Origin of the sequence: Paraburkholderia sp. SIMBA_054, assembly GCF_046534875.1 — a bacterium.
Classification (GTDB): domain Bacteria; phylum Pseudomonadota; class Gammaproteobacteria; order Burkholderiales; family Burkholderiaceae; genus Paraburkholderia; species Paraburkholderia hospita.
The window spans coordinates 1-230,674 of sequence record NZ_JAWRXV010000012.1; the positions used below are offsets into that span (position 1 = coordinate 1).

The window sequence follows — 230,674 nt, forward strand, 5'->3', positions numbered from 1 at the left end:
CGATTCAACCTTATCGGGAGGTGCCACACCGCATTAGACTCAACTGCAAATCTATCCGTCGAACCGGGTCAACTTCAGACTACCACCCCTTTGATCCGACGTGGGAGCAGTATGGCGAGCAGTTGCGTCAGGAACGCATGTGGGAATCCGTGCGGTACCGGAAGCAATGGGCGACGCTATTTATGTCACAGAGCGGGTTATGTGCGCACTGTGGTTGTGCTCTGACGGATGACACCGGCTGGCACGATCATCATCTGGAATATCGGATGCATGGCGGGTCGGACGCGTTGTCCAACCGGGTACTGCTTCACCCACACTGCCACCAGCAAGTGCACGCTGGTAGACTTGTAGTAACGAAGCCGGCCCCGTTGTAAACGGGGCATTGTTTGTAGGCTCGAGCTGTATGCGGTGAAAGTCGCACGTACAGTTCCAAGGGGGCCCCTTTTCCGAGAGGAAAGGGGGCTACCCTACAGCCGCCCGGCGGCTCCCTTCAGGTTCGCGCGCTGCCACAAGCCGCGCCCGCAAGGCTGGCGACCGCGCCCGCCGCTGCCAGTGGGGTGCATCGCGGGGTGCTCCGCGGATGCCCGCGGGCTGCCCGGAAAGCGTCGGCGAAAGGCGCTACCGGAACGCCTGTCCGGCCTCCGACGGCCGCGCGCCGCCCACGTCCCGTATGATGCTTGGTGCCGGTCCGGCCCGCGCCGCGCGGCCCGGGACCGCCCGCCGCGCAATCCCGTCTCATCGCTTGCCCGCTGCGTGGGGCGAGTGCTCCGTGGTCCCGGTCACCCGGTGGTCCCGCTCATTTACCCAGGACGAAGTGCCCGTCGTGAAACCGATACTCAAATCCAACAAGCTGTTGAACGTCTGCTACGACATTCGCGGGCCCGTTCTCGAGCATGCGAAGCGCCTCGAAGAAGAAGGCCATCGCATCATCAAGCTGAACATCGGCAATCTGGCGCCGTTCGGTTTCGAAGCGCCGGATGAAATCATCCAGGACATGATCCGCAATTTGCCTACGTCGTCGGGCTATTCGGACTCGAAGGGCGTATTCGCGGCGCGCAAGGCGATCATGCATTACGCGCAGCAGAAGGGCGTCGTGGGCGTCGAACTGGACGACATCTACATCGGCAACGGCGCCTCCGAGCTGATCGTGATGGCCTTGCAGGCGCTCCTGAACGACGGCGACGAAGTGCTGCTGCCCGCGCCCGACTATCCGCTGTGGACGGCGGGCGTGAGCCTGTCGGGCGGCACGCCAGTGCACTACATCTGCGACGAGTCGAACGCATGGATGCCCGACCTCGACGACATCCGCGCGAAGATCACGCCGAACACGAAGGCGCTCGTCGTCATCAACCCGAACAACCCGACGGGCGCGCTGTACTCGGACGAGCTGCTGCTCGGCCTGATTGCGATTGCGCGCGAGCACGGCCTCGTGATTTTCGCGGACGAGGTCTACGACAAGATCATCTATGACGGCAAGACGCACACGTCGATGGCGTCGTTGTCCGAAGACGTGCTCACGGTCACATTCAACAGCCTGTCGAAGAGCTACCGCTCGTGCGGCTATCGCGCGGGCTGGATGTGGGTGTCGGGACTGACGGGCGAAAACCGCCGCCGCGCGAAGGATTACTTTGAAGGGCTCGGCATTCTGGCGTCGATGCGCCTGTGCCCGAACGTCCCCGGCCAGTATGCGATCCAGACGGCGCTGGGCGGCTATCAGAGCATCAACGAACTGATCGCGCCGGGCGGGCGACTGTACAAGCAGCGCGAACTCGCGTACGACATGCTGACGGCGATTCCCGGCGTCACCTGCGTGAAGCCCGAGGCGGCCCTGTACATGTTCCCGCGTCTGGACCCGAAGCTGTACCCGATCGAAAACGACCAGCAGTTCATTCTGGATCTGCTGCTGGAGGAGCGCGTGCTGCTGGTGCAGGGCAGCGGCTTCAACTGGAAAACGCCGGATCACTTCCGCGTCGTGTTCCTGCCGAACGTCGACGATCTTGCCGATTCGATCCACCGGATCGCGCGCTTCCTCGACGGCTATCGCAAACGCCACGCGGCCTGAGCGCGGACACTCCGCGCCCGAACCGATTTACCAATCTCTCACTCGACACACACGCTGCATGGAACCGATCAAAGTTGGACTGCTGGGCTTCGGCACGGTAGGCAGCGGCACCTTCACGGTACTGCGCCGCAACCAGGAAGAAATCAACCGACGCGCGGGCCGCGGCATTGAGATTGCGCGCATTGCCGTGCGCAATCCCGCCAAGGCAACAGCCGCGCTCGGCAGCGAAGCGGGTACGGTCGCGATTACCGACGACTTCGGTTCGGTCGTCGACGATCCCACTATCGACATCGTCGCTGAAATGATCGGCGGCACGGGCATCGCGCGCGAACTCGTGCTGCGCGCGATCAAGAACGGCAAGCATGTCGTGACGGCCAACAAGGCGCTGCTCGCCGTGCACGGCACGGAAATTTTCGAAGCGGCGCGTGCCAACGGCGTGATGGTCGCGTTCGAAGCGGCCGTCGCAGGCGGCATCCCGATCATCAAGGCGCTGCGCGAAGGGCTGACAGCCAACCGCATCCAGTACATTGCGGGCATCATCAACGGCACGACGAACTACATTCTGTCGGAGATGCGCGACCGCGGCCTCGACTTCGCGACGGCGCTGAAGGCCGCGCAGGAACTCGGCTACGCGGAAGCCGACCCGACCTTCGACATCGAAGGCGTCGACGCCGCGCACAAGGCGACGATCATGAGCGCGATCGCGTTCGGCGTGCCTGTGCAGTTCGACAAGGCCTACGTCGAAGGCATCAGCAAGCTCGCTGCGATCGACATCAAGTATGCGGAAGAACTCGGCTACCGCATCAAGCTGCTCGGCATCGCGCGCCGCGCCGACAACGGCATCGAGCTGCGCGTGCATCCGACGCTGATCCCCGAAAAGCGTCTGCTCGCGAACGTGGAAGGCGCGATGAACGCCGTGGTGGTGCATGGCGATGCTGTCGGCACGACGCTGTACTACGGCAAGGGCGCGGGCGCGGAGCCGACGGCTTCCGCCGTGGTCGCCGATCTCGTCGACGTGACGCGCCTGCATACGGCTGATCCGGAGCATCGCGTGCCGCATCTGGCGTTCCAGCCGGACCGTCTGTCGAGCACGCCGATTCTCCCCATCGACGAAGTGACGAGCGGTTACTACCTGCGTCTGCGCGTCGCCGACGTGACGGGCGTGCTGGCCGACATCACGCGCATTCTGGCCGACACGGGCATCTCGATCGACGCGCTGCTACAGAAGGAATCGGAGCAGGTGGACGTATCGAAGAAGGGCGAGACGGACATCATCCTGATTACGCACGAGACGGTCGAAAAGAACGTCAACGCGGCGATCGCGAACATCGAGGCGCTGAAGACGGTCGTGTCGAAGGTGACGAAGCTGCGCATGGAAGCGCTGAACTGACGTACCGCACACACGTAAAGAGGCTAGCTCATGAATTACATTTCCACGCGCGGCGCCGGTATCGGCGAGCGCCACACGTTCTCCGACATCCTGCTCGGCGGTCTCGCGAAGGATGGCGGTCTGTATTTGCCGAACGAATATCCGAAGGTCTCGGCGGATGAACTCGCGCGCTGGCGCGCGTTGCCGTACGCGGACCTCGCGTTCGAAATCCTGCGCAAGTTCAGCGACGACATTCCCGACGAAGACCTGCGCGAACTCACGCGCCGCACTTACACGGCGCAGATGTACTGCAACGTGCGCGACGAGGAGAACGCTGCGCAGATCACGCCGCTGAAGACGCTTGGCGTCGAAGGCGGCACGCCGCTGTCGCTGCTCGAACTGTCAAACGGTCCGACGCTCGCATTCAAGGACATGGCGATGCAACTGCTCGGCAACCTGTTCGAGTACACGCTCGCGAAGCACGGGCAGACGCTGAACATTCTCGGCGCGACTTCGGGCGATACGGGCAGCGCCGCCGAATATGCGATGCGCGGCAAGAAGGGCATTCGCGTCTTTATGCTGTCGCCGCATAAGAAGATGAGCGCGTTCCAGACGGCGCAGATGTATTCGCTGCAAGACCCGAATATCTTCAACATCGCGATCGAGGGTGTATTCGACGATTGCCAGGATATCGTGAAGGCCGTATCGAACGATCACGCGTTCAAGGCGCAGCAGAAGATCGGCACCGTCAATTCGATCAACTGGGCGCGCGTCGTTGCGCAGGTTGTGTACTACTTCAAGGGCTACTTCGCGGCGACGAAGAGCAACGATGAGCGCGTGTCGTTCACGGTGCCGTCGGGTAACTTCGGCAATGTGTGCGCGGGGCATATCGCGCGCATGATGGGTCTGCCTGTCGAAAAGCTCGTGGTCGCGACCAATGAGAACGACGTGCTCGACGAGTTCTTCCGTACGGGGATTTATCGCGTGCGCAAGTCGTCGGAGACGTATCACACCAGCAGCCCGAGCATGGATATTTCGAAGGCTTCGAACTTCGAGCGGTTTGTGTTCGATCTGCTTGGGCGTGATCCGAAGCGTGTGTTGCAGTTGTTCCGCGATGTCGAAGAGAAGGGTGGCTTTGATTTGCAGGCCAGCGGCGACTTTGCGCGTGTGGAGGAATTTGGTTTTGTGTCGGGGCGCAGTAGCCATGACGATCGTGTCGATACGATTCGTGATGTGTTCGAGCAATACGACACGATGATCGATACGCATACTGCGGATGGCGTGAAGGTTGCGCGTGAACATCTGCAAGCGGGCATTCCGATGATCGTGCTGGAGACGGCGCAGCCGATCAAGTTCGGCGAGACGATTCGCGAAGCGCTCGAGCGGGAGCCGGAGCGGCCGGCGGCGTTCAGTGGGATCGAGGATTTGCCGCAGCGGTTCGAGGTGTTGGCGAATGACGCGGATCGGGTGAAGGAGTTTGTAGCGCAGCGGACTCGATAAGGGTTTGTTTTTTGTCTGCGACGCTGACGGGGTTTGTGCTTTTGCGGCGCGGGTGGATTGGTTTGCTTTTGGTTTCGCTGGCATCCGCGATTTGCCTTCGTGGTTCGTGCGTCGCCGTTCGGTGTTTTGGCGTTTGCGCTGGCATCCGCGTATTGCCTTCGTGCTTCAGGCGTCGCCCCTGTGCGGGGCGGCACCTACTTTTCTTTGCCGCCGCAAAGAAAAGTAGGCAAAAGAAAGCGGCTCACACCGCCAATCCTTCTTCTTGCCTGAGGGCCCTCAACGGGTCTTACGCTTCACACGGCAATCACGTGACCCATGTTCGTTGCCAACGCTCTTGCGGTGCGCCTCACCCGCTTCACGCACCCGCGTCGCCGCATGCCGTGCCAGATATTCCACGGCCGCCCAGGTGGCAAACTCTGTGTAGGCCGTAGTGCCTCGCACGCCTCACTTCGGACCGATAGCACGCGCATACCTCCATGTAAGAGCGCCAGGCTATACGACGCGATAGCCTACACACAGTTTGCCACTTGGGCGGCGCAAACCATTCGCTGCCGCTAGCCCAAGTTCGGGGGTTTGAAGTGGGTGAGGCGCTCATTCGAAGCGTTGGCAACGAACGCGAACAGGAATGCTGCCGTGTGAAGCGTAAGACCCTTTGGGGGCCCTCAGGCAGGAAGAAATGTTGGCGGTGTTGGCCGCTTTCTTTTGCCTACTTTTCTTTGCGGCGGCAAAGAAAAGTAGGTGCCGCCCCGCACAGGGGCGACGCGTGAAGCACGAAGGCAAAGTGCGGATGCCAGCGCAGACGCCAAAAACACCAATTGGCAACGCCCGCACTACAACCACCACCACCGAAAGGCAAAAAAGCAAACCACCCCGCATCGCAGATAAAAAAACCTGCCAACTACATGCATTGTCCCCTCCCGCTACAATGATTCTTTCCGAATCGTCCTCATCCGATCCGATGATGTCCACATCAACCTCTCCGGGATCACCTGCGCCACGCGCACCGATGCTCTCGACAGCCGACGCGCTAGCGACCTTACTTGGCGCCGCCGCACAAATCGCCGGCAACGAAACGTTGCCCACGCTGGAAGCGATCAACCGGGTGCTCGCGTCCGACGTCATCTCGCCACTCGACGTCCCGCCGATGAACACCAGCTCGATGGACGGCTACGCAGTGCGCGTCGCGGAGCTATCGCAGGGCGAGCGCCGTCTGCCCATCTCGCAGCGCATCCCGGCGGGTCACGCGCCGCAACCACTCGCCGAAGGCACGGCGGCGCGCATTTTCACGGGCGCGACCGTGCCGCCCGGCGCCGATGCCATCGTGATGCAGGAACAGACGGAAGCAGCCGGCGACGAAGTGACGATCCTGCACACGCCGAAAACAGGCGAATGGATCACGCAGCAAGGCGCCGACATCCACAAGGGTGCGACGATCCTGCCCGCGGGCACGCGGCTCACGCCGCAGGCGCTGGGCCTCGCGGCGTCCGTCGGTTGCGCGAATCTGGACGTGGTGCGGCGCGTGAAAGTCGCCGTCTTCTTCACGGGCGACGAACTGACCATGCCCGGCGAGCCGCTCAAGCCCGGCGCAATCTACAACTCGAACCGCTTCACGCTGACGGCCCTCCTGCACAAGCTCGGCTGCGAAGTGACCGACTACGGCATCGTGCCCGACAAGCTCGACGCGACGCGCAAAACGCTGCGTGACGCCGCGCAAGATCACGATCTGATCCTCACCTGCGGCGGCGTGTCGGTGGGCGAGGAAGATCACGTGAAGCCCGCCGTCGAGGCGGAAGGGCGTCTGTCGATGTGGCAGATCGCGATGAAGCCGGGCAAGCCGCTCGCGTTCGGCGCGATTCGCCGCACGGCTGCGCCCGATGCGCAAAACACCGGCTCGAACGAAACCTTCTTCATCGGCCTGCCGGGTAATCCCGTCTCGACCTTCGCCACGTTTTTGCTGTTCGTGCGCCCGTTCCTGCTGCGCCTCGCCGGCGTGCGCACAGTGACGCCGCGTGCGTTGTCGCTGCGCGCCGATTTCACGCAACAAAAGGCCGATCGCCGCAACGAATTCCTGCGCGCACGCGTCAACGCCGCAGGCGGCCTCGATCTGTTCCCGAACCAGAGTTCCGCCGTGCTGACGTCGACGGTCTGGGGCGACGGCCTGATCGACAATCCGCCGAATCATGCGATCAGCGCCGGCGAAACCGTGCGCTTCATCCCGTTTTCCGAGTTGCTGAACTGAGCACGGCCCTTGAGGCCGCAATTGGGCTGTTACCGACGATGAACATCCAGCTGAAATATTTCGCGAGCGTGCGTGAAGCGCTCGGCCAGTCCGACGAATCCGTGGACGTGCCCGAGGGCATCGCGACGGTCGGCGACGTGCGCACGTGGCTGCGCGTGCGTGGCGGCGTGTGGGCGGAGACGCTCGCCGAAGGCCGCGCGCTGCGCATGGCTTGCAATCACGTGATGACGGACGCGGGCACGCGTCTCACCGACGGCTGCGAAGTCGCGTTCTTTCCGCCCGTGACGGGCGGCTGACACAGCCAGCGAGGAACGATATGACCGTCCGAGTCCAGACAGAAGACTTCGACCTGTCGACGGAAGTGGCCGCGCTGCGTGCGCAGAATCCGAAGGTGGGCGCCGTCGCGTGCTTCGTCGGCACGGTGCGCGACATCAACGAAGGCGAGACCGTCCAGACGATGGAACTCGAGCACTATCCGGGCATGACGGAGAAGTCGCTGGAGGCGATCGTCGACGCGGCGCGCGAGCGCTGGCCGGGCACCGAGGTGCTGATCGTGCACCGCGTCGGCAAGCTGCTGCCGCTCGACCAGATCGTGCTGGTCGCGACGACGTCGAAGCATCGCGGGAACGCATTCGCGTCGTGCGAGTTCGTCATGGACTACCTGAAAACCCAGGCGCCGTTCTGGAAGAAAGAGAAGACGGAAAGCGGCGAGCGCTGGGTCGATGCGCGCGTGGCCGACGACGAGGCACTCGCGCGCTGGGGACTGAAATCGCTGAATTCGCGCTGAATTCGAAACCGGATTAAGCGTTATTCATTGAACGTTTCAAAAAATAACGCGCAAGCGATAATCCCGGTTGAAATGTTAAATCACGATTCTTGAGTCCCAATTTTCGAATCACATCGATTAATCCTGACCGTTCGATCAGCTTAATCGTCGTCGCGCGATTTACCGATGATTTTCGCCGGAAATGGTTCGCCACGCGGCTGCGCATGTTCGGCAGCGTGCTCTTCGCGCGAGCGGCGGCGCGGCGCGACGCGGTCCAGTAAATCCTGCTGCTCGGCGGGAATCTGGTAGTCCCAGCCGAACTTGCTCAGCTGCAGGCTCTGCGCGATACGCAGCGCGGGTTCCATGAAGCGCACGGCCGCCGCGGGTTCGTAACGTGACTCGACCGTGTCCAGGAACAGAAACAGCCAGCGGCTGAAGTGGCGCGGCTCGAGGCCCGCGAGCGGCATGTGCGCCTGTTGCACGTTGCCGCGATACTGTTTCGCGCCCAGCACCAGCGACCCCCAGAACACGCACATCTTCGGCAGATGCTCGTCCCAGCGCCCGGCGAGCTTCTGCTCGAAGGCGGGACCGAGCAGCGCGTCGGCGCGCACGCGGTCGTAGAACGCGTAGACCAACTCGCGGATGTTGTCCTCGTTGGGTTCGGCGTAACGCGTCGCGAGTCGTTCGATAGCGGGAATATCTGAAGAAATATCGGACTTCATATCTGGAACAAAAGTGAGTCGTGGCAAACGCGTCATCGCAAACGTTTTAGGCAGACGCGCTCTAAAATCAGAAAAAGTGCGCTTAAAAGGAAAGTTACCGTTTATAGTTACGCGAAATAACGAGATAAACGTCGCAATAAGATGTGTTATGTACGCATGTTATTGCGCAGCAGTACCGGCGTTAGTGGAGCCGGCGTGAACATTCCGCACGCTGACTCCGTCGCGATTTGCCTTTCAATGAGACTCACAGACTATACCGATTACTCGCTGCGCGTGCTGCTTTACCTCGCGGTTCGTTCCGAAGGACTGGCAACAATACAAGACATTTCCGATGCTTATGGCATATCAAAGAACCATCTGATGAAGGTGGTTCAGCGGCTCGCCGAACTTGGCTGGGTCGAGACCGTACGGGGGCGCAACGGCGGTCTGCGGCTGTACGAACATTCGTCGTCGCTGACCGTCGGCGAAGTGGTACGGGCGGCCGAGAACGACTTCGCGCTCGTCTCCTGTCTCAATGGCGCCGACGCGAGCGGCGTGCATCGCGAATGTGTCATTCAGTCGCAATGCAGGCTGAAGGGCATCCTCGAATCCGCGCGCGCGGCCTTCTTCCGCGAACTCGACAGCTATACGATCCGCGATATCGCCGAGCCGGCGTCGCCGCTGATGTCGCTGCTCGGATTGAAGCCATCGGCGACCGTTGTGCCCATCGTGCCCGCTGTGTCGACGGGCACCTGAAAGCGCACCGGGTCGGAGAAAGCAAGCCGGGCGCGCCGCCGCCCGGCGGCGTCACCGAACGCTCGTCCGATCCGGCGTATTTCGCGCTGAGCACGCCCGCAGGCCTGGGCCGGCCTGCGCTTGCCAACTGCCCAACTGCCCGCCGGCTATCCGCGCCGGGTCGCGCGTCCTGCCCCGCACCTTGCTTTCGCCCGATCCTGCGCGGGGCTACACTCGGCTGTGTCGACGGACTTCTGGCGCCGTTCACGCGTCCCGCACGATCGGGCCGCTGGCGTGTAAATTCTCTCTCCCTGATGCAAAAAAGCGCTTGAAACTGGCAGAAAACGCCTCATTTTGGTGGTAATCGAAATTGGAGGTCTCCTAGATGAGAGTCGACAAACTCACCACTAAATTCCAGGAAGCGTTAGCCGATGCGCAAAGCCTTGCCGTCGGTCATGACAATCAGTACATCGAGCCGGTCCACCTGCTAGCGGCCCTCGTCGCGCAGCAGGACGGCTCCGCGCGCTCGCTGCTCTCGCGCGCCGGTGTTCACGTGCAGGCGCTGCAAACGTCGCTCGCCGACGCCATCACGCGTCTGCCGCAAGTACGCGGCACGGACGGCAACGTGCAGATCGGGCGCGATCTCACGGGTCTGTTGAACCAGGCCGACAAGGAAGCGCAGAAGATCAACGACACCTACATCGCAAGCGAGATGTTCCTGCTCGCGATCGCCGATGACAAAGGCGAAGCGGGCCGTCTCGCGCGCGAGCACGGCCTGTCGCGCAAGTCGCTCGAAGCGGCCATCGTGGCCGTGCGCGGCGGCGCGCAGGTGCATAGCCAGGACGCCGAAAGCCAGCGCCAAGCGCTGAAAAAATACACGATCGACCTGACCGAGCGTGCCCGCGCGGGCAAGCTCGACCCGGTGATCGGCCGCGACGACGAAATCCGCCGCTCGATCCAGATTCTCCAGCGCCGCACCAAGAACAACCCGGTGCTGATCGGCGAGCCGGGCGTGGGCAAGACGGCGATCGTCGAAGGCCTCGCGCAGCGCATCGTCAACGGCGAAGTGCCCGAGACGCTCAAGGGCAAGCGCGTGCTGTCGCTCGACATGGCGGCGCTGCTGGCGGGTGCGAAGTATCGCGGCGAGTTCGAAGAGCGGCTGAAGGCCGTGCTGAACGACATCGCGAAAGACGAAGGCCAGACCATCGTCTTCATCGACGAAATTCATACGATGGTTGGCGCGGGCAAGGCGGAAGGCGCGATGGACGCGGGCAACATGCTCAAGCCGGCGCTCTCGCGCGGCGAGCTGCATTGCGTCGGTGCGACCACGCTCGACGAATATCGCAAGTACATCGAAAAGGATGCCGCGCTGGAGCGCCGCTTCCAGAAGGTGCTCGTCGACGAGCCGAGCGTCGAAGCTACCATCGCGATTTTGCGCGGCTTGCAGGAGCGCTATGAGCTGCACCACGGCGTCGATATCACCGACCCGGCGATCGTCGCGGCGGCCGAACTGTCGCATCGCTACATCACCGACCGTTTCTTGCCGGACAAGGCGATCGACCTGATCGACGAAGCGGCGTCGAAGATCAAGATGGAAATCGACTCGAAGCCCGAGGAGATGGACCGGCTCGATCGTCGCCGCATCCAGTTGAAGATCGAACGCGAGGCCGTCAAGAAGGAGAAGGACGAAGCGTCGCAGAAGCGCCTGCAACTGATCGAGGAAGAAATCGAGCGGCTCGACCGCGAATATTCGGATCTCGAAGAAATCTGGACGGCGGAAAAAGCGGCCGTGCAGGGCAGCGCGCAGCTGAAGGAAGAGATCGAGAAGACGCGTGCGGAAATCACGCGTCTGCAACGCGAAGGCAAGCTGGAGAAGGTCGCCGAGCTTCAGTACGGCAAGCTGCCGCAACTCGAATCGCAACTGAAGGCGGTCACGAAGGCCGAGGCGGAAGAGCAGAACAATCCGACCCGTCCGCGCCTGTTGCGCACGCAGGTCGGCGCCGAGGAAATCGCGGAAGTCGTGTCGCGCGCCACGGGTATTCCCGTCTCGCGGATGATGCAGGGCGAGCGCGAAAAGCTGTTGCAGATCGAAGAGAAACTGCACCAGCGCGTGGTCGGCCAGGATGAAGCGATCACCGCCGTCGCCGATGCGATCCGCCGTTCGCGCGCCGGTCTGTCGGACCCGAACCGTCCGTATGGCTCGTTCCTGTTCCTGGGGCCGACGGGTGTCGGCAAAACCGAGTTGTGCAAGGCGCTCGCGGCCTTCCTGTTCGACGCGGAAGATCACCTCATCCGCATCGACATGAGCGAGTTCATGGAGAAGCACAGCGTCGCGCGTCTGATCGGCGCGCCGCCGGGATATGTGGGCTATGAAGAGGGCGGTTATCTGACGGAAGCGGTGCGCCGCAAGCCGTACAGCGTGATCCTGCTCGACGAGATCGAGAAGGCGCACCCGGACGTCTTCAACGTGCTGCTGCAGGTGCTCGACGACGGCCGCATGACGGATGGCCAGGGCCGCACCGTGGACTTCAAGAACACGGTGATCGTGATGACCTCGAACCTCGGCTCGCAGGTGATCCAGTCGATGGTCGGCCAGCCTGAAGAAGCCGTGAAGGATGCCGTCTGGGAAGAAGTGAAGCTGCATTTCCGGCCGGAATTTCTGAACCGGATCGACGACGTCGTCGTGTTCCATGCGCTCGATCGCTCGAACATCCAGTCGATCGCGAAGATCCAGTTGGAACGCGTGCACGAGCGGCTTGCAAAGCTCGACATGCAACTGGTCGTGTCGGATGCGGCGCTGGAGTTGATCGGCAAGGTTGGTTACGACCCGCTGTTCGGAGCGCGGCCGTTGAAGCGCGCGATCCAGCAGGAGATTGAGAACCCGGTAGCGAAGCTGATTCTGTCTGGCAAGTTCGGTCCGAAGGACGTGATCCCCGTCGAGGTGGACAACGGCAAGCTCGTGTTCGACAGGGTGGTTCACTAAGGCGGCAAGGGAACGGAGCGTCGAAGCTCGACGCATCCGTTCCGGATGAAAAACAAAAAGGGCAACGAAGCGATTCGTTGCCCTTTTTTCATGCGCGGCGCTTCGACGAGGCCACGCGTAGCGAACGGCTGTGTTCAGGCGTTCTTGTTGCCGAACAGCCCCGCAATCTGGCCGAGCGCGCCCAACGCGCCCGACACGCCGCCTGCATCGACCTTGCCGTCGGCGGGCACTTCGCCGTTCGGCGTCGCCGCGTTGATCACGTGCGGCAGCACTTGCGACAGCAGGCCCGTCACCATAGAAGGTTCGACGCCGGCCTTCGCCGCGATATTGGTCACGGTTTCGGAGCCGAGCACGTTATGCAGCGTGTCGGCGGCGATCGGCTGGTTTTCGCCCGTGCCGACCCACGAGCTGATGATGTCGCCCGCGCCATTTTGCTGGAAGCGCTGGATCAGGCCGTTCAGGCCACCCGGCTGGTTGTTGACGAATTCGAGCGCGGCGGAAATCAGCGCCGCCTGGCCGCCGCCTTGCGGCGAGTTGCCGCCGCCGAGCATGGAACCGAGGGAGTCGAGTAGGCTCATGACAATCTCTCTTGAAAAGCCGGTGCGACGTGTGTGAAGCGTGCGCCGGCGGGGAACGAAACGCCACGCGGAGCGCGGCACCAATAGTGGCAGCAATGGCCGTTGATATAGGCGTGAGGCAGTGCGGCCACTGGACGCGGATGGATTGCGCGTCCTTATACGCCCGATGCAGCGGACGCGGCCTTGCTCTTCTTCGATTTCTTCGACTTCGAAGCGGTCGTGTCCGACGCTGTAGCAGGCGCAGAAGCCGCCGTAGCAGCGGGCGCCGATGCCGCAGCGGCGTCAGCCTTGCTCTTCTTCGACTTTGACGCCTTGCCGCCCGAAGCGGCGTCGGCGGGCGCGGCAGGCGCTGGCGTTTGCGCCGTGGTCGCGGCGGGTGCGGGCGTGGACTTCGACATCGTGCCCGCCGGCGCTTTGGCGGGTGCGCCTGTCGGCGGCGCGGACGAGCCGTTGATCGTCAGGCCCGCCGCTTCGAGATTCTTCACCGACTTCTGCCCGATGCCCTTGACCCGGTTGGCGAGGTCGTCGGCATCCTTGAACGGGCCGTTCTTGGTGCGTTCGTCGATGATCGCCTTGGCGTGGGCGGGGCCGATGCCTTTGACCGATTCAAGCGCGGCCTGGTCGGCGGAATTGACTTCGACAGCGGCCGCGTATCCCGCCGACAGCGACAGGACGAGCGCGACGAACAACATCAACAGCTTTTTCAACATGGCAATCACTCCATTGAGGGCAAACAGGTAGCCGGGAACGGACGACGCTTCCATTTGAGCAAGCACTGCGTTCAAGCATAGGACAATTTACTGTCCTCTTTCACCGAACGGCGCGAGACGAGGCGCGAATCGGCCGATTTATACCGCTCGAACCGTGACAAGACAATGCGAACTCACCAAATTTAAAGCTTTTGCCCGTTCGTTGTGCTGTCTTGCTGTGTGGATGTCAGAGGAGTTGGAGACGGTTGTGACGCCGCGCGGCCGCGTACCGTACCCGGTTTGCCGGCCGGCGGCGGCACGGCCTGGTGCGCGGTCGCGCCGCGCACTTCGAAGTGCACCGAATCGGCGCTCGATCCATCCGCATTGACGAGTTCGAGCACGTGTCGGCCCGGCCACGGCAGCCACAGCACGCGTTCTTCGCGGCCAAGCGGCTTGCCATCGAGGCGCCAGCTGGCGCGCCCGGACGAGCCGTTCGCGCGTTCGAACACGATGCGCTGGCGTGTGGCGGGAATGTCGGGGTCGAGCGCGAACAGCGTGCCGTCCGTCGGCGAGCCGATACGCGGCGCGGCATTCGAAGACGACGCGGCCGTTTTGCCCGATGCGTACGCCGCGCGCGCTATACCGCTCGCGTTGTCCGTTGAAATGGCATTCGCGGCCAGTCCGACTGTCTGCGTTTGCGTGCCGTCGACGAACCACTCGTTGCGCGCGGGCTCGATGTTGCCGTCGAAGCTCACGCGAGCCTGCACGACGCCTGCCGGCACGCGCGGCTCGACGCTCGGCACGCGCCGGTGCAGATAGCCGACGATAGCGGCCCAGATCGGCGCGGCGCCCGTCACGCCGGACACGTCCCACATCGGCTGGCCGTCCGCGTTGCCGACCCACACGCCGACCGTGTAGCGCGACGTGTAGCCGACCGTCCAGTTGTCGCGCATGTCCTTGCTGGTGCCCGTCTTCACCGCCGAGAAAAAGCGCGTCGCAAGCGGGCTGTCGAAGCCGAAGGTGCGCGTGCGCGCGTTGTTATCGGACAGCACCGTCGTGATGATGTAGCTTGCGTCGGCGCTGAAGACGCGTTGCTGTGGAGGTGCAGCGGAAGGCGCACGGCGCGGCAGATCGAAGGCCGGCGTGGCGACGCCGCTGTTGGCGAGCGCCCGATACGCATTGGTCAGCGACAGCAGCGTCACATCGGCGCTGCCGAGCGCGAGCGAATAGCCGTAGTAGTCGCCGCTTTGTTCGAGCGGCAAGCCGAGCGCGGTGAGCGTCTTCGCGAAGCGATGCGGCGTGACCATCACGAGCGTGCGCACGGCAGGCACGTTCAGCGACGAGCCGAGCGCCGTGCGCACGCTGACCCAGCCCTTGAAGTCCTTGTCGTAGTTTTGAGGTATATACAGGCCGCCGCCCGCCGCGAGATCGAGCGGCGCGTCGTCGAGCAGCGAGGCCGTGGTGAGCCGCCGTTCGTCGATGGCCTGCGCATAGAGGAACGGCTTGAGCGTCGAGCCCGCCTGGCGGCGCGCGAGCACGGCATCGACGTCGCGTGCGCCCGACAGTCCGCCCGACGAGCCGACCCACGCGAGCACCTCGCCCGTCGCGTTATCGAACACGACGACGGCGCCGTCGTGCACGTTGCGCGGATGCGCGGGCGCGTTGAGTTCGACCAGCGTGCGCGTGAGCGCATCGCTTGCGAAGCGCTGGAGCTTGGCGTCGAGTGTGCTCGTCACGCGCGCGCCCGCAACGGGATGCGTTTCGCTCCCGATGCGGCGCGCGAAATGCGGCGCGAGCGTCGGCGCATCGGGCGAGACGGACAGCAAGGCGGGAGCAGGGCGCGCGAACGCGAGCTGCACGAAGGCCGCGAGATTCACGCAGCGCTCGGGCGCGTTCATGTCGCGCAAGATGCGGCACGCGCGTTCGCCGACCTTCGCATATGAGGCGTTCGGCGCACGGATGAGCGCGGCGGCGACGGCGGCTTCGCGCTCGTCGAGACCGGAAGGCGTTTTGCCGAACAGCGTGATCGACAGCGCGGACAGGCCAATCGTCTCGCCGCGAAACGGCACGAGGTTCAGATACGCTTCGAGAATCTGATCCTTGCGCCACGTGTGTTCGAGCCACAGCGCGCTGACGGCCTGATTCGCCTTCTGCGCGATTGAACGTTGCCCCGAACGTTCACGATCGTCGTTGAGCAGACCTGTCAACTGCATCGTGACCGTCGATGCGCCGCGCGTGCGCGTGTTCCACAGGTTCGCCCACGCGGCGGCCGTCGCGCCGCGCCAGTCGACGCCGCTGTGTTCGTAGAAGCGCTTGTCTTCCGATACGACGATCGCTTCGCGCAGCGCTGGCGAGACGTCCGCGAGCGCGACCCAGTCGCCGCGCCGCTCGGTTTTGTCGATGCGCGTGCGTTGCAGCGGCACGCCGTCGCGCGATAGCAGCAGCCAGTCGGAGCTGCGCCATTGCGTGCGTACGTCGTCGAACTTAGGCAGCGCGTGCGCGGCGAGCGGTTCGGCGAGCAGCAGAACGCATAGCGCAATGCGCGCGAACGTGAACGCGATGCGCCACGGCCGGTTCGGCGGTGTGTTGCGGCTCATCGCATTGGTCCAGGCGCGCATCACGCGTTCTCCTTACTTCGCAGCCGTCGCCGGCTTCACGACGACGGCGGCATTCGGCAGCACGCCGAATGTCGACGGCGCGTAGAGCGCTTCGACGCGCGTCGGCGGCAGGCCGAACGTGCCGACGTTGTTCAGCCGAACCGTGTACTCGACCGAGAACTTGCCCTTCGGCACGTAGTCGTAGTACGCGCGATAGCCGTCGAAACCACGCTCGACAAATGCCGGCCACGCCTCGCCCTTCGATTTCTCGCCTTGTGTCGCGGCTTCCGAGTCGCGGCCGAGGCCCGAGCCGAGTATCGTCGCGCCGGCCGGAACGGGATCGTTGACGACGACCCAGGTCATGTCCGTCTGCGCGTCGATATCCAGATGCACGCGCACGATATCGCCGCGCGTGTTCACGCCCTTCACGGCGGGATCGATCGGCGTGACCGTCTTCGTGATCCGGTAGCCGGCGGCGAACGGCGCTTTCAGCGCGACAGCGGCGAGGCTTTCGATCGTCGCCCACGGCTTGCCCGTGCCGTCGTGCGTCAGCGTCAGCGACACGGGTGCGCTGCGCGTTTCGGGCGGCCACGGCAGCAACTGGCTGCGCGTGTCGGCCGTCTTCGTGATGGCCGTTGCGGACGCATAGTTCGCGCTTGCGGCAGCGGGCTGGCTCCATGAAATCGTCTTGTCAGTCGAACCGAGTTGCAGCTTCGTTTGCCCCGTCACAGGCACGCTCTCGAACACCTGCGAGAAGCGCTGCACGGCAATCGATCCCCACAGGTTGGCCGTCGTCGTCTGCCATGCGCCGTTCTTCTGCAACGCGAGTAGTCCCGCGACGAGGCGCGGCATCTCGTCCTTCCAGCCGGGCATATCGACGAACGTGAGCGCCGTGCGCGCCGCGTTGGTTTCCGTGCCCGACATCAGCCACCACAGGTCGTCGTTGTCGGCCGTCGAGAAGGTGAGGCGCGTGCCCTGATACGTGAGCCGTGCGCGGATGATCTGCTCGGCCTGCGCGAGCTTTTCGTCGCGCTGTGGAATGTCCTTCACGCGCGACAGCACCGCGTAGTAGTCGAGCACGGCCGAGGTCGGCCACTGGTTCGGCGCGATTTCGATCGAACCGAGCATGCTCGCGCGTGCGGCGCCATGACGCGACAGCGCTTCGAGCGCGGCGAGCTTGCGCAGATCGAGGTCCTTGCGCGGCGCCCAGAAGTTGCGTTCGAGCCTGCCTTCGACGAAATTCGTCAGACCGCCTTCGAGCTTCGCGCGCAGATCGTCGGGCAACGCGAAGCGCGGGTCGAGCTTCGCGGCTTCGTCGGTGACGGACAGCAGATACGCGGTGAGCGTGGTGCTGCCCGTGTTGCCGTTGTCGTCACCGGGCGGGAAGTAGTTCGCGAGACCGTCCTTGTCGAGATAGACAGGCATGCGCGCCAGCACGCCTTGCCAGCGTGTCGGGTCGCGCAAGCCCAGCGCAACCGACGTCTGCTGTTCGAGGCAGCTATACGGATAGCGCTCGAACCAGCGGCGCACGCCCGGCATGCCGTCCGACAGTTTCGATTGCAGCGACACGGCGATGCCGCCGCGCAGCGCGCCCGCTTGCGTCGTCGTCGCATTCGGCGGCGCGGCGACGGGTAGCGAGAACGAGCCGTCGACTTGCGTGAGCGTCGCCTGCTGCACGGTGATGGGAATGGCGGCCGTCACGCGCTGCGTGACCTTGAGTGCGTCCGTCGCGTGCGATGCGCCTTGTTCCGCTGCGCTGACGTTCCAGGTCAAGGCCGCCGGGTTCGCCTCGGAAAGACCGTCGGGCGGCGAGACCGTCCATGCGACTTCGCGTGCCGAATCGGCGGCGATATCGACGGTTTGTGTTTGCAACGACAGCCCAGGCACGTTCGGCGTAACAACAACCTTCATCGCGCGCGTGGTGGTGTTGCGCAGCGTGAACTGCGCGCGGAACTGGTCGCCTTCGCGCACCAGCGGCGGCAAGCCGGAAATCAGCTGCAGATCCTGCGTGCTGCGGATCGACGTGCTGCCCGTGCCGAACGTGCCGTCGCCGACGGCCGCGATCGCCACGATACGGAAGCTCGTCAACGCGTCGTTGAGCGGCACGTCGACGGATGCTTCGCCGTTCGCGTCGAGGGTCACGCGCGGGTTCCACAGCAGCAGCGTGTCGAACAGTTCGCGCGTCGAGCTGTGTCCGCCGCCGCCGCCCGCGGGCACGGCCTTGCGACCGAAGTGCCGGCGTCCGACGATCTCCATCTGCGCAGTCGACGTTTCGACGCCGTACGCGCGCCGTTGCAGCATCGCGTCGAGCACGTCCCAGCTGTTGTTCGGCATCAGTTCGAGCAGCGCTTCGTCGACGGCGGCGACGGCGATCTGCGTGCCGGCGGGCGCGGGCTTGCCGCCCGGCATCTGCACGCGCAGCTTCACATGCGCCTTGCCGCGCACCGTGTATGACTTCGCGTCCGGGGTGACCGTCACGGCCAGTTTATGCGCGGCTGTGCCGACCTTGATCTCGGCGAGACCGTAGCGGAACGCGGGCTTCGACAGATCGACGAGCGGCGTCGGCGCTTCGTAGTAGCGGCCTTGGTACCAGAACGCGCGCGCCCATTCGAGCGGTGCCTTCCAGCCCCACGTGAAGAACGAGTACCACGGCACTTCGCGGATGCGTCCGCGCAGCGCGAGCACCGACACGTACACGTTCGGCCCCCACGCTTCGCTCACTTTCAGCTCGACGGTCGGGTCCTTGCCGTCCAGTTTCACGACATGCGTTTCGACAATCCCTTCACGCTCGACGGCAACAAGCGCCGTCGCGAATCGGAAAGGCATGCGCACCTGGAAGCGCGCGGTTTCGCCGGGTTCGTAGGCGCTCTTTTCGGGCAGCACGTCGATGCGGTCGGTGTTTTGGCCGCCGAACCACAGGTCTTCCTCACGCGTGACCCACACGGACGTCGCGGCCATCGATGCATGGCCTTCGCCGTCCTTCGCGGTGACGACGAGATCGACGTTGCCCGCTTCCTTGAGCTTCGCGTCGCAGGTCATCAGGCCGTGGTCGTCGCTCTTGCCGCTGCACAGCGTGCCGAGGTCTTTGGTTTCCGTGTGGTTGTCGTACGCATAGAAGCCGCCGACCATGCGCTTTCTCGACGTGATCGTGATGCGCGCGATGCCGCGCACTTCGAGCGACACGCCTGCGCGCGGCTTGCCTTGCAGATCGACGGCGAGCGCCTTCACGGGCACCGCGTTGCCGACCGACACCCATTGCCCCGACTTCACGCCCGCGACGACGGCGGCGGGCCACAGCGTCGCGTTGCCGCTGATCGTCTGCACTTCGCCGTTCGGATCGGCGAACGTGGCTTCAAGCGCGAGACGCTTCGGCGCGTCCACTTGCGGCAGGTTTTTCAGGCTCAGGCTACCCGCGCCGTTGCGGTCGAGCGTGACCGGTTCCTTGTCGGCGATCAGCTTCGACGTGTCGTCGTCGGCGGCCTGTTCGCTTTCTTCGTCATCGGACGACGACGTGTTGGCGTCGTTGCGCTTCTTGTACGGCGCGAAGCTGAACTCCGGATACGTGCCGGCGAAAGCGGGCGTCGTACTCTTCATGAGCGCCGACACCTGCACGGGCAGACCCGACGCGCCGCCGCCCGACATATAGTCGATTTGCAGCGTGACGGGCGCTTCGCTCGCAGCAACAAGCGGGTGATTCTTTTCGTCGCGTATGGCAATCGTGCCTTTGAACACGGGCAGCCGAAACTCTTCAACGCGGAAGCTGCCGGACGAATAGCTATGGCGGGCCGAGTCGGCGCTGCTGTCGTCGTCGCTGTCGTTGTTCGATGCTGCGCTCGCATCGCCGTCATCGAGCGACACGCTGTATTCGCCGAGCTTCGCCGCAGCGGGAATCGCGAAGGTCGAATCCGCCGTGTGATCGGCGGTCCACTTGAGCGGCAGATGCCAGGTCTGACCACTGCCGAGATGGCGGAGCGTCAGGCGCGTCGGGTACGTCTTCGGGAAAGTGAGGCCGTGCATCGTCTCGACGCGGATCATGTGCTTCATCGACACCGTTTCGCCCGCGCGCAACAGCGTGCGGTCAAACACGGTGTGTGCGCGTACCGTTTGCTGGATGCTCGTGTCGGTCGGCACGTTGAAGCGCCACGCTTCGATGCCGCGATTCCAGTCGGAGCGCACAAAGGCCATGTCGTGGCCCGTCTTCGGATCCTCGATGCGCGCCGACACGAAGAAGCCTTCGAAGCTGTCTTCCTTGCATTCGTTGCGGGACGTCAGCGACTGGTTGATCGTCAGCACGCCGTGCGCGTCGGTTTTGCCCGACGCGAGTTCGTCGCCGTTGCAATCGCTCACGTGCACGTCCGCATTCGGCACGGGCTGGCCCTTGTCGAGCGTCGTGACCCACACGACGCTATTTTCGCGGCCTTGCTTGAAATGCACGCCGAGGTTCGTGACGAGCACAGCCGTGCGCACGTACATCGGCGCTTGCTTGCCGAGCAGCGACGCGCCGAGCGCGGGCGACGCGAGTTCGATCACATAGAAGCCGGGCTTCGTCACAGGAACGCCGACCACTTCGAAAGGCCGCAGCGCTTTCGGATCGGCCTTCGGCAGCGCGAGCGTTTCGACGTTCGATTGGCCCGCGAGCAGCGACAGCGAGCGGATGTCGATCAGCGGATTCTTGCGGTCCTCCTTTGGGTCCGAGTCGTCGGCCTTGCGCGGCACGATCACGGGGTGCGGATTGTGCGCGAGCAGTTGCAGCATCTGCTGGTTGATCGACTGACGGTCCATCATGAAGCCGTCGAAACGATCGACGTTGTGCATCCAGCGGCGAATGTCGCTGTCGGCATCGACGCGCAGCTTCGTGAACTGCGCGTTACCCGCATTGAGCCCCGCGATATGCAGATCGGCCTCGACGTTGCGCAGCGTAACGGGCACGAGCGCGGGCATGTCCGGTTCCGCGAAACGCTCGATGATGCCGAACGTGCCCGACGAAAACTTCGCGAGCGGCGGCATTGGCGCCGTCGCGGTCTTCAGCGGAAAGAGGTCTGCGTTGGTCAGCGCGCGGCCGCTAACGTCCTTGAGATTCGACGGCAGCTCGATGGTCAGGTCGGCGCGTTCGGGCAGCGGCGCGGCGAATTCGACGGTGCTTGTTTGCGGGTCTTTGTCGTCAGCGGGGAAGGTCGGTTTGATCTCGCCGTTCGGCCCCTTGATGCGAATCTTCTCCGCATCGGTGCGCAGGATGGGCGCGTTGAACTGCACGCGCAACGGCCGCAACGGCGTGCAGGGCGCCTTCGCATTCTCGCGCTCGCAACTGAAGCTCGCGGCGAAGGGTTCGCGCACATTGAAGTCGAAGCGGCGCTCGACTTCGTTCGCAATGCCGCTTGGACTCGCGACGCCCTTGCCGTAGACCAGTTGCGCCTTCGCGCCGGACGGCAGCGTCTGCTGGCATTGCAGCGTCAGCACGCGCGCCGCTTCCTTCTGCAGACGGAAGCGCTTGAGCAGTTCGGTGCGCGTGGCGGCATCGACATTCTTCACGGGAATCCGGTTGCCCAGGCCGATCGATTCGCACCAGACGTGCTGTTGCACCGATGCGTCCGTCGCGGGACCGTTGAGCCGCAGGACAAACGCCTGATCTTCCTCGATTTCGCCGCCGTAGGGCTGCACGTTCTGCACGAACGGGCCGCCCGTTTCGAACGCGTAGTGACGCGGCCCCGTCAACGCCTGACCCGCCGATGATTTCAGCCCGTCGTTCAGATCGACCGAACAGGCGACGCCTGGCGGCAGATCAGCGGTGAAATCCCATGCCCAGGTTTTGTCGTCGATCCAGCGCGGCTGGCCGGCGCTAGCCGACGCGTCGTTGCACTTGATGCGCGCGGGCGCGGGCAGATCGGGCGCGCCGAACGCAACCATCGATTCGTCGAACTTGACGACCACCTGGCGGACCTGCGCAACCTTGCCTTGTGGCGTGACCTGAGTGATGCGCGCTGAATCGGCGCGCCATGTGACGCTAATGAGAAGGCCGAGCATCACAGCCGCTGCGGCTGCCCATATCGCTTGACGTTTGATGGTGCCGCTTAGCATCGACTGCGCTCCCGGTTTCATTTTTCTTTCGGATCGCAGCCGATTCTAACTGACGCTTACGACGTTCCCAACCTGCTTCACAGGTAGGATCCCGCTGAAATCCACGCTTTGTCAGATAGCACTTGACTTAGAGTTCACTCGAAGTCCTAACCTGAGTTCCGTCATGTCGAAAGCTCTCACCATCGGTCAGGTCGCCGCGACGACCGGCGTCTCCACGCATACGCTTCGCTACTACGAGCAGGCGGGATTGTTGCGGTCCATCGGCCGCACGGACGCGGGGCATCGCCTGTATGCGCCCACCGATCTCGACTGGCTGCAATTCGTAATGCGCCTCAAAGCAACGGGGATGCCGATCGCCGGCATGCAGGCTTTCGCCGCGTTGCGTGCCGAAGGCGATGCGACGTACGGCGCGCGGCGCGCGATGCTGATCGAGCATCGCGACGCCGTGCTCGCGCGCATCGCCGAGTTGCAGACCAACCTCGACGCGATCAGCGACAAGATCGTGTTTTATGAGGCGGCCGAACGCGGAGCATCGACAGGACGCATCGACAACTCATATGTAAAGGACTCGCCATGAATCACGCACACGACGATCGCTACGCACGCGGCTGGGACAAGCTTAAGGAAATCGACGGCACGGCAGGGGAGAAGGTGATCGCATCGCTCGCGCCGATTGCGCCGGATTTCGCGCGGCTGTTGATCGAGTTTCCGTTCGGCGATGTATATAGCCGGCCGCAACTCGACCTGCGCGCGCGGGAAATCGCGACGATCGCGGCGCTGGCCGCGCTCGGCAACGCGCAGCCGCAACTCAAGGTGCATATCGAGGCGGCGTTGAACGTTGGTTGCTCGCGCGAGGAGATCGTCGAGGTGTTCATGCAGATGGCCGTGTATGCGGGATTTCCGGCTGCGTTGAATGCGCTGTTCGCGGCGCGTGAGGTGTTCGAGCGGCGCGATGAGGAGGAAGCGACGGAGGCTGCGGTCTGAGTCGATGGGGTGATCGGTGGCGGGTTTGCAGAAGGGCTCAAATGCAACTAACGGTCTGTTTTTGCGACATTCTCCGAAGAGGCGGTTGCGGGCCCTTCCAAACGCTCGGTCTGTAAAGGGAGGTGGTCGGCTTACGGACAAGCAGATCGGTGCTGGGTTTCGGCGGGCACGGAGGCCCAGCACTACTACGTCAGCGCAGGCTGCAATGGAATCAGGCCGCGCCATCCGCCTGCTTCACAGCGCCCATCCGCACGGACCGTGCGCTAATCGTACGCAGATAGATGGCGAGGCCAATACCCGCAATCAGCAGGCTGGCCGTATTCGCGAGCCAGAATCCGCGCGCGCCCGTGAACGATTCCGGCACCCAGCCGCCGACGTCGAACCCAAGCGCATAACCGCCGCCCAGCCCGACGCCCCACAACGCAACGGCATAGATCACGGTCGGCACGACAGCCACGCGATACGCGCGCAGCACGAACGCCGACGTGATCTGCAGCGCGTCGCACAGATGGTAGAAAACGACGATCAGCACCAGCGGCATCGCGGCTTGCGCGACATGCGCGTTCGGCGTGTAGCCCGCGATGATGACGGGCCGCAGCGCAAGCACGATCACGCCGTAGCAGCACGCGATCGCAACGGCCATCGCGATGCCATGCCGCGCTAGCGTGCGCGCCGCTTCGTAGCGATGCGCGCCGAGCGCCTGCGCGACGAGCGTCGAGGTGGCGATGCCAATCGACAGCGGCGTCATGTACAGCACCGCGCCGATGTTGCCGGCGATCTGATGACCCGCCAGCGTCGTCGTGCCGAAGCGCGCGATAAAGAGTGCCATGAACGTGTACGACGTGACCTCGATCAGATACGACAGCCCCATCGGCACGCCGAGCTTCAACTGCGCCGCCTGGCGCCGCCACACCGGCCAGCAGAAATGCCGGAAGATCGCGAACGGCCGGAACACGTCGAGCTTCGTCATCACCGTCATGCCGACGATGGCAAGCGTCCAGTTGATCAGAATGCTGGCGAGCGCGGCGCCCGGACCGCCGAGCGCCGGCAAGCCGAGCTTGCCGAAAATCAGCAACACGTTGAGCGGCAGCTTCAGCAGCAACGCGCCGATCTGCAGGATCATCACGAGCCGCGGCTGGCCGACGGCATTCGTCAGCGAGCTATAGACGCGGAACGCGAGGCTCGCGGGCAAGCCGAACGCGAGTATCTGCAGATAGGACACGGTGCGCTCGCGCAGCGCTTCCGGTGCACGCGCAAGCTGCAGCAGCGGGTGAGGGAAGTAGAGAATCAGAAAGCCGATGACGGCAAGCGCCAGCGCGAGCCACAGCGCCTGGCGCACTTCCTCGCCGATTTCCTCGTAGCGCGCCGCGCCGTAGAGCTGACCGGCGATCGGTTGCAGCGCCGTCAGAATGCCCGTCAGACCGATATACACGGAAATGTAGATCGACGAGCCGAGGCCGAGCGCGGCGAGATCGGTTGCCGAAAAACGGCCGACCATCGCCGTGTCGATCACGCCGAACGCGATGATCGCCAGTTGGCCGATCAGCACGGGCCACGCCAGCCCGGCGATTTTCCGCACATCGGCAAACATGGTCAGCCGGCTTTCTTGGGACGCCACGGGCGGCGCTTGACGGGCGGCTGCGGCCGGTCGATACGCACGTACAGGCGGAAGCGTTCGTCGCGGTCGGCGACGCGGCGGCCTTCCCAGACGAGCTTCCAGACGAAGTTCGACATCGCGCTCGGCTCGCCGAAGTCCTGCCTGTCCTGGCGCAGGAGCACGTCGCAGTCATCGTCGAACGAAAAATGCATGTCGCCGAAGTAGGCGAACGTGGCGATCTGCGCGTCGCCCAGGCGCGCGGGCGAAATGCAGTTGTAGTCGGACGGCAGGTGCGCGGCGATCTGCTGGGCGACGTCCTTGTAGGTCCGGCTGTAGTTGACGACGGGCAGCCATAGCGTCATCAGCAGCACCCACATCAGCGTCGTACCTGCGCTCGACAGCACGACGCTGCGCCACAGTACCTTCGGATGACGCGCCACGCGCCATTGCACCAGCACGAACCAGCAGACGGTCACGGCGACCGCGCACACGAACGACAGGATCTTGAACTGCGGCGTGAAGCCCGGCGCGAGGCGCGCAAGGTTGCGCGCCAGCTGATGCGGAAAGCCCGTCATGCCCGCGAGCCACACCAGCCAGACGAACGAGCCGAGCACGGTGAAGCTGAGCACCGCGAACCAGTCGATGGCATTGATCGCGCCGCGCTTGAGCGTCGGCAGCGCGAACGCGGCGATCACCGCGAGCGCGGGCGTCAGCAGCATGAACAGACGGTTCGAGCCATGGCTTTGCAGCACGACGAGAACCAGCATCGGCGCGATCACCGAAAGCGGAATCGCGATGTGCGGCGCGCGCCGCAGCCCGGCCCAGCTGAACCACGCCCAGATCGCGAGCGGCCACGCGGGCCATGCGAACAGCGACAGGTTTTTGACCGCGTAGAGCAGCGTCGAGCCATAGGGGCCCGCGAACGCATGCAGACTGCTGCGCATCCATTGCTGGAGGAACCAGACGGCGTCATCGGGGTAGAGCGCGATGGCCGCGAGCGGCCACGCAACCGACAGCGCCAGCGCGACGGGCAGACCGGCCAGCATCAGCGTGCGCCAGTGCGTCTCGTGGACGATCACCATCATCGCAAAGGTGCCGATCAGCAGCGCGCCGACCAGCACAGGACTGCTCGTCAGCGTGACGAGGCCGATCGCGCCACCCCAGATCAGCGCGCCCTGAACGGGTTTGTCGACCATCCGCACGAGGCCGTAGATGAGCATCGCGATGCAGACGAACTGCGCGATCTGCGGCGTGGTTTCGTGGCCGCGTTCGGCGAGGCCGAAGGTGGCGAGCAGGATCAGCAGCGCGCCGTCGCCGAGCGTGCGGCCATAGTCGCGCGGCTCGGGCTCGCCGCCGAATGCGTATTTGAACGGCTGCACTTCGGGCCGGCGACCAAGCAGATAGGCCGCGTACCAGACGAACGCGCACGCGGCGCAGAACAGCAGGCCCGTGAACACCCGCGACGCATTGCTCGCGTCGACCAGCGGGTCCAGCACGCGGATCGCGCTCGCGCCGAGCCAGTAGCCGAGCGGCGCGTCCGACGTCATGTACTTGCCGACCAGATTCGGCAGCAGCCAGTCGTGCAGCGAGCCGTTGGCCATCGTCCACATGACGCCGAAGCCGGCTGCATCCTCGTTCTTCCACGGGTCGCGCCCGAACAGGCCGAACGACGCATACACGACGCAGATGGTAAGCAGCAGCCAGCGCGGCAGCGCGCTGGTGGCGGAGGCAGTGAGGCGAACGACAGATCTCATGCGGTGTTCGTGTGGGGCCGCGCGCGTGGCAGCCGTGAGTTATTGGTGGAGCGCAGGAGGCGTCTCGGATTCAGACATGCGGCATTGTAGACGGGTGGCGCGGTGCGCGTCACACGCTGCCTTACAGACAGTTGCACGGCAGATAAACGGGCGGGGGGCGGGCGAATTGTCGACGCGGACCCGGGCGGTGTGTCGACAAAGCGTCCACCGACAAAAAAGGGCAGCTTGCGCTGCCCTTTTTGCATCGTAGCGGCCCGGACGGGAGTCGGGGCCACGCACGTACAACTTCGCGGGGTATTACTTCACGGCCTTGCCCGTAGCACGGGAGCCGAACTTCTTGTTGAACTTCTCGACGCGGCCGGCCGTGTCCATGATCTTTTGCTGGCCCGTGTAGAACGGGTGCGATTCCGCCGAGACTTCGATCTTCGCCAGCGGGTACGTCTTGCCTTCGAATTCGGCCGTTTCACGCGTCTGGATGGTCGAGCGCGTCACGAACTTGAAGTCGATCGACATATCGACGAACAGGACTTCGCGGTAATTCGGGTGAATGCCTTCTTTCATGGTCTTTCCTTTAGTCTGGCGGTAGCCAACCCGGGAGCCGGAGAATTCCGCAACCGCGAGCCACTTGCCTAAGGTCGAAAAACGGCGATTATGCCAGAAAATCAGACCTTTGACGAGGCTCGGGGACGTTTTTTCGCAGAGGCAGCACCGGATTACTTTCGGCCATTTTTCCTTGCCGATCAGATACTTGCGTCGCCGAGGGCGCCCGTGCGCGCCGGGTCCTGCCGGTAATAACGCGCGAGCAGCCGGTATAGCTCCGGATACTCCGCCTCGAACTCGCGCGGCTTCACGAACAGCGCCTCGCTGCACACGGCAAAAAATTCCGATGGATGATCGGTTGCATACGGATCGATCAGCGATTCACGCTCGAAGCGCGCCCAGCGGCGATCCGGCACCGCGTCGACCTTCGCACAGAACTGGTCGTATGCGTGGTCGAACACGTCCGCCCAATGCGCGGAATCGAGCGGCGCATGCAGCTTGCGAAAGAGGGGCGGGTGGCCATCCGCTTCGCCCGTCACCATGTCGATCTTGTGCGCGAACTCGTGAATCACGACGTTGTAGGCGTCCGAACTGTCCGTCATCTGCGCGTCTTCCCACGACAGGATCACGGGTCCGCCTTCCCAAGCTTCGCCGCTCGCATCGTGCTCGACTTCATGCACGACCCCGTCTTCGTCTTCGACAGTCTTGCGGATCACGAACTCGCCCGGATAGACGATCACGCCGACCCAGCCGCGATACAGTTCCAGCCCGAGATTGAGCACGGGCAGGCAGGCCTGTACGGCGATCGCGACGGTAATCTGTTCGGTCAGTTCGAGATCGTGTGCAGTCGAGAATTCCTTTTGCGCGATGAAGAGACTCGTCATCTCGCGCAGGCGCTGCAGGTCGGCGGGCGCGAAATGCGACAGGAATGGCAGGCCGTCGAGCGTCGCCTGCCAGAGCGCGTCGTCGATTGCGTAAGTGCGCAGCGCGCGGTCGCGGCGGCGCGTGTCGAGCCATCGAGTGAGTTTCGAAAACATCGCGTGCCTGGATTTGTTTGAGTGATCGATGTAGGGCGGCGGCCCGCGCGGCGTTCAGGCTTTCGTGCCTTTGGTGCGCTTCAAAGCGGCCGATGCGCGCCGCTTCTGGATCAGTTCGTCAGCGCTCTCGCCGGCGAGACGGCGCTGCACGTAATCCAGGTCGTCGCTCAGTTCGGCTTTGAGCTTCTGCGCTTCCTTCAGTTCGCGCTGCACGGACTCGATCCGCGCATCGAGCGACTCGACCTGCTGCGCGAGACCGTCGCGTATCTGCTGCAACGATTCCATCGAATAGCCACGGCGTCCGCTTTCGGTGTTTTCGAGCGGCCGCTTCAGCATTTCGGTGATGCCTGCCAGCGAAAAACCAAGCGCGCGCAAACGCAGGATGCGCGAAAAGCGTTCGAGATCATCCTCGTCGTACAGACGATAGCGGCCTTCGCTGCGGCTGGGCGTGACGAGCCCGCGTTCTTCGTAGTATTTGAGCGTGCGCGGCGTGACGGCGAGGCGTTCGGCGGCGTCGCGCACGGTCAGCAGAGTGGGGGAATCGGCGATCGGCATGGTGATGCTTCACTGGTCGGCGGGAGGTGAAGCATTATAGAGATAGGTGCGCGATCGCATTGTCGCTTGCGCAGGCGCAGCGCGTGAAAATAAAAAAACGCCTGCTCGAAAGCAGGCGTTTTTTGTGGGCGCGAACGCCGACGGGCGCGATGGCTATTTAGCCGCCGCCGCGACGCATCATGTCGAAGAACTCGGCGTTGTTCTTCGTCTGGCGGATCTTGTCGAGCAGGAATTCCATTGCTTCGACTTCGTCCATGTCGTGGATGAACTTGCGCAGCACCCAGATCTTTTGCAGGATCTCAGGCTTGATGAGCAGTTCTTCGCGACGCGTGCCGGACTTGTTCAGGTTGATCGACGGATAGACGCGCTTTTCCGCGAGACGGCGCTCGAGGTGCACTTCCATGTTGCCCGTGCCCTTGAACTCTTCGTAGATCACGTCGTCCATGCGGCTGCCGGTTTCGATCAGCGCCGTGCCGATGATGGTCAGCGAACCGCCTTCCTCGATGTTACGGGCCGCGCCGAAGAAGCGCTTCGGACGTTGCAGCGCGTTCGCGTCGACACCGCCCGTCAGCACCTTGCCCGATGCGGGGACAACCGTGTTGTAGGCGCGTGCGAGACGCGTGATCGAGTCGAGCAGGATCACGACGTCGTTCTTCATTTCGACGAGGCGCTTGGCTTTTTCGATCACCATTTCGGCGACCTGCACGTGACGCGCGGCCGGTTCGTCGAAGGTGGACGCAATGACTTCGCCCGCCACCGAGCGCTGCATTTCCGTCACTTCTTCAGGACGTTCGTCGATCAGCAGCACGAACAGGATCACGTCCGGATGGTTCTGCTTGATCGCATGCGCGATGTGCTGAAGCATCACGGTCTTGCCGGACTTCGGCGACGCGACGAGCAGACCGCGCTGACCCTTGCCGATGGGCGCGATCATGTCGATGATCCGGCCCGTGACGTTTTCTTCGCCACGCATCTCACGTTCGAGCAGCAGCACCTTGTTCGGGTGCAGCGGCGTCAGATTCTCGAACATGATCTTGTGCTTCGAGGCTTCCGGCGGCTGGCCGTTGACCTTGTCGACCTTCACCAGCGCGAAGTAGCGCTCGCCGTCCTTCGGCGTGCGGACTTCACCTTCGATCGTGTCGCCCGTATGCAGGTTGAAGCGGCGGATCTGCGACGGGCTGATGTAAATGTCGTCCGTGCTGGCGAGATACGAGGTTTCCGGTGAGCGCAGGAAGCCGAAGCCGTCCGGCAGCACTTCGAGGGTGCCGTCACCGAAGATCGTTTCGCCCGTTTTGGCGCGTTTTTTTAGAATGGCGAACATCAGTTCCTGCTTGCGCAGGCGGTTCGCACTTTCGATCTCGAGACCATTGGCCATCTCGATCAATTGGGAAACGTGCTGGGTCTTAAGCTCGGATAAATGCATACGGAGAACCCGCAGAGAAGGTGCGACCTGAAATGAATTCTGGGAGGAGAAGTGAGCGGAACCGCTCAAGGACTTACCCGTCTTTTCGACGTTTTGTGGATTCTAGCATAGCACACGCCAAAACCAGCCTGCGCGGCCGGTTCTTTGTCGGCGCATGATTCTTGTTGTCATTGTTGTCCAGCGACAACAAGAATCATGCGGCTCGCTTCATGCGTGGCGTTGCTTCACTGCCGACGCACTGTGCGAGCCGGGCAGCGCGCTTGCGGCGCGCGTGCCGTGTATGCAAATTAAAGGTTGCCGTCGAGGAACGCGGTGAGTTGCGACTTCGACAGTGCGCCAACCTTCTGTGCAGCGACCGCGCCGTTCTTGAAGAGGATCAGCGTGGGGATGCCGCGCACGCCGAACTTGACGGGCGTGGATTGATGTTCGTCGACATTGATCTTGGCGATCTGCAGGCGATCAGCGTAGTCCTTCGCAACTTCGTCGAGGATCGGCGCGATCATCTTGCACGGGCCACACCATTCCGCCCAGAAATCGAGCAGCACGGGTTTGTCGGATTTGACGACGTCCTGTTCAAACGACGCGTCGCTAATATGCTTGATGTGTTCGCTCATTTGTGTGAATACCTCTTTCGGTTCGAGGCCTGCTTTGAATGCCCGCCACGATACAACAAAATCAGAAAACTTTCCGTTCGCTTTGCCACAGGACAAACCATGAAACGCGCTGCGGGAAGTATCGTGGGGACACCTTCAGGAGAGCGGGCTGGCTTGGCTTTGCGGGCCACTTGAACGTCAGTTTAGCCTAAATTGCTATGCGTTGCCCGTCGTGATAGTACGCATTCCGACAGTAGGGTTTCGCGCCGCGGCTTTACATCACTCAGATGATCCCTGTGTCGATGCGAAGCGCGGTAGCTCCCTCGTGACATCAACTATCTGGAGTTCGCGCGCGCGAACACAAGAGGGTGGCGACGAAGTTTGAACGGGGTTTCTGTGCGTTTTGTCTGCGAGCCTCTCGCGCGGCGCAGCGAGCGATGTTAGAATGCGACGTGACGGGCCTCCTCGCATGGAGGTGCGGTCAACCTGGTCAGGTCGGGAACGAAGCAGCCACAGCCGTTTTCCGCCAGTGCCGAGGGTCAGGCTCGTCACCTTCCTTTTTTCCTTCGCATTATTTCCCCTGTTTGCTCTCTTTGCGGCGTCGTTCGAAACGCGGCATCTTCTATCGCTCCCTTAGCGAAATTCAATGAGGCGTCAGAGCGTTGTCACGCCTCGCTTGAACGCGCTATCGGGCGCGTTATCGATTCGTCTTTTCGCGTCAGTCTTGCTGATACAATTTCCGGATGACCTATCAAGTTCTCGCACGCAAATGGCGGCCGAAGGATTTCGCTTCGCTCGTCGGACAGGAGCACGTGGTGCGCGCGCTCACGCACGCGCTCGACGGCGGCCGTCTGCACCACGCCTATCTGTTTACCGGCACGCGGGGCGTCGGCAAGACGACGCTGTCGCGGATCTTCGCGAAGGCGCTCAACTGTGAAACGGGCGTCACGTCTACGCCATGCGGCGTGTGCCGTGCGTGCCGCGAGATCGATGAAGGGCGCTTCGTCGATTATGTCGAGATGGACGCGGCGAGCAATCGCGGCGTCGATGAAATGGCTGCGCTGCTGGAGCGCGCGGTCTATGCGCCCGTCGATGCGCGCTTCAAGGTCTACATGATCGACGAAGTACACATGCTGACGAACCACGCGTTCAACGCGATGTTGAAGACGCTGGAAGAGCCGCCGCCGCACGTCAAGTTCATCCTCGCCACGACCGACCCGCAAAAGATTCCCGTCACGGTGCTGTCGCGCTGTCTTCAGTTCAACCTGAAGCAGATGCCGGCAGGGCATATCGTGTCGCATCTCGAGCACATTCTCGGCGAAGAAAAAATTCCGCATGAAGCGCAGGCGCTGCGCCTGCTCGCGCGCGCCGCAGACGGCTCGATGCGCGATGCGTTGTCGCTGACCGATCAGGCCATCGCCTACTCGGCGAACCAGGTCACCGAGGAAGCCGTGCGCGGCATGCTCGGCGCGCTCGATCAAAGCTATCTGATCCGCCTGCTCGACGCGCTCGTCGCGGGCGAGGGTGCGGCCGTGCTGTCGGTTGCTGACGAAATGGCGTTGCGCAGCCTGTCGTTCTCGACCGCGCTGCAGGATCTGGCAAGTCTGTTGCACAAGATCGCGTGGGCGCAGTTTTCGCCGTCGTCGGTGCTGGACGAGTGGCCGGAAGCCGCCGACCTGCGCCGTTTCGCTGACACGCTGAGTCCGGAGCAGGTGCAACTGTTCTATCAGATCGCAACGATCGGCCGAAGCGAGCTGGGCCTTGCGCCTGATGAATACGCAGGCTTCACGATGACGCTGCTGCGCATGCTCGCGTTCGAACCGGCCCCGAACGGTGGCGGCGGAGGCGGTGTGACGCCGGCTGGCCGCTCGAGCGTCCCGGCTGCTGGAGCAAAGCGGACGGGCGCGCCTGTCGCGGCGGCGGCTGCTGCCGCGCCGCAGGCTCGCACGAGCGATGCGCCAGCGGCTACTACCGTTGCCATTGCACCCCGCGTCGCTCCGGTGGCGAAACCCGAACCGGCGCCGGTTCAGCCGCAAGCCGTTCCTGAGCCGGCCGTGTCGCCAGAGCCTGCGCCTGAAATTCAGGCCGCGCCTGTCGATGCCGCCGTCACGCCGCTGTCGGTGGCTGCGGCTTCGACCTCAGCCGAATCGACAGCGAACGTCGATTCGCCGGTTGCGTCGATCGGGCAACAAGATAACGCTGCGCCGGCAGATGATTCCTCCACGCAGACCGAATCCGCTCCGCGCCGCGCAGGTGGTGCGAGCGCCGCGCTCGACGTGCTGCGCAATGCGGGCCTGAAGGTATCGACGGGAAGCCGTCCGGCCTCGGCCGCTCCCGCGTCAGCGACGCCTGCGGCACCGGCCAAACCCGCCGCGCCGCGCGTCGCCGTGCGCGTGCCGACGCCCGATCCCGCCCGCCGCGCCGCGGCCGCCGCGCAACAGGAAAACGCCGCGCGCACGCAGACGCCGCGTGCCGCACAGCCGCAGGGCGCCTCTGGCGTCCCGCCGTGGGATGACATTCCGCCCGACGACTATATGCCCGCATCGTCGGACGATGCGTTCTTCGCGGCTTCCGACGACAACTTCATTCCTGTCTTCGACAGTGGCCCGGACGACATGCTGGTCGGGCGAGGCAATGCGCCCGCTACGCCCGTTGCGACAGCCGCGCCCGTCGTCGATATCCGCACGCTGCCGCCCGCCGTGCCACTCGATGCGATCGGCGTCGAAGGCGATTGGCCGGCGCTTGCCGTCACGCTGCCGCTCAAGGGCATCTCCTATCAGCTCGCGTTCAACAGCGAACTGATGGCCGTCGAGGGCAAGACGCTTAAGCTCAACGTCGCGGTCCAGCTCTACACCGAATCCGCGCAGGTCGCGAAGCTCAAGGCGGCGCTGGCCGAGCGGCTGGGCAGCGAAATCGACGTGCAGGTCGAGGTCGGCCCCGTGCGGCGCACGGCCGCCGTGCTCGACTCGATCGAACGCGCGAAACGCCAGCAGGAAGCCGAGCGCGAGATTGGCGCCGATCCGTTCGTGCAGTCGCTGATCCGCGAATTCGGCGCGAGCATCGTGCCGGGCTCCGTTCGCCCGCTCGCGCCGGGCGCCGAAGGCGGCCAGAGCGCGGCCGGCCACTGACTTCCGCGCGCGCCTCCCATTACGCCGACGCGCACGCGCCCAACCGAATCCATTATTACGAAGGAGCAAGTCCATGATGAAAGGTCAACTCGCCGGGCTGATGAAGCAGGCCCAGCAGATGCAAGAAAACATGAAGAAGATGCAGGAGCAACTCGCGCTGATCGAAGTCGAGGGGCAGTCGGGTGCGGGCCTCGTCAAGGTGACGATGACCTGCAAGAACGACGTGCGCCGCGTGTCGATCGATCCGAGCCTGCTCGCCGACGACAAGGACATGCTCGAAGACCTCGTCGCCGCTGCCTTCAACGATGCCGTGCGCAAGGCAGAAGCCACCGCGCAGGAAAAGATGGGCGGCATGACTTCGGGCCTGCCGTTGCCGCCGGGATTCAAGCTGCCGTTCTAACAACGCGCAGCGTGTCGCGCGCGGCGCATGGCCGCATCGCCTCATGGCCATATGCCCGCGCGTTCGCCGTTCGTTGTCGAATGGCGCGGCTTCGCTCGCTGGAACACATCCGCGATTCAACCCACTACACGTCGACGCCGCCGTACCAGCATGAAACAACCTTCCGCCTTGTCGGCGCTCGTCGAAGCGCTGCGTGCGCTGCCCGGCGTCGGTCCGAAGTCCGCGCAGCGCATGGCGTATCACCTGATGCAGCACGATCGGGAAGGCGCCGAAAAACTCGGCCGCTCGCTGCTGTTCGCCACCGAGCATCTGCAGCACTGCGAGAAGTGCAACACGTTCACGGAAGCGCAGATCTGCGAGGTCTGCAGCGACAGCGAACGCGATCCGACGCTGCTGTGCGTCGTCGAAACGCCCGCCGACCAGATCATGCTCGAACAGACCATGACCTATCGCGGCCTGTATTTCGTGCTGATGGGGCGCCTCAGTCCGCTCGATGGCATCGGCCCCAAAGAAATCCATTTCGACCGGCTCGTCAGGCGTGCGTCGGACGGCGTCGTCAAGGAAGTCGTGCTCGCGACCAACTTCACCAACGAAGGCGAGGCGACGGCCCATTATCTCGGCCAGACGTTCAAGGCGCGCGGCCTGTCCGTCACGCGGCTCGCGCGCGGCGTGCCTGTGGGCGGCGAACTCGAATATGTCGACGCGGGCACGATCGCGCGCGCGATGCTCGACAGGCGTTCGATGTAACGGCGCGTTGTCCGCACCACAACTCGTCCGAACCACAACGTGTGACAGCAGGACCGCCCGGCCAGCACAACGAAGATCAGGAGACACATGAGCGCATCCACTTCAACGCCAACGGAAAAAACCGAAGCGGAAAAGCCCAAGGGACCGCTCGCGGGCGTCAAGGTGCTCGAACTCGGCACGCTGATCGCGGGCCCGTTCGCCGCGCGTTTTCTCGGCGAGTTCGGCGCGGACGTGATCAAGATCGAAGATCCGAAGGGCGGCGATCCGCTGCGCAAATGGCGCAAGCTTTATCCCGAAGTGGGCGGCACGTCGCTGTGGTGGGCCGTGCAGGCGCGCAACAAGAAGTCGGTGACGATCAATCTAAAGGCCGACGAAGGCAAGGAAATCGTTCGCAAGCTCGCGAAGGAAGCGGATATCGTCGTCGAGAATTTCCGGCCTGGTCTGCTCGACAAGCTGGGGCTCGGCTATGACGTGCTGTCGGCGGAAAATCCGGGTCTCGTGATGGTGCGTCTGTCCGGTTACGGGCAGACGGGCCCGTATCGCGACCGTCCCGGCTTCGGTGCGATTGCCGAATCGATGGGCGGGCTGCGTCATATCACCGGCTATCCGGACCTGCCGCCGCCGCGCATCGGCATTTCGATCGGCGATTCGATCGCGGCGCTGCATGGCGTGATCGGTGCGCTGATGGCACTGCATCATCGGCAGGTGAACGGCGGCAAAGGGCAGGTCGTCGATGTCGCGCTGTACGAAGCCGTCTTCAACATGATGGAAAGCGTGGTGCCCGAATACGGCGTGTACGGCATGGTCCGTGAGCGCACGGGCGCATCGCTGCCGGGTATCGTGCCGTCCAACACCTATCCGTGCCGCGACGGAAGCATCGTGATCGGCGGCAACAGCGATCCCATCTTCAAGCGCCTGATGCTCGCGATCGACCGCGAAGACCTTGCGAACGACCTATCGCTCGCGCATAACGATGGCCGCGTGCCGCGCACGCAGGAGATCGACGGCGCGATCGCCGCGTGGCTAGCCAGCCGCACGATCGACGAAGCGCTCGACGTGCTGAACGCCGCCGACGTGCCCGTGGGCCGCATCTACAGCGTCGCCGACATGTTCACCGATCCGCAGTACGTCGCGCGCCAGATGATCCAGACGTTCAAGTGGCACGATGGCCGCGACATCACGCTGCCGAACGTCACGCCGAAGCTCTCGGAGACGCCCGGCGAGACGCGCTGGCTCGGGCCGGAACTGGGTGAACATACGGATGAAGTTCTGCAAACGCTGGGTTATGATGCGGACCACATTGCAAGGTTGCACGCGCAACAGATCGTGTAGCGGGCACACACGCTAGCGCACGAAGACGGGCGGATCAGCCCGCGACAGAACAAAAACTGGAGACAGGACCATGCAACGAAGAAGCTTCCTCGCAGGCGGCGCGGCACTCGCGGGCGCCTCGCTCGTCGGCTCGCCGCTCGCGTTCGCGCAAAGCAAGCTGGAGACGTCGAAAGTCGCGATCGCTGTCGGCGGCAAGAACCTCTTCTACTACCTGCCGCTCACCATCGCCGAGCGCCGCAATTTCTTCAAGGACGAAGGGCTCGAAATCGAAATCTCCGATTTCGCGGGCGGCTCGCAGGCGTTGAAGGCGGCCGTCGGCGGCAGCGCGGATGTGGTGTCCGGCGCGTTCGAGCACACGCTGCTGTTGCAGGCGAAGAGCCAGTACTTTCGAGAATTCGTGCTGCAAGGCCGCGCGCCGCAGATCGTGCTCGCCGTGTCGAAGAAGACGATGGCGAACTACAAGTCGATCGCCGATCTGAAGGGCAAGAAAATCGGCGTGACAGCGCCGGGCTCGTCGACGTCGATCATGGCGAGCTTCGTGCTCGCCAAAGCCGGGCTGACGGCGAAGGACGTGTCGTTTATCGGCGTCGGCGCGGGCGCCGGCGCGATCGCCGCGTTGCAGTCCGGCCAGATCGACGCGCTCGCCAATCTCGACCCGGTGATGACCAAGCTCGAACGCTCGGGCGAGATTCGCGTCGTGTCGGATACGCGCACGCTCAGCGACACGCGCACGGTGTTCGGCGGCAACATGCCGGCCGGCTGCCTGTACGCCTCGCAATCGTTCATCAGCAAGAATCCGAATACGACGCAGGCGCTCACCAACGCGATGGTGCGCGCGCTCAAGTGGCTGCAGACGGCAACGGGCACCGAGCTGATCAACACCGTGCCTGAGTCGTATCTGCTCGGCGACCGCGCGCTGTATCTGGATGCGTGGCAGCACGTGAAAGAGGCAATGTCGCCCGATGGCCTGATGCCCGCCGACGGCCCCGCGACGTCGCTGAAGACGCTGCAGGCGTTCGACGAGACGATAAAGGGCAAGCCGATCGATCTGTCGAAGACCTGGACGAACGACTTCGTGAAGAAGGCGCTCGCGACGGTCAAGGCATAACGCGCGATCTAAACTTCGATTCAACCTCGATCCGTACCGGGCTTCCGCCCGGCGACGCGCGTGCGGGCGGAAGCCCTGCCGTGTCACGACGTGGCGACATCGAACCACCGAAGCATCGAAACAAGCGAGCCGAACGATGACCGTTGCCGCCCTGGCGCTCGAAAACATTACCTGCACGTTTGCGTCGCGCGAGAAGCGCGGGCAAAGCTACACCGCCGTCAAGGACACGACGCTGCGCATCGCGCCGGGCGAGTTCGTCTCCGTGGTCGGCCCGACGGGCTGCGGCAAGTCGACCTTGCTGAACGTCGGCGCGGGGCTGCTGGAGCCGTCCTCGGGCGCGGTGACGGTGTTCGGCGAGCCGCTCTCGGGCATCAACCGGCGCGCGGGCTACATGTTCCAGGCCGACGCGCTGATGCCGTGGCGCTCGGCGCTCGATAACGTGCTGGCGGGCCTGTCGTTCCATGACGTGCCGCGCGCCGAAGCTCTCGCGCGCGCCGACGAATGGCTGAAGCGCGTCGGCCTAGGTGGGTTCGGGGATCGTTATCCGCATCAGCTGTCGGGCGGCATGAGAAAGCGGGTCGCGATGGCGCAGACGCTGATCCTCGATCCCGACATCATCCTGATGGACGAGCCGTTTTCCGCGCTCGATATCCAGACGCGCCAGCTGATGGAAAACGAGCTGCTCGATCTGTGGGCCGCGAAGCGCAAGGCCGTGCTCTTCATCACGCACGATCTGGATGAAGCGATTGCGATGTCGGACCGCGTCGTGGTGCTGTCGGCGGGGCCGGGTACGCGGCCGATCGGCGAGTTCACGATCGATCTGCCGCGCCCGCGCGATGTCGCCGAAGTGCGCTCGCATCCGCGCTTCGTCGAATTGCACGCGCAGATCTGGAGTGTGCTGCGCGATGAAGTGCTCAAAGGTTATCAGCAGCAATTGACGGTCGCGCCGGAGGGCAACTGAGATGTGGAAAGCATTGCGCCCGAACCGCGCGAACCTCGTGATCTGGCAGTGGCTGCTGCTCGTGCTGTGCTTCGTGCTCTGGTACGTGCTGACGAGCCCGACACTGTTGCCCGCGTTCTATTTCGACGACGCCAACAAGGCCGCGTTCTTCTTCGGCGAGCCGCAGAAAGTACTCGTGCGGATCTGGGAATGGTTCGCGTCTGGTGAAATCTATCTGCACCTGTGGATCACGCTGATCGAGACCGTGCTCGCGTTTGCGCTGGGCACGGTGCTCGGACTGGGGGTCGGCTTGTGGCTCGCGCTGTCGCCGCTCGCGAGCGCGTTGTTCGACCCGTACATCAAGGCCGCCAACTCGATGCCGCGGGTGATTCTCGCGCCGATTTTCGGCGTGTGGTTCGGGCTCGGCATCTGGTCGAAGGTCGCGCTCGGCGTGACGCTCGTGTTCTTCATCGTGTTCTTCAACGTCTATCAGGGCGTGAAAGAAGTGAGCCCCGTCGTGCTCGCGAACGCACGCATGCTCGGCGCGAACCGCAAGCAGCTGCTGCGCGCCGTCTATCTGCCGAGCGCGATGAGCTGGGTGTTTTCGAGCCTGCATACGTCGGTGGGGCTGGCGTTCGTCGGCTCGGTGGTGGGCGAGTATCTGGGTTCGGCGCGCGGCGTCGGCTATCTGATCCTGCAGGCCGAAGGCACGTTCGATATCAACACCGTGTTTGCCGGCATTCTCGTGCTGACGGCTTTCGCGTTGATACTCGATGCGATCGTCGGCGCGATGGAGAAGCGCCTGATGAAATGGCAGCCGAAGAGTGGCGAGACAGAAAAGCTCTGATCGCCCGACGTTCCAATTGAAAAACGGCGCGTGACCTGCGAAGGTCACGCGCCGTTTGTGTTTGAAAGGCGATTGAGGCTTACGGCGTGATCACGATCTTGCCGAGCACGCGCCGCTGCGCCATGTCGTTGAGCGCGCGCGCCGTGTCTTCGAGCGGATAACGCGCCGACACGAGCGGCGTGAGCTTGCCTTCGCGAATCCAGCCGAGCATTTCTTGAAACGCGGCGGCATTGCGTTGCGGCTCGCGCCGCGCGAAATCGCCCCAGAACACGCCGACGATGCTCGCGCCTTTCAGCAGTGCGAGATTGAACGGCAGCTTCGGAATTTCGCCGTTCGCAAAGCCCACGACGAGATAGCGCCCGCGCCAGCCGATGCTGCGAAATGCCGGCTCCGCATAACTGCCGCCGACAGGGTCATAAATCACATCGGGCCCGTTGCCGTCCGTGAGCACCTTGATGCGTTCGCGCAAGTCTTCCGTCGCGTAGTTGATGGTTGCGTCGGCACCGTGCGCGACGCAGGTCGCGAGCTTCTCGTCGCTCGATGCCGCCGCGATCACGCGTGCGCCGAGCGCCTTGCCGATTTCGACGGCGGCGAGTCCTACACCGCCTGCCGCGCCGAGCACGAGCATCGTCTCGCCCGCTTTCAGTGCCGCGCGATCGACCACGGCGTGATGCGACGTGCCATAGGCGAGGGTGAAGACGGCTGCCGTCTCGAGGTCGGCGTCCTCGGGCAACGGCACGCATGCGCTCGCGTCCGCGACGGCCTGCTCGGCAAAGCCGCCTTGCTGCGTGTAGGCGACCACCCGCATGCCGGGCCTGAACTGCGTGACGCCGTCGCCGACGGCGCGCACGATACCCGCGACTTCCGCGCCGGGCGTGAAGGGCAGGGGCGGCTTGAACTGGTATTTGTTCTGGATGATCAGCACGTCGGGAAAGTTGACGCTTGCCGCTTTGACGTCGATTGCGATCTGGCCGGCTTGCGGCACGAGATCGGGCAGTTCCTCGATGTTCAAGCTTTCAGGCGGCCCGTACTGGTTGCAGCGGATTGCGCGCATCGTGTCTCCCTTCGGTCAATGTGCGTTGCAGGCTTCACGGTTCATGCATGGTTCATAAGCGTGCTTCCGACTGCGTGCCGGTCGCGTGGTTGATGCAACGCGTGTGCCGCTGCGAAGTAACGCCACGAAGCAACAGTCGCCATCTGCCGAACCCTTGTAGCAGAGCAGTGTAAAGCAAGCTCGAACGACCGTGCGCTTTCACCATGCTGCTGCACACATGCCACGCTGCATGAAAGCATAGGCATGCGCGGGGCCCGTGTGTCGTTCGCGTGCCTTGTTTCCTCGGTTACAATCGCCGCATGCGAATCCTACTCAGCAATGACGACGGTTATCTGGCGCCAGGCCTTGCTGCGCTTTACGAAGCGCTGAAGCCGCTCGCCGATGTCACCGTGATGGCTCCCGAACAGAATTGCAGCGGCGCGTCGAATTCGCTGACGCTTTCGCGCCCGCTGTCGGTGCTGCGCTCGGCCAACGGTTTCTACTACGTGAACGGCACGCCGACCGATTCCGTCCACATCGCGCTGACGGGCATGCTCGATCACACGCCCGATCTCGTCGTGTCCGGCATCAACAACGGGCAGAACATGGGCGAGGACACGCTGTACTCGGGCACCGTCGCCGCGGCGACGGAAGGCATCATGTTCAATGTGCCCGCTATCGCGTTTTCACTCGTCGATAAAGACTGGGTGCATCTCGAAGACGCCACGCGTGTTGCCGCCGAAATCGTTGCGCACTATCTCGAGCGTCCGTTGCCCGGTTATCCGTTGCTGAATGTCAACATTCCGAACCTGCCTTACGAGCAGTTGCTCGAGTGGCGCATCACGCGCCTGGGCAAGCGGCATCCGTCGCAGCCGGTGATCCGGCAGACCAATCCGCGCGGCGAGCCGATCTACTGGATTGGACCGGCGGGCGGCGCGCGCGATGCCAGCGAAGGCACCGACTTCCACGCGGTGGCCAACGGCCTCGTGTCGATCACGCCGCTGCAACTCGATCTGACCCATACGGCTATGCTGCCCGCGGCGCGCGACTGGCTGAGCGCCGGGAGCGGCGCTTCATGACGGGCGAGCGCGCAAAGCGCTTTCCGCTTGGACTCGAAGACCTGGTGCGCGAGCCGCGCCGGGCGGACGCACGCGGCGCGAAAGCGGGTGCGGCCAAGCCGGCTGCATCGAAGCCTGCCGCAACCAAGACGGCCGTACCCAATCTGAACGCGCAGGCAGCAGGCCGCGCGCGCAGCGGCGTGAGCGGCAACGTGGCCGCAAAAACGCCGGCGGGCGCGAAGAGCGCGACAGGCATCCTCAATTCGAACGCGAAAGCGGCCAGTTCGTCCGCGCGCACGCCCGCGATTACAAAAAGTCCGTCCGGAATCGTCAATACGAAAGGCGCAACCACGATCCGCAATGACGGCGCGCGCAACCAGTTGCCGCGTCCCGTGACGACGTCGTTCGAGCGCACGGGCGCGCCCAACGTCGCGTTGACGAGCGCCGTCACGCTGACGTCAGAACGCGTGCGCGAGCGGATGGTCGAAAGGCTGCGGGCGAACGGCATCACGGACCCGCGCGTGCTCGACGCGATGGCGATGGTGCCGCGTCATATGTTCGTCGATCCCGGCCTTGCCACGCAGGCTTACGAGGACGCGGCTCTGCCGATCGGCCATCACCAGACGATCTCGAAGCCTTCTGTGGTCGCGCGGATGATCGAGCTGGCCGCGCAGGGCCGCACGCTCGCGAACGTGCTGGAAATCGGCACCGGCTGCGGCTATCAGGCCGCGGTGCTGAGCCACGTCGCGCGCGACGTCTATTCGATTGAACGCATCAAGCCGCTTTACGAGCGCGCGAAGACGAACCTGCGTCCGCTGCGCATCCCGAACATCCGTCTGCACTACGGCGACGGACGGATCGGTTTGCCGGCCGCGGCACCGTTCGATGCGATCGTGATCGCGGCAGCTGGGCTCGATGTGCCGCAGGCGCTGCTCGAGCAGCTTGCCATTGGCGCGCGGCTTGTGGCGCCTGTCGGATCGCAGGACGGACAGTCGCAGGTACTCACGCTCGTCGAGCGCACGGGGCCCGCGCAGTGGCGCGAATCGCGGCTTGATCGCGTTTTCTTTGTCCCCTTAAAATCCGGAGTGATTTAACCCCGATGAGTATGTTTCGCGCGATGCAAAGAACAAGCCTGAATGTCCCGTTGTCCGTCGCTCAGCGCAGCGTTTGCGTGGCCATGCTGTCCGTCCTGGCCGCATGTGCAACGCGGCTCGATCAGGCGCCCGTCGTCGATCGCTCCGGCACCCTTGGCACCGTCACGCAGGCGGGCGCCGCGCCCGGCGCGCAGCCGGCCGTGCCGCTCGGCCCGCCGCCTCCGGGCTATTACCGAGTGAAGCCCGGCGATACGTTGTATAGGATCGCGCTCGAAAACGGTCAAAACTATCGCGACATCGCCACGTGGAACAACCTGACGAACCCGAACCAGATCGAAGTCGACCAGTTGCTGCGCGTGGCGCCGCCGGGCGCGAACGGCGCACCCGTCGTGCCGGGTGTTGCGACCGCGCCGATTGGCGGTGGCGCGGTGCAGAACGCGCCAATTGCGGGCGTGCAGCCGGCGCCGTCGGCGGGCCTGGCCAACCAGCCGCCCATTTACGGTGCGGCGCCGGGCGCGTCAGGTGCACAGGCGATCACGCCGCCGCCCGCGGCCAGCGACGCGACGGCGTCGAACGGCAACGTGACGTTTGCATGGCCCGTGCGTGGTCCGTTGTTGAACGGCTTTGATGATTCGAAGAACAAAGGCGTGAACATCGGCGGATCGGCGGGCGAAGCGGTAAAGGCTTCTGCTGATGGTCGCGTGGTTTATGCAGGAAATGGGCTGCGCGGTTACGGCAATCTCATTATCATCAAACATGACGCGACGTATCTCACAGCGTATGCACATAATCGTGCTTTGATGGTAAAAGAGGGTGACGCGGTGACCAAAGGTCAGAAGATCGCCGAAATGGGCAACAGTGATTCGGACCGCGTGATGTTGCATTTCGAAGTTCGCCGCCAGGGTAAGCCTGTCGACCCAATGAAGTATTTGCCGCCGCAATAAGCCAAGCGATACGACCATGCCGAAATCGAAGCGCCGCCCGTCGCAAGCAGAGACTGAGTCCGTGAGCCGTGCCACGCCTGTTTCGGTGGACGACGCTGGCGCTTCGGAGGTCGATGACGACAACGTCGAGGACCTCGAGAACTCCAACGATTCCGAAGAGCGTGCGTCGGGTCGCGACGAGGAATCTGAGGGGCGCGAAAGCGCAAACGATTCCGCGCCCGACGCCGACGACTTTCGCGCGTTGCTGCAGGCCGAACTCACGGCCGACACGATCCAGCACTACCTGAACCGGATCAGCGTGAAGCCGCTGCTCACCGTCGAGGAAGAGCAGCGCTATTCGCGCCTCGCGAAGGCGGGCGAGTTCGAAGCGCGCCAGGTGATGATCGAGCGCAATCTGCGGCTCGTGGTCAGCATCGCGAAGGGCTATCTGAATCGCGGCGTGCCGCTGCTCGATCTGATCGAAGAGGGCAACCTCGGCCTGATGCACGCGATCGAAAAGTTCGATCCGACGCGCGGCTTCCGTTTCTCGACGTATGCGACGTGGTGGATCCGCCAGAGCATCGAGCGCGCGATCATGAATCAGGCGCGCACGGTGCGGCTGCCGGTGCACGTGATCCGCGAGCTGAACCAGGTGTTGCGCGCGAAGCGCCACCTCGAAAAGAATTCGATGAATTCGGGCGAAGCGGCCGAGCGCCGTGACGCGAGCATCGACGACATTGCGTATCTGACGGGCAAGACGACGGACGAAGTCACCGATATCCTCGCTTTGAACGAGCACACGGCGTCGCTCGATGCGCCGCTCGATCTCGACCCGGCGAGCAGCCTGCTCGATCTGTTGTCCGACGACCAGAGCCAGTCGCCCGATGCCGAGGTGCAGCACCGCGAGCTCGAGACGCTGACGCGCGCGTGGCTCGCGCGGCTGTCGGACAAACATCGTCATGTGATCGAGCGCCGCTTCGGGCTGAATCACATCGAACCGGCCACGCTCGAGGAACTCGCCGACGAAATGGGCCTCACGCGCGAGCGTGTTCGCCAGATCCAGCAAGAGGCGCTCGTGCGTCTGAAGCGCTTCTTTGCGTCCAATGGCGTTCGGAAGGACGCTGTTCTCTAGAAACTGATGACTCCCATTCTGGTATTCGACATCGAGACGATTCCCGATGTCGCCGGCATTCGCCGGCTTGAAAGTCTTCCCGCAACGATGTCCGACGAAGAAGTGGCCGAGCACGCGTTCGCGGCGCGGCGCGAGAAGACGGGCAGTGATTTTCTGCCGCATCATCTGCAGCGTGTCGCGGCGATTTCGTGCGTGTTCCGCGATAACAATGGTTTTCGGGTGCGTTCGCTTGGCACGACCTCGGATGGCGAGGCTTCGCTCGTGCAGTCGTTTTATCGCACGATCGAGAAGTACACACCGCAGCTCGTGTCGTGGAATGGCGGCGGTTTTGATTTGCCGGTGCTGAATTACCGTGCGCTGGTGAATGGTATTCGCGCGAACCGGTTTTGGGATCTTGGCGAGGATGACCGCGATTTCAAGTGGAACAACTACATCAGCCGATACCACGCGCGGCATACCGACTTGATGGATGTGCTGGCGATGTATCAGGCGCGGGCGAATGCGCCGCTCGATGCGCTTGCCAAGCTGTGTGGCTTTCCCGGCAAGCTCGGGATGGATGGCGGGCAGGTGTGGCACGCGTTTCAGGCAGGGCGGATCGATGAGATTCGTAACTACTGTGAGACGGATGTCGTGAATACGTATCTGCTTTATTGTCGGTTTCAGTTGATGCGGGGTGGGTTTTCGCCGGAGGAGTACGCGGATGAAATTGCGTTGGTGAAGAACTCCTTGGCGCAGGAGGCTTCGCCGCACTGGGCCGAGTATCTCGCTGCGTTTGATAATTAGTGGTTTTGATGTCTGCGACGCTGGGTGGTTTGCTTGTGTTCGCGCTGGCATCCGCGATGCGGTGTTTGCTATGCACGCGGTTTGGTTTATTTGCCTTGGCGCTGGCATCCGCGTTATGCCTTCGTGCTTCAAGCGTCGCCCCTGTGCGGGGCGGCACCTACTTTTCTTTGCCGCCCCGCACAGGGGCGACGCTTGAGCTGCAAACACCGTAACGCGGATGCCAGCGCCAACACCAGCGTCGCAGACAAACAAAAATCAACCCATCTCTACGACAATCGGCTGATGATCCGAAGCGCGGGTCGCGCCATCGACCTCACACCTGCGTAACCGCGTCCGCAAATCCTCGGTGACAAATACGAAATCACACGTCAGCGGCCCATCCGCCCACTGGACCTTGTCATAGACACCCGCCGTCATAGGCGGCGTCTCCGCGGGATGCAGCGCAGTCCACGCATCGATAAAAGAAGGACTGCCGTCGAGCGGCTCCAGCATCCGCCGGTAGGCTTCACTATCGTATGCGCTATTGAAATCGCCACACACGATCGCACTGACAGGCCGCCCGGTATCAGCAAAAGGCCCAATGGCGTTCTCGGCGGGTACGGGGTGCGCCGCATGCCCAGCGGCCTCTTGCTGCAACTGGCGCAGCCGATTAACCTGCGCGAGCCGCTGCTTTAGCGAATAAAACTCCAGATGCGTAACGATGACCCGCACCGAACCGCCCGGCGCGCGCAGCACAGCCTCAAGCGCGACGCGCTGCATCGACGGCGCCTCCGAATCGGCCGGCCACGGCAAAGAATGCCGGATCACACGTTCGACGGGCAGCCGCGTCGCGATCGCATTGCCGAACTGCCGTCGCGGCGCAGCCGGTGCATCGAGCTTCAGCGCGGGCAAATCCGCGCCGATCGCCTCCAGCACCGTGAAGCCGGGCAGGGCGTCGGCGATCTCGGCGAACTGGTCGTCGCCCGGATGCCCCGCCAGCACCGAAAAGCCACGCGTGACTTCCTGCAGGCACAGCACATCGAAATCAACGAGCCGCCGCGCCTCGTCGACCGTGCGCGACAGGTTCACGTCCCCGTGCGCACTGCGTCCCCACTGGACATTCCAGCTGATCAGTCGCATCGTCAAATCTCCGTCGGTGTGTGTCGTTCGTCTACAATCTCGTGTTTGGTCCCACTTTTACATAGTCTGTCAGGAAGTCGCAGGTGTCCGAAACTGTCCCCCACATTGGTAAAACGCGCTCGTCCAGGAAGCGCAAGCAGGCGCGCGAAGACGCAGCCGCTGGCCCCTTCAAGGCGCCCGAACTCGATATCGAGTCGCTCGACATGGAAGCGCGCGGCGTCGGCCGCACCGTCACGGAAGACGGCTCGCCCGGCAAGGTCATCTTCGTCGAGGGCGCGCTGCCCGGCGAACGTGTAACCTATTCGAGCTACCGGAAGAAGCCGAGTTTCGAACAGGCGCAGGTCGTCGATATTCTTAAAGAGAGCGTGATCCGTACCCGCCCGCAGTGCAAGTTTTTTGGCATCTGCGGCGGTTGTTCGATGCAGCATCTCGACGTGCGCGCGCAGATCGCCGTCAAGCAGCGCGTGCTCGAAGACAATCTGATGCATCTGTCGAAGCTGCGTCCGGAAACCGTGTTCCGGCCGATCCACGGTCCGTCGTGGGGCTACCGCTATCGTGCGCGCCTCACCGTGCGCAACGTCGTGAAGAAGGGCGGCGTGCTGGTCGGTTTTCATGAGAAGAAGAGCAGCTACGTCGCCGATATGACGAGCTGCGAAGTGCTGCCGCCGCATGTGTCCGACATGCTGGTGCCGCTGCGGCACATGGTCGAAGCGCTGTCGATTCGCGATCGCATGCCGCAGATCGAACTGGCTGTCGGCTCGTCGGTGACGGCGCTCGTGCTGCGCGTTCTGGAGCCGATCAACGAGGCCGACGAACAGGTGCTGCGCGATTTCGCCGATCAGCACAACGTCCAGTTCTGGCTGCAGCCGAAGGGTCCGGACACGGTCTATCCGTTCTATCCGCTCGATGCGCAGCTCGACTACACGCTGCCCGAATACGGCATCCGCATGCCGTTCCGTCCCACCGACTTCACGCAGGTCAACCATCAGATCAACCGTGTGCTGGTCGGCCGCGCGCTGCGGTTGCTGGCGCCCGCGAAGACGGACCGCGTGCTCGATCTGTTCTGCGGCATCGGCAACTTCACGCTGCCGCTTGCGCGGATTTCGCGCGAAGTGGTCGGTATCGAAGGCAGCGAGGTGCTGACCTCGCGCGCGCTCGACAACGCGAAGGAAAATGGCGTCGACAGCCATACGTCGTTCGCTAGCCGCAACCTGTTCGAAGTCACCGCCGACGACATCCGCGCGCTCGGTCACTTCGACAAGTACCTGATCGATCCGCCGCGCGAAGGCGCGCTCGCGGTGTCGAAGGCGCTGGCGGATATTGCGCAGAGCGGCGAAGGGCCGTTGCCGAAGCGCATCGTCTACGTGTCGTGCAACCCCGCGACGCTCGCGCGCGACGCGGGCCTGCTCGTGCACGAAGCGGGCTACCGGTTGAAGGGTGCGGGCGTCGTGAACATGTTCCCGCATACGTCGCACGTCGAGTCGATTGCGCTCTTCGAGCGCGACTGAATGTGACGGGCTGAAGCGTCCGCCCACTGCGAAAACGCGGAAATGCGGACGCCAGAAACGAAAACGCCACGGTATGAGCCGTGGCGTTTTTTTATCCGGTCAGGCGGCTCAGAACTGCCACCACGACTTTTCCTTGCCCGGACGGGCATGGCCCGTGATGTACGGGCTGTCCGGGAAGGTGCCGGCCAGGATGCGCTTCGTGTCGTCCGCGAGTTGCGGCTGATCCAGTTTCTGATACGACAGCATCATGATGTGCAGCGCGTCTTCGATCGCAGGCGCGTTCTTGTATTCCTTGATCGCGAGCTGCGCACGGTTGATGGCGGCCACATACGCGCCGCGGCGGTAGTAGTAGTCCGCCGCGTGCACTTCGTGCGACGCGAGCGCGTTCACGATATAGCGCATGCGCTGGGCGGCATCCGGTGCGTACTTGCTCTGCGGATACTTGTCGACGACGACCTTGAACGCGTCATACGACTCGCGCAGCGACTTCGGATCGCGCTCGCTCATGTCCTGGCCCGAGAAGCGGCCGAACAGGCCCAGATCGTCGTTGAAGTGGATCATGCCCTTCAGGTAATACGCGTAGGGGATGTCCGGGTGATCCGGGTGAAGCTGGATGAAGCGGTTGACGGCCTGGTCGGCGGCGTCCGTTTCGCTGTCCTTCCAGTTGCAGTACGCGACGTTGATCTGCGCCTGCTGCGCGAAGTGGCCGAACGGGTCGCGGCCTTCGAGTGCTTCGAAGTATTTCGCGCACTTGCCGAAGTCGCCGCCGCTCAAGGAGTCTTGCGCCTCCGTATATAATTTATTGTTGGTCCACGTGGCCGTTTCGTCGGTCTTTTCCGGCAGGCCGTGACAGGCCGCTATCAGCGTAACGGCCGCCATGGAAGCGCCATAGAGGGCTGCTTTCCTGGCCAGCTTTTGGGCCACCGTCTTTCGAACAGTTTGAGTAATGATGTTCAAGGCTCGCATTTTCCAGTCTAGCTTTACGTCCAGGTGACCCAGTCTCGATGACCCGTTCCAATACTCCGCGCCCCGGTCAGGGCGCGCGGAAGAGCAACAAAGATTATAGCCCAAGCGCCGACCTCGCCAACGCATCCGCGGGTGAACCGGGCGCCGATGCACTCGACGACGATCTCGTCGACGATGCGCTCGCCCCACAGCCTGTATCCGCCGCGGAGCAAGGCTCCGCGCGGCGCGCGGACGAAACGCCGCGCGTCGTCACGGTGCCGTCCGAGCTTGCCGGCGAGCGGCTCGACAAGGTGCTCGCCAAAGTCTTTCCGGAGTTTTCACGCAGCCGGCTGCAAAGCTGGATCGAGGCGCAGCGTGTGCGCGTCGACGGGCAGCCCGCGAAAATCCGCCATCCGGTGCCGCTTGGCGCATCGATCGAGCTCGTGCCCGATCTGCTGCCCGAGCAGCTCGCGTTCACGCCGGAACCCGTGCCGCTCGATATCGTCTATGAAGACGACACGCTCGTCGTGATCAACAAGCCGGCCGGCCTCGTCGTGCATCCCGCTGCGGGGAACTGGAGCGGCACGGTGCTCAACGGCCTGCTGCATCGCTATGGCGACGCGGCGGCGGGCTTGCCGCGCGCGGGCATCGTGCATCGGCTGGACAAGGAAACATCGGGGCTGATGGTCGTCGCGCGCACGCTCGAAGCGCAAACCGATCTCGTGCGCCAGCTGCAGGCGCGCACCGTGAAACGCCGCTATCTCGCGCTCGTGTGGGGCAACATGCGCGACGAAGGCACGATCGACGCGCCGATCGGCCGCGATCCTCGCGAGCGCACGCGCATGGCCGTGGTGACGGGCGCAGCGGGCAAGCCGGCGCGCACGCACTTCCGGCGCATCGATTCGGCGATATGGGAGCGGCAGCCCGTGTCAGCGATTCACTGCGATCTGGAGACGGGCCGCACGCATCAGATCCGCGTGCATTGCGCGCACATCGGCCATCCGCTGCTCGGCGACCCTGTTTATGGACGCGCGCGCGGCAAGCGTTCGGTGGCGCCGCTGCCGGGCGGCTTTGCGCGCCAGGCGCTGCATGCATGGCGGCTCGCGCTGGTTCATCCACGGACGGGCCGCACGATGCAATGGCGCGCCGACGTGCCGGACGATATCGCTGAACTGTCCGAAGCGTTGGGCCTCGGCCGCGAGCACGAAGCAGCATACCAGGAAGATTTCGACGAGTATGACGACGACTACGATGACGAAGCCGAAGCATCGATCGAAGACGACTACGACGATGAAGACGATGCCGACGACGAAGCCTCACCCGACAAGGACGACCGCGCATGACGCTGCCTGAGCTGACCACGAATGACGTGCTGCGCCCCGAGTGGTCCGTGTCGTCGCGCGTGCGGGCGCTCGTCACGACGCGCAATGGCGGCGAGAGCCTGCCGCCGTTCGGCACATGGCGCGATGGCGTCGATGGACCGGGCGGGCTGAATCTCGGTAGGAAGTCGGGCGACGATCCCGCGCATGTCGAAGCAAACCGCGCGCGTCTGATGACGCTGACAGCGCACGATGAGGCCGCATGGCTCTCGCAGGTTCATGGCGCGACCGTCGTGAATGCAGACGACGTGCTGGCCGCCACACAGCGCGGCGAACCGTTGATGCAAGCCGACGCCAGCGTGACCGACCGGACGGGCCCGGTATGCGTGGTGATGATCGCCGATTGCATGCCCGTTCTGCTATGCGATCCGCAAGGCCGCGCGGTGGGCGCCGCGCACGCGGGCTGGCGCGGTCTCGCGTCGGGTGTCGTGGAGAATACGGCGCAGCGTGTCGCATCGCTCGCGGGCACTGACATGTCAGTGCTGCATGCTTATCTCGGCCCATGCATCGGCCCGCAGGCCTTCGAGGTCGGACCAGATGTGCGTGACGCCTTCATGAAAGGTGTCGGCGGCGCACAACGCGATATCGTCGCCAGCGCCTTCGTCGAGCACCCGCTGAATGCCGGCAAGTTCCTCGCGGATCTGCCGGGGCTCGCGCGCTGGCGTCTCGCGCAGATCGGCGTGACGAACGTGACAGGCGGCGATCACTGCACGGTCACCGAACGCGAGCGGTTCTACTCCTATCGACGCGATCGCGAAACGGGCCGCATGGCCGCGCTGATCTGGCTCGCGGATCAATGACAGGCGCGTCTAACTGCCGCTGCGCAAAGGCAATTTTGCTGCGCGTGGCCCGACGTCGAGCGGGGTCTTATGCAGTCTTATGCTGCACTGCGCGAAAATAAGAAGACCTACGCGGTTGCGCAGTGCATAAGCGTTCCGCGCGTTCCCCCATCAGCCAGACGAGCCCGTAGTCACGGGCTCGTTTTGCATTGCACAGCACAATCGTTTCTTCCATCGGCAATTCGGTTTCATATACATCGGGAAAACGATGATGAAAAAATTATCGCAGTGCGGCAAAATCGGGAACAAGCATTGACATGCCTTGCGATGGGGCGCAAGAATGTTCTCCACCGGGCAAGGGCGTAACGCGGTCGCGATCCACTCGCGCCTGCCGCGCAAGTACCTGCCTCTCAACCCGTCCGCGAGGACATTTCGGTTAAAAGCAGGCATGGCTGCATCTCAAACTTCCTCGACTTCTTCTCGCACGGACACCTCGTCGGACCGCACGCAGCAGCAAGCGGATGCGGCAGGGGTCCATCAATGGTTCGATGCCTGGATGAACGCATGGCGTTCGCTAGGCGCGCAGGCTGCAGCGAACGGCAATCCTTTTAGTGTCCCCGCTATGCCCGACTTCGCGAAAGCGGCGACGGCGCAGGCCGGTTCGCTGCCGTTTGCGAATCCCTTCTTCGAGCAAATCGCCAAACAGTTTGCGCAAACGCAAGCTCAACCGGGCGGTCCGGCCGAAGGCCAGCCGTTCAACGCATTCTTCGGGCAGGCATTCAATCCTCAGTTCGCGCAACAGTTCACGCAGCAGCTTGCCGGGTTGAAGGTGCCGAGCGCATCGATCCCGTCCACGCGTCTTCAGCAGTTGCAGTCCGACTATTCGCGCGAGGCGATGCAGTTGCTGCAACAGTCGACGCAGACAAGCTCGTCGGGTATCGAGCTCAAGGACCGGCGCTTCAGTTCGGATGCGTGGAAGACGACGCCCGTCTACGCGTACACGGCAGCGTGGTATCTGCTGAACGCGCGTTATCTGCAGGAACTGGTCGATGCGCTCGAAACCGACCAGAAAACCCGTGAGCGCATCCGCTTCGCCGTGCAGCAATGGACGGCGGCCGCCTCGCCGAGCAACTTCTTCGCGCTGAATCCCGAAGCGCAAAAGACGCTGCTCGAAAGCAACGGCGAAAGCCTGCGCCAGGGCGTGACGAACCTGCTCAACGACATGCAGCGCGGCAAGATATCGCAGACGGACGAATCGCGTTTCGTAGTCGGCAAGAATCTCGCGATGTCGGAAGGTTCCGTCGTGTTCGAGAACGAGCTGATGCAGCTGATCCAGTACAAGCCGCGCACGGCCACCGTGTACGAGCGGCCGTTGCTGATCGTGCCGCCTTGCATCAACAAGTACTACATCCTCGATCTCCAACCTGAGAACTCGCTCGTCGCGCACGCGGTCGAGTCGGGCCATCAGGTGTATCTGATTTCGTGGCGCAACGCGGACCAGTCGATCGCCGAGAAGGGATGGGACGACTACATCGGCGATGGCGTGCTGGCCGCGATCGAAACTACGCGCCAGATCAGCGGCCGCGAGCAGATCAACACGCTCGGTTTCTGTATCGGCGGCACGTTGCTCGCGACGGCGCTGGCCGTGGCGTCGGCACGCGGCGAGCATCCCGCGGCATCGATGACGCTGCTGACGGCGATGCTCGACTTCGCCGACACGGGCATCCTCGACATCTTCGTCGACGAAGCGCATGTGCAGATGCGGGAGCAGACCATCGGCGGCAAGAACGGCACGCCCGCTGGCCTGATGCGCGGCCTCGAGTTCGCGAACACGTTCTCGTTCCTGCGCCCGAACGATCTCGTGTGGAACTACGTGGTCGACAACTACCTGAAGGGCCGCACGCCGATGCCGTTCGACCTGCTGTACTGGAACAGCGATTCGACGAGCCTGCCGGGTCCGATGTACTGCTGGTATCTGCGCAACACGTATCTGGAAAACAAGCTGCGCGAGCCGGGAGCGCTGACCACGTGCGGCGAGAAGGTGGACCTGACGCGCATCGACGTGCCGACGTTCATCTACGGCTCGCGTGAAGACCACATCGTGCCGTGGGAAACGGCGTATGCGTCGGTGCCGTTGCTGACGGGGCCGCGCAAGTTCGTGCTCGGCGCGTCGGGCCATATCGCCGGCGTGATCAATCCGCCGTCGAAGAAGAAGCGCAGCTTCTGGTCGGTAGCGGGCGACGATAAAACGCTGCCCGACAATCCCGCCGACTGGTTCGAAAGCGCAACGGAAACACCCGGCAGCTGGTGGCCCGAATGGACGAACTGGCTCGACCAGTTCGCCGGCAAGAAGGTGAAGCCCGCGGCGCAAGCCGGCTCGGCCGAGTTCCCGGTGATCGAACCCGCGCCTGGCCGCTACGTGCAGGAGCGCGAATAATCGTTCGGGTGCCGAATCATTCGCATACGGTCGCCGTCGAAGTGAAAAGAGCGACCGCCGCCTGACGGATAACGAGTGACGACGGATGGAGTGAGACAGACGCTGTATCGCAGTAATGCTGACTTGACCGGATTAACAACTTGACGGGGTACTGTGGAGCATGTCGCCGCAGCCCCGGAGGAAACGAAAATGACTGACGTAGTGATCGTATCGGCGGCCCGCACGGCTGTCGGCAAATTCGGTGGGTCGCTGGCGAAGATTGCGGCGCCGGAACTGGGTGCCACGGTGATCCGCGCCGTGCTGGAGCGCTCGGGCCTCAAGCCCGAGCAGATTAGCGAAGTCATCCTGGGTCAGGTGCTGACGGCGGGTTCTGGGCAGAACCCGGCGCGCCAGTCGCTGATCAAGGCCGGTCTGCCGATGGCAGTGCCCGGCATGACCATCAACAAGGTGTGCGGCTCGGGCCTGAAGGCCGTGATGCTGGCCGCCAACGCGATCATCGCGGGCGACGCGGACATCGTCATCGCGGGCGGCCAGGAAAACATGAGCGCGGCGCCGCACGTGCTGCCGGGCTCGCGCGACGGCTTCCGCATGGGCGACGCGAAGCTGATCGACAGCATGATCGTCGACGGCCTGTGGGACGTGTACAACCAGTACCACATGGGCGTGACGGCTGAGAACGTTGCGAAGGAATACGGCATTTCGCGCGAAGACCAGGACAAGTTCGCGGCGCTTTCGCAGAATAAGGCGGAAGCCGCACAGAAGGCCGGCCGCTTCGATGATGAAATCGTGCCGATCCAGATTCCGCAGCGAAAGGGCGATCCGCTGTCGTTCGCAACGGATGAATTCGTGCGCCACGGCGTCACGGCCGAAGCGCTGGCGGGCTTGAAGCCGGCCTTCTCGAAGGAAGGCACGGTGACGGCGGCGAACGCGTCGGGTCTGAACGACGGCGCGGCGGCGGTTGTCGTGATGTCGGCGAAGAAGGCGGAAGCGCTGGGTCTCACGCCGCTCGCGCGCATCAAGGCGTACGCGAACGCGGGCGTCGATCCGAAGGTGATGGGCATGGGCCCGGTGCCGGCATCGCGCCGTTGTCTGGAGCGTGCTGGCTGGGGCGTGAACGACCTCGACCTGATGGAAATCAACGAGGCATTCGCGGCGCAGGCGCTGGCCGTACACAAGCAGATGGGCTGGGACACGTCGAAGGTGAACGTGAACGGCGGCGCGATCGCGATCGGCCACCCGATCGGCGCATCCGGCGCCCGGATTCTCGTCACGCTGCTGCACGAAATGCAGAAGCGCGATGCGAAGAAGGGCCTCGCGTCGCTGTGTATCGGCGGCGGCATGGGCGTGGCGCTCGCGCTCGAGCGTCCGTAAGCGGTCGTTTCACAAGGAGGCCGCCGCGCGTGCCGGTGCCGCCCAACGGCGACTGGCAGCGCGGCGTGGTCCGATGCTTTCGCGCGGTTGGCTGCATCGAACGCGCCGAACGCATCGGATATCGGAAGGCGAAGCACGAGGCGGCTGGCGTCTCGTAAAACGATAATGGAGTGTGTGTTATGTCACAACGAATTGCGTACGTAACGGGCGGCATGGGTGGCATCGGCACGAGCATTTGCCAGCGTCTGCTGAAGGATGGCTACAAGGTGGTCGCAGGCTGCGGCCCGAATTCCCCGCGTCGCGTGAAATGGCTTGAAGATCAGAAGGCGTTGGGCTTCGACTTCGTTGCGTCGGAAGGCAACGTGGGCGACTGGGAGTCGACCAAGCTCGCGTTCGACAAGGTCAAGGCCGAGGTCGGTGAAATCGACATACTGGTGAATAATGCGGGCATCACGCGCGACGTCGTGTTCCGCAAGATGACGCATGAAGACTGGACGGCCGTGATCGACACGAACCTGACCAGCCTTTTCAACGTGACGAAACAGGTGATCGACGGCATGGTCGAGCGTGGCTTTGGACGCGTGATCAACATCTCGTCGGTGAACGGCCAGAAAGGCCAGTTCGGTCAAACGAACTATTCGACCGCGAAGGCGGGGATTCACGGTTTCACGATGGCGCTCGCGCAGGAAGTGGCCACCAAGGGCGTGACGGTCAACACCGTTTCGCCGGGCTACATCGGCACGGACATGGTGAAATCGATTCGCGCCGATGTGCTGGAAAAGATCGTCGCGACGATTCCGGTGCGCCGTCTGGGCACGCCGGATGAAATCGGGTCGATCGTTGCATGGCTGGCGTCGGACGAGTCGGGCTTCTCGACGGGGGCCGATTTCTCGCTGAACGGCGGCCTGCATATGGGCTGATCCGTGAGCGTCCTGTTTTGTCGCAGCAAGAACGAAGCGGGACGTTACATGGTTCAGATGTTTCTGGCGGCGTCTCGTACGCGCAGCGTTTCGCTGTGCGTGCGACAGGACGCCGTTTCTGCGCTTCATTCGCGCTCAAAGGCGTTACATGACCACTACTACAAAGAAAACAGCCGAACGACTCATTAAGAAATATCCGAACCGTCGACTGTACGATACAGAGACCAGCACTTACATCACGTTGACCGATGTGAAGCAGCTCGTGCTGGATCAGGAGGATTTCAAGGTCATCGATGCCAAGAGCAACGAAGACCTGACGCGCAGCATCCTGCTTCAGATCATTCTCGAAGAGGAAAGCGGCGGCCTGCCGATGTTCTCGTCGATCATGTTGTCGCAGATCATCCGTTTCTACGGACACGCGATGCAGGGCATGATGGGCACGTACCTGGAAAAGAACATCCAGGCGTTCATCGACATTCAGAGCAAACTCGCGGATCAGTCGAAGGGCCTGTACGAAGGCAAGACGATGAATCCGGAGGTCTGGTCGCAGTTCATGAACATGCAAGCCCCGATGATGCAGGGGATGATGACCAGCTATATCGAGCAGTCGAAGAACATGTTCGTGCAGATGCAGGAGCAGATGCAGAACCAGGCGAAGACGATGTTCAGCACGTTCCCGTTTACGCAGCCGACGCCGCAAGGGAATCCGGAGCCGGAGAAGAAGTAGGGCGAAGAGCGGGCTGAATACTCGAATCTGCCCGGCGGTGCGCGCCGGGCAGAGGGGTGTTTTCTTCTCGTAAATGTCCGGCTAAGTCTGGTCGTTTTCGGCACGCTGCGACATACAATCTCCAACTGTTTATCTGCATGAAATACCTGATTGAGATTAATTTTTGATATTTCGGATTTCCTGATTTTTTGGCTATAGAAAATCAGAATCGCTAGTGTTGACATGAGCGACCGATAAAAAAATAATATTGGCCCGGACATCAACCGTGGCTCGAGTCTCTCGTTGAATATCGCTGATTAGCTCGACAAGCCTGAGTCCGATCAAGAAGCGGCCGCATAAGCGGCTGTTTTCTATTTTACGGAGATTAAGCGTTTGTCGTGGAACTCCAATATCAGAAAAACGGAATGCCGGTTTTATCCGGCGAATGGATCGATTCAATTCCTCAGTGGCGTTTCATCGCTAACGGACAATTCACGTCTCGGTGTTTCTCTTGGAGCGTGTCCGCGTTCGATCGTTTTATGCGGACTTCGAGTCTCTGGAAAGGGAAAGCAGTTTACGCAACGTACCAAAGTTGGTACGATAGATCAGTCACAGTCGCGGTCGATGCCGCGCACCCGGTCGGTAGTCATTGTCCTTTCTGTTTGCTTTTTTCAGACTGACACGGGCAATGAACCTGTGCGTCAATGGCTTCGGGATCTGGAACCCGAGGACAGGAAAATGATTGGCGAGGATGTGAAGACCGTGCAGTTCGGCTGGCCGCTTGGGATGCCACTGGTGCGCAAGATGGGGCGTGATTTGTGGGAGATTCGCATTACGCCGCCGCAGCGGATCGCGCGTGTGCTGTTCACCGTGGTGGACGCGAAGATGATTTTGCTACACGGTTTCATCAAAAAATCACAGGCTACGCCGCAAGCGGATCTGGATCTTGCAAGAGACAGATTGCGTCAGTTGCAAAGCGGTTAAGCATGAAAGAGGTGTGTCATGGCAAGCAAGCACGTAGGTGGGAATTTCGACGATTTCCTTGCCGAGGAATCGCTGCTTGAGGAAGTCACGGCTACGGCCATGAAGCGCGTTATCGCCTGGCAGATCGAGCAGGAAATGAAGGCGCAGAATCTGACCAAGACCCGAATGGCTGCAAAGATGAATACGAGTCGCGCGGCGTTGAACCGGTTATTGGATCAGAACGATACGAGCCTCACGCTGACAACGTTGGCAAGCGCCGCGAATGCACTGGGAAAGAAGTTCAGATTCGAACTTGCTTCGTAAGACTCCGCGCAGGATGTCGACGTGACTTTCCCCGTGCGTGTTTCGGACGTGACGCCCACTAACCGCCACGCTGCACGCCGCTCAACCCCTCTCACGGTATAATCCGAGGTTGCTTGTGCGGGCCCAACCGACTTCCCACAAGATCCACATGGCCCCATTTCGCGACGGTCCTCGCCACGAGGGCACCGTCGCACGGTGCACCCACGTTTGCCGCGATTTCGGCGCCCGGGCTGCACGCCCAAGCCCTCATATATCGCGTCACTCATCGCTCTCGCCGGACCATTCTCTATGTCGCAGACTTCGACCCCCGCCGCGCCGACCGCTTCGATTCCGAAGGTCGGGTTCGTTTCCCTCGGATGCCCGAAAGCCCTCGTCGACTCCGAACAGATCATCACGCAACTGCGCGCGGAGGGGTACGAAATCTCCGGCACCTATGACGGCGCGGACCTCGTCGTCGTCAACACCTGCGGCTTTATCGACGAAGCCGTGCAGGAAAGCCTCGATGCCATCGGCGAAGCGCTCACGGAAAACGGCAAGGTGATCGTCACCGGCTGCCTCGGCGCGAAGCAGAGCGCGAGCGGCTCGAACCTGATCGAGGAAGTGCATCCGAAGGTGCTCGCCGTGACGGGCCCGCATGCCCTCGGCGAAGTGATGCAGGCCGTGCACAGCCATCTGCCGAAACCGCACGATCCGTTCGTCGATCTCGTGCCCGCCGCGGGCGTCAAGCTCACGCCGCGTCACTATGCGTATCTGAAGATTTCCGAAGGCTGTAACCACCGCTGCACGTTCTGTATCATCCCGTCGATGCGCGGCGACCTCGTGTCGCGTCCCGTCGCCGAAGTCATGCTCGAAGCGGAAAACCTCTTCAAGTCGGGCGTGAAGGAACTGCTCGTCATTTCGCAGGACACGAGCGCCTATGGCGTCGACGTCAAGTACCGCACTGGTTTCTGGAACGGCAAGCCGATCAAGACGCGCATGACGGACCTCGTCGGCGCGCTCGGCGAACTCGCCGCGCAGTACGGCGCATGGGTGCGTCTGCATTACGTGTATCCGTATCCGAGCGTCGACGAAGTGATTCCGATGATGGCGGAAGGCCCGCTCAAGGGCCATGTGCTGCCGTATCTCGACGTGCCGTTCCAGCACGCGCACCCCGAGGTGCTCAAGCGCATGAAGCGTCCCGCGAACGCGGAGAAAGTGCTCGAGCGCGTGCGCGCATGGCGCGAAATCTGTCCGGACCTGACCATCCGCAGCACGTTTATTGCGGGTTTCCCTGGCGAGACGGAAGAGCAGTTCGAAACGCTGCTCGACTTCATCCGCGAGGCGGAACTCGATCGCGTTGGCTGCTTCGCCTATTCGCCTGTCGAAGGCGCGGGTGCGAACGAACTCGACGGCGCGCTGCCCGATGAAGTCCGCGAGGCGCGCCGCGCGCGCTTCATGGAAGTCGCGGAAGAAGTATCCGCGAAGCGCATTGCGCGCAAGGTCGGCAAGACGCTGAAGGTGCTGGTCGACGAAATCAATGCCGATGGCGGCATCGGCCGCACGGCGGCGGATGCGCCGGAGATCGACGGCGTCGTCTATATCGCGCCCGCGACCAAGGCGTCGAAGCGCTACAAGGTCGGCGATTTCGTGTCGGTGAAGATCACGGGTGCCGACGGCCACGATCTGTGGGGCGAGGTCTAAGCGATGCTCTCGAACACGCCGTCCATCCTCGCGCTCGGCGAGGCAATGGTCGAATTCAACCAGTCCGGCAAAGACCAGCCCACATACCTGCAAGGCTTCGGCGGCGACACGTCGAACTTCTGCATCGCGGCCGCGCGGCAGGGCGCGTCGACAGGTTTCGTATCGGCTGTCGGCAGTGATCCGTTCGGGCGTTTGCTGCTTGATCTGTGGCAGCGCGAGCAGGTCGATACCTCGCTCGTGCGCATCGACGATCAGGCGCCGACGGGCGTGTATTTCGTGTCGCACGGTCCGTCCGGCCATCAGTTCGACTATCTGCGTGCGGGTTCGGCAGCAAGCCGCTACGCGCCGCGCGATTTGCCGCTCGACGCAATCGCCGCCGCGAAGGTCATCCATCTGTCCGGCATCAGTCTCGCGATTAGCGTGAGCGCCTGCGACGCCGCGCTCGCCGCGATCACGCACGCGCGCGCGCACAACGTGCTCGTGAGCTTCGACACGAATCTGCGGCTCAAGCTGTGGCCGCTCGCGCGGGCGCGTGCCGTGATGCTCGAAGCGATCCGCCAGACGGACATCTGCCTGCCCAGCTGGGACGACGTCACCGAACTGACGGGTTTGACGGAGCGCGACGACATCGTCGATTTTCTGCTCGCGCAAGGGCCGCGCGTCGTCGCGCTGAAACTCGGCAAGGAAGGCTCGTATATCGCGACGCCCGACGAGCGGCGTGTCGTGCCCGGTCACGTCGTCAATGCCGTCGATGCGACGGGCGCGGGCGACTGCTTCGGCGGCGCGTTCATCGCGCGCATCGCTGCGGGCGACGATCCGTTCCAGGCGGCGCGCTACGCGAACGTCGCGGCCGCGCTGTCGACGCAAGGCTTCGGCGCCGTCGCGCCGATTCCCGATCGCGCGACGGTCGAACAACTTCTCGGCGCCTGAGCGCACACTGAAGCGCGCGCAGTTCGCCAGCGCCGCAGCACAATGGCGTCAGATTCAGCGCGGAAATCCGGCAACTCGGGTATGTTCAGCAAGGCAAGGTCATGCGCGTCTTCAACGAGGCGCATGACATTCATCTGAGACAACAGAGAGGAGCAAGCGATGCAACGTGAAGTGGTGGTAGTGAGCGGCGTGCGCACGGCAATCGGCGACTTCGGCGGCAGCCTCAAAGACTTCGCACCGACGGATCTCGGCGCGCGCGTGGTGCGCGAGGCATTGTCGCGCGCGAGCGTCTCCGGCGACGAAGTCGGCCATGTCGTGTTCGGCAACGTCATCCATACCGAGCCGAAAGACATGTACCTCGCGCGCGTCGCGGCGCTCAACGGCGGCGTCGCGCAGCATACGCCCGCACTGACCGTGAACCGGTTGTGCGGCTCGGGCCTGCAGGCAATCGTATCGGCGGCGCAAGCCGTGTTGCTCGGCGACGCGGATATTGCGATCGGCGGCGGCGCGGAAAGCATGAGCCGCGCGCCGTACATCATGCCGTCGGCGCGCTTCGGCCAGCGCATGGGCAATGCGAGCATCGTCGACATGATGCTCGGCGCGCTGCACGATCCGTTTCAGTCGATCCACATGGGCGTAACGGCCGAGAACGTTGCGAAGAAATACGACATCTCCCGCGACACACAGGACGCGCTCGCGCTCGAATCGCACCGCCGCGCGGCGAAGGCGATCGAAAGCGGCTACTTCAAGGAACAGATTCTCCCCATCACGATCGCGTCGAAGAAAGGCGACACCGTCTTCGACACGGACGAGCACGTCCGCATGAACGCGACGTCCGACGACTTCGCGAAACTGAAAGCCGTGTTCGCGAAGGAAAACGGCACGGTCACGGCGGGCAATGCGTCGGGCATCAACGACGCGGCCGCGGCTGTCGTGCTGATGGAGCGCAGCGTCGCCGAGAAGCGTGGCGCGAAGCCGCTTGGCCGGCTCGTTGCGTATGCGCATGCGGGCGTCGATCCGAACTACATGGGCATCGGCCCCGTGCCCGCGACGCAGAAGGCGCTGGAGCGCGCCGGCCTGAAAGTCGGCGATCTCGACGTAATCGAAGCGAATGAGGCGTTTGCCGCACAGGCGTGCGCCGTCAGCAAGGAACTGGGCTTCGATCCCGCGAAGGTGAACCCGAACGGCTCGGGCATTTCGCTCGGTCATCCAATCGGCGCGACGGGCGCGCTCATCACCGTCAAGGCGCTGTACGAGTTGCAGCGTATCGGCGGCCGTTATGCGCTCGTGACGATGTGCATCGGCGGCGGGCAGGGCATTGCGGCGATCTTCGAGCGGATCTGATCCGTTCGCGAGACGGGACGGGGCGGCGACGACGTGGTGTTTCGCCGCTCCGTCTCTGAACGAACTTGCGGTATAACCGGTCGAAGCGGGTTATCGAGGTATCAGGCGTTAGCAAAACGTCATCAAGCCGGTTGAAAGGAAACAACGGATGCAGGAAACCAGGTCGAAACACAGGGCGTCGTGGCCCGCGATGATCGCGGCTGCGGCATTGGCTGTCGCGGCGGCGATGCCCGTCGCGACTCACGCGGAAAGCGACGCCGTCAAGGCACTCGCGGCGCCGCCGCCGATCCAGCTGCCGCTCAAGCCCAGCCCCGAGTTCGCGAAGTTTCCGCAGTACGCGGGCACGCTCGGCAAGCGTCAGATCGTGCTGCGGCTGGGCGCGAAAACCGACGATCCCTCCGGCGTACACGGCGAATATCAGTTCGCCGACACGGGCGAAGTGATCCTGATCGCGGGCGACCGTGATGGCGACACGCTCGAAGTCGAAGAGTCGAATGACGGCACGCATATCACGGGCAACTGGGTCGGCAAGTTCGCCGCCGATGGCTCGATTGAAGGCGAACGGATGAACGTCGACGATTCCAATCCGCTGGAGTTTTCGTTGCGGCCGCTCGCAGCGGGGCAGAAAGCGCCGTTGGCTGCGCCCGTTCAGGCGCAGAAACCGGCACAGCAGCCAACGCAGCAACCCGCGCAGCCGCGCACCGGCGGCCAGCCCGTCAACGGCGTGAACAATCTGACGATCGGCGAATAGGCGCCGCGCGCATCACTGACGAATCCAACTTTCTTTGACCATGACTCAAAAGACTCCGAAGCACGGCTTGCAGACCCGCATCGTCCAGCCGACCGATCAGCTGACGCCCGGTTGGGAATCGTTCTCGGTGCCCGTGGCGCGCGCCTCGACGGTCGTTTTCCCGGACCTCGCAGCGATGCGCGCGCTCGACTGGCGCAACGACGCGCAATGGCGCTACGGCCTGCACGCAACGCCGACTTCGATCGCGCTCGCGCAGCGCCTTGCTGCCCTCGAAGGCGGCAACCATGCGCTGTTGCAGCCGTCGGGGCTGTCGTCGATTTCGAACGTGTATTTCGGCCTGATGAAATCGGGCGACGACGTGCTGATCCCCGACAACGTCTATTCGCCGAACCGCGATCACGCCGAGTGGCTCGCGAAGGACTTCGGCATCACCGCGCGCTACTACGATCCGATGATCGGCGCGGGCATCGCCGACCTGATCCAGCCGAACACGAAGCTCATCTGGCTCGAAGCGCCCGGCTCGGTGACGATGGAAGTGTCCGACATTCCCGCGATCACGGCCGTCGCCCGCGCGCGTGGTGTCGTCACGGCGATCGACAACACGTGGTCGGCGGGTCTGTCGTTCCGTCCGTTCGATCACGGCGTCGATATTTCGATGCAGGCGCTCACGAAGTACCAGTCGGGCGGCAGCGACGTGCTGATGGGCGCGACGATCACGGTCGACCGTGATCTGCATCTGAAGCTGAAACTGGCACGCATGCGGATGGGTATCGGCGTGTCGGCGGACGATTGCTCGCTCATCCTGCGCAGCCTGCCGTCGATGAAAGTGCGTTTCGACCACCACGACAAAAGCGCGCTCGAACTCGCGAAGTGGCTGAAGACGCGTCCGGAAATCGCCGTGGTGCTGCATCCGGCGTTGCCCGATTGTCCCGGCCATGAATTCTACGAACGCGATTTCACGGGCGCGGGCGGGCTGTTCTCGGTCGTGTTCGACGCGCGTTATACGCCGGAACAGATCGACAGGTTCTGCGAATCGCTGGAACTGTTCTCGCTCGGCTGGAGCTGGGGCGGCGCGCAAAGTCTGGCGATGCCGTACAACGTCGCGTCGATGCGCACCGAATCGCAATGGCCGCATCGCGGCACGCTGGTGCGGTTCTACGTCGGTCTTGAAGAAGAATCGGATCTGCGCGCGGATATCGAGCGTTGCCTCGTCGCGTTGGGTTGAACCAGTCGCGCGTGAAGCGCTCCTAGCGCTTCGTCGAGCCAGAAGCAAAAAGGCCCGCTCGGTTTCGAGCGGGCCTCTTGTTTTGATCCAGCAACGCGAAGCGAACGCGCGGGTTCAGAAAAGCCGCAACAGTCCGTCCAGTCCGACGTGATTGAATGCGACGCTCGCCGCTTCGCGCACAACCGGCTTCGCGCGGAACGCAACGGACAGGCCAGCCGCCGCCATCATCTTCAGATCGTTCGAGCCATCGCCCATCGCAATCGCGCGGGTCGGCTCGATGCCGAGCTTGTCGCACGCTTCGCGCAGCGTGCGCGCCTTCACGTCGGCGTTGACGATCTCGCCGAGCACACGGCCCGTCAGCTTGCCGTCGACGATTTCCAGCGTGTTGGCGCGCGTGAAATCGAGACCGAGACGCGCTTGCAGCTTGTCGGTGAAGAACGTAAAGCCGCCCGATACCAGCAGCGTCTTCATGCCCGCGGCCTTCGCGCCCGCCAGCATCTTTTCCGCACCCGGCGACAGTTGCAGGCGTTCTTCGTAGACCTTTTCGAGCGCGCTTGCATCGAGGCCTTTCAGCAGCGCGACGCGGCGCGTCAGGCTCTCGTTGAAGTCCTTGATCTCGCCACGCATCGACGCTTCCGTGATCGCCGCCACTTCCGCCTTCAGCCCGCAAAAATCGGCGATTTCATCGATGCATTCGATCGTGATCAGCGTCGAATCCATGTCCATTGCGACGAGGCCGAAGTCGGTCAGCCGGCGGCCCGCTTCGACGAACGCGAAGTCGAGCGCATGCGTTCCGCAGTAGACGTCGAGGTCGGCGCGCTGCCCGAGGTCTGCGTTTTCGATGCGCACTGCGCACGGATCGATCACGGTGAGATTCGAGCCGCGCGATAGCGCGACGAGCGGCTTGTGATGTTCAGCGGCAAGCGGCGTGAGGCTTTGGATGACGAGATTCATGTCGACGCAGGAAATGGGCAGCAGCAAGAAGGCACGGGAAACGCCCATTGTAACGGTTCCGTGCGACGCGGCCGCGCAGGCGAGGGTGGTGCGTCCTACGGATGGCATCGACGCGTAGTGCGTTTCAATTTCGCGGAACGCGATCGTAGTGGTCGGATCTATCTCATAAATATCCCACTAATAATACCTGGTACTACGGAATGAATGAATGAGCCAAGCGGGGTTTACCACATGACTTTTTATTGATTCGGATCGCTAATATTCCCTGCGTTGTTTGACAACATCTCGGCAAATGGCATGGCTTGTCAGATGACGGGCGAACGTGATGCGTCTGTCGGAAGTCTGCTGACGCGATGCACGACTTAGAAAATTCCAGGGAAAACAGAGCGAACATGAACACTCGCATCGAACATCTTGCATCGACGCCGACACGACCCGCGCGGGCAGTCTCGGCGTGGCTTGCGTTGCTTTCGACGGCGCTGATTCTCACGGCCTGCGGCGGCGGGTCGGGGCCGGCCGCGTCGGACGTATCGGGCGGCAACGTGGACAACAACGGCGCCCTTGCGCCCACTGCTGCTTCCAGCGCAAGCGACGCCAGCGCTACGACACCCAATCAGCCGGCCTCCGACGCCACTGCTGCCTCCGACGCCACGCCAGCCAGCGACGCCGTCCCCGCCAGCGACGCAAGCGGCACGCCCGCGCCGGGCTTCCAGGTCGGCACGTCTACATTCGATGCCGCACTGCCACCCGAACCGACATTGCCGACGTCCGCGCAAATCTGTCAGACGCTGCCCGCCACACTGACAGCCCAAACGAAGGGCCTGCTCCCCGATAGCGCCGACGCTGCCAACACAGCCCCGGACACCACGCGCATCCAGGCCGCGCTGACGGCATGCACGAACGCCGCGAGCACAGGCCTTTCGACGAACAAGGTCGTGCGTCTGACGTCCGGCGCGAACGGGGCAAACGCGTTCCTGTCCGGCCCGCTGAATCTGCCGAGCGGCGTCACATTGTGGATCGACAGGCGCGTGACCTTGTTCGCATCGCGCGATCCGCGCCAGTTCGACAAGACCCAAGGCACGGCGAGCTGCGGCCTGATCACTGCCAGCGACAATGGCTGCAACGCGCTGGTTACGGCCGCCAAGACGAGCAACAGCGCGGTCGTCGGCGACGGCACGATCGACGGGCGCGGCGGCAGCCAGCTCGTCAGCAGCGTGCGCGACGATCCCAATCTGCTCAAGCGCGCCGATGGCTCCGCGATGAGCTGGTGGGACATCGGCTATGAGGCGAACGTCGTGCAGAACAAGTCGCAGAACAACCCGCGTCTCATCCAGATCAACAACGGCAGCAACTTCACGCTGTATCGCGTGACGCTGCAGAACGCGCCGAAGTTTCACGTCGTGCCGAGCGGCGTGCAGGGCTTCACTTCGTGGGGCGTCAAGATTTACACGCCGACGGCCGCCTACGAGGCAATGACCAACTACAAAGGCGTGCCGTACAGCACCGTCAATGCAAAGAACACCGACGGCATCGACCCCGCGAGTTCGGGCCCGATCACGAGCAATCCGGGCAACCCCGGCAAGTTCACGGGCGACGCGAGCAACATACTCATCGCGTACACGTCGATCCGCACAGGCGACGACAACATGGCGATCAAGGGCGGCACCGCGGCCGTCAACGGCCGCACGTACAACATCACTGTCGCGCACAGCCACTTTTACGAAGGGCATGGGATGTCGATCGGCAGCGAGTCGGCGGGGTCGGACAACGGCGTGGCCAATGCGGACGTGACGCCCGTGGGCGGCGTGTACCCGAGCGTGAGCAACGTGAACGTCTATGACCTGACTATCGACGGCGCGGACAACGGCTTGCGCATCAAGTCCGACTGGAGCCGCGGCGGCCTCGTGTCGAACATCCGCTATTCGAATGTTTGCATTCGCACGGGCAACCAGACGTCGAACCCGCAGGCGCTGATCTTCTCGCCGTACTACAGTCCCACGAAAAGCCTCGGGTTGTATCCGAACCTGCAAGCTATCGTGCTCGACGGCATACGCGTTGTGAACGCATCGAACTACACGTTCCAGGGCTTCAATTCGGCAAGTCCGGTTCTGCTCGGCTCGGGCTGGTCGGCGGGAACGGTTGGATTCCCGAGTCCGCCTGTGGTCAATCCGTTGCTGATCTCGCTGAACAACGTCGTCGCGGATGACACGCCGCTAAGCATGACCGTTGCGGACGCACAGTTCTCGATCGGCGAAGGCGGCACGACGTTGCCGTTGCAGGCGGGCAGCGGCGTGACATTGACGCGCGCGGCGGGCGCGCAGGTGTCGCCTGTCGATTGCAGCAAGGCGTTCGTGCCGTTCCCAGCGAAGTCGTGACGTAACGAGGCGGGCGTGACGCGCATCGGCGTCACGCCCTGCAAGCAATACGGCGTCGGCATGGTTCATACTGGCAACTCGAAACGTTCAGCCGCGCTCGCGGCGAAGATCAAAAAGGAGACGCCCATGCACCCGTCCAACGCGACGTCGAACGATGCTGACATCGCCCGTCAGTTCGATTTACGACACCTCGACGCGTCGTTTCATGCGGACCCGTATCCCGTCTATCACGCGCTGCGCACGCACGAGCCCGTCAAGCGCATGCCGGACGGCTCGCTCTTCCTCACGCGCTATCGCGACGTGCAGGCCGTCTATCGCGATCCGAAGGCGTTCAGCTCCGACAAGAAAGTCGAGTTCGCGCCGAAGTACGGCGCGACGCCGCTCTTCGAGCATCACACGACGAGCCTCGTCTTCAACGATCCGCCGCTGCATACACGCGTGCGCAAGCTGATCGCAGGCGCGTTGACAGCGCGCGCGATTGCCGCGATGGAGGACGGATTGGTGCGTCTCGTCGACGGCTTGCTCGACCGTGCGGCCGAGCGCGGCGAGATCGATCTGATCGGCGACTTCGCGGCAGCGATTCCCGTCGAAGTGATCGGCAATCTGCTCGACGTGCCGCACGACGAACGCGAGCCGCTGCGCGACTGGTCGCTTGCAATTCTCGGCGCGCTCGAACCATCGCTGACGACGGAGCAACATGAGCGGGGCAACCGCGCGGTGACGGAGTTCGTGGCGTATCTAAAGGGTCTCGTCGCGCGACGCCGTGCCGCGCCCGGCGACCCGCAGCACGACGTGCTCACGCGTCTGATCGAGGGCGAAGCAAACGGCGAGCAGTTGTCCGAAGTCGAACTGCTGCAAAACTGCATCTTCATCCTGAACGCCGGCCACGAAACGACGACCAATCTGATCGGCAACGGCCTCGTCACGCTGAGCGTCTGGACGGACGAACGCGATGCGTTGCTGCGCGAGCCGTCGCTGATCGAAAGCGCCGTCGAGGAATGCTTGCGCTTCGAGAGTTCGAACCAGCTCGGCAACCGGATGACGATGGTCGATACGGAAATCGGCGGCGTGCCGGTTGCGGCGGGCACGCCCGTCACGCTGTGCATCGGCGCGGCGAACCGCGATCCTGAGCAGTTTGCGCAGCCGGACCGCTTCGACATCCGCCGCGCGCCGAACCGGCATCTCGCGTTCGGCTTCGGCATTCACCAATGCGCGGGACTGTCGCTTGCGCGCCTCGAAGCGCGCATCGCCATTGGACGCTTCGTGCGGCGCTTTCCTTCATATCGAATCAGCGGCGAGCCGACGCGCGGCGGGCGCGTGCGCTTTCGTGGCTATGCGGCCGTGCCGTGCGCGGTCGAGTGAAATCTGCGGGCCGATACCGCCGACTCGAAGCGGTATTCCGGCATCCGTAGCTTTTTCCGCCTCTGAGGCAAGACTTACAGCGGGATCGCGTCGCGCTGCTGCGACCGTCCCTCGCGGGCATAGCACGGTGCGCATAGCGGCCCGCATCGGCGCTGGGCACGCTTGCTGCTTCGCATGGAGTTCAACTTCCGGGAGCGCGCGATGGCTCATATGATCTGGAAAGGCGCGATCAGCTTCGGTCTCGTCCATGTGCCGGTGCAACTGTATCCGGCGACCAAGTCCGAAAAAGTCGGCTTCAATCTGCTCGACAAGCGCACGATCGATCCCATCGGCTATCGGCAGATCAACAAGCGCACGGGCAGGGAAGTGACGCGCGACAACATCGTGCGCGGCTTCGAGTACGAGAAAGACCGATACGTCGTGCTGACCGACGAGGAAATTCGCGCGGCGAATCCCGAGTCGACGCAGACCGTCGATATCCTCGCGTTCGTTGACGCACCCGATATCCCGTTTCTCTATCTCGACACGCCGTACTACCTCACACCCGATCGCAAGGGCGAGAAGGTGTACGCGTTGTTGCGCGATGCGATGAAGGCGACGGGCAAGATCGGCGTCGCGAATGTCGTGATGCACAACAAGCAGCATCTGGCCGCGCTGATTCCTGTCGGGCCGATGCTCGCGCTCAACACGCTGCGCTGGGCCTCGGAAGTGCGTCCATTCGACGAGTTCAAGGTGCCCGACGAAAGCGCGAAGAAATCCGGCGTGACGTCTCGGGAGCTGGACATGGCGAAGAAGCTGATCGCCGACATGACCGACACATGGGACCCGTCCGAATACAAGGACACGTTCCGCGACGACATCCTCGCGTTGGTCGACAAGAAGGTGCAGGCCGGCAAGACGGAAGAAGTGATGGATATCGAGACGCCGCGCGAAGCGCGTCGGTCGGCGGATATTCTCGACTTGTCCGATCTGCTGAAGCGCAGCCTCGGACGCGGCGGCAAGGGCAAGGCCGCCACGCGCGCCGCGGCGGGCGATGACACGGACGACGAGGAAGAGGCACCCGCAAAGCGACGCGCGCCTTCGAAGAAAGCAGCACGCCGCGCGACGGGGGCAACCGCGAAGGCAAGTGCGGGCACAACCGCGCGCAAAACCACGAGCACGGCTGCGCGCAAGCGCCGCGCAGCCTGATCACGGATCGCGCCGCTGACGAAGCCCACGCAACGCAAAGCGCACACCGATCATGGCCGACAAGCTCGATACCTATCAGCGCAAGCGCCGCTTCGATGCAACGCCGGAGCCGTCGGGGACCGCTGCGCGGGCGAAGCGTGCAACGGGCGCAAAGGGTGCAAACACAGCCGCAAGAAAGACCGCGAAGCAGCACAGCTTGTCGTTCGTGATCCAGGAACACGACGCCCGACGCCTGCATTACGACTTCCGTCTCGAACTCGACGGCACGCTCAAATCCTGGGCCGTGCCGAAAGGACCGAGCCTCGATCCGTCCGTCAAGCGACTTGCCGTGCATGTCGAAGATCACCCGCTCGAATACGGTTCGTTCGAAGGCTCGATTCCTGAAGGCAACTACGGCGCGGGATCGGTGATCGTCTGGGATCGCGGCACGTGGGAACCGACAGGCGGCGAAGCGGGCGCGCGCGACGCGTACAAGGCGGGCAAGCTCAAGTTCCACCTGAACGGCGAGAAGCTGCACGGCGGCTGGACGCTGGTGCGCAGCCACATGCGCGGCAGCGGCGACAAGGAACAGTGGCTGCTCATCAAGGAACGCGACGACGACGCGCGCAGCGAAGCCGATTTCGACGTGCTCGAAGAGCGGCAGGGCAGCGTGCTGTCGGATGCGCCGGGCGCGCGCGGCGGCATGAACGGCACAAGCGGCTCCGGCAAAGCCGCCGCAGGCAAATCTAAGAGCAAAGAGGAACGCGCCAACGCATCGATCAAGGCGACGAAAGCCGCCGCATCACGCAGATCCAAAGGCACGCCCGCCGACCGCCCCGACATCGTCGCGACGCGTAATGCGGAATCGTTGCGCGAACTGGCCGGTCATCCGTCGATAGAAGGGGCAGTCAAGGCAAAGCTTCCCGCCGCGCTCAAGCCGCAACTGGCGACGCTCGTCGACAGCGCGCCCGCCGGCGACGATTGGGTCTACGAGATCAAATTCGACGGCTACCGCGTGCTGGCGCGCATCGATCACGCTTCGAAAGATTCCGTGCAGATTTTCACGCGCGCAGGCAACGACTGGACCGCGAAGTTCAGCAAGCAGGTCAAGGCGATCGCGCGCATCGGACTGGACGATGCGTGGCTCGACGGCGAGGCGGTCGTGCTCGACAGCAACGGCGTGCCGAGCTTCCAGGCGCTGCAAAACGCATTCGATGCGCACAGGCCGCAGGACATCACGTTGTACCTGTTCGACCTGCCGTATCTGAACGGCTACGACCTGCGCGGCGTGCCGCTCGAACAGCGTCGCGCGATCCTGCACGCGCTGCTCGAAACCGTTGACGACGACACGCTGCGCTTTTCCGAGGGCTTCGGCTTCGACGCCGGCCAGTTGCTGAAGAGCGCATGCGACATGCAGCTCGAAGGCATCATCGGCAAGAGGCGCGACAGCTATTACGTGTCGGGTCGCTCGCCCGCCTGGATCAAGCTCAAGTGTCGGCGCCGCCAGGAATTCGTGATCGGCGGCTATTCGGAACCGGCGGGCAGCCGCGAGGCATTCGGCGCGCTGCTGCTCGGTGTCTACGACACGAAGGGCAAGCTGCAATACGCGGGGCGCGTCGGCACGGGTTTCGACGCGGCCAAACTGCGTTCGATCAAGAAGGAACTCGACGCGCGCGAAACGCAGAAGATGCCGTTCGCCAGCGAGCCGCGCGAACGAAGCCGCACGCCCGTGCATTGGGTGAAGCCGGAACTCGTCGCCGAATGCAACTTCGCGGAATGGACGAGTGACGGCGTCGTGCGGCAGGCGTCGTTCGTCAGCTTGCGCAGCGACAAGCCCGCGAAGCAGATCGTCCACGAAGCGCCGAGCAAAGGAGCCGACGTGCAACAGATGACGGAAGAGATGAACGCCGGACAGGCGAAGACATCGACGGCGAAAAAGCGCGCGTCGAAGACCTCGGATGTCGAGCCAACGCCCGCGACAAAGCGTGCGAAGAAGAGCGGCGTGGAAACGCGAGGCAAGGCGGCGACGCAATCGACCAGCAAGGCCGCCACCGCGACGATTTCCGGCGTGCGAATTTCGCACCCGGACCGCGTGATCGACAAGAGCACCGGCGCGCGCAAGATCGAGCTCGCCGAATACTACGCGTCGGTCGCGTCATGGATGCTGCCGTTTCTGAAGGACCGGCCGGTCGCACTCGTGCGCGCGCCGGAGGATATCGGCGGCGAACTGTTCTTCCAGAAGCACAGCCAGAAGCTCGCGATTCCGAACATCACGCAGCATCCGGGGCTGGACCCGGACCATCCACCGCTGCTGACCATCGAAAGCGAAGCTGCGCTGGTCGGCGCCGCACAGATGGGCACGATCGAACTGCATACATGGAACGCGGTGGCCGCGAACATCGAGAAACCCGACCGCATGGTATTCGATCTCGACCCGGACCCGGCGCTCGGCTGGAAGCGGATGATCGAAGCGGCGCAGCTCACGCGCGAACTGCTTGAAGAACTCGGCCTCGCGTCGTTTTGCAAGACGAGCGGCGGCAAGGGATTGCACGTCGTCGTGCCGATCGCGAAGCAGCTCGGCTGGGACGAGGTGAAGGCGTTCACGCAAGCCGTCGCGCAGCACATGGCGACGGCGCTGCCGAAGCACTTCGCCGCGAAGATGGGCGCGCAGAATCGCAAGGGCAAGATCTTTGTCGACTATCTGCGCAACAACCGTGGGTCGAGCACCGTCTGCGCATTTTCGCTGCGCGCGCGACCGGGGCTGGGCGTATCGGTGCCGCTCGCATGGGACGAAGTGCCCGGCACGACGGCGGGCGATCAATGGAACATCGCGAATCTGCACGAGCGGCTCGACGCGCTGAAAAGCGACCCGTGGGCCGACTACGCAAAGACGAAGCAGCGCATCACGGCCGCCATGCGGCGCAGGCTGGATATGGCGGAACACGATTGACCGCTGCTTCCACGGAGCGGCAACGCACGAGACGCATCAGCGTCATCGTGAGTACATCAGGGAGAGGATCATGAAGACATCGCAACAACATGCGACGGGCGACGAGCACGAAGCGCAGAGCGCGCGCCCCGAAGGCAACGACCAGTCCAACGTGCCGAAGCGTCCGTTCAACGAGCAGGCTGCGCCGTTGCCGCATGAAGCGGATCAGAGCACGGATTCGCAGCAGGAGGACGAGCCGCGCGGCGTCGGCGAGCAGGCGCATCGCGATCTCGAACGCGGGCTCGAAGATACCGACCGCCGCGGCGGCGACGACTATCAGGAGCGCACACAAAACGACGCGCAGGCCAACGAGAATTCCGCCGAACCGGGCAAGCGCCGCTGACCTGCAAACCGATACGCGCGCAGCGAGCGCGGCAACAAAGGCGGCAACAAGCACGCCAACAAGATCACGCTAGCGCGCCTTAGCTCACCTCGCGGTCCCGCTCGATGTCCCAGTAGGGCGGATCGCCGAAATGCGCGGCGAGGAAGTCGATGAACGCGACCGTTTTCGGCGGCACGAACGCGCGCGACGGATAGACAGCCCAGATCGCGACCGTTTCGCCGAGTGGATACGCTTCGAGCACCGTCACCAGTTCGCCGCTGCGCAGATACGGCGCGACATCCCACGTCGATTTCAACGCGATGCCGAATCCCGCCAGCAAGGCATCTCGGATCACTTCGCCGTTATCCGTTGCCAGCCGCCCGCCGACGCGCACGGTCAACGGTCCCGCTGGCGTGACGAACGACCAGTCGCGCTGATCGGAGAGGATCACGCATTCGTGCTGCGCGAGATCGGACGGATGATGCGGCGTGCCGTGCCTGGCCAGATACGACGGCGCGCAGCAGATCACGCGCCGGTTCGCTGCGAGCCGCCGCGCGACGAGCGTCGAATCCTTCAGTGCGCCCAGCCGGATGCCGACGTCGACGCCGGCATCGATGAGATCGACGATTTTGTCGGTGAGCCGCAGATCGACGCTCACGCCCGGGTAGCGGCGTAGAAACTGCGTAATCACAGGCGACACATGCTGCCGTCCGAACGACGACGGCATCGACACGCGCAGCCGTCCCTGCGGCTCGGCCTGGCCGCGTCCAACTGACGCGCGCGCGGCGGCGGCCGCGTCGAGCAGCGTCTCGGCGCGCGTCATGAAGACTTCGCCTTCCTGTGTGAGGCTGACGCGGCGCGTGGTCCGGTGCAGCAGTCGCGCGCCTAGCAGCCGTTCGAGACTGGCGATGCGCGCGCTCGCGACGGCGGGCGACAGCCCGAACTCGCGTCCCGCCGCGGACACGTTGGCCAGCAACGCGGCGCGCACGAACAGCGCGACGTCGAGCAGATCGAGGCGGTCGCGTTCATCGGTTGACGCCTGGGGAATCGTGTCCATTGATTATTCGGAAATTCCAGAAAATGTTTCAGTCATTACGTTGGTTTTCGCAGCGTAAAGAATTTCCTACAGTTCAGTCAACGCGATTGGCGCGGTGCTTCGGAAGAGTTGCCCGCCGTTGTCTTCGAAATCTCTGGAAAAACGTCACACGAATCAAGGAGCTGTCATGAAAGCGATTGGCCTGACCCGTTATCTCCCCATCGACAATCCCGAGTCGCTTATCGACATCGAACTCGACAAGCCGCAGCCGGCCGGCCACGACATTCTCGTGAAGGTGGAGGCGATTTCCGTGAACCCGGTCGATACCAAGGTGCGCGCGCCGAAGGAGACGGTCGAGAAGACGCCGCGCGTGCTCGGCTGGGACGCGGCGGGTACGGTCGAAGCCGTCGGGCCGGACGTGACGCTGTTCAAGGTGGGCGATCCCGTGTTCTACGCGGGCAGCATCACGCGGCCGGGCGCGAACAGCGAGTTTCATCTCGTCGATGAGCGCATTGTCGGCCGCAAGCCGGCGACGCTCGATTTCACGCATGCGGCCGCGTTGCCGCTGACGGCGATCACCGCGTGGGAAGCGTTATTCGACCGGCTTGGCGTGTCGCCGCAGGGCGCGGATGCGGGCAAGTCGGTGCTGATTATCGGCGGCGCGGGCGGGGTTGGCTCGATTGGCATTCAGCTTGCGAAGCAACTGGCGAAGCTGACCGTGATCGCGACGGCGTCGCGGCCGGAGTCGGCGAAATGGGCGAAGGAACTGGGCGCGGATCATATCGTCGATCATTTTGGCGATATGCCTGCGCAGTTGAAGCAGATCGGCTTTGAGCAGGTCGATTATGTGTTGATGTTCAACGACACCGATCGGCATTTTCCGGCTGCTGCTGCGGTGATCAAGCCGCAGGGCGGGATTGCGACGATTGTCGAGAATGCGAGGCCTGTTCCTGTTGAGCTTCTGAAGGCGAAGAGCGCCGCGTTTCATTGGGAGTTCATGTTCACGCGGTCGATGTTCGGGACGCCCGATATGATCGAGCAGCATAAGCTGCTGACTGAGGTTGCGCGGTTGATTGATGCTGGGACGTTGCGGACGACGGTTGGGGAGGATCTTGGCAAGATCAATGCTGGGAATTTGCGGCGCGCGCATCAGATGCTGGAAGAGGGGCGGGCGATTGGGAAACTCGTGTTGAGTGGGTTTTGATTTTTTTGTTTTTCTGGTTTTTTGTCTGCGACGCGGGGCGATGGCGCCTGCGCGGCGCGGGCGGTTTGGCTTTTTATGCCTTCGCGAGGCGGTGTTTTGCTGCGCACGCTGTTTGGTTTATTTGCCTTTGCGCTGGCATCCGCGTGATGGTGTCTGCCGTTCAAGCGTCGCCCCTGTGCGGGGCGGCACCTACTTTTCTTTGCCGCCGCAAAGAAAAGTAGGCAAAAGAAAGCGGCTCACACCGCCAGCCCGTGTTCTTATCCACGGGCCCTCAACGTCCCCACGCTTCACACGGCAGTGCCCTGGTTGGTGCTGGTTGCCAACGCTTCGAATGAACGCCTCACCCGCTTCGAATACGCGTACTTGGGCAAGCGGCAGCGAATGGTATGTGCCGCCCAGGTGGCAAACTGTGTGTAGGCCGTAGTGCCTCACATGCCTCACTTCGGACCGATAGCGCAGGCGTTCCACCCTGTAAGAGCGCCACGCTATACGACGCGACAACCTACACACAGTTTGCCACCTGGGCGGCCGTGAAATATCTGGCACGGCATGGAGCAGCGCGGGTGCGTGAAGCGGGTGAGGCGCTCATTCAGAGCGTTGGCAACGAACATGGGTCATGTGATTGCCGTGTGAAGCGTAAGACCCTTTGGGGGCCCTCAGGCAAACACTAGAATTGGCGGTGTGAGCCGCTTTCTTTTGCCTACTTTTCTTTGCGGCGGCAAAGAAAAGTAGGTGCCGCCCCGCACAGGGGCGACGCTTAAACAGCAAACATCACATCGCGGATGCCAGCGCAATGGCAAAAGAACCAAAACGGCTTGCGCAGCAAAACACCACCCTGCGAATGCCGCCGCAAACGCAAAAAAACCGCCCGCGCCGCGAAGGCGCCAACGCGAAAAATGCCAGCGCAAAAGCTAAACCACACCGACAAGGCATGCGCAGCGATCCCCCCAACCGCGCGCACAGCAAAAAACCAACCCCAACCCCCGGGTTAATCCCAGCCCAAACCAAACTCCACGCCAACCACTTGGCGTTAGACTTCCCGTGCAACATGCAAAAAAACCGCCACGCGCGGCCAGCGCGATCGCACCTGCATGGCACCGCGCGGCAGCACAACAACGAGGTGACAGTATGAGCATCAGCGTCAAACTTCCCGCCGTTTCTGTTGTCGCTTCTATCGCATGCGCAACGCTTGCGCTCGCCGCATTGCCGGCACCGGCGCACGCGGCGACACCCATCACCGTAACGTCGCAGGCGGCCACGGACGGCCCCATCCGCTATACGGTCAAGGTCACGTCGAAGCAGTTCGGCAACTCGCAGGAAACCCGCACCATCCGTTCCGGCGAATCGGACGACTTCACCTGGAAAACCGTGCCGCCCGGCGGCCCCGTCGCAGCCGATGCCGACTGCCCAGGCCTGTCGTCGCTGCCGCTCGACACGAACGGCGCAATGATCCGTCAGACGCAGATTCGCTTCGCACCCGTCGTCGCCAAGGACGGCACCGCGACCGTGCAGATGAACTTCCAGGCGCAAACGCCGAAGGGCACGAAGGCCGTGTCGAACAACGGAAAGTCGCTCAAGTGCCCGAACTACGCGAGCGTCAATCAGGTGCTGCGCTTCACCATGCCGACCAACGGCAGCACGAAGACGCTAACACTCAGCGACGGCTCGCAGGTGGCCGTGTCGGCCAAACGGTGACGCTAGCGTTTGAGCATCGGAGTCGGTATCGCAAGCCATGCACATCGACTGAATTGCATGCGGTGTGCATGCATCGATCACGGCGCGCGCCTGAGATCGCACGTCAGCGTTTCGAGCGCCGCTCGACAAGCCGCGACGCCAGAAACCGATGCTCCGGCGAAAACAGCCGCCGATACGTCAGCAGCACGGCGCCCACGGTCCCCAGCGCCGACGATGCCGCGATCAGAAACATGATCACGATCTGATAGCGCACGGCCTGCAGCGGCGATTGCCCGGCGAGCACCTGGCCCGTCATCATCCCCGGCAGACTCACGACGCCGACCACGGCCATCTGGTTGAGCGTCGGAATCATGCCGGCGCGCACCGCCTGGCGCGCCGGTCCCTGCGCGGCTTCCCAGCGCGTCGCGCCGAGCGCGAGCGCCATGTCGACGCGGTCGCGGCGCGCCGTCAGTTCCTCCGTCATCCGTTCGATGCCCAGCGACACGCCCGTCAGCGTGTTGCCGAGAATCATCCCGAGAATCGGAATCGCATATTGCGGCTCGTACCATGGTCGAATGCGGATCACGGCAAACAGTCCAACGGCCGCGACGAGCCACGCGCTCGCCCAGATCGACAGGATGCTGTCGACGCGCTGCCCGGCATACGTGCGCGAGCCGCGTCCCGCGCCCGCGAAGCCCGCGATCAGCGTCATCGCGATCATCAGCGGCAGCACCACGTACCAGCGGGCGTACGCGAACACCCACGCAAGCACATAGCCGATGGCGAGCAACTGGACGACGGTGCGCACGGCCGCCCACGCGAGCTTGCGTTCGAGATCGAGCTTGAGCAGCACGGATACCGCGCCGTTCACCACGATCAGCAGCGCCGCGAGCGCGACGTCCCAGAGGCTCAGGTTCTGCAAGGTCATCGCGGCGTCTCCCCGGTGTGAGCGGACGTATCGGGAATATTGGGCCGTGCGTCGTCGAGCACGCCGGCGCGCATCGTCAGATGACGGTTGCTCACGCGCGCCGCTTGCGCCGGATCGTGCGATACCCACAACCACGCGCGCACCTGTGGCGCGGCATCGAACCATGCGCGCACCAGGCCTTCGATCTCCAGCGCCGATTCGGGATCGAGCGATGCCGTCGGTTCGTCGAGCAGCAGCACGTCCGGCGCGAGTTGCAGGACGCGGATTAACGCGGCGATCTGCGCTTCGCCGCCCGACAGCTCGCTCGCAAAACGCTCGAGAAAATCGCTCGCACGTCCCGCCTGCAACGCGAGCGCGGCAGCCTGCTCGCGGTCGAAGCGCACATCGCGATACGCGCGCAACGTGTACGGATAACGCAGATTGTCTTCAACGGTGCCGTCGAGCAACGCGGGCCGCTGGCGAATGTATGCGACGTGGCGCCGGTAGCGCGGAATCGTCGCCCGTGCAATGCGCTTGCCGCGCCACAGCACCTCGCCGCTATCGAGTGGATCGAGCAGCGCCAGCGCGCGCATGAACACGCTTTTGCCCGACCCGGACGGGCCGCTGATCGCAATCCGCTCACCCGCATGGATGGCGATGCTGGTGGCATGCAGCAGCGTCTGGCCGCGCGTCGCGTCGCGCCGCACGAGGTCCTGCGCGTGGACGAGGGGCGCGTCCGTCATGTTGATGTCGTGGGGCATGGCATATTGGAATGTGTCGCAGCGCATCATCATAACGAAGCGCGCACGCGGGCACAGCACGTGCTGCGCAAACGAATGACGCAGGTATTTTCTCGGAGCGCTCATGGCTGTGCTGCACTCGACTGGCATATCCGTCGGCAAGACAATCGGCAAGACCCTCGCGTGGCTGTTCGCGGTGCTGGCGATCCTGATCGTTGCGCTGGCGGTTTTCATTCTGACGTTCGACTGGAACCGCGCGCGGCCCTATGTGAACGACAAGGTCAGTGAAGCAATCGGCCGGCCGTTTGCGATCGAAGGCGATCTGAAGGTGGGTTGGCGCCATCCCATCGGCGAGACGGGCTGGCGTTCGTGGGTGCCGTGGCCGCGCTTCTCGGCGCAGAACATCACGATCGCCAATCCCGACTGGACCAAACAGAAGCACTTCGCGACGCTCGACGAAATCGACTTTCAGGTGAAAGTGCTGCCGCTGCTCGCGCACGACATCGTGATCCCGGCGATCAACGTCGTGAATCCATCCGTCGATCTCGAACGGCTCCTCGACGGACGCGACAACTGGACGTTCAAGCTGAAATCGTCGGCGGGACCGTCCGAGTGGAAGCTCGATCTGCACGACATCCAGCTGAACAAAGGCAATATCGCGCTTTCGGACCAGCAGAAGAAGATCGACATGCAGGCCGTCGTCGTTACGCTCGGTCAGCCGATTCCAATCGGCGAAGCGATGAAGCAACAGGAAGAGGCGTCGCGCAGGTCGTCGGCGGAAGTCGTCGGCAAGCAGGGCGCGAAACAGTTGACCGAGCAGGCGAAGGCGGCCGCCGCTTCCGAGGCGTCAGGCGCGTCTGCAGTGGCGCCTGGCGTGCCTGTTGCATCGGGCGCGTCCGTACCGGCGGCGACGGCTGGCGTGGGCGCTTCGACGGTAGTGGCCGCGTCCGGCGTGCCCGCGAGCGCGACAGGCACAGCCGTCGCGCAGAGCACGAACTCACCGCAATACGGAATTGGCTGGACCGTGAAGGGCACCTACAACCGCTCGCCCATATCGGGCAGCGGCAAGCTCGGCGGCGTGCTTGCGTTACAGGACACATCCCGGCCGTTTCCCGTGCAGGCCGACGTGAAGGCGGGCGATCTGCGCATCGCGCTGGTCGGCACCGTCACCGATCCCGCGCATCTCGCCGCTGTCGATCTGCGCCTGTGGCTGCAGGGCACGAGCCTCGATCATCTGTATGACCTGACGGGCATCACGCTGCCCGAGACGCCGCCCTACGCGACGGAAGGCCACCTGATCGGCAACTTCAAGCAGGGTGGCAGCGTGTTCCGGTATGAAAATTTTACAGGCCGCGTGGGTGGCAGCGATGTGAACGGCACGGTCGTCTATACGCAACGCGCGACACGTCCGCTGCTCGAAGGCACGCTTGTCTCGAATCTGTTGCAGTTCAAGGACCTCGCGCCGGTCATCGGCGCGGACAGCAACGCGAGCAAGGCGAAACGCGGTGACACCGCGCGCCAGCCGTCCGACAAGGCGCTGCCGACCGAAGAATTCAAGACCGACCGCTGGAAGGCGATCGATGCGAACGTGAAGTTCACGGGCCGCCGCATCATCAAGGACCCGGCACTGCCCATCACCGATCTCTACACACACGTCGTGATGACAGACGGCGTGCTGTCGTTCGAGCCGCTGAAGTTCGGCGTCGCAGGCGGGTCGCTTGCGTCGACCATTCATCTCGACGGCAGCGCGTCACCGCTCAAGGGCCGTTTCTCGACAGAAGCCCGTCATCTGAAGCTCAAGCAGTTGCTGCCGACCGCGAAGACGATGCAGAACGCGCTCGGCGAGGTCAACGGCGACGCCGCGCTGTCTGCGACGGGCAATTCGCCCGCGGCGCTCGCGGCTTCGTCGAACGGCGAAGTGAAGCTGCTCATCACCGATGGCGCGGTGAGCCGTTTGCTGATGGAAGCGGCAGGGCTGAACGTGGCGAACGTCGTCTATGAAAAACTGTTCGGCAATCGCGACGTGCAGATCAATTGCGCGGCAGGCGACTTCGTCGTGACGGACGGCGTGCTCGATTCACGCGTGTTCGCGCTCGACACGCAGGACGCCGTGATCAACGTGGACGGCACGGTGAACCTCAAGAACGAGTCGATGGACCTCGGCGTGCATCCGCACACGAAGGGCTTCCGCGTCTTCTCGCTGCGTTCGCCACTCTATGTGAAGGGCACGTTCAAGGACCCGCACGTCGGCGTGAACGCGGTGGCGCTCGCGGTGCGTGGTGGCGCGATGGTCGGGCTCGGTCTGATCAATCCGTTCGCCGCGCTGATCCCTTTGATTGCGCCGAGCAACAACAAGCCCTTGCCTTGTCAGCAACTGATGACGGCAATGGAGGCGCAGCATCCGACGGCGCCGCCGCCGGGACAACGCGAAAAGGCCAAGGCTCTGGCGCTGCCGCCGGGGACGCTGGGCGCGTCGGCCGTCTCGCCGTCAACAGCGCCGTCGAAGCAGCCTGCAAAGCCGAACAATGGCGTGACACTGCCGGGCCCGGCGAACGCGGCCGACTATAAGGGAAGTTGAGAGGAAAGTTGAGAGGAAAGTTGAGCGCGCGGACGCGGATGCATCACCCGCAATGATTGACTCGCAAAAACACCACGGCCGCGAATCTTCGCGGCCGTGCATTTTGTGAATTGCTACGCGTAATCTGCGGGATTCAACGCAGCGAGCGCGGTGTCGCGTCGCCCGCCGCATCCTGGCGACGCACGCCGCGCCGCGTGCTGGCGGCCGTGCGCGTCGCGCCGAACTCTGGCAGGATGCGCCCTCTCGCGCGGCTCGCGAACACGAGGAAACCGAAACCGTCGGCCTCATACCAGTAGCCGCCGTTCTCCAGTCCGTCGAGCGGCTGCTCGAGCGCATTCGCAATGGATTCGATGCAGCGCCTGCGTAGCTCGGCGACGGCGGGATACGGCGGATGCGCGCCGCGCACGCTGCATAGCAGGACATCGAGTCCCGGCAGCACATGCGCGTAGAGCACCGGCTCATCTTGCGCGCGAGCGCGCGCAATCTTGGTGTCGAGCTGACCGAAGGGCTTGAAGTGTCGCAGCACAGCGAGGAACGACTCGTCGCCGTCCACCTTCGCGCGCCTGCGCTTTTTCGGGAAGGACATAAAAACTCGCCTGAAAAAGAATTGCAAGAAACGCAGCGTCCTCATGCGACCACTCCCGGCTTCGCGCGCCGCACGTCGATCTTTTATAGCATACGAAAATGCCGGATACACGGTGATTCGTCTGTCTCACTCCATCGTTCCGTGCGAACCAGGCCGAATCGCGTCGCCGTGCGCTTTCGCATCCCCTGTGCATCTGGTCTCAATAATAGACTCACCCGCGCTGCGCGTGTTTCCGGCACCGTAAAAAAAGACATTTTTATGTGCGCCAAGCCCTCCTCGGCGCGCATTGAAATATCCGTTGCACCCGCCGATAATGGCCGCGTCCCAGTTGCGGCGCGGTTTTCACGCACATTGCACCGGTCCGGCGAGTCGACGGACGCGGCGCATGAGTGAAAATATCAATAGCGTTCGTCGCGCAGCGACGTTACAGGCGCGGCGCACTGCCATGATGCATGCGCGCCGCTCATGATTGCGCGCGTCAGTTCCACATGTCGGGAAGCGGTTGCCTCGCACGTTCATGCCGCATTGCGCCAGCCATCGATGAAACTGTTCACCAAAGGTCTATTGCTGATCGCGTTGCCGAGCGCCATCGAACTGGCGCTGCTCGGCGTCGTCTTCGACATGCAGGCGCAAACCATACGCGCCGTCGAGCGATCGTCGGACAGCAAGCAGATCCTGTATCAGGCGACCGCGCTCGAAAACCCCGTGCTTCGGCAAGTCGCGCGCGTGCGCACGGGCATCGTCGCGGGTGACGCTTCGTTCATGGACCGCCATGCGGCATGGGTCGATATCGGCGACCGGCTCACGCGGCTCGAAACGGCCGTCGCCGATACGCCCGCGCAGGCCGCGCGCGTGCATCGCATGCGCGACGAAGTGGACAGCTACCGGCAGCAGGCGCTGTCCGTCGCGCAGTCGCTGCGCACGGGTGCGACGATGAAGCCATTCGTCACGCTCGAAGGCGGCGAGTTGCCTGCGCAGGTGATGCGCTTTCGCGCGCAGTTGAAAGAATTCATCGACGAAGCATCGCGGCTCGAAGTCGAGCGCAACGCGACGCTCGCGAAAACGCGCCAGCGCCAGCAATGGACGCTGGTGGGTGCCGTGATCGGCTCGATGCTGCTCTGGGCGGGCACGGCATTTGGATTCGCGCGCAGCATCGGCCGGCGGCTCGACGTGCTCGCGGAAAACGCGCAGCGGCTCGCCAGCGGGCAGCCGCTGCACAGGCCGCTGTCGGGCAATGACGAAATCGCCGCGCTCGATTCCGCGTTGAACCGCACGAGCGCGCTGTTGCGTGAGGCAGACGAGAAACAGGCCGCGCTCAAGACGTCGCTTCAAGTGCGCGCGGCGGAACTGGCGAGCGTCAATGAGACCCTGCGTCAGGAGACGCAGGACAACGAGATGTTCATCTACAGCGTGTCCCACGATCTGCGTTCGCCGCTCGTGAACATGCAAGGTTTCTCGAAGGAACTGCAGGTTTCGTGCGACGAACTGCGCGCGACGATCGACGATGCGCATCTGCCCGAGCTCGAACACAAGCGCCTCGCGCACGTGCTCGATGGCGACGTGCAGGAATCGTTGCGCTATGTGCGCTCGTCGGTGACGCGCGCCGCGGCCATTATCGAAGCGCTGTTGCGCATTTCGCGCGCGGGGCGGCTCGAATATCAATGGCAGCGCGTGAGCGTCGGCCGCGCGGTCGCGCGTGCCGTCGACGCGCTGCAAAAGCGGATCGACGAGCGCCGGGTCGTGGTCGTCGTACGCGATCTGCCCACGGCATGGGGCGACCCGTCCGCAATCGAACAGGTGTTCAGCCAGTTGCTCTCGAACGCAATCAATTTCCTCGATCCGTCGCGGCCGGGGCGCATCGAAGTCGGCGCGCTGGATGGCGCGTTCGCAGAGAGCGCGCTCGCGTCGACGCCAAGGACGCGCACTTACTTTGTGCGCGACAATGGAATGGGCATTCCCGCCGCCTACATGTCGAAAGTATTTCGCGCTTTCCAGCGGCTGCACGGCGATGTCGCGCAAGGCGATGGCATCGGACTTGCGCTCGTGCGGCGCACAGTCGAGCGGCATGGCGGGCGCGTGTGGGTCGAATCGGCGGAGGGGGCGGGGTCGACATTCTTCGTCACGCTGCCCGATCAGCCGATGCGCTATTGATGCGCAATCGATGCGCATGAAAACCAGCGGCGCCCATTCGCAAAGGCGCAGGAAGCCGTAAGCCAACGGCCGCATAATAGCGGGCAGTGAGTCATACCATTCACGCAGTCGCAGCTCACGCGCAACGCATCGAACAGATGCGGCGTAAGGGCTTCGGAGGGAACATGTCACACGGGGAAGCGGTTGGTAAGTCGGTCGGCATCGTGCTGGTCGAGGACGATGACGGGCATGCCACGCTCGTCGAGCGCAATCTGCGGCGCGCGGGGATTTCAAACGGTTTTGTCCGTTTCGGTGATGGTCAGGAGGCGCTCGATTATTTCTTCGGCGAGCCGCGCGCCGGCGACAGCGCCAATGGCCGCCCGGCGCGCGACGAGCTCGCGAATTACGTGGTGCTGCTGGACCTGAAGATGCCGCGCGTCGATGGCTTCGAGGTGTTGCGGCGGCTGAAGGAATCGCCGTCGACGTCGTCGATGCCCGTAATCGTGCTCACGACCACCGACGATCCACGCGAAATCGAACGCTGCTACGAACTGGGCTGCAACGTCTACATCACGAAACCGGTCGAATACGATGCGTTCATCGAAGCCGTGCGGCGGCTGGGCTTTTTCCTGCAGGTCGTGAAGCTGCCGCCGGGACAGCGCTATGCGCCCGCAGCATAATCGCTGGTGGGTTGAAGCATTCACGAAGTATTCACGCAACATTCACGCAGCACCATCGCAGCCTCGTCCGTCCCATTGACCTGAATCATCTGGCATGACAGAAGACGTAACCACGCTACCCGCAGCCCTCGTGCTCGTCGTCGACGACGACGAAGGCATCTTGCGTCTTGCGCGCAAGTCGCTGGAGCGCGCCGGCTGCCGGGTCGAACTGAGCAGTAGCGTCGAGGTTGCGCATCGCGCGATCGTCGCGAATCCACCCGATCTGATCGTGCTCGACTATCAGCTAGACAGCGCGGAGACGGGGCTCGACTTTTTCCGGCGCCTGCGCAACGAAGGCGTACGCATTCCCGCCATTCTCGTCACCGGCTTCACGGATGAATCGCGCGTAATCGAAGCGCTGCGTTCGGGCGTCTCCGACGTCGTACCGAAAGCGGGCGACTATCTCGACTATCTGCCCGAAGCCGTCGAACGCGTGCTATCGCAGATGCGGATGCAGCGCGCATCGGCGGAAGCGCTGCTGCTGCGCGAGCGCGAGGCGCATTACCGGATGCTGTCGGAGGCGCTGCCGCACCTCGTGTTCACGTGCAATGCCTATGGCGACTGCGATTTCGTGTCGAAGCAATGGGTCGAATACACGGGCCTCGACGGCGCGCATGCGCTGGGTCTTGCGTGGATCGACGCCGTGCATCCCGACGACCGCGAAGAGACGCGCCGCAGCTGGCTCAGAACGGTGCGCGGCGACGGCGCCGACTATCGCAGCGAATTCCGCATCCGCCGCCACGACGGCGCATATCGCTGGTTCGACGCGCGCATTGCCGCGATGCGCGACGCGGGCGGCGGCGTCAGCAAATGGTTCGGCAGTTGCACCGACATCCATTCGCAACGCGAAGCCATTGAGGAGCGCGAGCGTCTACTCGCGTCCGAGCAGGGCGCGCGCCAGGCGGCGGAAGAAGCGAACCGCGCGAAGGACCGTTTTCTGGCGATGCTGTCGCACGAATTGCGCACGCCGCTCACGCCCGTGCTGGCGGGCGCGCGCATGCTCGAAATGATGCAGGACCTGCCGGACGCGGTCCGCGCGGGCGTCGTGATGATTCGCCGCAACGTCGAGCTGGAAGCGCGCCTGATCGATGATCTGCTCGATCTGACGCGGGTCGCGAACGGCAAACTGCGGCTGTCGCTGGAAACGGTCGACGTGCATGACGTGATCGACAGCGTGCTCGAACTGTTCCGTAGCGAGATCCAGACCAAGCAGCAGGACGTGCACATCAGCACGGATGCACACCATCATTTCGTGCTCGCCGACCGCGCGCGTCTGCAGCAGATGCTGTGGAACCTGATCCGCAATGCCGCGAAGTTCACGCCGGACGGCGGCCATATCTACGTACGCACACGCGACGAACGGATGCACGTGCAGATATCGGTGGAAGACACGGGCGTCGGCATCGAGCCCGAGCAGATCGGCAAGCTCTTCAACGCGTTCGAGCAGGGCAGCCAGAACATGTCGCGGCAGTTCGGCGGGCTGGGGCTGGGACTCGCGATCACCAAGGCGCTGACGGACGCGCATGGCGGCACGGTGACGGCACAAAGCCCGGGCGCGCACTGCGGCGCGACTTTCACGATCACGCTGCCCACGGCCGCGGAGCCGCACGCCGAGCCCGTCGTGCCCGAGGCGGCGAGCGTGCAGCCGGCGGGCGGGCTGGGGATCTTGCTGATCGAAGACCACGAGGACACGGCCGAAGTGATGGCGCAACTGATGCGCACGCTCGGCCATGAAGTGACCGTCGTCGGGCGTGTGGCCGATGCACTGGCCGCGACGCAAAGCGCCACCTTCGATCTGATCGTCAGCGACGTGGGCCTGCCCGACGGCACGGGCCTCGACTTCGTCAAGGCGTTCCGCGAGCGCGACGATGCGCCTGCCGTTGCATTGACGGGTTTCGGCAGTGACGAGGATATCCGGCGCTGCCTCGAAGCGGGCTTCACGTCGCATCTGACCAAGCCCGTCAATTTCTCGCAACTCGAGCAGGTGATCGAGAGTGCAGCGGCCGTGAAGACGCAGAAAAACGCGGGCGAGGCCAGAGCGGGTTAAGCCCGCGTGCCGCTGGTGAGTCCGGTGAAAAGAGAAGGGCGTGTTGCGCGCGAAGCGCAACACGCCCTTGAGTTTATGCAGGCACCGCTTTCGTGGCGATTTAATGAACCGCTGTCGTCAGATTCAGATACGCGGTGAATTCTTCAACGAATCGCGGATTTCACGCAGCAGCAGCACGTCTTCGGGCGTGGGCGCCGGTGCTTCGGGCGCGGCCCGGGCGGGCGCACGCAGCTTGTTGATGAACTTCACCATCATGAAAATGATGAACGCGAGAATCACGAAGTTGATGGCGACCGTGATGAACGAGCCATAACCGAACGCGGCGACGCCTGCCGTCTGCAAGTCCTTGTAAGACTCAGGATTGCCCTTGAAATTCTCGGGTATGTGCCCGAGCAGGACGAACTTGTTGGAGAAATCGAGGCCGCCCGTCGCGACACCGACGACAGGCATGATCAGATCCTTCACGACGGAGTTGACGATAGTCGAGAACGCTCCGCCGATGATCACACCGACCGCGAGGTCCATTACGTTGCCTTTGAGGGCAAATTCCTTGAATTCAGTAATCATGCTCATCGGGCGGTTCTCCTTGAGGTCGATGGCGACATGATAGCCAACGATCGGCACTGCGTGAAATGATTTAGCGCCGGATCGCAACGAACCTTCGACACGCCAGGCTCGTTCGGCCGATATGTCGCAGAAGTGACGAGGAACCGTCGATGCTTGCAAACGATGCGCCCGCAATCTCCAGGATCGAATCGGGCGACGGCAAAGAACGTGAAAAGAACGTGAAGCGAACCGCTTAAATTTCTGCTGCCCGCGCCTGTTCGATATGCGCGGCGAACGTGACAGGATCGGTATTCGTCCCGCATAGCAACACGCCGACGCGCTTGCCTTGCAGTTGCTCGCGCAACGGGCCGAGCAGGGCGGCCGTGGCGGCTGCGCACGCAGGTTCGACGGCCAGCTTCAGTTGCGTGAACAGCGTCAGCATCGCAGCGCGCAATGCGTCGTCGGTGACGGTGACGAGACGGTCGACATGTCGGCGGCACAGCTCGTAGCTGTATTGCTCGGTGTGCGGCGCCATCAGCGAATCGGCGATCGAATGCATGTGGGTCATCTTGACCGTGTGATTCGCGGCGAAGCTGCGGTTCATCACGTCCGCGCCTTCCGGCTCCACGCCGTACACATGTACACGCGGATTGGCGAGGCGCAGCGCCGTCGAAATACCCGCCGCGAGCCCGCCGCCGCCGATGGGCACGATCACGGCGTCGAGATCGGGTGTCTGCGTCGCCCATTCGTAGCCGAGCGTCGCGGTGCCGAGCACCGTCCGGTAACCGTTGAACGGATGCACGAAATAGCGGCCTTCCTCGGCTTCGATGCGCCGCACGATCTCGAACGCTTCGTTCACGTTGTCGGCCATCACGACTTCCGCGCGATATTGCCGGCACAGCGCAATGCGCGCCGGATTCGCCGCGTGCATCACGACGACCTTCGCGCTGATACCCGTGCGCATCGCCGCATAAGCGACTGCTACTGCATGATTGCCGCCCGACACGCAGGTCACGCCTGCGCTGCGCTGGGCTCCGTCGAGTGCGAGCAGGTTCGAGAACGCGCCGCGCGCCTTGAAGCTGCCGCCCGCCTGCAGCAGCTCGAACTTGAAATTGACGAGCGTGCCTTCGAGCGTCGGAAAATCCATCCGGTCGAACACGGGCGTTCGCACGACCCACGGCGTTAGTGCGAAGTGCTGCGAAGCGATGTCGTCGAGCGTCGGTATCGGTTCGCCGTCGATCGTACGGTCGGTGTGCTGCGGCGTGGCGGTGGACATGGCGTGCGTCGTCTTGTGGGTGAGGTCCGCGTTTTGTGCCTTGTTGTTGTGCTTGTTGTTATCTGCTGCTTGCGTCAGTGCGCGTGCGCATCGACCGACATGCTATGAATGAACTTGCCGAGGAACCGCTCGCACTGCGCCAGCTGATCGAGCGTGACGAATTCGTTTGCCTTGTGCGCCTGCACGATGTCGCCGGGGCCGCAGACGATGCTCGGAATGCCCGCCAGCGAGAACAACCCGGCTTCCGTGCCGTACGCGACCTTGCGCTTGTCCTGATCGCCCGTGAGCGCGCGCACGAGTTGCGTGATGGCCGCCTGTTCCGTCGAGTCGAGCCCGGGCGCTGCGGCGATTTTCGTGATCTCGATCGCGGCCGCTTCGTGCTCGCGCTTCATCTTCGGCAGCAGCGTTTCACGCGCGTATTGATCGATGCGCGCGAAGATCGGCTCGGGATCGAGCGTCGGCAGATTGCGGAATTCGAACTCGAAACTGCATTCGGCGGGCACGGTGTTGATCGCGTTGCCGCCTTTGATCGTGCTGGTCTGCGCCGTCGTGAACGGCACGTCGTAAAGCTGATCGAACGGGCCTTGCTCGCGGAACTGGTCAGCCATGTCGCGGATGTAGCAGATCAGGCGCGCCGCGTATTCGATCGCGTTCAGGCCGTTGGGCGTGAGCGACGAATGCGCCGCGAAGCCGCGCACGCAGCACTGGTAAGCGTTGATGCCCTTGTGCGCGATGATGGGCCGCATGCTGGTCGGCTCGCCGACGATACAGCCGTCCGGCTTGACGCCGCGCTTCATCAGATCGGCGATCATCAGCGGCGCGCCCACGCAGCCCACTTCTTCGTCGAAGGAGAACGCCAGATGGATCGGCTTGGCAAGTTTGGTCTGCTGCATTTGCGGCACGAGCGTCAACGCTGCGCCGATAAAGCCTTTCATGTCGCAGGTGCCGCGCCCATAAAGCTTGTCGCCGCGTATTTCAGGCTTGAACGGATCGCTGTCCCACTTCTGGCCGTCGACGGGCACCACGTCCGTGTGCCCCGATAGCACGATCCCGCCATTGGTTTCGCCGTCATGCGCCGGAATCGTCGCGAACAGGTTGGCCCATTTGCCGCTTTCGTCGTGCGTGAGGGTGGCTTCGACACCGCGTTCGCGCAGCGCGTCGCGCACCGTTTCGATCAGGCCGAGATTCGGATTGCGGCTGACCGTGTCCATCGACACGAGGCGTGTGACCCAGGGAAGCGAAGCGGGGGAAGAGGACTCGGCGGATGCAGCGGAAGAGGACGACGGTTGGGCGGACAGCGCTTTGTCAGCGACCTGTGACATGACTTGGGCTCCAGCTTGAGTGTGTTTTGATGATACCCAAAAAACGCTTAATTAGCCAAAGCTCATAAAGCCCGGTCGCTTGCGGGACGGGGCTTTGCGCGATGCAGCAATTATTGGCGCGCGCTGAAATCGTTATCGGCGACGGGTCAGGCTCGTGGCTTGTCAGGCGCGAGCAGCGTGAGCAACGCGCTTTCGTACACGCGATAGACGGGCGCGATGCTGACGAGTTCGATGCGCTCGTTCGCCGCATGAATGCCTTCGCATTGCACGCCAAAGCCACATAACGCAGGCACGCCGAGCGACGCGAGGTAATTGCCGATGTTTGACGGTCCCGCGACGGCCAGCGTTACACCAGCGCCAAGCTCGTTGCGTGCCGCGTGATACAGCGATTGCGTCATCGGATGCGAATCCGGTACGCGGTACGCGGGCCAGCCCGCGATCCATTCGATCGACGTCGCGAGCGACGCGTCATATCCCGCATCCTGAGTGCGAACGATGCCTTCGATCACGCGCTGCGCTTCTGCGGCATCGAAGCCCGGCGTGAGGCGGCAATCGACGGTGAGTTCGCAACGATCCGGCACGCTGGTGAATGTGCCGTCGCCCGCGCGGATGCCGGTGACGGTCAACTGCGCGGGGCGATCGAATGCGTGGTCCACGGGCAGCGTGGCTTCGTTCAATGCAGCGGCAAGGTGCGCGCCGCGTATCGCCGCATTGAGTCCGCGCGTGCTGCTCGCGCCGGAGTGCGCAGCGACGCCGCGCACGACGAGCTTCGCGCGGATGAACCCGCGCGCGCCGACGATGATGCGGTCGATGCCCGGATAGCCGATCAGCACGCCGTTCGGTCTGGGCGCGTCAGGCGCATCGAAGAACGCGCGGGCGCCGCCGAAACGGCCCGTATGCTCGTCGAGATCGAACAGCACGTCGAGCGTGCCGGAGAGCGCATCTCGCCGCTGCGCGAGCTCAGCGGCGAGATGCGCGAAGATCGCGACAGCCGCCTTGCTGTCGGCGCTGCCGCGTCCGTAGAGCCAGCCGTTTTCGACGTGCGCGGCGAGCGGCGGATAAGTCCACGTCGATTCGTCGCCGAAGCTTGCGGTATCCAGCGTCGCGTTCAGCAGGTAATGCGGGCCAGGGGCCGCGCCGCGTATTTCCACGTGAAGGGCGAGCGGTTGTCCATCGGCGGAAACGAGCCGGCGCGTGCGTACGTCACGCGCGTCAAACCACGCTTTGATGCATTCGAGCACGGGTGCGCGCGCATCGATGCCGCCGCGGCTCGGCACGCGCACGAGCGCCGTCAGCAAATCGACGATCGATGCCGTGTCGACAGCGCCCGTCATCTACTGGCCTTACGAAGCGACACGCCGGTCCGCCGCGCCCTTCACCGGTGCGCCGAGCGCGCGCAACGTTTCCTTCACGGTCGCGACGCGCACGGTGAAATCGGGACTCCGGCTTTCGATACGCAGCTTGTCCTGACCCGCGAGCTTGATGTGCTTGTGTTTCTGCACCATCTCGATGATCCGCATCGCGTCGATGGGCGGATTCGGAATGAACTGCAAGCCGATCACCGCTTCGCCCGCGTCGATCTTCGAGATGCCGAGCGGCTTCGCGGCCAGACGCAAGCGGTGCGTTTCGACGAGCGCATGCGCCTGCGGCGGCATCTTGCCGAAGCGGTCGATCAGCTCTTCCTGAATGCCGTCGATGGCGTCGCTGTGCTCGCAGTTCGCCAGCCGCTTGTACAGCGACAGGCGCTCCTGCACGTCGCCGCAATAGTCGGCGGGCAGAATGGCGGGCGCGTGCAGATTGATCTCCGTCGTCGCCGCCAGAGGTGCCGTAAGGTCCGGCTCCTTGCCGTTCTTCAGCGCCTTGACGGCATCGTTCAGCATGTCGGTGTAGAGCTGGAAGCCGATCTCGTGAATCTCGCCCGACTGCTTGTCGCCGAGCACTTCGCCCGTGCCGCGAATTTCGAGGTCGTGCATCGCGAGATAGAAGCCCGCGCCGAGTTCTTCCATCTGCTGAATGGCTTCCAGCCGCCGTTGCGCCTGCTTCGTCAGCCCTTGCGGATCGTGCACGAGCAGATACGAATACGCCTGGTGATGCGAGCGGCCGACGCGCCCGCGCAACTGATGCAACTGCGCGAGACCGAATTTATCGGAGCGGTGAATCAGGATCGTGTTCGCGCTCGGCACGTCGATGCCCGTTTCGATGATCGTCGTGCACAGCAGCACGTTCGCGCGCTGCGCGACGAAATCGCGCATCACGCGTTCGAGTTCGCGCTCGTGCATCTGTCCGTGCGCCACTGCGATGCGCGCTTCGGGCACGAGCGCTTCGAGCATCTGCCGGCGATTTTCGATCGTCTCGACTTCGTTGTGCAGGAAGTACACCTGACCGCCGCGCTTCAGTTCGCGCAGCATGGCTTCGCGGATCACGCCGTCTTCCTCGCGGCGCACGAAGGTCTTGATCGCGAGGCGCTTTTGCGGCGCCGTCGCGATCACCGAGAAATCGCGCAGGCCTTCCAGCGCCATGCCGAGCGTGCGCGGAATCGGCGTCGCGGTGAGCGTGAGCACGTCGACTTCGGCGCGCAGCGCTTTCAGCGCTTCCTTCTGGCGCACGCCAAAACGGTGTTCCTCGTCGATGACGACGAGCCCCAGCCGCTTGAACTGCACATCCGACGACAGCAGCTTGTGCGTGCCGATCACGATATCGACAGTGCCTTCGTTGATCTGCTGGATCGATGCGCTGACTTCCTTCGTGCTCTTGAAGCGCGACAACTCGGCGATGCGCACGGGCCAGTCGGAGAAGCGGTCGGTGAAGGTCTGCGTGTGCTGTTCGGCGAGCAGCGTGGTGGGCGAGAGCAGCGCGACCTGCTTGCCGCCCATCACCGCGATGAACGCCGCGCGCAACGCGACTTCCGTCTTGCCGAAGCCGACGTCGCCGCAGACGAGGCGGTCCATCGGCTTGCCGCTCGTCATGTCGCCGATCACGGCGGCAATGGCAGCCGCCTGGTCGGGTGTTTCCTCGAAGCCGAAGCTCTCGGCGAACTTCACGTAATCGCGGGGTTCGAGCGCGAACGCATGGCCTTCGCGCGCGGCGCGGCGTGCATAGAGGTTCAGCAGTTCGGCTGCCGTGTCGCGGATCTGCTGCGCGGCCTTGCGCTTGGCCTTTTCCCACTGACCCGAGCCGAGCGCGTGCAGCGGTGCGCTTTCGGGATCGGCGCCGCTGTAGCGCGAGATCACGTGCAGTTGCGCGACGGGCACGTAGAGCTTGCTGTCGCCCTGGTATTCGAGGTGCAGAAACTCGGTTTCACCTTCGCCGAGATCCATCGTCACGAGGCCCATATAGCGGCCGATGCCGTGCTGCGAATGCACGACCGGGTCGCCGACCTTCAATTCCGACAGGTCGCGCACCATCGAATCGACGTTGCTCGCCTGTTCCTGGCGACGGCGTCCCGCGCGTCGTGCGAGCGGACCGTACAGTTCCGTCTCGGTGAGAATCGCGACGCCTTCGCCCGGAATCGCGAAGCCGTTCGCGAGCGGCGCGACGCCGAGCGCGAAGCGCGCGTCGGAGGTCAGCCAGTCGCCGTAGCTGTCGGCGGAAGTGGGGCGCAGCGCGTTGTCCGCGAGCAGTTGCGCGATCGTCTCGCGGCGGCCCGCCGATTCCGCGGCGAACAGCACGCGGTTCGGCGTCGTGGCGAGCCACGCGCGCAAGGCGGCGACGGGATCGTCGGCGTGGCGGTCGATCGCGAGATTGGGCAGTGGCACGGCCCAGCCGCCGCCCGCGTTGCCGGGCAACGACAGGCGCGCGAACGGCTTGGCGAACGTGAAGAAATCTTCGTCCGACAGGAACAGGCGCTGCGGTTCGAGAATCGGCCGGTCGCGGTCGTGCGACAGGAAGTTGTAGCGCTGCTTCGTATCCGCGGTGAAGCGCCGGATGGCGGCGTCCAGATCGCCGACGAACGCGAGCTGCGCGCCTTCAGGCAGGTAGTGGAAGAGCGTCGCCGTCTCTTCGAAGAACAGCGGCAGATAGTATTCGATACCCGCCGACGGCACGCCGTTGCCGATGTCCTTGTAGATCGACGCCCGGCTCGGATCGCCCTCGAACACCTCGCGCCAGCGGCTGCGAAATGCGGTGCGCGCGGGTTCGTCGAACGGAAACTCGCGGCCGGGCAGCAGGCGCACGTCCTTCACAGGGTAGAGGCTGCGCTGCGAATCGGGATCGAACGCGCGGATCGAATCGACCTGGTCGTCGAACAGGTCGATCCGGTACGGCAGCGGCGAGCCCATCGGAAAGAGGTCGATCAGCGAGCCGCGCACGCAGTATTCGCCGGGTCGCACGACCTGGCTCACGTGCTCGTAGCCGGCCAGCGTCAGCTGCGCTTTCAGCTTCGCTTCGTCGAGACGTTCGCCCTGCGAGAACGAGAACGTGTAGGCCGCCATGAAGGAGGCGGGCGGCATCCGGTACAGGGCAGTCGTTGCGGGTACGAGCAGGATGTCGCAGCGTGCTTCGCCCAGGTCGTGCAGCGTCGCGAGACGCTCGGAGACGAGGTCCTGGTGCGGCGAGAACGAGTCGTACGGCAGCGTTTCCCAGTCGGGCAGCAGGCGCACCCGCGCCTCCGGCGCGAAGAACGCGAGTTCCTGCGACAGCCGCTGTGCATCGACGGCGCTCGCGCAGACGACTGCCAGCAGCGGCACCTGCGCCTTGTGCGCGAGGTGGTAGCGCGCTATCAGCAGCGCGTCGGACGAGCCGTGCGTGCCGTCGAACACGAAACGCTGGCCGGCCTTGACCAGCGCGACGGGCGTTGAGGAGGATTGCGTGGATGCGGCGATGTCGGGCATAAAAGGGAAACGGCCTTTGGGTGACGCCAATGAACAACGGTTCAACGATCGACTGCAAACGGATGAGGGCAAACGGAACCGCAAACTGAGCTGCAAACAGCTAAAAGCGGGCTAAAAGCGGCTAAAAACACCACCAGCCCGCAAGACGCGAACCAATGAGCCCCCCCAGCGGACGCCTCGTGGGCGCGTCGCTGGCGGCGCGTGAGCGGCAAGTTTACGCGTGCCGGGGCATGCGTGCCGAAGACCTATTATAAAATCCGTCCTTCACTTTCACCTGCAACGCGTCCGCTCCGTGACTTCCCGCCTCTTTGCACTGATTCCTTGCGCCGGCACCGGCAGCCGTTCGGGCGCGTCGATGCCCAAGCAATATCGAACCGTCGCGGGACGCGACATGCTGTATTACTCGCTTGCCGCGTTCGACGCATGCAGCGAGTTCGCGCAGACGCTCGTCGTGATCGCGCCCGACGACCAGCACTTCGACGCGCGCCGGTTCGCGGGCCTGCGCTTCGCCGTGCGGCGTTGCGGCGGGGCATCGCGGCAGGCTTCCGTGCTCAACGGGCTGCATGCGCTGGCCGAGTTCGGCGCGCGCGACGACGACTGGGTGCTGGTGCACGACGCCGCGCGCCCCGGCATCACGCCCGCGCTGATCCGCGCGCTGGTCGGCACGCTGAAGGACGACGCCGTGGGCGGCATCATGGCGCTGCCCGTGGCGGATACGCTCAAGCGGGTGACGCCCCATACCGACAACCGCATCGATCACACCGAACCGCGTGACGGCCTGTGGCAGGCGCAGACGCCGCAGATGTTCCGCATCGGCATGTTGCGCGAAGCGATTCTGCGCGCGCAAGGCGACGGCCACGATCTCACCGACGAAGCGAGCGCGATCGAATGGTCGGGTCACGCGCCTAAACTGGTTCAAGGCAGCTTGCGCAATTTCAAGGTCACGTATCCGGAAGATTTCGATCTGGCCGAAGCAATACTCGGGCGCGGCACGGCTGGCTGACGGGCGCCTGGCCTGCGTCCTCCCGGCCGGGCGCGCGGCCGTCATGGCTTAAGAATCAATCACAACGCTTTCACGAAACAACGGAACCCCACGCATATGGATTTGAGAATCGGACAAGGCTACGACGTTCACGCATTGGTGCCGGGACGCCCGCTCATCATCGGCGGCGTGACGATTCCGTACGAGCGCGGGCTGCTCGGCCACTCGGATGCCGACGTGCTGCTGCACGCGATCACCGACGCGCTGTTCGGCGCGGCCGCGCTCGGCGATATCGGCCGTCATTTCCCGGATACCGCGACCGAGTTCAAAGGCGCGAACAGCCGCGTGCTGCTGCGCGAATGTGCGGCGCGCATCGCGAAGGCGGGCTTTACGATTCAGAACGTGGACAGCACCGTGATCGCGCAGGCGCCGAAGCTCGCGCCGCATATCGACGGGATGCGCGCGAATATCGCCGAAGACCTGAATCTGCCCATCGATCGCGTCAACGTGAAGGCGAAGACCAACGAAAAGCTCGGCTATCTGGGTCGTGGCGAGGGTATCGAAGCGCAAGCGGCTGCGCTGTTGCTGCGCGCCTGAACGTTGCTGCGTAGTTGCGTAGAGCGGGTCAGATTTGCCTGATCCGCGTGTGCGCGTTTGCGTGAACGTGCATCATTTGCCGGTTTCACACGCTAACGTGCATTAAAAAAATCGATAGTCGCCGTCGCGCATTTTTGTCGATATTTGTCCGCTTAGAGTGGTCCGCATGAAGTCAAGCGGACGGACAACGACGGCGGTCGACACGCACGTCAAACATTCAGGACACGCGACAGGGCACGTACGAGGTCTCAACGGGCTGAGAGCGCTGGCCGTCGTGCTGGTGTTCCTGTCGCATAAGGCGCACGTCGAGACCGTCGACGTCGGCAAGCTCGGTGTCTGGATCTTCTTTCTCATCAGCGGTTTTCTGATCATCGGAGAACTGCATCGCAATCGCGTGCGTATCGAAGCGGGTAGCGCGCGCCGCGAAGCCGTGATGTGCGTGTTCTTCATGAAACGCGCGTTGCGCATCTTCCCGATCTACTACTTGCTGCTGCTCGCGCTGACGATCGCGCATACGCTGTTCTATCAGCGCGATGTCGATCTTGGTTTGGGCTGGCATTACTTCTTTCTGTCCGACTACTGGATCGGCGTGGTGAAGGACGGCTGGCCGGGGACGGTGTCGCACTTCTGGAGTCTCGCCGTCGAGCAGCAGTTCTATCTCGTCGCGCCGTTTCTGCTCGTGCTGACGCCGGCGTCGCGGCATCGGATGGTGTGCGCGCTTGTGGTGCTGGCGGGCGTCGCGGGTCATCTGGCGATGCACGCTGCGGGCGCCAGTGAGCCGCTGATCTACGCGTGCTCGCCGCTGAATTTCGCGGTACTCGCGCTCGGTGGTCTGTGCGGGATGATGGGGCGGGAGAGCGGTCTTGTGCGCGCGGCGGGGCGACTTTCTACGGGCATGGCCGGAGCGCTCGGCGTGCTGGTGTTCGCGACGCAGCCGATATGGAGCAATTGGGCCTTACCGTTTTCAGCCGCCGGTTCCGCGTGGATCGACATCGGCCTTGCGCTCTCACTGTGCGTGCTGTTCGCGTGGATCGTGAACCGCCCGAGCAGCATCGTCGTGTCGGCGCTCGAACTCAAACCGCTCGACTATCTCGGCACGATCAGCTATGGCTTCTATCTGTTTCACAACCTCATTCCGTCGAAGCTCGGCTTCGCTCCAGCCTGGTTCGCGTGGCTGCGCGCGCCCGCATGGATCCACACCTTGAGTGCGCTTACGCTGCAATTCGCGCTTGCCGTGCTGCTCGCGCATCTGTCGTGGCATCTGATCGAGAAGCGGCTGCTCGAACTGAAGAAGCCTTTCGAGGCCGCGATAGGGCGTCGATTGCCAGCGCGTCGTCTGCGCACCCAAACGCAACCGCGATGACTTGTGAATCGCGAAAGCAAAAACGCCACGCATTTGGCGTGGCGTTTTGCTTCAGGCGCGAAGTGCGCGCGGCTTACTTGCCTTCAGCCACGATCACCTGTGCAGCCGCGTTGACGACAGCTGCAATGCGACCCACGTCGCGCAGTTGCGTCGAACTCATGCCTTCGTTGATCAGTGTATCGAAGTGCGACTTCACGCAGAAATGGCACTTGCCGATGATCGACGCGGCCAGCGCGTACATTTCGAAGCGGCGCTTGTCGACGCCGCCATGCGAAGCGTACGCGTTCATCCGCAGGCCGGCCGGCTGCGATTTCAGATCGGCGTTTTCCGTCATCTCGACGTACGGATACCAGACGTTGTTCATGCCCATCAGCGCGGCGGCCGTCAGCGCGCCATTGACTTCTTCCGGCGACAGTACGCCCGCTTCACGGATCGCGGCGATGATCTTCGGGCTCTTCGCAGCGAACGCGGCGGCCAGCGCGACGCCAACGGCATCGTTGCCTTGCAGCGACGAGCGCGCAATCGTGCCGTCCAGATTCAGGCGAATGTCTTTGGCGTAATCAGGAATAAGCTCTTTAATCGCTGCGATGAATTCCATTGATATCTCCTATCAAATTGCCGATAAAAAAGCCCGCTGGCCTTTTCAAGCTTAGCGGGCTTTCAACTGCGAGTCCTTACAGCGTCGCGCCGCCGACAGCGCGGTTGCACGGGCACAGTTCGTCCGTTTGCAGACCGTCCAGAATACGCAGAACTTCTTCCGGGTTACGGCCGACGTTCAGGTTGTTCACCGAAACGTGCTGGATCGTGTTGTCCGGATCGACGATGAACGTGGCGCGCAGTGCGACGCCAGCTTCCTTGTCGCGCACGCCGAGCTGGTCGATCAGTTCGCCCTTGACGTCGCCGAACGCGTAGTGGTTCAGCTTGTTCAGGTCCTTGTGCTCACGGCGCCATGCGAGCTTGACGAATTCGTTGTCGACGCTGCCGCCGAGCAGGACGGCGTCACGCTCTTCGAAGTCCTTGGCCAGCTTGCCGAACTCGACGATTTCCGTCGGGCAAACGAACGTGAAGTCCTTCGGGTAGAAATAGATGATCTTCCACTTGCCCGGGAACGACGATTCGGTGATTTCTTCGAACGCCGATACGCCGTTCTCTTCGTGGTTGTTGAAACCTGGCTTCGCAGCCGTCACGGTAAAGGCTTCGACTTTATCGCCGACAGTTTTCATGCGTTGACTCCTTGAGAATTGGCAAAAGAGATTCACGACAACCCGCTCAAACTACCTGCTGGCTGTAACGAACACGTTACACGCTGAAGACTATAACTCTATTAATCAATCGCATCAATAGTTTTTTTCTAACAAAGTGGATGAATTTTCTCCAACGCGGCGATAGTGCAGTTTGGGAATAATGGGTTTCGCACGAAATCGGGGAAAAGATTGCACAGAAAAGCAGCGGCCTGAAATGGACGCCGGCTGCTTCAGCCGGATTCCTGTCCGTTTCAGACGCTTTTGGCGAGCGGGAACTCGATCGTCACTTCGAGCCCAGGCAGCGGCGTGCGGTTGCGTAGTCGCAACGCGCCCCGATAGCGTCCGACGAGCCGCTGCACGATCGCCATCCCAAGCCCCGTGCCGTTGGCCTGCGTGCGTGCCGAGTTCACGCGGTAGAACGGGCGCGTGACGAGCGCGAGCTGATCTTCGGGAATGCCCGGGCCTTCGTCGACGACCGACAACTCGACTCGCGAATGCGACACCCGCGTCTCAAGAATCACATGCGGGATGCCATCAGACTCGGACAGTCCGTACTTGCGCGCGTTCTCGATCAGATTGCCGACGACTCGGCGGATATCGGTCTCGTCCGCTTCGATCACAGCTGACGGCGCCAGTCGCGTCACCAGCCGCATGCCGTCTTCGCTCGACATGCGCGCAGCCAGTTCTCCAGCGATCACGGAAAGGTCGACAGGTTCCGGCATCCGCTGCACAGGGCGCGCGTAATCCAGGAAGCGCCCGATGATCATGTCCATCTGCTCGATGTCGTCGATCATCGCGTCCTTGGTCGCCTGGTCGGACGGACTCATTTCCGTTTCCAGCCGCAGACGCGCCAGCGGCGTGCGCAGGTCGTGCGAAATGCCAGCGAGCATCAACGCGCGGTCCGCTTCGAGTTGCTCCAGGTCCTGCACCATCTGGTTGAAGCTTCGGTTGGTTTCGGCCGCGACGCCCATGCCGCGTTCCGGCAGCTTCTCCGGCGCCTGGCCGGAACCGACCTTGCGCGCGGCCATCGCGAGCCGCGCGAACGGCCGGTTCACGAGACTCGTGATGAACGCCGCGCCAAATAGCGACAACGCGAGCGCGAAAATACCCCAGCCTGCCCATTGCAGACCCGTCACACTATCGAGCTGATCGCGGTCGAGCGCCACCCAGTAATCGTCGTCGTCGATCTTGAAGCTGATCCACACGCCTGGAATGTCGTTCACCGACTGCGCGATGATCGTGTCGTCACCGAGGCGTCCGCGAATGTCATGCTCGATCAGACGGTTGAGCGATTCATCGGGCTGGAGCTTGTACTTGTCGGTGGTTTCGCGCGGATACACGCGCACGCCTTCATTGCTCTCCAGATCTTGCAGCAGTGCGCGCCGCAGATCGGGATCGGAATAGAGGAGTGCGGTACGCGTGAGCTTGACGATCGCGACGAGCTGCAGCGCGACGCGTTGCGCGCGCGGCTCGCGCTCGATCACACGGAAGCTCTGGAACCAGGCGGCGAGGCTGACCGCGATCAGGAGCGCGATCAGCAGGAACGTTCGCCAGAACAGGCCGCCGAACGCGAGCGTCAGGAGGCGCCGGTCGATCCGCATGCGGCCTTCTTATGGAAGAAGAGAGACAACTGGAACGGCAAATTCAGGCTGCGCCGTCGGGGATGAACACGTATCCCAGACCCCAGACTGTCTGGATGAAGCGCGGGCTGCCCGGGTCCGGCTCGATCAGCTTGCGCAGACGCGAAATCTGCACGTCGAGGCTGCGGTCGAACACTTCGTATTCACGGCCGCGCGCCAGTTCCATCAGCTTTTCGCGCGACAGCGGCTGGCGCGGATGACGCGCGAACACCTTGAGCACCGAGAACTCGCCCGTGGTCAGGGGGATTTCCTGGCCGGCCTTGGTGAGCGTGCGCGTGGCGAGGTTCAGCGCGAACTCGCCGAACTCGAAGACTTCCGACGTCTCCGACGGCGCGCCCGGCAATTCGGACGGCGACTGGCGGCGCAGCACCGCGTGAATGCGCGCGACCAGCTCGCGCGGATTGAACGGCTTGGGCAAGTAGTCGTCAGCGCCCATTTCGAGGCCAACGATACGATCGACATCCTCACCCTTGGCGGTGAGCATGATGATCGGCGTGCGATCGTTGCTGCCGCGCAGACGCCGGCAGATGGAAAGACCGTCTTCGCCCGGCAGCATCAGGTCGAGCACCAGAAGGTCGAAACGTTCACGCACCCACAGCTTGTTCATCGAGGGCGCGTTCTCGGCGACATAAACGTTGAAGCCCTGCTCGCCGAGGTAGCGGCGCAGCAGATCGCGCAGACGCGGGTCGTCATCGACGACGAGGATTTTCGAGGGGTTTTTGGTTTCCATGGTCGGCATCTTAGCGCGATTAGAGAGAGGTGCACGTTTGCACCAATTATCACGTAACAGTCAGTTACAAAATTTACCCGGCCTGTGGCACGACGTAAAGGCTTGGCGCTTACACTCCTTTACTGTTTGCGCCAGTTCGGTAGATACTTCACTCGAATAAAGCTCTCGCACCCGGTTTCAAGCCGGAGTCAATACACGTATCTGAGGTTGCCGGTTGCCGCGCCACGAAGGGAAAAAGATGAAGGGAGGGGTCTGGCCGAACGTGCGCCTGAGCGTGATCGCTGTCGCTGTTGCGATCGTGTTCGCGAACGCGTTAAGCCCGGTTCCCGCTTATGCCGATTCCTCGACGGACCGCAACACCGACACGCGCCCGCCCCAGCGCCCGCATACGCGCTCGGGTCGCCAGCCGCACAATCCCGACGCGGATCGTCCCGCATCCGACGCGATCATGCGAGCAACCGCCGTGCCGCCCGATCTGGATCAACGTCGGCGCGACGGACATATGACGCCTGAAGAACGACGTTTGTTGCGGCAGCATATCGAAGACGCCGTTCGCGAACTGTACAAGCGCTGACGCCCGGTTTTCACGCACAGCGACCGACCGTCGGCGCTTCGGCACGACGGCCGTGCGTTTGCCGTTGGTGTCGGGCAAAGTCATTCATCCAGTGAGGCATCGATGAAGCGACGCGAGTTTCTGACGATGGCAGCGGCAGCGAGCGCCTCGCTATCGATGCCGCGCGTGTTCGCCGCGCCGCACGCAAGCAGCGGCATATCGACGCAACTGGATGCGGGCGCAACGGGTCGCGCGCCGGGCAAGCTGCTTATCCTGATCGAACTGAAGGGCGGAAACGACGGTTTGAACACCGTCATTCCTTTCGCCGATTCCACTTACTACGCGCTGCGTGAACACATCGCGATACCGCGCGACCGTGTGCTGCCGCTGGACGAGCGTACGGCGCTGCATCCCGCGATGCGTGCGCTGCTGCCTCTCTGGCGCGATGAACAACTGGCTGTCGTGCAGGGTGTCGGTTGCGCGCAGGATCATATATCGCATTTCCGCTCGACGGAGATCTGGGACACGGCATCGTGCGCCGATGTGTATCGGCGCGACGGCTGGCTGACGCGTGCGGTCGGGCAATGCGCCGCGATGCAGCGAGGCGTTGCGGCGGCATCATTCGGCAGCGTGGAGTCGGGGCCGTTCGCCGGTTCCGCGGATCGTGTCGAGACCGATGAGGTGTGGGCGCGTGTCGATGACCCCGATGCCGCGCCGCACGTCGAAGGGATCGACGCGGACGAAGGCGAAGGCGAGGGCGCGCGCGTTTCCGGCGCCACGCGAGCACTTCAGGTGAGCGCGCCGACGCTTCGGGATTCGATCGATGCCGCGCTGCGCACGATCGTAGACCGGACGCAGCCGCATACGTGCGGCGCGATTCGGCTAACGCTCGATGGTTTCGACACGCACAGCAATCAGCCCGCGCGGCACGCGGCTTTGCTCGAGCAGCTCGCCGAAGGCTGCGCGACGCTTCGCGCGGAATTGACGCGACGCGGCCGCTGGCGCGACACGCTCATCATGACGTACTCGGAATTCGGCCGCTCCGCGCGCGAGAACATTCATCGTGGCACCGGGCATGGCGGCGGCGCCGCGCATTTCGTGCTGGGTGGTCAGGTGCGTGGAGGCTTGTACGGTCGCGCGCCCGATCTCGCGCGATTAAATAGCGCCGGCAATCTGCCTGTCGAGATCGACTTCAGGCAGCTCTACGCGACCGCGCTTGGCCCGTTCCTGAATCTGGATGCAAACGCGGTCCTTCAGGACGACGTCCCGCCGCTGCCATTGCTACGCACGTAAATGTCAGTGCTTGCGCGCCGCTCGCCACGCGACCCACAGCTTGCGGATCGGCGTGAGCGCGATGCGTTGATGAAGCACGCGGTAGCCGTCGCGCTCGATCTCGTCGAGCAACGCCAGCGCCAGTGCGGCCAACGCGCGCAGCGTGCGCTGCGAGTGACGCTCGCCGACGGGTAGCGCATCGAGCGCCTTGCGGATCGCGTCGCGGGCGCGCGTTGTCTGGAAGCGCATCAGCTCGGTGAACGCGTCCGTGTACTTGCGGTTGATCAGATCCGCCGCCGTCACGTTGTAGCGCTGCATCTCGTCGATGGGAATGTAGATGCGGCCATGCCGCGCGTCGTTGCCGAGTTCGACGACGATCTGCGCGAGCATCAAGGCCTCGCCGAGCGGTGCGGCCCACACTTGCGCCTGCGACGGATCGCGCGCCGTCGCGCGCGCAACCACAGATGCGAAGTTGCCGCCGACCCCAGCCATATAGCGGCGCAGGTTCGGATAGTCGAGATAGCGCGCCTGGTCGAGGTCCATCTCGAAGCCCGCGATCAACGCCTGCAACGTGGGATATTCAGCCTGCACGTCGGGCAGATGCACAGCGAGCGCCTGCGACACAGGGTGCGTCGGTTCGCCTGCTGCGAGCGCTGCTGCTTCCTTTTGCCACCACGCGAGCTTCGTGCGTCCGATCGTCGGATCGGTCGTTTCCTTCACGGTTTCTTCGAACTCGCGACGCAGCGCGAACAGCGCGGTGAGCAACGGCTGCCGCGCGACGGGCGCCTGGCGCAGTGCGTAGTAGGTGCTCGAGCCGGGAGGCGCTGCTTTCTGCAGGCAGTATTCGTCGAAATTCACTGGGATTGGCTTGTGGGGAGGCGGTCGCGCACGGCTGTGCACGAGAGACCGAAAATTGTAGCATCGACCGTATTCGACAGATGCAGACAAGCGCAGACCAATCGGTTAGAATCTCGCGCTTACGCTTTTGGCGGTGCCGCGATCGGACGTGGCTTTTTCGACGCGTTCGTTCGTGGCGGTGACGGGTCTGATCCTACAGGTTCGGATTTGTCCGCGCGAACTACACCGCGATGAAATCGCAGCGTCCATTCGCCGGCGAGACATCGGGTGTTGCACCTCACGCATCGCCCGGCTGCGAGGATGGCGAAATTGGTAGACGCACCAGGTTTAGGTCCTGACGCCCGCAAGGGTGTAGGGGTTCGAGTCCCCTTCCTCGCACCACTTTTTTCTCATTGCTGTACACAAAACCCCGCCCGTATCCGACGCGCGGGGTTTTTTGTTTTTACGCGCCGACACGACAATCGCGCAGACTCGCACCCGGCCAATCGACGCACACAAAAACCCCCGCGCGAAGGCGGGGCTGGCTCATCACATTGACGATCCGAGGCTGCTTAGTGGCAGCGCTTTTCCCAGTGATGATGCACTTTTACCTTATGGCACTCGTGATGGTAGTCGTTTGCGAATGCCGACGACATGCTCACGAAACCAGCGGCAGCGGCGACGAGTGCCAGAACAACCTTCTTCATTTTCGATCCTTAAAATCAGAGAGATAAAGCGAGCGGCGATCGTAGCAAGTCAGGTTTACGATTCGCTTGGACTCAGTCGTTCCGTGCGTCAAGTACGCTGTATATCGCGAAGCGCGACCATCGACCTATCTGGTTGCACGCACAACCAGATTCTCCTATCCTGCGCTGAAATGATCTACGATCCTTTAGCTCATCGAAGCGCAAGAAGAGGAGCGTGCAAATGGCATCAACCGATGTTCGACTACCCTCAGACATCGGCGCGCATGCCGACGCGGAGCGCGCGCTGCGCGTGACACTCGCAGGCACGTATCGCGTGTTCGCGATGCTCGGCTGGACCGAGTTGATCTACAACCACATCACCGTGCGCGTGCCCGGCACGCACAGCCATTTCCTGATCAACCCGTTCGGCCTGCACTACACGGAAGTCACGGCGTCGAACCTGGTGAAGATCGATGTCGACGGGAATGTGCTCGACGACTCGCCGCATCCCGTGAATCCGGCGGGCTTCGTCGTGCATGCCGCGATTCATCGCGCGTTGCCCGATGCGCATTGCGTGATGCACACGCATACAACGGCGGGGCTTGCCGTCGCATGCTCGCAGTCGGGTCTCGTCAACAACAATTTCTATTCGGCGCAACTGCACGGAATGGTCGCGTATCACGACTTCGAAGGCATTACCGTGCGCGCCGACGAAGGGCCGCGCCTCGTTGCGAATCTCGGCGACAAACGTTTGTTGATCTTGCGCAATCACGGCCTGCTATCGATTGGCGAAACGATCGCGCAAGCCTTCGCGCGGCTCTGGACGCTCAACCGGGCTTGCGACATTCAATTGGCAACGGCGACGCTCGGACCCGCGCGCTGATCGGCGACGAGATCGCCGCGCGCTGCACGCGCGACTCACTGCAGTTCGATCCGCGGCATGGCGCAGGAGAAGATGTGCTGAAAGCGTTGCTGCGTCAGGTCGATCGGATCGATCCGTCGTATCGCGAGTAGAAGCGTGAAAGTCGCCGTGCGAGACGCGTACGCGGGCGGACTTGTGAATGAGTGTTTAAGGAATTAGGTAACAACGGAGTCGACGGCGCCACGCAAGCGCCGATGAGCGTTCGCTCCAGACTCCGTCTGACCTGACTACGCTGCGTTACGCGCGATCGCGGTTTCGATCACCTTGTCGAGTGCTTCGCTGAGCGCGACCTTCTCGCGGTCGTCGAGGCAATCGAACAGATCGGTGTTCCACTTGCGCGCGATGGGCATCACCTTGCGATAGAGCGCACGGCCTTCCGCGGTCAACGATACGAGCACCACGCGGCCATCGTCCGCGCTCGCTTCGCGTTGCACGAGGCCTTGTCTGATCAAGGCTTCGGCTGCACGGCTCGCCTGACTCTTGTCGAGGTTCGCGTGGCGCGCGAGGTCCATGATCGAGAATGGTCCGAACGATCCAACCGATGCAATCACGCGCGCCTCGGGCAGCGTCACGTCGAGCTTGGCCATATACCGTTCGCTGATGCCCCGCTCGGAAAGTTTATTCAGCACGTGCAGACGATACGTCAGAAACTGTTCGAGTCCGGCTTTATCGGAGGCCTTCATGGTCTTCCCGTTGTGAGTGGATGCAGTCCGGTGATGTGATTGTTGCTGCATCCGCTCTCGCGGTCAACGCGGGCCAAACCTGAGTCGCGTCATCTGTTCGGCTTCGTTCGCAAGCAAGGTCGCTGCGTCGCGAATCGCTACTTCGAGCGTGATCGGGCCGGGGGCGGGCGAGAAGCATCCGCTGAAATGCTCGGCGAGTTTTGGCAGCGCCGCTGGGTCGACAGCGCCCGAGAGCAGCGTGGCCGGCACGCCCGCGGCGCGCGCATGCCGGCAGGCGATGAAGGGCGCCTTGCCGTGCAGCGTTTGCACGTCGGAGCGGCCTTCGCCCGTGATGAGCCAGTTGGCGCCTTCGAGCGCTGCGTCGAGGCCGATCTGTCGCGCAACGACTTCCGCGCCCGGCTCGAATTCGGCGCCCAGCATATGCAGTGCGAAACCGAGTCCACCCGCCGCGCCCGCACCCGGCTGGTTGCGCGCGACACGGTTCATGGCCGGCTCGACGAGGTCGGCGAAGCGGGCGAGGGCGGCGTCGATCGTCGCGACCTGCTCCGGCTTTACGCCTTTTTGCGGACCGAAGACTGCCGTTGCACCGTGATCGCCCGTCAACGGGTTGTCGACATCCGACATGCCGACGAACGTTGCCTCGCGCAGACGGGCATCGAGGCCCGATGCGTCGACGCGCGCCAGTTGAGCAAGTTGTTCGGGCGTCGCGTCGAGTTCATGCCCTTGCGCATCGAATAGCTTGAGCCCGAGACCGACCAGCAAACCCGCGCCGCCGTCGTTCGTGCTGCTGCCGCCGAGCGCGACGAAGAAGCGCCGCACACCCGCGTCGAGCAGCGAGCGGATGGCTTCGCCCATACCGCGCGTGCTGCGCTTTTCCACGGGAACGCCCATGCCGACGGGGTCGGTGATGCCGACGACCTCCGCTGTTTCGATGATCGCGCTGCCGTCGGCGAGCAGACCCGTCACGCCTTCGCGCGCAGGGCCTGCCGCGCCCCGCACCGTGAGCATGCGGCGTTCGCCGCCGCTGGTGAGCATGGCGTCGAGCGTGCCTTCGCCGCCGTCGGCCATTGCGCAGACACGGATCGTCGCGTCGGGCCGCGCGCGCAGAATGCCCGTCGCGATGGATTGCGCGACCTGCTCCGCGGAGAGCGAACCTTTGAACGAGTCAGGGGCGATGACGACGATAGGCGCGGACGACGTATTCGGCATGGTGTCTCTGATGATTTGCTATGAGTAGGCATCGCTGTGCTCGCCGCGATGCGATGAAGCGCCCGGAACGCCTATGCACGCGGCAGCGGCGTATCAGGATGTGGTGAAGCTTATCAGCATGCGACGCGCGACTGAATATACCGGAAGGTATAGGCAGAATTGACTTTGATTCACAGCTGTCGCGGACCGAGACGCATCGCAGGCGCGTTTGGAATCGTTCGAATGACGGTCGGAATCGAGCTTCGCAAGCCACAAACAATCGCGAAACAGCGAATCCGGCTAGCCGCGCAAATAGTTTGCTAAAATATTTGGCTCTCTGACCCAAACTGTGCTGCCGGCGGCCTCACAGCCCGCGGCGAGAGGCACGCGATCGATGTCACCCGTGACTGAGCGAAGCGTAGCGGCGACCCGCGCAAAAGCGAATGCAACGCGCAGTGTCGAACGCACGACGCAAAGCGGACATCGACAGGCGGCGCACACAAGATAACTGATTCGCTCGAATAATTTTAGGACGATTGAAGCCATGGCTAACGTTGTTGAAAACCTCGGCAAGCTCGAACGCCGCGTGACGATTTCCCTGCCGAAAGACACTGTGCAGAAGGAAGTGGATTCGCGTATCCGTCAACTCGCGAAGAACGTGCGCATGCCGGGTTTCCGCCCGGGCAAGGTGCCGCTCAAGATGGTGACGCAGCAGTACGCGGGTCAGGTGGAAGCCGAAGTGCTGAGCGACAAGGTTGGCAAGGAGTTCTTCGACATCAGCCGCGCGGAAAACCTGCGCGTCGCTGGCCAGCCGAGCTTCAGCCCGAAGACGGACGCGACTGAAGGCGACTACGCATTCGACGCGACCTTCGAGGTTTACCCGGAAGTGAAGCTGGGCGACGTCGCGACGGCTGAAATCGAACGCACGAAGACCACCATCAGCGACGCTGAAATCGACCGCACGCTCGACATCCTGCGCAAGCAGCGCGTGCACTACCACGCTCGCGGCGAATCCGGCGAGCATGGCGACGGCGGCGCGGACACGGCTGCGAAAGACGGCGACCGCGTGACGGTCGACTTCGTCGGCAAGATCGACGGTGAAGCATTCCAGGGCGGCAGCGCGGACGACTTCGCGTTTGTCCTGGGTGAAGGCCGCATGCTGCCGGAATTCGAAAAGGCCGCGCTTGGCCTGAAGGTCGGCGAGTCGAAGGAATTCGACCTTGCGTTCCCCGAGGACTATCACGGCAAGGAAGTCGCCGGCAAGACCGCGCAATTCACCATCACGATGAAGACGATCGAGTGGCCGCATCTGCCCGAAATCGACGGCGAATTCGCGAAGTCGCTCGGCATCGAAGACGGCGATCTGACGAAGATGCGCGCCGAAATCCGTGACAACCTCGAGCGCGAAGCGAAGCGCCGCACGCAGGCTGTCGTGAAGAACCAGGTGATGGACGCGCTGCTGAAGATCTCCGAACTCGACGTGCCGAAAGCGCTGGTCGAGCAGGATCAGGAGCGCCTCGTCGAAATGGCGCGTCAAGACCTCACGCAACGCGGCGTGCCGAACGCAAAGGACGCACCGATCCCCGCAGAAATGTTCGCCGAGCAGGCAGAGCGCCGCGTCAAGCTGGGCCTCGTGCTGGCCGAGCTGGTCAAGGCCAACGAGCTGCAGGCCAAGCCGGAACAGATCCGCGCGGAAGTCGATGAATTCGCGAAGAGCTACGAAGACCCGAAGGAAGTCGTCCGCTGGTATTATTCGAACCAGCAGCGTCTTGCCGAGATGGAAGCGTATGTCGTTGAGTCCAACGTCGTCGATTTCGTCCTGAGCAAGGCGAAGGTGACGGACAAGGAAGTGAGCTTCGAAGAGCTGGCAAGCGCAACGGCGCAAGCGTAATAGCATCGCTGTAACGGCGTGCTGGCTGTCCGAGCGACGGCCTGCACGCCGTTTTTCCATATGAGCACGGCCGATTATGCTAAAAGAACGCTCGTCGGCCGTTTTGGCTCTTGAAGAAACGCGCGGCCGCACCTACTTGTCCAGAACCGATTATCAGAACATTTCCTGACAAGGATCCATTGCATGACCTTTCGCGCTCAAATGCTGGACACGTTGACCTCGCAGTCGTCGCGGGATCGGGATCTCGAAGCGCAAGCGCTCGGCCTCGTGCCGATCGTCGTCGAAACGAGCGGCCGCGGTGAACGTTCGTATGACATCTACTCGCGCCTGCTGAAGGAGCGCGTGGTGTTCCTGGTTGGCGAAGTGAACGATCAGACTGCGAACCTCGTGATCGCACAGTTGCTGTTCCTCGAAAGCGAAAATCCGGACAAGGACATTAGCTTCTACATCAACAGCCCGGGCGGCTCGGTGTCGGCAGGGATGGCGATCTACGACACGATGCAATTCATCAAGCCGGACGTCTCGACGCTGTGCATGGGCCTCGCGGCCAGCATGGGCGCGTTCCTGCTGGCAGCGGGCGCGAAGGGCAAGCGTTTTGCGCTGCCGAACGCACGCGTGATGATTCACCAGCCGCTGGGCGGCGCGCGCGGCCAGGCATCGGACATCGAAATTCAGGCACGCGAAATCCTGTACCTGAAGGAGCGCCTGAACCAGTTGCTGTCGCACCACACCGGTCAACCCGTGGAGCGTATCCAGCGCGACACGGACCGCGACAACTTCATGTCGGGTGACGATGCGCAGGCTTATGGCCTCGTCGACCAGGTGCTGCACAAGCGTCCGTAAACAATCGCTGAAACATGGCTGATCCGGAGCGCTTTTTCTCCAAATTGGGGGAGGAGCGCCGGCGCGAAACCTTGTGAAATAATAAGACCCGTCTGAACGCCTGCGGCAAACGCCGTCACAGCTTTTGCGCATCCGTCCCGCCCCGAACTGAACGAGGTGGGCAAACGGCGTATCATGTCATTCGAGTGTCCGGAGGCTCACACATCTATGGCGGACAAAAAAGGTTCTAACAGCGAGAAGCTGTTGTATTGCTCGTTCTGCGGCAAAAGCCAGCACGAGGTTAAAAAACTGATTGCTGGCCCGTCGGTATTCATCTGTGATGAATGTATCGACCTGTGCAACGAAATCATTCGCGACGAAGCAGCGGGCGCGGGTCTGGAAACGGGCCTGTCCAAGTCCGACCTGCCCAGTCCTCAGGAAATCCGCGACATTCTCGATCAATACGTGATCGGGCAAGAACGCGCGAAGAAAATTCTCGCGGTTGCGGTCTACAACCACTACAAGCGCCTGAAACATCTCGACAAGAAGGACGACATCGAGCTGTCGAAGAGCAACATCCTGCTGATCGGGCCGACCGGCTCCGGCAAGACGCTGCTCGCGCAGACCCTTGCACGCCTTCTGAACGTGCCGTTCGTGATTGCCGATGCAACCACGCTGACGGAAGCCGGCTATGTCGGCGAGGATGTCGAGAACATCATTCAGAAGCTGCTGCAAAACTGCAATTACGAAGTCGACAAGGCGCAGCGTGGCATCGTCTATATCGACGAAATCGACAAGATCAGCCGCAAGTCCGACAACCCGTCGATTACCCGTGACGTGTCGGGCGAAGGCGTGCAGCAGGCGCTGCTGAAGCTGGTCGAAGGCACGATGGCGTCGGTCCCGCCGCAAGGTGGCCGTAAGCATCCGAACCAGGATTTCATCCAGGTCGATACGACCAACATCCTGTTTATCTGCGGCGGTGCGTTCGATGGCCTCGAAAAGGTGATCGTGGACCGTACGGAGAAAACGGGGATCGGTTTCGGCGCGAGTGTCAAGAGCAAGCAGGATCGTGATGCAGGCGAAGTGCTGCGCGAAGTCGAGCCGGAAGATCTCATCAAATTCGGCCTGATTCCAGAACTGATCGGACGTCTGCCCGTCGTGGCGACGCTCGGCAAGCTGGACGAAGTCGCGCTGATGAAGATTCTGGTCGAACCCAAGAACGCGCTCATCAAGCAGTATCACAAGCTGTTCAACATGGAACGCGTCGAGCTGGAGATCCGTCCGGCCGCGCTGCAAGCCATCGCCCGCAAGGCGATCCGTCGTAAGACGGGCGCACGTGGCTTGCGTTCGATCCTGGAACAGGCGTTGCTTGACGTCATGTACGAATTGCCGACAATGAAGGGCGTCAGCAAAGTCATTATTGACGACAATGTTATTGATGGTGACGGAAAGCCGCTACTGATCTACGAAGACGCGCCAAAGGTTGCGGGTTCGAATTGATCGGCTTCCCGATTTTTGAAAAAAAGCCGTTCATGGCGACGTGAACGGCTTTTTTCGTTTATCGTGTCGTCAGGATGGACTGTTTTTCTGGAGTCACTGAACTTTTCCCACACGCGAAGGCTTGCAATCTTTTTTGTCGGCCTCAACTATCGAACAAACTGATTCCACTCATGGGGAAATGAAATGTCAGGAACCCAACTCCTCCCGCCGGAACGCGTCACACTCCCGCTGCTCCCGCTGCGCGACGTAGTCGTTTTCCCACACATGGTGATCCCGCTCTTCGTGGGTCGCCCGAAGTCGATCAAGGCGTTGGAAGCCGCAATGGAAGGTGGCAAGCACATCATGCTTGTTGCCCAGAAAACGGCGGCCAAAGACGAGCCGACCGAAAAGGACATGTACGAAGTTGGCTGTATCGCCAACATCCTGCAGATGCTCAAGCTGCCCGACGGCACCGTGAAGGTGCTGGTCGAAGGTCTGCAGCGCGCAAAGACGCTGTCGATCGAAGAGCAGGAAACGCAATTCTCGTGCGAAGTGATGCCGCTCGAGCCCGACCACGCCGATAGCGCTGAAACGGAAGCGCTGCGTCGCGCGATCGTGTCGCAGTTCGATCAGTACGTGAAGCTGAACAAGAAGATCCCGCCGGAGATTCTGACGTCGCTGTCGGGTATCGATGAAGCCGGGCGTCTTGCCGATACGATCGCTGCGCATCTGCCGCTCAAGCTCGACCAGAAGCAACAGATCCTCGAAATGTTCCCAGTCATCGAGCGCCTCGAGCATCTGCTCGCGCAACTCGAAGCCGAGATCGACATTCTGCAGGTCGAAAAGCGCATCCGTGGACGCGTCAAGCGTCAGATGGAGAAGAGCCAGCGCGAGTACTACCTGAACGAGCAGGTCAAGGCCATCCAGAAGGAACTGGGCGAAGGCGAAGAGGGTGCGGATCTCGAAGAGCTCGAGAAGCGCATCACCGCTGCGCGCATGCCGAAGGAAGCCAAGAAGAAGGCCGACGCCGAGCTGAAGAAGCTCAAGCTGATGTCGCCGATGTCGGCGGAAGCTACCGTCGTGCGCAACTACATCGACACGCTGATCGGCCTGCCGTGGCGCAAGAAGAGCAAGGTCAACAACGACCTCTCGAATGCCGAACGCGTGCTGGACGAAGACCACTTCGGTCTCGAGAAGGTGAAGGAACGCATTCTCGAGTACCTCGCGGTTCAACAGCGCGTGGACAAGGTGAAGGCGCCGATCCTGTGCCTCGTCGGGCCGCCGGGCGTCGGCAAGACGTCGCTGGGCCAGTCGATTGCGCGCGCAACGAATCGCAAGTTCGTGCGCATGGCGCTGGGTGGTGTGCGTGACGAAGCCGAGATTCGCGGCCACCGTCGTACGTACATCGGCTCGATGCCGGGCAAGATCCTGCAAAGCCTGACCAAGGTCGGCGTGCGCAATCCGCTCTTCCTGCTCGACGAAGTCGACAAGATGGGCATGGATTTCCGCGGCGATCCGTCGTCGGCGCTGCTCGAAGTGCTCGACCCGGAACAGAACCACACGTTCGCCGATCACTACGTCGAAGTGGACTTCGACCTGTCGGACGTGATGTTCGTCGCGACGTCGAACTCGCTGAACATTCCGCCGCCGCTGCTCGACCGGATGGAAGTGATCCGTCTGTCGGGCTACACGGAAGACGAGAAGGTCAGCATCGCGCAACGCTATCTGCTGCCGAAGCAGAAGAAGAACAACGGCTTGAAGCCCGGTGAGATCGACGTCACGGAAACCGCCATCCGCGACATCATTCGTTACTACACGCGTGAAGCGGGCGTGCGTTCGCTCGAGCGTGAAATTTCGAAGATCTGCCGCAAGGTGGTGAAGATGCTTCTGCTGAAGAAGGCGGACAAGGCAGTCACCGTCGACGGCAAGAACATCGACACGTTCCTCGGCGTACGCAAGTACGACTTCGGTCTGGCCGCGAAGGAAAACCAGACCGGCCAGGTCACGGGTCTCGCGTGGACGGAAGTGGGCGGCGATCTGCTGACGATCGAAGCGGCCGTGATGCCGGGCAAGGGCAACGTGATCCGTACGGGTTCGCTCGGCGACGTGATGAAGGAATCCGTCGAAGCCGCGCGTTCGGTGGTGCGTTCGCGTTCGCGCCGTCTCGGTGTCAAGGACGAAGCGTTCGAGAAGCAGGACATCCACATCCACGTGCCGGAAGGCGCGACGCCGAAGGACGGTCCGTCTGCCGGTATCGCGATGACGACGGCGCTGGTGTCGGTGCTCACGGGTATCCCCGTGCGCGCGGATGTCGCGATGACGGGCGAAATCACGCTGCGTGGCGAAGTGCTGCCGATCGGCGGGCTGAAGGAGAAGCTGCTGGCAGCGCATCGCGGCGGCATCAAGCTCGTGCTGATCCCGGAAGAAAACGTCAAGGATCTGACGGAGATTCCGGACAACGTGAAGAACGCGATCGAGATCGTGCCCGTCCGCTGGATCGACAAGGTACTGGAACTGGCGCTGGAACATGGTCCGGCTCCGCTGCCGGATGAAGAGCCGAAGGCGGCTGCGCCCGTTGGTGAGTCGAAAGACTCAGGCGCAAGCGATGTCGTGAAGCACTAAGCCAAACGCAAAGTACTGAGCGCCTTAACGGCTCACTCAGTTTTCAGCGAACAAGAACCCGCGGCCTGGTCCGCGGGTTTTTTTATTGCTCGCGCAAGGGACGCAAACGTTTAATCATTAGCCGTCGATAGAGCAATTCACCCGCTATCCAGGACGCACGGAGACACGTGGCAAACTGGTTGCATCCGCATCGATCACCTTGCAAGACTTTGTCATCGACAGACCCTCGACGACCCCCTCGAATCAGGCTCAATCCCGCTTGACACAAGGGTTTCGGCCCATTCTAATGAGTGGCCGGCAAATTCTGCCGTGCCGTATATAACCGGGCGCATAAGCGCTTTCATGATTGGCCAACTACATTCTCGGGGGCTTGGAATGAATAAAACGGAATTGATCGATCACATCGCGCAGCAAGCCGACATTTCGAAAGCGGCAGCAGGTCGCGCGTTGGATGCCGTGATCGGTGGTGTCAAAGGCACGTTGAAAAAGGGTGGTTCGGTCACGCTGGTCGGCTTCGGCACGTTTGCCGTTGGCAAGCGCACGGCACGCACGGGGCGCAATCCGCGCACGGGCGCCGCAATCAAGATCAAGGCAGCCAAGGTCCCTAAATTTAGGCCTGGCAAAGCTCTGAAGGATGCGTTAAACTAATGGGCTCGCTGCTTGATGAATATGTCGATGCGAGTCGGCATCAAGCGTCAGGCAGCGGCGATCTCGGAGCGGGTGCTTAGCTCAGTTGGTAGAGCGGCGCCCTTACAAGGCGTAGGTCGGGAGTTCGAGCCTCTCAGCACCCACCAGTTCCAGATCGAAGTGACACGCTGCAGTGTATGCAGCATAAGGAGTGGTAGTTCAGTCGGTTAGAATACCGGCCTGTCACGCCGGGGGTCGCGGGTTCGAGTCCCGTCCACTCCGCCAGTATCCTAGAAAGGCGAACTCCGGTTCGCCTTTTTTATTGCCCGCTGTTGTACTATCGGGCGTTCCGTTTTTGGCATCCGACTTTTGCCTCCTCAAGCATGCTCGATTTCTTTCGCAATCACCAACGTCTGATGATGTTGATGCTCATCCTGGGCATCCTGCCGGGTTTGGGTTTTGTCGGTATCCAGGGCTTCCGTGGCTTCTTTGACGAGAGCGCGAATGTCGCTAGCGTCAACGGACACAAGATCACCCGCGGCGAGTATGACAACGCGTGGCGTCAGCAGATGGACCGCGCGCGTCAGATGCTCGGCGCACAGTTCGACCCGAAGATGTTCGACACGCCGGAGCGCCGCAAGGAAATGCTCGATGGGCTGATCCAGCAACGCGTGCTCGCCGATGAGACGCAACGTCTGCATCTGACGGTGTCAGACGATGCACTGCGTCGCGCGCTGATGGCCGATCCCGTCATCGGCTCGCTGAAGAATCCCGACGGCTCGATCGACCTGAACAAATACAAAGAACTCCTTGCGATGCAGGGCATCACGCCCGATCAATACCAGGAGCAGGTTCGCTACAGCATGGCGATGCAACAGTTGCCCGCAGCCATCACGCAGACCTCGTTCACGCCGAAGACGCTCGCGCAGCATCTGACCGAACTCGCCGAGCAGCAGCGCGAAGTGCAGGGTCTCGCGTTCCGCTCGAAGGAGTACGAGTCGAAGGTGCAGCCGACTGATGCGCAAATTCAGGCGTACTACGATGCGCATCGCGACGACTTCGCGACGCCCGCGACGGCCACGATCCAGTATCTCGTGATGTCGCCCGCGACGATCGCGGCATCGGCGAATCCGAGCGACGCAGATCTCAAAAAGTACTACGACGACAACATCGCCCACTACCGCACGGCGGGTGAAGTGCGCGCGAGCCACATCCTGATCTCGGCGCCGAAAGACGCGAGCGCCGCCGACAAGGACAAGGCAAAGCAGAAAGCGCAGGAAATCCTCGCGCAGATCAAGGCGCATCCCGACCAGTTCGCGCAGCTTGCGCAGCAGGATTCGCAGGACCCGGGTTCGGCGTCGAAGGGCGGCGATCTGGGCTACTTCAGCCCGGGCATGATCGCGGGCGGCAAGGCTTTCGACGACGCCGTCTTCAAGATGAAGAAGGATGAGATCAGCGATCTGATCCAGTCGGACTTCGGCTATCACATCGTCAAGGTGACGGACGTTAAGCCGTCGGTGACGAAGCCGTTCGACGAAGTGAAGGATTCGATCGCAAAGGATCTCAAGGCGCAACTCGCCACGAAGGCATTCAGCGACGATTCGGAAGGCTTCACGTCGACCGTCTACGAACAGTCGAAGAGCCTGCAACCGGCCGCGGACAAATACAAGCTGCAGATCCAGACGGCGACGGTTACGCCGCAGCCGAGCAGCGCGTTGCCGCCGGATAGCCCGCTCAACAACCCGAAATTCCTCGCGGCCGTGTTTGCGAACGATTCGGCGAAGGACCGCAACAACACGCAGGCAATCGACGTCGGCAACAACACGCTCATCGCGGCACACGTGACCGACTACAAGCCGGCCGCCGTGCCCGCGCTCGCCGCCGTCAAGGATGCCGTGCGTCAGAAAGTGGTCGCGCAGCAGGCTGCCGATCTCGCGCGCAAGGAAGGCGAGGCGAAGCTGGCGGACCTGCAGAAGTCGAAGTCGACGCAGGGTTTCTCGTCCGCGCTGAAGGTGTCCCGCAGCGACGCGCAAGGTGTGCCGCCCGCCGCATTGAGCGCAATTTACAAGGTCGATGCGCAGAAATTGCCGGCGTACGTCGGCGTCGACCTCGGCGCAGACGGCTATGCGATCTATCGCGTGAACGCTGTCGTGCAACCCGCGCCGACCGATGCGCAGCGTCTGGCGTCGGCGCAGCAGCAAATCGCTTCGGTGAATGCGCAGGCTGAAGCCGAGTCGTACCTGGATGCGGTGCGCACGCGGTCGAAGGTGAAGATGTACGGTTCGCTCGACAACCCGCAATCAGGCGAATAAGCCGGTCCAGGGAGCCGCATGCGTGCGGCTTCTTGATCCGCCACAAAAAAAGCCCCGCACGATGCGGGGCTTTTTGCTTTGCGAGAAGCGTTGGGAAGGATTACAGGCAGGCGCTGATATCGCCCGTTGCGTCGCTGCCGGCGCCGCCCGCGGCGCGGAAGCCAACCCAGGTGCCGGAGCCCTGATAGTTCGGCCGCACGACGGCAGCCGCGCCGTTCGGCGGCTGCTGGCCGGGTACGTAAACGTCCATCGCTGCGTCGTTGGCCAATGTATCTTGTGCAACGACCTGCTGCTGGGTCTTGTCAGCCCACTTCTTGGCAATGCACTGGCCGACGACCTTCGGCGGCTGCTGGCTGGTGCCAACCGATTGCACACCGGCCGGCGGTTGCGCGGCACAAGCGGAAATGGCGACGGCCATAGCGATAATCGGTAAGTATTTCACGTTATCTCCTTCCAGAAATCGCTCACATGGAGCCGGTTGTCGAATTCAGACGAACCTGTCTGATCGACCATGGGTGATCACGTTCCCATCATTCGGAAACAAGCTGTTAGCGCGCTGTAACACCTAATGGCGCTTTCACTTTCACTGAGACGAGGTGCGGAGCAGCGGCTTCAGCGCTGACCACACGTTGTCCAGTAGCAGGGGCTGTGCCTGTTGGGTCGGATGAATCTGATCGGACTGGAACATGTCCGGCTTGTCTTCGATCCCAGCAAGGAGAAATGGGACGAGTGGCACGCGCAACTGCTTCGATAGCTGGCCGTAGAGCCCGTGGAACTTTTGCGTGTAGTCAGGGCCGTAATTGGGCGGCACGTACATGCCGACGAGCAGAACTTTCGCGTGGCCTTGCTGCGCCTGTTCGATGATCGTGCGGAGATTGTCTTCCGTGGTGTCGAGCGGGACGCCGCGCAGCGCGTCGTTGGCGCCGAGCTCCACGATCACGACGGCGGGCTTGAGCCGCTGCATCAACGCAGGCAGGCGGGCGCGCCCGCCGCTTGTCGTGTCGCCACTGATGCTCGCATTGGCAACGTTATAATCGATTCGCTCACTCGACAAACGCTGACGCATCAGCGAAACCCAGCCGGTGTCGCGAGGCAGGCCGTACTCGGCGGAGAGGCTGTCGCCGAGCACGATGATCGTCGGCTTCGCCTGTTGCGTATTGCTGCCTGTGGGGTTTGCCATGGCAGCGGCCGCGGTGGCGTTGCCGGCGGCCTGAGCGGACGCAGAAAAAGTCGCGGCGAACACGATGGGAAAATACGCCGCAGTCAGCGCCGTGATCGACGCAACGGCGCGTACTTTCAACCTACGCTTCACCATGCAAAAGAAAACCGATCCAGTCATCGAAGTGCGGGGTTTATGCAAGAGGGTTAAGGATGCGACGGGTGAGCTGACGATCCTCGACAACATCGACCTGTCGATTCAGGCAAGCAGCCGCGTGGCGATCGTCGGCGCGTCGGGCTCCGGCAAGTCTACGCTGCTCGGACTGCTTGCCGGATTGGACAGCGCGACCTCGGGGTCGGTTCGTCTGCTCGGCCGCGAACTGACGGAACTCGATGAAGACGGCCGCGCCGCGCTGCGCAATGGTTCCGTCGGCTTTGTGTTTCAGTCCTTCCAGTTGATGCCGCATCTGACCGCGCTCGAAAACGTCACGCTGCCGCTCGAGCTGCAGGGCGAGCTGTCGGCGCGCGAGATTCACGCGCGCGCGCGGACGCTGTTGACGCAGGTTGGCCTCGGCGAGCGCATGCGGCATTACCCGAAGCTGCTGTCGGGCGGTGAGCAGCAGCGCGTGGCGCTTGCCCGCGCGTTCGCCACGCATCCCGCCATCCTGTTCGCCGACGAGCCGACGGGTAGCCTCGATGCCGCTACGGGACATGCCGTCATTGATCTGATGTTCGAGATGAATCGCGCGAACGGTGCGACGCTGGTGCTGGTTACGCATGACGTGGAGCTTGCGCGCCGCTGCGATACGACAGTGACGATCGAAGCAGGGCGCCTGATCTGATCACACAGTGTGACGTAAAAAAACGGGCCTTCAAGTTGAAGGCCCGTTTGCATTCACGCCGCTGAACGACGGGGATCAGCGCTTCAGTGCCGCGCGTGCCCGCGCGATCAATGCCGACGTCGACGAGTCGTGCTTCTTCTCGTCCAGGCTTGCGCTGGTGATATCCGCCTCGACGACCTTGCCGAGGATCTTGCCCAGCTCGACGCCCCACTGGTCGAACGAGTTGATGTTCCAGACCGTGCCTTGCACGAGCACCTTGTGTTCGTACAGCGCGATCAGCGCGCCGAGTGAACGGGCGGTGAGGGCATCGACGAGCAGCGTGGTGGTGGGACGGTTGCCCGGGAACATGATGTGAGGCACGAGTTCCGCCTTGTTCGGTCCGGCCACTTTTTCGGCTTCTTCACGCGTGCGGCCGAGCATCAGTGCTTCGCTTTGCGCGAAGCAGTTCGCCAGCAGCTTCGGATGATGCGAAACAAGCGGGTGCTCGGGTGTCAGCACGGCGACGAAATCGATCGGGACGATGGTCGGACCCTGGTGCAGCATCTGGAAGAACGCGTGCTGGCCGTTCGTGCCCGGCTCGCCCCACGTGACGGCGGATGTATCGTAGGTGACGAACGAGCCGTCCAGACACGCCTGCTTGCCGTTGCTTTCCATTTCGAGCTGCTGCAGGTACGACGACAGGAAATGCAGTGCTTCCGAATACGGCGCGACCAGATAGCTTTGCGAGCCGAAGAAGTTGCGATACCAGATGCCGATCATGCCCATTAGCACGGGCAGGTTGCGATCGAGCGGCGCGCTGCGGAAATGCTCGTCCATCTCGTTCGCGCCTGCGAGCAGTTCGTCGAACTGTTTCGGACCGACGGCGATCATGATCGACAGGCCCACGGCCGACCACAGCGAATAGCGGCCGCCAACCCAGTCCCACATCTCGAACACGTTTTCCTGCGCGATGCCGAACTTGACGACTTCGGTGGGATTCGCCGATACGCCGACAAAGTGCTTCGCCAGTTGGTTTTCAGGGCAGCCTTTCTCGACGAACCAGTCGCGCAGCGAATTGGCGTTGGTCATCGTTTCGAGCGTCGTGAATGTCTTCGAAACGATGATGGCCAGCGTTTCTTCCGGATCGATCTCGGTCAGCACGCGATACAGGTCCGCACCGTCGACGTTCGATACGAAGTGCGTGGTGATGTCTGGTGTGGCGAGGTGATGCAGTGCATGCACGACCATCTTCGGCCCGAGGTCCGAACCGCCAATACCGATGTTCACGACATAGCGAATGCGCTTGCCCGTATAGCCCTTCCATTCGCCGCTGCGGACCTTGTCGGCGAACGCGGCCATCTTCGCGCGCTCGGCCTGTATCTTGCCGTAGAACGGCGCATTCGGATTGCTGGCGCGCAGCGCCGTATGCAGCACCGCGCGGCCTTCCGTCGGATTGACGATGTCGCCCGCGAACATCGCGTCGCGGCGTTTTTCGACGTTGGCTTCGCGCGCGAGTTGCACTAGCAGCTTCAGCGTTTCGTCGGTGATGCGGTTCTTCGAGAAATCGGCCGCGAGACCGCCGCCGGCAAGGGTGAACCGTTCGGCGCGCGTCGGCGCGGGATCGTTCTCGGGTGCAAACCAGTCGCGCAGGCGCGCATCGCGAATCTGTTCGTAGTGTGTTTGCAGCGAGTTCCAGGCGGGGAGCGAGTTGAGAGTCATAACCGTCCGTCTAACGAAGGAAAACGAATGGCCGGCCGCGCATCGGGCGTGCCGGGGGTGATCTGCAGACGCGCGGTTGGCTGAGCGGTACGGTCGCCGGATGCGCGGCGGCGTGTCTCGTGCCCCGTCAGCGGGCGTCTGCGGTTCGCGTCGCGGCCGATGGACGGCCGCACGACGCAGTCAATCAGTATAGCGGGCCAGGATGACAGCCGGGATAGATGGGACACGTCGCCAGATAGCGGGATGCTCCTGTGGCACGCGCAGGGCGTCAATCCTGCAACGGATAAACGAGCCGGTTCAACAACTTGCGCACCATCGGCGCGAGCTCGCCCGCTGTGAGGCCGGCCGGACCTTTGCCGCGTGCGGTGAGCGCGTCGGCGGCGAAACCGTGCAGAAAGACGCCTGCGAGCGCTGCCTCGTAGCGCGGAAGACCTTGTCCGAGCAAGGCGCCGATCAGGCCGCCGAGCACGTCGCCCGTACCGCCCGTCGCGAGCGCCGCGTTGCCCGTCGGGTTGACGGCGACGCGCCCGTCCGGCGCCGCGATCACCGTGCCTGTGCCTTTCAGCACGATGACGCTTGCGTAACGCGCGGCCAGTGCGCGCGCCGCTTCCAGCCGGTCGCGCTGCACGCTCTTTGCGTCGGTGCCGAGCAGGCGCGCGGCTTCGAGCGGATGAGGCGTCAGCACGCACGGATCGTTCGCGGACTCGCCGCGCTGCTTCACGGCTGCGGCGAGATCGGCGTGATCGGCGATGAGATTCAACGCATCGGCGTCGAGCAGCTTAGGCACATCAAGCGGCAGCACGTCGCGCAGCACGCTGACAGCGCGCTCGCGCTTGCCCATTCCGCAGCCGATCGACAGCGCGTCCATCTCCGCGAGCGGCAGTTCGTCGAGCGGATGCAGCATCAGTTCAGGATGAGGCGGGTCGTAGGGCGGGCTGCCCGCGCCGAGAAACGCGACGTGGACCTTGCCCGCGCCCGCGTACAGCGCCGCGCGCGCCGCGAGAATCGGCGCGCCGCACATCCCTGTATCGCCGCCCACGACGGCCATGCTGCCGAACGTGCCTTTGTGCGTCGAGTAATCGCGCGGCGGGAAATGCGGAATGAAGAGGGCGGGCCCGTTGAGTCGGACTTGCGGCTCGTCAGGCCATTCGAGCCCGATGGGCGCGACGGTCACATCGCCCGCAAGGTCGCGTCCCGAGGCCATGTAAAGACCCGGCTTCGCACCAATGAACGTGACGGTGTGCGTCGCGCGAACGGCGGCGCCGCCTTCGACGACATTGCCCGTATCGCTGTCCAGCCCGCTCGGCACGTCGAGCGCGAGCACGCGGCCGCGCGTCTTTGCACGCGCGGACAAACGACCGGCAATCGACGCGAACACGCCGTCCAGAGGCCGTGCCAGCCCGATACCGAACATGCCGTCGACAACCCAGCTGTAATCGTCGAACGAGTCCGGCACGGCATTCGAGATCGGCACGCCCGCCGCGCGTGCTTCGGCCAGCGCCCAACGGGCATCGTCGGGCTTCACTTCGACGGGCATGCAAACTTCGACGGTGATACCGGCGCGATGCAGTCCAGCCGCAACGACGAGCGCGTCGCCGCCGTTGTTGCCGGGGCCGGCCACGAGCCATACCGGCTGGTGCGGATTGGTCGTACCGTCGAGTTCGATACGTTCGAGCAGAAAACGCGCGCCCGCACGTCCGGCGCGGCCCATCAGCGTGTGTGCGGGCAGCGTCGCCTCGGCATTTTTTTCGAGCGCGCGCAGTTCGGCGACGCTCAGAAGCGGAAACGGCCGGTCATACGGCTTGACGAGAACGTCGTGAAGGAAAGGCAGGGAGGTATCGGTCATGGCAGCGTACGAGAGCAACAGGGTACGCCCATGGTAGTGGCAATGCGCGTGCCGTCGCCAGCACGCGCAATGGCATAGGACGAATGACCGTCCCGTGCCAGAAGGTGTTATCCGTTGAAGCGTTCGGGGCGAAGCGCCGCGATCGTGTCAGCCGGCAATTCCGACGGTGCGCCGGACACCAGGCTCGCAATCAGCTTGCCCGAACCGCATGCGAGGCCCCAGCCGACGGGACCGTGCGCCGCGTTCACGAAGAGCCGCGGATGCAGCGCATTGCCCGTGACGGGCAGGCCGTCCGGCGACAGCAGCTTCACGCCTTCCCACGGCAGCGCGGCCGAAATGCGCGCCGAGCCCGGCACCCAGTCGTGCGTCGCCTGGCTAAGCAGCGCGAGCGCTTCCTTCGTCAGCGGCTCCGGCAGCGGCAGCCGGGTCTGGCTCGCGCTTTGCAGCACCGCGCCGCCCGCAATGCGCAGCCGGTGGTTGCTGCGCGTGATCGTGATCCGCTTGACGGCATCGATCACTGTCGTATGGGGCGCGAACTCCTCGCGGGCGATCGGCGCGACGAGGTTGTGCAGACGCAGCGGATGAAGCGGCAGATTCAGCCCGAGCTTCTCCAGCAGCGCGAGACTGCCCACGCCCGCGGCGACGACCACGGCGTCCGCGCTGATCACATCGACTTCACGCGAGCGCGACGATTCGCCGTTGGCAGGCGCCAGTTCGACGGCCGCACGCTGGTTGTCGAGGCGGATACCCGTCACTTCGCGGCCGCATTGAAACTGCACGCCGCCTTGCGAATCGAGCGTCTGCTTGATCAGCTTCGCGAACAACGGACAGTTCGCCGTGCCTTCGTCGTCGAACAGCACACCGCCCGCGAAATGCGGCTCGAGCGGAATCGAATGCTCGATGGTCTGGCATTCCTGCGGGCTCAGCACGTGATGCGGCACCTCGAACTTGCGCAGCAGGTCGAGCGCGGGATGTGTGTGGTCCCAGTCCTGCTGGCTGCGCACCAGATAAAGCTGCCCCTTCGACTGCTCGAATTCCAGATTGAAGTGATGTTCGATGTCGGCGAGCGACTGGCGCGCCGATTCGATCAGCGGACGCAGCAGCGAAAACTGCTTCTGGAACGCCTCGGGTTCGGCGAGCACCGAGAGTGTGCGGACGAAATCGCGCACCTGCCCGTTGAAGCCCGCCTTCTTGATCACCCCGCTTTTGGCTGCCTGGCGGTGCTGCATGAAGGTTGGGCCGAACCACGCATCGAGCGGGGTGGGCAGCAAAGTGCCGCCGTGACCGTAAGTGGCGCCTTGCGCGACGGTGGCGTGCCGTTCGACGACGCACACCCTATGACCGGCCGCACGAAGCTGAAAGGCGGTGGCGACGCCGACGATCCCGCCGCCAATGACAATGACATCCATGGTTAATTCGTGTTGCCGGCGGCTCGCGTGGGGCCAGGCGTATGACGTGACATGCGGCGCAGCGCGACAGCCGATGCTGCACCGATCTGATGAAAGGCCGAATGATATCAGTCAAACGACCCGTTCGGCACGCTGCCGTTCGGCGCAGGACGCATCGCTCGACAGCGGTGCACGCGCGGGATAAGCGGCGAGAAGGAACGCGCAATTCGCCTACCACGAACGGCCAGAAACGCATCTCAAAATGGCGCGGCGTATTGCCGGCGAGGCATGCAGCCATCAGGGACACGCCGCCAAAGCGCGCGGAGCGTCATGTGGGGCAGGTCTGCCGGGCCTTCCCGGGTTATAATCCTGGACTTCCTTACGCCTCACGTCGCCTCCACGCGCGACTGTCCGAGCGGTTGCCAAAGCAATCGCGCGCGGCACCCAGCGACGCAACCGATCGACGCAACGTCAAGTCCATGGCTCACTTCTCGTGTTTCCCCGGCGCTTCGGCCCTCTCCGATTTCCGTCAAACCCGCCTGCTCGACACGTTGTCGCGCATCGACACCAACATCGTCGGCGTGCGCGGCCAGTATCTGCATTTCGTGAACTCGCAGACGCCGCTTGCCGCGGAAGATAGCGCGAAGATCGAAGCGCTGATGCATTACGGCGATCCGTTCGACGCCGGCAAGGACAAGGGTGCCGTCGAAACCTTCCTCGTCGTGCCGCGCTTTGGCACCGTGTCGCCGTGGGCGAGCAAGGCCACGGACATCGCGCTTCATTGCGGCTTGACGCATGTGCGGCGCATCGAGCGCGGCATCGAGTACACGGTCGTGCTGAAAAGCGGGCTGCTCGGCGGCAAGAAGGCGCTGTCGGACGAGGCGCGTGCCGCCGTCGTCGCGGCGCTGCATGACCGGATGACGGAAAGCGTCGCGCCGTCGCGCGATCACGCGATGCACCTGTTCGACGAACTGCCCGCCAAGGCGCTGCAAACGGTCGCGGTGCTGACGGACGGCCGCAAGGCGCTGGAGCAGGCGAACACGGAACTGGGCCTGGCGCTCGCCGAGGACGAAATCGACTATCTCGTCGACGCCTTCACGAAGCTCGGCCGCAATCCGACCGACGTCGAACTGATGATGTTCGCGCAGGCCAACAGCGAGCACTGCCGCCACAAGATCTTCAACGCAAGCTGGACGATCGACGGCGAGGCGCAGGACATCTCGCTGTTCAACATGATCCGCAACACCGAAAAGCTCAACCCGCAAGGCACGATCGTCGCGTACTCGGACAACTCGTCGATCATGGTGGGCGGCATGGCCGAGCGCTGGTTCCCGCGCAAGGCAGACGACGCCAGCGAGCCGGGCGAGCGCTATGGCCGTCACACCGAATTGACGCATACGCTGATGAAGGTGGAGACGCACAACCACCCGACGGCCATCTCGCCGTTCCCGGGCGCCGCAACGGGCGCGGGCGGCGAAATCCGCGATGAAGGCGCGACGGGCCGCGGCGCGCGTCCGAAGGCGGGTCTGACGGGTTTCACGGTGTCGAACCTCGATCTGCCCGACGCGCGCGAGCCGTGGGAAAACGCCCGCGACACCACGCAGCCTATCGGTCATCGCAACGCTGCCGACCAGTTCGACACGTACGGCCGCCCGGACCGCATCGCGTCGCCGTTGCAGATCATGATCGACGGGCCGCTCGGCGGCGCCGCGTTCAACAACGAATTCGGCCGTCCGAACCTCGGCGGCTACTTCCGCACGTACGAGCAGAACGTTGCGGGCCGCGTGCGCGGCTATCACAAGCCGATCATGATCGCGGGCGGCCTCGGCAACATCTCCGACCAGCACACGCACAAGCACGATCTGCCCGCCGGCTCGCTGCTGATCCAGATCGGCGGTCCCGGCATGCGTATCGGCATGGGTGGCGGCGCGGCGAGCTCGATGGCGACGGGCACGAACACAGCCGAACTCGACTTCGACTCCGTCCAGCGCGGCAACCCGGAAATCGAGCGACGCGCGCAGGAAGTGATCAACTCGTGCTGGCAACTCGGCGCGGGCAATCCGATCCTGAGCATCCACGACGTCGGCGCGGGCGGTTTGTCGAATGCGTTCCCGGAACTCGTCGACGGTGCGGACAAGGGTGCGCTGTTCGAGCTGCGCAAGGTCCAGTTGGAAGAAAGCGGACTGTCGCCGCGCGAAATCTGGTCGAATGAAGCGCAAGAGCGTTACGTGCTGGCCATTCCGCCGTCGCGCCTCGAAGAATTTGCGGCGATCTGCGAGCGCGAGCGTTGCCCGTTCGCGGTCGTCGGCACGGCGACCGAAGAGCGGCTGCTGAAGCTGATCGACGCCGACCTGACGGACGCGGGCGCGCACCAGCCCGTCGACATGCCGATGGAAGTCCTGCTCGGCAAGCCGCCGCGCATGCACCGCGACGTGACGCGCGTATCGACGCCGCTGCAGCCCGTCGACGTCACGCACGTCGCGTTGCACGAGGCGGCCGTCAACGTGCTGCGTCATCCGACCGTGGCAAGCAAGTCGTTCCTGATCACGATCGGCGACCGCTCGGTGGGCGGCACGACGGCGCGCGACCAGATGGTCGGCCCGTGGCAGGTGCCTGTCGCCGACTGCGCGATCACGACGGTCGATTACGCGGGCTTCCGCGGTGAAGCCATGACGATGGCCGAGCGCACGCCGCTCGCCGTGATCGACGCGCCCGCGTCGGGGCGCATGGCCGTCGGCGAAGTGGTGACGAATATTGCGGCGGCGCCGATTGCGTCGCTGGACAAACTGAAGCTGTCGGCGAACTGGATGGCGGCATGCGGCAGCCCGGGCGAAGACGCGGCGCTGTACGACACGGTGAAGGCGATCGGCATGGAACTGTGCCCGGCGCTCGGTATCGGTATTCCTGTCGGCAAGGATTCGCTGTCGATGCGCACGAAGTGGGCGGACGGCGACGTCGAGAAGGAAGTGGTCGCGCCCGTGTCGCTGATCATCTCGGCATTTGCGCCCGTCGAAGACGTGCGCCGTCATCTGACGCCGCAGCTGCTGAGCCTGAAGGAAGCGGGCGAGACGGTGCTGATCGCGATCGATCTGGGTCGTGGCAAGCATCGCCTTGGCGGCAGTATTCTCGCGCAGGTGACGCAGCAGGTCGGCGACACGGTGCCTGACGTCGACGATCCGGAAGATCTGAAGCGCTTCTTCGCGGCGATCCAGGCGCTCAACGCGGACGGCAAGCTGCTCGCGTACCACGACCGCTCGGACGGCGGGCTGTGGGCGACCGTTTGCGAAATGGCGTTCGCGGGCCACGTGGGCGTGTCGCTGAACGTCGACATGCTGACGCTCGACCCCAATCACGAATTCGATTACGGCGACGCGAAGGACTGGGCGAAGCAGACCAGTGGTCGCCGCGAAGACCGCACGATCCGCGCGCTCTTCAACGAAGAACTCGGCGCGGTGGTCCAGGTGCGTGCCGGCGATCGCGACGCGGTGCTTGCGGTACTGCGTGAACATGGCCTGTCGGCGTGCTCGCATGTGGTCGGCAAGCCGAATGAGCGCGACATGGTCGAAATCTACCGCGACGCGAAGAAGATTTTCGACGCGCCGCGTGCCGAGTTGCATCGCACGTGGAGCGAAGTGAGCTGGCGTATCTCGCGTCTGCGTGACAACCCCGCGTGCGCCGACGCGGAATTCGATGCGTTGCTCGACGCGTCGGACCCTGGCATCCAGCCGCATCTGTCGTTCGATCCCGTCGAGGATGTCGCTGCGCCGTTCATCGGCAAGGGCGCGCGTCCGCGCGTCGCGATTTTGCGGGAGCAGGGCGTGAACTCGCACCTCGAAACGGCGTATGCGTTCGACCGCGCCGGCTTCGATGCGCACGACGTTCACATGAGCGACCTGCTGTCCGGCCGCGCGACGCTTGCTGATTTTGCGGGTGCTGTTGCGTGTGGCGGTTTCTCATACGGTGACGTGCTGGGCGCGGGTGAGGGCTGGGCGAAGACGATTCGCTTCAACGCGCAGCTTGCCGATATGTTTGCTGCGTTCTTTGGTCGCAATGACACGTTCGCGCTTGGGATCTGCAATGGCTGTCAGATGATGAGCAGTCTCGCGTCGATGATTCCTGGCGCGGATGCGTGGCCGAAGTTCACGCGCAACAAGTCGGAGAAATTCGAAGCGCGCTTCTCGCTGGTCGAAGTGCAGTCGTCGCCGTCGATTTTCTTTGCCGGCATGGAAGGCTCGCGGATTCCTGTTGCCGTTGCGCACGGCGAGGGTTTTGCGGACTTCTCGCAGCAGGGGGATATGGGGCGTGTGGCTGTTGCGATGAAGTATGTCGATCATCGTGGGCAGTCGACTGAACAGTATCCGTTCAATCCGAATGGGTCGCCGGCTGGGATTACTTCTGTCACTACGCCTGATGGGCGGTTTACTGTGGTGATGCCGCACACCGAGCGGGTGCATCGCAATGTGCAGATGAGCTGGCATCCGGATGCATGGAAGCAAAGTGCTACGGATGGCAGCCCGTGGATGCGGGTGTTTCAGAATGCACGGAAGTGGCTTGGGTGATGTTTTGCCCTGCGCGGGCGTTGGGGTTTCTGTTTCTTCGCTGGCGTCCGCGGTTTGGCTTTGTACTTTAGGCGTTGCCGGTCGGTGTTTTTGGCCTTTTCGCTGGCATCCGCGATTCGTTAGCTTGCTTCAAGCGTCGCCCCTGTGCGGGGCGGCACCTACTTTTCTTTGCCGCCGCAAAGAAAAATAGGCAAAAGAAAGCGGCTCACACCGCTAATTCTTGTTCCTGCCTGAGGGCCCCCAACCGGTCCCACGCTTCACACGGCAATCACGTGTCTCATGTTTGTTGCCAACGCTCCGAATTGATGCCTCACCCGCTTCATGCGCCCGCGTTGCAGCATGCCGTGTCAGATATTCCTCTGCCGCCCAGGTGGCAAACTGTGTGTAGGCCGTAGCACTACACACAGCTCACTCCGGACCGATAGCGCGTGAATACCTCCATGTATGAGCGCCAAGCTATACGACGCGACAACCTACACACAGTTTGCCACCTGGGCGGCACATATCATTCGCTGCCGCTAGCCAGTGCATGAGAATGTGAAGCGGGTGAGGCGTTTATTCAAAGCGTTGGCAACGCGCGTGAACGAACGCGGTGTCGTGTGAAGCATAAGACCGGTTGGGGGCCCTCAAGCAAACACAAGAACTGGCGGTGTGAGCCGCTTTCTTTTGCCTACTTTTCTTTGCGGCGGCAAAGAAAAGTAGGTGCCGCCCCGCACAGGGGCGACGCTTGAAGCAAGCTAACAAAACGCGGATGCCAGCGCAAAGGCCAAAAACACCGACCGGCAACGCATGAAGCACGAAGGCAAACCTCGGATGCCAGCGCAAAGGCCAGCCCAACCAAACCGCCCGCGCCGCGAAGAGCCGCCAACGCGAAATGCCGACGCAAAACCAAAACCAAAACCACACCAACAAAAGCACGCGCAGCAAAAACCCAAGACCCACAAAAACAAAAAGCCGCCCAAAGGCGGCCCTCCCGTGCGGACGCACGCAAAAAAACCCTTACTGCACCTTAGCCTTGGACCGAAGGTCCTCCTCAAAGGCCTGCAGCTTTTCTTGCTGCATCTGCTGCGCGATCTGAGCCTTAACCTGCTCGAACGGCGGCGGCGGCGTCTGCCGCACATCATCGACGCGGATGATATGCCACCCAAACTGCGTATGCACCGGCGCATCCGTCATCTGACCTTTCTGCAGCTTCTCCGCGGCAGCGGCAAACTCAGGCACATAAGCCTTCGGATCCGACCAGTCGAGGTCGCCACCATTCTTGCCCGATCCCGGGTCCTTCGAGAACTGCTTCGCGAGGTCTTCGAAGCTCGCGCCAGCCTTGATCTTCGCAATCAGATCCTTCGCCTGCTGCTCGTTGTCGACGAGGATGTGGTGCAGGTGATATTCCTTGCCGCCAATCTGCTTGACCAGTTCATCGTACTTCGCCTTCACTTCGGCATCCGTCGGCTGGTTCTTCTTCACGAAATTTTCGATCAACGCACGCAGCACCACAGTCTGCTGCGCAACCGCGACCTGCGCCTTGACGTCCGGCTTCGACGGAATGCCTTCGCGGATCGCTTCCTGCATCAGGATTTCACGGTTCACGAGTTCTTCACGAACGGCCTGTTGCAGCTTCGGCGAATCCTGTTGACCCTGCTGCACGAGTTGGGCAACCAGCGCATCGGCACGCGACTTCGGAATCGGTGTGCCGTTCACGACGGCGATGTTCTGTGCGAATGCAGGTGCGGCCGCAAATGCAGCCAGCAAGACCCAGTAGCGGGTGTTTTTCAAGGTCATCGGAAGTTTCCTAACGGGACAGCAAATTGAATTCTTCTGGCGTGTAAGCCGTGATGGCGAGAGCGTGAATGCCGCGCTGCATGGCATCGGCCAGCGCATCATACACCATGCGGTGCCGCGCCACGCGAGCCTTGCCAGCAAAGGCGGCGGCCACGATCGTCACCGCGTAGTGACCGCCCGCCGATGCGCCCGCATGACCCGCATGCAGCGCGCTGTCGTCGCGCACGGTGATCGAGTCGACGGGCGCAAGCGCCGCTGTGACTCGCGCTTCGATCAGCGCGAGCCGTTCGGCAGGACTCGCGTGCAGGAAAACGTCGTCGTTCATGTCACTCTTCCTTCATATACTTCGACAGCCACAAACTCTGCCCGACGATAAACACGACCAGGCACCCCGTCGCGCCAAACAGCTTGAAGTTCACCCACGCATCGGTCGAAAAGTTGAACGCGACGAACAGATTGAGAATGCCGAGCAGCACGAAAAAAATCGCCCACACGTAGTTGAGCTGGCCCCAGATGCGATGCGGCAACTGGATCTGCTTGCCCATCATCGCTTCGATCAGGTTCTTGTTGAACGCCAGCGCGGACACCACCAGCGCCACCGAGAACGCCCAGTACAGCACGGTCGGCTTCCATTTAATGAAGGTGTCGTTGTGCAGCACGAGCGTCGCGCCGCCGAACACGGTGACGACCCCGAGGCTCACCCACAGCATCGGGTCGACCTTGCGGTGCCGGAACGCGACCCACGCGATCTGGACGAGCGTGGCGGCGATCGCAACGGCCGTCGCCGTGAAAATGCCCCACACCTTGTACGCGACGAAGAACAGGATGATCGGAAACAGATCGAACAGGAATTTCATTGTCGGGTTGGGAATCCGGAGAGTGTTGTGCGCATCGTGCGCGCTGTCTGCAATGGTTCGAATAAGATCGGCGCAATGGCGGTGAGAGCCAGTCCGATCCGTCCGAAAAACGCTGGCCACGCCGGCATGACGATCAGACCGCACGCGACGCTATCTGGGCTCGAATTGTAGCGCAGCCGGGTTGATGCAGTCGTAGAAGCCCGTCGACGCGGCCACGCGCGAACGGCCGCCGGCTCAGGACGAACAGCTCACTTCCAGCGACGACGCCCAGTCGGGCGGCAGTCCTGCATAGGCTTCATAGTCGGGTTGCTCGTCGAACGGGCGGCGCAGCACGGTCGCAAGGCGTTCCACTTCGGAGAAATCCTTTTCCTTCGCCTGGCGGATCGCCGCCTCGGCCAGGTGATTGCGCAGCACGTATTTCGGATTCACGCGGTTCATCGCTTCGGCGCGGGCGGCGTCGTCGCGTGTCTCGTGAACCAGCCGCGCCCGATAGTCGGTCGCCCAGGCGTCGAACGCGGCGCGGTCGAGAAACAGGTCGCGCACGCTCGTATCACCGCTCGCGTCGTGCTTCGACAGTTTCGACAGATTGCGGAACGTCAGCGTGAAGTCTGCGCGGTTCGCATGCATGATCTCGAACAGTTTGTTCGCGATCGCGTCGTCGCCTTCGCGTTGGGTTTCGAGGCCGAGCTTCGCGCGCATCCGCGCTTCGAGCGCGGGAGCAAAGCGCGCCTTGAAGCCTTCGAGTACGCGCTGTGCGTCCTGCACCGCGCGCTCGCTGCGCTGCGCATCGTCGTAACGTTCGCCGAACAGCGGAAGCAAACCTTGCGCGAGACAGAACAGGTTCCAGTACGCGATCTGCGGCTGCATCCGGTACGCGTAACGGCCTTGCGAGTCCGAGTGGTTGCAGATGTGATTCGCGTCGAAGCCATCCATGAAGCCGAACGGACCATAGTCGATCGTCAGGCCGAGAATCGACATGTTGTCCGTGTTCATCACGCCATGGCAAAAACCGACCGCCTGCCATTGCGCGACCAGATCGGCCGTCGACAGCACGGCTTCGTTCAGCAGCGCGAGATACGGATCGTCGGCGTCGCGGCACGACGGATAGAAGCGGTCGATCACCTGATCGGCCAGCGCGCGCAGCGCATCGACACGATCGTTCGCGTAGAAATGTTCGAAGTGCCCGAAGCGCACGAAGCTTGGCGACACGCGCGTGACGACGGCGGCCGTTTCCATCTCTTCGCGGCGCACGGGTTGATCGGAGCCCGTCACGCAGAGCGCGCGCGTGGTCGGAATGCCGAGGTGATGCATCGCTTCCGAGCACAGATATTCGCGGATCGACGAGCGCAGCACCGCGCGTCCATCGCCCATGCGCGAATAGGGCGTGCGCCCGGCGCCTTTCAGTTGAAGCTCGAAGCGTTTGCCATCGTGCTCGACTTCGCCGAGCGTGAGCGCGCGTCCGTCGCCGAGCTGGCCTGCCCACACGCCGAACTGATGCCCCGAATACACCGACGCATACGGCAACGAAGCCGCCGGCCAATCCCGCGTCGTATTGCCCGAAAAGAACTCGGCGAAGCCCGGCGCGCTCGCCAGCGACGCATCGAAGCCGAGCATCGCCGCGACATCGGGCGCAAAGCCGACGACATACGGCGCCGGCAACGGCGCCGCTGGCAGGCGAGTCAGGAAGACGTTCCCGAGCGCGGCGAAGCTGCCTTCACGCTGGTTGTCGATCGCGCCTGCGGCCGTCGACATGGAACCCGAAAACCCTGCATTGCATGGGGAAAACGACATATTGAGCGCCTCTTTATTAACCGATATTGTAATTCCGCGCCTGCCGCGCTGCAGCGCGCGCATCCGAAGCGCATATCGAAGCGTATAGAGAAGCGCGTATCGATGTCGAATAACAACACGAGACAACACAACATCACACCTCTGGGAGACACCCGCGTATGACGACGCCGCTCTATGGACAGATGATGGACGTGCCGCTGACGGTTTCCTCGCTGCTGGCGCATGCGTCCCGCCATTTCGGCACGACGGAGATCGTGTCGAAGCGCATCGAGGGCGACGTGCATCGCTACACGTACCGCGATTGCGAGAAGCGCGCGAAGCAGCTCGCACAGGCGCTGATCGCACTTGGCGTCGAAGCAGGCGACCGGATCGGCACGCTGGCATGGAACGGCTACCGGCACCTGGAAACGTACTACGGCACGACGGGCTTCGGCGCCGTGTGCCACACGATCAATCCGCGCCTGTTTCCCGATCAGATCGCCTATATCGTCAATCACGCCGACGACCGCTACGTGCTGTTCGACATCACGTTCGCCGCGCTCGTCGATGTGCTCGCGCCGCAGTGTCCGAACGTGCGCGGCTGGATCGCAATGACGGACGAAGCGCACATGCCGCGCATGTCGACGGCCGCGTCGAGCTATGAATCGTTGCTCGCGCAGCACGACGGCGAGTTCGACTGGCCGGAAATCGACGAACGTTGCGCATCCAACCTTTGCTATACGTCGGGCACGACGGGCAATCCGAAGGGCGCGCTGTACTCGCATCGCTCAACGGTGCTGCACGCGTTCGGCGCGTCGCTGCCCGATGCGATGGGCCTGTCCGCGCGCGATTCCGTGCTGCCCGTCGTGCCGATGTTCCATGTGAATGCATGGGGCATTCCGCACTCCGCGCCGCTGACGGGCGCGAAGCTCGTGTTCCCGGGCAAGGATCTCGACGGCAAGTCGCTGTATGAGTTGATGGAAGCGGAGCGCGTCACGTATTCGGCGGGCGTGCCGACCGTGTGGCTCGGCTTGCTGAACCACTTGCGCGAAGCGGGCGTGAGGTTTTCGACGCTGCAGCGTACGGTGATCGGCGGTTCCGCGTGTCCGCCCGCGATGCTCAAGATGTTCCAGGAGGTCTACGGCGTCGAGGTGATTCACGCGTGGGGCATGACGGAGATGTCGCCGCTCGGCACGCTCGCGAAGCTCACATGGGAGCAGTCGCAGCGCTCGCCCGACGAGCAGCGCAAGCTGCGCGAAAAGCAGGGCCACGTGATGTACGGCGTCGACATGAAGATTGTCGGCGACGACGGGCACGACCTGCCGTGGGACGGCGTCGCCTTCGGCGACCTGCACGTGCGCGGGCCGTGGGTGATCGACCGGTACTTCCGCAGCGATGCGTCGCCGCTCGTCGATGGCTGGTTCCCGACGGGCGATGTCGCGACGATCGACAAGGACAGCTTCCTGAACATTACCGACCGCAGCAAGGACGTGATCAAGTCGGGCGGCGAGTGGATCAGTTCGATCGACGTCGAGAACGTCGCGATTGCGCATCCTGCGGTAGCGGAGGCGGCGTGCATCGCGTGCTCGCATCCGAAGTGGACGGAGCGGCCGCTGCTCGTCGTCGTGAAGCGGCCGGACGCCGACGTGACGCGCGACGAGATGCTCGCGTTCTACGAAGGCAAAGTCGCGAAATGGTGGATTCCCGACGACGTCGTATTCGTCGACGAACTGCCGCATACGGCGACGGGCAAGCTGCAAAAACTCAAGCTGCGCGAGCGCTTCCGCGATCACGTACTGCCGTCAGCGCTCGCTATCGAAGACTGCCCGTTCGACGAGGAAGAAGCGGACGCCGTCCGGCACGCGAGAACCGATCTGTCGTAGACCTCGGGTTTACGCCTATCACAGCACGTATCGTTCAAATTGAAGTTCAAATTGAACGAGCGTGCTTTTTTGTGTATTCTGCCTGCTATCGCAAACGAACAGCGAATCAGCGGACAATGGTCCGGGTGTTCCCACCCGGGCTGCGCATATCAGGCGCGTCCGCATCGCATGGAGGCAGGCAGATGGCAGTGGACTACACGACACACGACGGCGTCGCCGTCATCACGCTGAATAATCCCCCCGTCAATGGCCTCGGCCTGTCGACGCGCACGGGCATCATCGAAGGCGTCGAGCGCGCGCTGGGCGATCCCGCCATCAAGGCGATCGTGCTGACGGGCGCGGGCAAGGCCTTCTCGGGCGGCGCCGACATTACCGAATTCAACACACCGAAAGCGCTGCAGGAACCGACGCTGATGACGGTCATCAAGGCCGTCGAAGGCAGCGCGAAGCCTGTGGTCGCGGCGATCCACAGCGTCGCGATGGGTGGCGGCCTGGAACTTGCGCTCGGCGCGCACTATCGCGTGGCGGCGCCCGGCGCGCAGATCGCGCTGCCCGAAGTGAAGCTCGGCATCCTGCCAGGCGCGGGCGGCACGCAGCGTCTGCCGCGCGCGCTTGGACTGGAAGCTGCGCTCAACATGATCGTGTCGGGCACGCCCGTGATGTCCGAGAAGCTCGCGGGCACGCCGATTTTCGATGCACTGATCGAAGGCGATCTGCTGGAAGGCGCGCTCGCGTTCGCGCGCAAGGTCGGCGCGCAGAGCGGTCCGTACCCGAAGATTCGCGACCGCAAGATCGAGCATCCGAATGCGGCGGGCTTCATCCAGTTCGCGCGCAATAGCGTCGCGGCCATCGCGAAGAACTTCCCCGCGCCGCACAAGTGCATCGACGCAGTCGAAGCGGGCGTACTCAAAGGCTTCGAGCAAGGCATGAAGGTGGAGCGCGAATGTTTCCTCGCGCTCGTGCAAACGCCCGAAAGCAAGGCGCTGCGCCACGCATTCTTCGGCGAGCGCGCGGCAAGCAAGATTCCCGATGTGCCGTCCGACACGCCCGTGCGCGACATCAAAAAGGTAGCCGTGATCGGCGCGGGCACGATGGGCGGCGGCATCGCGATGAACTTCATCAATGCGGGCTTGCCCGTCATGATGCTCGAAACGAAGCAGGATGCGCTCGATCGCGGCATCGCGACGATCCGCAAGAACTACGAGGCGACCGTCAAGAAGGGCAAGCTGACGATGGAAGCGCTCGAGCAGCGCATGGCGTCGATCACGCCGACGCTCTCGTATGACGACCTCAAAGACGCCGATCTCATCATCGAAGCCGTATTCGAAGAACTCGGCGTCAAAGAGCAGGTATTCAAGCGCCTCGACGAAGTCGCAAAGCCCGGCGCGATCCTCGCGTCGAACACGTCGACGCTCGATCTGAACAAGATCGCCGCGTTCACGAAGCGTCCGCAGGACGTGGTCGGCATGCACTTCTTCAGCCCGGCCAACGTGATGAAGCTGCTCGAAGTCGTGCGCGGCAAGGACACGGCGAAAGACGCGCTCGCCACCGTGATGAAGGTTGCGAAGAAGATCAAAAAGACGGCCGTGGTGTCGGGAGTCTGCGACGGCTTCATCGGCAACCGGATGATCGAGCAGTACATTCGCCAGGCGCTCTTCATGCTCGAAGAAGGCGCGCTGCCCGCGCAGGTCGACAAGGCGATCGAGAAGTTCGGCTTCGCGATGGGCCCGTTCCGCATGAGCGACCTCGCAGGCAACGATATCGGCTGGGCGATCCGCAAGCGGCGCTATCAGGAGCACCCGGACATGCATTACTCGAAGATCGCCGACCGTCTGTGCGAGACGGGGCGCTTCGGGCAGAAGACGGGCGGCGGCTGGTACGACTACAAGGCGGGCGACCGCAACGCGTATCCGTCGAAGCAGATCGACGAGATGATCGTCGCGTATTCGAAGGAACTCGGCGTCGAACGGCGCAAGCTTTCCGACGATGAGATCGTCGAGCGTCTGGTGTTTGCGCTCGTCAACGAGGGCGCGAAGATTCTCGAAGAGGGCATCGCGTCGAAGGCGTCGGATATCGACATGGTGTATCTGACGGGCTACGGCTTCCCGCTGTGGCGCGGCGGCCCGATGCTGTACGCGGACACCGTCGGCCTCTACAACGTCGAGCGCGCGATCCGCCGTTATGCGGCGCAACCGAACGGCGACGCCTGGCAGATTGCAGCGGGCATCGTCGAGCGCGCGGCGCAGGGACGCGGCTTCACTAGCTGAACGCGCACGCACCGCCATCGCGAGACAACAGGAACAGTGATGAAAGATGCCAGTGAAGTTCTGCTCGTCGTTGACGTGCAGAACGACTTCATGCCGGACGGCGCGCTCGCCGTCGCGCGCGGCGACGAAATCGTGCCGCTCGTGAACCAGCTTGCGCGGCGTTTCAGCCATGTCGTGCTGACGCAGGACTGGCATCCGCCGTCGCATGTTTCGTTCGCCGCGAATCACGCGGGCCGCCAGCCGTTCGAGATGATGACCCTGCCGTACGGCGAACAGGTGCTGTGGCCGACGCACTGTGTGCAGAACACGCCTGGCGCTGCGCTGCACGCGGATCTCGACATTCCGCATGCACGCGCCGTGATTCGCAAGGGGCATCACGCGGGCGTCGACAGCTATTCGGCGTTTCTCGAAGCCGATCGCACGACGCCGACGGGACTGGCCGGCTATTTGCGCGACACGGGCGTGACGCGCGTGTGGTGCTGCGGGCTGGCGACCGACTATTGCGTCGCGTGGTCCGCGCTCGACGCGCGCGCGGCGGGCTTCGAGGTCGCCGTCATCGAAGACGCGACCCGCGCAATCGATCTGAACGGTTCGCTCGACAACGCATGGCGCGAGATGCGCGCTGCGGGCGTCGAACGCGTGCAATCGGCGGACTTGCTTGTCTGAGCCACGCAACGCGAACCACACACACTCTTTGAAATTAGCAGGAGACATGCATGACTGACGCCGTAATCGTATCGACTGCCCGCACGGGTCTCGCCAAATCGTGGCGCGGCGCGTTCAACATGACGCACGGCGCGACGCTCGGCGGCCACGTGACGCAGGCCGCCGTCGAACGCGCGAAGATCGACCCGGCGCGCGTCGAGGACGTAATCATGGGCTGCGCGAACCCCGAAGGCGCGACGGGCTCGAATATCGCGCGGCAGATCGCCCTGCGTGGTGGGCTGCCCGTGACCGTGCCGGGCATGACGGTGAACCGCTTCTGCTCGTCGGGCCTGCAGACTATTGCACTCGCCGCGCAACGCGTGATGGTCGGCGAGGGCGATGTGTTCGTCGCGGGCGGCGTCGAGTCGATCTCGTGTGTGCAGAATGAGATGAACATGCACATGCTGCGTGAAGGCTGGCTGATGGAGCACAAGCCGGAAATCTACTGGCCGATGCTGCAAACGGCCGAGACCGTCGCGAAACGCTATTCGATTTCGAAGGACCGTCAGGACGAATACGGCGTGCAGTCGCAGCAGCGGGCAGCGGCCGCGCAGGAAGCGGGGCGCTTCAACGACGAGATCGTTCCGATGACGGTGCTCGCCGGCATCGCCGACAAGGCAAGCGGCCGTCTCTTCACGAAGGAAGTGACGATTGCCGCCGACGAAGGCATCCGCGCCGACACGACGCTCGAAGGCGTATCGAAGATCCGTACGGCGCTGCCGGGCGGCGTGGTCACGGCGGGCAACGCGAGCCAGTTTTCGGATGGCGCGTCGGCGTGCGTGGTGATGAACGCGAAGGTCGCGGAGCGCGAAGGCCTGCAGCCGCTCGGTATTTTCCGCGGCTTCGCGGTGGCGGGCTGCGAGCCGGACGAAATGGGCATCGGCCCCGTGTTCGCCGTGCCGAAGCTGTTGAAACAGGCAGGTCTCAAGGTCGACGACATCGGTCTGTGGGAACTGAACGAAGCGTTCGCCGTGCAGGTGCTGTATTGCCGCGACAAGCTCGGGATTCCGAACGAACGCCTGAACGTCAACGGCGGGGCGATTGCCGTCGGTCATCCGTATGGCGTGTCGGGCGCGCGTCTGACGGGCCATGCATTGATCGAAGGCAAGCGGCGCGGCGCGAAATTCGTCGTGGTGACGATGTGCATCGGCGGCGGGCAGGGCGCGGCGGGCTTGTTCGAGGTCGTCTGAGCGCGCTTGCGCGTAGCGAATATCTGCGGATATAACAGCCCGCGTGCGAAAGCGCGCGGGCTTTTTTGCGTCGGCTTTACCTTACGCGGGCTTTGCCATGCTTCAGTGCTTCGGCTTTTTGTGCAAAGCTTCCGCGCGATGGACAGCACGTTTGCCGCTTTTCTCGCTTTCGACTTCGTAATGCACGTCGTTCTTCGACGCGGCCACCGTATGACCGTCCAGTTCCGTGTGCGTGGTGATCGCGCGGACTATTTTGCCCGTTGTCATGCCCTGCGGCGTGTTCCAGTTGACGCGATCGCCCGGTTTCAGATCGTGTTTCATGACGTGCTTCCGACAGGTTGAATGCAGGCGGATGCTGCATCCGTTGTTCCCGTATCCGCCTCATTCCTGCGGCATCAATGGATGACAGATGCCTGTCAGGCACACAATTCGCTGCTCGTTTCACGAACATATCCGCCAGACGATAAGGAGAACAATCATGCGAATGCGGGTTGCTTGCGTAGCTGTCGTGGGGGCAGTGGCGCTGTCGATCGCATCGGGTGCGGCGTCGGCGCAATCGCAGGCCTACACGAATCAGCCTGTCTACCTGTACGCAGGACCGGCGCAGGATTACCCGGTCGTCGCGCAATTGCCTGCTGGACAACCGGTGGCCGTCTACGGATGCGTGAGCGGCTACACATGGTGTGACGTGGCGATCGCGCAGGCGCGCGGGTGGGTCTATGGCGGCTATCTGACCTATCCGTATCAGGGCAGCAATGTGCCCATCATGACTTACGGGACGGCGATCGGCCTGCCGCTCATTACGTTTTCGATTGGCTCCTACTGGGACCATTACTATCGCGGACGCCCGTGGTACGGCGACCGTGGCCGCTGGGCGAATCATCCGCCGCCGCCGCACCGTCCGCCACCGCCGCCGCAGGGCGGTAATCGTCCGCCGGCCGGTGGGAACCGGCCGCCGTCCACGTCGCCCACGTCGCCACCTCCGCCTGGGCCACCCGGCGCTGGGCATGGACATCGGCCTGGGCCGCCGCAACAAGGCGATCGTCCGCCACAAGCGCCGCCACAGCAAGGCAGTCGTCCACCCCAAGCGCCGCCCCCGCAGCAAGGCGGGCGTCCGCCGGGTCAGGGCGGCAATCCTGCTGGGCCGCCGCCTGCGCATGATGGAGGACGTCCACAAGGCGGTGGTCGTCCCGCCGGGCCACCCGCCGCGGCGCCCGTTGCGCGTCCTTCGGGGCCGTCGCCCGGCTAGGGCGGCGGACATCCGTCCGGGCCTCCGGGCGGCGGTGGCAACGCCCGGCCGCCAGCGCCTTCAGGACAAGGCAACGAAGGCACGAATCACTGATCGCGAGGCAGTGTGCAGCCTTTTGTTGCACTACAGACCGCTCAGGCTGCCCATCGGCAGCGATAGCGCGCCCTGGTCGGTGAAGCGCGTGCCGCCCGTGATGCCGCCAGCAAGCCGGCCGCGCAGCATATAAGGAAGTTGGCCCGACTGCGCGCTGTCGGCGAATGCGAATGCCTGGCGGACGACGGTGAAGGCGGCCACCGTCAACGGCACGCCGATCACGGTTTCGCCGAAGCGCGGTACGGTGCCGCTCTGATCGCTGACGCCGCTCGCGAACGGCTTGCCGTTCAGGTCGAGTTCGACGGAAACGCCGTTGTAGTCGATGGGCGTTTCGTTCGGGTTCTGAACGCGCAGCTTCAGAATGAAGCGCATCTCCATTCCCTGGCCCGCGAGCGGCTCGATCCCGGCGACGGTCACGCGCAGCGAATCGCCGCCGAACATACCCGCGCAGCCGCCAAGCGACAGCAGCGCGACGAAGAAGAGCAGAAAACGGGCGAAGCGCGCGGCGCGGTCGGCGGTTATGGTCTCGATCCTCTCGAAGGGGACGCGTGAATGGCGCGCGTCGTATGCACTATAGCGGCGCAGGGCGCTGAAGCGGGCGCGATCGTGGGCTAAGCCGGGCACGCTTTGCCCGTCGCCACGGCGATGAGACAATCGCGGCGCCCTCGGCGTGCGGCTGGTTTGCGCCGAAACAGGACGGTCCGGACGCATGCCAGCGCGCGCCGTTTCGTTGTACCGTTCGGCTCGTCCCGGGGGCAAGACAAGCGCACGACTATCCGCATGAAACCGAAAATCGAAACTATCGTTCTTGGCGCCGATCTCGCGGGCACGTTCATCTTCGCGATCGAGGGCGCGGTGGCCGCGATGCACAGCGGACTCGACCTGCTCGGCGTGATGGTGATCGCGTTCGTCGCGGCGCTCGGCGGCGGTGTGACGCGCGACCTGCTGATCGGCGCGACGCCGCCCAACGCGATCCGCGACTGGCGCTATCCCGCGTTGACGTTCGCCGCGGGCCTGCTCACGTTCCTCTTCCATACCAACGCGCAAGGCTTTCCCGAGTTCTGGCTGATGGTGCTCGACGCGGCGGGCCTGTCGCTGTTCGCCGTCGCGGGCGTCGAAAAGGCGATGCTGTACCGGATCCGCCCGTTCGTCGCGGCGCTGATGGGCACGGTGACGGGTGTCGGCGGTGGCGTTATCAAGGACGTGCTGCTCGCGCGCATTCCGTCCGTGCTCGTCACCGATATCTACGCGACGGCAGCGTTCTTCGGCGCAGCCATGGTGCTGATCGCGCGGCGCTTCGGACTGTCGCCGGCGATGGCGGGCGTGGCGGGCGGCGTCGCGTGCTTCGTATTGCGCGTGGCTGCCGCGGCGTATGGATGGCATCTGCCGCGCGCGCAGCTCTGACTGCGGCGCGCGAGCACACGCTGCGAGCAACCCGCGCGGGAGGGGCCCGGCTACTTCAGACCGCCGACGATCTTTTCCATCTCCGCTTCGCTGAACGCGCGCATCGTCGCCGTGCGCACGTTGCCTTGCGCGGCGAGCGCGAGGCCGAGACGGGTCGTGGTTTCGTCGTCAGGCGAGTCGAACGAGATCACGAGGTCGTACGCGCCGAGCGTCCAGTTCACCGTGCCGACCGTCACGCCCATCGCCTTGCTGGCTTCGCGAAACGCGCGCGCCCGGTTGACGGTGTCTTTCGCGGTGCGCACACCCTGATCGGTCCAGTTGACCAGCATGAGGTAAGTGGCCATGTTGTCCTCGTGAAGTGAATGCAGATGATCCGCGCGCGTAGCGTCGGCTCTCGGTAGAAGAGGCGAACGCATCCACGGCGCGGGCCGTTTCCATGCGTGCATAAAGCGGCAAAGAGGAAGGAAGACAAGGCGGCCGGGGCGCGGCGAGCTCGCGCGGGAGGAGGAGTGGCCGCAGGTTGGTGGCGCCCGGTTTCGCGTTGCGCGTGACGGCTGCTTGCACGCACGGCCGGGCTGATTGCCTGAAAAGTATAGGCGACGCTACCTGGTGTGAAGGGGACGAATGCACGGACGACCTGTGCGTTTGTCCTATGCCGTGCAGCTCGATTCATCGTCTCGCGCAGTGCAGGTATCATCTGACGAAGCGTGTTTCATGTGTGTCCTGCATGCGCTCCGTGCGGACCGCGACGCAAGGTCAACAGCAAAGGTGAACGTCTTGATTCGTCATATCGTGATGTGGAAGTTGAACGAGGGAGAAGGCCGGACGCGGGAGCAGAATGCGTCTGTGCTGAAGCAAAAACTGGAAGCCTGCCGCGATGCCGTGCCGGGTATCGTGCATCTCGAAGTCGGTATCGCGACGCCAGGCCTCGACTCGACTTATGACGTCGTGCTCGTATCCGATTTCACCGACAAGGCAGCGCTGGACGCGTATCAGGTCCATCCCGCGCATCAGGACGTAAAGGCGTTTCTCGCGCCGATCCGCGAGGCGCGTCAGGCCGTCGACTACGAACTCTGAATGCATATGACTGACTCTTCCACCAATCAGCTGGTGATTGAAAGCCCGTTCATCGATCACATCGGCGTGCAACTCATTTCGGCGGGGGACGGCGCCAGCGAGGTCCTGCTGGCGCTGCGTCCCGAGCATCTGAACACGTGGGCCGTGTCGCACGGCGGCATCACGATGACGCTCGCCGACGTCGCGCTCGCGATGGCCGCGCGCAGCCTCGCTGCCGATGGCGTCGGCGTCGTCACGGTCGAGATGAAGGTGAATTTCATGCAGCCCGGCAGCGGCGAGTTACGCGCGACGGGCCGCGTGCTGCACCGTTCGACCACGATGGCCTATTGCGAAGGCGAGATTCGCGACAGCGAAGGCCATTTCGTCGCGAAGGCGCTCGGCACGTTCAAGTACATGCGGCGTCTCGCCGTTGGCCGCGAAGTGCGGCAGCAGCGGCTGCGCAGCGATCCGTCGGCGAAGCCGGGGCCGAGCGACGGCTGAACGCCGCGTGGTGCTCCCGCTCCCTATTTCACCCCATATTTCCGGAGACAAACCCGCCATGAGCCAGATCAATCGCCAGATTCTGCTCGTGTCGCGTCCGCAGGGCGCGGCATCCGCCGACAACTTCAAGCTCGTCGAAACGCCGCTCCCGCCGCTCGCCGAGGGTGAGGTGCGCGTGCGCAATCACTATCTGTCGCTCGACCCGTACATGCGCGGCCGCATGAGCGACGCGAAGTCGTACGCAACGCCGCAGCCGCTGAACGAAGTGATGATCGGCGGCACGACGGGCGAAGTGATCGAGTCGAAGAACGCGGCATTCAAGCCCGGCGACAAGGTAGTCGGCATGTCTGGCTGGCAGGAATTCGGCACGTCGGACGGCAAGGCCCTGCGCAAGATCGACGACACGCATGTGCCGCTCTCCGCGTATCTCGGCCCCGTCGGCATGCCCGGCGTGACGGCGTGGTACGGCCTGAACCGGATCATCGCGCCGAAGGCGGGCGAGACGGTCGTCGTCAGCGCGGCGAGCGGGGCGGTCGGCAGCGTCGTCGGCCAACTTGCGAAGCAGGCGGGCGCGCGCGCCGTCGGCATCGCGGGCGGTCCGGACAAGTGCCGCTATGTGGTCGAGACGCTAGGCTTTGACGCATGCGTCGACTACAAGGCAGGCAATCTTTATCAGGACCTCAAGGCGGCGACGCCGGACGGCGTGGACGGTTGCTTCGAGAACGTCGGCGGCGAAGGGCTCGACGCGACGCTCGCGCGGATGAACGCGCATGGTCGCATCGCGTTGTGCGGCTTCATTGCGGGTTATGACGGCGCGCCTATGCCGCTCAAACATCCGGCGTTGCTGCTCACGCAGCGACTTCTGGTTCAGGGCTTCATCGTCAGCGAGCATATGGATGTGTGGCCGGATGCGCTGAAAGAACTCGGCACGCTCGTCGCGCAGAAGAAGCTGCAGTATCGCGAGACCGTCGCGCAAGGTCTGGAAAACGCACCCGAAGCGTTTCTCGGCATGCTCAAGGGGCACAACTTCGGCAAGCAGCTCGTCAAGCTGATCTGAGTTGGCGCATATCGGAACGCGCCACGCGCAATCGCTGAACGAGGGATACGGCATGTTCGAGTTCGACGGCAAAGTCGCCGTGATTACAGGCGCGGCGAGCGGCTTCGGCCGCGCGTTCGCGGAAAAGGGCGCGTCGCTCGGCATGAGGCTCGTGCTGGCGGATGTCGACGCGAACGCGCTCGCGCAAACCGTCGATGCATTGCGCGCATCGGGGGCCGAGGTCATCGGCGTGCAAACGGATGTGTCCGATGGCGCACAGGTTCAGGCGCTCGCGGATGCCGCGCTCGCCGCCTTCGGCAAGGTTCATCTGCTTTTCAACAATGCCGGAGTCGGCTCCGGCGGCTTTCTGTGGGAAAGCTCGGCAAACGACTGGGCGTGGGTGTTCGGCGTCAACGTGATGGGCGTAGCCCACGGCGTGCGTATCTTCACGCCCATCATGCTGAAGCAGAACGAGCCGGCGCACATCGTCAATACGGCGTCGGTGGCGGGGCTCCTGTCGCCGCCGTCGATGGGCATCTACAACGCGTCGAAGCATGCGGTCGTCTCGCTGACGGAGACGCTGTATCACGATCTGCAGAATGCGGGCGGCGAGGTCGGGTGCTCGCTGCTGTGTCCTGCGTTCGTGCCGACGGGCATCGCCGGTGCCGAGCGCGCGCGTCCCGAGTCGCTTCGCAATAGCGCCGAACCCACGCGCTCGCAGCTCGCCGCCGACAAGCAACTGCAGCGCGCGGTGCGATCCGGCAAGCTGGGCGCGGCGGATGTCGCGGCACTGACGTTCGACGCGATCGCCGCGCGGCGTTTCTATATCCTCACGCATCCCGCCATTCTCGAGACGGTGCGCCTGCGGCACGAGGACATCGAGCAGCAGCGCAATCCGACCGATCCGCTGTCGCTCAAACCCGAGGTCAAGCAAGCACGCTAGCGCGCCGATGCGAGCGCGTCAACGCGCGTTCGTGGCATCATGGCGCGCTCATTCAACCGTCCGGTGCATCTGCGCCGTCGTCCGATCATGCCGCTGAATCCGAAGATCGAGCAGGTGCTCGACATGATCGCGCGCGCAAAGCGCCCCGCGTATCACGATCTGACGCCGCAAGCGGCGCGGGCATCGTACGAGAAAAGCGCGCCGATACTCGAAGTGCCCACGGCGCCGATGTTTTCCGTCGAGGACATCGACGTGCCGGTGCGCGACGGCGAGTCCATTCGCGTGCGTCTCTATCACCCCGCCGAGCCGCAATGGGCGAATCCCGCGCCCGCGCTCGTCTACTATCACGGCGGCGGTTTCACGGTCGGCAGCGTGAACACGCACGACGCGCTCTGCCGGATGTTCGCGTGCGACGCGCAATGCGTGGTGATGTCGGTCGATTACCGGCTCGCGCCGGAGTACAAATTTCCCACCGCCGTCGACGATGCGTTCGACGCGCTCAAGTGGCTGCACGAGAACGCTCCGCTTTACGGCATCGACGCGAGCCGGATCGCCGTCGGCGGCGACAGCGCGGGCGGCACGCTCGCCACGGTATGCGCCGTGCTCGCGCGCGACGCAGGCATTCCGCTCGTGCTGCAACTGCTGATCTACCCTGGCACGACAGGCCATCAACAGACGGACTCGCACGAACGCCTGGCGGATGGTTATCTGCTGTCTGGCGACACGATTCAATGGTTCTTCGAGCAATACGTCCGCGATGCCGACGACCGTCACGACTGGCGTTTCGCGCCGCTCGACGGCACGCGCGACGCGCCGGAGTTTCACGGCGTGGCGCCCGCATGGATCGCGACGGCCGAATACGACCCGTTGAGCGATGAAGGCGAGGCCTACGCGCACAAGCTGCGCGAGGCGGGCAATACCGTTGCGTTCAAATGCTACGCGGGCATGATCCACGAATTCTTCAAGATGGGTGGCTACGTGCCCGACGTGGCCATCGCGCATGCGGACGCGGCGGCGGCATTGCGCGCCGCGTTCGGAATCGAATGAAGATGAGCGGCCGTTTCGCCTTCAGGCGATATCGAACGTAAAACTGCGCTCGTAATCGCCGGGACGCACGACACGATGCGAGCCGTTGTCGTCGCTGCGTTCTAGCGCCGCGACACTCAGGCGTCCGTTCTGCGCAAACACCTGCACGGCCGTCGTGCCGCGTGTGCCGTAATCGGGCGTATCGATAAAGGCCGCCGACAGCGCGCGTTCGCGTTCGAGCGAAATGCCCGTCGCCGGCAGCTCGTCGTCGCGGGCGACGTGCGGGTCGCGCATCAGGCCAATCAGCGTCGCGAGCGGCGGACGGGCTTCGTCGGCGAGCGCCTGGGCAAGTTCGGCGCGCTTGCGCACGAGTTTCGGCCAGGGCGTATCGAGCACCGCGTTCGAGATGCCGTGCGTGCCCGGCGCGAGCAGCGTTGGCGCGGACGGCGAGCGGTTGCAGTACCACGCGAGTTCGCGCCGCGTCCAGTCGCCGACGAGCAGATTGAAGCCGTTGTACATGTCACCGTCCTGCGCGACGCGCAACAGATAGCCGAGCGGCGCACCGCTTTCGATACCGTGATCGCCCGACAGCCAGTTGCTGACCAGCGTGCCACGCGTCGGCGCATCGGCGCGCATTTCGTGGGGCGCGCGATAGTTGGTCAGCGCGGCAAAGCGCCCGTCGCGCGTCAAGCCGAGCCACGTGCCGCCGCCGACCAGATCGCGGCCCGCGAGCAAACCGGGTGCATCGTCCCACCAATGCATCGGTTCCGCCGTGCGCTTGAGGAATTCGTCGCGATTCGCCGCGAGCGTGAACAGCGGACCGTCAGACGCTTCGGGGCGCCAGTCGAACACGATCAGACACATCGGCAGAAGTCTTGGTAAAGAGAACGCGTGAATAAGGCAGGAACACGCCGCGCCAGAAATCCAGAAAGGAAGGCGCGGCGCCGTGCGGATTTGACTGGCGCGTCAGACTTCCGTCGGCAGCGCGTAGGGCAGCGGCAGGAAGGTCAGCGCGGGGCCATCGGCGGCACCCAGATGCACGCTGCCGTTTTCGAGCGCGGCCAGCTTGATCTCGACGAGGGCATCGACGCCGCCGTCAGGCGCGGCCGCCGTGTTGACGAGCATCCCGCACGGCTGGCCCGGATCGTCCGAATGAAACAGCTCGGCGCCCGGCACGACGCTCTCCGTTTCGCCCACGACGTTCGCGAGCGACATGCGCCGCTTGATCGTGCCGCGATACTGGCTGCGCGCGACCACTTCCTGGCCCGGATAGCAGCCTTTGCGGAAATTGACGCCGCCGAGCACGTCGAAGTTGATCATTTGCGGCACGAACTGCTCGACCACACGCTGCGTGATGCGCGGCTCACCGGCGCGGATGTCGAGCCAGTCCCACACGGCAGGCGACACGCGCCGCAGTTTGGCTTCGAGCACGGGCAGGCGCGCTTCGACTTCCGCTTTCGGTCCGATCCATACGTAGCGCAGGCGGCCTGCCGCATCGGGCACGCGCACCAGCGACCCGGCCGGTCCGTCCACTTTCACGTGCACGCCGTCGGGAATCGCGTCGAACACGCCCGACAGCGCGCCTCGCACGTCACCGGCAAGACCGATGGCAAGCGTATCGCCCGACGCGTCGCTGAGCTTCGCTTTCGCGCGCAGCACGAACATCGACAGACGCTTTTGCACGGCGGGCTGCACGTCCTTCGACACCAGCATCCGGATCGACTCGCCGCCGCACCATATGAGGAACGACGCCAGCAGCCGGCCTTTCGGCGAGCAGTAGCCGGCAAGGCGTGCCGTCGCGGCGTCGAGGTGCTGCGTGTCGCTGGTGAGTTGCGAGTGCAGGAAGGCAGCGGCGTCGTCGCCCTTCGCGTCGATCACGCCGAACTGCGGCAGCGGCATGAACGCGCCGCGCGAGAGGACGGCGTCGAACTCCTCGCGCGCGGGGCGCGGCAACACGGGAAGCGCGACGGAAACAGCAGCAGAAGCGGGGACAGCAGTGCCAGGAGCAGAAGCAAGCGGTGCGTTCATGGATTCGGGGAACAGTCAATTCTGACTTTGGCGGAGGCAAGCAAGTATTATATTGGCTTCACCCGAACCACGTTTCCATGTCCCTCCTGAAGAAATGCCTCATCGCCTGCGTCGTGCTCGCGATGCTGCTCGCCGCCGCGACGTACGGCGCGTACCACTGGGCCACCACCCCCATCCCGCTCGCCACCCCGCAACTCGATGTCACGATCAAGCCGCACAGCAGCCTGCGCAGCGTCACGACGCAACTCAACCGTGGCGGCGTCCCCGTCGAGCCGGAACTGTTCGTGATGATGACGCGCGTGCTCGGACTGCAATCGGCGCTGAAGTCGGGCAACTACGAATTCAAGCAGGGCATCACGCCGTACGACGTGCTGCAGAAGATCGCGCGCGGCGACGTCAACGAGTACGTGGCGACGATCATCGAAGGCTGGACCTTCAGGCACATGCGCGCCGAGCTGGATTCGAACCCGGCGCTGAAGCACGACACGGCGGGCATGTCGGACGCGGATATCCTGAAGGCGATCGGTGCGCCTGAAACGCCGACGGGCAACGGCGAAGGGCTGTTCTTCCCGGACACCTACCTGTTCGACAAGGACACGAGCGACCTCGACGTCTATCGACGCGCGTACCGGCTGATGAAGCTGCGCATCGACGAAGCATGGGTGGCGCGCGCGCCGGGTCTGCCGTACAAGACGCCGTACGATGCGCTGACCATGGCGTCGATCATCGAAAAGGAAACGGGCAAGGCGTCCGACCGCCCGATGGTCGCGGGCGTGTTCGCGAACCGTCTGCGCGTCGGCATGCCGCTGCAGACCGATCCGACCGTCATCTATGGAATGGGCGAGAGCTACTCGGGCCATCTGCGCAAGAAGGATTTGCAGACGGACACTCCTTACAATACCTATACGCGGATGGGCTTGCCGCCTTCGCCCATCGCGCTGCCGGGCGTCGCATCGCTACAGGCCGCGCTCAATCCGGCGCAGACCAGCGCGCTGTATTTCGTGTCGCGCGGCGACGGCAGCAGCATCTTTTCTGACACGCTCGGCGATCACAACAAGGCCGTCGACAAATACATTCGAGGTCAATGATGGCTCGGGGAAAATTCATCACGTTCGAGGGCATCGACGGTGCGGGCAAGACGACGCATCTCGGCTGGTTCCGTGACCGGCTGGAGCAGAAGCTCGCGCCCACCGGCCGTTCCGTTGTCATGACGCGCGAGCCGGGCGGCACGAAGCTCGGCGAGTCGCTGCGCGACATCCTGCTGCATCAGTCGATGGACCTCGAAACCGAGGCGCTGCTGATGTTCGCCGCGCGCCGCGAGCATCTCGCGCAGGTGATCGAGCCGGCGCTCGCTCGCGGCGACTGGGTGCTGTCCGACCGTTTCACCGACGCAACCTTCGCCTATCAGGGCGGTGGACGCGGCCTGCCGCGCGACAAGCTGGAAACGCTCGAGCGCTGGGTGCAGGGCGGTTTCCAGCCGGACATGACCGTGCTGTTCGACGTGCCGCCCGAGACAGCCAGCGAGCGACGCAGCGCGGCGCGCGCGCCGGACCGTTTCGAGAGCGAATCGGATGCGTTTTTCACGCGCACCCGCACCGAATATCTGCGCCGTGCGGAGGAAGCGCCTTACCGATTCGATATCATCGACTCGACGCGCAGCATCGCTGAAATTCAGAAGCATCTTGAGGAACTGATCGTATCTCTTTGATTTTACGTCGATATAAATTCACCCTATATCTGCGAACAAATCTCAGCCGATACTTCAAATATCCTCTTCAACCTATTGAATCGAAAGAGATACGATGATTTATCCGTGGCAAACCGACGACTGGAACCGCCTGCAGCAATTGCGTGCCCACTGGCCGCATGCGCTGCTGCTTCACGGGCAGGCCGGCATCGGCAAGCTGCGTTTTGCCCAGCATCTGGCGCAGGGTCTGCTGTGTGAGTCGGCATTGCCCGACGGCCAGCCGTGCGACAGCTGCGCGGCGTGCACATGGTTCAAACAGGGCAATCATCCGGACTACCGGATCGTGCTTCCGGAGGCGCTCGCTGCGGAAGCGGGCTTCACCAGCGCCGCCGCCGACGAAAAGGCCGAAAAAGAGAAAGCCGACGCCGACGAAGGCGGCAAGAAAACACGCACGCCGAGCAAGGAAATCAAGATCGAGCAGGTGCGGGCGCTGCTGGATTTTTGCGGCGTTGGCTCGCATCGCGGCGGCGTGCGCGTCGTTGTGCTGTATCCCGCCGAGGCGCTGAACGTCGCGGCAGCCAACGCGCTGCTGAAAACGCTTGAAGAGCCGCCTGCGGGCGTCGTGTTCCTGATGGTGTCGGCGCGCATCGACCGGCTGCTGCCGACCATCATCAGCCGTTGCCGCCAGTGGCCGATGACGACGCCGTCGCCCCAGGCCGCTACCGCGTGGCTCGCGCAACAGGGCGTGGCTGATGCGCCGGGCCTGCTCGCGGAAGCAGGCGGTGCGCCGCTCGCGGCGCTGGCGCTGGCCAGCGACGAAAACCGCCCGCTGCGCGACTGGACCCTGAAACAACTGGCGGCCGGCCCCAATTGCGACGCGTTCGCGTGCGGCGAGACCTTGCAGAAGCTGCCCGTGCCGCTCGTGCTGGGCTGGCTGCAGCGCTGGATGTACGATCTGCTCGCCCAGTCCACTGTCGGCACGACGGGCACGCCACGTTATTTCCCGGCGGCGTCGGCGGCGCTCTCGCGTTGCGCGTCGCAGGCCGACGCGAACGGTTTCGCGCGCTTCATGCGGACGGTCACGCGGCAACGCGCGGTCGAAAACCATCCGCTCAACGCGCGGCTCGTGTTCGAAGAACTGTTTCTCGGCTATCGCGACCTGTTCGTCCAGTAGCCAGATCCGTTCGCAGCGCATGTGAAGCACAACCGTTTTTAGCTCATTCCATCAACGACATCGACATGACTCTTCAATACCGCGACGCTACGCTCGACGATCTGCCCGCCATCGTCGCCATCTACAACTCGACCGTGCCGTCGCGCCAGGTTACGGCCGATCTGGAGCCGGTGAGCATCGACAGCCGCCGCGCGTGGTTCGAGGCGCACGGTCCTGAGAAGCGTCCGCTGTGGATCGTCGAAGATCAGGGGAAAGTGATCGCGTGGCTGAGTTTTTCCGATTTCTACGGACGCCCGGCTTATCAGCGCACGTCCGAAGTCAGCATTTATCTGGATGAAGCCGCGCGCGGCAAGGGGCTTGGCAAGAAACTGCTGGCAGCCGCGCTGGAAGCCGCGCCGAAACTCGGTATCGACACGGTGCTCGGCTTTGTATTCGGCCACAATGAGCCTAGCGTGCGACTCTTCCAGGCGTTCGGCTTCGCGGCATGGGGCACGCTGCCGCGCGTCGCGGTGCTGGATGGCGTCGAGCGCGATCTGGTTATCCTCGGCAAGCGTCTGGACGGCGCGCAGTAAGCGTTGCCGTACGACTCGCCTCAAACGTCATCGGATTTTTCGCAGGACTTCACCATGTTTGTCGATTCCCACTGCCATATCAACTTCGAAGGACTCGGCGACCGTCTGCCGCAAGTGCTGGAAAACATGCGCTCGCATTCGGTCACGCACGCGCTGTGCGTGTCCGTCGACTTCGAAACGCTGCCGTCCGTGCTGGACATCGCGCGTTCGTACGACAACGTGTATGCGTCAGTGGGCGTGCACCCGGACCATGAGGATGCGCGGGAGCCGACGGTCGCCGAGCTGGTCGAACTGGCGCAGCATCCGAAGGTGGTCGCGATCGGTGAGACGGGGCTCGACTATTACCGCCTCGAAGGCCGCTCGATCGACGAGATGGAGTGGCAGCGCGAGCGTTTTCGCGTGCATATCCGCGCCGCGCACCAGACGGGCAAGCCGCTGATCGTCCATACGCGCGCGTCGGCGGCGGATACGCTGCGGATCATGGCCGAGGAACGCGCGAGCGTGCCGGGCGGCGTGATGCACTGCTTTACGGAACCGTGGGCCGTCGCCGAACAGGCGCTCGCGCAGAATTTTTATATTTCGCTGTCGGGCATCGTCACCTTCAAGAGCGCGACGGACGTGCAGGACGTCGCGCGCCGCGTGCCGCTCGAGCGTCTGCTGATCGAAACCGACTCGCCGTACCTCGCGCCCGTGCCGTATCGCGGCAAGCCGAATGAACCTGCGTACGTCAGTTATGTCGGACGCTTCATCGCGCAGCAGCGCGAGATGGCGGACGAAGCGCTCGCGGCAGCGACCAGCGAGAACTTTTTCCGTCTGTTCAAGATTCCGGCGCCGGCAGGCGTTTGAAGTGAAAAATACGTAGTATCAACAGGATAGGAAATACTCCTAAAGCAACACATGAAAAAATATCTGACCGAGGGCCATCATGGCGCGGCTTCCGCCCGCGCCGCCGACCTGCGCCGTAGCCTGGCGAAACTGACGCTGGCAGCAGGTGTCGCGCTCGCGACGCTCGGCGCGCTGCCTGCGCACGCCGCACCCGCCGACACGATGATCAAGGCCGTCAAGTTCGACGACGTGAAGGAAGTGAAGAAGCAGCTGGCGAACGGCATGGACCCGAACATGGCCGACAACCAGGGCATCCCGCTCATCGTGATCGCCGCGCGCGAGAAATCTGACAAGGTGGTCGCCGCGCTCATCGACAATCCGAAGACGAATATCGAGATTCTCGACAAGGCGGGCGAAAACGCGATGATGATGGCCGCGCTGAACGGCGACATCGACATCGTGAAGCTGCTGATCGCCAAGGACGCGGAAGTCAACAAGAAGGGTTGGGCGCCGTTGCACTACGCGGCGGCGAACGGCAACGACGACATCGTCAAGCTGCTGCTCGATCATGACGCGTACATCGACGCCGGCTCGCCGAACGGCACCACGCCGCTGATGATGGCGTCGCGCGGCGGCCATGTGTCGACCGTGAAGCTGCTGCTCGACAGCGGCGCGGACCTCAACGTGAAAAACCAGCTCGGCCTGACCGCGCTCGATTTCGCCAAACAGTATAAGGAGCCCGATGTCGTCGAAGGGCTGACGGCACGCCTCCAGCAAATGCAGAAACAGGCCCCGCAGGCGCCCCAGTAACGCCGCAAAACAGTGCAAAATAGCAGCTTGGGCGCGGGTCACCACGCGCCTGAATTGCAGCCGGGACGGGTGGCTAAAACCGCGCGGCAAAGACCGCCGGACACCGTCAAGTTCCGGGCTTACACCAGGAAGGAAAAAAACATGCTGCGGGTTTTGATTTGCGCCGGCGCGCTCGCCGTGCCGCTGACGGCTGCCGCGTTTACGGGGGGCGACCTCAACAAGCTGTGCACGAAGACGGACGTTGCGTCGCGTAGCGCGTGTGCAGCCTATATCGAAGGCGCCGCGGACGGCGTGTTCAACACGATCGACGCGATCGGCGGGACGACGGGCCCGCGCGTCGGCCAGTATTTCTGCCTGCCGCCCGACGCGCGCTCGCAACAACTGACGGACGCCGTGCGCAAGTACATCGCCGACAACCCGAACGTGGCGGGCTACAACGCCAGCACGGCCATCTCGCTGGGACTCGGCAAGGCATTCCCCTGCAAGTCGGGCAGCTGAGCGGCGCTTCGCTTCTGTCGCTTCAGTTTCGTTTATCGCGATTCATCTCGACGCGCGCCGTGCTTGCTGCACCGCGCGCGTTTTCTGCTTTTTTTTCACCGCTTTAGACGCGTTTTAGACACGGTTCCAAGCCGGTCTTTTGGCCTATGCCGTCCGGCCCCGCACAAATGTGCAACTGATCGGGCGCAACCGCGGTCGAACCAGCACTGAACAATGCACGCCGGCCACGGCAGACCGGCCGCGGCAACCAGAGCGGAGGGACAGCAACATGGGCCGACTGATCGTCGTGTCGAATCGCGTGGCAACACCCACGGAGACCAAAGGCTCCGCGGGCGGGCTCGCGGTCGGCGTATTCGGCGCGCTGAAGGACGCGGGCGGCGTGTGGTTCGGATGGAGCGGGGACGTCGTCAGCGAAACAGTCGCCAACGCCGGGCCGACGCTCGACGTGGACGGCACTGTGACCTTCGCGACCACGGGCCTCACGCGCAAGGACTACGACCAGTACTACCGCGGCTTCTCGAACGCAACGCTGTGGCCCGTGTTCCACTATCGCAACGACCTCGCGCGCTACGAGCGCGAAGAGTACGCGGGCTATCGCCGGGTCAACGCGTGGCTGGCGCACAAGCTGATCAAACTGCTGAAGCCGGACGACATCATCTGGGTGCATGACTATCACCTGATTCCGTTTGCCGAAGCGCTGCGATCCGAGGGCATCAAGAACCGCATCGGGTTTTTCCTGCACATTCCGTTTCCGTCGCCGCAGATTCTGCTGAACATCCCGCCGCACGAAGAGCTGGTGAAGTCGCTGTGCTGCTATGACCTGCTCGGTTTTCAGACCGACAACGACGAACTCGCTTTTCACGACTATCTGCGCCGGCACGCGCGCGGTACGGTGTCGAGCGATGGCCGGGCTGAAGCGTTCGGCCGGCAGCTGCGCACGGGCGTCTACCGGATCGGCGTGTTTCCCGACGACATCGCCGAACAGGCGAAGCGCTACGAAAGCCGTCAGCATGTGCTCGACCTGAAGCAGAGCCTCGAAGGACGCAAGCTGATCATGAGCGTCGACCGGCTCGATTATTCGAAAGGGCTGGTCGAGCGCTTTCGCGCGTTCGAAGCGTTGCTGGAGCGTTCGCCCGAGTGGCGCGGCAACGTCACGCTCGTGCAGATCGCGCCGCCCACGCGCTCGGACGTCACCACGTACCAGGACATCCGTCAGCAGCTCGAATACGAAGCAGGGCGCATCAACGGAAAGTACTCAGGGCTGGACTACACGCCGATCCGCTATCTGAATCAGCAGTACGACCGCTGGAAACTGATGTCGCTGTTCCGCGAATCGCAGGTCGGGTTCGTCACGCCTTTGCACGACGGGATGAACCTCGTCGCGAAGGAATATGTCGCGGCCCAGAATCCGGACGATCCAGGCGTGCTGGTGCTGTCGATGTTCGCGGGCGCGGCGGCCGAACTGGAAGGCGCGTTGATTGTGAATCCTCATGATTCGCTCGGCATGTGCGACGCGTTGCAGCGCGCGCTCTCGATGCCGCTCGACGAGCGCAAGCGGCGTCACGAGATGGATATGCAGGCACTGCGCAAAAACGATCTGGGCGTGTGGCGCGATTCGTTCCTGCGCGATCTGCGCAGCGTCCCCACGCCTGCGCCGTTGCCGGATAGCGTGCGCGAAGTACGGGCGCCGGCAAAGAAGGCGGGGCGCGGCTGATGCAGCGCGGGCGTCCGTTCGACATCCAGAACAATGCTGTCTTGTCCGATTTGTCCGATCGACGCGCCGGCCGTGCGGAGCCCGAATGCTGACGACGCTCGCCATCGCCAACTATCGCTCGCTGCGCGATCTGATCGTGCCGCTCGCGCGTCTGAACGTGATTACGGGAGCGAACGGCAGCGGCAAGTCGAGCGTGTATCGCGCGTTGCGGCTGCTGGCCGTGACGGCGCGCGGTGGTGTCATTCCGTCGCTGGCGCGCGAGGGAGGGCTGCAATCCACGCTTTGGGCGGGCCCCGAGCGCTTTTCCCGCGCGATGCTGGCGGGCGACACGCCCGTGCAGGGCACGCGCCGCACGGAGCCCGTCAATCTGCGGCTCGGTTTTGCAGGCGATGAATTCGGCTACGCAATCGATCTCGGTCTGCCCATTCCAGGCGAAACGCAGTTCGGGCTCGACCCCGTCATCAAGCGCGAATGCATCTGGAGCGGTCCCGTGTTGCGTCCGTCGGCGCTGCTGGTCGACCGGCATGGCGCGTCGATCCGCACGCGTGACGACGACGGCGAATGGCAGACCATTCCGCATACCGTCGCTAGTTTCGACAGCATGATGACGGAGTTTTCTGACCCGCGTAGCGCGCCGGAGATGATCGCCGTGCGCGAGCAGATCCGTTCCTGGCGTTTCTACGATCATTTCAGAACGGATGCCGAGTCCCCTGTGCGCCTGCCGCAGATCGGCACGCACACGCCCGTGCTCAGCGACGACGGCGCGGACCTGGCCGCCGCGCTACAAACGATCCGCGAAATCGGCGACGCGACCGCGCTCGATGCCGCCATCGACGACGCCTTTCCCGGTTCGCGCGTGGCGATTACCAATATCGAGGGGCGCTTCGAGGTGACGATGCAGCAGCAGGGTTTGCTGCGCGCGCTGAAGGGCGCCGAATTGTCCGATGGTACGCTGCGCTACCTGTTGCTCGTCGCGGCGCTGCTCACGCCCCGGCCGCCCGCGCTGCTCGTGCTGAACGAGCCGGAAACCAGTCTGCATCCCGATCTGCTGCCGGCGCTCGCGCGGCTGATCGCGCGGGCGTCGTTGCGTTCGCAGGTTATCGTCGTGTCGCATGCGGCGCGGCTCATCGCGGCGCTGGAACGTGAGGACGGCAGCGAATCCGTCGTGCTTGAAAAGCAGTTGGGCGCGACCCGCATCGCCGACGCCGAGTCGCGCGATCTTCCCGCGTGGAAGTGGCCAGCCCGCTAGCGCGATGCGGAGTGACGCGGCGCGACGTGGCGCGACCGGCAAAGGCAAGGCGCTTCGCACGCCGCAGTAAATCGCGAGAAAGGGCAAGAAGGGATTGCCCGAAGCGAGTGTTTCCCGACTGTAACAGCGTAATGCAATTGAAATACCTGCGGCGTTTCGAGCAACACCGGGCAATAATCGGCGCATTGGACACAAGTGGCCCGAAGGTCAGGCGCGCGTGTTTTTTGGAAAGCCCAGAACCGTTGCGCAGCCGTCGTTCAGACGTCGTCCAGACTACGCATACGGATAAACCCGACATTGCGCCACAGTGCGCATGAAATCGCCAAACCGCGTTTGATCGGCTGCCTGCCTGCTGTCATACTCGTTCGCCACCGCTCGCTGCCGCCGCTCTCATGCGGCCCCTGGAGACACAGATGAGAATTGCGCAGATCGCTCCTTTGACCGAATCGGTGCCGCCCAAGCTATATGGTGGGACTGAGCGCGTCGTGTCGTACATCACCGAGGCGCTCGTCGACCTGGGCCATGATGTGACGCTCTTCGCAAGCGGGGATTCCGTCACGCGCGCGAAGCTCGAACCCGTGTGGCCGCGCGCGCTGCGGCTCGATCCCGGTATTCGCGACCGCATCGCGCCGCACATGCTGCTGATGGAACTGGTGCGCCGTCAGGCCGAAGAGTTCGACGTGCTCCATTTTCACATGGACTACTACTCGTTTTCGGTGTTCAAGCGCCAGGACACGCCGTTCGTCACGACCTTGCACGGCCGTCTCGATCTGCCCGAGCAGCAGCCGGTGTTCGACACGTTCAACACCGCACCCGTGATCTCGATCTCGAACTCGCAGCGTCATCCGCTGCCGCAGGCTCGCTGGCTCAGCACCGTCTACCACGGCCTGCCGGAAACGCTCTACACGCCGCAGCCCGTCGAGCAGAAGTACCTCGCGTTTCTCGGCCGCATCTCGCCGGAAAAGCGCGTCGATACGGCGATCCGCATCGCGGGCCGCTGTGGCATTCCGATCCGCATCGCCGCGAAGGTCGATGCCGCCGACGCCGAGTACTTCGAGCGCGACATCAAGCCGTTGCTGGATCTGCCGTATGTCGAGTACATCGGCGAGATCGCCGATCATCAGAAGGCCGAGTTTCTGTCGGGCGCGCATGCGCTGCTCTTCCCGATCGACTGGCCGGAGCCGTTCGGGCTGGTGATGATTGAATCGATGGCGTGCGGCACGCCCGTCATCGCGTTCAATCGCGGCTCGGTGCCCGAAGTGATCGACGACGGCGTGTCGGGTTTCATCGTCGAGGACGAGATCGGCGCGGTGGCCGCTGTCAACCGTCTGCACAAGCTGCCGCGCGCGGGCGTGCGCCAGCGGTTCGAAGAGCGCTTCACGTCGCACCGGATGGCGCAGCAATACGTGGACGCGTATCAGTCGGTGATTCGCGCGCAGAAGCGTTCGCGCTTCAAGGTGATCGACGCGTCGTCGAGCACCTGAAACGAGACGTCAGAGCCGCATAAAGAAAGGGCGACGCAATCCGACGATTGCGTCGCCCTTAGTCATTCGCCAGTCATCCATCGTGTTCATCACACCCATCGCCAATGGGCGAGGGCGGCATTGCCGCACCCGCCATCGACGACTTGCCGGAACCGCAAGGCGGACTCCCGTCCGCGTCCCGTAGCGCTGCGCCGCGGCGGCCTGCATCGAGGCCGCCATGTCGTCAGATCTTGAGCTTCGACACCTTCGTACCTGCCAGCGACACGTCCGCCATCAGGCCGGTGTTCGTCAGGACAAACACATCGACGGGCGCGGTGGCCGTGGTCGTATCGACGACGCCGTTCGCGCCCAGCTTGATGAGCGCGACGGACGCATCGGCACCGACCGACCAGCCGTCCGAGCTGCGGAATTTGTCGAGCGCATCCTGCGTCATGAACAGGAAGATGATCGCTTTCGACTGCGCGCCGGCCTGCAGGCCGAACGACCCGGAGATCGTGCTGTAGTAGCCGACCGTGCTGCCGCCCACACGCAGCGAGCCCTCGCCGTACTGTCCGCCGACCACGAAGCCGACCTGCAGCACGGACGGGAACACGAGAATGCCGCGCGCCTTCGCAACCAGCTCGCGTGAGCCTTGAACCGTCGTGTAGAGACGGGACATGGTGCCGTCGACGCTAGCGTCGATCGACTGCCGCTTCGACATGTCCGTAGCGGCAGACTCCCCGCTGCTCTTGGTGGTGGTGCAGCCGGCCAGTGCAAGGGTTCCGAAAGCGAGCGCGGCGGTACTCTTCAGCATGAAGTTTCGTCTTTGCATCGTTTTTCTCCATCGTGGTTCCGGGGTGCAGCCTCAGTTCACGCGGGTTGCCTGTTTAGTTATATCACACCAACCAGTAATGCAAGGGTTCTGGGGTCACCGCGCAAACCCTTGTGCGACGGGCGCTCCGCCGATGGTCAGCGATCTGTTGGGTAATTCTGGCCGGTCGGTTGCGCGGGTGGGAAGCCTGTCCGGCTGCTGTCCGGCGCTCGTGCGCGGAGACGGCAATGCGCGTCGTTGGCCCGGATTCGAGCCGCGAGAACGTCTGCCGGAAGCAGTCGTATTTACCGCTTTTGCACTGCGTCAAACTTCGCTGTAAGCGAACGGAAAGTGTTGCGGGAAAGCCGCAGCGGCGCGTCGGAAGCGCACCGCATGCCGTACGCAAACTCGCGGGTAACGTGTTGCACGCGTTGCAGCGCGAGCACGCGCGTCGGGATCGCTAATGATTCGCCGGACTTTTATTGACGGGTGGCCGCCTCAGCGCGCGGCGCACCATGCCGATGATGAAGCCGATCGCAAAGATGGTTGCGGCAGGCACGACCCAGTAGCCGACGAACGCATGCCACAGATAGCCTGCCAAGGTGCTCTTGCGGACCGCGTACTCGTTGATCGCGTCCTGCTGGCGCGGCGCGTTCGCGCTCAGCACGTCGGCGGGGCAGCCCGCTTCGCGCGCAACGTCGGGCGTGCCGTGGCAGCGCGCGGCGGCGCCTGCGGCGCGTTGCGCGTCGGTCAGCTGCCACGTCGTGAGCGCGTTGTTCAGGTCGACCCGGTTATAGGCCATTTCCTCCTGAATCTCGCGCACGGCGACGATCGCCACGGGCACAGCCCAAAATACGATCACCACCAGCCAGCGACGCAACCAGCGATTCTTGTGTCTCCCAACCATCCTTGCCTCCGTGCGATGCGCTTGCGGCATCAACGACAAGCTGGCGGCCCGTGGGACTTGTTTTGTGTGGGGCATGGGCCGTCTGTGCCGCCATCATAGAAGAAAACGGCCGGGGAAGTGCAGGGTGTGATGACGCGAATGCACGGCTTGTGTGCGCCATGTCGCAGGCGGGACGGGAAGCGCATGCGCGACGCTTCAGGTTCGACGTAACGCCGTCGCTGCGCCATGACGAAGCCCAAAAGAAAAGCGGCGTCCGCGATGGATGCCGCCCGTCGATACCGCATCGCCAATCGTGCCGCGCGAACCTACACAACGCGACACGCAACCAGGATCTCAGCCCTTGTTGCTCAGGCAGGTGCTCATGAATGCCTTGCGGTCGTCGCCTTTCTTGTCGGCCGCCTGCTTGTTGCACATCTTCATCTTGTCCTGTTGCGTCATCGGGCCGGACGCGGCCGCCGCCGACGCCGGCTTTGCCGACAGACAGCTCTGCATAAACGCCTTGCGTTCGTCTCCCTTCTTGTCGCCTGCCTGCTTGTTGCAGTCGGTCATCTTCGATTGCTGGCTGTTCGCGGCGAAAGCAGGCGACGCGAGCAGACCTGTCAGGGCGAGGGCAGCGAGAGCGGCTTGGATCTTCATGGGACACTCCATCACGGGTTGTGAATGTTGTTGATTGTCGTGAGACGGGCATCGAGCCGGGCGCTAGCCTCGGGCAGATAGCTTTCGTTGTGTTCGCCGTCACCATTGCTATGCATGGTGCTGTCAGAACGAGCGGACCGTACAAACGGTTGACGCACGCCGCGCTCAGACTGCACAGGTCTTTCCCTAAGATCGCTTACCCTGAACGTGCGAACCGTTATGCTTGAGTCGTTGCTGTCATCGCCATCCAGGAGTTTTCGCCATGCACTATCTGCTGATCTACGATGTGTCGCCGGATTATCTTGAGCGTCGCGCGGAGTTTCGCGGCGCGCATCTGAAGCTCGCATGGGCGGCCGCCGAACGGGGTGAGCTGCATCTCGGCGGCGCACTCGCCGATCCCGTCGATATGGCCGTGCTGCTCTTTGAAGGCGAAACGCCCGCCGTCGCTGAATCGTTCGCGCAAGCCGATCCGTATGTGCTCAACGGTCTCGTCACGAAATGGCGCGTGCGGCCGTGGACCACTGTCGTCGGCGAACACGCGGCGACGCCCGTGCGCTGAGCCACCCACCGACGCCACAGATCAACGCCACCCCCACGCAATATTCGTTTCACGCAGCGGCAACGATGCAACACAAATAAAAACGCCGCTGCACACGCGCACCATATGCGTCTTACATCAAAGCGAATGTAACTGCGTCAACTCTGTTGTGCGCAATCCACGCGAACAGGCGTTGTCATCGCGACGACGCGAGCATGGACGCGCTGCGTCGCGCTGTTCGCGCAATGTTCGAAGCGTTGCAACTGACGTCATTTCTGTGACAGTCATGAACTAAACGACGCAGCAAAAAGGACAAGATTGTTTCTATCCGTAACACTTGTCTCCGTCATATTCAGACAAACCCTAGGAATGGTATGCTTCGTGCACAAATTCTCCCATGCACGAGTGAGACCACGTTTTGTGCGTCGTCCCGGTGAATTAGCGCACTATCGGTGTGCTTTTATTAATCCCGGCGCACGAACGTATAAGCATATTGTGCAACCGAGGACCCGACACGAACCGCCAAAATGAAGTTCGTGCGAGCCCAACGCCGCAGCCGGGCCAGGCTGCGTGGAGAACTCAATGTTTTTCGATGAGCTAAGCAATGACGAATGGGCGCAAGTATCAGCGCTTGTTTCCGACGAGCCAGCCGTCCGCCTGAACCGACGCGGACGGCCCCGCGCCGAACCTCGAATCGTGGCCAATGCCGTTCTGTGGATCCTGACCACTGGCGAGCCGTGGTCGAGGCTTCCCGGCCGCTATCCGTCAGGTCCTACGTGCCGGCGTCGCTTCGAGGAGTGGCAAGCCGATGGCACGCTGGCCGAAGTGATCCGTCTGTTGACGCTGAATGGGCGCGCGTTCGCGTACATTCCCGAGCCGACGCCGCCTGCTGCGCCGAAGCCGGCGCCTGTGGTCGAAGCGCCGAAGCCGCGTGACGAGTTCGCGCGCGGCGTGTTCTGGAAGAGTCCGGAGACGTGGCAATCGTCTGGTCCCGAGTCGGACGTGCCGAGCGGCGCGCCGTCGGGCTGGCGCGCGCTCGCGCCGATGGCCGACATCACGCGTCAGCTGGCGGGCTCGGCTGCCGTCGAGACGGGCTTCGTCGAGGCGCCGCGCGCAAGTGCTGTGAGCGCTGCGAGCGCGCTCGATGCCGGCGTCGTCTTCGGCGACGTGCAGCGTGTCGACGTGCAAGCTGTGCAGGCGCCGATGCAGGCGCACGTCGCAGACTCTCATGCCACGCCGGCGCAAGCCGACGCGCATGGCGAAGACGCGTCCACCGCGAGCGCTTCGGCGGATACCTCGGCGGATAGCCAGCACACGCCGCTGTGGATGAGCCTCACGGCGCCGCGCGGCCTGGAGGTCGCCGACCGCCAGGGCTATACGATTTACGTCGAGGCAGAGCAGGTGCCTAACGACGCATTCCGCGCGTGGGCCGAGATCATGAAGGACGGCAAGCGCGTCGAGCGCTCCGGCCTGATCGGCCCGCGTTTCGCCGATGTCGACGCAGCGCACCGTTTTGCGCTCGACTGGGCGCGGCAATGGATCGACCGCGAATGCCGTACGCATGAAGCAGCGGCAGGACTGCGCGCGAACCCGTCGAGCGTGGGTATGCACACGCCGAAGGTCGCCGTGCGGCCGGTCACGCGCGCCATGCCCGAACTCACGCCGACGCCAGCGCTCGCCGCGGCGAACGTTGCCGCCACAACGGGCAATCCGCATCTGCCGCAGCATCTGAATCCGCGTCTGATGCCGTTGCGGCGCTATCCGCCCGAAGTCGCCAAGGACAAAACGGGCGAACGCTACCTGTTGCCGTTGAATCTGCATTCGCACGCAGGATGATGACGATGGCGTAGGCACGCCATCGTTTGAGCCAGAACTGGAACCGGTTACTTGGGCAGACGCGCAGCGGGTAGGCGCGTCGTTGCTGTCTCGTCGTTCATTGTCGTGATTCGATGCAGTGGTTCACGCATCGCGCGCTTCACCCCCGCAGTTTCAATCTGCGCAGTTTCAATCTGAGGTATCAGCAAACACGTCGTAGCAGAGACGGGCGCAATCCATCAGCGTCCGTCTCTGCTGCGTTTGTTAGCGATGCGCGTTATCGCCGGCCGTACGTGTCGTCGAAGCGCACGATATCGTCTTCGCCGAGATACGAGCCCGATTGCACCTCGATGATTTCCAGCGGCATCTTGCCCGGATTCTCGAGACGATGCGTGACGCCGAGCGGGATATACGCCGATTCGTTTTCCGACACGATGAAGCGCTCTTCGCCGCGCGTGACGAGCGCCGTGCCGCGCACGACGATCCAGTGTTCGGCGCGATGATGGTGCATCTGCAGCGACAGTTGCGCGCCCGGCTTCACGACAATGCGCTTTACCTGGAAGCGTTCGCCCATGTCGACGGAATCGTAGTGACCCCACGGGCGATGCACCTTGCGATGGTTCACGGCTTCCGCGCCATGCGCTTCGCGGATGCGGCCCACTACCTTCTTCACGTCCTGCACGCGGCTCTTGTCGGCGACGAGAATCGCGTCGTCCGTTTCGACGACGACGAGATCGTGCGTGCCGACGCAGGCGATCAAGCGGCCTTCGGAATGCGCGAATGTCGACCCGGCGCCTTCGAACATAACGTTGCCGCGGCCGACGTTGTCGTCGCTGTCCTTCGGCAGGATGTCCCAGATCGCGTCCCACGAGCCGACATCGGACCAGCCGGCATCGAGCGGCACGACGACGCCCGAGCATACCGACGTGTCGCCGCCCAGACGTTCCATCACCGCGTAGTCGATCGAATTGGACGGGCACGCGCCGAACGCGTCGCGCTGCACGCGGAAGAAGTCGCCGTCGGTGGTGCCTTGCGCATGCGCGGCTTCGCAGGCTTCATAAATGGCCGGATGGAAATGACGCACGGCCTTGATCCACGTCGACGCGCGCAGAATGAAAATGCCGCTGTTCCACCAATACTCTTTGGACTCGACATAGCGCTGCGCGAGTTCGATGTGCGGCTTTTCGACGAAGCGGTCGAGCTGGTGCGCGTCGATCACGCGCTCGCTCGCCGTTTCGACGGCGGGCAGTGAAGCACCGATACGAATGTAGCCGTAGCCCGTTTCGGCGCGCGACGGCACGATGCCCATCGTCACGATCTGGCCGTTTGCAGCATGCTGCACGCCCGCCGCGACGGCGGCGTGAAAACCTTCAGTGTCCGTCACCGCGTGGTCGGCGGGCATCACGACCATGATGCCGTCCTGGTCCTGCGCGAGCACGGAAAGCGCCGCGATCGTCAAAGCCGGTGCGGTGTCGCGTGCGCAGGGCTCGAGAATCAGGCGGCTCTGTTTGCCGCTCACGCGCAGTTGCTCGGCCGTCGTGAAGCGATGATCTTCGTTGCAGACAACGACCAGTTGCTCGGCGACGGGATAACCGGCATCGAGCCCATCGAGCCGTTGCGTCGTCGATTGCAGCAGCGAGTCTGCGCCCAGCAGACCGATCAGCTGTTTCGGATGCTGTTCGCGCGACATCGGCCACAGCCGTGTTCCCGAACCGCCAGCCAGTATCACGGGATGAACCTTGAGCTTGACGTTGAGCCGGGTTTGATTCGCCTGGCGATTGTCGACGTCTGACGCCGTAGCAGTCATGGTGATAACTCCTCGAAGCAGGGTGAATGGCTTCGTTTTTATCACGTCGTAATGCGTCAATAAATGGACATTGAATTTCTACCGAATAATTCCAATGCAAAATGCTCAACATGCATTAACGAATAATTTCGCAATGCCAGAAAAATAGAAAATAAATCATGCAAAAATTGACGCGACACAATTCGCGGCCTTGAAATTCGGAGGCTGACCGGCACGCGTACGGCATCAACTGAAACTGCAGCGGAAAAAAAGCACAGCAAAGGCGGGTCGAGCGGTGTGAAGTGCGGTGCCAACTCGCATAATTCGGCAAAAGTTACCGAATAAAAGTGAAAAAAATATCGTAAATCGTGCTGATACATTTTGAGATTTTTTACCGCCTTGCAGCCGGAATTTTAATACCGCTTTATCTAGGCTTGTACAAGGGTATTCACTCACCGGCGCAATTCATTCGTATTCGGGTCGCAATGCAAACCGCAATGCACCGGATGCGAGGTGATTTGCTTTTCCCGCGTTGCTTTTCCATTCGCAAGACGCAAGGCCGGTTGGCGAATCACCCGACAAGCCGGCGCGCGAATTACGCAGCGCACTTTTCAACGGACCGTGGATAGAACTTGATTGAACTGACAGACAAGGCGAGGGGCAGCAGATGCTGAGCGTTCTATCGAGAATCATCGACATCGGCATGGTCGCGCTCGGCGCGCTGATCGCAGCCGCGCTGCACGCAGGGCATTTCGTATGGCTCGACGACATGCAAAGCGTGTCGCTGGCGTTCGACTGCCTGCTCGTGATCCTGTTCTTTCCGGCCCTCGGCATCTATCAGTCGTGGCGCGGCAAGCCGCTGTACGACCTGCTGTGGCGCGTGTCGATGGGCTGGTTGATGGTCGAGGTGACGGGCGTGCTGATGAGCTTCAGCCTGCACCGATCGGACATGCTGTCGCGCCTGTGGCTCGCGTACTGGGCCGGCGCGAGCGTGGTGCTGCTGATCGTCACCAAGGCGCTGGTGCACGCCGTGCTGCGCGGACTGCGCCGCGAGGGCTTCAACCAGAAGCGGGTGGCTATCGTCGGTGGCGCGCCGTACGGCAAGTTTCTGATCGAGCAGATGCGCAGCCGTCCCGAAGCAGGCTTCAGCCCCGTCATCGTCTATGACGAAAACGATAGCCGCAGCCACTACGAAGACAACGACGAGCCGGAAACTATCGAAGGCGTGCCCGTGCGGCGCGACTACGCGGCGATGATCGACGAGATGCGCCGCCGTTCGGTGCGCGAGTTGTGGATGGCGCTGCCGATGTCGAAAGAGAAGATCATCCATCGCTTCGTGATGGAGTTCCGCAACGACTTCGTGAACATCCGCTTTATCCCGGATGTGCGCAGCCTGACGCTCCTCAACCAGCCGATGGTCGATCTGCTCGGCGTGCCCGCGATCAATCTCGCCGCATCGCCGATCACCGATCTGCGCGTGCTGCCCAAGCGGATCTTCGACCGTCTGTTCGCGCTCGCCGCACTGACGGCGCTCGCGCCGCTGCTGCTCGCAATTGCCGTGGCCGTGAAGCTGTCGTCGCCGGGCCCGGTGTTTTTCCGGCAACGGCGCAAGGGCATCGACGGACGCGAGTTCGAGATTTTCAAGTTCCGCTCGATGAAGGTCCACCAGGAACAGGCGGGCAAGATCACGCAGGCCACGCGCCGCGATCCGCGCATTACGCCCGTCGGCGCGTTCCTGCGCCGCACGAGCCTCGACGAACTGCCGCAGTTCATCAACGTGCTGCGCGGCGAGATGTCGGTGGTCGGGCCGCGTCCGCATGCGCTCGAACACGACGACATCTACAAGGATCTGGTGAAGGGCTACATGCACCGCTACCGGATCAAGCCCGGCATCACCGGCTGGGCGCAGATCAACGGCTATCGCGGCGAGACCGACCGCATCGAAAAGATGATGGGCCGCGTCAAGCTCGATCTGTACTACATGCAGCACTGGAGCTTCTGGCTCGACATCAAGATCGTTGGCCTGACTTTCTGGAAAGGCTTCGTGGGCAGCAACGCGTACTGACGCGCGTGGCGTCCATCGGGTAGAACGCCAGGCGTTCTTCATTCACTGAACATTCAATCTCCGAGGTGTAATTCATGAACCTGACGATCGTTGGAACCGGATACGTGGGCCTCGTGACGGGTGCCTGTCTGGCAGACATCGGGCACGACGTATTCTGCCTCGACGTCGATCAGCGCAAGATCGACGTGCTGAACAACGGCGGCGTGCCGATCCATGAGCCGGGTCTGCTGGAGATCATCGCGCGCAACCGCAAGGCGGGGCGCCTGAAGTTTTCGACGGATATCGAAGCGGCCGTCGCGCATGGCGACATCCAGTTCATCGCCGTCGGCACGCCGCCCGACGAGGACGGTTCGGCCGACCTGCAATACGTGCTGGCCGCGGCGCGCAATATCGGCCGCCATATGAAGGGCTTCAAGGTGATCGTCGACAAGTCGACGGTGCCCGTCGGCACCGCGCGCCGCGTCGCGCAGGCCGTGCAGGAAGAGCTGAATGCGCGTGGCCTGAAGCAGATGTTCTCGGTCGTGTCGAACCCCGAGTTCCTGAAAGAAGGCGCCGCCGTCGACGACTTCACGCGCCCGGACCGGATCATTCTCGGTTGCGACGAAGACGTGCCCGGCGAAAAGGCGCGCGAACTGATGAAGCGCCTGTACGCGCCGTTCAACCGCAATCACGAACGCACGCTGTACATGGACGTGCGTTCCGCCGAGTTCACGAAATACGCGGCCAACGCGATGCTCGCGACGCGCATCTCGTTCATGAACGACCTCGCGAATCTCGCCGACCGCGTCGGCGCCGATATCGAAGCGGTGCGCCGCGGCATGGGCTCGGACCCGCGCATTGGCTACGACTTCCTGTACGCGGGCTGCGGCTATGGCGGCTCATGCTTCCCGAAGGACGTCCAGGCGCTGATCCGCACGGGCAGCGAGATGGGCCACAACCTGCGCATTCTCGAAGCCGTCGAAGCAGTGAACGAAACGCAGAAGAAGATCCTCGCGCACAAGATCGTTGCACGTTTGGGCGAGGACCTGTCGGACCGCACGTTCGCCGTCTGGGGTCTTGCGTTCAAACCGAATACCGACGACATGCGCGAAGCGCCGAGCCGTGCACTGATCGCCGAACTGCTGGCGCGCGGCGCGAAGGTCGTGGCCTATGACCCGGTCGCCGTCGACGAATCGAAGCGCGTGTTCGCGCTCGACCTGAAGGACAAGCCGCAACATCTCGCGCGCCTCACGTTCGCGGATGAAGAAATGCAGGCGGCTGAGCAGGCCGACGCGCTGGTGATCCTCACCGAATGGAAGGTCTTCAAGAGCCCGGATTTCGACAGTCTCAAGACGCTGCTGAAAACGCCGCTGATCTTCGACGGCCGCAATCTGTACGAGCCGGACACGCTGCGCGAACTCGGCATCGAGTATCACGCGATTGGCCGTCAGTCCGCGCAGTCCGAAGCGGCGGCGGCCTCGCTCGCGACGGCTGCCACGGCTGACGCGCTGTAACCCCAGGCGTCATCGACTGCAAAGAGGCCGCCCATGTTCGCGAACGTCCTGATCGTCTGCCACGCCAACGTGTGCCGCTCGCCCGCCGCCGAGCGACTGTTCAAGTCGCGTCAGGACGCGCGCGGAGCGCAGCCCATCGCGTTTCGCTCGGCGGGCCTGCGCGCGATCGACGGCTACGCCATGGACCCCGTCATGCGGCGTCTGCTCGAAGAACGCGGCGTGGAAAGCGGCGCGCATCGCGCGCGGCGGCTCGACGGCAAGCTCGTGCGCGATGCCGATCTGATCCTCGTCACCGAACAGCGGCAAGTCAAGGATGTGGAAGCGCTCGATCGCACTTCGCGCGGCAAGGTCTATCCGCTCGGCAAGTGGGACAAGTGGGGAAGCGCCGACGTCGTCGATCCGCATGGACGCGACGAAGGCGCGTATCGCGACAGCCTCGCGCACATCGAACACCTCGTCATGGGATGGCTGGACAAAATATGCTGAAACGAAATATCACGTTATCTATTCTGCTGACGACTTTTCTGTCGGCGTGCGCGACCGCGCCGGGGAATTACCTCGACACGTCGCGTCTGAAGGAAGACTCGCAGAACAAGCCGGCTGAGACGTACCCGGTGACGCTGATCGATGCCTCGGTGATCCAGAAGCAGCAGGCCCAAACGGCAGACTCCATTGCGAAGCAGGTGCTGCCGCCGCCGGGCCCGTTCGCCGATCCGACGCAGTACGTCTATCACGTCGCGCCGCAGGACATTCTCGGCATCACCGTGTGGGACCACCCGGAACTGACGACGCCGAACGGCAGCACGCTGTCTTCGGGCGGCAACACCACGCAGTCGATCGGCGGCGCGTTGCAGCAGCCGTACACCCAGGCACTGCCGGGCCAGGCCGACCCGTACGGACAGACGGTCGCGCCCGACGGCACGATCTATTTCCCGTTCGTCGGCCGGATTCGCGCGTCGGGCCGGACCACGGCGCAGATCCGCGACGAACTCGGCAAGAAGCTGATTCCGTACATCCGCGATCCGCAGGTCGATGTGCGCGTGCTGTCGTACCGCAGCCAGAAGGTGCAGGTGACGGGCGACGTGAAAACGCCGGGACCGCTTGCGCTGTCCGACGTGCCGCTCACGCTGGTCGACGCGATCACCCGCTCGGGCGGCTCGTCCGACAACGCCGATCTGCAGCGCGTGCGCCTCACGCGCAAGGGCAAGCTCTACGTGCTCGACGCGAACCGCATGCTCGACAAGGGCGATTCGACGCAGAACGTGATGCTCGAACCCGGCGACATCGTCAACGTGCCGGACCGCAGCGACACGCGCATCTTCGTGATGGGCGAAGTGAAGACACCGATCCCCGTGCCGATGAACAAGGGCGAACTGACGATCGCCGATGCGCTCACGCAGGCGGGCGGCATTCTCGACACCGACGCGAACCCGCGCCAGATCTACGTGATGCGCGGCATGAAGGACAAGCCGACCACGCCCGACGTGTATCGCCTCGACATGACGCAGCCCGACGCGATCATGCTGTCGTCGCAATTCCAGTTGCAGCCGATGGACGTGGTGTACGTGGGCACGGCCGCCTCGACGACATTCAACCGCGTGTTGCAGCAGGTCCTGCCGACGGTGCAGACGCTGTTCTACCTGAAGCAGCTGACGCGCTGATGTCCTGACGTCTCATTGCAGTTGCAATGCCTGAACCGCTGCCGGCATCCCGGCGCTTCGCATCCGGAACACGAACGGATGCAACGCACCGGATGCCGCCGGCGACCCGACCCGGGTCAACCCTGAGCACTCAAGCGAGTATCCAAGTGAGCACTCAAGCCAATCCCCATCTGGCCATGCAGGCCAGAACCGAAGAAGAGGACGTGGTCCTCGGCCAACTGCTGCAGGTGATCATCGACGACATCTGGTGGCTGATCGGCATCGCCGCGACCATCGTCGCGATTGCCGGCTTCTACTGCTATGTCGCGAAGCCCGTGTATTCGGCCGATGCGCACGTGCGTGTGGAAACGTCGGACAACACGTCGCAGGCGCTCACGCAGACGCAAACGGGCGCGACGATCTCGACGGGACAGTCGACGATTCCCACCGACGCCGAGATCGAAATGATCAAGAGCCGCGGCGTGGTCGCGCCCGTGGTTCACGACATGAAGCTGAACTTCTCGATCGCGCCGAAGACGATTCCCGTGCTCGGCAGCCTCGCCGCGCGTCTCGCGACGCCGGGCCAGCCCGCCAAGGCGTGGCTCGGCCTCGGCTCGTATGCGTGGGGCGGCGAATTGGCCGACGTCGATTCGCTCGACGTGACGCCTGCGCTCGAAGGCCAGAAGCTGGTCCTCACCGCGCTCGACAACGAACGCTACACGCTGATGACGCCCGACGGCCAGTTGCTGTTGCGCGGCCAGGCCGGCCAGCCGGCACAGGGCGGCGGCGTCACGATGCTGGTCGACAAGCTCGTCGCGCGGCCCGGCACACAGTTCACGGTGATGCGCGCGAACGACCTCGACGCGATCGGCGCGTTCCAGTCGGCGATCAACGTGCAGGAGCAGGGCAAGCAGACGGGCGTGATCTCGATCTCGCTCGAAGACCAGAGCCCCGAGCACGCGGCGGCCGTCGCCAATGCGCTCGCGCAGTCGTATCTGCTGGAGCACATCCGCACCAAGCAGGCCGACGCGAGCCGGATGCTCGACTTTCTGAAGAGTGAAGAGCCGCGCCTGAAGTCCGATCTGGAACGCGCGGAAGCGGCGTTGACGGCGTATCAGAGCAAGAGCGGCTCGATCAACGCGAGCGATGAGGCGAAGGTCTATCTGGAAGGCAGCGTGCAGTACGAGCAGCAGATCTCCGCCTTGCGTCTGCAGATTTCGCAGCTCGAACAGCGCTATGGCGACGATCACCCGATGATCAAGGCCGCGCAGCAGCAGATGGCCGAACTCCAGGCGCAGCGCACGAAATACGCTGACCGTTTCCGCGATCTGCCCGCTACCGAAGTGAAGGCCGTGCAGCTGCAGCGCGACGCGAAGGTCGCCGAAGACATCTACGTGCTGCTGCTCAACCGCGTACAGGAACTGTCCGTGCAGAAAGCAGGCACGGGCGGCAACGTGCATATCGTCGACGCCGCGTTGCGCCCCGGTTCGCCCATCAAGCCGAAGAAGGCGCTGATTCTGTCGGCAGCGACGATTCTCGGGCTGATCATCGGCACGGGTTTCGTGTTCCTGCGCCGCAATATGTTCAAGGGAATCGACGACCCCGAAACGGTCGAGCGCACGTTCCATTTGCCCGTCTATGGTCTCGTGCCGCTGTCGTCCGAACAGGCGCTGCTGGAGAACGCCGCAGTGCGCGGCGGCACGCGTCAGCGCGCGGTGCTCGCAAACGCGAAGCCGAAGGACGTGTGTATCGAAAGCCTGCGCAGCCTGCGCACGTCGATGCAGTTCACGCTGCAGGATTCGCGCAACCACATCGTGATGTTCACGGGTCCGCTGCCCGGCGTCGGCAAGAGTTTCCTGACGATCAACCTCGCCGTTCTGCTCGCGCATTCGGGCAAGCGCGTGCTGATGATCGACGGCGACATGCGGCGCGGCGCGCTCGAAAAGCATCTCGGCGGCTCGCAGGACAACGGCCTGTCGGAGTTGCTGAGCGGGCAGATTTCGCTGGAAGAAGCGGTGCGCGCGACGGAAATCGACAACCTGTCGTTCATTTCGTGCGGCCGCCGTCCGCCGAACCCGTCCGAACTGCTGATGTCGCCGCGGCTGCCGCTGTACCTCGACGGGCTGGGCAAGCGCTACGACGTGATCCTGATCGACACGCCGCCCGTGCTGGCCGTGACCGACGCGTCGATCATCGGCGGCTATGCGGGTTCGACGTTCTTCGTCGTGCGCTCGGGCATGCACAGCGAAGGCGAGATCGCCGATGCGTTGAAGCGCCTGCATTCGGCGGGCGTGCACGTGCAGGGCGCGATTTTCAACGCGATGCCGCCGCGCGCGCGCGGCAACTACGACCGCAGCTACGCGGCCGTGCAGGAATACCTGAGCACCTGATGCGCGCATTGGGTCTTGCCTGCGAGGCAAGGTCCATGCGCCGTCAACAAGCCACGGAGAGTACAGGATGAAGATAACGGTACTGGTGCCGACCTTTCGCCGCCCGCAGGACCTCGCGCGCTGTCTCGCGGCCTTGCAGAAGCAGGAGCGCGTGCCCGACGAAGTGGTCGTGGTCGCGCGTCCCGATGATGAAGCGACGCATGCATGCCTCGCCGATCCCCTCGTGGTCGGCGCGTTGCCGCTGAACGTCGCGGCCGTCGAATTGCCGGGCCAGGTGGCCGCGCTCAATCGCGGGCTGGATGCTGCGACGGGCGACGTGATCGCCATCACCGACGACGACGCCGCGCCGCACGCGGACTGGGTGCGCCGCATCGGCGCCGCGTTCGAAAGCGATCCGCGCCTGGGCGCGCTCGGCGGACGCGACTGGGTGCATCAAAAGGGCGGCGTGCTCGACGGCTCGCGCTTTCTGGTCGGCAAGATGATGAAGTCGGGCAAGATCATCGGCAACCATCATCTGGGTGTCGGTGAAGCGCGCGAAGTCGATCTGCTCAAGGGCGCGAACATGAGCTACCGGCACGACGCGGTGCGCACGATCCGCTTCGACGGCCGCTTGCGCGGCGCAGGCGCGCAGGTCCACAACGACATGGCGTTCAGCATGAGCGTGAAGAACGCGGGCTGGAAGCTGGTTTACGATCCGCGCGTCGCCGTCGATCACTACCCCGCCGAGCGTTTCGACGAGGACCGCCGCGACGCGCAGTCGCTGACGGCGGTGCGCAACGCCGCGTACAACCTGCATCTGATCCTGCGCGAGCAGTTGCCGGCTGGGCAGCGCGAAGTCGCGTGGTGGTGGTATGCGCTCGTCGGCACGCGTGTTTATCCGGGCGCGCTGCATGCGGTGCTCGCGCTGACGTCGAAAGGGGCGCGCACCAAGCTTGCGCGCTGGCATGCCGTGCGCACGGGCGCTCGCGAAGCGCGCCGGGCGTTTGCGCAGCAGCGCGGCACGGGCACCGGGACGGGGGTGCACGCATGACGACAAAGGTCCACGTGCATCTTTTTTACGGCGCCGATCCGCGTTTCTATCGACCGGGCGAGAACATCGGCTGCCTGTATGGCTATCACCACGCCGAGTCCGACGAATTCCAGTTGAGCTATTCGCAGGACGCAAAGGAGAGCAAGCCGGTACGTCTCGTGCGCCGCGCGCTGAAGACGCTGCTCGGCTTCGACCTGATCCACACGCTGCGCAACCGCGACGAGATGCTGCGCTCGGACGTGATCTGGACGCACACCGAGCAGGAATGGCTATCGGCCGCGCTGATGCTGCTGATGAACGGCAAGCGCGAGGAGCAACCGCTATTGCTCGCGCAAAGTGTGTGGCTGATCGACAAGTGGCCGAACTATGGGCTGCTGCGTCGCTGGTTCTATCGCAAGCTGATTGGGCGTGCTGATCTTTTGACGACGCTCGCGCGCGATAACGCCGAGTTGTGCCGCGAGTATTTCGACCGCGACGCGACGCAGCTTTTCTACGGGCTGAACACGCGCGATTTTCCCGTGCAGCAGCCAAAGGCATGGCAACCGAATACGCCGCTGCGCATCGCGGCCATCGGCAACGATCGCGACCGTGACTGGGAAACGCTGATCAAGGCCGTCGGCAACGATCCGCGCTTTGCGGTGCGGCTCGCGACGCGACGGCGCATTCCGCGCGCACTGCGTTCGTTGAACGTGCAGGTCGCGCCCGCAGCGGGCCTGAAGAAGCAGCGCGAACTGTACGACTGGGCCGACGTGGTCGTCGTGCCGCTGCGTCCGAACACGCATGCGTCCGGTATCACGGTGATGCTGGAAGCCGCCGCCGTCGGCAAGCCGATGGTCGTGACGAATGTCGGCGGGCTGGAGGATTACTTTTCGGCGCGCGCGGCGGCGTATGTGCCGCCGTTCGACGCCGACGCGCTGCGCGAGGCGCTGCTCGGCCTCATCGCATCGCCCGACCAAGCGCTGCAACAGGCGCAGGCGGCGTCGATGCAGCTCGTGTCGCGCGATCACACGACGCAGCACTATGCGCAGCAGCACGTGAAGCTCACGCGTGATCTGCTGCGTCAGCAAGCGCAGCACGCGCATCCCGCGCAGAAGGCGAACGCCAGTGGAAACGCCCGCGTGCCGTCGCAGAGCCGGGGAGGGATGTAAGCGATGTCGTCGATTGCACGAGCCGGGATCGATAGCGCCACTCGCGCCGTCAAGAGCGTGAAGAGCGACAAGCGCCAGAAGAGCGAGTGGCTGCCGCCCGCGTTGCTGTGGCTCGTCACGGCGATGCTGATCGTCGCGCATCAGGGCACGGTGCTCACGCTCGCGTTCCCGGTGCTGTCGATCGCCGTCGGTTTCTGGCTGTACTTCAAGGCGCCCGCGAAGTACGTCGGCTACATGTGGTGGCTGTGGTTCCTGAGCCCCGAAGTGCGGCGTCTCGCCGACTGGTCCAAAGGCGCGTTCACGCCGACCAGTCTGATCCAGGTCGCGCCCCTCGCCGTGACGATGATCAGCGGGCTGTCGCTGATCCGCTTTTACCCCGTGCTCGCGCAACGGCGCGGCCTGCCCGTCCTGCTGGTGCTGGCGGGGCTCGGGTACGCGTTCATGATCGGCGTCGTCTCCAGCGGCCCGCTGGCGGCCCTGTACGACCTCGCGAACTGGGTCTATCCGATCCTGATCGGTTTTCACATCATGGCGCACTCGCGCCGGTACCCGGAGTTCCGCGAGACCATCATCAATACCTTCATCTGGGGCATGTTGCTGATGGGCGGCTATGGCCTCGTGCAGTTCTTCATCATGCCGCAGTGGGACGCGCTGTGGATGCTCGGATCGCAGATGAATTCGCAGGGCGACCCGGTGCCGTTCGGCGTGCGCGTATTCAGCACGATGAATTCGTCGGGCCCGTTCGCGCTCGCGATGATGGGCGCGATGGTCTACGTGATGGCCGCGAACCATCGCGTGCGCTGGGTGGCGGGCGCGCTCGGCTTCCTGTCGTTCTGTCTGTCGCTGGTGCGCTCGACATGGGGCGGCTGGGTCATCGCGATGCTGATCCAGCTCGCCAAGTCGAACAACAAGGTGCGTATCCGCATCGTCGCGAGCGCGGTGCTGCTGGTTGGCCTGTGCGTGCCGCTGCTGGCGATCGGCCCGGTCGCCGAGCGGATGCAGGCGCGTCTCGACACGATCGTCAATCTTCACGACGACCAGAGCTACGCCGCGCGTAACGAGTTCTACGCGACCTTCGCGAAAACCGCGTTCACCGATGTGACGGGCGAAGGGCTGGGCGCGACGGGCACCTCGACCAAGCTCTCGAACGACGGCGGCCAGCTCGGCCAGTACGGCAACTTCGACAGCGGCGTGATGAACATTCCGTTCGTGCTCGGCTGGCCGGGCACGCTGCTGTACATGTCGGGCGTGATCTGGCTGCTGGTGCGCGCGCTACGCGCATCGTTCAAATTGCGCGACGACAAGTTCGCGTCCGCTTCGCTGTCGCTCGCGCTGGCGATCTTCGCGATGCTGGTGTTCACCAATTCGCTCGTCGGCACGGGCGGTCTGCTGCTCTTCATGGGCGTGTTTTCGATTATTTCCGCGGCGCACTGGCAGAAGCTGAACAGGCGCCGCCATTCATTCTTTCCTGGAGGCCACTGATTGAGAGTCGCCATCGTCACGCACGTAGTGCGTCATAACGACGGGCAGGGCCGCGTCAATCACGAGATCGCGCGCGCCGCGCTCGACGAGAACATCGAGGTCACGCTGGTCGCCTCGCATGTCGCGCCCGAACTGCTCGAACATCCGCTGGTGCGCTGGGCGCCCGTGAAAATCGGCCGCTTCTGGCCCACCAATCTGCTGCGCCAGCAGGTGTTCGCATTGAAGAGCGCGTGGTGGCTGCGCAAGCACCGCGCCGAATACGACGTGCTGCACGTCAACGGCTTCATCACGTGGATGCCCGCCGACGTGAACACCGCACACTTCGTCCATAGCGGCTGGTTCAACAGCAAGTACTACCCGTTCGGTTTGAGCAAGGGTCTGTGGTCCGCATATCAGTTCGTCTATACGCGCGTGAATGCCGTGCTCGAAGGCTGGGCGTATCGACGTTCGCGTGTGATCACGGCCGTGTCGCAGAAGGTCGCGACCGAGATCGCCGCGATCGGCCTCACGCCGCGCAACCGGCTCGACGTGATCTACAACGGCGTCGATACGCAGGGCTTTGCCGCCGCGCAGGGCGACCGCACGCGTTTCAAGTTGCCTGAGGACAAGTTCCTGCTGCTGTTCGTCGGCGATCTGCGTACGCCGCGCAAGAATCTCGGCACGGTGCTCAAGGCCTTGAAGCATCTGCCCGAGCACGTGCATATGGCGGTGGCCGGTTATCTGCCGGGCAGTCCGTATCCGGAAGAGGCGAAAGCGCTCGGCATTGCGGACCGCGTGCACTTTCTCGGCCTCGTCAAAGAGATGCCCGTGCTGATGCATTCCGTCGATGCGTACGTGTTTCCGTCGCGCTACGAAGCGATGAGCCTGTCGCTGCTCGAAGCGATGGCGGCGGGTCTGCCTGTCGTGACCGCGCACACGGCGGGCGGGGCGGAGATCATCACGCCCGAATGCGGCATCGTGCTCGACGATCCCGACGATCCGCAGGCGCTCGCGCAAGCCGTGGGACGTCTCGCATCGAACGACGCGCAACGGCTCGCGATGGGCCGCGCGGCCAACGAACTCGCGACGGGCTTCGGCTGGGCGCGCATGGCGCAGCAGTACATCGCGCTGTACCGGCAGATTGCGGGGCAGCGTGAAGACCGCCGCCGCGCGAAAAACATCAATGACAACGACGCCGAACCGCTGGCGGCGAACGTGCTCGCAGGCCCGCAACGCGCGGATCGCGCGTGATGCACGTGACGTACGGCGACTGAAGCGCACATCGACAACGACAAGGAAAGCACACACCATGACCACTCGTTCCATCAAATCGCTGCAGATCGGCATGCACTGGTTTCCCGAGCGCGCGGGCGGTCTCGACCGCATGTATTACTCGCTGATCGGCGCGCTGCCCGGCGCGGGCGTCGAAGTGCGGGGCGTCGTCGCGGGCTCGGAGCGCGTCGCGCAGGACACCAACGGCGCGATCCAGGGCTTCGGTTCCGCGGCGCAATCGCTGCCGCTGCGCCTGATGGCCGCGCGCCGCGCGCTGCGCCGCGAGATTCGCGAGCAGCGTCCCGACGTGATCTCGTCGCACTTCGCGCTGTACACGTTTCCGGGCCTCGACGCGATGCGTGGCATCCCGCAGGTGTCGCATTTTCAGGGGCCGTGGGCCGACGAGAGTCATGTCGAAGGCGCGGACTCGCTCGGTCAGCGCGCCAAGCGTTATCTGGAGCAGACCGTGTACGCGCGTTCGTCGCGGCTGATCGTGCTGTCCGATGCGTTCGGCCGCATTCTGACGTCGCGCTACGGCATTCCCGCCGACCGCGTGCGCGTCGTGCCGGGCTGCGTGAACGTCGATCAGTTCAATCTGCCGTTGACGCAAAACGAAGCGCGGCTGCGTCTGCAACTGCCGCTGGGCCGGCCGATCGTGCTGGCCGTGCGGCGTCTCGTGCGGCGCATGGGTCTCGAAGATCTGATCGATGCAGTGAAGGTTGTCAAACGCCGCAATCCGGACGTGCTGCTGCTGATCGCAGGGAAGGGGCGCTTGCAGCAAGAGTTGCAGCAGCGCATCGACGATGCCGGTCTCGGCGACAACGTGAAGCTGCTCGGCTTCGTGCCGGACGAGCATCTGGCGTCGCTCTATCGCGCGGCCACGATCAGCGTCGTGCCGACCGTGGCGCTCGAAGGGTTCGGTTTGATCACCGTCGAATCGCTGGCGTCGGGAACACCCGTGCTGGTGACGCCCGTGGGCGGTCTGCCGGAAGCGGTGGCGGGGCTGTCGCAGGATCTCGTGCTGCCTTCGACGGGCGCGGACGCGATCGCCGATGGCCTGGGCAAGGCGCTGGATGGAACGATCAGGCTGCCGGATTCGGATGCTTGCCGTGCGTATGCGCGGGCCAATTTCGATAATCCGGTGATCGCGAAGCGGGTCGCGGCCGTGTACAACGAGGCGATTCAGGCGGCGGCGTAGGGCGGATAACACCGTTGGGGGAAGGGACGGCCGTGAGCCGTCCCTTTCTTTTTGCGGCGACGGGCGACCAGGCATGCGTCGCTGATCAGCGTCTCTATAATTCCGATATTTAAGGAATTATCTAGATTTCACACATCCCGTGAGACTTAATTCCTTAAATATAAGAACTATTGACAGCTCACACTTCTTTTCCCCATAATTCCGATATTCTCGTAATTATCCGGCTCACGACGACCGTGAGCGGTTTTATTCCTGAAATCCCGGAACTATGGCCCGCACCTTGCCTCGACCCACCTCCGTCAATCCACTGGCTGGCGACATGGCAGCCTTGGGCCGGCTCGTGCGCAACCGGCGTGCGCAAAGCGAGCTTCGCATCGACGACGCCGCCGACATGCTCGGCATCTCCAAAGACGTGCTATCGCGGCTGGAAAACGGCCGATCGGTCAGTCTCGACAAGGTGTTCAAGGTGTTGAACGGTCTCGGCCTCAACATGCTGGTTTTCACAAATCAGGAAACCAGCGCGGTGCTCGATTACATCGAACCGTTCAACGCGCAGGCGGGCGCCACGGTCACAGCGCCCGGCAGTCCGTCGGAGGCGTCCTGATGCCTCATGCCCTTCATGTGACGGCTCACGAAGGAGCAGTCGGCCGTCTGGACTTCGACGCGCGACAGAGCCTCTACCGCTTCGCGTATGACGCAAACTGGCCCGGACGCCGGCATGCGTTTCCGCTGTCTCCGCACATCCCTCTGTCAGGCGATGAACCGCCAGGCGGTACCGTGCATCGGTTTATCGCCAATCTGTTGCCGGAGGGGCGGGCGCTCGATGTCGCGTCGGTTGTCTATCAGGTGTCGAAAGACAACACGTATGGGCTTATCCGGATGCTCGGCAAGGAGCCCGTCGGCGCCTTGAGCTTTCTCGCCACGGACGATGACGGCAAGCCCATTCACCCGGAAGAACGGCCGCCCGCGCGCCGCGAAATTTCACCCGATGAACTGAGCCAGCGCATCCGCGAGCGCGACGTGATTCCGTTCCCTGTATGGGATGGCAAGGTTCGCCTGTCGGTGGCGGGTTATCAGGACAAGCTGCAAGTACTGCTGGAAGGCGAGCGCATCGCGCTTGCGGATGGGCCGCTCAGTTCGACGCACATTCTGAAACCGGAATCGCGCAGCCCCGTCACGCCGTGCATGGTCGCCAACGAGCACTACTGCATGACGCTGGCGTCCCGCATGGGCCTGCTCACCGCGCCAGTTTCGATCCGGCGCATTCCCGAGCCGATCCTGCTGATCGGGCGGTTCGACCGGACGGTCGAGCTGGACCCCTCGGATGGCGAGTCCGTTCAGGCCGTGCGGCGGCGGCATGTGATCGACGGTTGCCAGGCGCTGGATCTACCCGTCACGTTCAAATACGAGCGGAATTTCGGCAACACACCGGACGTGCGCAACATACGCGAGGGCGTGAGCTTCGAGAGGCTGTTTGCGCTTCAGCGGCATCTCGACAATCCCGCTGCCGCGCGCACCTTCATGATCCGGTGGGCGCTGTTTCAGCTGCTGATCGGCAACAGTGATGCGCATGGAAAAAACCTGTCGTTTTTCATGCACGGCGGCGGTCTCGAACCCGCGCCGCTTTACGACCTGGTGTCCGTCAATGCCTATGGCGAGCGCGTCGAACAGGACATGGCGATGGGCTATGGCGACGCCTTCCGGCTGGAGGACATCACGCCGTTCGCGCTGGCGGATTTCGCGCGGCGAACGGGCACGGTGCCACGCTTTCTCGGCCGCGAAATGACGCGTATGGCGCAGGCCGCGAAGGCGCTTGCGCCCGAACTGGCACGTTCGGACGTCTATGTCGGCGACGAGCGCGCGCTGGTGCACACGATATCGGACTTCATCGCCGTGCAGGCCGAACGCCTGCTGCAATTCGCGCCGATGGTCCCGCAGGTCGACCGCAAGCTGCTTTAGACAAGCAAAAGGGCGCTTTACGCGCCCTTTCTCTGTCAGCGGTTCAAACCGCTATCAGCACGACAACCCGTTCTGGTTCCGCGCGATATCCGCCTCGACCATCATCTTGCACAGATGCTCGAGCGTCGTTTCCGGCTTCCAGCCGAGCTTGTCGCGCGCCTTGTCCGCGCAGCCGATCAGCAGGTCGACTTCGGCAGGGCGGTAGAACTTCGGGTTCACGCGAATCAGCGTCTTGCCCGTCCTCACGTCGATACCCTTTTCGTTCTCGTTGCGGCCCGACCATTCGAGCTGGTAACCCGCCGCTGCGAACGCCATCTTCACGAAATCGCGCACCGTTTCCGTGCGGTTCGTCGCGAGCACATAGGTGTCGGGTTCATCCGCCTGCAGCATGCGCCACATGCCTTCGACGTATTCGAGCGCGAAGCCCCAGTCGCGCTTCGCATCGAGATTGCCGAGTTCGAGCACCTCGGCCTTGCCGAGCTTGATCTTCGCGACGGTGTCGGTGATCTTGCGCGTGACGAACTCGCGGCCACGCAGCGGCGATTCGTGGTTGAACAGAATGCCGCTCGTCGCGAACATGCCGTACGACTCGCGATAGTTGATCGTCGACCAGTGCGCGAACAGCTTCGCGACACCATACGGGCTGCGCGGATAGAACGGCGTTTCCTCGCGTTGCGGCACGGCCTGCACCTTGCCGAACATCTCCGACGTCGACGCCTGGTAGAAGCGCATCTTCGGGTTCACCGTGCGGATGCCTTCGAGCAGGTTCAGCACGCCCACGCCCGTGACCTGCGCCGTCGTCGAAGGCTGGTCGAACGACACGCCGACGAAGCTCTGCGCCGCAAGGTTGTAGAGTTCGTCGGCCTGCACGGTGTCGAGCAGACGCAGCGTCGAGCCGGCGTCGGTGAGATCGTGCTCGACGAGTTGCAGATTCGGATTGTCCATCACGCCGAGTTCTTCCATCCGCCAGAAATTGACGGAACTGGTGCGGCGATACGTGCCCGTGACCTGATAGCCCTTGCCGAGCAACAGTTTCGTCAGATAGGCGCCGTCCTGGCCGGATACGCCCGTGATGATAGCTTTGCGTTGTGTGGTCATGAGTTGCCTCTCGTCGGGTTGTCGGAAGTAGAGTGAAGCGGGGATGCGGCGCGTGGCGGCTGGCGCGGCGAGTCGGCTGCGACGCCGAACAGACGCCGCACGAGCGGATCGATCACCTGAAAATCCTGCTGCGCCTTCACGCGATACAGCTCGGGCTTCGGATGCGCGCCGTCGGACATATGGGTCTTCCAGTCGGCCATTGCGGAGATTTCCGCGTAATGGTCGACGAGCGGGACCTGCTGTTCGGCCGCGATGCGCCGCGTCATCGCGGCCATTTCAGCGAGCCGTGCATTCAGACGCCCATCGGGCATCGGGTTCGAGGTCTGCAGCACGGGCAGCTTGCCGAGCGCCTGCGCAGTCTTCACGAGATCGGTTTCGGCCTGATAGAACTGCTCGGGCGTCTGGTTGTGCATCACTTCGTTGATGCCGTAATTGATGGTGACGATCTGCGCATTCGACGATGCCAGGCGGTCTTTCCACGGGCCGTTGCGGCCCGTGCCGTCGCGCAATTGCGTCGCCATCGCGCCGCCGACGCCGTCATTCACGACCGACACGCGCGCGCCGTATTCCGCGCGCAATGCATCCTGCAGATACGTCACCGCGTTATCGGCGCGCGGCCCGCAGCGGCCGTCGCTGCACGAAATGCCGAGCGTGGTCGAGTCGCCGTAGGCTTCGATCAGCACTTGCGGCTGCGCGCGTTGGTCAGCATGTGCAAGCGCGGCGGCGCAAAAGAGCGCGCACAGCGCGGCACGCAGCATCGGCGCGCGCGTCATGCGCTCGTCCTCGATGCTTCGCGTGTCGCATGCAACGCGGCGTCGGGCTGTTGGCCACGCGTCGCGCTGCCATGAATCAGGCGGCGCTCGAAGCCGAACCACGATGCGCTTGCATAAACCAGCGTGATCGCGAGCGCGAGCACGGCCGTCACGTAGCGGTTGTAATGCAGCGGCCAGAGCGCGTAGAGAACGGTCAGGTGGATCAGATAGATCGTGTAGCTGATCGTGCCGATATAGACGAGCACGGGATTGCACAGCACACGCTTGACGATCCCCTTGCTCTGCAGCGCGATCACGACGACCGACGTGCACAGCAACAGCGATACGCTATACAGGCCCGCATTCGACAGCGGCGTATTGGCCGCGCGAAAACGCGGATAGTGCAGATGCAGCCAAGCGAGCACGGCCAGCGCGACGCATACGCCGAGTACGGCAAGCACCTTGAACGGCGCGAGCGCGTTCGCATCGCGCCGCACGGCGACGGCGAGCAGCGCGCCCGCCGCGAGCAGATCCATGCGGAACGGCGTCAGGTAATAGATGGGCCAGAACGAATCGAACCACGGCGTCGCGACGGCGCGCAGCACGGGAACGAGCACGATCAGCGCGCCCGCGACATAGCCGAGCGCGCGCTCGGGCACGAGCAGGATCACGAACGGCCAGACAATATAGAACTGCTCTTCGACGGCGAGCGACCACAGCACGTTCAGGCTGTCATGGCCGCTCTGGTTCAGCGCATCGCCGATATTGGTCGCGAAGAACGCATACCACTCCCAGTGCTGCGCCCAGCCGAAGCCGAACAGCACTGACGACACCACCATCAGCAGCAGATACGGCGGCAGGATGCGGCGCGCGCGGCGTGCATAGAAGTAGCTGAAATACGACTGCTGGCGCGCCTTGCGATCCAGCAGGATGCCCGTGATCAGAAAACCGCTCAGCACGAAGAACAGATCGACGCCCATCCACAGCGGCGCCTTCAGCGCGTGCTGCGCGAACACCGCGAGCACGGCGATCGCACGCAAACCGTCGAGCTGGACGATGCGTCGGTGATGAGAAGGCGTAGCGGGCAGGGTGCTGGCTGTCATGAGCGTCCGTGTATGCGCCTGATGCGGCAGTCAATGGGCCATGCACGGTGTCGCGAGGCGATCACCATGAAGACGGTAAAAACGGGTTTGATTCTAGGTAAATAAAAACCCTAAAAAACAGGAATGAAATAAACGAATTGATTTGAATAACGAGAAGCGGATTTTCATATCTGCATACGCCCGGTTACACCTCGATACACACTCGCGACGCGAACCGGTAAGAACTTCGGATCGGATCGCCGTATCGGTAAATGGAGGGGATTTCAAGCAAAAAAATGCCCGAAAAAAATTCGACGCAAATTTTTTCTGCTTTCTTTTCGTGCGTTTCAACCGACGAATAATTTTGAATTATTTGCGAATTTCGTCCTTCATTCTTTGCACTTACCGTTAAGCGCTGATTGGATCAATGCGCATTAACGCCACTGCGCGTATTGCGCTGCCTTTCGAATTTCCGCCTTACATCCAGCGAACATGCATCGCTATCGCCTGCCTTCGTTTCGCCTCGACTGGAGAACTCGCGTTGTCCCGACTCACGCTTGCCCGCGCGTTGTGCGCGTTTGCCCTTCTCGCGACACTGCATGCGTTCGCCGAACCCGCGCTGAACGTGCAGACGTCATGGATCGGCAATACCTTCGGCTTCGGCGACGGCGCGTGGACGCAGATCAACATCACGGCGCTCGCGGTGTCGCCCGACGGCAAGGTCTATACGAACGCGCCGTGGGACGAGAGCGGCGCGGAAGCGAGCGTCTATCAGAACGGCAAGATGCTCGGCTTCGCGGGCGGCACGCATGGCTGGGGCAACAGCGGCGGCAACGCGATCGCGATCAACAAACGCTATGCGTATGTGGCTGTCGGCGTCGGCAACGAGAAGGGACATCTCACCGGTCAGGGCGTGTGGCCGGACAAGGGCCGTCAGTGGTACGGCATTTCGCGGCGCGAGATTGGCGATACGAAGCGCGTCGCCGCGTTCCAGGCCGCCGTGAGCAGCATCGATCCGCATGCGAAGGCGGCCGCCGCATTCGCGATGGTCAACGACGTGCCCACGGGCACGCGCGGCGACATCAACGGGCTCGCTGCAAGCGATACGACGCTCTACGCGTCGAACACGTCGCAGAACCGCATTGAGGTGTACGACGCCGAATCGATGCAGCGCAAGGCGCAATGGAGCGTGCCTGCGCCGGGCCGCATCGCGCGCGCGGGCGACGGCACGCTATGGGTGCTCACGGACACGCTCGGCGACAAGCCGAAAGTCGCGCACCTGGACGCAAACGGCCAGCGTCTGAAAGACGAATTGCCGCTGCCGGCCGACACGGTCGCCGTCGATATCGCCGTCGATCCTCAAGGCCGGGTGCTGGTCGCCGACAACGGCCCGCGCCAGCAGGTGCTGTTCTTCAGCAAACGCGATGGCGGCTATGCGCTGAGTTCGACGCTCGGCGAGCGCGGCGGCATCTTCTCGGGCGTCGCGGGCAAGCCGGGACCGCAGCGCTTCAACGGACTCACGGGCGTAGGCGTCGATGCGCGCGGCAACGTCTACGTATCGACCAACGGCGTCGGCCCGCGCTTCGAGCCGACGGGCGCGGGCCTCGGCGCGACGCTCGAAAGCTATGCGCCCGACGGCAAGCGCGTGTGGCAGGTCGAAGGGCTGTTGTTCGTCGATGGCGCGTGGATGGACCCGTCGCGGCCCGACAGCGTCTATACGGGCAACAAGCGCTTCACGCTCGATCTGTCGAAGCCGGCGGGCCAGCAATGGACCTATGCGGGCTTCCTGACGAACCGCTTCAGATATCCCGACGATCCCGTCTTCAACACCGACCAGTGGCCGGGCCTGCCCATCGCCCGCAAGCTGAAGGGCCGCACGTTCCTGTTCCTCACGGACATGTACGCGGACCATCTGAAGATCTATCGCTTCGACGGCGGCCGCGACGGCGAGACGGCGACGCCTTCGGGCTTTATCGCGGGCCGCGAGCGCGCCGTGCTGAAGGTGCCGAACGCGCCGAAGGGCGGCGACTGGATCTGGCGCGACAGCAACGGCGACGGCCGCTTCGATGCCGACGAATTCACGCCGAACACGACGGGCACGCACCTCGCGGGCGGCTGGGGCTGGTGGGTCGACACGAACGGCGACATCTGGCGCGCGCGCGATTCGAAGGGCATCAACCGCTTCAGGTTCGGCGGTCTCGATGCGAAGGGCAACCCCGTCTACTCGTACGCGGACATGACTTCATACCCGGTGCCGCAACCGTTCAGCGAAATCAAACGCGCGATCTACGACCCGCAAACCGATTCGATGTACGTGACGGGCTACACAGCCGAAGCGCCGTTCGACCGCGGCTTCTGGAAAGAAGTGGGCCGCGTGCTGGTGCGTTACGACAAGTGGTCGAGCGGCAACCCCGTTGCGCGCTACACGCTGCCGCTGCCGTGGGACACGAAAGCGAAACCCGTCTCGACGCTGATCGGCCTCACCGTCGAAGGCAAATACATGTTCGCCGTCGAGCCCGTCGGCACCGTGCACGTCTACGACAAGGAGACGGGCACGCCCGTCGGCACGATGCAGCCTGGGCCGGAAGTAGGCCATGCATCGGGCTGGGTCGACGTGCCTAACGGCATCAGCGCGTATCGCCGCGACGACGGCGAGTACCTCGTGTTCGTCGAAGAAGACGCACGCGGCAAGGTCCTGATGTACCGATGGAAACCAACATCAAAGACATAAACACGACGCTTCTCCACCCACACGCTACCCAAACCTATGACTGACCAGAAAGGCATCCGATGGACAAAGGCATCCTCAGAAACGTAGTGATCAACCTGATCGGACTGGTGTTGCCGACGTTTGTATCGCTCGTCACGGTGCCGTCGTACATCAAGCTGCTGGGCGTCGAACGCTACGGCGTGATCAGCCTCGTCTGGACGCTGATCGGCTACTTCAGCATTCTCGACCTCGGCATGAGCATGGCCGCGCAGAACCACATCTCGAAGGCGCGCGCATCGAACGATGAAAAGGCCTGCGAGCAGGTGTTCTGGAGCGCGACGTGGCTGAACCTGGCGACGGGCATCGTCGGCGGGCTCGTCATCTACTTCGGCGCGGCGCTCTATACCGCGTATTTCTCGAAGGTGTCGCCCGAACTGCAGCACGAGGTCTATATGGCGCTGCCGTGGCTCGCGGTAGCGATTCCGCTCGCCAACGTGTCGTGGGTGTTCGCGGGCGCGATCAACGGCGCGGAACGCTTCGGCATCTACAACACGAACCAGACGCTCGGCACATTCCTGTTCCAGCTGCTGCCACTCGCCGCCGCATGGATGATGGGACCGACGTTGCAGAACGTGCTCGCGGCGGCTGTGGTCGCGCGTTTGCTCGCCGCGATCCTGCTCGGACGCTCGGCGCTCAATGTGCTCGGCATCCGCCATATCCGCGCGCCGCAGTTCAAGGTGGCGAAGGGGCTCTTCAACTTCGGCGGCTGGATGCTGATTGCGAGCATCTCGGGGATGGTCGCGGAGTCGCTCGACCGCGTGATGCTCGGCACGAGTCTCGGCGCGCGTTTCGTCACGTACTACACCGTGCCGCAGAACCTCGTCACGCGCCTGAACATCGTGCCGACGGCGCTGCAGCGCACGCTGTTTCCGCGGCTCTCGGCGGTGGGTCGGGACGACGCCGACGTCATCATGCGGCAGTCGCTCGAATTCCTGAACGGCGTGTTCACGCCCATTGCGCTCGTCGCGATCATCGTGCTCGAACCGTTCCTGCATGCCTGGGTTGGGAGCGAAGTCGCGGACGCGGGCGGCCCGGTGGGACGCATCCTGATCATCTCGGTATGGCTCGTCGGCCAGGCGAACCTCGCGCGCATTCTCATTCAGTCGCAGGTGCATCCTGCGACAGCCGCGCGCCTCGGCCTCTTTGAGCTGCCTTTCTTCGCGGGCGCGCTGTGGTTCGGCATTGCGCATTTCGGGCTGACGGGCGCGGCCGTCGTCGTGGCCGCGCGCGGCCTGTTCGATTACGTCGCGCTGCTGAAACTGTCGGCCATTCACGCGCGTCCGATCGTGCTCGACATGCTCGCGCATCTTGCTTTTCTGGCGGGCACGTTGTGGCTCGCCACCTTGCTCTCCAGCCTGCCGATGGCCATTGCCGCGGGCGCGCTCATCGTGAGCGCGAACGTCGCGTGGTCGCTCACGATGACCCCTGCATTGCGCGATCTTGCGCGTTCGCTGCTTGTGCGTCTGAAGTTGCGACTCAATCCGAGGAATAGCGCATGAACCACGATATCGTTGAAGAAGACCTCCTGCGTCCCACGTCCGTGACGCGCGATGCGGGCCGCGATCTCATCACGACCACGCCCGTGGCAAAGCCGCCCGCGAAACGGCGCGGGGCGCGCAGCGTCGGGCCCGTGCGTGTCGCCATCATTCACGACTGGCTCGTCACCTATGCGGGCGCCGAGCGCGTGCTCGAGCAGATTGTCGCGTGCTTTCCGGAGGCGGATATCTTCAGCCTCGTCGATTTCCTCGACGACCGCACGTTCCTGCGCGGCAAGTCGGTGACGACCTCCTTCATCCAGAACCTGCCGAAGGCGCGCACGAAGTACCGCAGCTATCTGCCGCTGATGCCGCTCGCGATCGAACAACTCGACGTCTCCGCGTACGACGTCGTGATCTCCAGCAGTCATGCCGTCGCGAAGGGCGTGCTGACGGGCCCGGACCAGGTGCACATCAGCTATGTGCATTCGCCCATCCGTTACGCGTGGGATCTGCAGCATCAGTATCTGCAGCAGTCGAAGCTGACGAGCGGGCCAAAGTCCGCGGTGGCGCGGATGATCCTGCACTACATGCGCAACTGGGATATCCGCACGTCGAATTCCGTCGATGCGTTCGTTGCGAACTCCGAGTTCATCTCGCGGCGCATACACAAGGTTTATCAGCGCGATTCCGAAGTGATCTTTCCGCCCGTCGACGTCGATTCGTTCTCGCTATACGAGGAGAAGGACGACTTCTATCTGACAGCCTCGCGCATGGTGCCGTACAAGAAGATCGACCTGATCGTCGAGGCGTTTGCGCGGATGCCCGAGCGCAAGCTGGTCGTGATCGGCGACGGCCCCGACATGCAGAAGGTGCGCGCGAAGGCGACGTCGAACGTGCAGATCATGGGCTATCAGCCGTTCAACGTGTTGCGCGATCACATGCGGCGCGCGAAGGCGTTCGTGTTCGCAGCGGAAGAGGACTTCGGCATTTCCGTGGTGGAAGCGCAGGCATGCGGCACGCCCGTGATTGCGTACGGCAAGGGCGGGGCGCTCGAAACCGTGCGCGACCAGTACGAGTCGCATCCGACGGGGATTTTCTTCAACGAGCAGACGACCGATTCGATCATCGGCGCGATCGAGGATTTCGCTGACGATCCCACGCGCTTTAGGCCCGTCGATTGCCGCGCGAATGCCGAGCGTTTTTCGATCCGGCATTTCCGCGAGCGCTTCTTCGGCTTTGTGCGCGAAACGGTACCTGCGTTGCACGGGGCGACGTTGCCTTTGGATGAACCACCCGCGAAGGTTAGCGAACAGAAGCCGGCATCAAGCGCCTTGCGCGTGCTTGCGATTGATCAGAGCGGCGTGATGGGTGGCGCCGAACTGTCGCTGCTGGAAGTCGTGAAGGCGCTCAAGGCGCGCGTGCAGGTGGTGCTGTTCGACGACGGACCGTTTCGCATGGCATTGCATCGCGAAGGCGTGGCCGTCGATGTGCTCGATCCCGGCGCGACGCGCGACATCCGCAAGCAGGGCGGTACGCCGCCCATCGCCAGGGCGGTGAAGGGCGTTGCATCGCTGGTTCGCGCGACCGTCGCGCGGGCTCGGCAGAGCGATGTGATCTATGCGAACACGCAGCGGGCGATGGTGATTGGCGCGATTGCTGGGCGGTTCGCAGGGCGTCCTGTGGTCTGGCATCTGCGCGATATAGTTAGCCCCGAGCATTTCGGCAGCCGGCAGCTTGCGATCATCAAATGGTGTGCGAAATTGGGTCTTGCGCATGTGATTGCCAATTCGGCGGCTTCGGCGCGCGCGTTTGCCGAGCTGACCAGTTTTGGCGAAAAGCGCATCGATGTGGTGTTTAACGGGATTTCTGCTGCGCCGTTCAGTGCGTTGCGGGATACGCCGCAAAGCGTGCTGCGTGCGCGGCTGAAGCTGCCGCAGGATGCGTTTCTGGTCGGCTCGTTTAGTCGTCTCGCGCAGTGGAAGGGGCAGCATGTGTTGCTCGAGGCGATGGTGCTGAATCCGCAGATGCATGCGGTTTTGGTGGGCGCGCCGCTGTTTGGTGAAGATGCGTACGAGGCACGGTTACGTGAGTTTGTTGCGTCGAATGGGCTTGAAGGGCGCGTGCATTTTCTTGGGTTTCAGGATGATGTGGCTGCGTGCATGTGTGCGGTCGATGTCGTTGCGCATACTTCGATTACGCCGGAGCCTTTTGGTCGTGTGATTGTTGAGGGGATGTTGGCGCGGCGGCCGGTCGTGGCGGCACGTGCTGGCGGTGTGGTTGAGATCATCGACGATGGCGTGAATGGGGTGATGTGTACGCCAGGCGATGCGCATGTGCTGGCCGATACACTTGCTGAATTGCGGTCGGATCAGGCGCTGCGCGACCGGCTTGTTGCGCATGGGTATCAGACCGCTGTGCGGAAGTTTGGGACCCAGGCGTATGTCGAAGGCGTAGAGAAAATTCTTGCCAATGTGGCGAATGGGGTTTGAGTTTTTTTTGTCTGCGACGCTGGGGCGGTGTTTTTTTGCCCTTGCGCTGGCATCCGCTTTGCGGTGTTTGCTGTTCACGCGTCGCCCCTGTGTTAGCGCCTTCGCGGCGCGGGCGTTTTTTGCTTTTACGCGGGCATCCGCGATTTGTTAGCGTGCTTCAAGCGTCGCCCCTGTGCGGGGCGGCACCTACTTTTCTTTGCCGCCGCAAAGAAAAGTAGGCAAAAGAAAGCGGCTAACACCGCCAGTTCTAGTTTGTGCCTGAGGGCCCCCAACCGGTCCTACGCTTCACGCGGTAACGTATCTGTTCGTGTGTGTTGCCAACGCGCTGAATGAGCGCCTCACCCACTTCAAACACCCGCACAAGGGCTAGCGGCAGCGAATGGTTGCGGCCGCCCAGGTGGCAAACTGTGTGTAGGTTATTGGGGCGTATAGCTTGGCGCTCTTACATGGTGGGACGCGTGCGCTATCGGTCCGAAGTGAGACGTGTGTGGCGCTACGGCCTACACACAGTTTGCCACCTGGGCGGCAGTGGAATATCTGGCACGGCGTGCTGCAACGCGGATGCATGAAGCGGGTGATGCGTATAGAGAGAGCGTTGGCAACACACGTGAACAAGGACGTTGCCGTGTGAAGTGTGGGACCGGTTGGGGGCCCTCAGGCAAATACAAGAACTGGCGGTGTTAGCCGCTTTCTTTTGCCTACTTTTCTTTGCGGCGGCAAAGAAAAGTAGGTGCCGCCCCGCACAGGGGCGACGCTTGAAGCACGCTAACAAATCGCGGATGCCCGCGTAAAGGCAAAAAACGCCCGCGCCGCGAAGGCGCTAACACAGGGGCGACGCGTGAACAGCAAACACCGTAACGCGGATGCCAGCGCAAGGGCAAAAAACCAAACCGCTTACGCAGCAACCACCGCATCACAAATCAACGCGAACCGCGAGTAGATTTCAAACTACTGGACCACTTCATCGCCGGCAACTCAACACAACGATAAAAGACCCACGCAACAGCGAGTGCCACAAGCATAAAACCAAACGTCGGCAAGATCGACATCTGCAACGCCGAGCGATACAAAACCGAAGACAGCAGCACAAAAATGGGCAAATGAATCGAATAGAGCGAGAAGCTAAAGTCGCCAAAGCGAGAAAGCACCCGAATCACAGGCGTATCGTTCTGCCGCCGGCTCTTGAGCGCTTCATTCAGATAGCACGCAAACCCAACAGCCCAAAACTGAAACGCCAGATACTGCCCAAAGCGAAAAGCAACACACCCAAGCACCGTCAGCAAGACAGCCAACCCATACATCAGCCACGGCATGTGCTTACGCGAAGAATCATCACCGCGCTTCAGCTGCAATTCAGCGATCCAGGCCCCGAGCATCCAGGAGAACCAGAACGACGTAAAGAACTGCAAGTCATGCCGCTCGAACACAAAAACCGAAACCACATTAACGAGCGCCACAATCCCAAGCACAGGCAAGATCCCAAACCGGCGCCGCAGCGCAAAGACCAGCGGATAAACCGCATAAAACTGCACTTCGAGCGACAGCGTCCACAGCGCGCCATTCGAGCCATACGTCTTGCCGGCCAAGCCTTGCAGCGAGAACAAATTGACAAAAAGCGCCTGAGGCCCGATATCGAGAATCTTGTGATTAACGGGCGGAAAGTGCAGGCTAGCCGAGTCAAGCGCAAGCGTAAGCAGCAGCGCGGCAAACAGCACAGGGTAAATGCGTGCAAACCGCCGCGCCCAAAAATTCATCGCATCGAGCCGATACGCAGAATTGTTCGCGAGACGCTGCGCAGTGCCACGATGAATGCAATACCCGCTAATAACAAAAAAAATCGGCACACCCGCCGAGCCCCACGCAATCGGCAGCGTCAGGTAAGCAACGATCGTGTTCAGATCGAATGATTTGCCCGCGACATGGTGAAAGCTCTGCATCCCCACCCATTCGACCTGGCGGCAATGAAAATAAGCCACCAGCAACGCGGCAAAGCCGCGCATCGCATCGATGACATGTTCCTTCCCGGCGACCTTCGCCTCGCTGCGCGCCGCCGGCGCAAAGGACAGGGACGAGCCGGTGGCGTCCAGTGCTGTGTCGCTCATGCGCGGTCCTTGATCGTTGATGAATGAATTGACGCGGCGCCCTCAAGACGCAGCACGCCCGCTTGCGTATCCTAGGTGAAAGGACAGGCAAAAAATCGACAAGAAATGATTCGAATTATTCAGGCTGTCATATTGACAATGGATTGCCGAAACCGACCGAAATTCAAATAGACGCCTGAATTATTTGACGTTTTTTTCGTGTTACGTTCATGCGGGGAAAACTTCTGACAAGGGTGGGGTCATGAACCTGCATTTGATCGCCGGCGTCGCCGTGTTGCTACTACTCGTTGCCGTGTCCGCGTACCGTGAAGCATTGCGCAACGAGCCGATCAGTCGTATCCGGATGAACCCGGAAAAGATGCCGCAGTTCGAAGAAAACGAATGAGCGCATGAGGGCGGCGCTCGCGCTCGGCGTGATTGGCAAGATTTACGCGCCGCATGCATGGCGATTCAGATTGTTCACGTCATTCTTTCCGCACGAGTTTCAAATATCGGAACGAAGCATTGGAAAGGAACAATTTGAATTAATTTCAACAGGGCGCTATCAGTTCTTTCAAAATAATTTTCCGCTAGTCTTTTCCCGAACGACAATGCGCCGCCTCTCACGGCGATTGCATACATTCAATCAACCGAGTGGAAATGCATACCATGCTGAAAGTCACCAAAGCCGTCTTTCCTGTAGCGGGCCTCGGCACACGTTTTCTGCCCGCCACGAAGGCGAGCCCGAAGGAGATGCTGCCCATCGTCGATAAACCGCTGATCCAGTACGCGGTCGAAGAAGCGATCGCGGCAGGCATCACCGAAATGATCTTCGTCACAGGCCGCAGCAAGCGCGCGATCGAAGATCACTTCGACAAGTCTTATGAAATCGAGGCGGAACTCGAAGCGCGCGGCAAGGAGCAACTGCTCGATCTCGTGCGAAGCATCAAGCCGGCGAACGTCGATTGCTTCTACGTGCGTCAGGCCGAAGCGCTCGGCCTCGGCCATGCCGTGCTGTGCGCCGAAAAGCTGGTCGGCGAGAGCCCGTTCGCCGTGATCCTCGCCGACGACCTGCTGCACAGCGAACAGCCTGTGATGAAGCAACTGGTCGACGTGTTCAACCACTACCACAGCTCCGTGGTCGGTGTCGAAACCATCGCGCGCGAGGCAAGCCGCTCGTATGGCGTGGTCGACGGCAAGGAGTGGGAAGAGGACGTCATCAAGCTGTCGGGCATCGTCGAGAAGCCGGCACCCGACAAGGCGCCGTCGAATCTCGGCGTGGTCGGCCGCTATGTGCTGATGCCGACCATCTTCAAGCACATTCGCGCGTTGAAGCCGGGCGCGGGCGGCGAACTGCAACTGACGGACGCGCTGCAATCGCTGCTGACGGAAGAGCAGGTGCTCGCATATCGCTACTTCGGCACGCGCTTCGATTGCGGCAGCAAGATTGGCTATCTGAAGGCGACCGTCGAATTCGCACTGCGTCACCCGGAAGTGCGCGGCGAGTTCGAAGACTATCTGCAAAGCTATCTGCCGCTGCATCTGACCGCGGCGGCCGCCTGAAAGCAACGCCTGCGGCAGCGACGGCGCGTCTATCGGCCGTCGCGCTGCAGGTCAGTCGGTGCAAGCGCGCGCGTCATCCGGACGACGCGGGCCCGCTGGCCGACGATGCGCGTGCGAGTATTGCGAGCACATCGTCGTCGGTGGTTTCGCTGAAGTCCGAATAAAACTGGCTGACGCTGAAGAAGAGTTCCGGCGCGGTAACGCAGACATATTCGTCGACGTCCTCGCCAATGCGCCCGGCCGCGTCGTACGGCGCGACGGGCAACGCGGCAACGATCTTCGCCGGCGCGCGCGCGCGCAATGCACGCGCGGCTACCTTCATTGAAGCGCCCGTCGCGAGCCCATCGTCGACGATGATCGCGACGCGGCCTGCCACGTCGACGCTCGCGCGCCGCGGGTCGCGAAACAGCGCCTCGCGCCGCGCGAGTTGCGCTTTCTCATCCGCGAGCACGCGGTCGAATTCGGGCTGCGATACGCCCGTTTCGCGCATCAGTTCTTCGTCCACATACAGCGCGTCGCCCGATGCGATCGCGCCCATTGCCAGCTCGCATTGCCACGGCACGCCGAGCTTGCGAACCACCAGCACGTCGAGCGGCGCGCCCAGCGTACGCGCGACTTCATACGCAACAGGCACACCGCCGCGCGGCAACCCGAGCACGACGACATCGTCGCGTTGCGCGTAGTGCTTCAGTTGATCGGCGAGCGCACGGCCCGCGTCGGCGCGATCCGCAAATCGACGGTGCATGATTCGCTCCCACGTCCGCTACCTCTACGTCATTTACTATAGGACGTTGAGCATCGAGAGTGCCGATTCCTGCAGCGCGCGCAACACGCGGTTGAGCGCCGCTTCCGACGTTTCCTTACCCATCGGCATGTTCGTGCTGAGCGCCGCGACGACTTCGCCATGACGGTTCTTCATCGGCACGGCGACGCCGCGCACGCCGATATCCAACTGTTGCTCGATCACCGCGAAGCCGTCGGCCTGCGCGCGGCGGACCTTTTCGAGCAGGCCCGTCTTGTTCGTGACCGTGTGCGGCGTGAAGGGCGTGAGCTCGGCGTCGTTGAGCCACGTCTGCATCGCTTCCTGATCGCGGTGATACGCGAGCAGCACGACGCCGGGGGAGGTGAGCGGGGCGGGCACGCGCGCGCCGAGCACGAAACCCGTCGTCATCACGCGCGATGTGCCGTTGCGCGCGATGAACACCAGCTCCCAATCGTCGAGCACGCTCACGTAGACGGACTCGCCGATCGTCGCGCTCAGTTGTTGCAGGTACGGCTGCACGGTTTTCGGCAGCCGCGCCGAATCGAAATACGACCAGCCGACGCGCAGCACGCGCGGCGTCAACCCGTATAGCTTGCCGTCGCCCTGCACATAGCCGAGATGTTCGAGCGTCAACAGGTAGCGGCGCGCAGCCGTGCGCGTCATGCCCGTCAGTTGCGCAGCCTGGCTCGGCGTGAGGCGGGCGTGTTCGCTGTCGAACGACTCGAGGATCGCAAGGCCTTTTTCGAGGCCCGCGATCCAGTCGCGTTTGTCCAATGGCGGTCGGTTCATGGCAATCGTTCCCTGATTTTGCGCGGCTAACGTATCGGTATGCGCGATTATCGCTCACTTATCGCCCACTACGCGCCGTTTGTTGATATCGCCTGGCGCAAGGGGGAACGTCGCCTCGATCACTTCCGGATCAGGCGGAAAACCTCGCCGACACTGTATGCGCCATACGACACCCAGCCTGGTGCTAACCCGCGAAGCGCGCGTTAATCGCACAGAAACGTGCGATTAACGCACATTCCGGGCACCAGGAGCATTGCCCACCCCATGGCGCTTGCCTATTCTTGAGCCACCTTAGCCCTTCAGGCCGCGCCGCACCGGATGGGCACATCGGAGGCGTCGCGTAGCGGCATCACAGGTTTCATCGAGAAAGGTTCTGCCATGAGTCACGCCACGAATCAGCCTTGCATCATCTCCGTCGCCATCACGGGTTCCGTGCCGCGCAAGAAGGACAACCCGGCGGTGCCGATCTCGATACCCGAGCAGGTCGAGAGCACACATGAAGCTTATGAAGCCGGCGCGACCCTCGTGCATCTGCACGTGCGCGACGAAGAAGAGCGCTCGAGTTCCGACCGCAGCAGCTTCGCGACGCTGCAGGAAGGCATCCGCAAGCATTGCCCGGACATCATCATCCAGTTTTCGACGGGCGGGCGCGGACGTTCGTTCGAGCAACGCGGCGCGATGCTCGATTTGCGGCCCGATATGGCGTCGCTGGCGACGGGCTCGGTGAACTTCCCGACCACCGTTTACGAGAATCCGCCCGATTTCGTGCGAATGCTCGCGCAGACGATGCTCGATCACGACGTGAAGCCCGAAATCGAAATCTTCGATCTGGCCATGCTGTACAGCACCGTCGATCTCGTCCAACAAGGCCTGTTGAAAGAGCCCGTGCATGTGCAGTTCGTGATGGGCGTGAAGAACGCATTGCCCGCGCGACGCGAGATTCTCGAATTCGAAGTGGCGCAACTGCAGAAGCTGCTGCCGAGCGCGACGTGGACGGCAGCGGGCATCGGCCGGCATCAGCTCGAAGTGAACTACTGGACGCTCGAAATGGGCGGCCATTGCCGCACGGGCCTCGAAGACAACGTCCGCTGGGACAAGGACACGCTCGCAAAAAGCAATGCGCAACTCGTCGAGCGCGTCGCGAAGCTATGCGGCGAATACGGCCGTCCTGTCGCGACGGCGAAGCAGGCTCGCGAGCTGCTGGCGCTCAAGCCCGCTGCGTAATCACCATTCCCGCACGATTCCCGACCCAAGCCATATCATGCTTCGCTCCATTGCCACCGTGTCGGTTAGCGGCACGCTCGTCGAGAAACTCGCTGCGATTCGCGCGGCGGGTTTCGACGGCGTCGAGATTTTCGAAAACGATCTGCTGTACTTCGACGGCTCGCCCGCCGACATTCGCAAGCGCTGCGCCGATCTCGGCCTGCAGATCACGTTGTTCCAGCCGTTCCGCGATTTCGAGGGCGTGTCAAAGGAGCGGCTCGTACAGAACCTGAACCGCGCGCAGCGCAAGTTCGAACTGATGCACGAACTCGGCACGGATCTCGTGCTCGTGTGCAGCAACGTCAACCCAAACGTGATCGCGGACGATGCGCTGATCGTCGATCAGCTCGGCCAGCTTGCGTTGCTCGCTGAACGCGAAGGCGTGCGCGTGGGCTTCGAAGCACTGGCGTGGGGCAAGTACGTGAGCTCGTATCGACACGCATGGCGGCTCGTCGATGCTGTCAATCATCCGAGTCTCGGCCTGATACTCGACAGTTTCCATACGCTGTCGATCGACGACCCGATCGATCCCATCGCCGATATTCCGGGCGATCGCATCGCCTTCGTGCAGATCGCCGATGCGCCGCTGCAGAAGATGGATGTGCTCGAATGGAGCCGACACTATCGATGCTTCCCGGGGCAAGGCGATCTCAATGTTGCCGGCTTCGCTGACCGCGTGCTCGCGACGGGTTATCAAGGCCCGTTCTCGCTCGAAATTTTCAACGACGGTTTTCGCGCCGCGCCGACAGCCGCGACGGCCGCCGATGGCTACCGCTCGCTGCTGTATCTCGAAGAGCAGGCCGGGCTGAAGGGCGCCCGCTCGAAGGACGGTCAGCCGCTGTTCACACCGCCCGCGCCGCCCGCGCATTCGGGCTTCCAGTTCATCGAGTTCGCCGTCGATTCGACCAGCGCGCCGCGTCTTGCGCAGCGCTTCGCCGAAGCAGGGTTCCATGCGGCGGGCAAGCATCGCTCGAAGGACGTAACGCTGTATCAGCAGGGCGGGGCGTCGATCGTGCTGAACGCGGAGACCGATTCGTTCGCCAGCGAGTTCTTCCATCGGCACGGGCTGTCGCTATGCGCGTCGGCGTTTCAGGTCGACGATGCAGCGCGCGTGTTCGAGCGCGCGACGTCGTTCGGCTATGCACCGTTTTCGGGCCGCGTCGGTCCGAACGAACGCGTCGTGCCGGGCGTGCGCGCGCCCGATGGCAGCCTGCATTACTTCGTCGATGCACGGCCCGACGAGCCGACGCTCTACGAAGCCGACTTCGTGCTGAGCGCGCATGACAGCGAACGCACGCAAGCGGTGCAGGGCGAGTTGAAGCGCATTGATCACGTGTGCCTCGACCTGCCCGCCGACACACTCGATACGTGGATTCTTTACTTCAGGGCCGTGTTCGGTTTCGACGCGGAGCCCGCCTGGTTGCTTCCCGATCCTTACGGACTCGTGCGCAGCCGCGCGGTGCGCAGCGCCGACGGATCGGTGCGAATCGTTCTGAATGCATCGGTGGACGGACGGACTTCGACCGCGCAATCGCTGCACACGTATCGTGGATCGGGCCTCAATCACGTCGCATTCGACACCGACAATATTTTCGCGGCCGTCGAACAGTTGCGCGCACGCGACGTTCAGCTATTGCGAATCCCGTCGAACTATTACGATGACCTTGAAGCGCGTTACGATTTCGCCGACGGCGTGGTGAGGCAGATGAAAGAAGCCCACGTCCTTTACGACAGGGACGCGCAGGGCGGCGAGTTCTTCCATGTGTACACCGAGCAGATGGATGGCCGCTTCTTTCTGGAGGTCGTGCAGCGCAAGGGCGGTTACGACGGATACGGCGCGGTCAATGCGCCTGTGAGACTCGCTGCGCAGGCCCAGCGCAAGCACAGCTAGGCGCAACGGTGTGCAGTGAAAGGATCGCGCGGCTCGATAGTGGTGGTTACCCGTAGCGATCCGCACGGCATCCGGATTTTCCCGCATTACTTCAGCTTTTCGCACTACCCGCAGCACCGGCGGCGACGGCACGCGTTTGTCCCGCCGCCGACAAAACGATGCGACGCATCGTCATAACACTCAATGACAAAGGATCAGGAGATGAAACGACGTTACCCCGAAGTCAAAGCCGCCCTGGCTGGCGCAGCGATGCTGGCCACACTGCCCGCGTTCGCGCAAAGCAGCGTGACGCTGTACGGCATCGTCGATAACGGCATCGGTTATCAGTCGAGCTCGACGACGCTCGGTTCGACCACGGGCGGGCACTCGGCCTTCAAGATGGTCACGGGCGTATGGGCGGGCAGCCGCTTCGGCCTGAAGGGCGCAGAAGACCTCGGTGGCGGTACGAAGGCGATCTTCACACTGGAAGAGGGCTTCAGCGCGAACAACGGCGCGATGTCGACGAGCAACCTGATGTTCAGCCGCCAGGCGTTCGTCGGCGTGTCGAACAGCACCTATGGCTCGCTGACGGCTGGCCGCCAGTACGCGTCGTACTACCAGCTGCTGTCGCCGTATAGCCCGACGACGTGGCTTACCGGTTTCTACGGCGCGCACGCAGGCGACGTCGACGGTCTCGATACGATCTATCGCGCGAACAATACGCTGCTGTACATGTCGCCGCAGATTTACGGCTTCAAGTTCAGCGGCTCGTATTCGTTCGGCGGCGTGCCGGGCAGCGCGTATCAGGGCTCGACGTGGAGCACGGCGGTCCAGTATTCGCAAGGCCCGATCGGCATCGCGGTGGGCTTCTCGAAGATCAACAACTCGAACGTGAATGGCGGCACGTTCGGCACCGATACGACGACGTCGAACGCGGGCGCGCAGGCGGGCGTTTCGGCCGTGACCAACGGCTACCAGTCGGCACGCGCGCAGCAGCGCTTCGCCGTCGGCGGGGGTTATACGTTCAACAGCCAGTTCGACATCACGGCGACGTATTCGAACGTGCAGTACATTCCGGGCATCGGTTCGGGCTTCCACGACCTGTCGATCTGGAACTCGGGCGGCGTCGTGCTGCACTGGAAGCCGACGGCCGCATGGGATCTCGCAACGGGCTACGCTTACACGCGCGCGACGAAGGCCAACGGCATCACGAGCAGCGCGTCGTATTCGCAGGTCAACCTGTCCGAGTACTACTCGCTGTCCAAGCGTACGGGTCTGTATGCGTTGCAGGCGTATCAGCGCGCGAACGGCCAGACGCTCGGCACGGGCGGCCGCAGCATCATCAACGCCACGGCAACGATCGGCGACGGCTTCAATTCGACGCCGTCGTCATCGCGCAGCATGGTCGGTGTGGGCGTCGGCATGGTGCATCGGTTCTGACGCTGTACGACGTAGCTAAAGCAGGACAGGGCGCCGCGCTTGCGGCGCTTTTTTCGTTTTGTGCGTGGCGATGTGCGCTGCGCGCGCATTCGATGCGGGACTGTCGCTTGCTGCTCGCGTCGGCTGGCGGAGTCCGTTGCTTGCCGCGCCGGGATGGGGCGATGACAGGAAACGGCCATCGACCGGGCGCAAGATTGGCGGACGGCAACGAGAAGTCGCCCGATATGAAGGTGCTCAGCGGCTGCTACAATCCTGCGTCATTGCAATGAAGGTGAACACATGGGCTTTGAACAACTGGCGAAGCTGAGGGACGAACTCGCCAAGCAGGCAAAGGCGCAGCGCAAGGATAAGCAGGCTGCGGACAAGCCGGCTCCTCACGCGGGCGGCAAGGATCAGAAGGCGAAGGACGCCAGTCCGCGAGATGCTAATCCGCGCGACGCGAAACCCCGGGACCCGAAACCCCGGGACGCTCGACGGGCGCCCCGGCCTGCGGACGCGAAGACGCACGGCAAGCCGGCGTCGGCTCGTCCGGCGGCAAAGCAGCAGAATCCCGTCGATCCCGTCGTGCATACGATCGGCAAGCTGCAGAAGCGTTTTCCGTTGGCGTTTCCGAAGAATCCTGCGCCGAAGGTGGCGCTGAAGATCGGCATTCTCGACGATCTGCTCAAGGAGGCCGGCGAACTGAAGCTGACCGAGCAGGAAGTCCGCGATGCCGTGAGCACCTGGTGCCGTGGCAGCCGCTATTGGGCGAGCTTGACGGAAGGCGCGTCGCGTGTGGATCTGAATGGCGCGGAAACGGGCAAGGTCACCGCGTCGGAATCCGCGTTCGCGCGACGTCGTTCGGGTGGACGGAACAAGCCTGCTGCAAAGGCTGGTGAAGATGCGGGTGTGGTTGCGGCTGCGAAGCCTGCAGATGACGCGGCTGCGGCGCAGACGGACCAGACGGACGGTGAAGGAAATGCGCCGGCTGCGGATCAGGCGCAAGGTTGATCGGTTGCGGGTCGATCATGCGGGTCGCTGAGGCTTGAGGCTGGAGGGAGCGGTGGTTGGTTTGCTGCTGCCTGTTAGTTATTTGACATAATCTTAATTATCGAACAAAATCGTGTAGCAGCAATGTGAGAATGTCGTGTTCTAGCAAGATACAAATGTCGTGTTTTGCCGTTGCTGGCAAGCTGGCGGCTCTCTGCACGCATGCGGGAGCCGCTCATGAAGGCTGGCACACTCGTGACATTGAACATGCGCGAACTCGATCGTTTGAAGGTAATCCAGGCGGTGGTTGAACAGGGTTTGAAGCCCGGTCGTGCTGCCGAGCGGCTTGGCCTCACGGTGCGTCAGGTTCAGCGGCTGGTGATGCGCTATCGCGAATCAGGCGCCGCGGGACTGGCCTCGCGCAAGCGCGATGGCCCGGGCAACCGGAGGCTCGATGAGGGGCTGGCCTTGCGCGCCCTGACGCTCATCCGTGAGCGCTACGCCGATTTCGGGCCGACGCTGGCGTGCGAGAAGCTGCGCGAATGTCATGGACTGGTGCTGTCGAAGGAAACCGTGCGCCACCTGATGACAGAGGCCGGCCTGTGGGTGCCGCGCCGTCAGCGTCCGCCGAAGGTGTACCAGCCGCGCGCGCGGCGCGCCTGTCTGGGCGAGCTGGTGCAGATCGACGGCAGCGATCACCGCTGGTTCGAGGACCGGGCGCCGGCCTGCACGCTGCTGGTGTACGTGGACGATGCGACCAGCCGGCTGATGGTGCTGCATTTCACGGCGAGCGAGTCGACCTTCAGCTACTTCGAGGCGACGCGTACCTACATCGAACGCTACGGCAAGCCGGTGGCGCTCTACAGCGACCGTGCGAGCGTGTTCCATGTGAACCGGCGCGCGGAGACGGTGGGCAAAGGCGTGACGCACTTCGGCCGCGCGATGTACGAACTGAACATCGACACGTTCTGCGCAAACTCGAGTTCGGCCAAGGGCCGCGTGGAGCGCGCACACCTGACGCTGCAGGACCGTCTGGTGAAGGAGCTGCGGCTGCGCGGCATCAGCACGGTGAGCGATGCCAACGCGTATGCGCCCGCCTTCATCGCGGCCTACAACGCGCGCTTTGCGAAGCCGCCCCGCAGTCCATTCGATGCACACCGGCCGCTGCGTGACGATGAGGATCTTGATCTGCTGATGACCTGGCGCGAGACGCGCCGCGTGTCGAAGGCGCTGACGGTGCTGTATGACCGGGTGCTGTACCTGCTGGAGGACACACCGGCCAACCGTGGGCTCATTCACCGCTACATTGACGTGTGGGAGTATCCGGACGGACGCATCGAGATCCGGGCCGATGGCAAGGCGCTGGACTGCCGCCGCTACGACAAGCTCGCGGAGGTTGATCAGGGCGCGGTGATCGAGCACAAGCGCCTCGCGCATGCGTTGCAGGTGGCGCAGGCACTGCAGGCGCAGCGTGATGACCGGCGCATCTCGGGCGCGCCGTCGCGTACCAACCGGGGCGTGGCACCGCGTGCGAAGGACCGGCTGCCCGGCACGAAGAAACCGCGCGAGTTCACGCGGTCCGATCTCGATCAGGCAATCGTGCAGATCGCGCAGCCGTCAACGGCGCCTTCCACACCTGGCCAGCGGTCTGCACGCACTCACTGAACCGGCTGACACGCCCTGCCCGTTCAGCCCGGCATCCTTCGACACTGCGTGTGATGCAAACCGTGAAAGACAGACCCAAACCCAAGGTCAGAAACACGACATCTGTAAATAGCCAGCGCTACGACATCTGAATCTGGCTTTGACAAATCGAATTTTGAAAAATAGGGCCTGACAGCACCGCCGACGCACTAACAAGCCCACGCGCAGCGACAACTCATCCACCCGACCTACGATATCGAATCCGCGCCGGCACCAGCCGCGAGTCCGGCACGCTGTCACCCTCAAGCAAAGAAAACACGCAACGCAGACTGTGCTCAGCCAGTTGCGCGCTGTCCTGGATAATCGCGTCGATCTTGAAAGGCAGACAGTCGAGCAGCTTATGGTCATGGAACGTCATCAGTTGGCCTGGCGCCTGCGCCAGTTGATCCGCATCGTTCACAAACTGCAGAATGCCTTCGAGCAACGTAATCGAGCCTGCAAACAGCGCTTGCGGATATCGCTGGTGTTCAGCGAACCATGACTTCATCAACTCGTAACCCGATTCACGCTAGAACGACGTCCCGATCTGAAACTGGAACTTCTGGTACTGGTCACCAGTGTGCTTCACGACAGGAAAACCGAGACTGAGCTTGAGCGGTCCGATTGGCGAAATCCACGCGAGGCCCAGACCGTAGCCGTAACGCAGGCCATTTGCGCCAATGCTGTTTCCTTCCGAACCCCATACATTGCCGCCGTCGAGGAACGTGAAGACTCGCAGCGTGCGGTCGTATCCCGTGCCCGGCAACGGGAACGTCAGCTCGATGTTGCCGACGACCATCTTCGAACCCCCAATCGGATCGCCAGTTGTTGCATCGCGGGGACCGAGTGAGCTCGATTGATAGCCTCGCACCGAACCAATACCGCCCGCGTAGTAGTTCTTGAAGATCGGGTACGGATTACCGATACCGTTGCCATAGCCCCCCTGGAAATTCAGTCCGAGCACGAAGCCGCGTGAGAACGAGTGGTAATACTGGGCCTGCAGGTCCGCCTTGTAGTACTGCGTGCCGCCGAGCGGTGTGCCGTACTCGGCATTCGCCTGCGTGAAATAACCGCGGCTCGGAACAAGCGCGCTGTCACGTGCGTCGCGCGACCAGCCGACCGTGACGGGTACGTTGTTCGATACGCGGCCAAAGGTATTGACATAGTCGATATAGCTCTGCGGCGTGGCGGAGTCGACGTCAAGGCGGTTTTGTTCGAGGCCAAGGCCGAAATACACCGTGTCGGCCTCGGAGAATGGAACACCGAACTTCAGGTCTGCACCCATCGTCACGATCCGAAAACTCGTGTCGTTCGTGCTCGAGAACTCGAGGGGCTCGCTGGTGCGGTAGTAGACATCGGTAATGCGCTTGATCCCGTCGATCGTGAAATACGGGTCGACCTGCGTGACGGTCAACGTACGAAAAGTCGATGACGTGTTGACGTTGACCGCGAGGCTCGTCCCCGAGCCGAACACGTTGTCCTGCGACACGCCTGCCGAAATGATCGGCCCTTCTCCCGAGCCATAACCCAGACCCAGCGTAATCGAACCGGTCGGCTTTTCCGTCACCTTGACGTCCACATCGACCTGATCGGTCGTGCCTTCGACGGGCACCGTCGTCACGTCCACGTCCGTGAAGTAGCCGAGACGGTTGATACGGTCCTTCGACAGCGCGAGACGGTTCGAATCGAACCACGAGCTTTCGAGCTGGCGCATTTCACGGCGCACCACTTCATCACGCGTACGCGTATTACCGACCACGTTGATGCGGCGCACGTAGACGCGGCGACCCGGATCGACCTGCAGCGTCAGATCGACCTTGTGATGTTCCTGGTCGATCTGCGGCAGCGCATTGACGGTCGCGAACGCATAACCGTATTCGCCAAGCTTGTCGACGACAGCCTTCGTGGTGGCCTGCAGCTTGTCGGCCGAGAAACGGTCGCCCTGCTTGATCTTGATGAGGTTGTTCAACTCCGCCTCGCGGTCGAGCAGATTGCCCGCGAGCTTGATACTCGAAATCGTGTACGGCTCCCCTTCGTGCAGCGTGACAGTCAGATACATGTCCTCCCTGTCCGGCGAGAGCGACACCTGGGTCGACTCGATGCTGAACTCGAGATAGCCGCGGTTCAGGTAATACGAGCGGACGTTTTCGAGGTCGCCTGTGAGCTTTTCTTTCGAGTACAGGTCGTTCTTCGTGTACCACGAGAACCAGTTGGGCGTGGACAGCTGCATGTCGCGCAGCATGCTTTCGCTGAACACCTTGTTGCCGATGAAGTTGATCTGGCGGATCTTCGCGCTCGGACCTTCGACAACCGAGAACAGCAATCCCACGCGATTACGGTCGATTGGCGTGACCGTCGTGGTGACTTCGGCGGCATAGTAGCCGCGGGTCAGGTACTGGCGCTTCAGTTCCTGTTCGGCCTTGTCGACGAGCGCCTTGTCAAAATAGCGACCCAATGACAGTCCGACGGAATTCAGCGCCTTGATCAGGTTGTCTTTCTCGAATTCGTGAATGCCCGCAAAATCGATCGTACCGATCGCCGGACGCTCGATCACCTGCACGACCACGACGTCGCCATCGGTGTCGATCGTCACGTCGTTGAAGAAGCCCGTCGCATACAGTGTGCGAATCGCTTCCGAAGCCTTGTCGTCGGTAAAGGTGTCACCGTGTTTGATCGGTAGATACGAAAACACGGTGCTGGGTTCGATGCGCTGCAATCCCTCCACCCGGATATCGCGAACCACAAATGAGTCGGCGGCATTCGCCGATACGGCCGTCACACTCAGTCCAGCGAGGGGCAATACCCTCGAACAACGGGACAACAGAATCTTTGCCTTCATGCAGGATATGCGAAGATAAATTCAGCCCCAACTACAGCCGTTTTTGACCAGTGGATGATCCGCTACGTGCGGATGAGAGACGGCTCGTTGTTCTATTGCAGCCTGAGGCCCGCAATGCCGCCTGCCTTCGCGAGACCGGTGGCTAGCGCCAGCACCTGCGTCATGTGCGCGGCCTGCGAGCGATGCATCTGAAAGGACAATTCCGCGCCACCAGGCAGGCGGAACGTAAAGATCAGATAAGGGCCCCCGCCCGCATCCTTGCCAAGCGCCCACGCTTCGCAGGGCATCGCGAACTTCACGCTATTCCTCTTGCGCCGGATGCGCTCGGACGAGCCTATGGCATTCGAAAGAGCCGCCAGCAACTCATGCATGACCGAACAGTGCACGGCGATGCGATCCGACCGGTTGCCTTTCAGCATCAGGTATTGACCGTCTTCTGTCAGTTCGAAACCATGGAGCGAGTCGATCGCGAATGCGAGCGGCAGTGACATGGAGGCACTCCTTGATGAGCCAGGCATCGAGGGTAGTACGTCTCGATTCGAACAGAGTTACCTACGGATTACTGCAGTTTTCTTCCAGACTGGTAAGCCTCCCCGACTGTTCTGGCCCGAGACCTCACTTCTCGGTCAGGGCCTGAAATCAACGCTTCCATCCAGATTCTGTTCACGTAATGCGCTCTTACTCCAGGCTGTCACGTGCCTTTTTGGATAGAAAAAGCAACAGCGTTGACCATTTATGAACGTTCCCTGTCTGCTTATGGTCAGCCTTCGTTCAGCAAGATGTGTGGGTATGGAAACATTTCGCTGAAGTCTTACGCTCTCACGAATCCGTATCGCCCTTTGGTGGATCGGCTACCGTCTCGCTGGCGAACCAGGCTGCGGCCTGAGAGAGAATGCCCCCTCTCCCTCTTCAGCTGGCGCTTCGTATCATGGTGTCGTGGTAAGCGCGATGTACAGTTTCAGCGGAGGGTTCTGTCGCACTAAGGTGGCTTGTTAAGCTGCACGCAAGGAGACGAACGATTTGATCGATGAAGCAGAACCTGAGTCCGGCTGTGGCGAAGGTGCTGAAGCGCCTGCACTATCCGCTTGATGTAATCCTTCTCGGTGTGCGCCGGTACATTGCGTATCGCTGAGTCTGCGCCACCTCGAGCAGATGATGGCCAAACGAGGAATTTCGGTTGACCATTCGACCGTGCATCGCTGGGCGCTCAATGTGCCTCTTCCGCGCTGATGCCGTACTTCCCCTTTGGCTTCGTTTTCTCGATGCCCCGCTGCCGCACGCGCTCGACCAGATCGTCCTCGATGCAGCCACCCGACACCGATCCCACCACATGCCCATCGCCGCGCACGGCGAGCATCGTGCCTTCTGGACGCGGCGACGAGCCCCACGTCTTCCCCACCGTCACGAGCAGAACGCGATGCCTTCCCCGATCCATCGCGCACCGTGCTTCAAGACTTCGAGATCCACACTGTCCACGCGTCTTTCGTCTATCGCACGATGGGCGTACGGCTGAGTTCGTTATTCGTTTCGACCAGCAACAGCAGTTGCCTGAGAAACGTCGCGCGTTCGTCCGACGGCAGCGCCGCGATGGTGCGCTCGTGCGCGCGAGCGACGGGCGCCTCCAGCCGCGCGAGCAACGCATGGCCCACGCCCGTCAATTCCGCGACCTTCTTTCGCCGATCCGTGCGCGAGACACGGCTCTGCACGAAACGCCGTTGCGCGAGACGCGTGATCACGTCCGCCGTATTCGCGCGGTCGAGCCCCACGGCGCGCGACAGCACCACCTGCTCGGAAGGCCCCAACTGCTCCAGCGCGGTGAGAATGCTGTACTGCACCGGCGTGATGCCTTCGGCCGCGCATTCCTCCATGAAAAGTGCCACGTGAATCTGATGCAGGCGGCGGATCAAAAAACCGGGCCGCTCGTTGAGCGCCGTAGTGCGCCATGCGAGCACCTGGTCCGGCTCGGTGTCGTCGATGCTGCTGACTGCGGGTGGAGCGTCCATGAGCGAAGAGTTCCGTTTGCGTTCAATACGAGTTGTCCACGCATGGTGCGCGACGGTTCGTCAGCATACATCGTATTGGCCTGCCTGCCGACGCTCCGATACAAAGAATCTCGCGCGGATCTGCGCGCGGTCAATTGAACGTCGATTGCCGGTGCCGCATGGCGCAAGTCGGTGCGCAAATGCACGAATACAAGGCTTTACCAACATACGTGGTGCACCACACATTTTTGATGATCACCCTTGTCGCACCTCGTGCCCCACTGCATCCGGGACTTGCGGCGAAACAGATCGTTGGCATACCCCTTGCATATTCCATGGATGAATCGTCAGTATCCAAACGAATTATCGATTCGACGATCATCCTCCAGTGATCGCGCACGGACGAAGCCTTGCGCGCGGTTGCTACCACTACCAAAGGGGCTCTTCATGTCAGTCCGTCTTACCCGCCGCGATCCTGGCCAGTCAAAACAGCGCACCGCCGTTACGCTGCTGCGCACATGCGCGCTTGCGCTCGTCGCCACCTTAGGCATCGTTCATGCGGCGCATGCAGCGAGCGCCGAGGAAATCAAGGCGCGCGGCTATCTGAGCGTCGCGACCGAGGATGACTACACCCCGTTCGAATTCGTTGCTGAAGGCAAGAACACCGGCTATGACAACGATCTGCTCGCGCTGGTACGCAAGAAGATCGGTGTGGACGTGAAACAGCAAGTCATGCCGTGGTCCGGCATTCTGCCGGGCGTGACCACCGGCAAATACGACATGGCGCTGACCGCCGTGCTCGTCACCGAAGAGCGCAAAAAGATCTTTGACTTCGCAACCCCGACCTGCGAATCCATCACCTTCTACGCGACCAAAAAAGATTCGCCGATCAAGAACCCCGACGATCTCGTCGGCAAGGTCGTCGGCGCAGAAACGGGCAGCGCCATGCTTGCGGACCTCAAACTCTTCGATGAGCAGTTGAAGAAGAAACACGGCGGAAATGGCATCAAGCAAATCGTCGAATACCAGTCGTACCCGGAGGCGTATCAGGATCTTGGCGTGGGACGTGTCGACGCCGTCGCCAACACCCAGATCAGCCTGAACTCCCTCGTCAAGACCCGGCCGGATGCGTTCGCCGTCGGTCAGGCAATCGGCAAGCCAACCTACATCGCCTGGGCCGTGAAGAAGGGCAACACCGACGTGCTGAAGATGGTGGACGCCGCGCTGCTCGAACTGCGCAAGAGCGGCGAGATGTACCAGCTTCAGCAGAAGTGGCTCGGTGCGAGCTACAAGGACATGCCGCAGTCGGTCAACTGACGCCTTCGTGATCCCGCATCGATGAACGCCTTCGATTACTGGAGCATCGCTCAGGGCGCGCTGGCGACCGTGGTTCTCTCGGTCGCCAGCATCGTGCTCGGCGTGCCGCTGGGGCTGGGCCTCGCGCTGATCCGCTGGGCCCGCGTGCCGTTCCTGAACCGCGTCGTCGTCGCTTACGTGAGCCTCATTCGCTCGTGTCCCGCCGTGACGCTCACGCTGCTGATCTTCTTCGCGTTGCCGCAGTTCGGCATCTCGCTCGATCCGACACCCGCCGCGATACTTGCGCTCACCATCAGCACCGCCGCGTTCAACTGCGAGATCTGGCGCGCGGCCCTGATCAACTTTCCGCGCGATCAATACGACGCCGCTCTCGCCTTCGCGATGCCGCGCACGGTGCGCTTCCGCCGCATCGTGATGCCACAGATCTGGCGCGCGAGCCTGCCGGGTCTCGTCAACGAGATGACCTTGCAGATCAAGTCGACACCCGCGGTCGCGGTCATCGGTATCGTCGAAATCACGCGCGCGGCCTTGCGTGTCGGTGCGCGCACGTACGATCCTTTACCGCCCTTCGTGTTTGCGCTCGTGCTTTACGGGCTCATCGTGTTCGTGCTCATCAAGGCGCAGCGTGTGATCGAGCGCCGCCAACCCGTGGAGGCTCGTGCATGACGGAGCACTTTCTGATCGTCTGGCAACAGCGCGCGGACGTGCTGTCGGGTCTGCTCGACACGCTCGGGCTGCTTGCGGTGGCGGCCGTTGCGTCGCTCGTACTGGGCGCGCTGCTCACGCCCGCGCTGATGTCGAAGCGCCCGGCGATCGCGCGCCTCGCGACCCTCTATGTCGACGCGATGCGCTGTGCGCCCTTCCTCCTGTTCGTCTATCTGATCTATTTCGGTCTGCCCTCGGCGGGCATCCGCCTGTCGAACTGGTGGGCCGGCGCGATCGCGCTGATTCTCTACAACACCGCCTACATGGCCGAGCTGTTGCGCGGCGCGTGGGCCGGCCTGCCCACGCCGATGATCGAGGCCGCGCGCGCCTACGGCTTTCACGGATTCGGTCTGGTTCGCCGCATCATCCTGCCGCAGGTGTTCACGGTTGCCTTGCCGATGATCGGCAACCAGCTCGTGCAGATCGTCAAGGACAGCGCGTTCCTCACGGTGATCGCGGTGGGCGAGCTCACACATCAGATGAACGGCATTCAGGCCACATATTTCATTCCGTTTGCCGCGTTCATCACGGCTGTGCTGCTGTACTGGGCCATCTGCCTCGTGATCGAAGGCGGCAGCGGTTTACTGTCGAGATTCGCCGAGGAACGCAGAGCATGAACATTTCGAACGACGTCCCGCCCATCATCATGCGCGCAGCCGATGCGGCCGGACCTTCGTCCAGCCTTTGCGGCGAGGCGGTGCGGCCCGGCGCGGAAACGGTCCTGCAACTCAACGGCATCTCGAAGTCGTTCGGCGAGAACCAGGTGCTGCGCGACGTCTCGCTCACCGTGCACAAGGGCGAGACCGTGTGCCTGCTGGGACCGTCGGGATGTGGCAAGTCGACGCTGCTGCGCTGCGTGAACTGGCTCGAAATTCCCGACGCGGGCACGGTCCATGTGTCCGGCCGGCGCATGGGCGTGCGCGAAGGTTCGTCCATCAAGATGAGCGACGCCGAACTCGCGCGTTCGCGCGCGCGCATCGGCATGGTGTTTCAACATTTCGCGCTGTGGCCGCACCTGACGGTACTGCAGAACGTAATGGAAGCACCGTTGCACGTGCTCGGGCGTCCGCGCGACGAAGTACGCGCGGACGCCGAACGTTTGCTGGAACGCGTCGGTCTCGCGGGCAAGATGGATGCGTTTCCGTCGCGGCTGTCTGGCGGACAGAAGCAGCGCGTGGGCATCGCGCGTGCGCTCGCGATGAAACCCGACATCCTGCTGTTCGACGAACCGACCAGCGCGCTCGACCCGATGCTCGTGGGCGAAGTGCTGAACGTGATGCGCTCGCTCGCGCAGGAAGGTGCGACCATGGTGATCGTCACGCACGAGATGGAGTTCGCGCGGCAAGTGGCAAGCCGCGTCGTGTTCATGGATGCGGGTCAGGTGATCGAGAGCGCCCCGCCCAAGCAGTTCTTCAGCGCGCCGCAGACGCCGCGCGCGCGGCAGTTTCTCGCACGTTTCCGCTCGCCGCATCATGCAGCCGACCAGGCGGCCGACGATTGGAGCGAGGCTTCGAAGCTCGCCTGATAAGGCAAACGTTCATCGCGGCGTTCGACGCGCCACGATGAGCGTTGTGCCAATCATTGCGGCGCGATCATATCCGCTGCCTGTTTCACTTCCCCATCCTTATACTTGCCCCACGTTTGCGCGAGTTCGCTCATCGAGCGCGGATCGCAGTCGTATTCGGGCAGCGTGTCCGGGTCCCAGTGATCGAAGCGGTCGACGCCGCGCACGAGCGTCGCGCGACGGCGGCCCGAGGCCGAACGGACATGCGCCGGCACATAGAAGAACGCGAAGCCGATGCGTCTGTCGTCCGAGCGGTTGGGCAGCGAGCTGTGTGCGGTGCGTTCGTGATGCATCGAGAATTCGCCGGGCTGGAGCGGCATTTCGACAGCGAGGGCTTCGTCGATACCGACAAGCGTCTGCCCTTTCGCGAGCATGTTGTCCTTCGCATAGGTTTCGACGTGCTTCAAGTCGGGTCCGCTGTGCGAGCCGGGCAGAACGCGCAACACGCCGTTGACTGAGTTCGCGGGCGTGAGCGCGACCCACACGGTCACTTCCTCGTGCGGCGTGAGCCCGAAGTACGTCGAGTCCTGATGCCACGACACATAACGCGGATCGCGGCCGTTCTTCGCGAAGATAGACGCGCCGAACAGCATGATGTCCGGCCCGATGAGATCCTCGACGGCATCGAGAATGGCCGGACGACGCGCGAGCTCGACGATCGCCGGCAGGGCGAGATGACCCTTGATTTTCAGGGTCTTGTTGACGTCCTCGCCGGAAGACGCCTCGTATTGCTCGATGACGCGGCGATACTCCGCCGCCTCTTGCGCACTGATCGCGCGCATCGGGTAGACATAGCCGTGCTGTTTGAAGTGCGCGATCTGCGCTTCGGTCAGGTGCTTCGTCATGGACGTTCCTTTGGGTGTGCTTCGATCGGAGAGACGCTTGCTCATCAATCGCCAGGCAACGTCCTGGCGAAAACTTACCGCATGGCTTCGTGCACCGCACGCGCGGTGCGCAGCACACCTTCGTCTGCGCCGCGCGCGCCGATCAGCGACAGGCCGACGGGCGCGCCGTCGAAGCTCATCCACGGCATATTCACTTGCGGCAGGCCCGCGAGGCCCGCGACGCAGAGCATCTGCTGCGAACGCGCGCGCGTGTTATCGACCGTTTGCGCCGAAGCATCGGCGCGTGGCGCGACGCCCGGCACCGTCGGCACGAGCCAGTACGAGCCTTGCGGAAGCGCATCGGCCATTGCCCGGATCGCTTCGACGCGAACGCGCTGCGCGTCGGCGATCTGTTCGTGCGTGATGGTCAAGCTCATCTCGAAACGCGCACCGACATCGGAGCCGAAGCTCGCGGCATGCGCGCGCGCCCACGGTCCGTAGCGTTGCGCGATTTCCGCCGCCTGCAACGCACGAAACGCCTGCGCCCAATCGGCAAGCGACGCCTCGGGCGCGACGAACGTCACCACATCGCCGAGCACTTGCAGCGACGCCTCGAAGCGCGCCGCGACTTGCGCATCGACGCAGGCGAGCAGATTGCGCGGCACGTGCAGGGCAAACGGTTCGTCGCCCGCCATCACGACGCTGCGCGCCAGCACTTCGAAGATGTCGGCGAGCGTGCGGCCGTCGCGCGCGAACCAGCCCACCGTGTCGAAGCTGTGCGCGAGCGTGAGACAACCGTCCGTCGCGATGCGGCCATGTGTGGGCCGCATGCCCCACACGCCGCAATAGCTCGCAGGCAAACGCACCGAGCCGCCGCAATCGGTGCCGAGCGCGATGTCCGCGTGACCCGCTGCCACGGCCACGACCGATCCCGACGACGATCCGCCCGGGATGCGCGCCGGATCGGCGGGGTTGACGGGCGTGCCGTAGTGCGCGTTCACGCCGGCGAGGCTGTAGGTGAGTTCATCCGTGACGGTCTTGCCGATCCATTGCGCGCCTTCTTCGAGCAACCCGAGAACGGCCAGCGCGGTCCGGGCAGCGACCGGCTGCTGGTCACGCCACGCGAGATTGCCGCTGCCCGTGCGAAGCCCGGCGATATCGAACACATCCTTTACTGCGAGGCGCAGGCCCGCGAGCTTGTCGCCCGTGCGCGGCGGCCGCGCGGCGGCGGGCAGCGCATCGAAGCCATCGGCAACGAATGCGCCGTGCAGGCCCGGTTGCAGCAGATCGTTTCGCATCACGACGGGTCCATCCAGCTGACATGCGCCGCGACCACGCGCCATTGACCGTCGATGCGCGCCCACGTCTGCGACTGGCGGCCGATGCGTGACTCGCCCGCGCGCGAGAACGTGATGTTGGCGACAGCGAAGTCCGCGCCAAAAGTGGTCACTGAACGATCGATGACGTCTCGCATCAGGCCCTTGCCCGGACGCTGCGCACGAAAAGCGCGGATCGCATCGTAGCCTTGCAGGTTTTCCGTCGCGCCGTAGCGCAGCGTATGCGGGCTGTTCCAGAACAGCGCGTCGAGAACGGGAACATCGTTGGTCGTGAGCGCGCGCTCGTATTCATCCAATGCCGCTTCGACGGCCGCGAGCGTCGCGGGATCGTTGATCGGTGCTGCGCTCATGCGGCTTCACCAGAGAGGTTGCTCAGAGCGTGCGCGAATAGTTCGGGCGGCGCCGTATAAAGGCCGCGGCCCAGCAGGCCCGCGCGCCCGTCGGCACCGATCATCGCGATCGCGGCAAGGGGCGCGACGCCTTCCTGAACGACGCGCGCGGCATCGAGCACACCGGGCAATCGCCCGAACGCGGGATGCGATTCCGTATGGATGCGTGCTTGCCTGTCGCGCCAACCGGCGGGCAGGTATGCTTCGAACGCTTGCGCGGGTTCCGGTGCGAATGCGAGCGCCTGCGCGCCGAACCCCGCCGCGTCGATGACGCCGCTGTCGCCGGTGAGCGGCGCGGCAGCCGCCTGCTGTTGCGGATCGATGCGCGGGCCTTCCGGCGCGCGTGCATCGGCGGTGATCCAGCGCGATGGTGCGCCCGCCAGCCGGATGCCCACGCGCTCACCGTTACCCGCCAGCGCCACCACGAGCGTCGATTTCGACTGGCCCGCTCGCGCTGCCGCCGACAGCATCAGTGCGCACGCGGCCATCCAGGGCGTGAGAAAAAAGAGCGGTGTCCTCGCGAGCATCGCGTCGATGTCGGCATGATCCAGACGCGAGGCGAGCTGCGCGCGCAGCGCGGCGGTGGCGCCGGTGGTGCGCGCATGCAGGTCGTCGCCGTCATCGAGCCCGGCTTGCGCCAGTGCGAGCAGATCGAGCGGGCCGTGCGCCAATGCTTCGTCGAGCACGGACGCGAGCACTGAGTCACGCCACTGCATGCGTTCGAGTATGCGCATGTCGCGGCTGCCGAAACGGATCTGCGGGCCCGCGCCGCTGCCCAGCAACGACCACGCGCGGGCTGCGGGATCGCTCGCATCCGTGACTTCGACCAGCGTCGTGCGCGGAGAAACGACGGCGGCGAGCGGCGTCACCACACCGTACGACTGCGCGCATTCGAGGCGCACTTCGCCTTGCTCGATCAGCCGCTCGGCGTGCGCTTCGTCGTTTGCCCAGCCTTCGTATAGACAACACAGGATCGCCGACGAGCGCACTGGCGCGGAGGGCTTGCGCGGGTCGTCGAACGGCGGCCCCGCGTGCAGTAGCGTGAAGTCCGGGAGACCCACCGCGTCGCGCGCCGCCACGACGCCGCGCCATTGCGGACACACCGCATGGACGCGGCTCAGGGCGATCGCATTGGCATCATCGGCGCGCATGGTCAGCGGCTCGCGAAGCTGAAAATGCCGCGCAGGCGCGACCACAGCATCTTCCAGAACAGATTGCCGACATCGAGTGGCGCGTTCACCGGTTGAACGCGCGCGGCCGGACGCGATTCGACGCGCGGCGCTTGCACGGGCGCTTCGGCTTCAGGGCCGGACGGCTCCGTTGCAGTAGCTGCCTGCGCGACGGGCGTTGCGTCGGCTTGCGCGACCGCACTGCCCGCCGCCGTTCCCGCTTCGTCCAGCTTCGCCTTGAGATTCGCCGCGAACGCTTCCGTCATGCGCGTGGCCAGTTCCTTCACGATGCCGCTGCGCGAGAACTGCGCGAGGCTGCCGCCGATCGTGTAATCCACCTTCACGTCGACGCGCGTTTCGCCCGCCGCCTCTTCAAGCGCGAACGACGCCACGCCCTTGACGCGCGACGCGCTCTTTCGGTCCACGCCGGTTCCGGTGATGCTGCCGCAATACTGCGCATCGTCGAGCTTCATTTCACCGTCGCCCGCAAACGACGCGACGATCGGTCCGAGCTTGACGGTCATCGCCAGCTTGAGCATCCCGTTATCGACGGGCGCGGTGAGCGACGCGCCCGGCAGGCACGCGACGATACCAGGCGTATCGTGAAAGCGCGCCCACACGTCATCGCGCGGATACGGCACGGTGAAGCTTTGTTCGATTTCCATTGCGTATCAATCCGTATTCGATGTTTCAGGCGGTCACCGCGAGCGGCGCGGCCGCACACGCACGACGCGCATCGAGCACGCGGCGGATCGCACGCACGATGCCCACGTAACCGGTGCAGCGGCACAGATTGCCGGAGAGTTCGAGGCGCACGCGTGCGTCGTCGGCATCGGGCAGGCGCGTGACGATGTCGCGCGCGGTCATCAGCATGCCCGGCGTGCAGTAACCGCATTGCAGCGCGTGCTCGGCGGTGAACGCGGCGCGCAGTTCGTTCATGGTCACGTCGTCGTCGAAACCTTCGATAGTGCGCACCGCACTGCCCGCGCAACTGATCGCGGGCGTAATGCAGGAGCGTGTAGGCACGCCGTCCACGTCGATCGTGCACGCGCCGCAGACGCCCTGCTCGCAGCCGATGTTGGTGCCGCACAGCATGCGCTGCTCGCGCAGAAAATCCGCGAGGCTGGTGCGCGGCTCGACGCGGTCCGCGACGCAAGCCTGATTGACGACGAGTTCGATTGTCTTGATGAATGGGTCGCTCATGATGCTTTCCCGTCCTGATTGCGAATGCCTGCCGCTGCGCGCACGAGCGCGACGCGATGCACCTCGTGTTCGTAGCTTCCCGCTTCGATGCCCGCCGCTTCGAGATGAACATCGAAGCACGATGTGTTCGGATCCGCGTCGCGAAGCAGCGCGCGGGCATCGTCGATCGCGTACGGCGGCGCGTCAATCGCGCCGATCACGGCGCGGCACACGCCGCGCGCCGCGTCGTCGATGAACACCGCGATAGCCTCCGCGAACTCGCCCGGCTTGCGGTTGAACTTGTAGTAGCTCCAGCGCGCCGTCGGCGAAAGGCGCGCGAAGCGCACGCCGGTGAGGATCTCGTCCGGATCGAGCGCGGTCGTGAATGCGCCTGCCATCCACTCGCCGTTACTTATCACCCGTGCGCCTTTAGGACCCGAGACGAGAAACACCGCATCGAGCGCGCGCATCGTATTGATCCAGTCTGCAGCGGGATCGGCATGTGCGAGACTGCCGCCGAGCGTGCCGCGATTGCGCACAGCGCGATAGGCGATGCCGCGCGCGACATGCTCCATGAGGCCGCGCGTGCCGGTGTCGATCTTGCCGTCCTCGATCTCCGCATGCGTGATGCACGCGCCAAGCGTGACGGCTTCGCCTTCAATGCAACACGCGCGCAGCGCGACGATGTCGCGCAGATCAACGAGCATTTCGGGCTGCGCGAGCCGCAGGTTCATCATCGGCCCAAGCGACTGGCTCCCCGCCACGAACTTGCCCATGCCGTCGGTGGGGCTGATGAGCGCGATCGCCTCATCGCAGGCGAGCGGTTTTGCGTAGTCATAGGTCGCGGCTTTCATGCGGGCATTCCTTTCAGCGTGTTGGCTTGCTGTTCACGCTGCCTCGCGAGCGCTTCGACGATCAGGCGCGGCGTGATCGGCAATTGGTCGATGCGCACACCGAGTTCGCGCAGCGCATCGTTGACGGCATTGGCGATTGCAGCGGGCGGACCGATCGCCCCGCTCTCCCCAATGCCCTTCTGCCCGAACTCCGTATAAGGAGCCGGCGTCTCCATATGTTCGATGCGAATCGCGGGCACTTCCGTAGCACCCGGCAAGATGTAATCGGCAAGCGTCGAGGCGAGCGGCTGGCCGTCTTCGCTGTAGGGCATCGCTTCATAGAGCGCCGTGCCGATGCCTTGCGCCGCGCCTCCGTAGACCTGTCCGTCGACGACCATCGGATTGATGAGCACGCCGCCGTCTTCCACGATGGCGTAGTCGAGAATCTCGGTCTGGCCGAGCGCCGGATCGACAGCAACGACCACCGCATGACACGCGTAGCTGAAGGTGCCCGAATCGCGCCTCGCCTGATACGACGTCGAGACTTCGAGGCCGCGCGGATCGACATCGGGCGGCAGCAGTTGCGGCGCGAGATACCACGTGCGCGCGATGTCCTGCAACGTGCGCCGCGCCTCCTTGCCGACGACGGCACCGTTCTCCCAGCGCACTTCGCTCATCGGCTCCTGAAGGAGGTGTGCGCCAATCCTCAACAGCCGCTCCTTGAGCTCCTTCGAAGCGCGACCAACCGCGCCACCCGCCATCACGATCGAGCGCGAGCCCCACGTGCCGGTGGAATACGGCGTGACGCCCGTATCGCCGAGAATGATGCGCACGCGGTCCGTGTCGATGCCGAGCACTTCATGGGCGATCTGCGCGAGCGTGGTCTCCATGCTCTGCCCGTGCGAATGCACGCCCACCCGCACTTCGAGCACGCCGTCGGGCGTGAGGCGGATCACGGCGGGCTCGTAGCCCGGCACCATCGGAATGCCCCAGCCGTGATACACCGACGTCCCGTGCGCGCCCTGCTCGCAGAAGATCGACATCCCGAAGCCGATACGCCTGCCGTCCGGCTCGCCGCGCTGCTGACGTGCGCGAACGGCGGGCAGGTCGATCGCGGCCATCGCGCGACGCACCGCCTCGGGATAGTCACCGCTGTCAAAATGCTTCTTCGTGATGTTGTCGAAAGGCATCTCGTGCGGCTGAACGAGATTGCGCAGACGCACCTCGTACGGTTCGAGACCCGCTTCGAGCGCGATCGCATCCATGATCGTTTCGATCGCGTAGCACACGCCCGTTCGCGCCACGCCGCGATACGGGAGGATCGGCGGCTTGTTGGTTGCAACCGACCACGTGCGGCAGCGGAAGCGATCCATCTTGTACGGCCCCGGCAGGATGCTGCCGACCTGCGCCGCTTCCAGGCACGCGGAAAACGGATATGACGAATACGCGCCCGAATCCACGTGCGCATCGCATTCGACCGCGAGCAGACGGCCGTCGCGATCCGCATAGCCCGTGATGTCGTAATCGTGCTCGCGGCAGTTCGCGTTAGCGGTGAGCTGCTCGCGGCGGTCCTCGATCCAGCGCACCGGCTTCTCGAGTTGCATCGCGAGCCAGCCGCAGCAGACCTCCTCGGGCAGCAGAATGCCCTTGTAGCCGAAGCCGCCGCCGACATCGGGCGCGATCACGCGCACCTGTCCTTCGTCGAGACCAAGACATTCCGCGAGGCCCGTGCGCGTGATGTGCGGCATTTGGGCGGACGTATGCACGATCAGTTGCGACAGGCGGCGGTCCCAGTGCGCGACAACGCCGCGCCCTTCCATCGGCGCCATGCTCTGCCGCGCCGTGCGCAGCTTGCGATGCACGCGGATGGGCGCATCGCGGCGGATCGCGTCGAGATCGACGTTGGGGTTCGCATCGACGAAGGTTTCGAGAAACACGTTGTCGCCCCAGTGCTCGTGCACCAGCGCCGAGTCTTCACGGCGCGCGTCGAGCATGTCGACCACAGCGGGCAGTTCCTCGAAATCGACGAAGACCTGTGCGGCGATATCCTCGGCCTCGGCGCGCGTCGCGGCCACGCACATCGCGATTGTCTCGCCGACCTGACGCACCTTGCCGCTCGCGAGCACAGGCTGCTGCGAGCGCTTGAATCCGGGCAGACTCGAATTCGCGACAATAGGCTTCACGCCCTCCAGATCGGCCAGCGTATAGACGGCGTGCGCGAACGCCTCCGGCTTCTCGATGCCGACGATATGACCGTGCGCGATCGGGCTGCGCACGAACGCCACATCGACCATCCCGACCATGCGGATGTTGGGAACATACTCGCCGCGCCCGTGCATGAAGCGCTCGTCTTCCTTGCGCGTAAGCGAGGCGCCGATGCCTTGCGGACGATTGTTGTCGATGCGTTTGTGGGGACGTTTGATCATTGTGTGAGCCTCGCGTTCTCAGGCGGCGCGCGCGAGCGGCAGCGTCGGAGAGACAGAGTCGTGACGCACGCCGTCGCGCAGGCAGAACAGCGGCGACAGCATGCGGTCGGTGATGACCTGCGTGCCTTCGTTGTCCTCCAGTATCCAGCGGCCGCGACGGTCGTCGAGTACGCTGATGTCCGCGCCCCGCCCCACTTGCAGCGAGCCGATCTGGTTTTCCATGCCGACCATCTTCGCGGCGTTGCAGGTCGCCATCGCGACAATGTGTTGCAGCGGCAGGCCGAGCGCGAGCATGCTGGTCATCGCGCTCACGAGGCTGAACTGCGTGCGGCCGAGGAACGAATGCTCCTCGTCGGGATGGCTGTCGGGCGTGCCGGCGGGCGCGGGCACGTGTGTGTTGTAGCCGTGCATGTCCGCACCGAGCGTGTCGGGCACGACGCCCGCATCGAGCACGATGCGCGCCGTCTTGAAGCTGAAATGCGAGCCGTGGCCGACGTCGATCTTCAGGCCGCGCGCGACCGCTTCATGCACGAGAGGATGCAGTTGCCCGTTCTCCTCGACGAAGCCGCCCGGATGCCGGCTGAACGGATGCGCCAGGATATCGCCTGGCTTGAGCGTCTCGACCACCTGATTGAAGATGGAATCTGGCCGCACCGGCAGACTGCCGCTTTCGGGCTTCGGCCACAATTGGCCGAAGTGGATATACAGCGGCAGTTCCGCGCCACGGCCAATCTTCGCGGCGATCTTCATCACGTCGAGACCCCAGCGCGCGAAGCCGCCAATTTCAGCGTGCGCCTTGATGCCCTTGACGAGATCGGCATTCGCGCGGATGGACTTGATGGTTGCGTCGGCATCGAGGCAATCGGGGCGATACAGGTCCGGATAATAGTGCCCTTCGAGGCCGCCGACGAGATAGGCGGAAATGAAGGCGAGCACGCGCGTGGCCGAGCGCTCCGCGACGTAATGCCGGAAGCCCGGAATCGTGATGCAGCTCGGTCCGCCCTGATCCACGATCGTCGTCACGCCCGACTGCACGCCGCACTGATCCGCATTCAGGCCGAAGCGGCCCGTGACGTACTGAAAGATGTGGCCGTGCGTATCGATGAGACCGGGCAGCACCAGCTTGCCTCTGCAGTCGATCAGTTCCGCCTGGGGCGCCTGACTCGCGGCGTCGGAGCCGATCGCGGCGATGACGCCGTTGTCCACCAGAACGTCGAGCGTGGCGTCGATCTTCTGGGCGGGGTCGATGACGCGCCCCCCTTTGAGCAGAACTTGTGACATGTACGGTGCGATAGCCGAGTTGGAAGATGCGTGGTGTACCGCAAATTGTGTGCCGGTTCTTCCGCGCTGCTTCGTCAGTCGTGTTTTTCTTTTTGAATCATAGGTTTAGCGATACACCATCACACCAGATGCGTGCCGTACCACGGATTTTTTCAAACACCCTCGCACCAAATCGGACGATGTATACCCGCACGCGCACCAAGCCCATGCGCGACGCCTTTTTATGGTGATTCAGTGGTGTACCCCGCATTTGCGATTGGCCGCGATTCTGACCTAGAATGCGTATTGGAGCATTAGTAGCTCGTCCATTTCCCAAGAGTCGTTTCCATGCGAACCACTGTCACCGATCACACCGACATTCAAAGCGTCCGTGCGGAGCTCGCCGAGCGGCAGGCGCGCTCGCCGCTGTTCTCGCGGCCGGGCTTTCTGATCCGCCGCATGCATCAGATCCACACCTTCCTGTTCGCCCAGGAAACGGGCGAGTTCAACATCACGCCGGTGCAATACAGTCTGCTGACCACACTAGAATCGCTCGGCGAGATGGATCAGAACACGCTCGCGATTGAAGTCGGACTGGAGCGCTCCAGCGTCGCGGAGGTTATTCCGCGTCTCAACGAACGCGGACTCGTACGCCGCACGCAGGCAGAGCACGACAAGCGCTTGCGGCTGGTGAAACTCACCCCCGCCGGCAAGCGCCTGATCAGGAAGATGGCGAGCGCCGTGCAGCGCGCGCACGATCGCACCATCGAGCATCTTTCGCCCATTGAGCGCGATGTCTTCATGCTGCAGATGATCCGGCTGGTGGAAGCCAATAACTCGGAAGGCCCTGTGCCGTTCCGGCTACCCGACAGCCAGTTGCTTGCACAGGACGAGAGTTCGGTCGACGCGACCTGAGCCCACAGGTCAAAAGCCCACGGGTAACAGACCGGCGCATCGGAATTGCACCGCAGCCCAGCCGGCTATATCGACGAATCTATGCGTCCATAGACACCCGTCGTCGCCGTCGGACCTGCCCAACGCCCCGATAGGAAACGCACAGCGCTAATTTCAAAATGCAATGCACCCCACAGCGCAAAGCACTTGCGCTGTGTCGGTACAATTGTCAATAGCCGCCCGAGCTACCACCGCTGCTGCTGGTGCTGGACATACCCATACCACCTTCCGACGCGCAGCCCGTCACCAACGACGAAAGTGCGAGCGTGAAGACAACGAATACAGCGGAAATAATCCTGGATCTGTTCATTCTGAGCTCCATAAGTGTGGCATTCCTCGTGGCGACAACCGAACGGCTTACTAACTACGGTGCCCGCCCAGTCGGCAGACTAGCCCGATGGCTATATTGCAACCGAACAGTGCGGCACTTTCAGCACCGTCACCAGACATAACGCCCGCGAGCATCGGTTTATTCCAAGCCTCGGGTTTACGGTTGTGGTGCAATTCGGATGCGTCGGCCTGTTACGCTCGAGTTTTTGACGAGCACGAGCCAATGCGTAAGCTGAAAGACATTGACGGAAGTTCAACGGGCGCCACTTTGATTGCGAAGTTATCGTCCTTTGCGTGCGCTGGCACCTGCGTTACAAGCTCAGCTTTCGGGACCTCGCTGAAATGATGGCCGAGCGCGGTCTGTCGCTGGCGCACACGACGATCATCCGCTGGGTCAAGCGCTTCACGCCGGAAAGAGATTGCACGACTCGATGCGAGCAACGCATGATTCCTGGCGTCATGGCCAGCTCTCAGGTTCTAGTCTTATGTTCTTGCCGGGTCCGGGACACTGTGATCCCGGGTACGTAGACCGATTATTTCAGCCGCATCCGGCGACCACAAGAAGGCACCTGACAGTGTCATGGTTACCTCGTGGAAACAAATTGCCGCGATGAGCCTTCCGCTCATGAGCGCGCGCACAAAACCCGCGACTTTGCGGTGCTGTCTGGACTGCGGCTGAACTAGCGGGACTCGGGGCGCCCGGGCCCGGCTCTCATGTTCAATGCGCGACTGCGCACGAAAGTGCCTCAGACGTTCGTATGCAAGCGACAGCACGCCGCCCGGGGCACGATGCAGATGCCGGTCATAGATAGTCACCATCGTCGCCAACGAAGCGAAACCGACTTGATCGAGGTGCCATTCTCCGGTTCGGTGGCCACACTCTACACACGTGCCGATCGCAGCCTCCGCCGCGCATATCTGCGCTTGCGTTACTTTGTCAAAGCGTAGATCCGCGATGAGGACGACAAGAACCATCACGTCCGCCAGAAGGTGGACGCCATGCAGATTCCCTTGCCCTCGGCGCAACAGATCGAGCGTGAGGTGAATCCGCAATGCTGTGGCGTTGGCGTCGGCGCGCGGGAGTGGAAGTAACATTGCCTTGGCGTGCCGTGCCTGGGCCACCTGGGCTGCGCGAGCGAAAGAGCTGACTGGCCTGGTCATACACCTGCTGGTACCAAACATAAGAAAAGAAGGTCAAGGACGATCGCTCCACCGATCATGCAATGCTCTCCCTCAAGAATCCGCCCTGCCGATATGGAAACCGAACCAACACCGATAACGGCAACCGCGCACAGATATGAACGAGGATTATTTCAACTACTTCTGGAAAGTACTAGAAGGTACTTGACGGTTCCATGCTTTCCGCGCGGAAACAAATTGAAGTGACAGCGCTTTGCATCTGAAACGCCCGGTAGACATGTGAATCCACCTCACCATTTCGTCCTGGCAATTCCTGACGGATCGACTATTAACGCAATAAGGATGAAAGAAACAAGCGGCTAATCTGAAAGGCCATTAATAACTGGTAATAAAAGCTCTTTCGGACGGAAAACGCACTCTGCCTTTCATAGCACCTTCTATCACCGTCTCCTTAAGCCCTTGTTTCCGTTTAGGAAGATGCAGAATCGATCACACCACGTCACGCAAACCAGTTGTTCAAGCATCTGGTTCGCGGTCCCAACTTCATAAATCCCGCCAGCAGAATTCTGGTCCTTTGTGTACATTCCGGCTTTGTTCGTCCGTAGACGTCTAGCGACAGAGGATGCGTCGTAATGCGCCTTGCTGAACGGCTCAGCGCCCTGCACCACCAAGCCGCACGGACGAACGCTATCGAAGCATAGTGCGACGTTTGCCTTGAGCAGTGCGGGCGAGCGCAGCCCGCTTTTCCCAGTAAACTTGCTCTGCAGGAAATCCACATGCTCGGCCTGGTACGTATCGCCCTTCGACGGCCATACACCTTTGTCGTGCTGGCAATCGTTATCTTCATCGTCGGACCGCTGTCCGCGATAAAGACGCCAACCGACATCTTTCCCGACATCCGCATTCCCGTCATCAGCGTCGTGTGGCAATACACGGGGCTGCCGCCGGACCAGATGTCCGGCCGGATCACGTCGCCCTTCGAGCGCACGATCACGACCACTGTCAACGACGTCGAACATATCGAGGCCGAGTCGGTGGCCGGATTCGGCATCATCAAGATCTTCTTTCAACCCGGCGTGAACATCGCGACCGCGAATGCGCAGGTGACGGCAGTCGCCCAGACGCAGTTGCGACAGCTGCCACCGGGCACGACGCCACCGCTCATCCTGAACTACAACGCGTCGACGGTGCCGATCATCCAGCTCGCGCTGTCGGGCAAAGGGCTCAGCGAACAGAACCTGGGCGACCTCGGCCTGAACCAGTTGCGGCCGCAACTCGTGACGGTCGCGGGCGCGGCCATTCCCTACCCGTTCGGCGGCAAGACGCGGCAGGTTCAGATCGATGTCGATCCGTCGAAGCTCGAGGCTCGAGGCCTCTCCGCACAGGACGTCGCAAATGCACTCGCAACGCAAAATCTGATCACGCCCGTCGGCACCGCGAAGATGGGCGATCACGAGTACACCCTGCAACTGAACGACGCACCTGCCGCAATCCGCGAGCTGGGCGACCTGCCCATTAAGGCGGTGAATGGCACGACAGTCTATGTTCGCGATGTCGCGAACGTGCGTGACGGCAGTCCGCCGCAGACCAACATCGTGCACGTGAACGGCCACCGCTCGGTGCTGATGACGGTGCTGAAGAACGGCTCCGTGTCGACGCTCGGGATCATCGCCGGCATCAAGCAGCACCTCGCCGATGCGCGCGCCGCGCTGCCGGACAATCTGCAGGTCGAGCCGATCGGCGACCAGTCGCTGTTCGTGCGCGCGGCAATCAGCGGCGTTGCGCGCGAAGCGGTGATCGCTGCGGTACTGACCAGTCTGATGATCCTGCTGTTCCTCGGCAGCTGGCGCTCGACGGTCATCATCGCGACGTCGATTCCGCTCGCGATTCTCGGCTCCATCACGACGCTGTCGGCGCTAGGCGAAACGCTGAACATCATGACGCTAGGCGGCCTCGCACTTGCGGTCGGCATTCTCGTCGATGACGCAACCGTGACGATCGAGAACATCAACTGGCACCTCGAACACGGCAAACCTGTCGAGACCGCCATTCTCGATGGTGCCGCGCAGATCGTCACGCCAGCATTCGTTTCATTGCTGTGCATCTGCATCGTGTTCGTGCCGATGTTCTTCCTGAACGGTGTGGCGCGTTTTCTGTTCGTGCCGATGGCCGAGGCGGTGATCTTCGCGATGGTGTCGTCGTTCATTCTGTCGCGCACGCTGGTCCCAACCATGGCCAACTTCCTGCTCAAACCGCACGCCATTGCGCACGATGCACATGAAAGCCGCCCGCCCGGCCCGCTTGCGCGTTTCCAGAAGGGCTTCGAGGCGCGCTTCGAAAAGGTGCGCGAGAGTTATCGCGGTCTGCTCGAACTGGCGCTCGCACATCGCCGAATGTTCATCGGCTGTTTTCTTGGCTTTGTGTTGCTCTCGTTTTCGCTGGTGCCGTTTCTTGGCCGCAACTTCTTTCCGGCCGTCGACGCCGGGCAGATCCTGCTGCACGTGCGCGCCCCGATCGGCGAGCGCGTGGAAAAGACGTCGGAGATCATGGCTGCCGTCGAAGGGGCAGTGCGTCAGATCGTGCCGCCCGCGGAGCTTGGCACGGTGGTCGATAACATCGGCTTGCCGGTTAGCGGCATCAACACCGCTTACAACAACACGGGCATCATCGGCTCTCAGGACGGTGACATTCAGATCGAGTTGAATGAAGGTCACAGGCCGACGGCCGAATATGTACGCGAAATGCGAGAGCGGCTACCGCGCGAGTTTCCGGGCGTGACGTTTTCATTTCCCCCCGCAGACATCATCAGCCAGATCCTGAACTTCGGGTCGCCGGCTCCCATCGATCTGCAAGTGCGCGGCAATAACCTCGCGGGCAATTTCGAATACACAAACCGTTTGCTGCGCGACATTCGCCGCGTGCCCGGTGTCGTCGACGCACGCATCGAGCAGTCGCAAGCCAACCCGACCTTCAACGTCAACGTCGACCGCACACGCGCGCAACTGCTCGGCATCACCGAGCGGGACGTGACGAACAGCATGGTTGTGAACCTCGCAGGTTCAAGCCAGGTCGCGCCGACTTTCTGGCTCAACAATGCGAACGGCGTGTCGTATCCGATCGTGATGCAGACGCCTCAATACAGCCTCGATACGCTGTCGTCGCTGCAGAATCTGCCGATCACCTCTTCGACCTCTGCGGGCAACGACCCGCAGATTCTCGGCGGCCTCGCGACGTTCGACCGCACGAACAGCAACTCGATCGTGAGCCAGTACAACATCCAGCCGATGGTCGAAATCTTCGCGACTACCCAGGACCGCGATCTCGGCGCAGTCGCATCCGATATCCAGAAGGTTGTCGCAAGTCACGCGAAGTCGCTGCCGAAAGGCTCGTCGGTGGCGCTGCTGGGCCAGGTGCAAACGATGAACAGCGCCTTCACAGGCATGCTGTTTGGCCTGATAGGCGCCGTGGCGCTGATCTATCTGCTGATCGTCGTAAACTTCCAGTCGTGGGCCGATCCGTTCGTGATCGTGTCGGCACTGCCGGCGGCGCTCGCCGGCATCGTATGGATGCTGTTCGTGACGCATACGACGCTATCGGTGCCTGCGCTCACGGGGGCGATCATGTGCATGGGCGTCGCAACCGCAAACTCCATTCTTGTCGTGAGCTTTTGCCGCGAGCGATTCGCCGTGCACGGCGATCCCTTCAAGGCCGCGCTCGAGGCGGGCTTCACGCGTTTTCGGCCGGTGCTGATGACCGCGCTGTCGATGATCATCGGCATGGCGCCGATGGCACTTGCGCTCGGCGAAGGCGGCGAACAGAACGCACCACTTGGCCGCGCGGTAATCGGTGGCCTCATCTTCGCGACGACGGCGTCGCTCTTTTTCGTGCCTGTCGTTTTCTGCATCATCCACGCGCGCCGCGGGCGCGCGGCTACCCCGGCATCGTCTGCCCCGGGAGGTACTGCTCATGTCATCTGAACCGATTGAACCCGTTCGCCAGTCCGCTTATGAGCCCAGCGCCGCGCGGACGCGGACGCCCCGGCGGCTGGCGGGCGCGAGTGTCGCCGGCGTCGCGATCGTGGTCGTCGCGGTCGTCTCGGGCCTCGTGCTGCGGACCACAGATTCGCGCAAACTGAAGACCTGGACCGACTCACAGGCCGTGCCCACCGTGAACGTGATCGCGCCCGTACGCGATGCGAGCGGCCCCGTGCTCACGCTGCCGTCCGAACTGCAGGCTTATTCGCGCGCGCCGATCTTCGCGCGCGTCAGCGGCTATCTGAAAGCGTGGAACGTCGATATCGGCGCGCACGTCAAGGCGGGCCAGCCGCTCGCCGAGATCGAAACGCCTGAGCTCGACCAGCAGCTCGCGCAGGCAAAGGCTGATCTCGACAGCGCCAAGGCCAATGCGGATCTGGCGGCGACGACGGCCAGGCGCTGGCAGTCGATGCTCGGCACGGATGCCGTCGCCCAGCAGGACGTCGACCAGCGCACGGGCGATTACGCCGCCAAGAAAGCGATCGTCGCCGCCGCACAGGCCAACGTCGAGCGCCTCATCGCTACGAAAGGCTTTGCCCGGATCGTCGCGCCGTTCGACGGCGTCGTCACGGCACGCGACACCGACGTTGGCGCGCTGATCAACGCCGGCAGCGCAGGCGCTGGTCAGGAACTGTTTGCCGTGTCCAACGTCACGCAGTTGCGTGTCTACGTGCAGGTGCCGCAGAACTATGTGCCGTTGATCCACGAAGGCACGACCGCCACGCTCACCGTGCCGGCCTACCCGGACCAGCAGTTCGCTGCGCGGGTGATCGCCTCGGCGGATGCCGTCAACGCGAACTCGGGCTCGACGCTGGTACAACTGCTCGTCGACAACAAAGAAGGCAAACTGCTGCCAGGCGGTTTCGCGAGCCTGCAGTTCAGGTTGCCCGTCGAAGCGAATGCGCTGCGCGTACCGGCAAGCGCACTGGTGTTCGACAGCCACGGGCTGCGCGTCGCCACACTGGACACAGGCGGCCATGTGATGTTCAAAAGCGTGACGATTGCGCGCGACCTCGGCGATGCCGTCGAGATCGGCTCGGGTCTCAAGCCGACCGATCGGGTGATCGATACGCCGCCCGACGGGCTCGCGAACGGCGACGCCGTCGAAGTCGCGACTGGCGGCAAGAAGGTAAGCGCCCATGGTTAAAACTGCAATCCACAAGCGTGCGCGCAGCCTGCCGTGGGCTTTGCCCACCTTGCTTGCCGGGACGACGCTCGTCGCCGGCTGCTCGCTCGCGCCCGACTACAAGGTGCCGCCCTCGCCCGTTGCCGGGCAATACCGGACGATGGGCCCGTGGGTCGACGCGAAACCGTCCGACCAGTTGAACCGCGACGGCTGGTGGAAGATGTACGGCGACACGCAGCTCGACGACCTCGAAGAGCGGCTCATCGCGAACAACACCGATCTGCGCGCTGCGTTCGCGCACTATCAGCAGGCGCAGGCGTTCGTCGAGCAGGTGAGCGCGGGTCTCTTCCCGAGCGTCGCAGCAGTCGCCGTTCCGCAACGCAACCGGCAATCGGCCACGCGGCCGCTGCGCGCTGGCGGCCCGGACTACTACAACTCGGTGACGCTCGGCGGCGAGATCAACTATGACCTCGATCTGTGGGGCCGCGTGCGCGATTCCGTCAAAGCGGGCAAAGACGAGGCACAGGCTTCGAAGGCTGATCTCGCATCGGTGCAACTGAGCCTTCAGGTCGAACTTGCCGACAGCTATGCCAGATTGCGCGGCCTCGATCAACAGACGCAACTGCTGCGCGAGTCGGTGGTTGAGTTCGCGAAGGCGCTCCAACTGACCCAAACGCTCCATAGTGGCGGGATCGTCGCGGGTCTCGACGTGTCGCGCGCGCAGACACAGTTGTCGTCGGCGCAATCGATGCTTTCGCAAAACCTGGCGCAACGCGCGCTGCTCGAACATGCGATCGCCGTGCTGGTCGGCGCGTCGGCATCCGAGTTCACCTTGCCTGAAGAAACCGCGTCGATCCCCTTGCCTGTGATCCCCGTCGGCGTGCCTTCCGCGCTGCTGCAACGGCGGCCGGACATCGCAGCCGCAGAGCGCCGCGTCGCCGAGGCGAACGAGAAGATCGGCGTCGCGCGCGCCGCGTACTTTCCGTCCATTACGCTCAGTGCGCAAGGCGGTCTGCAAAGCGCCGCCTATGCGGGGCTCTTCAGTGCGCCCAACCTCTTCTGGACGGTCGGCCCTCAGCTCGTCCAATATGTGTTCGACGGCGGCTTGCGTCGCGGGCAACTCGACGCGGCAAAAGCCTCAATGGACGAGGCGGGCGCACTCTATCGCGGCATCGTGCTGTCCGCTTTCCAGCAGGTTGAAGACAACCTGACGCTGCTATCGGATCTCGGCACTGCCCTCGGCCAGCAACGCGATGCCGCGCAGGCCGCGCAGCATTCGGTCGATCTCGCGCTGACGCAATATCGGCAAGGTGCGATCGGCTATCTCGACGTGGTGACTGCGCAAACCGCGGCGCTCGACGCGCAGCGCGCCTTGATCGACATCCAGACCCGTCAGCTGAGTGCGAACGTGCAACTGATCCACGCGGTCGGCGGAGGATGGTCGGACGACGCGCTTGCGCAAACCGACACGGCGCCCGCACTCGCTGCAGCGCCGTCGCCGGGCAGGTAGGCCGCCGACGCGAACATGCTGCTCACCGTGCGTTGATCGGCCTGAACTCATACGCCGTCGTGCCTGACGCTGCTGCTGCCGCAGGTGGTCAGCACAGGCGCATCGCGCGCGAACCCGTAGCCGGGCGCGGTGATCGCGTCTGCGCCAAAGATGGTTCGAGTTGGGTGGTGAAAGAGCAAGGTCGACGTTGAGGGCTTGAGCGTCGAATGATCGCCACACCCACTGCACGGACGACGACGTGAACACCTGAACATCACAAATCGGACACGACATTGAGCTCAGCCTCCTGGACTTGAGCAAGAGAATGACGAAGGTCTAACGCGATCAGCAAGTCTTTCACGCTGCCCGGGAAAATGCCTTCACCAGCGCGTCGTCGTTGAAATCGTAGTGCGGGTTGTGAAGCGGCGCGCTCGCGGTAGCACCATCGACACCCATCCCGATATACGCAGCGGGTTTCACGCGTGCCATAAACGCAAAGTCTTCCGATGCCATCGACGGCTTGCAACCCGATCTCACGGCATCGTCGCCAACGGTATTGCGTGCCGCCGCAAGCGCCACCTGAGTCGCGCTGTCCGCATAATTCAGAGGCCGCACCCACGCTGAGCGCGGTCCATGGAACGACAAGCGCCATTGCCTCCGGCACGCGCGGCGATTATTTCAGCCATGTGTGGTGATTCACAAGAAGGCACTTGCCGGTTTGATACTTTCTGCAAGGATACAAATTGCAGCGATGGGGCATCTAGCCTATGAGACGCCCAAAAGAATTTGCTGAGATTGCGCGCGTCGCTATGCGCCATCAGTCTTGATCAATTTCAGCAAAGGCAATATGCCCCCTTTCGTCATTCAATGTCCACGCATTCAGCGAATGGATACATGGACACGTGATCACCTGTGGCGTCAGTTAGTCATGGCACTCGAGTCGGTTGCATCTTGCGGCGCCGACGCGACGGCATTGTTCGAACCGTGCTCGTGCCGGAGCGCATAGAGCGCCTTGTTGCGTGCGATCGTTTCGGGACTGGGCGGATAGTCGTGCTTGTCTACTGGCACTATTCCATCTACTTCAGCCTGGATTAGTTGCGCACGTACTTCCGCTCGCGTGAGACCTGATTGCGTTGTTTGCGCGAAAGCATTGGCACCCGTTATAAGGCAAAGACCCGTGAATGCGACTGCCTGGATGAGTTTCATTGCATCCTTCCATAGAGAACCGAAAAGGCGTGATGGTGTCCACGCAATCTATTCTCTTCGAAGGATCTGTCTCGCCCCTGACGGGGGTGTCTGAATTTTTGTGTGCAAGGCAGATAAAAGCCTGCCATCTGGCAGGCTCATCAATTGCATTCTACAAATGATT

General features: G+C 63.2%; 190 protein-coding genes, 3 tRNA genes, 1 other RNA gene and 4 pseudogenes. 123 read left to right on the forward strand and 75 right to left on the reverse strand.

Features of this window, described 5'->3' with window-relative positions; translation table 11 throughout:
- From SB822_RS16380 to thrC, 4 genes are all read left to right on the forward strand, one after another.
- A partial coding sequence (locus SB822_RS16380; protein WP_410855207.1) for an HNH endonuclease occupies positions 1-374 on the forward strand: 374 nt, incomplete at its 5' end.
- 440 nt (positions 375-814) lie between these two features.
- Entirely contained in the window at positions 815-2,062 is a 1,248-nt protein-coding gene (locus tag SB822_RS16385; RefSeq protein WP_035539403.1) for a pyridoxal phosphate-dependent aminotransferase, read from the forward strand.
- A 58-nt stretch (positions 2,063-2,120) separates the two neighbouring features.
- Entirely contained in the window at positions 2,121-3,452 is a 1,332-nt protein-coding gene (locus SB822_RS16390) for a homoserine dehydrogenase (RefSeq protein WP_007586527.1), read from the forward strand.
- Positions 3,453-3,482: 30 nt separating this feature from the next.
- Entirely contained in the window at positions 3,483-4,931 is a 1,449-nt protein-coding gene (gene thrC / locus SB822_RS16395) for a threonine synthase (protein WP_090835300.1), read from the forward strand.
- Positions 4,932-5,522: 591 nt separating this feature from the next.
- On the opposite strand, the gene SB822_RS16400 is transcribed toward thrC, so the two are convergent.
- Complete coding sequence (locus SB822_RS16400; protein ID WP_131542649.1) at positions 5,523-5,900, reverse strand: hypothetical protein; 378 nt, start codon at positions 5,898-5,900, stop codon at positions 5,523-5,525.
- A 37-nt stretch (positions 5,901-5,937) separates the two neighbouring features.
- Between SB822_RS16400 and glp the strand changes: the two genes are divergently transcribed.
- Genes glp through moaE form a run of 3 tightly spaced genes read left to right on the forward strand, consistent with a single transcriptional unit; the run spans position 5,938 to position 7,957 of the window.
- On the forward strand, positions 5,938-7,170 hold the full coding sequence (gene glp / locus SB822_RS16405; protein WP_090835298.1) for a gephyrin-like molybdotransferase Glp: 1,233 nt from the start codon (positions 5,938-5,940) through the stop codon (positions 7,168-7,170).
- Positions 7,171-7,208: 38 nt separating this feature from the next.
- Complete coding sequence (moaD, locus tag SB822_RS16410; RefSeq protein ID WP_007586520.1) at positions 7,209-7,466, forward strand: molybdopterin converting factor subunit 1; 258 nt, start codon at positions 7,209-7,211, stop codon at positions 7,464-7,466.
- Between the two features lie 20 nt (positions 7,467-7,486).
- On the forward strand, positions 7,487-7,957 hold the full coding sequence (gene moaE / locus SB822_RS16415; protein ID WP_079485802.1) for a molybdopterin synthase catalytic subunit MoaE: 471 nt from the start codon (positions 7,487-7,489) through the stop codon (positions 7,955-7,957).
- 140 nt (positions 7,958-8,097) lie between these two features.
- On the opposite strand, the gene SB822_RS16420 is transcribed toward moaE, so the two are convergent.
- Positions 8,098-8,658, reverse strand: coding sequence for a group III truncated hemoglobin (locus SB822_RS16420; protein WP_090835294.1), 561 nt, complete (start codon positions 8,656-8,658; stop codon positions 8,098-8,100).
- A 237-nt stretch (positions 8,659-8,895) separates the two neighbouring features.
- On the opposite strand from SB822_RS16420, the gene SB822_RS16425 reads away from it, so the two are divergent.
- Positions 8,896-9,393, forward strand: coding sequence for an Rrf2 family transcriptional regulator (locus SB822_RS16425; protein ID WP_007586514.1), 498 nt, complete (start codon positions 8,896-8,898; stop codon positions 9,391-9,393).
- Between the two features lie 364 nt (positions 9,394-9,757).
- A complete protein-coding gene (clpB, locus tag SB822_RS16430; RefSeq protein WP_090835291.1) occupies positions 9,758-12,355 on the forward strand; it encodes an ATP-dependent chaperone ClpB in 2,598 nt (865 codons plus the stop codon).
- Between the two features lie 134 nt (positions 12,356-12,489).
- Here clpB and SB822_RS16435 read toward each other — a convergent pair whose 3' ends face one another.
- The 4 genes from SB822_RS16435 to SB822_RS16450 form a co-directional block, all read right to left on the reverse strand.
- Positions 12,490-13,014, reverse strand: coding sequence for a YidB family protein (locus SB822_RS16435; RefSeq protein WP_409373047.1), 525 nt, complete (start codon positions 13,012-13,014; stop codon positions 12,490-12,492).
- Between the two features lie 74 nt (positions 13,015-13,088).
- Positions 13,089-13,643, reverse strand: a complete 555-nt coding sequence (locus tag SB822_RS16440) for a ComEA family DNA-binding protein (protein WP_090835353.1) — start codon at positions 13,641-13,643, stop codon at positions 13,089-13,091.
- 182 nt (positions 13,644-13,825) lie between these two features.
- The gene (pbpC, locus tag SB822_RS16445) at positions 13,826-16,219 is read right to left on the reverse strand and encodes a penicillin-binding protein 1C (protein WP_407671764.1); all 2,394 of its coding nucleotides are present in this window, start codon (positions 16,217-16,219) and stop codon (positions 13,826-13,828) included.
- Between the two features lie 33 nt (positions 16,220-16,252).
- A complete protein-coding gene (locus SB822_RS16450) occupies positions 16,253-22,294 on the reverse strand; it encodes an alpha-2-macroglobulin family protein (protein ID WP_090835350.1) in 6,042 nt (2,013 codons plus the stop codon).
- Positions 22,295-22,457: 163 nt separating this feature from the next.
- On the opposite strand from SB822_RS16450, the gene SB822_RS16455 reads away from it, so the two are divergent.
- Positions 22,458-22,871: a MerR family transcriptional regulator gene (locus tag SB822_RS16455; protein ID WP_090835283.1), complete on the forward strand. Its 414-nt coding sequence runs from the start codon at positions 22,458-22,460 to the stop codon at positions 22,869-22,871.
- Positions 22,868-23,278: a carboxymuconolactone decarboxylase family protein gene (locus SB822_RS16460; protein ID WP_090835279.1), complete on the forward strand. Its 411-nt coding sequence runs from the start codon at positions 22,868-22,870 to the stop codon at positions 23,276-23,278. Before SB822_RS16455 ends, SB822_RS16460 begins: the two co-directional genes overlap by 4 nt.
- A 211-nt stretch (positions 23,279-23,489) precedes the next feature.
- Here SB822_RS16460 and SB822_RS16465 read toward each other — a convergent pair whose 3' ends face one another.
- The 7 genes from SB822_RS16465 to trxA form a co-directional block, all read right to left on the reverse strand.
- Positions 23,490-24,869, reverse strand: a complete 1,380-nt coding sequence (locus tag SB822_RS16465) for an MATE family efflux transporter (RefSeq protein WP_090835347.1) — start codon at positions 24,867-24,869, stop codon at positions 23,490-23,492.
- A 2-nt stretch (positions 24,870-24,871) separates the two neighbouring features.
- Positions 24,872-26,629 (reverse strand): ArnT family glycosyltransferase, encoded by a 1,758-nt coding sequence (locus tag SB822_RS16470; protein ID WP_090835277.1) that lies wholly within the window; start codon positions 26,627-26,629, stop codon positions 24,872-24,874.
- 297 nt (positions 26,630-26,926) lie between these two features.
- On the reverse strand, positions 26,927-27,190 hold the full coding sequence (locus tag SB822_RS16475; protein ID WP_007586501.1) for a type B 50S ribosomal protein L31: 264 nt from the start codon (positions 27,188-27,190) through the stop codon (positions 26,927-26,929).
- 179 nt (positions 27,191-27,369) lie between these two features.
- Positions 27,370-28,206, reverse strand: coding sequence for a M90 family metallopeptidase (locus SB822_RS16480; RefSeq protein WP_090835275.1), 837 nt, complete (start codon positions 28,204-28,206; stop codon positions 27,370-27,372).
- Between the two features lie 54 nt (positions 28,207-28,260).
- On the reverse strand, positions 28,261-28,761 hold the full coding sequence (locus tag SB822_RS16485) for a MerR family transcriptional regulator (RefSeq protein WP_007586496.1): 501 nt from the start codon (positions 28,759-28,761) through the stop codon (positions 28,261-28,263).
- Positions 28,762-28,918: 157 nt separating this feature from the next.
- Entirely contained in the window at positions 28,919-30,184 is a 1,266-nt protein-coding gene (gene rho / locus SB822_RS16490) for a transcription termination factor Rho (protein ID WP_007586495.1), read from the reverse strand.
- Positions 30,185-30,471: 287 nt separating this feature from the next.
- Positions 30,472-30,798: a thioredoxin TrxA gene (gene trxA / locus SB822_RS16495; protein ID WP_007586494.1), complete on the reverse strand. Its 327-nt coding sequence runs from the start codon at positions 30,796-30,798 to the stop codon at positions 30,472-30,474.
- Between the two features lie 433 nt (positions 30,799-31,231).
- Here trxA and ffs point away from each other — a divergent pair.
- The 8 genes from ffs (at position 31,232) to SB822_RS16535 (ending at position 39,279) form a co-directional block, all read left to right on the forward strand.
- An RNA gene (ffs, locus tag SB822_RS16500) (signal recognition particle sRNA small type) lies at positions 31,232-31,330 on the forward strand.
- A gap of 190 nt (positions 31,331-31,520) precedes the next feature.
- The gene (gene dnaX, locus SB822_RS16505; RefSeq protein WP_090835273.1) at positions 31,521-33,905 is read left to right on the forward strand and encodes a DNA polymerase III subunit gamma/tau; all 2,385 of its coding nucleotides are present in this window, start codon (positions 31,521-31,523) and stop codon (positions 33,903-33,905) included.
- A 73-nt stretch (positions 33,906-33,978) separates the two neighbouring features.
- The gene (locus SB822_RS16510; protein WP_007182071.1) at positions 33,979-34,305 is read left to right on the forward strand and encodes a YbaB/EbfC family nucleoid-associated protein; all 327 of its coding nucleotides are present in this window, start codon (positions 33,979-33,981) and stop codon (positions 34,303-34,305) included.
- A 150-nt stretch (positions 34,306-34,455) separates the two neighbouring features.
- Positions 34,456-35,052 (forward strand): recombination mediator RecR, encoded by a 597-nt coding sequence (gene recR / locus SB822_RS16515; protein WP_007586491.1) that lies wholly within the window; start codon positions 34,456-34,458, stop codon positions 35,050-35,052.
- A gap of 87 nt (positions 35,053-35,139) precedes the next feature.
- Positions 35,140-36,384 (forward strand): CaiB/BaiF CoA transferase family protein, encoded by a 1,245-nt coding sequence (locus SB822_RS16520; RefSeq protein ID WP_090835272.1) that lies wholly within the window; start codon positions 35,140-35,142, stop codon positions 36,382-36,384.
- A gap of 70 nt (positions 36,385-36,454) precedes the next feature.
- Positions 36,455-37,492 carry an ABC transporter substrate-binding protein gene (locus SB822_RS16525; RefSeq protein ID WP_410855208.1) on the forward strand — a complete coding sequence of 346 codons (1,038 nt, stop codon included), beginning with the start codon at positions 36,455-36,457 and terminating at the stop codon, positions 37,490-37,492.
- Between the two features lie 136 nt (positions 37,493-37,628).
- Entirely contained in the window at positions 37,629-38,453 is an 825-nt protein-coding gene (locus SB822_RS16530) for an ABC transporter ATP-binding protein (RefSeq protein WP_007586487.1), read from the forward strand.
- 1 nt (position 38,454) lies between these two features.
- On the forward strand, positions 38,455-39,279 hold the full coding sequence (locus tag SB822_RS16535; RefSeq protein ID WP_079485784.1) for an ABC transporter permease: 825 nt from the start codon (positions 38,455-38,457) through the stop codon (positions 39,277-39,279).
- Between the two features lie 79 nt (positions 39,280-39,358).
- On the opposite strand, the gene SB822_RS16540 is transcribed toward SB822_RS16535, so the two are convergent.
- Positions 39,359-40,333 (reverse strand): NADPH:quinone oxidoreductase family protein, encoded by a 975-nt coding sequence (locus tag SB822_RS16540; RefSeq protein ID WP_090835266.1) that lies wholly within the window; start codon positions 40,331-40,333, stop codon positions 39,359-39,361.
- 299 nt (positions 40,334-40,632) lie between these two features.
- Here SB822_RS16540 and surE point away from each other — a divergent pair, with 299 nt between their 5' ends.
- Genes surE through SB822_RS16565 form a run of 5 tightly spaced genes read left to right on the forward strand, consistent with a single transcriptional unit; the run spans position 40,633 to position 45,302 of the window.
- A complete protein-coding gene (gene surE / locus SB822_RS16545; protein WP_090835262.1) occupies positions 40,633-41,391 on the forward strand; it encodes a 5'/3'-nucleotidase SurE in 759 nt (252 codons plus the stop codon).
- Positions 41,388-42,464: a protein-L-isoaspartate(D-aspartate) O-methyltransferase gene (locus SB822_RS16550; RefSeq protein WP_090835260.1), complete on the forward strand. Its 1,077-nt coding sequence runs from the start codon at positions 41,388-41,390 to the stop codon at positions 42,462-42,464. The genes surE and SB822_RS16550 overlap by 4 nt, the downstream gene beginning before the upstream one ends.
- Positions 42,465-42,469: 5 nt before the next feature.
- Complete coding sequence (locus SB822_RS16555) at positions 42,470-43,408, forward strand: peptidoglycan DD-metalloendopeptidase family protein (RefSeq protein ID WP_090835257.1); 939 nt, start codon at positions 42,470-42,472, stop codon at positions 43,406-43,408.
- Between the two features lie 16 nt (positions 43,409-43,424).
- Complete coding sequence (gene rpoS, locus SB822_RS16560; RefSeq protein WP_007586478.1) at positions 43,425-44,519, forward strand: RNA polymerase sigma factor RpoS; 1,095 nt, start codon at positions 43,425-43,427, stop codon at positions 44,517-44,519.
- A 6-nt stretch (positions 44,520-44,525) separates the two neighbouring features.
- Positions 44,526-45,302, forward strand: coding sequence for a 3'-5' exonuclease (locus SB822_RS16565; RefSeq protein ID WP_007586476.1), 777 nt, complete (start codon positions 44,526-44,528; stop codon positions 45,300-45,302).
- Positions 45,303-45,557: 255 nt separating this feature from the next.
- Here the strand turns inward: SB822_RS16565 and SB822_RS16570 are convergent, their stop codons facing one another.
- Positions 45,558-46,421, reverse strand: coding sequence for an endonuclease/exonuclease/phosphatase family protein (locus tag SB822_RS16570; RefSeq protein ID WP_090835255.1), 864 nt, complete (start codon positions 46,419-46,421; stop codon positions 45,558-45,560).
- A gap of 83 nt (positions 46,422-46,504) precedes the next feature.
- Between SB822_RS16570 and rlmD the strand changes: the two genes are divergently transcribed.
- On the forward strand, positions 46,505-47,929 hold the full coding sequence (rlmD, locus tag SB822_RS16575) for a 23S rRNA (uracil(1939)-C(5))-methyltransferase RlmD (RefSeq protein WP_090835253.1): 1,425 nt from the start codon (positions 46,505-46,507) through the stop codon (positions 47,927-47,929).
- Between the two features lie 108 nt (positions 47,930-48,037).
- Here rlmD and SB822_RS16580 read toward each other — a convergent pair whose 3' ends face one another.
- Positions 48,038-48,895, reverse strand: a complete 858-nt coding sequence (locus SB822_RS16580) for an outer membrane protein assembly factor BamD (protein ID WP_090835249.1) — start codon at positions 48,893-48,895, stop codon at positions 48,038-48,040.
- 38 nt (positions 48,896-48,933) lie between these two features.
- Here SB822_RS16580 and SB822_RS16585 point away from each other — a divergent pair, with 38 nt between their 5' ends.
- The 14 genes from SB822_RS16585 (at position 48,934) to SB822_RS16650 (ending at position 63,683) form a co-directional block, all read left to right on the forward strand.
- Positions 48,934-50,217 (forward strand): RluA family pseudouridine synthase, encoded by a 1,284-nt coding sequence (locus SB822_RS16585; RefSeq protein ID WP_090835247.1) that lies wholly within the window; start codon positions 48,934-48,936, stop codon positions 50,215-50,217.
- Entirely contained in the window at positions 50,214-51,053 is an 840-nt protein-coding gene (gene pgeF / locus SB822_RS16590) for a peptidoglycan editing factor PgeF (protein WP_090835245.1), read from the forward strand. Before SB822_RS16585 ends, pgeF begins: the two co-directional genes overlap by 4 nt.
- A 427-nt stretch (positions 51,054-51,480) precedes the next feature.
- On the forward strand, positions 51,481-53,469 hold the full coding sequence (gene phaC / locus SB822_RS16595) for a class I poly(R)-hydroxyalkanoic acid synthase (RefSeq protein ID WP_176133830.1): 1,989 nt from the start codon (positions 51,481-51,483) through the stop codon (positions 53,467-53,469).
- A 189-nt stretch (positions 53,470-53,658) separates the two neighbouring features.
- The gene (locus tag SB822_RS16600) at positions 53,659-54,840 is read left to right on the forward strand and encodes an acetyl-CoA C-acetyltransferase (protein ID WP_007586439.1); all 1,182 of its coding nucleotides are present in this window, start codon (positions 53,659-53,661) and stop codon (positions 54,838-54,840) included.
- A gap of 29 nt (positions 54,841-54,869) precedes the next feature.
- Positions 54,870-54,998: a hypothetical protein gene (locus SB822_RS16605; protein ID WP_279614466.1), complete on the forward strand. Its 129-nt coding sequence runs from the start codon at positions 54,870-54,872 to the stop codon at positions 54,996-54,998.
- Positions 54,999-55,019: 21 nt separating this feature from the next.
- Positions 55,020-55,760, forward strand: coding sequence for a 3-ketoacyl-ACP reductase (locus SB822_RS16610; protein ID WP_007586437.1), 741 nt, complete (start codon positions 55,020-55,022; stop codon positions 55,758-55,760).
- Between the two features lie 148 nt (positions 55,761-55,908).
- Positions 55,909-56,487, forward strand: coding sequence for a polyhydroxyalkanoate synthesis repressor PhaR (gene phaR / locus SB822_RS16615; protein ID WP_007742570.1), 579 nt, complete (start codon positions 55,909-55,911; stop codon positions 56,485-56,487).
- Between the two features lie 603 nt (positions 56,488-57,090).
- Entirely contained in the window at positions 57,091-57,450 is a 360-nt protein-coding gene (locus SB822_RS16620; RefSeq protein WP_090835242.1) for a type II toxin-antitoxin system RelE/ParE family toxin, read from the forward strand.
- A gap of 18 nt (positions 57,451-57,468) precedes the next feature.
- Entirely contained in the window at positions 57,469-57,753 is a 285-nt protein-coding gene (locus SB822_RS16625; RefSeq protein ID WP_007585832.1) for a helix-turn-helix domain-containing protein, read from the forward strand.
- 288 nt (positions 57,754-58,041) lie between these two features.
- Entirely contained in the window at positions 58,042-59,433 is a 1,392-nt protein-coding gene (gene rimO, locus SB822_RS16630; RefSeq protein WP_007585834.1) for a 30S ribosomal protein S12 methylthiotransferase RimO, read from the forward strand.
- Between the two features lie 3 nt (positions 59,434-59,436).
- Positions 59,437-60,363 (forward strand): sugar kinase, encoded by a 927-nt coding sequence (locus SB822_RS16635; RefSeq protein ID WP_007742571.1) that lies wholly within the window; start codon positions 59,437-59,439, stop codon positions 60,361-60,363.
- Between the two features lie 159 nt (positions 60,364-60,522).
- Positions 60,523-61,707: a beta-ketothiolase BktB gene (bktB, locus tag SB822_RS16640; RefSeq protein WP_090835239.1), complete on the forward strand. Its 1,185-nt coding sequence runs from the start codon at positions 60,523-60,525 to the stop codon at positions 61,705-61,707.
- Between the two features lie 148 nt (positions 61,708-61,855).
- Positions 61,856-62,458 carry a hypothetical protein gene (locus SB822_RS16645; RefSeq protein WP_090835237.1) on the forward strand — a complete coding sequence of 201 codons (603 nt, stop codon included), beginning with the start codon at positions 61,856-61,858 and terminating at the stop codon, positions 62,456-62,458.
- Positions 62,459-62,498: 40 nt separating this feature from the next.
- Entirely contained in the window at positions 62,499-63,683 is a 1,185-nt protein-coding gene (locus SB822_RS16650) for a cystathionine beta-lyase (protein WP_007585838.1), read from the forward strand.
- A 114-nt stretch (positions 63,684-63,797) separates the two neighbouring features.
- Here SB822_RS16650 and serB read toward each other — a convergent pair whose 3' ends face one another.
- Positions 63,798-64,637, reverse strand: coding sequence for a phosphoserine phosphatase SerB (gene serB / locus SB822_RS16655; protein ID WP_079499532.1), 840 nt, complete (start codon positions 64,635-64,637; stop codon positions 63,798-63,800).
- 392 nt (positions 64,638-65,029) lie between these two features.
- Here serB and SB822_RS16660 point away from each other — a divergent pair, with 392 nt between their 5' ends.
- The 5 genes from SB822_RS16660 to SB822_RS16680 all read left to right on the forward strand — a co-directional run bounded on the left by SB822_RS16660 (position 65,030) and on the right by SB822_RS16680 (position 72,873).
- Positions 65,030-67,012, forward strand: coding sequence for a glycoside hydrolase family 28 protein (locus SB822_RS16660; RefSeq protein WP_090835236.1), 1,983 nt, complete (start codon positions 65,030-65,032; stop codon positions 67,010-67,012).
- Between the two features lie 126 nt (positions 67,013-67,138).
- Positions 67,139-68,374, forward strand: coding sequence for a cytochrome P450 (locus SB822_RS16665; protein ID WP_090835345.1), 1,236 nt, complete (start codon positions 67,139-67,141; stop codon positions 68,372-68,374).
- Between the two features lie 201 nt (positions 68,375-68,575).
- Positions 68,576-69,562 (forward strand): Ku protein, encoded by a 987-nt coding sequence (locus SB822_RS16670; protein WP_090835343.1) that lies wholly within the window; start codon positions 68,576-68,578, stop codon positions 69,560-69,562.
- Between the two features lie 52 nt (positions 69,563-69,614).
- The gene (ligD, locus tag SB822_RS16675; RefSeq protein WP_090835234.1) at positions 69,615-72,491 is read left to right on the forward strand and encodes a DNA ligase D; all 2,877 of its coding nucleotides are present in this window, start codon (positions 69,615-69,617) and stop codon (positions 72,489-72,491) included.
- Between the two features lie 70 nt (positions 72,492-72,561).
- Positions 72,562-72,873 (forward strand): hypothetical protein, encoded by a 312-nt coding sequence (locus SB822_RS16680; protein ID WP_090835232.1) that lies wholly within the window; start codon positions 72,562-72,564, stop codon positions 72,871-72,873.
- 79 nt (positions 72,874-72,952) lie between these two features.
- On the opposite strand, the gene SB822_RS16685 is transcribed toward SB822_RS16680, so the two are convergent.
- The gene (locus SB822_RS16685) at positions 72,953-73,909 is read right to left on the reverse strand and encodes a LysR family transcriptional regulator (RefSeq protein WP_090835229.1); all 957 of its coding nucleotides are present in this window, start codon (positions 73,907-73,909) and stop codon (positions 72,953-72,955) included.
- Between the two features lie 166 nt (positions 73,910-74,075).
- Here SB822_RS16685 and SB822_RS16690 point away from each other — a divergent pair, with 166 nt between their 5' ends.
- The 3 genes from SB822_RS16690 (at position 74,076) to SB822_RS16700 (ending at position 76,787) form a co-directional block, all read left to right on the forward strand.
- Positions 74,076-75,092: a zinc-binding alcohol dehydrogenase family protein gene (locus tag SB822_RS16690; RefSeq protein ID WP_007585851.1), complete on the forward strand. Its 1,017-nt coding sequence runs from the start codon at positions 74,076-74,078 to the stop codon at positions 75,090-75,092.
- 793 nt (positions 75,093-75,885) lie between these two features.
- Entirely contained in the window at positions 75,886-76,224 is a 339-nt protein-coding gene (locus tag SB822_RS16695) for a hypothetical protein (RefSeq protein WP_143055690.1), read from the forward strand.
- Positions 76,221-76,787 (forward strand): DUF6013 family protein, encoded by a 567-nt coding sequence (locus SB822_RS16700; RefSeq protein ID WP_090835225.1) that lies wholly within the window; start codon positions 76,221-76,223, stop codon positions 76,785-76,787. Before SB822_RS16695 ends, SB822_RS16700 begins: the two co-directional genes overlap by 4 nt.
- 103 nt (positions 76,788-76,890) lie before the next feature.
- Here the strand turns inward: SB822_RS16700 and SB822_RS16705 are convergent, their stop codons facing one another.
- The gene (locus tag SB822_RS16705) at positions 76,891-77,694 is read right to left on the reverse strand and encodes an ABC transporter permease (protein WP_007585855.1); all 804 of its coding nucleotides are present in this window, start codon (positions 77,692-77,694) and stop codon (positions 76,891-76,893) included.
- Positions 77,691-78,416 carry an ATP-binding cassette domain-containing protein gene (locus SB822_RS16710; protein WP_090835341.1) on the reverse strand — a complete coding sequence of 242 codons (726 nt, stop codon included), beginning with the start codon at positions 78,414-78,416 and terminating at the stop codon, positions 77,691-77,693. The genes SB822_RS16705 and SB822_RS16710 overlap by 4 nt, the downstream gene beginning before the upstream one ends.
- A gap of 121 nt (positions 78,417-78,537) precedes the next feature.
- On the opposite strand from SB822_RS16710, the gene SB822_RS16715 reads away from it, so the two are divergent.
- Entirely contained in the window at positions 78,538-80,991 is a 2,454-nt protein-coding gene (locus SB822_RS16715) for an AsmA family protein (RefSeq protein ID WP_090835221.1), read from the forward strand.
- A 133-nt stretch (positions 80,992-81,124) separates the two neighbouring features.
- Here the strand turns inward: SB822_RS16715 and SB822_RS16720 are convergent, their stop codons facing one another.
- Positions 81,125-81,622 carry a hypothetical protein gene (locus SB822_RS16720; protein WP_079499539.1) on the reverse strand — a complete coding sequence of 166 codons (498 nt, stop codon included), beginning with the start codon at positions 81,620-81,622 and terminating at the stop codon, positions 81,125-81,127.
- A 495-nt stretch (positions 81,623-82,117) separates the two neighbouring features.
- Here SB822_RS16720 and SB822_RS16725 point away from each other — a divergent pair, with 495 nt between their 5' ends.
- The 3 genes from SB822_RS16725 to SB822_RS16735 all read left to right on the forward strand — a co-directional run bounded on the left by SB822_RS16725 (position 82,118) and on the right by SB822_RS16735 (position 86,473).
- Positions 82,118-83,728 carry a sensor histidine kinase gene (locus SB822_RS16725; protein WP_090835217.1) on the forward strand — a complete coding sequence of 537 codons (1,611 nt, stop codon included), beginning with the start codon at positions 82,118-82,120 and terminating at the stop codon, positions 83,726-83,728.
- Positions 83,729-83,892: 164 nt separating this feature from the next.
- Positions 83,893-84,387: a response regulator gene (locus tag SB822_RS16730; RefSeq protein WP_007585862.1), complete on the forward strand. Its 495-nt coding sequence runs from the start codon at positions 83,893-83,895 to the stop codon at positions 84,385-84,387.
- A gap of 94 nt (positions 84,388-84,481) precedes the next feature.
- The gene (locus tag SB822_RS16735; protein ID WP_090835214.1) at positions 84,482-86,473 is read left to right on the forward strand and encodes a response regulator; all 1,992 of its coding nucleotides are present in this window, start codon (positions 84,482-84,484) and stop codon (positions 86,471-86,473) included.
- A 123-nt stretch (positions 86,474-86,596) separates the two neighbouring features.
- Here SB822_RS16735 and mscL read toward each other — a convergent pair whose 3' ends face one another.
- From mscL to mfd, 5 genes are all read right to left on the reverse strand, one after another.
- The gene (mscL, locus tag SB822_RS16740) at positions 86,597-87,046 is read right to left on the reverse strand and encodes a large conductance mechanosensitive channel protein MscL (protein WP_410855209.1); all 450 of its coding nucleotides are present in this window, start codon (positions 87,044-87,046) and stop codon (positions 86,597-86,599) included.
- Between the two features lie 226 nt (positions 87,047-87,272).
- Positions 87,273-88,295: a threonine/serine dehydratase gene (locus SB822_RS16745; protein WP_090835211.1), complete on the reverse strand. Its 1,023-nt coding sequence runs from the start codon at positions 88,293-88,295 to the stop codon at positions 87,273-87,275.
- Between the two features lie 74 nt (positions 88,296-88,369).
- Positions 88,370-89,617, reverse strand: a complete 1,248-nt coding sequence (gene argE / locus SB822_RS16750) for an acetylornithine deacetylase (RefSeq protein ID WP_086909946.1) — start codon at positions 89,615-89,617, stop codon at positions 88,370-88,372.
- Between the two features lie 146 nt (positions 89,618-89,763).
- Positions 89,764-90,951 carry a M20 family metallopeptidase gene (locus SB822_RS16755; RefSeq protein WP_090835208.1) on the reverse strand — a complete coding sequence of 396 codons (1,188 nt, stop codon included), beginning with the start codon at positions 90,949-90,951 and terminating at the stop codon, positions 89,764-89,766.
- 9 nt (positions 90,952-90,960) lie between these two features.
- Positions 90,961-94,446: a transcription-repair coupling factor gene (gene mfd, locus SB822_RS16760; protein WP_090835206.1), complete on the reverse strand. Its 3,486-nt coding sequence runs from the start codon at positions 94,444-94,446 to the stop codon at positions 90,961-90,963.
- Between the two features lie 292 nt (positions 94,447-94,738).
- Between mfd and ispD the strand changes: the two genes are divergently transcribed.
- The 3 genes from ispD to SB822_RS16775 all read left to right on the forward strand — a co-directional run bounded on the left by ispD (position 94,739) and on the right by SB822_RS16775 (position 97,388).
- Positions 94,739-95,449, forward strand: a complete 711-nt coding sequence (gene ispD, locus SB822_RS16765; RefSeq protein ID WP_007585869.1) for a 2-C-methyl-D-erythritol 4-phosphate cytidylyltransferase — start codon at positions 94,739-94,741, stop codon at positions 95,447-95,449.
- Positions 95,450-95,545: 96 nt separating this feature from the next.
- Positions 95,546-96,025, forward strand: a complete 480-nt coding sequence (ispF, locus tag SB822_RS16770; RefSeq protein ID WP_007737832.1) for a 2-C-methyl-D-erythritol 2,4-cyclodiphosphate synthase — start codon at positions 95,546-95,548, stop codon at positions 96,023-96,025.
- A gap of 166 nt (positions 96,026-96,191) precedes the next feature.
- Positions 96,192-97,388, forward strand: a complete 1,197-nt coding sequence (locus SB822_RS16775; RefSeq protein WP_090835203.1) for an acyltransferase family protein — start codon at positions 96,192-96,194, stop codon at positions 97,386-97,388.
- Between the two features lie 73 nt (positions 97,389-97,461).
- Here SB822_RS16775 and SB822_RS16780 read toward each other — a convergent pair whose 3' ends face one another.
- The 4 genes from SB822_RS16780 to ompR form a co-directional block, all read right to left on the reverse strand.
- Entirely contained in the window at positions 97,462-97,986 is a 525-nt protein-coding gene (locus SB822_RS16780; protein ID WP_007585875.1) for a carboxymuconolactone decarboxylase family protein, read from the reverse strand.
- 76 nt (positions 97,987-98,062) lie between these two features.
- Positions 98,063-98,611, reverse strand: a complete 549-nt coding sequence (locus tag SB822_RS16785; RefSeq protein ID WP_007585877.1) for a peroxiredoxin — start codon at positions 98,609-98,611, stop codon at positions 98,063-98,065.
- A gap of 272 nt (positions 98,612-98,883) precedes the next feature.
- Entirely contained in the window at positions 98,884-100,233 is a 1,350-nt protein-coding gene (locus SB822_RS16790; RefSeq protein WP_007585878.1) for an ATP-binding protein, read from the reverse strand.
- Between the two features lie 43 nt (positions 100,234-100,276).
- Positions 100,277-101,011: a two-component system response regulator OmpR gene (gene ompR / locus SB822_RS16795; RefSeq protein ID WP_007585880.1), complete on the reverse strand. Its 735-nt coding sequence runs from the start codon at positions 101,009-101,011 to the stop codon at positions 100,277-100,279.
- Between the two features lie 229 nt (positions 101,012-101,240).
- Between ompR and SB822_RS16800 the strand changes: the two genes are divergently transcribed.
- Together SB822_RS16800 and SB822_RS16805 are read left to right on the forward strand one after the other, a co-directional pair.
- Positions 101,241-101,576 (forward strand): hypothetical protein, encoded by a 336-nt coding sequence (locus tag SB822_RS16800; RefSeq protein ID WP_090835339.1) that lies wholly within the window; start codon positions 101,241-101,243, stop codon positions 101,574-101,576.
- Between the two features lie 102 nt (positions 101,577-101,678).
- Entirely contained in the window at positions 101,679-102,848 is a 1,170-nt protein-coding gene (locus tag SB822_RS16805; protein ID WP_090835199.1) for a DUF1501 domain-containing protein, read from the forward strand.
- Between the two features lie 3 nt (positions 102,849-102,851).
- Here SB822_RS16805 and SB822_RS16810 read toward each other — a convergent pair whose 3' ends face one another.
- Positions 102,852-103,685 (reverse strand): squalene/phytoene synthase family protein, encoded by an 834-nt coding sequence (locus SB822_RS16810; protein ID WP_090835197.1) that lies wholly within the window; start codon positions 103,683-103,685, stop codon positions 102,852-102,854.
- 294 nt (positions 103,686-103,979) lie between these two features.
- Here SB822_RS16810 and SB822_RS16815 point away from each other — a divergent pair.
- A tRNA-Leu gene (locus SB822_RS16815) sits at positions 103,980-104,066 on the forward strand.
- 170 nt (positions 104,067-104,236) lie between these two features.
- On the opposite strand, the gene SB822_RS16820 is transcribed toward SB822_RS16815, so the two are convergent.
- The gene (locus tag SB822_RS16820; protein WP_007737843.1) at positions 104,237-104,371 is read right to left on the reverse strand and encodes a hypothetical protein; all 135 of its coding nucleotides are present in this window, start codon (positions 104,369-104,371) and stop codon (positions 104,237-104,239) included.
- Positions 104,372-104,591: 220 nt separating this feature from the next.
- Here SB822_RS16820 and SB822_RS16825 point away from each other — a divergent pair.
- Positions 104,592-105,364: pseudogene (locus tag SB822_RS16825) on the forward strand (class II aldolase/adducin family protein).
- 135 nt (positions 105,365-105,499) lie between these two features.
- Here SB822_RS16825 and SB822_RS16830 read toward each other — a convergent pair.
- Positions 105,500-105,955, reverse strand: a complete 456-nt coding sequence (locus SB822_RS16830) for a MarR family winged helix-turn-helix transcriptional regulator (protein ID WP_007585886.1) — start codon at positions 105,953-105,955, stop codon at positions 105,500-105,502.
- A 63-nt stretch (positions 105,956-106,018) separates the two neighbouring features.
- A complete protein-coding gene (locus tag SB822_RS16835; RefSeq protein ID WP_079499551.1) occupies positions 106,019-107,164 on the reverse strand; it encodes a glycerate kinase in 1,146 nt (381 codons plus the stop codon).
- Between the two features lie 523 nt (positions 107,165-107,687).
- Here SB822_RS16835 and tig point away from each other — a divergent pair.
- The 8 genes from tig (at position 107,688) to SB822_RS16875 (ending at position 116,896) form a co-directional block, all read left to right on the forward strand.
- Positions 107,688-109,034, forward strand: a complete 1,347-nt coding sequence (tig, locus tag SB822_RS16840) for a trigger factor (protein ID WP_079485708.1) — start codon at positions 107,688-107,690, stop codon at positions 109,032-109,034.
- 183 nt (positions 109,035-109,217) lie between these two features.
- Positions 109,218-109,877 carry an ATP-dependent Clp endopeptidase proteolytic subunit ClpP gene (gene clpP / locus SB822_RS16845; RefSeq protein WP_007585897.1) on the forward strand — a complete coding sequence of 220 codons (660 nt, stop codon included), beginning with the start codon at positions 109,218-109,220 and terminating at the stop codon, positions 109,875-109,877.
- Positions 109,878-110,084: 207 nt separating this feature from the next.
- A complete protein-coding gene (gene clpX, locus SB822_RS16850) occupies positions 110,085-111,356 on the forward strand; it encodes an ATP-dependent Clp protease ATP-binding subunit ClpX (protein WP_007585899.1) in 1,272 nt (423 codons plus the stop codon).
- 183 nt (positions 111,357-111,539) lie between these two features.
- Entirely contained in the window at positions 111,540-113,957 is a 2,418-nt protein-coding gene (gene lon / locus SB822_RS16855) for an endopeptidase La (RefSeq protein ID WP_007585905.1), read from the forward strand.
- 375 nt (positions 113,958-114,332) lie between these two features.
- Positions 114,333-114,605: an HU family DNA-binding protein gene (locus tag SB822_RS16860; RefSeq protein WP_007585907.1), complete on the forward strand. Its 273-nt coding sequence runs from the start codon at positions 114,333-114,335 to the stop codon at positions 114,603-114,605.
- Between the two features lie 70 nt (positions 114,606-114,675).
- Positions 114,676-114,751 (forward strand) — tRNA-Val (locus tag SB822_RS16865).
- A gap of 41 nt (positions 114,752-114,792) precedes the next feature.
- Positions 114,793-114,869: transfer RNA gene (locus SB822_RS16870), tRNA-Asp, on the forward strand.
- Positions 114,870-114,967: 98 nt separating this feature from the next.
- Positions 114,968-116,896, forward strand: coding sequence for a SurA N-terminal domain-containing protein (locus SB822_RS16875; RefSeq protein WP_410855210.1), 1,929 nt, complete (start codon positions 114,968-114,970; stop codon positions 116,894-116,896).
- Between the two features lie 100 nt (positions 116,897-116,996).
- On the opposite strand, the gene SB822_RS16880 is transcribed toward SB822_RS16875, so the two are convergent.
- Both SB822_RS16880 and SB822_RS16885 read right to left on the reverse strand, forming a co-directional pair.
- Positions 116,997-117,338 carry a hypothetical protein gene (locus tag SB822_RS16880; RefSeq protein ID WP_007585909.1) on the reverse strand — a complete coding sequence of 114 codons (342 nt, stop codon included), beginning with the start codon at positions 117,336-117,338 and terminating at the stop codon, positions 116,997-116,999.
- A 141-nt stretch (positions 117,339-117,479) separates the two neighbouring features.
- Entirely contained in the window at positions 117,480-118,208 is a 729-nt protein-coding gene (locus SB822_RS16885) for an arylesterase (RefSeq protein ID WP_407671763.1), read from the reverse strand.
- Between the two features lies 1 nt (position 118,209).
- Here SB822_RS16885 and SB822_RS16890 point away from each other — a divergent pair, with 1 nt between their 5' ends.
- Positions 118,210-118,896 carry an ABC transporter ATP-binding protein gene (locus tag SB822_RS16890; protein WP_035539346.1) on the forward strand — a complete coding sequence of 229 codons (687 nt, stop codon included), beginning with the start codon at positions 118,210-118,212 and terminating at the stop codon, positions 118,894-118,896.
- Positions 118,897-118,971: 75 nt separating this feature from the next.
- Here the strand turns inward: SB822_RS16890 and pgi are convergent, their stop codons facing one another.
- The 3 genes from pgi to SB822_RS16905 form a co-directional block, all read right to left on the reverse strand.
- Positions 118,972-120,594, reverse strand: coding sequence for a glucose-6-phosphate isomerase (pgi, locus tag SB822_RS16895; protein ID WP_007585913.1), 1,623 nt, complete (start codon positions 120,592-120,594; stop codon positions 118,972-118,974).
- A gap of 268 nt (positions 120,595-120,862) precedes the next feature.
- Complete coding sequence (locus SB822_RS16900; protein ID WP_090835195.1) at positions 120,863-122,440, reverse strand: NAD(P)H-hydrate dehydratase; 1,578 nt, start codon at positions 122,438-122,440, stop codon at positions 120,863-120,865.
- 107 nt (positions 122,441-122,547) lie between these two features.
- On the reverse strand, positions 122,548-123,849 hold the full coding sequence (locus SB822_RS16905; protein WP_090835192.1) for an FAD-dependent oxidoreductase: 1,302 nt from the start codon (positions 123,847-123,849) through the stop codon (positions 122,548-122,550).
- A 458-nt stretch (positions 123,850-124,307) separates the two neighbouring features.
- Here SB822_RS16905 and purL point away from each other — a divergent pair, with 458 nt between their 5' ends.
- The gene (purL, locus tag SB822_RS16910) at positions 124,308-128,387 is read left to right on the forward strand and encodes a phosphoribosylformylglycinamidine synthase (protein ID WP_079499554.1); all 4,080 of its coding nucleotides are present in this window, start codon (positions 124,308-124,310) and stop codon (positions 128,385-128,387) included.
- 999 nt (positions 128,388-129,386) lie between these two features.
- Here the strand turns inward: purL and SB822_RS16915 are convergent.
- The 4 genes from SB822_RS16915 to SB822_RS16930 form a co-directional block, all read right to left on the reverse strand.
- On the reverse strand, positions 129,387-130,166 hold the full coding sequence (locus SB822_RS16915; protein WP_007585921.1) for a peptidylprolyl isomerase: 780 nt from the start codon (positions 130,164-130,166) through the stop codon (positions 129,387-129,389).
- 10 nt (positions 130,167-130,176) lie between these two features.
- Positions 130,177-130,491, reverse strand: a complete 315-nt coding sequence (locus SB822_RS16920; protein ID WP_007746662.1) for a BolA family protein — start codon at positions 130,489-130,491, stop codon at positions 130,177-130,179.
- A 1-nt stretch (position 130,492) separates the two neighbouring features.
- Positions 130,493-131,023 (reverse strand): septation protein A, encoded by a 531-nt coding sequence (locus SB822_RS16925; protein ID WP_007585925.1) that lies wholly within the window; start codon positions 131,021-131,023, stop codon positions 130,493-130,495.
- Between the two features lie 234 nt (positions 131,024-131,257).
- Positions 131,258-132,814 (reverse strand): protein adenylyltransferase SelO, encoded by a 1,557-nt coding sequence (locus SB822_RS16930; protein ID WP_090835337.1) that lies wholly within the window; start codon positions 132,812-132,814, stop codon positions 131,258-131,260.
- A gap of 158 nt (positions 132,815-132,972) precedes the next feature.
- On the opposite strand from SB822_RS16930, the gene SB822_RS16935 reads away from it, so the two are divergent.
- The 4 genes from SB822_RS16935 (at position 132,973) to SB822_RS16950 (ending at position 138,838) form a co-directional block, all read left to right on the forward strand.
- On the forward strand, positions 132,973-134,676 hold the full coding sequence (locus tag SB822_RS16935; RefSeq protein WP_090835190.1) for a 3-(methylthio)propionyl-CoA ligase: 1,704 nt from the start codon (positions 132,973-132,975) through the stop codon (positions 134,674-134,676).
- Positions 134,677-134,858: 182 nt separating this feature from the next.
- Positions 134,859-136,943 (forward strand): 3-hydroxyacyl-CoA dehydrogenase NAD-binding domain-containing protein, encoded by a 2,085-nt coding sequence (locus SB822_RS16940; protein WP_090835188.1) that lies wholly within the window; start codon positions 134,859-134,861, stop codon positions 136,941-136,943.
- 39 nt (positions 136,944-136,982) lie between these two features.
- Positions 136,983-137,609, forward strand: coding sequence for a bifunctional nicotinamidase/pyrazinamidase (pncA, locus tag SB822_RS16945; protein WP_090835186.1), 627 nt, complete (start codon positions 136,983-136,985; stop codon positions 137,607-137,609).
- Between the two features lie 50 nt (positions 137,610-137,659).
- Positions 137,660-138,838, forward strand: coding sequence for an acetyl-CoA C-acyltransferase (locus SB822_RS16950; RefSeq protein ID WP_090835181.1), 1,179 nt, complete (start codon positions 137,660-137,662; stop codon positions 138,836-138,838).
- Positions 138,839-138,940: 102 nt separating this feature from the next.
- On the opposite strand, the gene SB822_RS16955 is transcribed toward SB822_RS16950, so the two are convergent.
- Positions 138,941-139,159 carry a DUF2945 domain-containing protein gene (locus SB822_RS16955; protein WP_090835179.1) on the reverse strand — a complete coding sequence of 73 codons (219 nt, stop codon included), beginning with the start codon at positions 139,157-139,159 and terminating at the stop codon, positions 138,941-138,943.
- A 157-nt stretch (positions 139,160-139,316) separates the two neighbouring features.
- Here SB822_RS16955 and SB822_RS16960 point away from each other — a divergent pair, with 157 nt between their 5' ends.
- On the forward strand, positions 139,317-140,087 hold the full coding sequence (locus SB822_RS16960) for an SH3 domain-containing protein (RefSeq protein ID WP_322789357.1): 771 nt from the start codon (positions 139,317-139,319) through the stop codon (positions 140,085-140,087).
- Positions 140,088-140,210: 123 nt separating this feature from the next.
- On the opposite strand, the gene SB822_RS16965 is transcribed toward SB822_RS16960, so the two are convergent.
- On the reverse strand, positions 140,211-140,702 hold the full coding sequence (locus SB822_RS16965) for an LEA type 2 family protein (protein ID WP_090835336.1): 492 nt from the start codon (positions 140,700-140,702) through the stop codon (positions 140,211-140,213).
- Between the two features lie 258 nt (positions 140,703-140,960).
- Between SB822_RS16965 and SB822_RS16970 the strand changes: the two genes are divergently transcribed.
- Complete coding sequence (locus SB822_RS16970; RefSeq protein ID WP_007733189.1) at positions 140,961-141,584, forward strand: trimeric intracellular cation channel family protein; 624 nt, start codon at positions 140,961-140,963, stop codon at positions 141,582-141,584.
- Between the two features lie 50 nt (positions 141,585-141,634).
- Here the strand turns inward: SB822_RS16970 and SB822_RS16975 are convergent, their stop codons facing one another.
- Positions 141,635-141,928, reverse strand: coding sequence for a GYD domain-containing protein (locus SB822_RS16975; RefSeq protein WP_007585937.1), 294 nt, complete (start codon positions 141,926-141,928; stop codon positions 141,635-141,637).
- 433 nt (positions 141,929-142,361) lie between these two features.
- Between SB822_RS16975 and SB822_RS16980 the strand changes: the two genes are divergently transcribed.
- The 5 genes from SB822_RS16980 (at position 142,362) to SB822_RS17000 (ending at position 146,167) form a co-directional block, all read left to right on the forward strand.
- Positions 142,362-142,661 carry a Dabb family protein gene (locus SB822_RS16980; RefSeq protein WP_176133831.1) on the forward strand — a complete coding sequence of 100 codons (300 nt, stop codon included), beginning with the start codon at positions 142,362-142,364 and terminating at the stop codon, positions 142,659-142,661.
- Positions 142,662-143,141: a PaaI family thioesterase gene (locus SB822_RS16985; protein WP_407671757.1), complete on the forward strand. Its 480-nt coding sequence runs from the start codon at positions 142,662-142,664 to the stop codon at positions 143,139-143,141. It abuts the gene before it with no gap.
- Positions 143,142-143,199: 58 nt separating this feature from the next.
- A complete protein-coding gene (locus SB822_RS16990; RefSeq protein WP_090835177.1) occupies positions 143,200-144,198 on the forward strand; it encodes an NADP-dependent oxidoreductase in 999 nt (332 codons plus the stop codon).
- Positions 144,199-144,250: 52 nt separating this feature from the next.
- Positions 144,251-145,120 carry an SDR family oxidoreductase gene (locus SB822_RS16995; protein ID WP_090835332.1) on the forward strand — a complete coding sequence of 290 codons (870 nt, stop codon included), beginning with the start codon at positions 144,251-144,253 and terminating at the stop codon, positions 145,118-145,120.
- 87 nt (positions 145,121-145,207) lie between these two features.
- A complete protein-coding gene (locus tag SB822_RS17000; protein ID WP_090835330.1) occupies positions 145,208-146,167 on the forward strand; it encodes an alpha/beta hydrolase in 960 nt (319 codons plus the stop codon).
- 21 nt (positions 146,168-146,188) lie between these two features.
- On the opposite strand, the gene SB822_RS17005 is transcribed toward SB822_RS17000, so the two are convergent.
- Complete coding sequence (locus SB822_RS17005; protein WP_090835175.1) at positions 146,189-147,010, reverse strand: NRDE family protein; 822 nt, start codon at positions 147,008-147,010, stop codon at positions 146,189-146,191.
- Between the two features lie 102 nt (positions 147,011-147,112).
- Complete coding sequence (locus SB822_RS17010; RefSeq protein ID WP_090835173.1) at positions 147,113-148,174, reverse strand: YgfZ/GcvT domain-containing protein; 1,062 nt, start codon at positions 148,172-148,174, stop codon at positions 147,113-147,115.
- Positions 148,175-148,251: 77 nt separating this feature from the next.
- On the opposite strand from SB822_RS17010, the gene mltG reads away from it, so the two are divergent.
- From mltG to SB822_RS17060, 10 genes are all read left to right on the forward strand, one after another.
- A complete protein-coding gene (gene mltG / locus SB822_RS17015; protein WP_410855211.1) occupies positions 148,252-149,262 on the forward strand; it encodes an endolytic transglycosylase MltG in 1,011 nt (336 codons plus the stop codon).
- Positions 149,262-149,882 (forward strand): dTMP kinase, encoded by a 621-nt coding sequence (tmk, locus tag SB822_RS17020; RefSeq protein ID WP_007733170.1) that lies wholly within the window; start codon positions 149,262-149,264, stop codon positions 149,880-149,882. The genes mltG and tmk overlap by 1 nt, the downstream gene beginning before the upstream one ends.
- A gap of 94 nt (positions 149,883-149,976) precedes the next feature.
- Positions 149,977-151,035, forward strand: coding sequence for a DNA polymerase III subunit delta' (locus SB822_RS17025; RefSeq protein WP_007733169.1), 1,059 nt, complete (start codon positions 149,977-149,979; stop codon positions 151,033-151,035).
- Positions 151,036-151,100: 65 nt separating this feature from the next.
- A complete protein-coding gene (locus SB822_RS17030; RefSeq protein ID WP_007585948.1) occupies positions 151,101-151,607 on the forward strand; it encodes a GNAT family N-acetyltransferase in 507 nt (168 codons plus the stop codon).
- Positions 151,608-151,661: 54 nt separating this feature from the next.
- Positions 151,662-152,453: a TatD family hydrolase gene (locus tag SB822_RS17035; RefSeq protein WP_079499570.1), complete on the forward strand. Its 792-nt coding sequence runs from the start codon at positions 151,662-151,664 to the stop codon at positions 152,451-152,453.
- 51 nt (positions 152,454-152,504) lie between these two features.
- Positions 152,505-153,242 carry an ankyrin repeat domain-containing protein gene (locus tag SB822_RS17040; RefSeq protein ID WP_079485666.1) on the forward strand — a complete coding sequence of 246 codons (738 nt, stop codon included), beginning with the start codon at positions 152,505-152,507 and terminating at the stop codon, positions 153,240-153,242.
- A gap of 141 nt (positions 153,243-153,383) precedes the next feature.
- On the forward strand, positions 153,384-153,740 hold the full coding sequence (locus SB822_RS17045) for a Rap1a/Tai family immunity protein (protein WP_007585951.1): 357 nt from the start codon (positions 153,384-153,386) through the stop codon (positions 153,738-153,740).
- Positions 153,741-154,008: 268 nt separating this feature from the next.
- The gene (gene otsA, locus SB822_RS17050) at positions 154,009-155,454 is read left to right on the forward strand and encodes an alpha,alpha-trehalose-phosphate synthase (UDP-forming) (RefSeq protein WP_007585952.1); all 1,446 of its coding nucleotides are present in this window, start codon (positions 154,009-154,011) and stop codon (positions 155,452-155,454) included.
- An 85-nt stretch (positions 155,455-155,539) separates the two neighbouring features.
- On the forward strand, positions 155,540-156,703 hold the full coding sequence (locus SB822_RS17055; protein WP_007585953.1) for an AAA family ATPase: 1,164 nt from the start codon (positions 155,540-155,542) through the stop codon (positions 156,701-156,703).
- A 413-nt stretch (positions 156,704-157,116) separates the two neighbouring features.
- A complete protein-coding gene (locus tag SB822_RS17060; RefSeq protein WP_007585954.1) occupies positions 157,117-158,187 on the forward strand; it encodes a glycosyltransferase family 4 protein in 1,071 nt (356 codons plus the stop codon).
- A 223-nt stretch (positions 158,188-158,410) separates the two neighbouring features.
- On the opposite strand, the gene SB822_RS17065 is transcribed toward SB822_RS17060, so the two are convergent.
- From SB822_RS17065 to SB822_RS17075, 3 genes are all read right to left on the reverse strand, one after another.
- Entirely contained in the window at positions 158,411-158,998 is a 588-nt protein-coding gene (locus SB822_RS17065; RefSeq protein WP_007585955.1) for a YSC84-related protein, read from the reverse strand.
- 439 nt (positions 158,999-159,437) lie between these two features.
- Entirely contained in the window at positions 159,438-159,884 is a 447-nt protein-coding gene (locus SB822_RS17070) for a hypothetical protein (RefSeq protein ID WP_007585956.1), read from the reverse strand.
- A gap of 333 nt (positions 159,885-160,217) precedes the next feature.
- The gene (locus tag SB822_RS17075; protein WP_007585957.1) at positions 160,218-160,520 is read right to left on the reverse strand and encodes a PsiF family protein; all 303 of its coding nucleotides are present in this window, start codon (positions 160,518-160,520) and stop codon (positions 160,218-160,220) included.
- Between the two features lie 262 nt (positions 160,521-160,782).
- Here SB822_RS17075 and SB822_RS17080 point away from each other — a divergent pair, with 262 nt between their 5' ends.
- Entirely contained in the window at positions 160,783-161,079 is a 297-nt protein-coding gene (locus tag SB822_RS17080) for a YciI-like protein (protein ID WP_090835171.1), read from the forward strand.
- Between the two features lie 561 nt (positions 161,080-161,640).
- On the forward strand, positions 161,641-162,894 hold the full coding sequence (locus tag SB822_RS17085) for a DUF6566 family protein (RefSeq protein WP_090835169.1): 1,254 nt from the start codon (positions 161,641-161,643) through the stop codon (positions 162,892-162,894).
- Between the two features lie 256 nt (positions 162,895-163,150).
- Here SB822_RS17085 and SB822_RS17090 read toward each other — a convergent pair whose 3' ends face one another.
- The gene (locus SB822_RS17090; RefSeq protein WP_007733156.1) at positions 163,151-164,680 is read right to left on the reverse strand and encodes a mannose-1-phosphate guanylyltransferase/mannose-6-phosphate isomerase; all 1,530 of its coding nucleotides are present in this window, start codon (positions 164,678-164,680) and stop codon (positions 163,151-163,153) included.
- A gap of 646 nt (positions 164,681-165,326) precedes the next feature.
- Between SB822_RS17090 and SB822_RS17095 the strand changes: the two genes are divergently transcribed.
- The 12 genes from SB822_RS17095 (at position 165,327) to SB822_RS17150 (ending at position 180,315) form a co-directional block, all read left to right on the forward strand.
- Complete coding sequence (locus tag SB822_RS17095; RefSeq protein ID WP_007585964.1) at positions 165,327-166,724, forward strand: undecaprenyl-phosphate glucose phosphotransferase; 1,398 nt, start codon at positions 165,327-165,329, stop codon at positions 166,722-166,724.
- Positions 166,725-166,798: 74 nt separating this feature from the next.
- Positions 166,799-168,217 carry a UDP-glucose dehydrogenase family protein gene (locus SB822_RS17100; RefSeq protein WP_079499577.1) on the forward strand — a complete coding sequence of 473 codons (1,419 nt, stop codon included), beginning with the start codon at positions 166,799-166,801 and terminating at the stop codon, positions 168,215-168,217.
- A 33-nt stretch (positions 168,218-168,250) separates the two neighbouring features.
- On the forward strand, positions 168,251-168,703 hold the full coding sequence (locus tag SB822_RS17105) for a low molecular weight protein-tyrosine-phosphatase (protein WP_007733153.1): 453 nt from the start codon (positions 168,251-168,253) through the stop codon (positions 168,701-168,703).
- Positions 168,697-169,878 (forward strand): polysaccharide biosynthesis/export family protein, encoded by a 1,182-nt coding sequence (locus SB822_RS17110; RefSeq protein WP_090835167.1) that lies wholly within the window; start codon positions 168,697-168,699, stop codon positions 169,876-169,878. Before SB822_RS17105 ends, SB822_RS17110 begins: the two co-directional genes overlap by 7 nt.
- Positions 169,879-170,054: 176 nt before the next feature.
- A complete protein-coding gene (locus tag SB822_RS17115) occupies positions 170,055-172,247 on the forward strand; it encodes a polysaccharide biosynthesis tyrosine autokinase (protein ID WP_086919076.1) in 2,193 nt (730 codons plus the stop codon).
- 67 nt (positions 172,248-172,314) lie between these two features.
- A complete protein-coding gene (locus tag SB822_RS17120; RefSeq protein WP_079499578.1) occupies positions 172,315-173,277 on the forward strand; it encodes a glycosyltransferase family 2 protein in 963 nt (320 codons plus the stop codon).
- Complete coding sequence (locus tag SB822_RS17125) at positions 173,274-174,425, forward strand: glycosyltransferase family 4 protein (protein ID WP_086919070.1); 1,152 nt, start codon at positions 173,274-173,276, stop codon at positions 174,423-174,425. The genes SB822_RS17120 and SB822_RS17125 overlap by 4 nt, the downstream gene beginning before the upstream one ends.
- Before the next feature lie 3 nt (positions 174,426-174,428).
- On the forward strand, positions 174,429-175,907 hold the full coding sequence (locus SB822_RS17130; RefSeq protein WP_007733145.1) for a glucose-6-phosphate isomerase: 1,479 nt from the start codon (positions 174,429-174,431) through the stop codon (positions 175,905-175,907).
- A complete protein-coding gene (locus tag SB822_RS17135; protein WP_007585979.1) occupies positions 175,908-177,137 on the forward strand; it encodes a glycosyltransferase family 4 protein in 1,230 nt (409 codons plus the stop codon).
- Between the two features lie 58 nt (positions 177,138-177,195).
- Entirely contained in the window at positions 177,196-178,356 is a 1,161-nt protein-coding gene (locus tag SB822_RS17140; protein WP_007585981.1) for a glycosyltransferase family 4 protein, read from the forward strand.
- Positions 178,357-178,675: 319 nt separating this feature from the next.
- Positions 178,676-178,960: a helix-turn-helix domain-containing protein gene (locus SB822_RS17145; protein ID WP_090835165.1), complete on the forward strand. Its 285-nt coding sequence runs from the start codon at positions 178,676-178,678 to the stop codon at positions 178,958-178,960.
- The gene (locus tag SB822_RS17150; protein ID WP_090835162.1) at positions 178,960-180,315 is read left to right on the forward strand and encodes a HipA domain-containing protein; all 1,356 of its coding nucleotides are present in this window, start codon (positions 178,960-178,962) and stop codon (positions 180,313-180,315) included. The genes SB822_RS17145 and SB822_RS17150 overlap by 1 nt, the downstream gene beginning before the upstream one ends.
- A gap of 54 nt (positions 180,316-180,369) precedes the next feature.
- Here the strand turns inward: SB822_RS17150 and gmd are convergent, their stop codons facing one another.
- From gmd to SB822_RS17165, 3 genes are read right to left on the reverse strand one after another with little or no spacing between them, the layout of a single operon-like run.
- On the reverse strand, positions 180,370-181,413 hold the full coding sequence (gene gmd, locus SB822_RS17155; RefSeq protein ID WP_007585986.1) for a GDP-mannose 4,6-dehydratase: 1,044 nt from the start codon (positions 181,411-181,413) through the stop codon (positions 180,370-180,372).
- On the reverse strand, positions 181,410-182,186 hold the full coding sequence (locus SB822_RS17160) for an SGNH/GDSL hydrolase family protein (protein WP_090835158.1): 777 nt from the start codon (positions 182,184-182,186) through the stop codon (positions 181,410-181,412). Before SB822_RS17160 ends, gmd begins: the two co-directional genes overlap by 4 nt.
- Positions 182,183-183,268, reverse strand: a complete 1,086-nt coding sequence (locus SB822_RS17165; protein WP_090835156.1) for an acyltransferase family protein — start codon at positions 183,266-183,268, stop codon at positions 182,183-182,185. The genes SB822_RS17160 and SB822_RS17165 overlap by 4 nt, the downstream gene beginning before the upstream one ends.
- Positions 183,269-183,788: 520 nt before the next feature.
- Between SB822_RS17165 and SB822_RS17170 the strand changes: the two genes are divergently transcribed.
- The 3 genes from SB822_RS17170 to SB822_RS17180 are packed head-to-tail and all read left to right on the forward strand — an operon-like array spanning position 183,789 to position 189,984.
- Complete coding sequence (locus tag SB822_RS17170) at positions 183,789-185,978, forward strand: hypothetical protein (RefSeq protein WP_090835329.1); 2,190 nt, start codon at positions 183,789-183,791, stop codon at positions 185,976-185,978.
- A gap of 59 nt (positions 185,979-186,037) precedes the next feature.
- The gene (locus SB822_RS17175) at positions 186,038-187,516 is read left to right on the forward strand and encodes a flippase (RefSeq protein ID WP_007585992.1); all 1,479 of its coding nucleotides are present in this window, start codon (positions 186,038-186,040) and stop codon (positions 187,514-187,516) included.
- Positions 187,513-189,984, forward strand: coding sequence for a glycosyltransferase family 4 protein (locus SB822_RS17180; protein WP_090835153.1), 2,472 nt, complete (start codon positions 187,513-187,515; stop codon positions 189,982-189,984). The genes SB822_RS17175 and SB822_RS17180 overlap by 4 nt, the downstream gene beginning before the upstream one ends.
- 920 nt (positions 189,985-190,904) lie before the next feature.
- Here SB822_RS17180 and SB822_RS17185 read toward each other — a convergent pair.
- Positions 190,905-192,086, reverse strand: a complete 1,182-nt coding sequence (locus tag SB822_RS17185) for an acyltransferase family protein (protein WP_410855212.1) — start codon at positions 192,084-192,086, stop codon at positions 190,905-190,907.
- A gap of 241 nt (positions 192,087-192,327) precedes the next feature.
- Here SB822_RS17185 and SB822_RS17190 point away from each other — a divergent pair, with 241 nt between their 5' ends.
- Both SB822_RS17190 and galU read left to right on the forward strand, forming a co-directional pair.
- Positions 192,328-192,471, forward strand: coding sequence for a hypothetical protein (locus tag SB822_RS17190; RefSeq protein ID WP_007749838.1), 144 nt, complete (start codon positions 192,328-192,330; stop codon positions 192,469-192,471).
- A 263-nt stretch (positions 192,472-192,734) separates the two neighbouring features.
- The gene (gene galU / locus SB822_RS17195) at positions 192,735-193,628 is read left to right on the forward strand and encodes a UTP--glucose-1-phosphate uridylyltransferase GalU (RefSeq protein WP_007585997.1); all 894 of its coding nucleotides are present in this window, start codon (positions 192,735-192,737) and stop codon (positions 193,626-193,628) included.
- A 73-nt stretch (positions 193,629-193,701) separates the two neighbouring features.
- On the opposite strand, the gene SB822_RS17200 is transcribed toward galU, so the two are convergent.
- Complete coding sequence (locus tag SB822_RS17200; protein WP_090835149.1) at positions 193,702-194,373, reverse strand: phosphoribosyltransferase; 672 nt, start codon at positions 194,371-194,373, stop codon at positions 193,702-193,704.
- A 36-nt stretch (positions 194,374-194,409) separates the two neighbouring features.
- Positions 194,410-195,180 (reverse strand): IclR family transcriptional regulator C-terminal domain-containing protein, encoded by a 771-nt coding sequence (locus SB822_RS17205; RefSeq protein ID WP_007585999.1) that lies wholly within the window; start codon positions 195,178-195,180, stop codon positions 194,410-194,412.
- A 378-nt stretch (positions 195,181-195,558) separates the two neighbouring features.
- Here SB822_RS17205 and SB822_RS17210 point away from each other — a divergent pair, with 378 nt between their 5' ends.
- From SB822_RS17210 to SB822_RS17230, 5 genes are all read left to right on the forward strand, one after another.
- Complete coding sequence (locus SB822_RS17210) at positions 195,559-196,404, forward strand: 3-keto-5-aminohexanoate cleavage protein (RefSeq protein WP_007749822.1); 846 nt, start codon at positions 195,559-195,561, stop codon at positions 196,402-196,404.
- A gap of 37 nt (positions 196,405-196,441) precedes the next feature.
- A complete protein-coding gene (locus SB822_RS17215) occupies positions 196,442-198,334 on the forward strand; it encodes a bifunctional sugar phosphate isomerase/epimerase/4-hydroxyphenylpyruvate dioxygenase family protein (protein WP_090835147.1) in 1,893 nt (630 codons plus the stop codon).
- A gap of 201 nt (positions 198,335-198,535) precedes the next feature.
- Positions 198,536-199,753, forward strand: a complete 1,218-nt coding sequence (locus SB822_RS17220) for a porin (protein WP_079482163.1) — start codon at positions 198,536-198,538, stop codon at positions 199,751-199,753.
- 279 nt (positions 199,754-200,032) lie between these two features.
- Complete coding sequence (locus SB822_RS17225) at positions 200,033-200,743, forward strand: ProQ/FinO family protein (RefSeq protein WP_090838666.1); 711 nt, start codon at positions 200,033-200,035, stop codon at positions 200,741-200,743.
- A gap of 216 nt (positions 200,744-200,959) precedes the next feature.
- On the forward strand, positions 200,960-202,387 hold the full coding sequence (locus SB822_RS17230; protein ID WP_090838686.1) for an ISNCY family transposase: 1,428 nt from the start codon (positions 200,960-200,962) through the stop codon (positions 202,385-202,387).
- A 214-nt stretch (positions 202,388-202,601) separates the two neighbouring features.
- On the opposite strand, the gene SB822_RS17235 is transcribed toward SB822_RS17230, so the two are convergent.
- From SB822_RS17235 to SB822_RS17245, 3 genes are all read right to left on the reverse strand, one after another.
- Positions 202,602-202,913, reverse strand: coding sequence for a hypothetical protein (locus SB822_RS17235; RefSeq protein WP_244144547.1), 312 nt, complete (start codon positions 202,911-202,913; stop codon positions 202,602-202,604).
- Between the two features lie 21 nt (positions 202,914-202,934).
- A complete protein-coding gene (bamA, locus tag SB822_RS17240) occupies positions 202,935-205,244 on the reverse strand; it encodes an outer membrane protein assembly factor BamA (protein WP_176133832.1) in 2,310 nt (769 codons plus the stop codon).
- 92 nt (positions 205,245-205,336) lie between these two features.
- Positions 205,337-205,735, reverse strand: coding sequence for a hypothetical protein (locus SB822_RS17245; RefSeq protein WP_007577316.1), 399 nt, complete (start codon positions 205,733-205,735; stop codon positions 205,337-205,339).
- Between the two features lie 536 nt (positions 205,736-206,271).
- Here SB822_RS17245 and SB822_RS17250 point away from each other — a divergent pair.
- Positions 206,272-206,465, forward strand: a pseudogene (locus SB822_RS17250) (IS6 family transposase); the annotation flags it as partial.
- On the opposite strand, the pseudogene SB822_RS17255 reads toward SB822_RS17250, so the two are convergent.
- Together SB822_RS17255 and SB822_RS17260 are read right to left on the reverse strand one after the other, a co-directional pair.
- Positions 206,455-206,720: pseudogene (locus SB822_RS17255) on the reverse strand (XdhC family protein); the annotation flags it as partial. The pseudogenes SB822_RS17250 and SB822_RS17255 sit on opposite strands and share 11 nt — an antisense overlap.
- Positions 206,721-206,731: 11 nt before the next feature.
- Positions 206,732-207,247 carry a MarR family winged helix-turn-helix transcriptional regulator gene (locus tag SB822_RS17260; RefSeq protein ID WP_079485603.1) on the reverse strand — a complete coding sequence of 172 codons (516 nt, stop codon included), beginning with the start codon at positions 207,245-207,247 and terminating at the stop codon, positions 206,732-206,734.
- A gap of 426 nt (positions 207,248-207,673) precedes the next feature.
- On the opposite strand from SB822_RS17260, the gene SB822_RS17265 reads away from it, so the two are divergent.
- The 4 genes from SB822_RS17265 to SB822_RS17280 are packed head-to-tail and all read left to right on the forward strand — an operon-like array spanning position 207,674 to position 210,773.
- Positions 207,674-208,543, forward strand: a complete 870-nt coding sequence (locus tag SB822_RS17265; RefSeq protein WP_090838669.1) for a transporter substrate-binding domain-containing protein — start codon at positions 207,674-207,676, stop codon at positions 208,541-208,543.
- Positions 208,544-208,564: 21 nt separating this feature from the next.
- Entirely contained in the window at positions 208,565-209,209 is a 645-nt protein-coding gene (locus tag SB822_RS17270; protein WP_007577309.1) for an amino acid ABC transporter permease, read from the forward strand.
- Positions 209,206-209,865, forward strand: a complete 660-nt coding sequence (locus tag SB822_RS17275; RefSeq protein ID WP_079485597.1) for an amino acid ABC transporter permease — start codon at positions 209,206-209,208, stop codon at positions 209,863-209,865. Before SB822_RS17270 ends, SB822_RS17275 begins: the two co-directional genes overlap by 4 nt.
- Entirely contained in the window at positions 209,862-210,773 is a 912-nt protein-coding gene (locus tag SB822_RS17280; protein WP_090838671.1) for an amino acid ABC transporter ATP-binding protein, read from the forward strand. The genes SB822_RS17275 and SB822_RS17280 overlap by 4 nt, the downstream gene beginning before the upstream one ends.
- Before the next feature lie 53 nt (positions 210,774-210,826).
- Here SB822_RS17280 and SB822_RS17285 read toward each other — a convergent pair whose 3' ends face one another.
- From SB822_RS17285 to SB822_RS17325, 9 genes are all read right to left on the reverse strand, one after another.
- Complete coding sequence (locus tag SB822_RS17285) at positions 210,827-211,657, reverse strand: phytanoyl-CoA dioxygenase family protein (protein ID WP_079485591.1); 831 nt, start codon at positions 211,655-211,657, stop codon at positions 210,827-210,829.
- A gap of 74 nt (positions 211,658-211,731) precedes the next feature.
- Positions 211,732-212,934 (reverse strand): amidase, encoded by a 1,203-nt coding sequence (locus SB822_RS17290; RefSeq protein ID WP_090838690.1) that lies wholly within the window; start codon positions 212,932-212,934, stop codon positions 211,732-211,734.
- Entirely contained in the window at positions 212,934-213,323 is a 390-nt protein-coding gene (gene hpxZ, locus SB822_RS17295) for an oxalurate catabolism protein HpxZ (RefSeq protein ID WP_007577302.1), read from the reverse strand. Before hpxZ ends, SB822_RS17290 begins: the two co-directional genes overlap by 1 nt.
- A complete protein-coding gene (locus tag SB822_RS17300; RefSeq protein ID WP_090838672.1) occupies positions 213,320-214,513 on the reverse strand; it encodes a DUF1116 domain-containing protein in 1,194 nt (397 codons plus the stop codon). The genes hpxZ and SB822_RS17300 overlap by 4 nt, the downstream gene beginning before the upstream one ends.
- A 2-nt stretch (positions 214,514-214,515) precedes the next feature.
- Positions 214,516-215,196, reverse strand: coding sequence for an SRPBCC family protein (locus tag SB822_RS17305; RefSeq protein ID WP_090838674.1), 681 nt, complete (start codon positions 215,194-215,196; stop codon positions 214,516-214,518).
- A gap of 25 nt (positions 215,197-215,221) precedes the next feature.
- Entirely contained in the window at positions 215,222-215,734 is a 513-nt protein-coding gene (locus SB822_RS17310) for a (2Fe-2S)-binding protein (protein ID WP_007577296.1), read from the reverse strand.
- Positions 215,731-216,567 (reverse strand): FAD binding domain-containing protein, encoded by an 837-nt coding sequence (locus tag SB822_RS17315; RefSeq protein ID WP_007577294.1) that lies wholly within the window; start codon positions 216,565-216,567, stop codon positions 215,731-215,733. The genes SB822_RS17310 and SB822_RS17315 overlap by 4 nt, the downstream gene beginning before the upstream one ends.
- Positions 216,564-218,972 (reverse strand): xanthine dehydrogenase family protein molybdopterin-binding subunit, encoded by a 2,409-nt coding sequence (locus SB822_RS17320; protein ID WP_090838676.1) that lies wholly within the window; start codon positions 218,970-218,972, stop codon positions 216,564-216,566. Before SB822_RS17320 ends, SB822_RS17315 begins: the two co-directional genes overlap by 4 nt.
- A gap of 18 nt (positions 218,973-218,990) precedes the next feature.
- A complete protein-coding gene (locus SB822_RS17325; protein WP_090838678.1) occupies positions 218,991-220,253 on the reverse strand; it encodes an amidohydrolase/deacetylase family metallohydrolase in 1,263 nt (420 codons plus the stop codon).
- Between the two features lie 327 nt (positions 220,254-220,580).
- Between SB822_RS17325 and SB822_RS17330 the strand changes: the two genes are divergently transcribed.
- Positions 220,581-221,147, forward strand: a complete 567-nt coding sequence (locus tag SB822_RS17330; RefSeq protein ID WP_007577288.1) for a MarR family winged helix-turn-helix transcriptional regulator — start codon at positions 220,581-220,583, stop codon at positions 221,145-221,147.
- Between the two features lie 208 nt (positions 221,148-221,355).
- Here the strand turns inward: SB822_RS17330 and SB822_RS17335 are convergent, their stop codons facing one another.
- Entirely contained in the window at positions 221,356-221,496 is a 141-nt protein-coding gene (locus tag SB822_RS17335) for a hypothetical protein (protein WP_165489452.1), read from the reverse strand.
- A 302-nt stretch (positions 221,497-221,798) separates the two neighbouring features.
- Between SB822_RS17335 and SB822_RS17340 the strand changes: the two are divergent.
- From SB822_RS17340 to SB822_RS17355, 4 genes and pseudogenes are all read left to right on the forward strand, one after another.
- Positions 221,799-221,936, forward strand: a pseudogene (locus SB822_RS17340) (IS6 family transposase); the annotation flags it as partial.
- A gap of 1,496 nt (positions 221,937-223,432) precedes the next feature.
- Positions 223,433-226,633 carry an efflux RND transporter permease subunit gene (locus SB822_RS17345; protein ID WP_090838680.1) on the forward strand — a complete coding sequence of 1,067 codons (3,201 nt, stop codon included), beginning with the start codon at positions 223,433-223,435 and terminating at the stop codon, positions 226,631-226,633.
- Complete coding sequence (locus SB822_RS17350) at positions 226,623-227,837, forward strand: efflux RND transporter periplasmic adaptor subunit (RefSeq protein WP_090838682.1); 1,215 nt, start codon at positions 226,623-226,625, stop codon at positions 227,835-227,837. The genes SB822_RS17345 and SB822_RS17350 overlap by 11 nt, the downstream gene beginning before the upstream one ends.
- Entirely contained in the window at positions 227,830-229,326 is a 1,497-nt protein-coding gene (locus SB822_RS17355) for an efflux transporter outer membrane subunit (protein WP_090838684.1), read from the forward strand. Before SB822_RS17350 ends, SB822_RS17355 begins: the two co-directional genes overlap by 8 nt.
- Before the next feature lie 336 nt (positions 229,327-229,662).
- Here SB822_RS17355 and SB822_RS17360 read toward each other — a convergent pair whose 3' ends face one another.
- Together SB822_RS17360 and SB822_RS17365 are read right to left on the reverse strand one after the other, a co-directional pair.
- The gene (locus tag SB822_RS17360) at positions 229,663-229,920 is read right to left on the reverse strand and encodes a M20/M25/M40 family metallo-hydrolase (protein WP_244144549.1); all 258 of its coding nucleotides are present in this window, start codon (positions 229,918-229,920) and stop codon (positions 229,663-229,665) included.
- Between the two features lie 303 nt (positions 229,921-230,223).
- Positions 230,224-230,511: a DUF4148 domain-containing protein gene (locus SB822_RS17365; RefSeq protein ID WP_007731260.1), complete on the reverse strand. Its 288-nt coding sequence runs from the start codon at positions 230,509-230,511 to the stop codon at positions 230,224-230,226.
- Between the last annotated feature and the right edge of the window lie 163 nt (positions 230,512-230,674).

Bases quoted from the DNA above. Each gene is read 5' to 3' on its own strand.
- SB822_RS16390 (WP_007586527.1), top strand. From the start codon at position 2,121: ATGGAACCGATCAAAGTTGGACTGCTGGGCTTCGGCACGGTAGGCAGC.
- thrC (WP_090835300.1), top strand. From the start codon at position 3,483: ATGAATTACATTTCCACGCGCGGCGCCGGTATCGGCGAGCGCCACACG.
- glp (WP_090835298.1), top strand. From the start codon at position 5,938: ATGCTCTCGACAGCCGACGCGCTAGCGACCTTACTTGGCGCCGCCGCA.
- moaD (WP_007586520.1), top strand. From the start codon at position 7,209: ATGAACATCCAGCTGAAATATTTCGCGAGCGTGCGTGAAGCGCTCGGC.
- moaE (WP_079485802.1), top strand. From the start codon at position 7,487: ATGACCGTCCGAGTCCAGACAGAAGACTTCGACCTGTCGACGGAAGTG.
- SB822_RS16420 (WP_090835294.1), bottom strand. From the start codon at position 8,658: ATGAAGTCCGATATTTCTTCAGATATTCCCGCTATCGAACGACTCGCG.
- SB822_RS16425 (WP_007586514.1), top strand. From the start codon at position 8,896: ATGAGACTCACAGACTATACCGATTACTCGCTGCGCGTGCTGCTTTAC.
- clpB (WP_090835291.1), top strand. From the start codon at position 9,758: ATGAGAGTCGACAAACTCACCACTAAATTCCAGGAAGCGTTAGCCGAT.
- SB822_RS16440 (WP_090835353.1), bottom strand. From the start codon at position 13,643: ATGTTGAAAAAGCTGTTGATGTTGTTCGTCGCGCTCGTCCTGTCGCTG.
- pbpC (WP_407671764.1), bottom strand. From the start codon at position 16,219: ATGAGCCGCAACACACCGCCGAACCGGCCGTGGCGCATCGCGTTCACG.
- SB822_RS16450 (WP_090835350.1), bottom strand. From the start codon at position 22,294: ATGCTAAGCGGCACCATCAAACGTCAAGCGATATGGGCAGCCGCAGCG.
- SB822_RS16455 (WP_090835283.1), top strand. From the start codon at position 22,458: ATGTCGAAAGCTCTCACCATCGGTCAGGTCGCCGCGACGACCGGCGTC.
- SB822_RS16460 (WP_090835279.1), top strand. From the start codon at position 22,868: ATGAATCACGCACACGACGATCGCTACGCACGCGGCTGGGACAAGCTT.
- SB822_RS16465 (WP_090835347.1), bottom strand. From the start codon at position 24,869: ATGTTTGCCGATGTGCGGAAAATCGCCGGGCTGGCGTGGCCCGTGCTG.
- SB822_RS16470 (WP_090835277.1), bottom strand. From the start codon at position 26,629: ATGAGATCTGTCGTTCGCCTCACTGCCTCCGCCACCAGCGCGCTGCCG.
- SB822_RS16475 (WP_007586501.1), bottom strand. From the start codon at position 27,190: ATGAAAGAAGGCATTCACCCGAATTACCGCGAAGTCCTGTTCGTCGAT.
- SB822_RS16480 (WP_090835275.1), bottom strand. From the start codon at position 28,206: ATGTTTTCGAAACTCACTCGATGGCTCGACACGCGCCGCCGCGACCGC.
- SB822_RS16485 (WP_007586496.1), bottom strand. From the start codon at position 28,761: ATGCCGATCGCCGATTCCCCCACTCTGCTGACCGTGCGCGACGCCGCC.
- rho (WP_007586495.1), bottom strand. From the start codon at position 30,184: ATGCATTTATCCGAGCTTAAGACCCAGCACGTTTCCCAATTGATCGAG.
- trxA (WP_007586494.1), bottom strand. From the start codon at position 30,798: ATGAGCGAACACATCAAGCATATTAGCGACGCGTCGTTTGAACAGGAC.
- dnaX (WP_090835273.1), top strand. From the start codon at position 31,521: ATGACCTATCAAGTTCTCGCACGCAAATGGCGGCCGAAGGATTTCGCT.
- SB822_RS16510 (WP_007182071.1), top strand. From the start codon at position 33,979: ATGATGAAAGGTCAACTCGCCGGGCTGATGAAGCAGGCCCAGCAGATG.
- recR (WP_007586491.1), top strand. From the start codon at position 34,456: ATGAAACAACCTTCCGCCTTGTCGGCGCTCGTCGAAGCGCTGCGTGCG.
- SB822_RS16520 (WP_090835272.1), top strand. From the start codon at position 35,140: ATGAGCGCATCCACTTCAACGCCAACGGAAAAAACCGAAGCGGAAAAG.
- SB822_RS16525 (WP_410855208.1), top strand. From the start codon at position 36,455: ATGCAACGAAGAAGCTTCCTCGCAGGCGGCGCGGCACTCGCGGGCGCC.
- SB822_RS16530 (WP_007586487.1), top strand. From the start codon at position 37,629: ATGACCGTTGCCGCCCTGGCGCTCGAAAACATTACCTGCACGTTTGCG.
- SB822_RS16535 (WP_079485784.1), top strand. From the start codon at position 38,455: ATGTGGAAAGCATTGCGCCCGAACCGCGCGAACCTCGTGATCTGGCAG.
- SB822_RS16540 (WP_090835266.1), bottom strand. From the start codon at position 40,333: ATGCGCGCAATCCGCTGCAACCAGTACGGGCCGCCTGAAAGCTTGAAC.
- surE (WP_090835262.1), top strand. From the start codon at position 40,633: ATGCGAATCCTACTCAGCAATGACGACGGTTATCTGGCGCCAGGCCTT.
- SB822_RS16550 (WP_090835260.1), top strand. From the start codon at position 41,388: ATGACGGGCGAGCGCGCAAAGCGCTTTCCGCTTGGACTCGAAGACCTG.
- SB822_RS16555 (WP_090835257.1), top strand. From the start codon at position 42,470: ATGAGTATGTTTCGCGCGATGCAAAGAACAAGCCTGAATGTCCCGTTG.
- rpoS (WP_007586478.1), top strand. From the start codon at position 43,425: ATGCCGAAATCGAAGCGCCGCCCGTCGCAAGCAGAGACTGAGTCCGTG.
- SB822_RS16565 (WP_007586476.1), top strand. From the start codon at position 44,526: ATGACTCCCATTCTGGTATTCGACATCGAGACGATTCCCGATGTCGCC.
- SB822_RS16570 (WP_090835255.1), bottom strand. From the start codon at position 46,421: ATGCGACTGATCAGCTGGAATGTCCAGTGGGGACGCAGTGCGCACGGG.
- SB822_RS16580 (WP_090835249.1), bottom strand. From the start codon at position 48,895: ATGCGAGCCTTGAACATCATTACTCAAACTGTTCGAAAGACGGTGGCC.
- SB822_RS16585 (WP_090835247.1), top strand. From the start codon at position 48,934: ATGACCCGTTCCAATACTCCGCGCCCCGGTCAGGGCGCGCGGAAGAGC.
- pgeF (WP_090835245.1), top strand. From the start codon at position 50,214: ATGACGCTGCCTGAGCTGACCACGAATGACGTGCTGCGCCCCGAGTGG.
- phaC (WP_176133830.1), top strand. From the start codon at position 51,481: ATGGCTGCATCTCAAACTTCCTCGACTTCTTCTCGCACGGACACCTCG.
- SB822_RS16600 (WP_007586439.1), top strand. From the start codon at position 53,659: ATGACTGACGTAGTGATCGTATCGGCGGCCCGCACGGCTGTCGGCAAA.
- SB822_RS16610 (WP_007586437.1), top strand. From the start codon at position 55,020: ATGTCACAACGAATTGCGTACGTAACGGGCGGCATGGGTGGCATCGGC.
- phaR (WP_007742570.1), top strand. From the start codon at position 55,909: ATGACCACTACTACAAAGAAAACAGCCGAACGACTCATTAAGAAATAT.
- SB822_RS16620 (WP_090835242.1), top strand. From the start codon at position 57,091: ATGCCGCGCACCCGGTCGGTAGTCATTGTCCTTTCTGTTTGCTTTTTT.
- SB822_RS16625 (WP_007585832.1), top strand. From the start codon at position 57,469: ATGGCAAGCAAGCACGTAGGTGGGAATTTCGACGATTTCCTTGCCGAG.
- rimO (WP_007585834.1), top strand. From the start codon at position 58,042: ATGTCGCAGACTTCGACCCCCGCCGCGCCGACCGCTTCGATTCCGAAG.
- SB822_RS16635 (WP_007742571.1), top strand. From the start codon at position 59,437: ATGCTCTCGAACACGCCGTCCATCCTCGCGCTCGGCGAGGCAATGGTC.
- bktB (WP_090835239.1), top strand. From the start codon at position 60,523: ATGCAACGTGAAGTGGTGGTAGTGAGCGGCGTGCGCACGGCAATCGGC.
- SB822_RS16645 (WP_090835237.1), top strand. From the start codon at position 61,856: ATGCAGGAAACCAGGTCGAAACACAGGGCGTCGTGGCCCGCGATGATC.
- SB822_RS16650 (WP_007585838.1), top strand. From the start codon at position 62,499: ATGACTCAAAAGACTCCGAAGCACGGCTTGCAGACCCGCATCGTCCAG.
- serB (WP_079499532.1), bottom strand. From the start codon at position 64,637: ATGAATCTCGTCATCCAAAGCCTCACGCCGCTTGCCGCTGAACATCAC.
- SB822_RS16660 (WP_090835236.1), top strand. From the start codon at position 65,030: ATGAACACTCGCATCGAACATCTTGCATCGACGCCGACACGACCCGCG.
- SB822_RS16665 (WP_090835345.1), top strand. From the start codon at position 67,139: ATGCACCCGTCCAACGCGACGTCGAACGATGCTGACATCGCCCGTCAG.
- SB822_RS16670 (WP_090835343.1), top strand. From the start codon at position 68,576: ATGGCTCATATGATCTGGAAAGGCGCGATCAGCTTCGGTCTCGTCCAT.
- ligD (WP_090835234.1), top strand. From the start codon at position 69,615: ATGGCCGACAAGCTCGATACCTATCAGCGCAAGCGCCGCTTCGATGCA.
- SB822_RS16680 (WP_090835232.1), top strand. From the start codon at position 72,562: ATGAAGACATCGCAACAACATGCGACGGGCGACGAGCACGAAGCGCAG.
- SB822_RS16685 (WP_090835229.1), bottom strand. From the start codon at position 73,909: ATGGACACGATTCCCCAGGCGTCAACCGATGAACGCGACCGCCTCGAT.
- SB822_RS16690 (WP_007585851.1), top strand. From the start codon at position 74,076: ATGAAAGCGATTGGCCTGACCCGTTATCTCCCCATCGACAATCCCGAG.
- SB822_RS16695 (WP_143055690.1), top strand. From the start codon at position 75,886: ATGGCAAAAGAACCAAAACGGCTTGCGCAGCAAAACACCACCCTGCGA.
- SB822_RS16700 (WP_090835225.1), top strand. From the start codon at position 76,221: ATGAGCATCAGCGTCAAACTTCCCGCCGTTTCTGTTGTCGCTTCTATC.
- SB822_RS16705 (WP_007585855.1), bottom strand. From the start codon at position 77,694: ATGACCTTGCAGAACCTGAGCCTCTGGGACGTCGCGCTCGCGGCGCTG.
- SB822_RS16710 (WP_090835341.1), bottom strand. From the start codon at position 78,416: ATGACGGACGCGCCCCTCGTCCACGCGCAGGACCTCGTGCGGCGCGAC.
- SB822_RS16715 (WP_090835221.1), top strand. From the start codon at position 78,538: ATGGCTGTGCTGCACTCGACTGGCATATCCGTCGGCAAGACAATCGGC.
- SB822_RS16720 (WP_079499539.1), bottom strand. From the start codon at position 81,622: ATGAGGACGCTGCGTTTCTTGCAATTCTTTTTCAGGCGAGTTTTTATG.
- SB822_RS16725 (WP_090835217.1), top strand. From the start codon at position 82,118: ATGAAACTGTTCACCAAAGGTCTATTGCTGATCGCGTTGCCGAGCGCC.
- SB822_RS16730 (WP_007585862.1), top strand. From the start codon at position 83,893: ATGTCACACGGGGAAGCGGTTGGTAAGTCGGTCGGCATCGTGCTGGTC.
- SB822_RS16735 (WP_090835214.1), top strand. From the start codon at position 84,482: ATGACAGAAGACGTAACCACGCTACCCGCAGCCCTCGTGCTCGTCGTC.
- mscL (WP_410855209.1), bottom strand. From the start codon at position 87,046: ATGAGCATGATTACTGAATTCAAGGAATTTGCCCTCAAAGGCAACGTA.
- SB822_RS16745 (WP_090835211.1), bottom strand. From the start codon at position 88,295: ATGTCCACCGCCACGCCGCAGCACACCGACCGTACGATCGACGGCGAA.
- argE (WP_086909946.1), bottom strand. From the start codon at position 89,617: ATGTCACAGGTCGCTGACAAAGCGCTGTCCGCCCAACCGTCGTCCTCT.
- SB822_RS16755 (WP_090835208.1), bottom strand. From the start codon at position 90,951: ATGACGGGCGCTGTCGACACGGCATCGATCGTCGATTTGCTGACGGCG.
- mfd (WP_090835206.1), bottom strand. From the start codon at position 94,446: ATGCCCGACATCGCCGCATCCACGCAATCCTCCTCAACGCCCGTCGCG.
- ispF (WP_007737832.1), top strand. From the start codon at position 95,546: ATGGATTTGAGAATCGGACAAGGCTACGACGTTCACGCATTGGTGCCG.
- SB822_RS16775 (WP_090835203.1), top strand. From the start codon at position 96,192: ATGAAGTCAAGCGGACGGACAACGACGGCGGTCGACACGCACGTCAAA.
- SB822_RS16780 (WP_007585875.1), bottom strand. From the start codon at position 97,986: ATGGAATTCATCGCAGCGATTAAAGAGCTTATTCCTGATTACGCCAAA.
- SB822_RS16785 (WP_007585877.1), bottom strand. From the start codon at position 98,611: ATGAAAACTGTCGGCGATAAAGTCGAAGCCTTTACCGTGACGGCTGCG.
- SB822_RS16790 (WP_007585878.1), bottom strand. From the start codon at position 100,233: ATGCGGATCGACCGGCGCCTCCTGACGCTCGCGTTCGGCGGCCTGTTC.
- ompR (WP_007585880.1), bottom strand. From the start codon at position 101,011: ATGCCGACCATGGAAACCAAAAACCCCTCGAAAATCCTCGTCGTCGAT.
- SB822_RS16800 (WP_090835339.1), top strand. From the start codon at position 101,241: ATGAAGGGAGGGGTCTGGCCGAACGTGCGCCTGAGCGTGATCGCTGTC.
- SB822_RS16805 (WP_090835199.1), top strand. From the start codon at position 101,679: ATGAAGCGACGCGAGTTTCTGACGATGGCAGCGGCAGCGAGCGCCTCG.
- SB822_RS16820 (WP_007737843.1), bottom strand. From the start codon at position 104,371: ATGAAGAAGGTTGTTCTGGCACTCGTCGCCGCTGCCGCTGGTTTCGTG.
- SB822_RS16830 (WP_007585886.1), bottom strand. From the start codon at position 105,955: ATGAAGGCCTCCGATAAAGCCGGACTCGAACAGTTTCTGACGTATCGT.
- SB822_RS16835 (WP_079499551.1), bottom strand. From the start codon at position 107,164: ATGCCGAATACGTCGTCCGCGCCTATCGTCGTCATCGCCCCTGACTCG.
- tig (WP_079485708.1), top strand. From the start codon at position 107,688: ATGGCTAACGTTGTTGAAAACCTCGGCAAGCTCGAACGCCGCGTGACG.
- clpP (WP_007585897.1), top strand. From the start codon at position 109,218: ATGACCTTTCGCGCTCAAATGCTGGACACGTTGACCTCGCAGTCGTCG.
- clpX (WP_007585899.1), top strand. From the start codon at position 110,085: ATGGCGGACAAAAAAGGTTCTAACAGCGAGAAGCTGTTGTATTGCTCG.
- lon (WP_007585905.1), top strand. From the start codon at position 111,540: ATGTCAGGAACCCAACTCCTCCCGCCGGAACGCGTCACACTCCCGCTG.
- SB822_RS16860 (WP_007585907.1), top strand. From the start codon at position 114,333: ATGAATAAAACGGAATTGATCGATCACATCGCGCAGCAAGCCGACATT.
- SB822_RS16875 (WP_410855210.1), top strand. From the start codon at position 114,968: ATGCTCGATTTCTTTCGCAATCACCAACGTCTGATGATGTTGATGCTC.
- SB822_RS16890 (WP_035539346.1), top strand. From the start codon at position 118,210: ATGCAAAAGAAAACCGATCCAGTCATCGAAGTGCGGGGTTTATGCAAG.
- pgi (WP_007585913.1), bottom strand. From the start codon at position 120,594: ATGACTCTCAACTCGCTCCCCGCCTGGAACTCGCTGCAAACACACTAC.
- SB822_RS16900 (WP_090835195.1), bottom strand. From the start codon at position 122,440: ATGACCGATACCTCCCTGCCTTTCCTTCACGACGTTCTCGTCAAGCCG.
- SB822_RS16905 (WP_090835192.1), bottom strand. From the start codon at position 123,849: ATGGATGTCATTGTCATTGGCGGCGGGATCGTCGGCGTCGCCACCGCC.
- purL (WP_079499554.1), top strand. From the start codon at position 124,308: ATGGCTCACTTCTCGTGTTTCCCCGGCGCTTCGGCCCTCTCCGATTTC.
- SB822_RS16915 (WP_007585921.1), bottom strand. From the start codon at position 130,166: ATGACCTTGAAAAACACCCGCTACTGGGTCTTGCTGGCTGCATTTGCG.
- SB822_RS16920 (WP_007746662.1), bottom strand. From the start codon at position 130,491: ATGAACGACGACGTTTTCCTGCACGCGAGTCCTGCCGAACGGCTCGCG.
- SB822_RS16925 (WP_007585925.1), bottom strand. From the start codon at position 131,023: ATGAAATTCCTGTTCGATCTGTTTCCGATCATCCTGTTCTTCGTCGCG.
- SB822_RS16930 (WP_090835337.1), bottom strand. From the start codon at position 132,814: ATGTCGTTTTCCCCATGCAATGCAGGGTTTTCGGGTTCCATGTCGACG.
- SB822_RS16935 (WP_090835190.1), top strand. From the start codon at position 132,973: ATGACGACGCCGCTCTATGGACAGATGATGGACGTGCCGCTGACGGTT.
- SB822_RS16940 (WP_090835188.1), top strand. From the start codon at position 134,859: ATGGCAGTGGACTACACGACACACGACGGCGTCGCCGTCATCACGCTG.
- pncA (WP_090835186.1), top strand. From the start codon at position 136,983: ATGAAAGATGCCAGTGAAGTTCTGCTCGTCGTTGACGTGCAGAACGAC.
- SB822_RS16950 (WP_090835181.1), top strand. From the start codon at position 137,660: ATGACTGACGCCGTAATCGTATCGACTGCCCGCACGGGTCTCGCCAAA.
- SB822_RS16955 (WP_090835179.1), bottom strand. From the start codon at position 139,159: ATGAAACACGATCTGAAACCGGGCGATCGCGTCAACTGGAACACGCCG.
- SB822_RS16960 (WP_322789357.1), top strand. From the start codon at position 139,317: ATGCGAATGCGGGTTGCTTGCGTAGCTGTCGTGGGGGCAGTGGCGCTG.
- SB822_RS16970 (WP_007733189.1), top strand. From the start codon at position 140,961: ATGAAACCGAAAATCGAAACTATCGTTCTTGGCGCCGATCTCGCGGGC.
- SB822_RS16975 (WP_007585937.1), bottom strand. From the start codon at position 141,928: ATGGCCACTTACCTCATGCTGGTCAACTGGACCGATCAGGGTGTGCGC.
- SB822_RS16985 (WP_407671757.1), top strand. From the start codon at position 142,662: ATGCATATGACTGACTCTTCCACCAATCAGCTGGTGATTGAAAGCCCG.
- SB822_RS16990 (WP_090835177.1), top strand. From the start codon at position 143,200: ATGAGCCAGATCAATCGCCAGATTCTGCTCGTGTCGCGTCCGCAGGGC.
- SB822_RS16995 (WP_090835332.1), top strand. From the start codon at position 144,251: ATGTTCGAGTTCGACGGCAAAGTCGCCGTGATTACAGGCGCGGCGAGC.
- SB822_RS17000 (WP_090835330.1), top strand. From the start codon at position 145,208: ATGCCGCTGAATCCGAAGATCGAGCAGGTGCTCGACATGATCGCGCGC.
- SB822_RS17005 (WP_090835175.1), bottom strand. From the start codon at position 147,010: ATGTGTCTGATCGTGTTCGACTGGCGCCCCGAAGCGTCTGACGGTCCG.
- SB822_RS17010 (WP_090835173.1), bottom strand. From the start codon at position 148,174: ATGAACGCACCGCTTGCTTCTGCTCCTGGCACTGCTGTCCCCGCTTCT.
- mltG (WP_410855211.1), top strand. From the start codon at position 148,252: ATGTCCCTCCTGAAGAAATGCCTCATCGCCTGCGTCGTGCTCGCGATG.
- tmk (WP_007733170.1), top strand. From the start codon at position 149,262: ATGGCTCGGGGAAAATTCATCACGTTCGAGGGCATCGACGGTGCGGGC.
- SB822_RS17025 (WP_007733169.1), top strand. From the start codon at position 149,977: ATGATTTATCCGTGGCAAACCGACGACTGGAACCGCCTGCAGCAATTG.
- SB822_RS17030 (WP_007585948.1), top strand. From the start codon at position 151,101: ATGACTCTTCAATACCGCGACGCTACGCTCGACGATCTGCCCGCCATC.
- SB822_RS17035 (WP_079499570.1), top strand. From the start codon at position 151,662: ATGTTTGTCGATTCCCACTGCCATATCAACTTCGAAGGACTCGGCGAC.
- SB822_RS17040 (WP_079485666.1), top strand. From the start codon at position 152,505: ATGAAAAAATATCTGACCGAGGGCCATCATGGCGCGGCTTCCGCCCGC.
- SB822_RS17045 (WP_007585951.1), top strand. From the start codon at position 153,384: ATGCTGCGGGTTTTGATTTGCGCCGGCGCGCTCGCCGTGCCGCTGACG.
- otsA (WP_007585952.1), top strand. From the start codon at position 154,009: ATGGGCCGACTGATCGTCGTGTCGAATCGCGTGGCAACACCCACGGAG.
- SB822_RS17055 (WP_007585953.1), top strand. From the start codon at position 155,540: ATGCTGACGACGCTCGCCATCGCCAACTATCGCTCGCTGCGCGATCTG.
- SB822_RS17060 (WP_007585954.1), top strand. From the start codon at position 157,117: ATGAGAATTGCGCAGATCGCTCCTTTGACCGAATCGGTGCCGCCCAAG.
- SB822_RS17065 (WP_007585955.1), bottom strand. From the start codon at position 158,998: ATGCAAAGACGAAACTTCATGCTGAAGAGTACCGCCGCGCTCGCTTTC.
- SB822_RS17070 (WP_007585956.1), bottom strand. From the start codon at position 159,884: ATGGTTGGGAGACACAAGAATCGCTGGTTGCGTCGCTGGCTGGTGGTG.
- SB822_RS17075 (WP_007585957.1), bottom strand. From the start codon at position 160,520: ATGAAGATCCAAGCCGCTCTCGCTGCCCTCGCCCTGACAGGTCTGCTC.
- SB822_RS17080 (WP_090835171.1), top strand. From the start codon at position 160,783: ATGCACTATCTGCTGATCTACGATGTGTCGCCGGATTATCTTGAGCGT.
- SB822_RS17085 (WP_090835169.1), top strand. From the start codon at position 161,641: ATGTTTTTCGATGAGCTAAGCAATGACGAATGGGCGCAAGTATCAGCG.
- SB822_RS17090 (WP_007733156.1), bottom strand. From the start codon at position 164,680: ATGACTGCTACGGCGTCAGACGTCGACAATCGCCAGGCGAATCAAACC.
- SB822_RS17095 (WP_007585964.1), top strand. From the start codon at position 165,327: ATGCTGAGCGTTCTATCGAGAATCATCGACATCGGCATGGTCGCGCTC.
- SB822_RS17100 (WP_079499577.1), top strand. From the start codon at position 166,799: ATGAACCTGACGATCGTTGGAACCGGATACGTGGGCCTCGTGACGGGT.
- SB822_RS17105 (WP_007733153.1), top strand. From the start codon at position 168,251: ATGTTCGCGAACGTCCTGATCGTCTGCCACGCCAACGTGTGCCGCTCG.
- SB822_RS17110 (WP_090835167.1), top strand. From the start codon at position 168,697: ATGCTGAAACGAAATATCACGTTATCTATTCTGCTGACGACTTTTCTG.
- SB822_RS17115 (WP_086919076.1), top strand. From the start codon at position 170,055: ATGCAGGCCAGAACCGAAGAAGAGGACGTGGTCCTCGGCCAACTGCTG.
- SB822_RS17120 (WP_079499578.1), top strand. From the start codon at position 172,315: ATGAAGATAACGGTACTGGTGCCGACCTTTCGCCGCCCGCAGGACCTC.
- SB822_RS17125 (WP_086919070.1), top strand. From the start codon at position 173,274: ATGACGACAAAGGTCCACGTGCATCTTTTTTACGGCGCCGATCCGCGT.
- SB822_RS17130 (WP_007733145.1), top strand. From the start codon at position 174,429: ATGTCGTCGATTGCACGAGCCGGGATCGATAGCGCCACTCGCGCCGTC.
- SB822_RS17140 (WP_007585981.1), top strand. From the start codon at position 177,196: ATGACCACTCGTTCCATCAAATCGCTGCAGATCGGCATGCACTGGTTT.
- SB822_RS17145 (WP_090835165.1), top strand. From the start codon at position 178,676: ATGGCAGCCTTGGGCCGGCTCGTGCGCAACCGGCGTGCGCAAAGCGAG.
- SB822_RS17150 (WP_090835162.1), top strand. From the start codon at position 178,960: ATGCCTCATGCCCTTCATGTGACGGCTCACGAAGGAGCAGTCGGCCGT.
- gmd (WP_007585986.1), bottom strand. From the start codon at position 181,413: ATGACCACACAACGCAAAGCTATCATCACGGGCGTATCCGGCCAGGAC.
- SB822_RS17160 (WP_090835158.1), bottom strand. From the start codon at position 182,186: ATGACGCGCGCGCCGATGCTGCGTGCCGCGCTGTGCGCGCTCTTTTGC.
- SB822_RS17165 (WP_090835156.1), bottom strand. From the start codon at position 183,268: ATGACAGCCAGCACCCTGCCCGCTACGCCTTCTCATCACCGACGCATC.
- SB822_RS17175 (WP_007585992.1), top strand. From the start codon at position 186,038: ATGGACAAAGGCATCCTCAGAAACGTAGTGATCAACCTGATCGGACTG.
- SB822_RS17180 (WP_090835153.1), top strand. From the start codon at position 187,513: ATGAACCACGATATCGTTGAAGAAGACCTCCTGCGTCCCACGTCCGTG.
- SB822_RS17185 (WP_410855212.1), bottom strand. From the start codon at position 192,086: ATGAGCGACACAGCACTGGACGCCACCGGCTCGTCCCTGTCCTTTGCG.
- SB822_RS17190 (WP_007749838.1), top strand. From the start codon at position 192,328: ATGAACCTGCATTTGATCGCCGGCGTCGCCGTGTTGCTACTACTCGTT.
- galU (WP_007585997.1), top strand. From the start codon at position 192,735: ATGCTGAAAGTCACCAAAGCCGTCTTTCCTGTAGCGGGCCTCGGCACA.
- SB822_RS17200 (WP_090835149.1), bottom strand. From the start codon at position 194,373: ATGCACCGTCGATTTGCGGATCGCGCCGACGCGGGCCGTGCGCTCGCC.
- SB822_RS17205 (WP_007585999.1), bottom strand. From the start codon at position 195,180: ATGAACCGACCGCCATTGGACAAACGCGACTGGATCGCGGGCCTCGAA.
- SB822_RS17210 (WP_007749822.1), top strand. From the start codon at position 195,559: ATGAGTCACGCCACGAATCAGCCTTGCATCATCTCCGTCGCCATCACG.
- SB822_RS17215 (WP_090835147.1), top strand. From the start codon at position 196,442: ATGCTTCGCTCCATTGCCACCGTGTCGGTTAGCGGCACGCTCGTCGAG.
- SB822_RS17220 (WP_079482163.1), top strand. From the start codon at position 198,536: ATGAAACGACGTTACCCCGAAGTCAAAGCCGCCCTGGCTGGCGCAGCG.
- SB822_RS17225 (WP_090838666.1), top strand. From the start codon at position 200,033: ATGGGCTTTGAACAACTGGCGAAGCTGAGGGACGAACTCGCCAAGCAG.
- SB822_RS17230 (WP_090838686.1), top strand. From the start codon at position 200,960: ATGAAGGCTGGCACACTCGTGACATTGAACATGCGCGAACTCGATCGT.
- SB822_RS17235 (WP_244144547.1), bottom strand. From the start codon at position 202,913: ATGAAGTCATGGTTCGCTGAACACCAGCGATATCCGCAAGCGCTGTTT.
- bamA (WP_176133832.1), bottom strand. From the start codon at position 205,244: ATGAAGGCAAAGATTCTGTTGTCCCGTTGTTCGAGGGTATTGCCCCTC.
- SB822_RS17245 (WP_007577316.1), bottom strand. From the start codon at position 205,735: ATGTCACTGCCGCTCGCATTCGCGATCGACTCGCTCCATGGTTTCGAA.
- SB822_RS17260 (WP_079485603.1), bottom strand. From the start codon at position 207,247: ATGGACGCTCCACCCGCAGTCAGCAGCATCGACGACACCGAGCCGGAC.
- SB822_RS17265 (WP_090838669.1), top strand. From the start codon at position 207,674: ATGTCAGTCCGTCTTACCCGCCGCGATCCTGGCCAGTCAAAACAGCGC.
- SB822_RS17270 (WP_007577309.1), top strand. From the start codon at position 208,565: ATGAACGCCTTCGATTACTGGAGCATCGCTCAGGGCGCGCTGGCGACC.
- SB822_RS17275 (WP_079485597.1), top strand. From the start codon at position 209,206: ATGACGGAGCACTTTCTGATCGTCTGGCAACAGCGCGCGGACGTGCTG.
- SB822_RS17280 (WP_090838671.1), top strand. From the start codon at position 209,862: ATGAACATTTCGAACGACGTCCCGCCCATCATCATGCGCGCAGCCGAT.
- SB822_RS17285 (WP_079485591.1), bottom strand. From the start codon at position 211,657: ATGACGAAGCACCTGACCGAAGCGCAGATCGCGCACTTCAAACAGCAC.
- SB822_RS17290 (WP_090838690.1), bottom strand. From the start codon at position 212,934: ATGCGAAACGATCTGCTGCAACCGGGCCTGCACGGCGCATTCGTTGCC.
- hpxZ (WP_007577302.1), bottom strand. From the start codon at position 213,323: ATGAGCGCAGCACCGATCAACGATCCCGCGACGCTCGCGGCCGTCGAA.
- SB822_RS17300 (WP_090838672.1), bottom strand. From the start codon at position 214,513: ATGCGCGCCGATGATGCCAATGCGATCGCCCTGAGCCGCGTCCATGCG.
- SB822_RS17305 (WP_090838674.1), bottom strand. From the start codon at position 215,196: ATGGAAATCGAACAAAGCTTCACCGTGCCGTATCCGCGCGATGACGTG.
- SB822_RS17310 (WP_007577296.1), bottom strand. From the start codon at position 215,734: ATGAGCGACCCATTCATCAAGACAATCGAACTCGTCGTCAATCAGGCT.
- SB822_RS17315 (WP_007577294.1), bottom strand. From the start codon at position 216,567: ATGAAAGCCGCGACCTATGACTACGCAAAACCGCTCGCCTGCGATGAG.
- SB822_RS17320 (WP_090838676.1), bottom strand. From the start codon at position 218,972: ATGATCAAACGTCCCCACAAACGCATCGACAACAATCGTCCGCAAGGC.
- SB822_RS17325 (WP_090838678.1), bottom strand. From the start codon at position 220,253: ATGTCACAAGTTCTGCTCAAAGGGGGGCGCGTCATCGACCCCGCCCAG.
- SB822_RS17330 (WP_007577288.1), top strand. From the start codon at position 220,581: ATGCGAACCACTGTCACCGATCACACCGACATTCAAAGCGTCCGTGCG.
- SB822_RS17335 (WP_165489452.1), bottom strand. From the start codon at position 221,496: ATGAACAGATCCAGGATTATTTCCGCTGTATTCGTTGTCTTCACGCTC.
- SB822_RS17345 (WP_090838680.1), top strand. From the start codon at position 223,433: ATGCTCGGCCTGGTACGTATCGCCCTTCGACGGCCATACACCTTTGTC.
- SB822_RS17350 (WP_090838682.1), top strand. From the start codon at position 226,623: ATGTCATCTGAACCGATTGAACCCGTTCGCCAGTCCGCTTATGAGCCC.
- SB822_RS17355 (WP_090838684.1), top strand. From the start codon at position 227,830: ATGGTTAAAACTGCAATCCACAAGCGTGCGCGCAGCCTGCCGTGGGCT.
- SB822_RS17365 (WP_007731260.1), bottom strand. From the start codon at position 230,511: ATGAAACTCATCCAGGCAGTCGCATTCACGGGTCTTTGCCTTATAACG.